This is a genomic window from Rhodococcus koreensis (assembly GCF_017068375.1).
Lineage (GTDB): Bacteria > Actinomycetota > Actinomycetes > Mycobacteriales > Mycobacteriaceae > Rhodococcus_F > Rhodococcus_F koreensis.
This window is the reverse complement of record NZ_CP070609.1, coordinates 7116591-7347276: the sequence shown is the minus strand read 5'-3', so window position 1 is coordinate 7347276 and position 230686 is coordinate 7116591. Positions and strand designations below refer to the sequence as shown.

The window sequence follows — 230686 nt, the reverse complement described above, 5'->3', positions numbered from 1 at the left end:
AGTTGAGCGTGGCCCCCGGAAACCAGACGGCGCCCGGCATCGCGGCGTCGGCGAGGGCGGGCCCGGGGTCGGTGGCGGACCGGAACTCGAAGTAGTCCCACACGCCCTGCCAGAACTCCCCCGGCGCCGCCACCGACCAGCGCCACAGCGACCGGTAGTCGTCGACCGTGACACTGTGGCGCCGCGCGACGAACGCGGCGAAATCGGTGATCACCGCGTCGCGCACGTCGGCTTCGGTGGGAACCCATTGCGGATCGGCAGCCATGGGCACCATCTTCCCCGAGAGCGCGGCCGTTCCGCGCTCTTTCGCCGCCTACCGCCGACCTCAGGCCGGCGTGTCCCGCGCCGAACCGACCTGTGAGCGGCGCAGGATCGCCTCGGCGTGACGCAGGACCGGCGCGTCCACCATCTTTCCCTCGAACGCGAACACCCCGCGCTGATCGGCGACGGCGGCGAGAACCCGCGTCGCCCAGTCGACGTCCTCTTCGGACGGCGCATACGCCTCGCGGATCACCGCGACCTGACTCGGGTGGATGGCGACCTTGACGTCGAATCCGACGGCGACGGCATCGAGTGCTTCGGCGCGGAGCCCACCCAGGTCCTTGATGTCGAGATAGACGGAGTCCAGCGCGAGCCGGTGATAACCCTTGGCAGCCAGCAGCGTCGACGACCGCACCTGGGTGGCGACGTCGCGGTAGCTGCCGTCGTCGCGGCGGCTGGAGTTGCCGCCCATCGCGGCGACGAGGTCTTCGGCCCCCCACATCACACCGATGGTGCTGGCCGCCAACGCGATCTCGGTGACCGCGAGCGCACCGAGCGGCGACTCGACCAGGGCGATCACCTCGCGCGGAGCCAGCGACAGCACCTGGTCGGCCGACTCGCACTTGGCGAGCATGAGCCGGGTGTAGCGGGTGCCGTCGAGCGCCAGCAGGTCGCGTTCGTGGTCTTCGGTGCCGACCGGGTTGACCCGCACGACGGTGCGATCGGGATCGAGCGGGGTGTCGATGAGGGCGACCCGGGCCGCTTCCTTGTCGCAGGCCGCCACCCCGTCCTCGAGGTCGAGGATCACGACGTCGGCCGCCGCGGCCGCCTTCGCGTACCGTTCGGGCCGGTCCGCCGGGCAGAACAACCAGGCGGGACCGGGCAGTTCCCAGCTCACGACGGCTTCTTCTGGACGAGGGTCTTGCGGACCGCGATCGCCACCACGTCGCCGTTCTGGTTGCGGCCGGTGTGCTCGAGCGTGACGATGCCCTCGCCGGGACGGCTCTTCGATTCGCGTTTGTCCGCGATCTTCGTCTCCGCGTACAGCGTGTCCCCGTGGAACAGCGGCTTCGGGAAACTGATCTCCGAGAACCCCAGGTTCGCGACGATGGTCCCCTGCGTCAGCTGCGCCACCGACAGTCCGACCAGTGTGGAGAGGGTGAACATCGAGTTGACGAGGCGCTCGCCGAACTGGGTGCCCTCGCTGTACGCCGCGTCCAGGTGCAGGGCCTGGGTGTTCATCGTCTGGGTCGTGAACAGGACGTTGTCGGCCTCGGTGACGGTCCGGCCGGGGCGGTGCTCGTACACCGCGCCCAGCTCGAACTCCTCGAACCACAGGCCCCGCTGGACGATTCGCCTCGGTTCAGTCGTAGCGGTCACAGGCCTGCCTCCCGCGCGATCAGCATCAACTGCACCTCGGTGGTGCCCTCGCCGATCTCCAGGATCTTGCTGTCGCGGTAGTGCCGCGCCACGGTGTACTCGTTCATGAACCCGTAGCCGCCGTGGATCTGGGTGGCGTCGCGGGCGTTGTCCATCGCCGCCTCGGAGGCGACGAGCTTGGCGATGGCGGCCTGCTTCTTGAACGGCTTGCCGGACAGCATCCGGGCGGCGGCGTCGTAGTACGCCGTGCGCGCGGTGTGGGCGCGCGCCTCCATGCGGGCGATCTTGAAGGCGATGGCCTGGTTGTGCCCGATCGGCCGCCCGAACGCCTCCCGTTCCTTGGCGTACTTGACCGACTCGTCGACGCATCCCTGGGCGGCGCCGACGCTGAGCGCGGCGATGGCGATGCGCCCCTCGTCGAGGATCCGCAGGAAGTTCGCGTACCCGCGACCGCGCTCGCCGAGGAGGTTCTCCTCCGGGACGCGCACGTCCGCGAACGTGAGCGGGTGGGTGTCGGAGGCGTTCCAGCCGACCTTGTTGTACGCCGGTTCGGCGGTGAAGCCGGGTGTCGACGTCGGCACGAGGATGGTGGAGATCTCCTTCTTGCCGTCCTTCGTCCCGGTCACCGCGGTGACGGTGACGAGCTTGGTGATGTCGGTTCCGGAGTTGGTGATGAACTGCTTGTTGCCGTTGATGATCCATTCACCGCTGTCGAACTTCGCGGTGGTCTTCGTGCCGCCCGCGTCGCTTCCGGCACCCGGCTCGGTGAGCCCGAACGCGGCCAGGCTCTTGCCGCTCGTCAGCTGCGGCAGCCACTCCTGCTTCTGCTCCTCGTTGCCGAACCGGTAGATCGGCATCGCACCCAGCGACACGCCGGCTTCCAGGGTGATCGCGACACTCTGGTCGACCTTGCCGAGTTCTTCGAGCGCCAGGCACAGGGCGAAGTAGTCGCCGCCCATTCCGCCGTACTCCTCGGGGAACGGCAGGCCGAACAGGCCCATGTCGGCCATCCCCGACACCACCTCGTACGGGAAGGAGTGGTTGGCGTCGTGTTCCGCCGCGACCGGTGCCACCACGTTCTTGGCGAAGTCTGCGACGGTCTTCGCCAACTGCTGGTACTCGTCCGGAAGCTGGCCGGTGGCAAGGAATTCGGTCATGACGCGTCTTCTTTCGTGTCGGTGGGGTCGGTGTGCGGGGTGACTCGGGCGAGCAGTTGGTCGACCATCACCTGGTCACCGGGCACGACGAGGATGTCGACGACGCCGTCGACGGGCGCGGTGAGCGAATGTTCCATCTTCATCGCCTCGACCACGACGAGGCTCTGGCCGGCGGTGACGTGGGCGCCGGCTTCGGCGCCGACGGCGATGACGGATCCGGGCATGGGGCTGGTGATCTCCGCCTCGCCGGCGTGGACGTCGCCGGTGCGGACACTGAGTTCGCGGACCTCACGCAGCATCGTCGTGCCGTCGGACCCGGCGAGCCAGATGTGCCCGTCGGTCTGGGCGACCCGGTAGGTCTCGCGCCTGCCGTCGATCACCACCGAGAGCGTGGACCCGTCGAGCGCCGCGGTCAGCGACAGGGTGTCGCCGTCCTCGACCTGTGCGGTGGCCTCGGACGGGCTGCCCGTGATTCGCACGTGGTCGGTGCGGGTGGGCGAGGACAACCGGATGCTGGTGGGTGCGGGCGTCCCGACCCGCCAGCCGCTCGGAACGTCCCACGGGTCGGCCTGCGCCCCCACGGGCCAGCGCTGCAACCACCGGAACGCCGCGGCGGCGATCAGGGCGCCGTCGGTGGCCTCCGCGGCGACGAAGTCCTCGAGCCGCCGATCGAGCAGACCGGTGTCGAGATCGCCCGCCACCACGTCCGGGTCGGCGAGCAGGAAGCGCGCGAACTCGATGTTGGTGACCACTCCCAGCACACCCGTGCCGGCCAGGGCGCGGTCCAGTTTCCGCAGCGCGGCGGCGCGGTCGTCGGCATGGGCGATGACCTTCGCCAGCATCGGGTCGTAATCGCTGCCCACCACCGTGCCCGGCTGCAACCCGGAATCGACGCGGACACCGGGGCCTGCGGGTTCGACCACGTCGGCGACGAGTCCACCGGTGGGCAGGAAGCCGCGGCTCGGGTCCTCGGCGTAGACGCGGGCTTCGATGGCGTGACCGGTGAGGGTGACGTCGTCCTGGGTGAACCCGAGCGGCTCACCGGCGGCGACCCGCACCTGCCACTCGACGAGGTCGAGGCCCGTCACGAGTTCGGTGACCGGGTGCTCGACCTGCAACCGGGTGTTCATCTCCATGAAGAAGAACTCGTCAGGCTTGTCGGCGGAGACGATGAACTCGACCGTTCCCGCACCGGAGTAGTCGACGCTGCGCGCGGTGTTGCAGGCGGCCTCGCCGATCCGGGCGCGGGTCGCCTCGTCCAGCAGCGGCGACGGCGCCTCCTCGATGACCTTCTGGTGCCTGCGCTGCAGACTGCATTCGCGCTCCCCGAGGTGGACGACGTTGCCGTGCCCGTCCGCGAGGATCTGCACCTCGATGTGCCGGGGGCGCAGCACGAATCGCTCGAGGAACAGGGTGTCGTCGCCGAACGCCGACGCCGCCTCACGCCGCGCGCTGCGCAGCGCCTCGGCCAGCGCGCCCGGCTCCTCCACCAGGCGCATGCCCTTGCCGCCGCCGCCCGCCGAGGGTTTGACGAGCACCGGGTATCCGATGTCGCCTGCGGCCGCGATCAGTTCGTCGTCGGACAGGCCGGGCCGGGCGATGCCGGGGACGACCGGAACGTCGAACTTCGCCACCGCGTTCTTGGCGGTGATCTTGTCGCCCATCACCTCGATGGCGTGAGCGGACGGGCCGAGGAACGCGATCCCCGCATCCGCGCACGCGCCGGCGAACTTGGAGTTCTCCGACAGGAACCCGTACCCGGGATGGATGCCCTGCGCGCCGGTGGCGCGGGCCGCCTCGATCACCTTCTCGATGACGAGGTAACTCTCCCGCGCCGCGGCCGGGCCGAGCAGCACCGCGGTGTCGGCCTCGCGGACGTGCCGCGCGTCCCGGTCCGCCTCGCTGAAGACGGCGACGGAACGGATGCCCATGGCCCGCAGCGTGCGGATCACGCGCACCGCGATCTCGCCGCGGTTGGCCACCAGGACGGTATCGATCCGAGTCATTTCAGTCATTCCACTCACATCCGGAAAACGCCGTAGGAGACCGGCTCGACCGGTGCGTTCGCACACACCGAGAGCGCCAGTCCGAGAACAGTTCTGGTATCGGCGGGGTCGATGATGCCGTCGTCCCACAGCCGCGCGGTCGAGTAGTACGGGTTGCCCTGCGCCTCGTACTGCTCGCGGATCGGCGCCTTGAACGCCTCCTCGTCCTCGGCCGACCAGGGGTTGCCCGCGCTGTCGAGTTGTTCGCTGCGCACCGTCGAGAGCACCGACGCCGCCTGCTCCCCGCCCATCACGGAGATCCGGGCGTTCGGCCACATCCACAGGAACCGCGGCGAGTACGCCCGCCCGCACATCGAGTAGTTGCCCGCCCCGTAGGAGCCGCCGATCACGACGGTCAGTTTCGGCACCCGCGCACACGCCACCGCGGTCACCATCTTCGCGCCGTGCTTGGCGATGCCGCCGGCCTCGTAGTCGCGACCGACCATGAAACCGGCGATGTTCTGCAGGAACAGCAGCGGAATCTTGCGCTTGTCGCACAGCTCGATGAAATGCGCACCCTTCATCGCGGACTCGGCGAACAGCACACCGTTGTTGGCGATAATGCCGACCGGGTGGCCCTCGATGTGCGCGAAACCGGTGACCAGGGTCTTGCCGTACTCGGCCTTGAACTCCTGGAATTCACTGCCGTCGACGATGCGGTCGATGACCTCGTGGACGTCGTAGGGGGTGCGCGGGTCGGTGGGGACCACGTCGTACAGGTCGGTCTGCGGCGCCGTCGCAGGGACGGCGCTGATCACGTCCCACGGACGCTCGGCGCGCGGGCCGAGGGTCGCGACGATGTTCCGCACGATCCGCAACGCGTCCTGGTCGTCCTCCGCGAGGTGGTCGGTGACACCGGAAACCTTCGAATGCAGGTCGCCGCCGCCGAGTTCCTCGGCCGTCACGACCTCACCGGTCGCCGCCTTCACCAGCGGCGGGCCGCCCAGGAAGATGGTGCCCTGGTTGCGGACGATGACCGCCTCGTCGCTCATCGCTGGCACGTAGGCGCCGCCCGCGGTGCAGGAGCCGAGGACCGCCGCGATCTGCGGGATACCCTGCGCGCTCATCGTGGCCTGGTTGTAGAAGATGCGCCCGAAGTGCTCGCGGTCGGGGAACACCTCGTCCTGCCTGGGCAGGAACGCGCCGCCGGAGTCGACGAGGTAGATGCAGGGAAGCTGGTTCTGCAGCGCGATCTCCTGCGCCCGCAGGTGCTTCTTCACCGTCATCGGGTAGTAGGTGCCGCCCTTGACGGTCGCGTCGTTGGCGACGATCACGCATTCCCGGCCGGACACCCGGCCGATGCCGGCGATGACGCCCGCACCGGGGCACTCGTCGTCGTACAGGCCGTTCGCCGCCAGCGGCGAGATCTCCAGGAACGGGCTGCCGGGATCGAGCAGCGTGTCCACCCGATCGCGGGGCAGCAGCTTGCCTCGGCTCACGTGCCGCTCGCGCGACTTCTCGCTGCCGCCGAGCGCGGCCACGGCCAGCCGCGACTTCAGCTCGTCGACCAATTTCGTGTGCTCTGCCCGGTAGCCCTCCCGTGCAGTGATTCCGCCCAGTGCCATCCTGCCGCCTTCTTTTCTTGACGCCCGTGCCGAGTGAGTTAATGCTCGATAACTGAAACTAAGATAACTGTGATTAACTGAGTTGTCCAGACCGCACCCCGGAAAGAGCAAGGCGATGACTGCAGACGTCGACGACACCGAAGCGACGACCCCGACCATCGACGGTGCCCCGATCACGCGCCGCGAGCAGATGAAGGCGGATCGCCGCCGCCAGCTGCTCGACGCCGCCGCCCGCCTCATCGCCGAACGGGGCTTCCTCGGAGTCCGCCTCGAGGACCTCGGCTCCGCGGCGGGAATCAGCGGCCCCGCCGTGTACCGGCACTTCCCCAACAAGGACGCCGTCCTCGTCGAACTGCTCGTCGGGATCAGCACCCGGCTGTTCGAAGGCGGGTCGCTCGTCGCCGCGGAGGCAACATCCCCGGACGCGGCGCTGGAAGGTCTGATCGATTTCCATCTCGACTTCGCACTCGGGGAACCCGACCTCATTCGCATCCAGGACCGAGACCTGGAGAGCCTGCCCGCCGACGCGCGCCGGGAGGTCCGGCTGACGCAGCGGCGTTACGTGGAGATCTGGGTGAAGGTGCTTCTGCAGGTGGATTCGTCGCTGGACGAGACGGATGCCCGCACCAAGGCGCACGCCACGTTCGGGCTCATCAACTCGACCCCGCACAGCGCCGACCCCGCCACCCCGTCGCGCACCCGGAAAGTGCTGCGCGACATGACGTTCTCATGCCTGCGGCCCGTGAGTACTTCTTAACCGCGGGCGGTTGAGAAGTACTCACGGGCCGCAAGGCACTGTCGGGTGGTTACACCCTGTTCTTGCTCGTCATCGCGGTGTATCCGAGCGACAGCACGGCCGCTGCGGCAATGCTGATGATCCACCGGATCCAGTCGATCCCTCCGGTGTTCCCCTTGCCGAGGAGCCCCTCCCACACCCAGTACCCGATCAGCGCACCGATGATGCCGAGGACGACGGTGATGACCCACCCCATCGCCTGCTTTCCCGGAATCACGAGACGCGCCAGAACGCCGATGACCGCACCGAAGATGATGGTGCCGATGATGTTGCCGACCATGGCCCTTGTCCTCTCAACACGCAATTCATGGTGCGAGCGGAAGGTCACCGCTCATTTCGAACATAACCACCTGGACAGCTGTTCGACAGGGCTTCGGCAAATCGTTGCCAAAAGGTTCACGCGGTGTACCACCGCGAATCCCCCGGTTCAGCGGATGCCCTGCCGTCGCAGCGCCACGGACACGGCCGCGGCCCGGGTGTCGACACCGAGCTTCGAGTAGATGTGCGCGAGGTGCGTCTTGACCGTCGCCTCGCTGATGAACAGGGCTTTGCCGAGTTCCTTGTTGGTCATCCCCTTGGCCAGCAGGGTCAGCAATTCGGCCTCCCGCGGCGTGAGAGCCTCCTCGGGGCGCTGCATCTGCTGCAGCAGGCGCGACGCGACGGGCGGCGACAGCACACTCTGGCCGGCCGCCGCGCCGCGGACGGCGGCGAAGATCTCCTGGGGCGTCGAATCCTTCAGGAGGTACCCGATGGCACCGGCGTCGATGGCGCGGACGACGTCGGCGTCCGTGTCGTACGTCGTGAACACCAGCACCGGCAGGTCCCGGTCGACCTGCCGGATCCGGCGGATGGCCTCCACCCCGTCGATGCCGGATCCGAGGGCCAGATCCATCGTCACGAGCCGCGGCCGGCGGGTGGTCACGGCGTCGACCGCCTCCTCGCCCGTGCCCGCCTCGGCGATCACCTCGATGTCGGGCTGGGAGTCGAGCAGCGCCCGCAGTCCGGCGCGCACGACCGCGTGATCATCGACCAGCAGCACGGTCACGGTCGTCATGCCGAGGTTCCTCTCGCGCACGGTATCTGTGCGGCCACCACGGTGCCCTCGCCCGGTGCGCTCTCGACGGTGAACGTGCCGCCCAGTTGCTCGACGCGGCTGCGCATCGCACGCAGGCCGTATCCGCCGCGGTCCGAGGGAGGTCCGCTGGGTGCGGGGTCGAAACCGGCGCCGTCGTCGTAGATGTCGAGTGCGACGGCGTCCGGAAGGTACGTCAGGGTGACACCGACGGTGTCGGCCCGTGCGTGCCGGGTGATGTTGGAGACGGCGCTCTGGGTGATCCGCAGCAGCGCGTGCGCCACCTCCGCAGGAATCGCGATCGGAGTGCCCACGATCCGGAGTTCCGCCCGGGGGTGGTGGGTACGCGCGGCGGCGAGCAGTGCCGCGTCGAGCGGCTGGGATTCCAGGTTGGGCGCTGCGAGATGGTGCACGAGACTGCGGGTTTCCGCCAGGTTCTCGCGCAGCGTTCCGGTCGCCACACGGACGTCCTCGCGGGCCCGCGCCTCCGCCCGCGGATCTGCCTGCGCCCAGATCTGCTCGGCGGCCTCGAGCCGGAGGAGACTGCTCGTCAGTCCTTGCGTCACGGTGTCGTGGATCTCGCGGGCCAGTCGTTCGCGTTCGGCGAGGACCCCCGCCTCCCGCTCGGTCTCCGCGAGCCGGGACCGTGTCTCCGCCACCTGACGGAGCAGCCGCACCCGTTCCCGGCCATCCCGCTCGATCTGGCTGTACGCCATGACGATCAGCGCGCCGGTGCACAGCGGTCCCACCAGCACCGCCCACTCGGTGCGCCCGGAGAACGTGAAGAACGCCAGCGACGTGAGGACGGCGAGAACACCGACGACGGGATACGCGATACGGCTCGGGTAGGCCCTCGTGCAGAGGAAGAACATGGGAAACGCGCACCACGCGAAACTCGGCGCGAGCCAGACGAGTACCGCCCACGTCGTCAGCACCGGCCACACCCACGGTTCCCACGCGCCGCCCCGCCGCGCCACCACCACGGTCGACGTGTACAGCGCGGCGAGCGCCGCGATCAACGCGACCACGACGACGAACTGCCCGCTGACACCGTGGTACGTGAGGTACCGCGCCGTCGACGTCGCGAGGAGAACGTAGAAGGAGACATGGATGGCCGTACCGAGCGGGCCGCGCAGACTCTCGCCGGCCGACCTGTCCACTCCGTCCACGGGTCCAGTCACGTCTGTGGATCCTACGGACGTGCGGCAGGTCGTGGATCCACCGTTCGGATGATCTACCCCCGCCGGACGGATGAGCCCGGGAGCGCCGTCGGCCCGATGCGGTCACCGGCGCTTGCGGGCCAGGCTGGTCACGTCAGCTCGTCACTCCCTTGAAAGGCCTTCCGATGCGCACCTTCCACCGACTGCCCCGCATTCTGGCGATCACCGTCCCGCTGGCCGCGATCGTCGCAACCGCCGCGTGCGGCGCTTCCACGACGGACGAGGCGACGGCGGCGTCCACTCCGGTCGCGACGGCCGCCGCACCCGCCCCGGTCGACGGCGCGGACGGCCTGGTCAGCCAGAACCGTCTCGGTGTCGGGGCGGCGCAGACCGCCGCGCAGGCGGCGCTCGCGAAGTGCCAGGCCGACGGACTCGGCTTCGTCACCGTGTCGGTGGTCGACCGCAACGGCAACGTGCAGGCCATGCTGCGGGGGGACAACGCCGCGCAGCACACCGTGAAGGCGGCCCGGCAGAAGGCGTACACCGCCGCCGCGTTCGGCGCGAACACCAGCGACCTGAGCGAACGCGCCAAGGGCGACGGCGCGACGGTCGCCGACCTTCCAGGCACGTTGTTCCTGGCGGGCGGCGTGAGTGTGAAATCGGCGAGCGGGTCGATCGCGGGTATCGGCGTCGGCGGCGCCCCCGACGGAATGCGGGATCAGGCCTGCGCGGCGGCCGGTCTCGACGCGATCGCCGGCGCCCTGGGTTGAAGAGCCGCTCCCGTGTCGACTCCCGAACTCGAGCACGCACTGTTCGACGCCGTCGCCCGTGACGACGCGTCGGCGGTGCGCGCGCTGCTCGACGCCGGAGCCGACGTGAACGCGAAGAACGCCCGCGAGGACTCGGCGTTCCTGTACGCGGGCGCGGAGGGGCTGAACGAGATTCTCGCGCTCACCCTCGACCACGGCGCCGACGTGACCAGCATTAACCGGTTCGGCGGAACCGCGCTGATCCCGGCGGCCGAGCACGGCCACGTCGAGACCGTGCGGATGCTGATCGACGCGGGTGTTCCGGTGAACCATGTCAACGATCCGGGCTGGACGGCACTGCTCGAGGCCGTGGTCTACGGCGACGGCTCCGCCCGCTACCAGGACGTCGTCCGACTGCTCCTCGACGCGGGCGCCGATCCGGCCATCGAGGATGCCGACGGCCGGACGGCACTGCAGCACGCGGAGCGACGCGGGCAGGATGCCGTCGCGGCGCTGCTGCGGACCGGGTGACCGGTGCGGGTCAGGTGTGCCCGATCAGGTCGAGGGACTGCTCACGCATCTCGACCTTGCGCACCTTGCCCGTCACGGTCATCGGAAACTCGTCGACGACGTGCACGTACTTCGGGATCTTGTAGTGGGCCAGCTTGCCGGTGCAGAATTCGCGCACCTTCGCCGCGTCCAGAGGTTCGGTGTCTTCCTTCATCCGCACCCACACCATCAGTTCCTCGCCGTACTTCGCGTCCGGCACGCCGATCACCTGCGCGTCGAGGATGTCGGGATGGGTGTACAGGAACTCCTCGATCTCCCGGGGGTAGACGTTCTCGCCGCCGCGGATCACCATGTCCTTGATCCGCCCGGTGATCGCGACGTACCCGTCGGAGTCCATCACACCGATGTCGCCGGTGTGCATCCACCGTCCGGCGTCGATCGCTTCCGCAGTCTTCTCCGGGTTGTTCCAGTACCCGAGCATCACCGAGTACCCGCGAGTGCACAGCTCCCCCGGCTCGCCCCGCGGAACGGTCAATCCTGTTGCCGGATCGACGATCTTGACCTCGAGATGTGGGCCGACCCGGCCGACGGTGGAGACCTTCTGGTCGATGGTGTCGTCCGACCGCGTCTGCAGCGACACCGGCGACGTCTCGGTCATCCCGTAGCAGATGGAGACCTCGGCCATCCCCATCAGTTCGATGACGTGCTTCATCACCTCGACCGGGCAGGGCGATCCGGCCATGATTCCGGTCCGCAGACTGGACAGGTCGAAGGACTCGAAGTCGTGCTCGGCGAGTTCGGCGATGAACATCGTCGGCACCCCGTACAGCGACGTGCACTTCTCCGCCTCGACGGCCTGCAGCGTCGCCTTCGGATCGAACGAGGGACCCGGAATCACCATGGTCGCGCCGTGACTCGTGCACGCGAGGTTTCCCATGACCATGCCGAAGCAGTGGTAGAACGGCACCGGGATGCAGACGCGGTCGTTCTCGGTGTAGTGGCACAGCTCGCCGACGAAGTACCCGTTGTTGAGGATGTTGTGGTGGCTGAGCGTCGCCCCCTTCGGGAACCCGGTTGTCCCCGAGGTGTATTGGATGTTGATCGGGTCGTCGGGTGACAGCGCGGCCTGCGCCGCGCGCAGCCGGGCCGGATCCGCGGCATGCGCGGCCATGCCGTCCGACGCCAGCCTGCTCCACTCGGCACTCCCGAGCAGCACGACCACCTCGAGATCGCCGCACTCGGGCCGGACCTCCTCGATCATCGCCGCGTAGTCCGATGACTTGAACTGCGGAGCCGACACGAGCAGCCGGACACCAGCCTGGTCGAGCACGTACTTCAATTCGTGCGCCCGGTAGGCGGGGTTGATGTTGACGAGGATCGCGCCGATCTTCGCGGTCGCGTACTGGATCAGCGTCCATTCCGGGCAGTTCGGCGCCCAGATCCCGACCCGGTCGCCCTTCGCGATGCCCCGCTTCAGCAACCCCGCCGCCACGGCGTCGACGTCCCGCTTCAGTTCGGCGTACGTCCACCGCCGCCCCGACGGCCGGTCGACCAGGGCGTCACGATCGGCGTGGGCCGCCACGGTCCGGTCGAAGTTGTCTCCAATGGTGTCGCCGAGCATCGGGGCGTCCCACACGCCGTGGGTGTAGCTGGGAAGCGGGGTTGTCATCACTCTTCCTCTCCAGGAACCCGTTCGGGCGCCTACGGGACGGGCAGACCGGAAGGCCCTTCCGCGGTCGAACTTACTCTTGGTTGTTGTGATCCAGGGCATACTGCACGGCGAGGGGTGCCGGTAACTGTGCGAAGTCCGGACACCCCTCGCCTGCGGGGTCAGAGCGCGTCGTCTTTCGTTTCCACCAGGGCCTTCGTGCACAGCAGGCTCACCACACCGAGGACGGCGAGCAACACGCCGATCGCGGCACTGCCGTACGCGGACGCCAGGGGCGCGGCGATCAGCGGCGGCACCGCGCCGCCGAGCACGCCGGCGAGGTTGTAGCCGAGGCCCGCGCCGGTGTAGCGGTACCGCGTCTGGAACATTTCCGGAAGCAGGGCGCCGCAGGGACCGTAGGCGATCCCGAAGATGGCGAGCGTGACCATCACGCCGATCGTGAACGCGACGGGCGAACCGGTGTCCAGCAGCGGGAACAGCGCGAGCGCCCACACGACGGCCAGGCCGCAGGAGATCATGATGACCCGTCGACGTCCGATCCGGTCCGAGTACAGCGCCGAGACGACGATGGTGAATCCGAAGACCACCGCCGAGGCGATCCCGACCGTCAGCACGAACGGGCGGCTGAACCCGAGGGTCTTGGTGCCGTAGCTGGTGAGAAACGCCGTCCCCATGTAGAAGAACGCGAACAGGGTGGCCAGCGCGCCGGCCGAGAGGAGGATCTCCTTGGTCTGGAACCGCCAGGCGTCCATCAGCGGGAGGGTCCGCGGGGCCGCATCCGCACGGTCTGCCTGCTGAGCGGCGCGGAACACCGGCGTCTCCTCGATCGCCAGGCGCATGTAGAGACCGATGCCGACCAGGACGGCACTGAACAGGAACGGAATCCGCCACCCGTAGTCGAGGAAGACCTCGTTGGTGTCGCCCAGCAGGCTGCCGGTGACGAGGAACGTGGCGCTGGAGAGGATGAAGGCCACCGCGGGCCCGAGTTGCGGGAACATCGCGTAGAGGCCGCGTTTGCCCGGCGGTGCGTACTCCGCCGTCAGCAGCGTGGCGCCCGCCCACTCGCCGCCGACGGCGAATCCCTGCCCGAAACGCAGCAGCACCAACAGAATCGGGGCCGCGACGCCGATCGTCGCGGCGCCGGGCAGCAGGCCGATGAGGAAGGTCGAGACGCCCATCAGGATGAGCGTGGAGATCAGGGTCTTCTTCCGCCCGATCCGGTCACCGTAATGGCCGAACAGCATCGCACCCACCGGCCTGGCGACGAAGGCCACGGCGAAGGTCGCGAAGGAGGCGACGGTGCCTGCGGTGGAGCCGAGTGCGGGAAAGAACACCGTGGGGAACACCAGTGCTGCGGCGGTGCCGTAGATGAAGAAGTCGTAGAACTCGATGGTCGTGCCGATGCCACTGGCAATGGCCACCTTGCGGACGCTGGTACCGCCCTGTCGCACCGGCGTGGGGGCGTGGGGGGCGCCCGCACCCGAGTTGGAGACTGTGGTCACTCGATTCCTCCGTGGTCCGTGGGGAACACCCTGGTGGGCGTATCCCGGATGAGAGGAAAAGTAGTGATCCGGCTCACTGCGTCACCACCCCCGAATGGGGGGGGTGGTGACGCGGCTCACGTCACTCGGTGGCGCCGGACGCGCCGATCAGCTCCCTGCGCAGCTCGGTCCACACGGTGGCGTAGGAGTCGATCACGGGCTCCGAGATCCACTTCGTCTCCCCCGCAGCAACTTTCGCGAGAGCATCGGCGAACAGGTCCTGGTAGCGGGACAACCGGGGCACGAACGCCGACAGGTCGTCGAACACGACCGACGCGCGACGGTCCAGGTCCGCCAGCTGATCGGCGTCGGCCGTGTCGATGAGTCCGACGAACTCCTCGTGGAACGGCACGAAGCTCTCGTACACCTCGGCGATGGAATCCTCGTCGATGGACACCCGCTCGGCGTCGAGCTGGTCCTCGAGCTCCGACAGCCCGGCGCCGGTGAGCGCGATCCGGCCGTCCGAGGCCTCCTGCGCCTTGCCCTGGGTCAGCAGCGCGTCGTACGCGGCCTGCGCGGACGCGGCGCTCACACCGAGATGTTCGGCGAGTACCGCCGCGCTGACCTGCTCTTTCAACCGGACCGCCTGCAGCAGGGCCAATTCGTCCACATTGCCAGCGAAGGCCATAGATCTCTCCTCGTCACACCCCGTCCAGGGCGGTTCTCCGCAGGCCCGGTCGGACCTGCCGCCCTTTAGATAACACGACTACAGTTCGAGGATCTCCGAGGGGGCTGCCAGCGCATCCGCGCGGGAAGTGTCCTTCAGCTCCACTCCGGACCGGCCCAGTTTCCGGGCGCCGGACACCAGGCCCGCCACGACGCGGGCGGCGAGTTCGTAGCCGAGCCCCTCGGGTGGGTGGATGTTGGACACGCAGTTCCGGTCGGCGTCGGTGCGTCCGGGGCGCGGGAGGTGCGTGAGGTAGACGCCGACGCTGTCGGCCACCGACAGTCCCGGCCGCTCGCCGATCAGCAGGACGAGCGTCTGCACACCCAGGGCCTGCGCGATGTGGTCGCCGAGCGCCACCCGGGCCTGGGTCGCGATCACCGGCGGCGCCAGCGAGTACGTGCCGCCGAACTCGTCGACCAGCGCGGACAGCAGGGACACCCCGTGATCGGTGAGCGCGCGGGGCGACAACCCGTCGGCGAGGACGAATCCCACCTCGGCCGTTCCCGCGGGGACACCGGACAGATCTGCCGGCGTGCGACCCAGGTCGGGCCGGCGCAGGTATTCGCTCCGGTCCGACGCTTTGCTCGTGACGATCACCGGTCTTCCCAGGCCCACGGCCTCGACCTGTTCGGCCAGTGCCTGCGCGTCGAGCGGCTGGTGGACGGCGTCGCGGGCCGCGGCGTGCGCCGACCGGAACTCGAGGACGCGCTGCGTCGGCAGCGCGTCTCCGGTGCGGCCGAGGCCGATACGCGCCTGCGTCGTGGCTCGCAGTTCCGCCCAGAAGTCTTGTGCGACAGGATCGGTCATCGTGCCCCCGTCAGCGCTCGAAGCGGCGACGCCGCGGCGTCGACCGGCAGCACACGACCGGCGTCGTCGACCATGCCGAGACGGCGCATCCAGTCCTCGAATTCCGGTGCGGGCCTGAGTCCGAGCACTTGGCGCGCGTACAGCGCGTCGTGGAACGACAGACTCTGATAGCCGAGCATGACGTCGTCCGCGCCCGGCACCGCGATGACGAAGGCCGCGCCCGCCACACCGAGCAGGGTGAGCAGCGTGTCCATGTCGTCCTGGTCGGCCTCGGCGTGGTTGGTGTAACAGACGTCGACACCCATCGGCAGGCCCAGTAGTTTCCCGCAGAAATGGTCCTCGAGTCCGGCCCTGATGATCTGCTTGCCGTCGTACAGGTACTCGGGTCCGATGAACCCGACCACCGTGTTGATCAGCAGCGGTTCGAGGTCGCGGGCCACCGCATACGCCCTGGTCTCCAGGGTCTGCTGGTCGACGGGCCTGCCACCCGTGCCGAGGTGCGCCCCGGCGCTCAGGGCCGACCCCTGCCCCGTTTCCAGATACATCACGTTGTCGCCGACGGTGCCGCGTTTCAGCGACCGGCCTGCCTCGTTCGCCTGCCGCAGCAGCGAGATGTCGACGCCGAAACTGGAATTGGCGCCCTGTGTTCCGGCGATCGACTGGAACACCAGGTCGACGGGTACGCCGTCCTCGATCAGGCCCATCGTGGTGGTCACATGCGACAGCACGCACGACTGCGCCGGAATGTCGAAGCGCTGACGGATGTCGTCGAGCAGGTGCAGCAGTTCCGCGGTGGCGTGCGGCGAATCGGTGGCCGGGTTGATGCCGATGACGGCGTCACCGCAGCCGAGCAGCAGCCCGTCGAGCGTGGCGGCCGCGATCCCGCGGGGGTCGTCGGTGGGATGGTTGGGCTGCAACCGGGTTCCCAGGTGCCCGGGTACGCCGAGCGTCGTGCGGAACCCCGCGGTGACGGTGACGGCCCGTGCGACCGCGATGAGGTCCTGGTTGCGCATGATCTTGCTGACTGCCGCGACCATCTCCGGTGTCAGCCCCGGGGCGACGCGGCGGAACGTCTCGGCCGCGCCGTCCCGCGCCGCGACGTCCAGCAACCAGTCGCGCAGGCCGCCGACGGTGAGGTGGGAGATCTCGCCGAACGCGACCCGGTCGTGCGAGTCGATGATGAGCCTCGTGACCTCGTCGTCCTCGTAAGGCACCACGAGTTCGTTCAGGAACGTGCCGAGCGGGACATCGGCCAGCGCCCACTGCGCGGCGGCGCGTTCGGCGTCGGACGACGCCGCGCACCCGGCGAGTTCGTCCCCGCTGCGCAGCGGTGTCGCCTTGGCCATGAGGTCGACGAGACCGTCGAACGTGTACCCGGTTCCTGCGACTCCGTGACTGTAGGTGGTCATTCGAGTTCTTCCTCCGCCTTTGCAAGAACAGCAAACTCCTCGTCGGGCGAATTGGCAACGAGGTGATGGCGGCTGTACAGGCCGAAGTACGCCATGAAGGCCGCGAACGCGATCAGCGTCCACAGTGCGGCGACCGGATCGACGAGGAACGTGGCGATCACCGCGGCGGCCGCGATGACCAGCGCGAACGATGTGGTGACGATGCCGCCGGGTGTGCGGTACGGCCGCTTCATCTCCGGCTCGCGCCTGCGGAGGACGATGTGGCTGACCATCATCAGCACGTAGCTGACGGCCGCGCCGAACACGGCCATGTTCAGCAGCATCGCGCCTTCACCGGTGAGCGAGAGTGCGAACCCGATGACACCCGGGACGATGAGTGCGAGCGTGGGCGCTTTCCGCGAGTTGGTGACCGACAGGTTCGTCGGCAGGTAACCGGCGCGGGACAGCGCGAACGTCTGCCGCGAGTAGGCGTACATGATCGAGAAGAAGCTGGCGACGAGGCCGGCCAGGCCGATGTAGTTGACGACCTTCGCCGCGGTTCCGTCACCGAGCGCCTCGACCAGCGGATTCCCGGACGTCGACAGGCTCTCGGCACCCAGTGCTCCCGTCGCGAGGAACAGGACCGTGGCCCCCGTGACGATGAGGATGAGCATGCTGATGATGATTCCGCGCGGTACGTTCTTCTCCGGCTCGCGTGCCTCTTCGGCGGCCAGCGGCACGCCTTCGACGGCGAGGAAGAACCAGATGGCGAACGGGACGGCCGCCCAGATGCCGAAAGCGCCGAACGGCAGGAAACTCGATGCCCCCGCCGCATCGGTCGGGGCGATGTCGGTGAGGTTGCCCGCGTCGAACAGCCCGATCGCGGAGACCGCGAAGATCACGAGCCCGACGAGTGCGATCGCCGTGATGACGAACATGGCTTTGAGCGCCTCGCCGGCGCCGGTCAGGTGGATTCCGATGAAGATCGCGTAGACCGCCAGGTACACCCACCACCCGTCGGTGATGCCGAACAGGTTCAGTGATTCGACGTAGCTGCCGATGAACGTCGCGATGGCGGCGGGCGCGATCGCGTATTCGATGAGAATGGCGGTGCCGGTGGCGAATCCGCCCCACGGTCCGAGCGCCCGGCGGGCGAACGTGTAACCGCCGCCCGCGGCGGGCAGGGCGGAGGACATCTCGGCCATCCCCAGCACCATGGCCAGGTACATGCCCGCGATGACGACGCCGGCGATCAGCAGTCCGCCGAATCCGCCCTCGGCCAGCCCGTTGTTCCATCCGGCGTAGTCGCCGGAGATCACGTAGCTGACGCCGAGGCCTGCGAGCAGCACCCAGCCCGCCGAACCCTTTCGGAGCGTGCGTTTTTCCAGATAGCTGTTGTCTTCGGAGTGGAAGTCGGCAGCATCGTGGTGTTTACCGGTTCCGGAATTCTTGGATGGTTCTACGAGTGACATTCCGTCCCCTACGTCGATCCGAATGTTGCCTCGCCGGCGCCGCGCGAGAGCGGTGCCGAACGGCCGAGGCCAATGGTGAATGAGCTGTGTACACGTCGTGTCAGCAAAACGTGACCACGACGTAAAAACCGCGGTCGCAGTGAACTTCGGGCGCTAGGGGCCCGGGCGGCGAGCGGGCACGGGACATGCGTCGACGGCTTCGGCGACCACTTGCGGTTCGGGTGAGGGTGCGGGTCTCCAGCCCTGCTCCCACCGCTCGCCCACGATGACGTCCTCCGCGGCGAGGCTGGTGTTCTCCTCCGGGGTGAAGGCACGCGCACGGCTGAGGAAGCGCATGCCTTCCGGGCTTTCGAGGCTGAAGCCCGAACCGCGACCGGGCACCACGTCGAGCACCAGCTGGGTGTGCTTCCACGCCTCGAACTGCGAACCGGAGATCCACACGGGCAGGGCATCGGCACCCTCGGGCCGGGTGGACGGGGTCTCCCCCACCCCGAGACGCAGGTCGAGGACACCGAGCAGCACGTCGCGGTCGCCGACGATGAATTCGCCGTCGGGGTAACACATCGGCGCGGACCCGTCGCAGCATCCGCCGGATTGATGCATCATCAGCGCCCCGTGGGTACCGCCGAGGCGGCGGAGAAGCTCCACCGCCCCGGCGGTTGCCTTCAGGCGCTGAGGCGCCCGGGCTGCGTCCATCAGAAGAAGCCCTGAGCCTTCTGGGCGTAGCTGACCAGCAGGTTCTTCGTCTGCTGGTAGTGCTCGAGCATCATCAGGTGGTTCTCGCGGCCGATGCCGGACTGCTTGTAGCCACCGAACGCGGCGTGCGCCGGGTACTGGTGGTACGTGTTGGTCCACACGCGGCCGGCCTGGATGTCGCGGCCCGCCCGGTAGGCGACGCCGCCGTCGCGGGACCACACGCCGGCGCCGAGGCCGTACAGCGTGTCGTTCGCGATCTCGATGGCCTGGTCGTAATCCTTGAATGACGTGACCGACACGACGGGACCGAAGATCTCCTCCTGGAAGATCCGCATTTTGTTCTGACCGGTGAAGATGGTCGGCTGCACGTAGTAGCCGCCGGACAGGTCGCCGCCGAGTTCGGCGCGCTCACCACCGGTGATCACCTTCGCACCCTCGCCCTTGCCGATCTCGATGTACGACAGGATCTTCTCGAGCTGATCGTTGGAGGCCTGCGCGCCGATCATCGTGTCGGTGTCGAGCGGGTCGCCCTGGCGGACGGCCTTGGTGCGGATGGCCGCCATCGCGAGGAACTCGTCGAAGATGTCCTCCTGGATCAGCGACCGCGACGGGCAGGTGCACACCTCACCCTGGTTGAGGGCGAACATCGTGAAGCCCTCGAGCGCCTTGTCCTGGTAGTCGTCGTTGGACGACAGCACGTCGGAGAAGAAGATGTTGGGGCTCTTGCCGCCGAGTTCGAGGGTGACGGGGATCAGGTTCTGGGACGCGTACTGCATGATGAGCCGGCCGGTGGTGGTCTCACCGGTGAACGCGATCTTCCGGATCCGCGGGCTCGAGGCGAGCGGCTTGCCCGCCTCGACACCGAAGCCGTTGACGATGTTGATCACACCGGCGGGCAGCAGGTCGCCGATGACGGAGATCAGGTGCAGGATCGACGCCGGAGTCTGCTCGGCGGGCTTGAGGACGACCGCGTTTCCCGCGGCGAGTGCGGGAGCGAGCTTCCACACGGCCATGAGGATCGGGAAGTTCCACGGGATGATCTGGCCGACGACGCCGAGCGGCTCGTGGAAGTGGTAGGCGACGGTGTCGGAGTCGATCTCCGACAAGGCGCCTTCCTGCGCGCGGATCGCACCGGCGAAGTAACGGAAGTGGTCGATGGCCAACGGAATGTCGGCGTTCAGGGTCTCACGGATCGGCTTGCCGTTGTCCCAGGACTCGGCGAGCGCGATGGACTCGAGGTTCTCCTCGATGCGATCCGCGATCTTGTTCAGGATGATGGCGCGCTCGGCCACCGACGTCTTGCCCCAGGCCGGAGCCGCGGCGTGTGCGGCGTCGAGGGCGAGTTCGATGTCCTCGGACGTCGACCGCGCGACCTCACAGAACGGCTGCCCGGTGACGGGGGTCGGATTCTCGAAGTACTGGCCCTTGACGGGCGCAACCCACTGGCCGCCGATCCAGTTGTCGTAACGCGATTGGAAGGACATGACGGCATCGGGCGAACCCGGGCGGGCATACACGGTCATCGATAACTCCCTGGTGTCGTGAAACTCGGTGGAACTTTCTCGGTGTGACTCACAACACTAGGGACCGTACCGTTGCAACTACGTTGCGTACTGCTGATCGAACAGATCGATCCTCGACTTGACCTGGGAATACAACGGGGAACGCGGATCGAGGCCCGCGAGGTACGCCTCCCACGCGGCGACGTCCTCACGGCCGTGGACGGACGTGGTCCACTTGGCGAGCAACCGCTGATCGCCCTCCCGCAGCAATGCCGCCTGGACGCGGGCACGCAGTTCGCCGCGCAGGTCCTCGACGCCGGGCGCCTCCGACCCGGGTAGCACCGGACCCGAGTAGACGTCGAGGGCGGCGGCCAGCTCTCCGCGGTCCAGGGCCCCACGCACCTGCCGGACATCCGACGTCAATTCGGTGAGCAGCCGGTACGGCCGCGAACCGAGGTTCGCGGGACCGAAAACCTTGCGCAGGCGCGACATCTCGGCACGAATGGTGACGGCGTCGAGTTCGTTCTCGTCGAGTAGCACCGCGAGCCGGTCGGAGCTCAGGCCCTCCGGATGCTCCGCCAGGAGCAGCAGGATTTCCGCGTGTCGCTGCGAGAGCGGGATGCGTTCGGCCCCGCGCACCAGAGTCGGTCGTCCCGACCCCAGCACCTCCAACCGCAGCACCGTCTCGACCAGCGGCTGCGGCGAGCGCAGCAGGTGCAGGCGCAGTTCCGCCTCGGCGGCCGCGACGGTGGCCCGGATCAGCGACAGCACCTCGGGTACCGCGACCCGTGGGCCACCGGTGATGTCGATGGCGCCGACGATCAGCCCCGTCGCCGGGTCGTGGACGGGCGCCGCCGAACAACTCCAGTCGTGCACCGACCTGCTGAAGTGCTCCGCTCCGAAGATCTGCACGCAGTGGTCGAGCGCCAGCGCGGTGCCCGGGGCGTTGGTGCCGACGGTGTCCTCGCTCCAGTCGGCGCCCTCGACGAAGTTCATCTCCAGTGCGCGGTCCTTGGCGGACGAATCGCCCTCGACCCACAGCAACTGGCCCTTCTCGTCCGTGATGGCCACGAGCAGTCCGGTGTCGGCGGCATCCTCGACGAGGAGTTTGCGGACCACGGGCCGGATGATCGACATCGGGTGCGACGCCCGGTACGCGGCGAGATCCGCGGCCGCCAGATCGACCGCGCGGGCGGACCCGTCCGGGCTCACGCCCTTGCTCGTGCTGCGCATCCACGAATCGAGGATGACGGACCGCACCGAATTTCCGTCGCCTGCCTGGTCTCGGCCTGCGGGGGCGTGATGCTCGACGAACAACTGATGCGCCGACGACACCCTGCGCGCCAGCATCGCGACGTCGTCTCCCGGGCGCACGGCGACCCACGGATTGCCCCCTGTGGGCGGTTGACTTTGCATCGAACTCCTCCACGGCGTCTCTGCCTACTGTAACCCGGGTCACACGGGGCCGGGTTCCGCCCTCCGTCACTCCCTCAGGAAGGTACTGACCCGCTCGGCGACCATGACCGCGGTGGCGTGCGGCCCACGGCTCGGGACCACCGGGAACACCGAGGTGTCCGCTATGGTCAGACCCTGTATTCCGCGGACGTTGCACCGCTCGTCCACCACCGCACCCACGTCTGTGTGTCCGCCCATCCGGCAACTGCCGCACAGGTGCAGAGACGTCCCCAGGTGCGCGAGCACCGAGCGGTCGGACACCTCCTCGGACAGCGGCCGGACCAACGGGCCGAGCTCCGGCGAGCGCAGCAGGTCCAGCGCGATGGCCTGTCCCTCGCGCAGCGCCCGGCGGTCGGCGGCCGATTGCGCGTACCGGTACTCGATCCGGGGACGGTCCCTGCGGTGTCCCGACGTGATCCGGATGTCGCCCCGGCTCTCCGCCACCATGAGCCCGATTCCGAGGACCGGGTCGGGTTGCCCGGATCCGGGGACGAGCACGTCGAACGGCGCCGTGTACGGACGGATCTCGAGGTCGTCGACGTTCAGTACCGTTTCGACGACCGGACTCGTGTCACTGCGGCGGAGTGTGTCCCGGACACGGTACGGCAGAGCCACTTCGGGGTGATCACTGAAATCGGTGCCGACACCGGGCACGTCGAGGACGACGTCGATGTCGTTGCCCCTCAGATGTTCTGCCGGTCCGATTCCCGAAAGCATCAGCAGCACCGGGGTTTCGACGGGTCCCGCCGCCAGTACGACCCGGCCGGCGTGGACCGTGCGGCGGGTGCCGCCCGACTCGACCTCGACCCCCACCGTCTCGTTACCGGAGAACAGAATTCGCACGACGTCGGAGTTCGCCTCGACCGTCAGGTTGGGCCGCTCCGACGCCGGCAGCAGATACGCGACGGCGGTGCTGACCCGGCGGCCACCGTCGACGTTGAGCGGCACCGGGCCGATCCCGCCGCCGCCTGCTCCGTTCTTGTCGGGTTCCTCGGAATGTCCCGCGCCGAGGGCCGCGGCGCGGAACGCCGCGCTGATCTCGCTCAGCTGTTCCGCGGGCTGCCTGCGCACGGGCATCGGGCCGGCGGTGCCGTGCCGGGAGTCGTCGAAGTCGGCGTCACGCTCGAGTGCCCGGAAGGCGGGCAGCACGTTCTCGTACGACCACGACGCGGGCCAGTGCCGAAAGTCCGCTTCCGTCCCGCGGACGAAGTAGGCGCCGTTGACGGCGCCCGACCCGCCGAGAACGCGGCCGCGCACCATGGCCGAGGGCACGCTCGGCGCCAACTCCACGCCGTACGTCTGCGCGTATGCGCTGCCCGGGCCGACCGGCAGCGTCCGGTAATCGAGGACGGGACAGTCGAGGGCCGACCGGTAACCGGGTCCGGACTCGAGGAGGAGGACCGATCGTCCCGGATCCTCGCTGAGCCGCGTGGCCACCACGCATCCACTCGAACCGCCGCCGACGACCACGACGTCGGCGGCGCGAATCGGATCGGTCACTACGACTTCAACCGGGGCTTCAATGCGTCGAAGTCGCGGGCGGCGACGGCGCCCTTCCAGAGCCCGGCACCGTACGCGATGTCGTCGAGCCGCTTGAACACCGTGTGCCGCACCGGTCCCAGCCCTCCGGGCTCCCGGTGGGTGACCCAGTCGGCGACCCCCTCGGCGACGGCGATCGCGAGCGCGATCCGGCGAATCCGTTTCGAGAGCACTACCGCCAGCAGCGTGACGGGCCAATAGTGGCGGCACATCGCGGACGCCAGCTGCCAGGCGCCACCGGCGAAGCCCTGGGCGGCGAGGATGGCGGCGATGCGGGTCGGCTGATCGAGTCCCGTGAACATGCGGCGCAGGCGCACCAGCATCATCGCGAGCGTGGCGACGGCGCCGAGCAGACCCAGCCGGGTGCAGGTGGCGGCGGCGATGCACGCGAAGAACGTCCACGGCGACATCGACAGCGGTGGGACCATGCCCGAATGCCTCGCCGCCAGGGGCGCCGCACCGGTGCCGTAGAACAGCTTGCGGTCGAACCACTTTCCGAACGTCACGCGATGGTCGTGCGCGACGTGGGCCACGGGCTCGTACCGCAGTCGCCAGCCGGACTCCTGGAGTCGCCAGCACAGGTCGACGTCCTCCGCCACGTGCATGGACTCGTCGAAGCCGCCGAACTCGTCGAGCACCTCACGCCGGGCGATCATCGCGGCGCTCGGGACGTACGACACCGGGCCGCCGGACTGGACCGCGGATTCCTTCCGTCCGAGGTCGAGGGAGGATCGGGCGTGCTCGTACCGCGCGAGCGTGCTCGCCTCGGGTTCGAGCGCGACGATCCTCGGGGCGACCAGCGCGACCGCGGGGTCGCTGAAGTGGCCGAGCATGACCTCGATCCACCCGGTGCGCGGCAGGACGTCGGAGTCGAGGAACGCCACGAACGGAGTTGCGGCGTAACGCAGACCGGTGTTGCGGGCCGCGGCGGGCCCCTTTGCCGTCTCGTGGCGCAGCACGGTGACGCGGCCGCCGCACCCGTTCTGCAGCGCGGGGGCGACGATCGGGACGTCGGAGCCGTCGTCGACGACGACCACCTCGAGTCCGCGGAGCGCGGCCAGCACGCGGTGCAGCCCGGGCGCGTTGTTCTTCACCGGAATGACGACGGTGACGTCCTGCGGGGACGGTGTGCTCATGGGGCGCGGGTTGGCGACCCCCGAGTCGAGGAGGCGGCGTGCGACGACGGCGGACTGCGGATCGACGACCTCGAGGTAGCCGTCTCCGATCATGGCCGCCGCGGTGGGCGCCAGCTTCAGCATCCGGGTCGGCGAACCGCCGATGAGCACTCGGCCTCCGGAATATGCGCGAACCTTGGGGTCGATTCGGATCCCGAATCCATCGGGAAGTCGAGCTTGGCGCATCAGTCGATCGTATGCGGATCGGACAGCGCCGGCAGGGCATGCCGGAAATCAGCCGCAAGGATGTGCCGAAAATCCGCCCTCGGCAACTCGAGGGCGCCCGTGCGGGTCATTGGAGCCTCCCATCGGCGCCCGGTTCGCACCGGAGCCGTCCATCGGGGCCCGGTTCCCACCGGGCCAGTGCCTTGGTGACTGTGTGGACGAGCACGCCGAAGATCTGCGCCCCCTCCGCGGCCGTTGCGCCCGTCGGGTCACCGAGCACCCCATTGGCCGACACGGCGACCATACCGCCTTCTCGCAGTCTTGGCATCAACCTCGCGATAGGTTCCGTATTACCGGGCTCGGCCCTGGACAACCTCACTCGACCAGGTGAAAGGTGTAGCAACAAGGACGTTTCCGTACGTCCGGCATGGGCGTCGGCGCCGGGGACCGCGCACGGCACCCAGGCCACGTCACGGGCCTCGTATCGAAGCAAGGCGACAGCCTTGACCAATGCGGGTCCGTTTCCTCCGTGCCCGTTGACGAACAGCACGCGGTCCGCCCACCGGCACGCGGACCTGCCGTATTCGACCAGCACGGTCTCGAGGGCCTCCGCCCCCAGCGAGACGGTCCCGGGAAACCCCTCGTGCTCACCGCTCGCGCCGTACGCGATCGGGGGTGCGACGAGCACGTGCGGCAGCGCGCGGGACACGGCGTCGGCGATGGTGGTGTCGGTGTCGAGCGGCAGATGCGGTCCGTGCTGCTCGAGGGAGCCGACCGGGACCACGACCGTCGACACGTGGGACACGAGGTCGGGCCACACCGCGTCGTCGAGGTGTCCGGAATGGGGCATCCTCCGATGCTAGGCGACCGCGGATTCGACCCGGGCCGTGACTGCCTGCGTCAGAGCGCGAGCGCGATCCGCTCCCCCTCGATGACGGCGGAATGCGCGCGGCGCGGAGCCAGGGCGTCGCCGATGCGATGGACCTCGATGCCGCTGTCGGCCAGTAGTTTCCAGAGCTCGTCCTCCGGTTGCTGGTGCGCGGACGACACCACCCAGTCGACGGTGAGCCGGCGGGACGCGCCGGTCGGGTGGTGCAGGAGCGTGACCGCGATCCGGCCCCCGCCGGCGTCGTCGCACCCGGTCGGCACCACGTCCGTCACCTGGGTGATGCCCTTGCCGTGCGCCCGCCGATTCCATCCCTCGAGGTCCAGTGTGATCCCGAGATCCTGGCCGACGATCATCCCCGGCGTGCAGATCGTGACGGCACACCCGGCGTCGGCGACGAATTCGGCGACGGACGTGCCCTGATGGAATCCCAGTTCGTCGACCACCAGCACCGTCCCGGACGGATCCGCGCGGCCCTCCAGCACGTCCCGCACATCCACCACCCGATCCGACGCACCCGCCCAGCGCGGACGGCTCGGACGCGCTCCGGTGGCGAGCACGACCACGTCGGGACGTCCCTGCGCGAGCGCCTCGGCGGTCGCCTCGGTGCCGGTCCGCACGTCCACGCCGCGCCGAACGCATTCCGCTTCCAGGTCGACGACGAGGCCGAGGACCTCGCGGCGCCCAGGGACGACGGCGGCCGTCCGGACCTGACCACCGAGGACGGTGTTGCGTTCGAACAGCGTCACGTGGTGCCCCCGCTGCGCGGCGGTGGCGGCGGCCTTCAGCCCGGCAGGTCCGCCGCCGACCACCACGACCCGCCTGCCGCGGACGGTGGGTTCGGGCAGCAGAATCGATTCCCTGCCCGCGCGCGGGTTCACGACGCAGCCGAGCCACCGGCCCAGCCCCATGCGTCCGATGCATTCCTGATTGCACGCCAGGCACGATCGGATGGCGTCCTCTTCACCGGCGAGTGCCTTGGCCGCGAAGTCCGGGTCCGCGATCTGGCCGCGCACCACCCCGATCAGGTCGCAGTGCCCCTCGTCGAGAGCCCGGTCGGCCTGATGCGGATCCGAGAACCGGCCGACACCGACCACCGGAAGTCCGACCCGCCGCCGGATCGCATTGGGGACGAACAGCGCATACCCGCGGGGGACGGCCATGGACGCCTCGATCATGTGCAGCGTCTCGGTGGCCATCCCGATGGACGTGTTGAGGTAGTCGACCCGCCCGTCCGCCTCCAGCAGGGCGGCCATCTCCACCGCCTCGTCGAGGTGTACGCCACCGTCGAACAGGTCCTCCCCCGCGAGCCTCACCCCGAGTGCGCGGTCCGGGCCGATCGCCGTTCGCACGGCTTCGACGACCTCGAGGAGGAACCGGGCACGGTTCTCCAACGACCCTCCGTACCGGTCCGTGCGCTGGTTCGTGGCGGGGGCGAGGAAACTGCGCACCAGCGACGAGTGCGAGCACTGCAGTTCGATGCCGTCGAATCCGCCTCGGACACAGTGCTCGGCGACGCGCGCGTAACCGTCGACGAGGGCCCGGATCTCGCGCTGATCGACCGCCTTGGGAACTTCGCGGAACAGTGGGTCGGGGACGGCGCTCGGCGCCCACAGTGGCCGCCGCGAATACATGCTCGATCCCTGGCCGCCGTTGTGGTTGACCTGAGCGAGGATCGGAACTCCGTGTGCGTGGACCGCGTCGGTGATCCGCCGGTATCCCGGGACGACCTCCGGCCGGTAGCCGGCGATCACCTTCTCGTACGGCCAGTCACCCGGATGGGTGGCGTGCTCTTCGGAGATGATCAGGCCCGCACCGCCCTTCGCGCGCGCCGCATAGTAGGCGGCGTGCTGGGCGGTGGGGAGACCGGCGACGGCGTACCCCGTGAGGTGCGCCGAGAAGACCACCCGATTGCGCAGCGTCAGCGGTCCCAGGCGCAACGGGGTGAACAGGTGGCGGTACGCGGAGGTGCTCACACCTTGGTGTTGCCCATGTCGACGGCGACCTGACTGCCCGTGACCCGCCGCGAACCGTCACCGGCCAGCCACAGCACGGCGTCGGTGATGTCGTCGGTGTCGGCCAGCGGGTGTTCGGTGAGGATGGTGCCGAAGCTCGACAGGTAGTGCGGGTGCTTCTCGAGAATCACGAGGCTGCCCGGGTCGGTGCCCATCGGGGTCTTCACTCCGTAGGGGTGGATCGAATTGACCCGGATGTCGTACTCGCCCAGTTCCTTGGCCGCGGTCTGGGTGAGTCCCACGAGCCCGAACTTGGAGGCGGCGTAATTGGCCTGCCCCGGGAGCGGCTTGATCCCGGCGACGGAGCTGATCACGATGATCGATCCCCCGCGGCCACCCTCGATCAGTGCCGGGACCGCAGCCTTCAGTGTCTTCCAGGCGCCGGTGAGATTGACGTCGATCAGCGTCTCCCACTGCTCGTCGGGCATCTCCCAGAAGCGGTTCCAGTTGCAGATCCCGGCGTTCGCGATCACGATGTCGAGACGGCCGAACTGTTCGACTCCCCGGTCCACGACAGCCGTCAGTTGCGCGCTGTCCCGCACGTCCGCCTGTTCGGCGAGGATCTTGCCGCCCTCGGATTCCACGAGCCGCACCGTCTCGGCGAGGTCGTCCGCCGTCGCCGGTTCGTAAGTGTTGTACTGCGACACCGGCCCGCAGATGTCGACGGCGATGATCGCCGCACCTTCGCGCGCCAACCGCACCGCATGCGTTCGCCCCTGCCCACGGGCAGCCCCGGTGATGAACGCGACCTTGTCGTCGAACTGTCCCATGAAATGTCCTATCTCTCGGTGACGAGGGTGAACGGATGGTGATCGAACTCGGACCGCCGGTGGGCGGTCGCGGTCAGCGCCTCGGTGCGGCCCTCGCGGACCGCCTCGAGCAGTGTGCGGGGGGCCACGCAGTCGCCGGCCCGCACCGTGTCCGGGCGGGTCGAGCCGAGCGTGTCCTCGGGGAGACGATGCGAGCAGTCGATCAACACGGTGCACGGCACCACCGACTCTTCGGCGGTGTACCGGTTGCGCAACCGCATTCCGTCGCCGTCGATCGACACGATGCGGCTGTCGAGGTGACGCGTCACCCCGGCCCGTTGCAGGCGGGTGTTGGCGTCGGCGAGGTCGCCGGTCATGCCGAGTCGCGAGCCGGCCACGGAGTCCTGGGTCACGATGCTCACGTCGCGGCCCCGCGCCGCGAGCCATTCGGCGACCGCCACGCCGACCGGTCCGCCGACCGGGTCGAAGACGATGTGGGGCCCCTCCGCAGGCACGTCACCGTCCCGCAGATCCGCGGCGCCGAGACACCGGACACTTCCCCCGACGGGGAACGGAAGCGGCCGGGGCGTGCTGCCGGTCGCGAGGATCACCGTCACACCGTCTCGTTCCGCGGCATCGAGTTCGGCTTCGGAGACCGTGGCGCCGAGACGGAATTCGACTCCGAGACCGCGGCATTCGTTCTCCAGCCAGTCGGTCAGCGCCCTGAGGTGCGGCGCCCCGGCCGCGGCCCGCACCATCCCGCCGAGCCGAGCCGATGCCTCCGCCACGGCGACCCGGTGACCCCGCAGCGCAAGCACCCGCGCCGCCTCGAGACCGGCCGGGCCACCACCGACCACCAGTGCCGTGCCTGCGACCACAGCGGCGTCCTCGGTGGGATCGACGGTCTCGTGCCCGGCAGTGGGATTGCCGACGCATGTGACGACCGGGTTGCGGGGGTCGAGCACCTGGCACGTCTGGTTGCACAGGACACACGGCCGCGGCACCGCACCGCGCCGGATCTTGACGACGAGATCGGGATCGGCGATCTGGGCACGCGTCATCTCGACGACGTCGGCGACTCCGTCGTCGAGCGCCCACCGGGCATCGGCCGGATCGACGACGCTGCCCTGGAGAACGACCGGGACCGCGCCGGCGACCGCCGTGCGGATGCCGCGGCAGAGTTCGGTGTTGAACGCGGGTGGCCGGTGGAAGTCGGGGCGGTAGGCGTTCGGCGACAGCGGCCCGCCCCGGACCACCACGAGCAGATCGAGTGCGTCGGCCAGGGCCCGTGCGTGTCCGGCGGCGATCGACGGTGTGATCCCCGCCCAGGACGTCTCCTCGTCGCAGCTCATGCGCAGGGACAATATCCGGCCGGGGCCCAGCTCTTTGCGGACGGCGGTGAGGACCTCGCGGACGAGCCGCAGCGGGTCGGTGCCGTACTCGTCTTCGCGTACGTTGGTGAGGTTCGAAAGGAACTGCCGCAGGAGCGCTCTCGGCCCGGCGTCGAGCTCGACGCCGTCCGCGTCCGCCGCGACTGCCGCGGCGGCCCCGGCCCGGAAGCCCTCGACGAGGCTGTCGATCTCCGCCTGCTCCATCTGCATCGGCATCTCGCGGGAGATCACGTCGGCGACCCCCGACGGTCCCCACAGCACCGACTGCGAGTAGGCGCTCGACCCCTGCAGTCCGGCGTGCCCCAACCCGGCCAGCACCAGTGTGCCGTGCGGGCGGCAGGCCGCGACAATGTCCCGCCACCCGGCGACGCAGTCGGACGCCAGCGGAGCCCGTTCGTACGGCCAGTCGGAGGCATGGACCGACGCCACCTCGGTGACGACGATCCCCGCACCGCCCCGCGCCCGGCGCTCGTAGTACGCGACATGACGCGGCGACAGCGTCCTTCCCGCACCGAGATTGGTGGGGTGCGGACCCAGAAGCACCCTGGACCGGGCGTGGCGTCCGGCCAGGGTGATCGGGTCTGTCAGTTGCGCAGACATCTACGCCGTTCGTGGTTCAGGATTCGGCGCCGAGTACGCGAGCGAATCCGGGCGGGATCACGATGTCGGACGGGGTGAGGTCGTGGATGTTCGAGTGGCCCAGCCCGAGCAGCGCCGAATCGATACCGCCGCGCAGGACGTCGAGGACGTTTTCGACGCCGGCCTGACCGTTCGCCGAGAGACCCCACAGGTACGCGCGGCCGATCATCACCGCCCGCGCGCCGAGCGCGACGGCCTTCACGACGTCGCTACCGCGGCGGATACCGCCGTCGAGGAGCACCTCGACCTGATCGCCCACGGCCTCCGCGATGGCGGGCAGCGCGCGGATCGGCGCCGGGGTGCCGTCGAGGTTGTTGCCACCGTGATTCGACACGGAGATCGCGGTGACGCCGGCATCGACGGCCCGCTTGGCGTCGTCGACCCGCATGACGCCCTTGAGCATGAACGGCCCGCCCCACTGCTCACGCAGCCATGCGATGTCGTCCCACGTCGGCAGCGGCGTCTGCATCCACTCGCCGTAGGCGCCGAAGAACGTCGGCGGTTCCTGACCGGGCTGCGCCAGGTTCGGGGTGGTCAGATCCGGGATCTTGCGGGTCTTCGCGAACTCGTACAACCACTTCGGCCGGGTGATTCCCTCCGGCGCGAACTGCAGCATCGCCTTCAGGTCCATCTTCTCGGGGATGGCCGGGCTACCCCAGTCACGACCGTACGAGAACGACCAGTCGGTGGTGATGATCAGTCCGGTCGCCCCGGCGGCGCGGGCGCGTTCCATCCGCTGGATCAGCACCTCCCGGCTGCCGACCCAGTACATCTGGAAGAACGTCTGAGGGTTGGCGGCCGTGACTTCCTCGACCGACTTGCTCGCGAACGAACTCAGACCGATCGCCGTGCCGCGTGCCGCCGCCGCACGCGCGACAGCGACCTCGCCGTCGGGATGCACCGCCTGCACACCGGTCGGGGAGATGATGACGGGCAGCGAAATCGACTGCCCCATCACGGTCGTGGACAGCTCACGCTTGTCGGACAGCCCCACGACGTGCGGAGCAAACCCCAGTTCACCGAACGCCGCGATGTTGTCGTCGACCGTCACGCCCCGCTCGGAACCGGCGATCAGCGCCGCGTACACCGACTTCGGCAGGCGCTTCTTCGCGCGACGCTGAGCCTCGGCCACCGTTTCGAAGAACGGATTCTTACCCATGGCAATACCTCTCGTACCTGGCAGACGACTTACGTCTGGTCCATGCCCGCAAGCGGGTTCTCGTCACAAATCTTGGCCGGCGGACGCACCATCAGCGTCAACGGAACCGGCGCCCGCGGAGTCCGGCGCTGGCCGGTGCGGGAGTGGTCGACACTGGATTTCGGGATCTCCCCCGCGGCAGCCAACGCCAGTTCGCCGTTGCCGATCACACATTCGGGGTCCGGGCCATCCATCGGCAGCCCGGTGAAGAATTTCGCGGCCATGCATCCGCCGCGGCAGGAGTCGTAGTGGTTGCACTTACTGCACGCGCCGCCGGTCTGCGGGGACCGCAGCTCCTGGAACAGCTCCGACGTCTGCCACACCTGCTGGAAACCGCCGTCCGCCACGATGTTTCCGGCGAGGAACTGGTCGTGGATCGCGAACGGGCACGCGTAGACGTCGCCGATCGGGTCGATCAGGCACACCACCCGGCCGGCACCACACAAGTTCAGGCCGGGCAACGCGTCGCCGTAGGCGGACAGGTGGAAGAAGGAGTCACCGGTGAGCACGCCCTCGCCGTTGGCGACCAGCCAGTTGTACAGCTCGCGCTGCTGCGCCTGCGTCGGATGCAGTTCGTCCCACACGTCCGCGCCGCGCCCCGACGGTCGCAGCCGGGTGATGCGCAGGGTGGCGCCGTACTTGTCGGCCAGCGCCTTGAAGTCGTCGAGCTGGGACACGTTGTGCCGGGTGACCACCACGGAGATCTTGGCGTCCTTGAACCCGGCCTCGGAGAGATTCTCGAGCGCCCGCACCGCCATCGCGAACGAACCCGGACCACGGACGGCGTCGTTGACCTCGGCCGTCGCACCGTCGAGGGAGATCTGCACGTCGACGTAGTCGCTGGCGGCGAGCCGGGCGGCGACCTTCTTGTCGATCTTCACCCCGTTCGTGGAGAACTTCACCCCGACCTGGTGGGCGGTCGCGTAGTCGACCAGCTCCCAGAAGTCCGAACGAACCGTCGGCTCACCGCCACCGATGTTCACGTAGAACACCTGCATGCGCTGCAGTTCGTCGATGATCGACTTGCACTGCTCGGTGCTCAGCTCCCGCGGGTCACGCCGGCCCGACGAGGACAGACAGTGCACGCACGACAGGTTGCACGCGTAGGTCAACTCCCAGGTCAGGCAGATCGGGGCGTCGAGACCGAGTTCGAACTGGTCGACGAGGCGGCCGACCGGAGCGACGGGGGCTGTCACCGCGGAAGGCCTTTCGAGCATGGAGGTCATGGGCTGTGTCCTCTGGTACGGGGTGAAGAGAGCTGGTCAGGCGGGGACGATCATGTGCGACTCGGCCAACGTGCCGAGCGCTCGCGCGTACTGCGCGGCCGCGTCGTCCCCGATACCCTGCGCCCGCAGTGCGGACCGGGCGTCGGCGTGTGAGGGAAGCGATTCGACCACCGCGACGATCGTGCGGTTCTTCAGGAACGACAGTTTGCGCGTCCCGAAGTGGTAGAGCAGCGCCCCGAAAGGTTCGGGACGCAGCGCCACCTGCGGATGAAGCTTCCAGCCCACATCGAGATCGATACCGGCGTTGCCGGTCACTGAAGCAGATGCTGGAGCGGACATGATCAGTACACGCCGCACATGCCGTCGATCGAGACCTCTTCCACCAGGGATTCCTCGACCAAGTCGTTTTCCAGCACGTTGTTGTCGCGATCCGACATGATTTCCTCCTACTGTTCGGTGATACGGCGCGAGCCGGAGGGATGTTCCCCGTCATAGGTGACCATTCCTGTGACTCGCCTCACCACTGTAATGGCATCGAGTGCAGAATGACAGCTCGGGAGGGTACGAAAGTTGAGAAGTCGTCGAAAACCATCCAGTCGGATAGGGCGACGCCCGTCCACGACGCAGGATCGGATCAGCACCGTCGGGATCGAGTTGTTCACGGAACAGGGCTTCGACGCCACCAGCGTCGACGAAGTCGCCGAAGCGTCCGGCATCGCCCGCCGCACCCTGTTCCGCTACTTCCCGTCCAAGAACGCGATCCCGTGGGGCGACTTCGACGCCCACCTCGCCGAAATGCGCGCCCAACTCGCCGCGCAACCCGGCGACATCCCGATCGTCGACGGACTCACCGCAGCACTCCTGCAGTTCAACGCGTTTCCCGAGAGCGAGGAAGTCAACCACCGCAAACGCATGGGGCTGATCCTGCGCGTGCCCGCGCTGCAGGCGTATTCGGTGGTGATGTACGAAGGGTGGCGCAACGTCATCGCAGAGTACGTCGCGAGCCGGCTCGGAGTCTCACCGACCGACCACGTTCCACGGACCGTCGGCTATCTTCTACTCGGCGTTGCGATGTCGGCGTACGAGCAGTGGCTCGACGACGATTCGCTCGAACTGAACGAACTACTCGCCAGCGGCATGCAATCGCTCTACGATGGGCTGAGTTCCCTCGGCGAGCCCGACACCCGGACCTGACCCACGCCCGCCATCACCTCTCGGCAAGGTTGCTTCGAATGACTTCCACTCTCGACACGCCCGCGTTCGACTCTCTCGCTCCGTGCGAACCCGGACTGTGGTCACACGGTCACGTCACGGTCGAGCGGGTCACGGACGGGCCGCTCACCCTCACCCGCGACGGCGACCGGTTGCGGGTCACGCACGCCCTCACACCCGAGGATCTGAGCGAGCGACTCGTCGCCTCGGTCACCGCGTCCATCGAGGACGCCGACTTCGGTCAGGGCGAGTTCGAATCGACCATGGTCGGACTGGTGCGCTCCACCGTCGACGGCGCACTCGACGCGTGGACCGTCTACTACCGCAACTCTCTCGGCGAGCTGCTCGACGGCACCGCCGACTTCGCACCGATCCACGAGAAGGCGGAACAACTGGTCCGCGGTTCCGTCCTCGACCTCGGGTCGTGCTTCGGCTTCCTCCCGTTGCGACTCGCCCGCGCCGGGCGGTCCGTCACGGCAACCGACATCCTCCCCGGCACCATGACCCTCCTCGACGCCGTGGCACCGGAACTCGGACTCGATCTGCGCACCCTCGTGTGCGACGCCGCGCACGTGCCGGTCCCCGACGACAGCGCAGACACCGTCACCGCCATCCACCTCCTCGAGCACGTCGGCGAAAACATCGGTGCCGCAGTGATATCCGAGGCCCTCCGCGTTGCCCGCGAACGGGTTGTCGTCGCCGTCCCCTACGAGGACGAGGCAACGGCCTGCCACGGACACATCCGCACCTTCGACACCACGTCGCTCACCGAACTCGGCGAATCGACGGGACGCCCATTCGAGGTGTTCGAGCACCACGGCGGCTGGCTCGTCATCGACTGCTGACCTCCTCATGACGCTCGGAGGTGCGCGGGCGCCGGCAGCCGTGGCGCTGCCGAGCGGTAGTGGTGCCCGGTCGGGGTGCCGAGGTCAATGAGGTGGGTGCGGCCGGGGTTGCGTACCGGGCGGGCGGTCCAGGCGTCGCCTTCCTTCGCGTAGTTGCAGGCCTCGCACAGTCCGGACCCGTTGTCCGCGCTGGTGGCACCCGACTTGCCGTGTGAGCGGATGTGATCGTTATGGCGGATCGGGGCATCACACCAGGGCGTGCGGCACGTTTGATCCCGCAGGTCGATCAGCTTTCTCAGACTCTTCGGGAACATGCGGGATTGGGATTCCATCGCCGTCAGCGCCCCCGACTGCGGGCACGCATACACTCGCCGCAACGACACCTCGGTGTCCGAATCCACCGCATCGGCCACCAGCTGCCGAGCGATCCCCGCCGGCACCGGCCCGAACCCATACAGCTGCGCAGCCTCGTGACCGCCGGCGAGGAGTGTTTCGTCCGAGAGCACAAGGTTCACAGCCACCGGAACACCCGACGCCACGTCGGCTCCGGTGCCACGCGTGAACAACAAGTCCACCATCACTTGATTGCGGGTGCGCCCACCACCCTTCCCGGTCGCGATCAGGCTGTCCGCATCCCGACCCAGCGTGGCCTGCAGGCACACGGCTTGTTCGACCGGCATCAGTACACTCAGATAGGCCATCGAATCCGGGGCCGGACGTGTCGTAACCCGTCGTTCGGACACGGCCTTGCGGTGCCGGGCCACGACCGAGGCGGCGTCGAGTTCCACCGCAAGGGCTTTGGCCCGCGCGATCAGACCGCGGTCGCCGACGCCGTCGAGAGTAGCTGGGTTCGAACATAACTGGCGATCCACGATCGCCCGATCGGCCGCCGACAAGCATGCCGTCTCCCGCACCAACAACGTCGCACGCCATTCATTCAGCCGGCCGGTCTGCAACATGGCAAGGGTGTGCGGCATTTCGTGCACCAGAGCCTGCGCGAAACCCAGATGCCTACCGCCACGGTTCGGGGACTCCCTGCGCGCCAACGCAATCTGCGACGCAATACCCCGACCCCACTCGGACTGCGGAAGTCGCCGAGCCCTACGGTCGGCACGGATACTCGTCGCGACATCGTCGGTGATCACCGCCTGCACCGCACACCCGACCGACTTCAACGTCTCGATCGCATCGAGCAGATCGATGCCCAATCCCGCGTCGCCACTCGCCGCCTCGGCACATTGCAACCGCGCCGTGAATGCGCGTAATTCCTCGAGAAGCATTGCCCCCACAACCGACCTCCCCCAAAGTCATTCGAAACTTTGTTCGATTTTAGCAACCAAACGCGACCCGAGCAATGGGTTCCGACGTGCCGGTCAAATAGGTGCGCGTTCGACTTATCTCCCTTCGACCGGAACCACGTGTTGATCACGCGGCAGCGCCGGGCCCGGGAAGGTCGTCGACATCGCCGGCCGCAACCGAATGAGAATTCCGACCGGTTCGGCGACGACGGGACCCCGCACCCTGCAGCACCGCTGTTCGTCCTCAGCCACCGGCCGGGCCGCAATGGCCGGCGGCCAGAGGCTGACCGCGACTGGGCTGGCGCACGCCGTCGCGGACGCCAGTTGCCATCGGCCGGCGGTTGGACTGGCCGGGCGCGCAATTGGTTCACATCCGCCACCGACAGCCTCCTCATTCCGCGCCTGCTCCAATCGTCGCCCTCCCAGGAGAACTCGAGAACAGCGCGGGGCCGGCCGGTGATCCGTTCGGACAGCCGCCCGGCGGTGAGCGCCTCCGTATTCTCCGCCAGCTCGCGAAGAACGTACTCCGCGTCCTCGTCGCACGCGTCGCAGCCACACGCCGGGAGCGCGAAGTCGTGCCACGCTCCCGCACGCAGGTACAGGCTGGGAAATAAGGTGAAGGTGATCGCCAGTGGAGCCTGATCCCGCTGAGCCGGAGTGATCGTCACCAATTGCCAGAGTCGCCACCGTCCGCGACCCCGACGGCGGCGCGGGCGCGCGCATCAACGTCTTCGAACGCTGGGAGCCGCAAGCGGCGGTCAACACTTTCCGAGGCAGCGGCCTCAGCGACGAACAAGGCGCGGACATCCTCTCGGCGTCGGTAGCCGAGTACGACGTCGCCGACGTGCGACCCCTGTTCGGGGAAGGCACAGCCTGAACGCGCGGTACGGAACAGCCCCGATGGTCGAAAATGGAATCATGGCAGGGAAGCGAGCGAGATCGTTCTGAGCAAGCAGGATCTTCCTGAGGTGACCATGTTTGCTGCGGGGTGCGCGGAGGTGGTGCTCGAGATATTCGAGGCCGATCAGCCGCACGACTCGCGGCCCCGAGACGCGATCACTGCTGCGTGGGAGTTCGCGCTGGGTGATGAGCGTGGGAATTCTCTGCGCGACACCGCGTGGGCGGCGCTCGCGGCTGCCAAGGGCACGAACACTGGGGCGGCTCGGGAGGCAGCGTGGGCAGCGGCAGGCGCCGCCTATCTAGCACCGGGGGCGGTGGACGGGTCGGTGAGTTGATCCGCATGCTGGACAACGACCTTCGTCGCCGACCGTCGACCCAGCCTCCCGGTTCCGCTAAGAATTCGTGAGGTCTCGCCAGCGGAACAGCACCACTCCGGCAGCACCGGCGACGGCGGCGATCACTGCGAGCCAGATCAGCGGAGCGGCCGTCACTTCCGCGGCGGGAAGGGCGGGGACGTGTGTGAACGGCGACAGGTCGCGGACCGTCTGCGGAAGCCCGAGCAGCGATCCGAGGAATCCGAAGATCAGGCAGATCGCGAGCACGCCCCAGGACAGCCCGGCCGACCAGGCGGGCACGCCGCCGAACGCCAGCACCGCCAATGCCGCGACCACCCCGATCGCCGGCACGAAGACGAGGGCGGCCCCCGTGAGGCTCACGACCTTTCCCGGCACGTCTTCGGTCACGAGACCGTACGCGAGGCCGGTCGCCGCCCCGGTCAGTGCCTGCAGGACGACGATGCCCACCGTGACCAGGCCGACGTGCGCCAGCATCCACCGCGGACGCGAGACCGCCGTCGCCAGAACGGGTTCGAGTCGCCCCGCCGCCTCCTCACCGCGCATTCGGAGCAGCGCCTGCACCGCGTAGCCGGCCACCGCGATCGCCATCATGCCGAAGATGGCGGCGAAGTAGGCGTCGACCATGTCGGTGGTGCCGCCACCGAGTTGTTCCATCATGTCGGCGACCTGCTGACCCTCCCCGAGGAAGTCGTCGATCTGGTCTGCGATCGCGCCGTACACCACGGCGAGGACGGCGATCCCGAATGCCCACCAGAACAGGATCGTCCGTTGTATCCGCCACGCCGATCCGACGGCCGTCGGCAGTGAACGGGACGCGCGGGCAGGGCCGGGGCGGGTCGGCACGAGGCCGGAGCCGACGTCCCTGCGTTCGGTGAGTGCGAAGCCGACGGAACCGACGACCAGCGCGAAAACGGCGGGGAACGCCAGCACCCACCACGCGTTGTCGTCGTAGGGGCGGACCTGTTCGGCCCAGCCGATCGGCGACAGCCACGTCAGCCAGCCACTGACGACCCGGGTGCCGTCTTCCGTCACCGTGCCCGTCATGTCGCCGACGGCGCGCAACAGGAATGCGATGCCCAGGGCGGCCCCGGCCAGTCCGTTGGCGGTGCGGGCACTGTCCGTCACCTGGGCGGTCACCGCGGCGATCGCCGCGAACGCGATGCCGACACCGGCGACGGCCGCGCCGAGAGCCACCGACCCGTCCAGTGGCAGACCCGCCGCGACCAGCACCACCACGTTGAGCAGTCCGAGGGTCAGGTTGGCACCGACCGCGACCACCAGGGCCGCGGTGAGCAGTGCTTTCCGGCCCACGACGGCCGCCTCGACGAGTTCGGCGCGGCCGGTCTCCTCGTTCTGACGGGTGTGCCGCACGACCAGCAGGGCGGTCATCAGGCCGGCGGCCAGCGACATCGGCATGACGATCTGGCAGGCGAGCACGGCGCCGGCGCTGTACCCCGACACGAGACCGTTGGTGGCGAGCGCGACCGGCGACGCCGCGGTAGCCATCGCGAAACTGCGCAGGTCGGGTTCCGTGGGATACAGGCCGAGCACACTGGACGCCGAGAATGCTTGCAGTGCGGCGAGAGCGAGCAACCATACCGGCAGTTGGATGCGGTCGCGGCGCAGGGCGAGCCGCACGAGCCGTGGGGTTCCCGCGTACTGGCCGCGCCCGGTGGTCTCCGGCGTCGTCACCGTGCTCATCGCGTCCGTGTCCCGGATTCGGCGCGCCGGTGGTTCTCACCCTCCCGGGCCAGTTCGTCGCCGTAGTGCCGCAGGAACAACTCCTCCAGTGTCGGTGGCGTCGACGTCAGCGACGCAACCCCGAACGACAGCAGGTGGCGCAGCACGCCCTCGATCGCACTGGTGTCCACCTCGCATCGGGTGTGCAGGCCGTCGACCCGCACGTCGTGCACGCCCTCGACGGCGTCCAGTCCGGTCACCGGCTGCTGTGTCTCGACGGTGATCGACGTGCGCGTGAGGTGCCGCAGTTCCGCGAGCGTGCCGGTCTCCACGGTGCGGCCCTCGCGGATGATGCTCACCCGGTCGCACAGCGCCTCGACCTCCGCGAGGATGTGACTCGACAACAGGACGGTCTTCCCCGCGTCCGACATCTCCTCGACGCAATCCTGGAACACCGACTCCATCAACGGATCCAGCCCCGACGTCGGTTCGTCGAGCACGTACAGTTCGACGTCCGACGCGAACGCGGCCACCAGTGCGACCTTCTGCCGGTTACCCTTCGAGTACGTGCGCGCCTTCTTCGTCTGATCGAGTTCGAACCGCTCGAGCAGTTCCGCGCGCCGGGGCTCGTCGAGCCCACCGCGCAATCCGGCCAGGAGGTCGATGGCCTCGCCGCCGGTGAGGTTGGGCCACAGGTTCACGTCACCGGGTACGTAGGCGAGCCGTCTGTGCAGGGACACCGAGTCGTGCCACGGGTCGCCGCCCAGGAGGGTGGCGGTCCCCGAGTCCGCACGCAGCAGGCCGAGCAGTACCCGGATGGTCGTCGACTTGCCGGACCCGTTGGGCCCGAGGAATCCGTGCACCTCCCCCGTTCCCACCTCGAGGTCGAGGCCGTCGAGTGCGCGGGTCGGACCGAACGTCTTGACGAGATTCTCCACCGAGATCGCAGCCATGGTGGGGACGCTACGCCGGTTCGCGGGTGGTCACGACGGGTTTCCGCGGTCGCGGCCGCGGCGGTGCCGGATCAGATCAGGCCGAGCTTGCCCGCCTCGTAGACGGCCTCGGCGCGCCGGCCGACGTCGAGTTTGCGCATGATGTTGCTGACGTGGAATTTCACCGTCGTGGCCGAGATGAACAGCCGCTCCCCGATTTTCGCGTTCGACAACCCCTTGGCGAGGAGTTGCAGGACCTCGAGTTCGCGCTCGGTGAGCCCTTCACGTGGGGTCGTCTGACCGTTGAGCGAGCGGATCACCGCGGAGGCGCTGCGGGAGTCGAAGGCGCTCTCGCCGCGGGACACGGCACGGATGGCGCGCACCAGCTCGGTGGTGTCGACGTCCTTGACGACGTATCCGCGGGCGCCGGCGTGGATGGCGCGAACGACGAGTTGTTCGTCGAGAAACGTCGTGAGCACGAGCAACCCCATCGTGCCGTCCGCGGCGGACAGTTGGGCGCACAGTGCCAGCCCCTCGTAGTCGGAGGCCGCCGACAGTTTCAGGTCCATCAGCACGACGTCGGGGGCGACGTCACCGACGACGGCCAGCGCCTCCTGACTGGACGATGCCTCGCCGACGACCTCGAGATCCGGTTCCCGTTCGAGGACGGAGCGCAAACCCTGCCGGAGTATCGCGTGGTCGTCGACGAGCACGAGCTTCACCACCGACGTGGGGCGGGCGGACCCGGTCTGGTCACGCACCGAGGTTCGTATGGTCATCGGTCCACCTCACTGTCGGAATGTAACGGAATGCGGGCAGCCACCCGGACTCCGCCGATCCTGGCCCGCGCCACCTCGAGAGTGCCGCCCAGCTCCGCTGCCCGGGCCTGCATGTTCGCCAACCCGCGGTGGTGCCCGTCGAGGTCGTTGTTCGCCGCCATCCGCAGCATCAGGCGCATCCGCTTCGGGTCTCCGTTCCCGTCGTCGGCCACGGAGAGCAGCACCGAGTCGGCCGAATACGTGAGCCGCAGGACGGCGCGCGTCGCGTTGGCGTGGACCGCCGCGTTGAACAGCGCCTCGCCGGCGATCCGCAGCAGCGCGTGTTCCCGTTCGCTGGACAGCTCCGCGGGTGTGCCGCCGACGCGGACGGTGACCGCGAGTTCGTCGGGCATGTGCACCACCCCGAGCTGCTCGAGCATCTCGGGCAGGGACGTCCGGTCGGAACCGCCGGAGTGATTGAGCGCGTAGATGGCCGAGCGCAACTGCTCCACGGCGCGGCGCGTCAATTCCTTTGCAAGATCGAGCCTCTCGCTGCGCTCCTGGTCCGGGACACCGCTCCGGCACACCTCGATCTGCATGCCGGCCGACAGCACCGCCTGGGTGACGCTGTCGTGGAGTTCGCGGGCGATCCGGTGCCGTTCCTCGTCCAGCACCTGGTGCCGGTGGGCCGCTCCGAGTTGCCGCTGGGTGGCTTCGAGTTCGGCATTGCGCACCGCGAGGTCGGACGCGGTTCGGCGGGCCTCCGAGTACGCGTGCTCGGCCCGTTCGAGCAGCAGCTGGCCCCGCTGGTACAGCGCCGAATTCTGCAGTGCCACGGCGGTCTGACTCGCCAGGATGCTGAGGACCGCACCATCGGTGGTGTCGAGCGTGCGGTGCTCGGCCGTCCAGGCCGCGAAGGCTCCCACGACGCCACCTTCGAGGACGATCGGCACGAACGCGTGGTGCGTGTCGATGACGGGAGCGCCCCCGGTGCGCGCGGACCGGATGTCGGCCAGACACGTCACCACCTCGTCCGGCAGCGGTGGGCCCTCGACGTTGTCGACGAGGAACGGCGTCGCGTCCGGCCCCAGTACCAGCCGGCGCGGGCCTGCGTCGGGCAGCATGCCGTCGGCGAGGGCAAACGCGACCCATTGCGCGTCCAGGTGCGCCCGGGCCGCCTCGGCGACCGCGCAGATGAGCGTCTCGGGGCCCTCCACCGTGCGGACGAGGGCACGCGAGATGAGTTCCAGTGCGTGGACGACACGTTCGAGACGTTCCGCGGCGCCGCGATATTGGGGGTAGAACGTCGGCTTGCCGGACCGCAGTCCGGTAAGCGTCGACAGGTCCGGGGCGTTCATGCGCTCACAGCGCAGTCCGGAACAGCGCCACCATCTGCTCGTGGGTGGCCGTGCGCGGATTGGTGGACATGCAGGCGTCGCGGAGCGCGAACTCGGCCAGGCGTGACAGATCGGCTTCGCGAACTCCCAACTGCCCCAGACCTTTCGGCACTCCCACCTCGCGGGCGAGGCGATCCACCCGGTCCGCGACGGCGAGAGCGGCCTCCTCGGGTGTTCCCCGGCGCTCCTCGAGACCGAGAGCAGCGGCGATGGCGACGAACGGGGTGGCGTCGTCGGTGGCGTTGAACCGGATGACGTGCGGGAGAAGGATGCCGTTGATGACTCCGTGCGGCAGGTCGAGCAGGCCCCCGACCTGATGGCTCATCGCGTGCGCGGCACCGAGGATGGCGTTGGTGAACGCGAGGCCGGCCTCGAGGCTCGCCTGCGCCATGACGGCCCGGGACTCCATCTCCATCGGCTCCTCGATGGTGCGGACGAGAGTGTCGGTGACCAGCCCGACCGCGCGGAGCGCATGGTGGTCGGTGAGCGGGTTGTGGGCCAGCGACACGAACGCCTCGATGCCGTGGGTGAGGGCGTCGAGTCCGGTCGCGGCGTTGAGCCATTCCGGCATGGTGGTGAGCAGCCGGGGGTCGATCACGGTCACGTCCGGGACGAGCGCGCGGCCGATGATGGTGATCTTGGTGCCCCGCCTCGTGTCGGTCACGATGCAGAACTGCGACACGTCGGCTCCGGTGCCCGACGTGGACGGCACCATCACCAGCGGCGGGATCGGACTGGTCGCCTGGTCCACTCCCTCGTAGTCGAGGATGTTGCCCCCGTTCGCGGCGAGCACCGCGATGCCCTTCGTCGCGTCGATGACCGAGCCGCCGCCCAGGGCGATGAGAACGTCGCATTCGCCCTCGCGGTACGCGTCGTGTCCGGCCGCGATCTCGTGGTCCTTGGGGTTGGGTGTCAACGCACTCCACACGACGGGGGTGAGGCCCTGTTCGCGGAGCTGATCCTCGAGTTCCGACGCCCAGCCTGCTTCGATCAGACCCGGATCGGTGACCAGCATCGGCCGCGCCCCGCCGAGGCGGAGGACCGCATGCGCGGCCTCGACCATCGACCCGATACCGAACACGATCTCGGGTGCGTGGAATTTCACCAGCCTGCCGGGGGCGGTGGTGCGGGTGGACGGATAGGACACGGACAAGTCGACACTCCTCCCGACACCTGCGTACATGTGATCCAGATTACAAGACCTTGGCCTCGACCCTACGGCCCGGGAGAGGGCTTCACACCCACCGAAGGACAGGCACGGCACCTACCCGATCGGGTAGGTACTCACCGCAGCGCGTGTCCCAGCTCGGCGGCGCGGGACATCAGCTGCGCGGCATCCCGGGCGACCACGACACGGTCGCAGATGTCCGCGTACTCCGGCATCGCGCACGACGCCTGGTTCCAGTACCGCTCGGGTTCCGGCGTGATCCAGGCCAGCCGGTGCACCTTGCGTCGCAGTTCGGCGAACTCGTCGACGCCCGGCGGCAGGCCGTTGCACCGCCCGTCGCCGACGACGATCACCGAGGTGCGGGTGTTCACTTCGGTGCCGAACTCTGTCAGCACGTCGGAGAAGACCCGGCCGTAGTCGCTGCTCGCCTCCAGATCGATGCGTGGGTCGGCGAGCACCGAGGCCAGCGCGTCGTCGTCGGTCCCGGCGAGGAGGGTGTCCGTGACGTCGACGGGCCGGTCGACGAACGCCAGGACCTGACAGCGGCTCGCCCGGCGGTGCATCGCCTGTGCCAGCCGGAGAGTGAAGGCGGTGACGGGTCGTACCGACAGCGACACGTCCGCGAGGATCAGCACCCGCACCCGGTCCGGACGCCGCGCCTTCACCATGAGGTGGAACGGGACGCCTTCGGTCCGCAGGCTGGCGCGCACGGTGCGGCGCATGTCGAGGCGGCCCCGGGCCAGTTCGCGCGGGCGGGGACGTGACGGCCCGCGCATCCGCCGAAGCACCTCGTAGCACGCCTGATTCACCTCGGCTCGCGACGTGGCCGCCACCGGACCGCTCGCGGTCCCCGGTGCGTCTGCGGGCCCGGCGGTCAGGTCCCGGGCGTCCGCCAGCGCACCGACGAACGCCTCCACCGCCTCCGCCAGCCGGTTCAGCTGGGCCGCGGTGAGGGGTTCCGCCCCGCCGGAATCGGCGTAGACCTTGCTCGGGTCGTAGGCGTCGAGCCACGCGAGAATCGACTCCGGATCGTCCCAGGACAGCGATCCGACGACGGCGCCGCTCGTCGACGACGCCAGGTCACCGACGGCGGTACTCGCCGCCCGCTCGACCTCGACCGTGTACGTGACGCCGCGGCGTCCGGACTCGGCTTCCGAATCGACGGACAAATCTGCGTCGCTCGACGTCATGCTGACGTCGTCGTCGTCCTTGTGGGGGTTGAACCCCTTCTGCGCCTCGGGGGTGTCGAAGTGGTCGCCGACCTCGGCGGCGCGCTCGTTGTACTCCGCGTACCGGGCGGTCTCCGCGTTGTCCGCCACCTCCAGCGCGGACGGCAGGCCCTCCGCGAACTCGGCCCGGGACGGCGGCCGCGCGCCGCCGGAGGCAGCGTCGGCGACCGACCCGAAGAACACGTCGAAGGCACGGTCGAAACCCTGCTGTTCGTACGTGTACTTCGCGCACACCGCGCGCAGCGACGCCCGCAGGGTGGCCGTGTCCCGGCCCTCGACCAGCCCGAAGACCCGGCGAACCTCGATGACCTCGGCGGGGGACGCGGCGACGCCGTAGCGGCGCAACATCTTTCCGAACGACGCCGCCAGCACGTCGAGGAGTTGCGAGGGAAGGGACGGGGACGGATCGGGGGCCGGGTGGAGCATCGTCAGCGCCTGCCCTGGCGGCCCGCGCCGATGCCGCCGCGGTCCCGGCCACCGCGTCCGCGGAACACGGCGGTGGTCGTGTTGGCCGGCCGCGATGCGACCGTCACCCGCTCCGCGGGCCCGGCCGGAGTGGTGTCCTCGTCGTCCGAGGAGAGCGGCTGTTCGCCGGACAGCCGAGTGCGGGCCAGTTCGACGTCGCTGGTGTACTTGAGCAGGGCGGTGAGCAGGATGTCCCGGACCGCGGCCTGCGCACTCACGGCCACCCCCGTCGACTTCAGGACCACCGCCGCACGGGCCGCGTCGATGACTTCCGCGATAGACGGACTCTTGCGGAGCGGCAACTCCCGCAGCGTGCGCGCCAGATCCACCACGTCCGCCGCCACGGCGTCCTCGACCTCGGGCGCCCTGGCCGTCACGATGTCCCGCTCGCGCTGCGGCGTCGGATAGCCGAGGTGGTAGTGCAGGCAGCGACGCTTCAGCGCGGGCGACAGTTCACGAGTGTCGTTGGACGTCAGGATCACCCACGGCGCCGACCGGGCGGCGAACGTCCCCACTTCGGGAATCGTGATCTGCCCCTCCGCAAGAACCTCGAGGAGCAACGCCTCCATCGACTCTTCGGTGCGGTCCACCTCGTCGACGAGCAGCACCACCGGTTCCGGCGACAGGATCGCCTCGAGCAGGGGGCGCACCGACAGGAAGTGCTCCGAGTACAGCCCGAAATCCTGGGCTGCCAGGAACTTCGACGCGTCGGCGATGTCGTCGAACGCGGCCAGCTTCTCCCCGATGCGGTCACGCAGCATCTGCACGTGCAGAAGCTGTTTCGCGTAGTCCCACTCGTACAGCGCCCGGTTGTCGTCGAGACCTTCGTAGCACTGCAGCCGGACGAGTTTGCGCCCCGCCGCCTCGGCCAGCGACTTCGCCAGCTCCGTCTTGCCTACACCGGCAGGCCCCTCCAGCAACAGCGGGCGTTCGAGCGCGGTCGCCAGGTGGACGACCACCGCGAACTCGTCGTCGGCGATGTAGTCGACCTCGCGCAAGGCCTCCTTCAGTTCCGCGCCGTCGGCGAAGCGGACGTCCTCCGGTTCCGGGGCTGTGTGCGGTGCAGTCATGATCGGGGCATCCGTCCTTCGTCAGCAGGTGGTGGTGGGAACGCATCCGGGGCGGGGCCGGGCTGGGGTGTGGCGCCCGCCCCGGACGCGAGTTTTCAGGTCGGTCAGTACGCGCTGTTGATCGCGTGATCGACCACGGGGATCATCGACTCGACCGTCACCTCGCGCGGGTTGCCCGGCGTGCACCAGTCGCCCTGAATGTGCTCGGAGATGGCGCGCACGGTCTTCTCGTCACCGCGGATGGTGTCGCCGCGACCCTCGTACTTCTTCGTGTTCATCTGGTTCTTCTCGTACGAGTCGGTGCGCACCTGACCGAAGTTGTCGGGAATGCCTACGTCCTTCGCCAGGCGGATGGCGGCCTCGACCGCCGCGTCCGCGGCCTGCACCGTGGTGAGGTTGCGGGTGTCGACCCCCAGCGCGCCGGCCAGCTGGGCGTAGCGCTCGTACCGCGACGGCAGGTTGTACTCCCAGACGCGAGGCAGGGCGATCGCGTTGTTCAGTCCGTGGTGGCTGTCGAAGAACGCGCTGACCGCGTGCGAGATGGAGTGCACGATGCCGAGGCCGCCGGAGTTGAACGCCTGCCCGGCGATGTACTGCGCGTTCATCATTCCCTCACGGGCCTTCAGGTTGCGCGGCTCGAACACGGCCTCCCGCAGGTTCTTCGCGACGAGTTCCACCGAGTACAGCGCATTGCCGAGCGAAGGCGCAAAGTCGAGACGCGACACGTACGGCTCACTGCCGTGCGCGAGGACGTCGAATCCGCAGTACGCGGTGAAGTGCTGGGGGCAGGTGTAGTACAGCAGCGGGTCGTCGATCGCGAGGGTCACGATGGTCGCCTCGTCGAATCCCACCCACTTGTGCGGGTTGTTCATGTCCGACGTGTCGGTGATGACGTACGCCCACGAGGTCTCCGAACCCGTACCGGCCGTGGTGGATACGGCGATGTGGGGCGGGTTCTCCTTGTTGGTGGACTTCGCGAATCCCTCGAACTCGTTGATGTTGCGGCCGTCGTGCGCGACCACGACACGGGCGCCCTTGGCGGCGTCGTGACTCGAGCCGCCGCCGACGGAGATGATCGAGTCGCACTTCTCCTTCTGGTAGAGCGCGGCCGCCTCCATGACGTTGTAGTCCTTGGGGTTGGACTCGACCTTGTCGTAGAGCACGACCTCGACGCCCTGGTACTCGATCTTGCCGACCAGTTCCTCGATGATGCCCGAGCCGCGCAGGCCGGTCGTCATGAGCAGGGTCCTCTTGAAACCGAGGTTCTTCGCCTCGACGCCGATGATGTCGTGGGCGCCCACTCCCATCAGTGCCCGCGGGAACGGGTGGAATTCCTTGATGGGGAAGTCCCAGATCTGGTTGAGCTCGATGGCCATGGCCGTCTCCTCGATTAGTCGATGTCGGATCTGAAGCGTTGGGGAAGGGGACGCAGTAGATGTGATCGGCGTCTCACCTGGAATCCACTGTGACCTAGTTCGGGCCCGGGTTACAGACCTGCGAGCCCGAACCGTCCGACCGCGGCGGACAAACTGCCCGATCGGGCAGGTGCGGCCGGGCCGAGCCGGAGAGGTGGGCACTCGGTAGGCTGTCCACTCCGCACGGAGTGGACAGCTAGGCAAAAACTAGAACCTGTTCTATTCTTGGGGCAGGTAAGCGAGCGTTCCGGCGCTGCGAAGTACGGAAGGACTGCACACACGATGACGACTGTCGAGGTGCCGCACAGCTCACGATCGGTGGTGCTCACCGTGTCGGGCGTGGTCGAGGAAACCGCCGATTCCCGGTCACTGGTCTTCGACGTCCCGGCCGACCTCGCAGGCAAGTTCGCCTACAAGCCGGGCCAGTTCCTCACCCTGCGCATCCCCAGCGACCGCACGGGATCGGTCGCCCGGTGCTACTCGCTGGCCAGCTCGCCGTTCACCGACGACGCACCCAAGGTGACCGTCAAGCGGACGGCCGACGGGTACGGGTCCAACTGGCTCTGCGACAACGTCGCCGTCGGCGACACCCTCGAAGTCCTTCCCCCGTCGGGAGTGTTCACCCCCAAGTCGCTGGACCACGACTTCCTGCTGTTCGCGGCGGGCAGCGGCATCACGCCGGTGATCTCGATCCTCAAGTCCGCCCTCACCGAGGGGTCCGGCAAGGTCGTCCTCTTCTACGCGAACCGCGACGAGAAGTCGGTCATCTTCGCGGAGGAACTGCGCACCCTCGCGAGCCGGTACCCGTCCCGGCTCGTGTCCATCCACTGGCTGGAGACGGTCCAGGGACTGCCCGGCGTCGACCAGCTCGCCTCCGCCGTCGCCCCCTACCTCGGGCACGAGGCATTCATGTGCGGACCGGCGCCGTTCATGGACACCATCCACAAGGCCCTCGCCGACGCCGGCATGCCGCGCACCCAGGTGCACGCCGAAGTGTTCAACTCGCTGGCCGGCGACCCGTTCCGTGACTCCGACGTCGTCGAGGTCACCGAGTCCGAGGCCGCCGACGCCGCCACCGTGGAGGTGGAACTCGACGGCGAGATCCACACCCTGAGCTGGCCCCGCAAGCAGACCCTCGTCGACATCATGCTGGCCAAGGGAATCGACGTGCCCTACTCCTGCCAGGAGGGCGAGTGCGGGTCGTGCGCGTGCACCGTGCTCGAAGGCAAGGTCGAGATGGAGAACAGCGAAATTCTCGACCCCGAGGACATCGAGAGCGGCTACATCCTGGGCTGCCAGGCCCGTCCGGTCACCGACCACCTCAAGATCGAATTCTGAAGGCCGCTCACCCGAGCCGGCCGAAACCGACGACGGCGGAGTCGCTCGCCCAGTCCACCGTGTGCACGCGGATCCGGCCGAACTCGTTGCCGCCGACCGTCGTAGCGGTGTCACCGTCGACGGCGACGACGATGTTGGTGTGCTGGCCGACCCAGCTGCTGTTGTCGTAGAGCACCACGTCCCCGACGGCCGGGCGGTACCCGTCGCCGACCTCCTGGAACCGCGACTGCGACTGGTAGTACTCCTGCAATGTGTAGACACCCGGGATCCGCCAGTGCCCGGAATTCGGATTCGACAGCGGCAGGCCCGCTTCCCGCATGATCCAGCTGACGAAGTCCGCGCACCAGGGCTCCTCGACCCCTTCGGAGTAGAACGTCCCCGGCCGCTGCGTGCCGTGCTCGGCCTCCAGTAGCCCGACGATCCGCGCCTGCTGCGGCGACAGCGCGGTCGTGTCGACGGCCGGGAATTCGGCGGTGTCCCACGGCAGGTAGCGGTCCGGGGCCAGCCACAGCACCCCGCCCGCCACGACGGCCATCACCGCGACGACCGCGCCGAGGATCAGCCCGGCACGTCGGCGGCGGCGAGTGGGCGCGGGAGCAGTCATGCCACCGAATGTAGCGGGAATCCGGTCAGCGCATCGCGCGGTAGCCCGCACGCTCCTCAGCGGTGAGGTGCTCACACGCGTATGTCAGGGCCGTGCGCCCCATCGCGGCGGCGTTCCGGTCGAGGAAGCCGGTCAGCAGGGCGCGGTCGACCCGCTTGCCGACCTCGCGCAGCATCCATCCCGTCGCCTTCTGCGTGAGGTCGCGGCGATCACCGAGGACGGACTCCGCGACCTCGAGCGTCGTCGACGCGTCACCCCGGCGGATGAACCCGAACGTACTGAGCAGCGCGACGCGACGCCGCCAGAGGTCGTCGTCCGCGGCCAGCTCGAAGACCGGGTCCCGCGGCCGGTCGAACAGCCACGTGCCCAGGATCCGGTCGGCGGACGAGTCCACCAGATCCCAGTTGTTCACCCGTCCCCGCATCACCAGGTCGAAGTAAAAGGACACGATCTTCTCGCGCAAGGCGTCGTCGCCCGCCTTCGCCGCCCGGTCGAACTGCGTAACGAGTACCAGCAGCCCCGCCAGTCGGTGCTCGTGCACCGGACTGTCGAGCAGCACGGTCACCTCCGGCAGGTCCAGATCGGCGTGAGCGCGAACCACGCTGCGCGTCCCGGGAACCCGCACGCCGATGAAGACGTCACCCTCCCCGTATTCACCCGGACCGGTCTTGAAGAACCGTGCCAGATTGACGGCGTCGGCCTCGTCCGACACGTCGGCGAGAGCACGCTTCACGTCGTCTGCGGTGGAAGTCACGAAGGCACTGTCCCACACGTCACCGACACCGCGAGCGAAGATCACAAAACATGCTCCGACCTGCGGTTCGTGTTATCCGAATGCAACGGATCAGGTATTGATCGGGCGGTCAATCAGGCGTGTACTCGAAGTGGACACAATCCATTTCGAGGAGGCCGGACATGAGATCGTGGAGTCGTATGCAAGATGTGGTGGCGATCGTGATCGGAGTCTTCGCGGCGCTCTCGCCGTTGTGGCTCGACACCAACAACGCCGCGATGTGGTCACTCATCGTCCTCGGTGTACTCGTGGCCCTCTCCGGTCTCGTCCATATGAGCCGACCGGAGATGACTGCGGCCGAGTACGCGATGGCCGTCTTCGGAGTGCTGTTGTTCCTCGCCCCGTGGGTGATGAACTTCGACGCATTCACGGGCGCGGCGTGGACCGCATGGGTCGTCGGTGTCCTGGCAGTCGTCGTGGCTGTCACGGGGTTGCCGATGATGAGTTCCCGGATGCACGGACACGGAGGGCTGGCGACGCATCACTGATCTGTGAACCACAGCACCGAGAACATCGATTGGGGCGGGGCGCAGGCTTACGGCCTGCGCCCCGCCGTTCACGTCGGGAAAGGCCCATGCCAGCACCCCATCTCGGAAAGCCCGGTAACTCCCAACCGCGGAAAGGCCGGCGGCGGCGCAGCGCGAAGATCGACGGCGACGCGCGGGAACTGATCCTCGACGCCGCCGAATCCCTCATCGCCGTACACGGATTCGATGCCACGCCCACCGCATCGATCGCCTCTGCCGCGCACGTCCCGAAAGGACTGGTGTTCTACTACTTCCCCTCCAAGACCGACATCCTCCTTGCCCTGCTGTCCGAGAGACTGCCGACCGAACCCTTCGGCGACGTGGGCCCCCTGGTGACTCCGGGTGACCCCGCCGCCAGCCTCGTCAACCTCGACACCGCACTGAATCTGCACGACCACCACTCGTCGGTGATGCGGGTGATCATCTGGCGCGAGGCCGAGACCCACCCGGACGTCCGCGCCCACCTGAGGCGGTTCCGCGACTACCTCAGCGACATCACCGAGCGACTGCTGCAGGCCAGTTCGCCGTACCCCGTGCAGCCCGGGACACTCCGGGCCTGCGCGACGGCGTGGGTGGCCGCGATGTTCTCCGTCGCGGGCAACGACCGCTTGCACGACCTCGACGACCTGCCGCGACAACACGGCGAGGAACTCGGCAACGTCGCACGGGTGGTGGCGGCCGGGATGGTTCAGCTGGGCTGAGATGTTCCCGCGGCCAGCAGCTGACCGGCGGGGAACGCCTCCGCGCTCGCGGGCAGCCGCCCGGGCCTGCCGCTGAGGAACACCTCCACGGTGCCCTCCCCCGCGCTCGGCCGGTTCAGCGCGTCGATGCGGCGCAGGGTCTGCGCCGCCACCGCCTCGGCGCTGTCGAACAACCGCACCCCGGCCGGCAGCTGCGCCGCGATCTCGTCGGCCATCAACGGGTAGTGGGTGCAGCCCAGCACCACCCCGCCGACGTCGCCGGGCGTCCGCTCTGCGGCGGACGCGATGGCGGCGATCGCAGCGTCCCGCTCCCCCCGGTCGATGGCCTCCGCGAGACCATGGCAAGCGACCCCCACCACCGAACTGCCGTTCCCGAACTTCTCGATCAGATCGGCCTGATACCGGCTCGCCGTCGTCGCGGCGGTCGCCCAGACCGCGACGGACCCGAACGCAGCGGCGGCCGGTTTGATCGCCGGCACCGTCCCGACGACCGGAACCTGCGGTCCGACGAGCTCCCGGACGTGGTCGAGCGCGGTGACGCTCGCCGTGTTGCACGGCAGCACGATCACCTCGGCGCCGCGGTCGAGGCTGCGCTGCGCGGTCGCGAGAACACGATCGATCACCCACTGCTCCGGTTTGGGACCCCACGGGGCCCCGTCCGGATCCAGCGCGAGAATCAGATCCAGTTCGGGTCGCAACTTCCGCAACCACGCCGCCGTCGGCAGCATGCCGAGACCCGAGTCGATGAGCGCAACAATCACCCGGAGAATCTATCGCGCCCCCGTCCCGGCTCTTACGCCGACGCGGCCTCGAGGACCTCACCGATCGGAGTTCCCGCCGCGATCTTCGCCCGCATCTTCATGACACCACCCGCCATCCCGCCGCCGACGACACCGGCCAGGATGCCGTCCCGTTCGTAGTAGGCGAGGAACTTGCGGCCGTCGTCCTTGATCACGTGCACCTCGTCGGTGGCCGCCACCGTGCCCAGGGCCTGGATCTTGATGTCGTACTGGTCGCTCCAGAAGTACGGCACCTGAGCTGCGGTGTTCTCGTCGCCGGTGCCGGTCAACGCCGCGGCGAGGATCTTCGCCTGCTCCCCGGCGTTGCTCCAGTGCTCGACGCGCTTGCGGCCACCCACCTGCAGCTGCCACGCGGCCACGTCGCCGACCGCCCACACGTGCGGGACCGCCGTGCGTCCGACGCCGTCGCACACCACCCCGTTGTCCAGTTCGACACCAGAGCCGTCGAGCCACGCGGTGACCGGCACCGAGCCGACCCCGATCGCCACGACGTCGACGTCGACCTCGCTTCCGTCGCCGAGGACGGCTCCGGTGACCCGGTCGGTGCCCACCAGCGACGTGAGCCCGACACCGGCCCGCAGATCGACCCCCTCGGCGGTGTGCAGCCGGGCGACGAGTCCCCCGACCTTCTCGCCGAGCACGGACGCGAGCGGCGTCGACTGCGGCTCGACCAGCACCACGTCGAGCCCGCCGGCCCGCATGCTCGCCGCCAGCTCGCAGCCGATGAATCCCGCCCCGACGATCAGCGCGCGCCTGCCCTCGGCGAGGTCCGCGCGCAACGCCAGGCTCTCGTCGATGGAACGGAGAACGTGGACGCCCGCGAGGTCCGGAAGTCCCGGGATCCGCCGCGGCACGAGACCGGTGGCGATCACGAGTTCGTCGTAGCCGAGTTCGCTGCCGTCAGCGAGTCTCAGGATGCGGGATCCGGTGTCCACCGAGGCGGCCTCGACCCCCAGCCGCAGTTCGATGTTCTTCTCGTCGAAGAACTCACGCGGCTTGAGCGTGGTGTCGCTCTTCTCCCCGCGCATCACTTCCTTCGACAGCGGTGGGCGGTCGTAGGGAAGGTGCGGTTCACCTCCGAGAAGAATCAGATCACCCTCGTATCCGGCCCGCCGAAGTTCCTCCGCGGTGCGCAGGCCCGACAAGCCCGCCCCGACGATCACAATTTTCTGCACGCCAACACATTAGGCGCTTTGCGCCCGTGAGGGTCAGAGGTCGGCGATGGCCTCCAGCGGGCGGGTGCGGGCGGCGCGGCTCGCCGGCCACAGTGCCGCGAACACACCGACCACACCGGATCCGAGGAGCATCGCGACCACCTGCCCCCACGGCACCGTCACCTGGCCGAGCCCCTGGTCCTTCAGGGTGCTCACGAAGCCCCAGCCGAACGCGATGCCGAGCAGCACGCCGACGGCCGCACCGAACACCGCGATCAGCATCGACTCCAGGTAGATCGTGCGGCGCATCTGGGACCTCTGCATCCCGACCGCGCGGAGCATGCCGATCTCCCGCCTGCGCTCGACCACCGAGAGCGCGAGCGTGTTGATGATGCCGAGGATCGCGATCACGACGGCGAGTGCGAGCAACCCGTAGAGGATCGCGAGGAGCGTGTCGATCTGCTGGCCCTGCGTTCCCTTGAACTGTTCGCGGTCCTGCACCTGCACCACGACGAACTGCTTGGTCGCGGATTCGAGGTCGGCGCGCAGCTGCGTCAGGTCCGCACCCGGCTTCGCGTCGATGAGCACCGCCAGATCGGGGATGGTCGCGGCGGGCATGACCTGCCGGTAGACGTCGTCCGAGACGAGCCAGTCGCCGACCAGCTGGTTGTCTTCGAAGACACCGGTGACCTCGGCGTCGACGACTTTCCCGTCGGCGCTCGTCATCGGGACGGTCGTGCCCAGCGTCCAGCCCTTCTGCGCCGCTGTCGTCTGGGACACGATTAGGTGGTTGCCCGTCAGGTCGGCGCCGCCCTCGACGAGCTTGTAGTCGAGGACGCCCTCGAGTGGGCCGTCCAGCGACGCGCCCTGTTGCCGCTCGTCGTCGACCGTCACGGACACCGGGTGCAGGGCGGCGGCGCTCTGGACGTCGTCGAGGTTCCGCACGGCTCTCGCCGCGCCGCTGGGCACACCGATCTGATTGGGTCCGGTGAGCACGTAGTCGGCGGACACCCCCGAGTCGACCAGCTGGTTGACGCTGGCCTTCGCGGATGCGCCGAACACCCCGATGACGGATACGAGCATCAGTCCGAGTGTCAGCGCGAACGCGGTGGCGGCGGTGCGGCGGGGATTGCGCACGGCGTTGGTGCGGGCCAGGCGCCCGACCGGGCCGAACGGCTTGGCCAGCACCGCTCCGAGCGCCCCGACGATCGGCCGGGACAACGCGGGGGCGGCGAACAGCACAGCCAGGATCAGACCGAGCGCGCCTGCGCCGACGACCGCCGCCGCACCGCCACCGGTACCCCGCGAACCGATCACGAGTCCCACGACTCCGAGGACACCGAGGACCGCACCGGCGATGGTGCGCACGTGCAGTGAGTCACCGGTGGACGCGAATTCCTCGCGCATCGCCGCGACGGGCGGCACCTTGGACGCGCGCCGGGCGGGTGCGTACGCGCTGACCGTCGTCACGAGCACCCCGACCACGAGGGCGATGAGAATCGTGCGCGGCCCCACCTGCAGGGGACCTTCGGGCAGACCGACGTCGAACGCGTTCAGCAGTGCGCGCAATCCGTAGGCCAGGCCGACGCCGGCGGCGATCCCGATCGCACTGCCGATCACGCCGACCACGAGGGCCTCGAAGACCACGGACCGGCCCACCTGCTTGCGGCTGGCACCGATCGCGCGGAGCAGCGCCAGTTCGCGCAACCGCTGGGCCACGATCATCGAGAACGTGTTGTAGATGATGAACGTGCCGACGAGCAGAGCGATCGCACCGAATGCGAGGAGGAAGTAGTTGATGAAGCTCAGCGCCTCCGTCACCTGCGCCTTGGTTTCCTCGCGGACCTCGTCGCCGGTCTGGACCTTTGCGTCGGGAAGGGCGGCGGCGATCTCGTCGCGCAGTTCGGTCTGGGACAGACCGGTCCCGGCGACGTCGATGTACTCGACGTGCTTACCGTCGGTGAACAGTTCGCGGGCCTGCGAGTCGACGAACGTCGCGCCGATGAATCCACCGGTCTCGTTGCCGGTGTCGTAGATGCCGGAGACGGTGACGTCGACCATGCCGCGAGCGGGCACGAGGACCTTGGTGGTGTCGCCGACAACGAGTTGCGCGCGTTCCGCGGCACTGGCGTTGACGGCGATCTGACCGGCCTGCGCGGGCGGGGTTCCCTGCACGTACTCGTCGGGCTCACCGAGCGCCTGACCCGGCGGCAGGTACGACTCCCCGATGCTCGGCGCACCGCCCGTCTGGACGGCGGCGCCGTCGGAATCGATGAGGACGATCTGCCCGCTGACGGCAGGTGCGACCGCGCGCACCCCGTCCAGCGCGGTGATGGTGTCGAGGTCGGCGAGGGGCACTCCACTGGAGTTGCGCTCCTCGCTCGACACCCGGACGTCGACCCCTTGCGCGGTGTTCTCGAAGATCGAATCGAACGTCCTCTGGAGGGTGTCGGTGAAGACGAAGGAACCGGCGACGAACGCGGTGCCGAGCACCACGGACAGCACCGTCAGTGCCAGCCGGACCTTGTGTGCCGCCAGGTTGCGCAGCGACACCTTGCGCATCGGCGCACCGGATGTGGACGCCATGCGGTCAGACCGCCGCGTCGGACGTGAGGGCGTGGGCAGGCTCGTCGAGTCGCTTCATCGTGTCGAGGACCGAATCGGCCGTCGGCTCACGCAGTTCGTCGACGATCTTGCCGTCGGCGAGGAACACCACCCGGTCGGCGTAGGCGGCCGCGCGGGGGTCGTGGGTGACGATGACCACGGTCTGGTGGAATTCGTCCACCGCGGCCCTCAGGATCGACAGCACCTCGCCCGAGGACTTCGAGTCGAGGTTGCCGGTGGGCTCGTCGCCGAAGATGATCTCCGGCTGCCCTGCCAGGGCCCGGGCACACGCGACCCGCTGCTGCTGACCTCCGGACAACTCCCCCGGGCGGTGCTCGAGACGATCCTGCAGCCCGAGTTTGGTGAGCACGTTCTCGAGCCACGCGGCGTCCGGCTTGCGGCCCGCGATGTCCAGCGGAAGGGTGATATTCTCCAGCGCCGTCAGCGTCGGCACCAGGTTGAACGCCTGGAACACGAAGCCGATGCGGTCGCGTCGCAGCTGGGTCATCTGCTTGTCGGTCAGCGTCGTCAACTCGGTGTCGCCGATGAGGACGGAACCCGAACTGGCGTCGTCGAGGCCGGCCAGGCAGTGCATCAGCGTCGACTTGCCGGAACCGGACGGTCCCATGATCGCGGTGAACTCACCACGGGCGAACTCCGCGGATACCGCGCTGAGCGCGTGGACCTGGGTGTCGCCGGTGCCGTACGTCTTGGACAGCTCGACAGCACGGGCAGCGACAGCGGGGGCATGCGTGCTCATGATCGCCTTTCGTCATTCTCTTGTGGCGGTCCGGCCCCGTGGTGACGGGCCGGGACGGTGCACGCGCGGCGCACTCCTCCATCTTGTCGACACCCGCGGCGGCCCGCCATCAGGGACCACCCTGATCTTCGGTAAGTCGGGACGTGATCCCTGACACGGCGACCCGGCCGGAAACGCCCACAACGGATGTGCCGACCTGGGAGAATTCCGGTATCGCCGGTGCGAAGGAGAGCCCTCATGGCCATCGAACCCCCCACACCCCGGACGGGATCGCGTTTCCTCGACGCGTTCCTCCAATCACCGTTCGCCGGCCTGGCGCCGTGGATCGTGATGTCGCTGCTGTCCGGCCCCGGGCGGTTCGAGGAATCCGTCGCCACCGCCCTCGGGTTGTCGATCCTGTTCCTGTTCCTCAGCCACCGCCGCGGCGGAAGCCTCAAACCCATGGAAGTGTTCGACATCGTCTATTTCGGCTGCCTCGCCGTGATCGGACTGTTCGCCTCCGACAGCCTGATCACCTGGCTGGAGAAGTGGTCGGGCGAGATGTCGAGTCTGGCGCTCGTCGCGTTCGCGTTCGGCTCGCTGTTGCTGCGCAATCCGTTCACCCTGCCGTACGCCAAAGAGACTACACCCGAGGAGTATTGGACCTCGCCGCTGTTCCTGAAGGTGAATCAGCTCATCACCCTGGTGTGGGCGCTGTCCTTCACAGTGTCGGCGGCATCCGGACTGTACGGCGACCTCGTCCTCGACCAGCCGGACAATTTCTGGACGGGGTGGATCATTCCGATCGGGGCGTTGCTGTTCGCGCTGTCCTTCACCGAGTGGTATCCGGACGTGGCGAGCGCGCAGGCGCCGCGGGAACCCGGGGAACCGGAAGAGGTGGCGCCGCCGCTCGTCAAGCTGTTCGACTTCCTGCCGCCGTACGTGATCGGCGTAGGGATCGCGATGCTCGTCACCGACAACGACCCCGACTGGCTGGGCATCACCCTGATCGTGGTGGGCGCCCTCGGCAGCGCCGCGTTGCGACGCGCGGGCACGCAGAGCCGAAGCAGTTCGACCGCATGAGGCAAAACGTCACTGATCGGAGCACCGGCTACTAGCCTGATGTGACTGACGTCACAGACGAGAGGTGGGCGCATGTCGGACGCCGAGAACGAGATCATCTTCGACCGACTCGCGCACTGGGCGCAGGTTCGACCGGACGACGTCGCCGTGCAGTTCCAGGGCGCCGACTACACGTGGTCCGGGTGGCACGACCGGATCCTGCACGTCGCGGGAGCCTTGGCAGAAGGCGGAATCGGGGCAGGCGACACGGTCGCGTTCGTCGACAAGAACCACCTGTCCTGCCTCGAGGTCACCTACGCCGCCTCCCTCCTCGGCGCGGCGGCCGCAGTGCCCAACTGGCGACTGGCCGGCGAGGAACTCGACTACGTGATCAACGACTGCAAGGCGCGAATCCTGTTCGTGGGCAACGAGTTTCTCCAGCAAGTCATGGCCTTGCGGGACCGGCTGACCGGCATCGAGCAGATCATCACCGTCGGCGGGGAGCACGACGAGTTCGAGCCGTGGCTCGCCGAGGCGTCCGTCCTGTCGTCGAGGCCGGACGTGGCCGCGGAGGCCACCGCGCTGATCCTCTACAGCTCGGGAACCACGGGCAGGCCCAAGGGCGTTCAGCTGACGCACCGCAACCTGATCGCGCACAGCATTGCGGTGCTCGACATCCTGCCCGCACGGCACGACGACTGTCTGCTCGTCGCCATGCCGCTGTTCCACGTCGGTGGGAGTTGCTACGCGATCATGGGTGTGCACGCCGGCGCCCGCTGCCATTTCACGAGGGAGGCCGACGCGCCGTCGCTGTTCGGTGCGCTCGCGGCCGGTGCGAACATCGCGTTCCTCGTTCCGCCGGTGATCGCCGGGGTGCTCGCCGGGGGCGAGCAGGCCGTGGCCGCGTTCGGCGCGCTGCACCGCATCACGTACGGCGCCGCCCCGATGCCGCTGCCGTTGCTGCGCAGCGCGCTCGCCGCCTGGCCGGAGGCGGAGTTCGTCCAGGTGTACGGAATGACCGAATGCGCGGGTGTGGTCACCGCACTCCTGCCGGACGTGCATCGCGACGAGTCGCAGGAGGCGAGGATGGCGTCGGCGGGACAGCCCATTCCCGGTGTGGAGATGCGCATCGTGGACCCGGCCACCGCCGAGGACGTCGCCACCGGTGAGACCGGGGAGTTGTGGTGGCGATCGGACCAGCGCACGCCCGGCTATCTCGGCAAACCCGAGGCGACGGCGGAGGCGATCACCGCGGACGGGTGGTTGCGCAGCGGCGACATGGGCCGCGCGGACGCCGACGGTTTCGTGTTCATCGAGGATCGGCTGAAGGACATGATCATCACCGGCGGCGAGAACGTGTACTCCCCCGAGATCGAACGGGTCCTCGTCGAACACCCGGCGGTGGCGGAGGTCGCGGTGATCGGCGTTCCCGACGACCACTGGGGTGAGACGGTCAAGGCCGTCGTGGTGCCGGTGACCGGAAGCAGCATCGAACCGGACGAACTGATCCACTACACCCGTCAGCGCCTGGCGAAGTTCAAGTGCCCGACGACGGTCGACGTCGTCGACCTGCTGCCGCGCAACCCCACCGGCAAGATCCTGAAGCGGGAACTGCGCGCGCCGTACTGGAAGGACCGCACTCACAAACTCGTGTGACCGCCGTCCATACTGGGACCGTGACCGTTCGATGCCCCTGCCTGCTCGGTGAACCGTACGACGAGTGCTGCGGGAGGTATCACCGCGGCGAGGCGAAGGCGCCCACGGCCGAGCGCCTGATGCGATCCCGGTTCAGCGCGTTCGCGGTGCTGGACGCCGACTATCTCCTCGCGACGTGGCATCCGAGCACGCGGCCCGCGGGCCTGGACCTCGATCCCGAGCAGCGCTGGACCCGCCTCGACATCCTGGGCACGACCGGCGGCGGTCTGCTCGACACCACCGGCACCGTCGAGTTCCGTGCGCACTACGTACTGGACGGCGACCGCGAATCGCTGCACGAGAACAGCCGATTCGTCCGTGAGGACGGCAACTGGCTGTACCTGGACGCGATCGCGACGCCACGCCCGGGGCTCCCGCGTCTCTGATCGGCCCCGGCTTACGATCGGATCATGATCAACCACCGGATCGGTCCCTTCGCCGCGTTCGCTGCCTGCGCGCTGGCCCTGACACTCACCGGATGCTCGGAGTCGAACTCCGCCAGCAGTGTGGCGGCGACGTCGCCTGCCGCCGCGGCCACCACCGGCAGCGCACTCGAATCCGAGTCGGCGCCGATCCCGACCGACGCGTCGCCGAAGTCGTCCGCGGCGTCCGAGTCCGCGAAGCTCACCGTCACCGACGTCCGCGTCGGCGGGCACGAGGGATTCGACCGCGTGGTGTACGAACTCGGCGGCAAGGGCGCCCCGGGCTGGCGGGTCGAATACGTGGACCAGGCCGTGCAGGACGGCAGCGGCAAGACGATCCCGGTGTCGGGCAACGGCATCCTGCAGGTGCAGATCGACGGCTCGGCGTACCCGTTCGACAGCGACGTGGAGGGCTACTCGGGCCCCAATCCGGTGCCCGGTGTTCCCGGCGGCACGGTGACCGAGGTCAACGGTGCGCTCGTGTTCGAAGGCGTCACCCAGTCGTTCATCGGCGTGAGCGCGCCCGGCCGTCCGTTCACGGTGTCCAACCTGTCCGATCCGACGCGGGTGGTCGTCGACGTCGCGAAGTGACGCTTCCCGCGCCCGCTGCTTGACCTCGAGTTAAGTTGAGGTTCTACGGTCATGTCATACCCCGGCTCTACCGTGGGGGGACAGCGACAGGAGGCCGCCGGCATGAGCATGGAAGTCACGGCGTGGAACGCGATGTACAACGCGATGCACGCCCAGGAAGATCGACGCCCCTTCTCCCGGACGACGTTGCGGCGGATCGCCCGTTTCGCCCGGCCGCACCGCCGCAACCTCGCGTGGTACCTGCTGCTCAGCGTCGTCACGGCCGCGCTGGCCGTGGCCACCCCGGTGCTGGCGGGCCGCGTCGTGAACGCCATCGTCGGCGGCGACGCGGTGTCCGTGATCGTGCGTCTCGCGGCGCTCATCGCGGTCATCGCCGTCCTCGAATCCGCACTCGCGCTGTGGACGCGGTGGTTGTCGGCGAGCATCGGCGAGGACCTGATCCTCGACCTGCGCACCGCCGTGTTCGACCACGTGCAGCGGATGCCGATCGCCTTCTTCACCCGCACCCGCACCGGCGCGCTGGTCAGCCGCCTCAACAACGACGTGATCGGTGCGCAGCGCGCATTCAGCGACACCTTGTCGGGTGTGGTGTCCAACCTGGTCACGCTGGGCATCACGCTGATCGTGATGATCGGGATCTCCTGGCAGATCACGCTGTGCGCACTGCTGCTGCTGCCGATCTTCGTCCTGCCCGCCCGCACGATGGGCGCACGGCTCGCGCAACTCAATCGTGAGGCGGCCAACCACAACTCGGTGATGAGCACCCAGATGACGGAACGGTTCTCGGCGCCGGGCGCCACCCTCGTCAAACTGTTCGGCCGTCCGTCCGAGGAATCCGCCGAATTCGCGGTCCGCGCGCGGCGAGTCCGGAACATCGGCGTCCGCACGGCCATGCTGCAGTCGGTGTTCGTCACCGCGCTCACCCTCGTCTCGGCGCTCGCGCTGGCCCTCGTCTACGGACTGGGCGGGTTCTACGCACTGCGCGGACAACTCGACGCGGGAGCGGTGGTCGCGATGGCGATGCTGCTCACCCGCCTCTACTCGCCCCTTACCGCGCTGGCCAGCGCACGCATGGACGTGATGAGCGCGCTGGTGAGCTTCGAGCGCATCTTCGAGGTCCTCGACCTGACGCCGCTGATCGCCGAGAAGCCCGACGCGGTCGCGGTGCCCGAGGGCCCCGTGTCGGTGGAGTTCGACTCGGTGGAGTTCGCGTATCCCTCGGCCGACAAGGTGTCGCTGGCGTCGCTCGAAGAGGTCGCGACCCTCGACACCCGCGGCGGCGTCGACGTGCTGCACCGACTGTCGTTCCGCGCCGAACCCGGGCAGATGGTCGCCCTGGTGGGATCGTCCGGGGCCGGCAAGTCCACCATCGCCCAACTGGTTCCCCGGCTCTACGACGCGGACGCGGGCTCGGTGAAACTCGGCGGGGTCGACGTGCGGGACCTGACCGCCGACTCGGTGCGGGCCACCGTCGGAATGGTGACCCAGGACGGGCATCTCTTCCACGACACCGTTCGAGCCAACCTCTTGCTCGCCCGCCCCGGCGCCACGCCGGCCGAACTCGCGGAGGTCCTGGAACGCGCCCGGCTCACCGACCTCGTCGCCGCCCTTCCCGACGGCCTCGACACGGTGGTCGGCGAACGCGGCTACCGACTGTCCGGCGGCGAACGCCAGCGGCTGACCATCGCGCGCCTGCTGCTCGCGCATCCTCGGGTGGTCATCCTCGACGAGGCGACGGCGCACCTCGACTCCACGTCCGAGGCCGCCGTCCAGGAAGCGCTGGGCGAGGCCCTCGCCGGCCGCACCGCCGTGGTGATCGCGCACCGGTTGTCGACCGTCCGCGCGGCGGATCTGATCCTCGTGGTCGAGTCCGGGCGCATCGTCGAACGCGGCACCCACTCCGAACTGCTCGCCGCGGGCGGCCGGTACGAAGAGCTGTACCGCACCCAGTTCGATACGGGCACGGTCTCGTCCCCAGCCCTCACCGAGGTGCTGCGGTGAGTCTGCGAATGGCGGAGAGGGGCAAGCCGATCCACTGCGGGCGGTTCCTCGCCTCGTACACCGTCTCGTACACCGCCTTGTCGAGTTCGTAGGCCCGGAGCAACGCCGCCGCCTCTCGCGGATCGGTGCCCGACACCGAGGCATAGCCCTCGCAGAAGGCGTCGGCGTTGCGCTGGGCCCATTCCCTCGCGCGGAAGTCCCGTTGCGACGCCGCTCCCATCGCCCCCATCGGCACCGAATCGGCCAGCAGGTGGTGGGCGGCGTAGTCGAAGGACCGCAGCATTCCCGCGACGTCCCGCAACGGACTGTCCCGTTCCCGGCGCTCGTCGAGCGTCTTGGCTGGCTCGCCTTCGAAGTCGATGAGCAGCCACCGCTCCGGTGTCCGCAGCACCTGACCGAGGTGCAGGTCCCCGTGAATCCGCTGGACGGCGGTGGCGCCCAGCGCTTCCGCCTCGGCGAACTTGTCCCGCACCGCGGCGGCCACCTCCCCCAGTTCGGGAACGATTGCGGTGGCGGCGTCCAGCCTGCGGTTCATCGCCTCCACCGTCGTCGACGCCACCTGCCGCTCCTCCGCACCCAGCGCACGCGCCAGCGTCGAGTGCACCTCGGCGACGGCAGCGCCCATGCGATGGGACTCACCGGCGAAGTCCGTCCCCAACTCCGCGGCGTGGAGATCCGCCTCGATGAGGAGGTCGCGGACGCTGCCCAGCGCCATGCTCCACCCGTCCGCCGAATTGGCCTCGAAGTCCTGCACCATCGCAAGCGTGGTGAGAATCCCGGCGACATCCGTCTCCATCCACGCCCGCAGCGTGGCCACGTATTCACTGCCCGCGCCGGCGAGCGCCAGATGGAGTTCCACGTCGGGATTCACCCCGGGGGTGACCAGGCGGAAGATCTTCATGAGCAACTTCTCCCCCAGCACCACCGACGTGTTCGACTGCTCCGCGCCGAGGGTTCGCCCACGCAGCCCCGGTTCGATCACCGTGCCCGGCACGGTCTTCAACTGCACCGGTCCGGAACCCTGCGCCTCGGCCAGCAGGTCCGCGTACAGGGTGATGACCTCGGCGTCGTGCAGTCCGTCGTACGCGATCATGCCGTTGCCGTCGCCGTCCGGCAACGCCCACGGTTCGAGGTCCTCGGGCAGATGACTGCGGAACCCCAGCGGCACCTGGTACACCTGCGCCGGGCCCGCCTCGAATTCCACCGACACCAGCAGGTGCTCGGCGGAGAACCCGAAGACCGACGTCAGCTCGTGGCGGAGCAGGATCCGTACCGCCGAGATGGTGTTGCCCTTCGCGGCGAACCACCTCCGGTCCGGCAACCATCGGACGAGTTGCCGTTCGAGGGTCTCGTCGGGAATGCGTCCGCTGGTGGGTTCGTTCACTGCTGCACCGCCTGTTCCGCTTCGCTGCTGACCGGGTGTCCGCTCACCGCGCCGTCGGATTTGGGATCCGGTTGCAGCGCGAACCAGAAGAAGCCGTGACCGGGCAGCGTGATCATGTACCCGTCGTCCCCGATCGTGGGAAAGGGAACGGAGCCGGTGAGCTCCACGGGGATTCGGCCGGTGAACTGGGTGAGGTCCAGGATCACCGCCTGCGGGAACCGGGACAGGTTGTTGACGCACAGGATGACGTCGCTGTACGCGCGGTCCTCGCTCGGCGGGGTCTCCCGCACATACGACAACACGGCCGGGTTCGCACTGCCGAGTTCTGTGAACGAGGCCGTTCCGAACGCCGGGTGCTGCTTGCGAACCTGGATCAGCCGGCGGGTCCAGTGCAGCAACGAGTTGGTCGAGTTCATCTGCGACTCGACGTTCACCGACTGATAGCCGTACGTGGGGTCCATGATGACCGGCAGATACATTCGCGCCGGGTCGGCGCGGGAGAATCCGGCGTTGCGGTCGGGCGTCCACTGCATCGGCGTCCGCACCGAGTCCCGGTCGCCGAGCCAGATGTTGTCGCCCATGCCGATCTCGTCACCGTAGTAGAGGACGGGCGAACCCGGCAGGCTCAGCAGCAGCGCGGTGAACAGCTCGAGCTGGTTGCGGTCGTTCTCGAGCAGCGGCGCGAGGCGCCGCCGGATGCCGATGTTCGCCTTCATCCGCGGGTCCTGCGCGTACTCGGAATACATGTAGTCACGCTCCTCGTCCGACACCATTTCGAGCGTCAACTCGTCGTGGTTCCGGAGGAAGATTCCCCATTGGCACGAACTCGGAATCGGCGGGGTCTGCGCGAGGATCTCGGAGATCGGAAAACGGTTCTGCCGCCGCACCGCCATGAAGATGCGCGGCATCAGCGGGAAGTGGAACGCCATGTGGCACTCGTCGCCGACATTGGGCTCCCCGAAGTACTCCACGACGTCCGACGGCCACTGGTTGGCTTCGGCGAGCAGCGCCCGCCCCGGGTACTCGGCGTCCATGACGGCTCTGCACTTCTTGAGGAACGCGTGGGTCTCGGGCAGGTTCTCGCAGTTGGTGCCCTCCCGCTCGAACAGGTAGGGCACCGCGTCCAGCCGGAAGCCGTCGATTCCGAGGTCCAGCCAGAACCGCAGCACGTCGATCATCGCGTCCTGGACGTCGGGATTGTCGTAGTTCAGGTCCGGCTGGTGGGAGAAGAAGCGGTGCCAGTAGTACTGCTTGCGCACCGGATCCCACGTCCAGTTGGAGGTCTCCGTGTCGACGAAGATGATCCGCGCCTCCGGATACCCTGCGTCGCGGTCGGACCAGACGTAGAAGTCGCCGTACGGGCCGTCGGGGTCGTTGCGCGACTCCTGGAACCAGGCGTGGGTGTCGGACGTGTGGTTCATGACCAGGTCCGTGATGACCCTGATCCCGCGGCGGTGCGCCTGATCGAAGAGCTGGACGAAATCCTCGACCGTCCCGAATTCCGGGAGCACGGCACGGAAGTCGCGGATGTCGTATCCGCCGTCGCGTAGCGGTGAGTCGTAGAACGGTGGCAGCCACAGACAGTCGACGCCGAGCCAGGACAGGTAGTCGAGTTTGGACGTCAGCCCCCGGAGATCGCCCGTTCCGTCTCCCGAGGAATCGAAGAACGCGCGGACCAGAACCTCGTAGAACACCGCGGTCTTGAACCACTCGTTGTCGACTTGCAGTTCTCTGGCGTGGAAGAAGTCCTCGGAACGGGCCTCGATGATGTGGCCTTCGAGGTCGTGTTCCGGTGGGGACGCGCCCTCTCGGGGCGGGTCGGCGAAGGCCGACGACGAATCTTCCAGGGGCATAAGCACCTCGGTTCGCGACTCGATCACAGGAACAGGGATGTTCCCCGGACACGTGCCTCGATCGTAGGTCGGTCCTGCCAGGACCGCTGGGAACGCGCGCAGACTTCCAATCGAGGACAGTAGGTGTCCGCTATCCGCGCAACACTGAATGCATGAACGAGACACCCAGCACCCCAGCCCCCATTTCCGACGAGCGCGGACTCCTTCTCCTCATGCTGGACAACCAGCGCACCGCGTTCCGCAATGCGGTGTCCGGCCTGACGGAGGAGCAGGTCCGCAGCGTGCCCAGCGCGAGCGAGATGAGCCTGGCGTCCGTCCTCAAACACGTGATCGACGGCGAGGAGGCGATGACCGCCCGCATCACCGGCACCCCGCGCGGTGCCGGCGACGATCCGGTGGCTGCGTGGATGGCGGCATGGAACGTCGCCGAGGACGAGACCGTCGACGTCCTTCTCGCCCGCTTCGACGCCGCGCAGCGCGCCACCGAGGCCGCGGTCGCCGCCGAAACCGACCTGGACCGCCACGTCGACCTGCCCGCCGACGTGGCGCAGTGGATGACGTCGGGAGTCGTGTTCACAGTGCGTTACATGTTGCTGCACCAGATCGAGGAACTCGCCCGGCACGCCGGTCACGCCGACGTCATTCGGCAGTCTCTCGACGGCGCGCGGGCCGATACGCTGGCCGGCGGCGGCAGCTGGTCCTGACTGTTTCCCCGCTCTCGGGTAAATTCTCCGCTCGGGCGGCGCTGCAGAGCTGCCCGAACGAGACAATGAGGAGTTCAGGTGGACGGTATGAGCGTGATGCGACGCACGATCGCGACGGCAACGGTCGGTATCGCGGCTTTCGGCCTCGCGGGCACGGCAGCGGCGGACCCGGCCACCCCCGACGTCCCCGGACTCGCCGAACTCCGCACCCAGGCCGACAAGCCCGAGGAGAAGGCCGCGGTCGAGGCGCTGGCCACGTCGACCGTGCTGCGTGACGTCGCGGGTGAGAACACACCGTTCTTCTACACCGCACCGACCGTGGGATGCGGCACCCTCGCACCGGTCACGCTGACGCTGGCGTCGGGCACCACCGGGCCCACCGCCGAGGTGAAGGCGCACGAGATCAGCTTCCAGGCCCTCTCCGCCTATCCCGGTGTCGTGAAGTCGTCGGGACTGAACGTCGCCTGGATCAACACGAGCACCGGCGGCAGCGGCATCCTGCCCCTCGACGGGCTCACGGAAGACGGCTACCCCGCGCTGAACAAGGTGGTGGCAACGGGCGCGGGCACCGTCGTGGCATCGATCTTCGGCACCGTCGACTACACCAGCGCGACCTGCTACGTGCTGCCGACCGTCGGTTCGTTCTTCGTTCCCGAGGAGGGCCCGCTGCCTGCCGAGGCTGCGCAGCCCGCCCCGGCTCCCGCTCCCCCGGCGTAACCGCCGGGGACCCCGGTCAGGGCCGCGCGAGGACTACTCGCGCGGCCTTTTCCTGTCGTCCCGGTCGCGCTGGAACTTTCCGCCGGCTCGGTCGTCGCGGCCACCACGGCCCGGACGACCCGACGGCGGCCCCGAGTCGGGCTGCAGCTGGATCAGCACACCGGAGATCCGGGTGCGGCGCAAAGCCTCGAGGGTTTCGCTGGACAGGTCGGCGGGCAATTCCACCAGGCTGTGGTCCGGGCGGATGCTGATGTGCCCGAAGTCGCTGCGCCGTAGCCCGCCCTCGTTCGCGATGGCACCGACGATCGCCCCCGGCACCACCCGGTGCCGCTTGCCGACCGCGATGCGGTACGTCGCGAGCTCCTGGCCTTCCGGTCCGCGCGAGCGGGTCGGAGGGCCGTCGTCGAATCGGCGCGGCGGGCGGGGTTCACGGGGTTCACGTTCACGGCGGGGCGCGGGCGGCGGTTCGGGCGCCATGAGGAACGCCTCACCGTCACGCGACTGCACCGCGAGCGCGGCAGCGATATCGGCGAGCGGAACGTCGTGCTCCTGCTCGTAGTCCTCGATCATCTTGCGGAACAACGCCAGGTTGTCGGAGGTCAGGCTCTCGGTGATCGAGTCGCCGAACTTGGACACACGCTGCGCGTTGACGTCGTCGACGCTGGGCAGCTGCATCTCGGCGAGCGGCTGACGGGTCGCCTTCTCGATGGCCTTGAGCAGGTGCCGTTCGCGCGGCGCCACGAACAGCAGCGCCTCGCCCGCGCGCCCGGCGCGACCGGTGCGGCCGATCCGGTGGACGTACGACTCCGTGTCATGCGGGATGTCGTAGTTGACGACGTGGGAGATGCGGTCGACGTCGAGGCCACGCGCGGCCACGTCGGTGGCCACGAGGATGTCGAGGGCGCCGCTCTTGAGCTGGCCGATGGTCCGCTCACGCTGGGCCTGCACGATGTCACCGTTGATGGCCGCGGCGGAGAAGCCGCGCGAACGCAGTCGTTCCGCGAGGTCCTCGGTGGCCTGCTTGGTGCGCACGAAGATGATCATGGCCTCGAAGTCCTCGACCTCGAGGACACGCGTCAGGGCGTCGAGTTTGCGCTGGTGCGCCACCTGGACGTACCGCTGCGAGATGTTGGACGCCGTCGACGTCTTCGACTTCACCGTGATCTCGACCGGATCGTGCAGGTACTGCTTCGAGATCTTGCGGATGGCGCCCGGCATGGTGGCCGAGAACAGCGCGACCTGCTTGTATTCGGGGGTGTCGGAGAGGATGCGCTCGACGTCCTCCTGGAACCCCATCTTCAGCATCTCGTCGGCCTCGTCCAGGACGAGGTAGGAGAGCTTGGACAGGTCGAGGGTGCCCTTCTCCAGGTGGTCGATCACCCGGCCGGGCGTGCCCACCACGACGTGCGCCCCGCGCCGGAGCCCCGACAGCTGGACGCCGTAGCTCTGGCCGCCGTAGATCGGCAGGACGTGCAGGCCCGGGATGTGGGCGGAGTACTTGCCGAACGCCTCCGCGACCTGCAGGGCCAGTTCGCGGGTCGGCGCGAGGACCAACGCCTGCGGCGACTTCTGCGTCAGGTCGATCTTCGAGAGGATCGGTACCGCGAACGCAGCGGTCTTGCCGGTGCCGGTCTGCGCGAGGCCGACGACGTCGTTGCCTGCGAGGAGCGGCGGAATGGTGGCGGCCTGGATCGGCGAGGGCGACTCGTAGCCCACATCGGACAGTGCCTTCAAGACCCGATCGTCGATGTCGAGGTCGGCAAAAGTGGGGGGTTCGGGGTCACGCTCGATATCACTCATTGACCAGCAGTTTAGTGCACGAGTCCACACTGCAACGCCACGCCGCGGAAATCGGCGGCGACCGGGACGGGAGACACCCGCCGCGCGGTCGTCGCCTAGCGTGGACGGCATGGTCGATGTCGCTGTCATTCAGTTCGCTCCCGGTCAGGACAAGCAGGAGAACCTGCGTACGGTCCGGACGCTCGCCGCCGAGGCCGCGGGCCGCGGCGCGAAGGTGGTGGTGGCGCCGGAGTACGCGATGTTCACGGCGCCCAGAACGGACGAGCGGATCGTCGAATCGGCAGAGGCCCTGGACGGCGAGTTCGTCGGCGGGCTGGCCTCGACCGCAAAGGAACTCGACGTCCATCTGGTGGCGGGAGTCAACGAGGCGCTGCCCGGGGACGACCGCATCTCCAACACCCTCGTCGCGCTCGGGCCCGGCGGCGACATCGTCGCCACGTACCGCAAACTCCACCTGTACGACGCATTCGGCTACAAGGAATCCGACGTCATCCGCGCCGGGGAGATCGGCGCCCCGGAGACGTTCGCCGTCGACGGCCTCACGTTCGGAATGCAGACCTGCTACGATCTCCGGTTCCCCGAGGTCACCCGGCGGATCGTCGACGCGGGCGCCGACGTGCTGCTGCTGCCGGCGCAGTGGGTGCCCGGGCCGCTCAAGGAGGATCACTGGTCGACCCTGATCCGGGCGCGCGCGATCGAGAACACCGTGTACGTGGCGGCCGCCGATCAGAGCGCGCGCACCGGGGCCGGGAACAGCATGATCGTCGACCCGATGGGTGTGACCCTCGTTTCGCTCGGTGAGCGGGTGGGAACCGCGGTCGCGGCGGTCGATGCGGAGCGGATCACCGAGGTGCGGGAGAAGAATCCCGCCCTCGCCCTGCGCCGATTCACCGTCAGCGAGATCTGAGCGCCCCGATCGGGAGTAGCGTCGGAGACGAGCCGTTCTCCACGATCACGGAGCGTTCGATGTTGTACACCAGTCGCGCCGACGCCGGTCGCCGACTGGCCGCCGCACTGGACCACCTGCGCGGAACCGACCTGGTGGTGCTCGGACTGCCGCGCGGCGGCGTCCCCGTCGCATTCGAGATCGCCGCGGCCCTGTCGGCACCCCTCGACGTCGTGCTCGTCCGCAAACTGGGCGTCCCGTGGCAGCCGGAACTCGCGATGGGCGCGATCGGCGAGGGCGAGTCCCGGGTGATCAACGACGACGTTCTCCGCATCGCCCGGGTCAGCAAGACGTCGCTCGCCATGGTGGAGGCGAAGGAGCGCCACGAACTCGAGCGGCGGGCACGGGTGCTGCGCGGCGGCAGGCCGCGGGCGTCGCTGAAGGGCCGCATCGCCGTTCTCGTCGACGACGGCATGGCCACGGGCGCGACCGCAGCGGTGGCCTGCCAGTCGGTGAAGAAGCTGGGCGCGGCGCGGGTGATCGTCGCGGTTCCGGTGGCGGCGCCCGAGGCGGTCGGTCGCTTGCGTGTCACCGCCGACGAAGTGGTCTGCCCCTACACCCCAGCCGATCTCGGCGGCGTCGGCAACGCGTACGCCGATTTCCATCAACTCTCGGACAGCGAGGTCACAGACCTTTTGACGCCCCGCTGACGGTCGTTCTCGAGGAATCTTCAGCTCCAGTGCAACGTTCCCGGAGGCCCTGTCGATACACCGGACAGAGCACAGAACAGACTGCCTTTGGAGGATCTCGTGACCGTCTCTGCCGATACCGTCGAAACCGTCGTTTCCGCGTGCCGCGACCGATTGGGCGACCCGTCCGGCTGGGTCACCTCCGATGCCTACCGGCACAGCCTCGCGCTCTGCATCATCGAATCGGTGCAGTCGAGCGCCGGGCACAGCGAGGTCGCCGTGGTCGACCGCTACCTGGCGTACCGGCGGGCACACCCCGATCAGCCCCTCACCGACGGCGCCCGCGACCTGCTCCGCACGTTCGAGGAGGCGGGCAGCTCGGATCAGTGGGCGGGCAAGGTCGGCTCGTACAAGCGGCGGTACACCGCCACCGGCGTGCCGATCGAGGCGCGCCACATCCAGCTGGCGGCGGAGCGACTCCACCAGCTGCGCATCAACAGCATCGACGACCTCCTCGAGGCCGCCCGGGACGAAGCCGCCCTGGAGCAGATACACGATGCGTGGATCGAGGTGTGCGGGGAGAGCAGCGACGTCACGTGGGCGCACTTCCTGATGCTCGCCGGCATCCCCGGGGTGCGGCCGAACCGGGTGGCGGACGTCTTCATCAGCGGCGCGCTCGGCATCTCGGAAGCCACCGACGACGGCCTGGCCGAGGAGATTCTCGAGGCGACCGCGACGGAACTCGGCGTCGATCCGGACCAGTTGAACTACGCGATCCGGCGCTGGCTGTCCGCCAACTCGCGCCGCCTGGAAGAGGCCGCCTGAGTTATCAGTTTACGCCGAGTTACACTAATCTCCGCTGGTCAGAACGGAAATACACATAACGGACATCGGTCCTGGTGCGAAACTAGGACAAATGTGATCGAATGCACATCCGTCATGTCGTTTCAGTGGAGGGGTCATAGTGCGTGAATTCTCGGTACCGCAGTCGTTCTCAATTCCGGAGGACGCCTCCATGGCGGACACGGTCTTCCGTCATGCCGAGGAAGACCCGAAGTTCGTTCCGTTCAAGCGCCCGGGCAACGGTGGGTGGGTAGACGTCACCGCAGCCGAGTTCGCGCAGCAGGTCTCCGCCGTCGCGAAGGGCCTCATCGCTTCGGGCGTCGAACTCGGTGACCGCGTCGCGATCCTCTCCGCGACCCGGTACGAGTGGGTCGTCATCGACTACGCGATCTGGACGGCGGGCGGGTGCACCGTCGCCATCTACGAAACGTCCGCACCCGATCAGGCCAAGTGGATCCTCGAGGACTCCGGCACGTCGCTGCTGGTCGTCGAGAACGCGAAGCAGGCCGACGCGCTGAAGGTCGTCACCGACGGCGCCCCCGACCTGCGCGAGGTCCTGCAGATCGAGGGCGCGGGCGCGATCGAGGAACTGTCGAAGCGCGGCGAGAGCGTCACCGACGAGCAGCTGCACGAGCGTCGCCACCAGGTGCGCGCGTCGTCCCCCGCGACCCTGATCTACACGTCGGGCACCACGGGCCGCCCCAAGGGCGTGCAGTTGACGCACTCCAACTTCTACGCGGAGTCCGCGGCCGTGAAGCTGGCGCTCAGCGACGCGATGTACGCGGGCAGGCGCACCCTGATGTTCCTGCCCCTCGCGCACGTCTTCGCCCGCGCCATCTCGTTCGGGGCGTTCGACGCCAAGGTCACGGTCGCGCACACCGCCGACCTCACGACGCTGCTCGACCAGTTCGCCGCGTTCAAGCCGCACTTCATCCTGTCGGTGCCGCGCGTGTTCGAAAAGGTCTACAACTCCGCCAAGCAGAAGGCGTACGACGGCGGCAAGGGCAGTATCTTCGAGAAGGCGTCGGCCACGGCGATCGCGTACAGCGAGGCGCAGGACACCGGCGGCGCCGGGCTGGGCCTCAAGCTCAAGCACGCCCTGTTCGACAAGCTCGTCTACTCGAAGCTGCGCACCGCGCTCGGCGGCGAGTGCGACCGCGCCGTCTCCGGCGGCGCCGCGCTCGGTGCACGCCTCGGTCACTTCTTCCGCGGCATCGGCGTCCCGGTGTACGAGGGCTACGGTCTCACCGAGACCAGCGCCGCCATCTCGGTGAACACCACCCGCGCACAGAAGGTCGGCACCGTCGGCAAGCCGATCGACGGCCACGCCGCCAAGATCGGCGAGGACGGCGAACTGCTCTTGAAGGGTCCCGTCGTGTTCGGCGGGTACTGGCACAACGATCAGGCCACGGCGGATTCGATCCGGGACGGCTGGTTCCACACCGGCGACCTCGGCTCGATCGACGAAGAGGGCTACATCTCGATCACCGGCCGCAAGAAGGAAATCATCGTCACCGCGGGCGGCAAGAACGTCGCGCCCGCGGTCCTCGAGGACGCCCTCCGCGCGCACCCGCTGATCAGCCAGTGCCTCGTGGTCGGCGACGGCAAGCCGTTCATCGGCGCGCTCATCACCCTCGACTCCGAGACCCTCCCGGGCTGGAAGGAACGCCACGGGCTGGCCGCCGACACCCCGGTGTCCGAACTGGTGAAGAACCCCGACCTGGTCGCCGAGATCGACGAGGCCGTCGCCGAGGGCAACAAGAAGGTGTCCAACCCGGAGCGGATCAAGAAGTACCGCATCCTCGAGGTCGACTTCACGCAGGAGACCGGTGAGCTCACGCCCACGCTGAAGCTCAAGCGCAACGTCATCCACAAGGAGCACGGCGCGGCCATCGAGGCCATCTACGCGTAAGCGGCTCCGCCGCCCGTGAGTGGTTACGGAGTCCCTGCACTCCTCAGCCGCTCACGGGCGCGCAGCGCCCAGCACGAAATCGCGGACCACCGCGGTGACGGCGGCGTGGACCTTCTCGTGCAGCAGGTCGTGTCCGGCGTCGTCGAACTCCCGTAGTTCGAGGCCCGCGATGCCCGCCGCCCAGTCCCGGACGGGATCGATCGGGGCCATGCGGTCGTCCACGCCGTGCACCGCGAGCAACGGGATTTCCAGCGAACCCAGCGCGTCCGCCGTCTGCTGCACGGCGGCGGTCTTCGGGGTCCCGCAGAGAATCGCGCGCCGGAATCCGGAGTCGCCGCGCAGGAGAAGTTCCATCGAGACGGCGGCCCCGAGGGAGTGCCCCATCAGCACGCGCGGGACGTCCGGCGCGTGCTGCTCCGCGAGGCGGGTGACGAGCGCGGCGTCCTCCGCCAGCTCCGCGACGGTGCCGGGGTGGTCGCCCTCGGACAGGCCGTGACCTGCCTGGTCGATTCCCCACACCCCGATTCCCGCCGGCGTCAGCCCGCGCGCGAACCGGTGGTAATGCCCCGTGTGCTGCCCCATCCCGTGCAGAAACACCAGCTGGACGACGGGTCCTCCCACCGCGCTCCAGTGCCGGTAGTGGACTCGTCCGGAGTGGCCGTCGAAGAAGGGCATGGCTGCCATTCTGGACGTGTCGCACCCCGATGGCACAATCGGCCGGGTGAACTCACCGGCAGAACTGGGGACGTAGCTGTGTTCCTCCTCGACGACACCATCGTCTACAGCGCCAGCGACCTCGCCGCGGCCGCCACCTGCGAGTTCGCGTTGCTGCGTCGATTGGATGCCACGCTCGGGCTCGGCGGCGCCGGCACCACCTCCACGTCCGTCGACGACGATCCGATGCTGCGACGGACGTCGAGCCTGGGCGACGCCCACGAACATCGCCGGCTCGAGCAGTTCCGCACCGAGTACGGCGACGGGGTGGTCACGATGGACCGGCCCGAGTACACCACCGTGGGCCTGTTCGACGCGAACCTGGCCACCGTGGAGGCGATCCGCGGCGGCGCCGACGTCGTGTACCAGGGCACGTTCTTCGACGGCCGCTTCCTGGGTTTCTGCGACTTCCTCGTCCGCGACGGCGACACGTACGCCGTCTACGACACCAAGCTGTCGCGGCACGCGAAGGTGCCGGCTCTCCTCCAGCTCGCCGCCTACGCGGAAGCCCTCGCCGGCAACGGCATTCCGACGTCCCCGGACGTCCACCTGCTGCTCGGCGACGACAGCGACTCCGCGCACCCGCTCGGCGACATCGTCCCGGTGTACTCCGCGCGACGCTCCTCGCTCGAACGGATTCTCGACGAGCACCGCGACGAGCAGTCGGTCGCGGAGTGGGGCGACCCCCGGTACACGGCCTGCGGCCGCTGCGACACGTGCACTCCGGAGGTCGAGCAGCACCGCGACCTCCTGCTGGTGGCCGGAATGCGCTCGACGCAGCGGAGCAGGCTGATCGCGGCCGGGATCGGCACTCTCGACGCGCTCGCCGCGCATGCGGGCAGCGTCGAGGGGCTGCCCGAGCGCACCCTCGAATCGTTGCGCGCCCAGGCTGCCCTGCAGTTGCGACAGGAGTCCTCGGGCACCCCCGAGTTCCAGCTGTACGCCCCGCAGGCCCTGGGTGGGCTGCCGGAACCGGACGACGGCGACATCTTCTTCGACTTCGAGGGAGACCCGCTGTGGGCCGAGAACGGTTCCACCGACTGGGGTCTCGAATACCTCTTCGGCGTGGTCGAGGGTCCCGCCGGCGCCGCCGTGTTCCGGCCGTTCTGGGCGCACGACCGCGCGGAGGAGCGGCAGGCGCTCGTCGACTTCCTCGACTACGTGACGGCGCGTCGTCAGCGGTACCCGAACATGCACGTCTACCACTACGCCGCGTACGAGAAGTCGGCGCTGCTGCGGCTGGCGGGGCGGCACGGCGTCGGCGAGGAGACCGTCGACACCCTGCTGCGCGACAACGTCCTCGTCGACCTGTACCCGGTGGTGCGCGGGTGCCTGCGGATCGGCGAACGGTCCTACAGCATCAAGAAACTCGAACCGCTGTACATGCCGGAGCAGCCGCGCGACGGCGACGTCACCAATGCCGCCGCGTCGGTGGTCGCGTACGCCGACTACTGCGATCACCGGGACAACGGCCGCGACGAGGAGGCCGGTGCACTGCTGCAGGGCATCGCCGACTACAACCAGTACGACTGCGATTCCACGTTGCGGCTGCGCGACTGGCTGATCGGGCAGGCGCGGACGCACGGCGTGGGCCTCCGGCCACCGGGCGACGGACCCACCCCGGTGACCGAGGAATGCACGCCCGCAGAGGCGGCGTTGCGCGAATTCGCCGGGCACGGTCCGAGCGAGCACCGGGGCCACGACCAGCAGGCCGCCGCACTCATGGCGGCGGCGGTCGGCTATCACCGGCGTGAGCGGAAACCGTTCTGGTGGGCGCACTTCGATCGGCTGGTCGTGCCGCACGACGAACTGTCGGACATCCGGGACGTCCTGGTGGTGTCGTCCGCGGTCGTCGAGGAGAACTGGCACAAGAGCAGCCCCCGGCAACGCAAGCTGCGCCGGCGTCTCGAGCTCACCGGCCGGTTCGGCACCGGGAGCACGGTGGGACCCAAGACCACGATGTACGCGCTGTACGACACTCCCGCACCGGAGTCGGTCGCCGGCGACAACCCGCAGCAGCGGGGTACGTGCACCGTCAACGTGCTCGAGGTCGGGAAGGACGGCCGCCGCCGCGACGTGGTGATCGTCGAGGAACTCCTGAACGGCGAGGAGTACGGGCAACTTCCGACGGCGATCACCCCCGGGCCACCGATCACGACCGACCGCATCGAATCGGCGATCGCGGTGGCCGCGGACGGCATGTGCTCACCGCTGCCGGAGCTTCCGCTGTGCGCGTCCGTGGACATCCTGCGGCGGTCCGATCCGCGCACCCGGAGCGGGAATCCGCTCCCGCCCGTCGACGGCACGGACTACGCGGGCGCGATCACCGCGGCCCTGCTCGACCTCGAGAACTCGTACGTCGCGGTGCAGGGTCCGCCCGGCACCGGCAAGACGTACACCGGGGCCCGGGTGATCAAGGCACTCGTCGAGCAGCACCACTGGCGGATCGGTGTGGTCGCGCAATCGCATTCGGTGATCGAGAACATGCTCGGCGGCGTCGTGAAGGCCGGGCTCCCCGCCGAACTCGTCGCGAAGAAGGACGGGCGGCATCGCGCCGCGACATGGACCGACATCAGTTCCAACGACTACCCCGGCTTCATCGACCAGGCGGAGGGGACGGGCTGCGTGATCGGCGGAACCGCCTGGGATTTCGCCAACACCGACCGCGTTCTGCCCGGCAGCCTCGACCTGCTGGTCATCGACGAGGCCGGGCAGTTCGCTCTCGCCAACACCATCGCGGTGGGCGGCGCGGCCCGCAATCTCCTGCTGCTCGGCGATCCCCAGCAGCTCCCCCAGGTCAGCCAGGGCACCCATCCGGAACCGGTGGACGCGTCGGCTCTGGGGTGGCTCGCCGAGGGTCACGGGGCGCTGCCCGCGAGCCGGGGCTACTTCCTCGAACGCACGTGGCGGATGCACCCGCAGCTGTGTGCTCCCGTCTCGACGTTGTCGTACGACGGCAAGCTGCGTTCGCAGGAATCGGCCAGTGCCGCAAGACGACTCGACGGCATGGACGCCGGGGTGCACACCGTCTTCGTCGACCACCAGGGCAACGCCACCCAATCCCCCGAGGAATCGCGGGAAGTGGTCAACCGGATCACGAAGCTGCTCGGATCCGGCTGGACCGACCCCAGCGAATTCGAGGGCACCCGCCCACTCGACGAGTCCGACATCCTGGTGGTGGCGCCGTACAACGCGCAGGTCGGGTTGATCGAACGCGATCTGGCCGCCGTCGGCCTCGACAGGGTCGAGGTGGGCACGGTCGACAAGTTCCAGGGGCGGGAGGCGGCCGTCGCCATCGTGTCGATGACCGCGTCCGCGATCGAGGACGTGCCGCGCGGCATGTCGTTCCTGCTGTCGCGGAACCGGATGAACGTGGCCGTCTCACGCGGCAAGTGGGCGGCGATCATCGTCCGATCGGAATCGCTGACCCAGTACATGCCGAGCACCCCGGAAGGACTGACCGAACTGGGTGCCTTCATGCGGCTCACCGATCAGCCGAAGCACTGACCCTCGCCGCGGTAGGTGGGCACGGCGGTGCGGGATCCGTCCGACTCGACGAGGTGCACCTCGGTGAACCGCTCGCACAGCTCGCCTGCCTTCGCGTGCCGGAACCACACCCGGTCGCCGATGCCGAGATCGGCTGCCGCTCTTCCGGTCACGGGGGTCTGCACCTCGCCGGCGCCCTCGTTGCGCAGTAGCTTCAGGCCCGTCGGCCACATCGGTGCGGGCACACGGCTGCGCCCGGCGGGTCCGGAGGCGATGTAGCCGCCGCCGAACAGCGTCGCGATGCCGGGTGCCGGCCGCCGGACCGTCGAGAGGGCGAAGTACAGAGACGGGTGCGGGCGGAACGAGCGGTACCGGTCGAAGAGCGTGGGCACGTACAGACCGGAACCGGCGGTCACCTCCGTCACGACCGGGTCGGCGGAACTCACCTCGAGCGAGCCGGTGCCGCCGCTGTTGACGATCTCGAGTACCCCGACTTCCGACTGCACGGCGTTCACCACGGAGCCGCGACGGGTCGCGAGTTCCCTGGCGGACGCCCGCTTCATCCAGCCGATCGGCGGGCTGGAGTCGGGCAGTCCCGCGATCTGCGCTTCGTAGAACATGACTCCGACAACCGCAAACCCGCGCGCGGCGGCGCGTTTCGCGAACGCGGCGACGGCGGACGGTTCGCGGAGCGGGGAACGGCGGACCCCGATGTGGACAGGTCCGAGTCGCAGCGACGCGTCCACGTCGATGCACAGCCGGGCCCGGAGGGACGTGGCGCCGGCGGCAGCGGACACGAAGTCGAGGTGGTCGTCGCCGTCGACCATGAGGGTGATCCGGTTCAGCAGTTCGGGTTCGGAGGCCAGTTCGGCGAGGGCCCCGCGGTCGGCGGTCGGGTAGCCCATGAGGATGTCCTGCGCGCCGTGCCGGGCGAGCCAGATCGCCTCGCGGAGGGAGTACGCCATGATCCCGTGGAAGCCGCCGGCCGCGGTGAGATTCTCACCGAGCGCGACCTGGAGTACCGCGCGGCAGCGGACGGATTTGCTGGCGACCCGGACCGGCGTGCCGGCGGCGCGCCGGACCAGGTCGGCGGCGTTGGCACGCAGTGTGGGCAGGTCGAGCGCGGCCAACGGCGGGTCGATCTCGGTGGTCGAGGCGATGAGACGGTCGAGCGTGGGCGTCACAGTTCGTCCAATCGTTGGGCATCGATCTGCGACGCCAGTCAACCATCGAGTTGGACGATTGTCCAGATCGCGTGGACCGGATCAGGCCTGCTCGACCGCCTTGGCCGTGATCACCTGCACCATCTCGTCCAGCGCCGCGATCATCGCCTCGCTGTCCCGGTCGACGAGCCACCGCAGCACGAGCCCGTCCAGCATGGCCAGCCCGAACCGCGCGATCGACTCGACCGGAGTGCCCCAGCCGACGCCGGCGATCCGGGCGCACTCGGCGAGGAACTCGATCGCCTCCTCGTCCATCGTCCGGTATTGCTGACCGGCAATATCGCCTGCCCGCTCGCTCCCGGACGCCCGGTGCCGCAACGCCTGCGCGGTGATCTCGTACGTCAGCAACTGACGGTCCGGGGTGGCCTCGATGATCGGCCACATCCCGCTGATCCCGATGTGGAGCAGTTCTCGCAGGCCGTCGATCCCGCGCAGGTCCGGCGCGTGCCGCACCTGACCGAACGCCAGCCGCATCGACGCGCTGAGCTGCAGAACCAGGCTCTCGCCCATCGCGGCGAGGAGCTCCTCCTTGCTTTCGAAGCAGTAGTGCACCACACCGAGAGAGACACCCGCCTCCTCCGCCACGGCACGCACCGTGACCGACGCGACGCCGCGCTGCTCCGCGATGGCCAGCGCCGACTCGACGAGTTGGGCACGACGTTCATCCGCAGGAAGCCTGTTCAGCATCCTCTGATCGTAGAACCTGAGGGGGCCTCCCCCGCGACCAACACGGACGCCCGACCAACCCGGCATTTGCCTGGACGAGCGTCCAGGTTCATGATGGGCGAATGGCACAGGACACATGGCGCAACTGGGCGGGCACCGAGGCGGCGAACCCGCTGCGCTTCGCGACCCCACGCTCGGTGGCGGACCTCTGCGCACTCGTCGACGGTGCCGCGCGGCAGGGACAGCGGGTCAAGGCCGTGGGGTCGGGCCACTCCTTCACCGGGGTCGCCGTCACCGACGGCATCCTCGTCAGCCTCGACGCCCTCACCGGCATCGAATCCGTCACCCTCGACGAACCGGCGGGCGCCCTCGTCACCGTCCTCGCCGGGACGCGACTGCACGATCTGAGCGAGCAACTCTGGCACCGCGGTCTGGCCATGATCAACCTGGGCGACATCGACGTGCAGTCCGTCGCGGGTGCGCTGTCCACCGGAACACACGGCACCGGAGCGCGTTTCGGAGGTCTCGCGACCCAGGTCCGCGCCCTGCAGGTGGTGCTGGCGGACGGCTCGGTGGCCGACTGCTCCCCCACCGAGAATCCCGAACTGTTCGAGGCGGCACGCCTGGGCCTCGGCGCGGTCGGCATCATCTCGAAGGTCACGATCCAGTGCGTGCCGAACTACGTGATGCACGCCGTCGAGAAGCCGGAGTCGCTCGATGCCACCCTCGACCGTCTCGACCACGACCGCGCCACGGTCGACCATTTCGAGTTCTACTGGTTCCCGCACACGCGCCGCGTCCTGACGAAGCGCAACACCCGGCTACCCGGCGACACCCCGACGTCTCCTCTCCACCCGGTCCGCGCCTACGTCGACGACGAACTGCTCTCCAACGTCCTGTTCGAGGGCATCAACAGGGTGGCGAGCCTTGCGCCGTCGACGATTCCGAAGATCAACCGGCTCTCGTCCCGCATGCTGAGCGCGCGCGAGTTCACGGACCGCAGCTACCGGGTCTTCGCGTCGGAGCGCCGGGTGAAGTTTCGGGAGATGGAGTACGCGGTACCCACCGAGGCACTTCCGGACACTCTCGCGGCGATCGACGCGTGGGTGGAGAAGTCCGATTTCACGGTCGCGTTCCCCGTCGAGGTCCGCTTCGCCGCGGGCGACGACGTGTGGCTGTCGACGGCGAACGGGCGGGACACGGCGTACATCGCGGTGCACCAGTATCACCGCCGCGACCACGAACCGTACTTCTCCGCCGTCGAGGCCATCGCCCGGGAGGCGGACGGGCGGCCGCACTGGGGCAAGATGCACGGCCGCACCGCCGAGGACCTGCGGCCCGCATACCCGAACTTCGACGAGTTCCTCGCCGTGCGCGACAAGTACGATCCCGAGCGAATGTTCGACAACGCGTACCTCCGGACCGTCCTCGGTCGCTAACGTGGACTAGGTGGCCCCCAGTCGATCTTTCGACCGTCGCAACTTCCTTCGCGTCGCAGGTGCCTCCGGGGCGGCGGCGTTCGGTGCCGCGATGCTCGGTGCCTGCGGGGAACGCCTGCACGATCCGGAGGTTCCGCCGCTGCCCGACGGCCTGTCCGTTCCGAGTGGCGGAGCGGTGTCCGAGTTCACGCCCGTCGACAAGGCGACGTGGCGCGTGCAGGGGGATCCGCTGGTCGCCCCGACCGGCGACGGGCCCCTCGCCGGTATGCGACTGGCCGTGACGGACCTGTATGCCGTTGCGGGACAGCAGATCGGCGCGGGCAGCGGGCGAAGACTCGCCGAGGCGCCCGTCGAAACCGGTACCGCCGCGGTGGTGGCACGCTTCCTCGGGCAGGGCGCCCGCGTCGTCGGTCTGACGCAGACCGACGACCTCGGTTACGGACATTCCGGCGTCAACCAGCAGTTCGGGACGCCGCCCAACCCCCGCGCCGAGGACCGCCTGCCCGGCGGCGCGACGTCGGGGGCCGCGAGTGCGGTCGCGCAGGGCGCCGCCGACATCGGACTGGGCGTCGACACCACCGGTTCCGTCCGCATCCCGGCGTCGTATCAGGGCCTGTACGGTTTCGCGCCGTCCCGGGGCGCCGTCTCCACCGACGGACTGTTCCCGCTGTCCCCCACGTTCGACACCCCGGCGTGGGTGTGCAGCGACGTCGACACCCTCGTCGCGGTGTCCGGCGCCGTTCTCCCCCTCACCGCGGAGACCCCGTTCCGCGGCGCGCTCACCTCGGACGGCATCAACGCCGTCGCCGAGGCGGGGGCGCTCGGCGCGGTGCGGCGCGCCCTCACCGCGTGGGAGAAGAGTTCCCTTCCGCGGCTGACGTGGACCGACACGGACATCGGGCGGCTGCACGACTGGTACGACGCCGTCGTCGATGTGCAGGGCTACGAGGCGTGGCGGCTGCACGGCGAGTGGGTGAGCCAGGCGATGTCGTCGCTCGGCGACGAACCCGGCCGCAATTTCACCGACGCCAGCCGCATCTGGGAGACGACGTACGGGCGGAAGCTGACCATGCTCGCCGAGGCGTCGCAGACGATCACCGCGTATGTGGGTGACCGCCTGCTCCTGCTGCCCGCCACGTCGTCCGTCGCCCCCGAGCGGGCGAGCGACCCCAGCGGCGGACGGTTCCGGAACACGATGCGCGCCACCGGCATGCTCACGTGCCTCGCGAGCATCTCGGGGTTACCCAACGCGACCGTGCCGTTGCGCACCGACGACGGGGTTCCCGTGGGCCTGTGCCTGGTCGGGCCGTACGGCCGCGACCGCGACGTCCTGGCCGTCGTCGCGAGTCTCGGCGACACGGGGCTGACGGACTGACGACCGGGCCGTCAGCCGCGGAGCAGTTGCGCCTTGCGTGCGTCGCTCGCGAACGACGCCTTGATCGAGTTGCGGGCCAGGGTGTCCCGCTCGGCGTCGGTGAGGCCGAGCTGGTCCCGCAGTTGCGCGAAGTTGTCGTCGATGTACCCGCCGAAGTAGGCGGGGTCGTCGGAATTGACGGTGACGAGCAGGCCGGCCTCGAGCATGGTCCGCAGTGGGTGCTCGGACAGCGAGTCGACGACGCACAGCCGCACGTTCGACAGCGGGCACACGGTCAGCGGCACTTCCTCGTCCACCAGGCGCGCCACGAGAGCCGGATCCTCGAGCGCCCGCACCCCGTGGTCGATTCGCTCGGCGCCGAGGAGATCGAGCGCCTGCCAGATGTACTCCGGCGGCCCCTCCTCGCCCGCGTGGGCTACCACGTGCAGCCCCTCCGACCGGGCGCGGGCGAAGACGTCCTCGAACAGCGACGGCGGGTTGCCCACCTCGGCCGAGTCCAGTCCGAGCCCGACGATCGGCGTCTGCAACCGGATGATCTCGGAGAACACTTCCTCCGCCTCGTGCACGGGACGGTCGCGCAGGATCGCGGCGATGGCGGCACTGCTGAGACCGAACTCCCGCTCGCTGGTGCTCACCGCGTCCATGATCCCGTCGAGCACGTCGTGCAGCGGGACACCACGATTGACGTGGGCCTGCGGGTTGAAGAAGAACTCCACGTGCGCGACGCCGCCCGCGGACGCCCGCGCGAAGTAGGCGCGGGTGAGGTCCGCGAAGTCCTGGGCCGTCCGCAGCACCTGCATGTTGGCGAAGTACAGGTCGAGGAACGACTGCAAATCGGTGAACTGGTACCGCGAGCGGAGATCGTCGAGGTCCGCGTACGGCAGCTGCACGGAATTCCGTTCGGCCAGCGCGAAGATCAGCTCGGGTTCGAGGGAACCCTCGATGTGCATGTGCAGCTCGGCGACGGGAGAGCTCACGGGTGGATACCTGCCTTTCGCACCACCTAGGCAGCGGTGTCGCGGTCGACGATACGGACGAAGCCGTCGCCGTCGATATTCGCGGTGTCGCCGGTGTGAAACCAGCCACCGGTGAACGTCTTCGCGGTGACCTCGGGGCGGTTCCAGTAGCCGCGGCTGACTCCCGGACCGCGACACAGCAATTCGCCGACACCGCGGCCGGCGTCGGGCCCGAGGAGCGCCACCTCCATCCCGCCGAACGCGACGCCGACGCTGCCCGCGTGTGTCAGAGCGCACTCGTCGGGCAACGCCAGCCCGGCCCCGCAGGTCTCGGTCATGCCCCACCCGAGGAAATGTCTGGCCTCGGGAAATGTTTGCCGGAGGAGTTGCGACTGGTCGAGGGACAGACCCGAGCCGCTGTAGTCGATCCAGCGCACCGCGCGCCGGCCGAAACTCGTCACCCGCGAACTCTCCACGGCGCGCAGGAGAACTGCGGGCGCCGCGGTGAGCACGTCGGCTCCGGTGCCTCGCCACGACGCCGCGTCGGTACTCCCCGTCAGCAGGACCGTTCCGCCCACCACCAGCGTCGAGAGCAGTTCGACGAGCGATCCCACGGTGTGCAGTTCGGGTTCGACGAGGAGATTCCGCAGTCCGTCGGAGCTGAACCCGCGTGCGTGGAGCACGGATTCGATGGTCGAGAGCAGGTTCTCATTGCTCAGCTCCACACCCTTCGGGGACTCCGACGGGCCCGGCGTGTACGACAGCAGCACCAGCTCGTCCGGGCTCGCACCGTCGTCGATGAACGAGATACCTTCCGGCAGTTCGCCGTCGAGGGTCAGCACCGACTGGCTGTCGGCGAGCACCTGACCGGTCCGCGCGTCGTCGAGCGCCGGGCTCACCCCGACCGGCACGCCGCCGGCGAGCAGCACCCCGAGGAACGCCTCCACCCAGCGGACCCCCATGGGCTGCCGGACCGCGACGCGGTCGCCGATCTCGACACCCTTCGACTTCAGCCCGCCCGCCACCCGGGCCGCGGACGTCCACAGTTGCGAGAACGTGAGTGACCGGCCGCCGTCCTCCTCGACGGCGACCCGGCCCGCGTAGCGGTGCACGGAAATGTCGAGCAGTTCGGTGAGCGACGGGTTGAGGCCGCCGTACCGGAGCAGGCCGTCACGACCGCGGACCACGCGATCGTCGCGGAAGAACGGACCCCTACTCGGGTACTCGACGAGGGACGACGACATCTGCACCTCCGCTGCGCGACCGGGACGTTTGCCACGACTATATGACGCCCGTCACAGTTGCGGGGAGCGGATCGCCGACGCCTACCGCCCGCGGTACGTCGCCTTGCCCGGTCCCACGTCGAGGAAGCTGCGTACCGCACCCCGGAGGTCCTCGGTCTCGAACAGCGCACCCGACACGTCGGGCGTGATCGAGTCGGCGTGGGCGACTCCACCCGATCGCCACGCGGAGATGATCTGCTTCGTGGCGTCGTGTGCGCGCGTCGGCCCGTCCGCCAGGCGTGCGGCGAGCGCGCGGGCCTGCGCGTCGACGTCCTCGTGGACGGCGTTGACCACACCCCACGCATGCAGCGTCGCGGCGTCGTACAGGTCGCCGGTCATCACCAGTTCCCGGGCGCGGCCGGAGCCTGCCCGCTCGGCCAGCCGCTGCGGACCGCCCATCGACGGGGTCAGCCCCACGACCGTCTCGACCAGTCCGAACTTCGCCTTGGGCGCGGCGAGGATGATGTCGCAGGCGAGGGCGATCTCGAAGGCGGCGGTCAGCGTCAGTCCGTGCGCCGCGTACACGACGGGGCACGGCAGCGCCTCCAGCGGATGGCAGATCTCGGCGAACAACTCCTGCCACAGGTCCGCGCCCTGCTCCGCGGTGAGCCCGTCGAACACGTGGACGTCCACCCCCGCCGAGACCACCTTGCCCTCGGCGCGCAGCAGCACCGCCCGGGGCGGATCCTCGGCGAGCGCCGCGACGTCGGCCTGCACGGCGTCGAACATCGCCTGATCGAAGAGGTTCAGTGGGCCGTGGGCGAACGTCAGGATCGCGATCTCGGCGCCGGCGTCGGTGCGGACACGCTCGAGTCGGGTGGGATGCGCGGCGGCAGGCTCAGTCATGCGGCCAGACTGCCACACCTGTTCCGCCTACGATCGGGGTGTGGACTCGCTGCGTGCGGCGCTGGCCGAGGTCGTCGGGGAACGGTTCGTGACCGTGGACGCGGACGTGCTCGCCGCCCGCGCGACCGACCACACGGGGCGCTACAGCGGGCAGGCGAGCGCACTGGTCCGGCCCGCGGACGCCGCGGAAGTCTCAGCCGTGCTGGGCATCTGCCGCCGGGCCGGTATGAAGGTCACGGTGCAGGGCGGCCGCACCGGACTCGAGGCGGGCACGGTTCCCGAGCACGACGACGTGCTGCTGTCGACGGAACGGCTGACCGCGGTGGGCGCCGCCGACCGCGAGAATCTGCGCGTCACCGTCGGCGCCGGGGTCACCCTCGCGGCGGTACGCCGTGTCGCGTCCGACGCCGGACTGTTGTTCGGCGTCGACCTCGCCTCCCGCGACTCCGCGACGATCGGCGGCATGGTGTCGACCAACGCCGGCGGGCTGCACACAGTGCGGTACGGCCACATGTCCGCGCAGGTGCTGGGCCTGGAAGTCGTGCTCCCCGACGGAGCGATCGTGCGGCGCAGCATGCGGGTGGGCGCCGAGAACTGCGGATACGACCTGCCCGCGCTGTGGGTGGGCAGCGAGGGCACCCTCGGTGTGGTCACGGCCGTCGATCTGGCGCTGCACCCGGTTCCGGAATTCCGTGTGACCGCCCTCGCCGGGTTCGCGCACCTGTCCGGGCTGATCGACGCGGCGCACGTCGTCCGGCGGCTGGGGGGCGTCGACGCCGTGGAGATGCTCGACGGCCGCGGGCTCGACCTGGCCTCGGCGCGGCTCGGTTTCGCGGTTCCCACGGGACTGCCGTGGTATCTCCTGGTGGAACTGGCCGGCCACCGCGACCTCACCGGCGAACTCGCCGACGCGCTGGAACGGTGCGATCCCGACGACGAACCCGCCGTCGGGATCGATCCCGCAGGCCGCGCCCGGGTGTGGGCGGCGCGCGACGCGTTCGCGGACGTGGTCGGGCTGTTCGGGCCACCGCTGAAATTCGACGCCGCCCTCCCGCTGGACGCACTCGCCGCGTTCGTCGCCGACGCCGTCGCGCTGGTGGCGAGCCGGGCACCCGACGCGGTCCCGATACTGTTCGGGCACGTCGCCGACGGCAACGTCCACCTCAACGTGCTGCGCTGCCCCGACGAGTCCGTGCTGTACCGGCCGGTGACGGAACTGATCCGCGACCACGGCGGCAACATCGCCTCCGAACACGGCGTCGGCGCACACAAACGAAACTACCTGGACCTCGCGCTCAGCCGCGAGGACATCGGCGCGATGTGGACGATCAAGCGGGCGTTCGACCCCGACGACTACCTCAACCCCGCAGTGATGTTTCCCGACTGGCTGCGTCGTCCGCACTGACCCCGGGCTTCTTCTCCCGCAACGGTCGGGCGAAACAGACGGAGGCGACGAAACCGACCAGCAGGACGGCGGCGGGCAGCCAGATCGACTGCGACATCGCCGTGGCGAACGGTTCCTTCACGAACTCGGGCATCTCCCCGACTCCGGCCTCCTGGCTGTCGGCGTTCAGCCCCTGCGCGGACAGGCGGGCCGTGATGAGCGCGCCGATCGCGGCGCTGCCGAGGACCGCGCCGACCTGGCGGGTCGTGTTGTAGACGCCGGCCCCGGCGCCCGCCTGATGGGGCGGAAGGTTGTGGGTGGCCGTGGCCGCAAGCGGCGACCAGATACACGCGTTGGCCAGACCGATCAGCCCGATCGGCAGCAGCAGTTCCCAGATCGCCACGTCGGGCGACATCACCATGGACAGCCAGCCGAGCGCGATCGAGAACAGCAGGAACCCGGCGCCCGCGATGTACCGCGGGTGGGTGCGGTCGACGAGTTTGCCGATGAACGGGGCGAACACACCGGTGAGGACGGCCATGGGCACGAGCAGCAGGGCCGACCGGGTGGGCGACAGACCGCGCACCGCCTGCGTGTAGAACATCAGCGGCAGGACCATCGCGGTGATCGCGAATCCCATCGAGGTGATCGCCACGTTGGCGAGCGAGAAGTTGCGGTCCGTGAACAAGCCCAGCGGCAGCAGCGGCTCGTTCTTGTTCCAGGACTGGTACCAGACGAAGACGCCGAGCAGGACGAGGCCTGCGCCGATCGAGGCAAGCACGGTCGCCGACCAGTCGTAGGAACTGCCTTCCTGGATTCCGAACACGAGGAAGAACATGCCGAGCGCGCTGAGCACGACCCCGGGGATGTCGAACTTGTGCGCGTGGGTCTGGAGAGAAGGCACGAGTCGCCAGGCGAGCACGAATGCGATCACGCCGACGGGGACGTTGACGATGAAGATCCACTGCCAGCCGAGGTTGTCCACGAGCACGCCGCCGGCGAGCGGTCCCACCAGGGTGGCGACACCGGCGACGGCACCCCACAGACCCATCGCGGTGCCGCGGCGGTCCGGCGGGAACGTGCGGGTGATGACGGCCATCGTCTGCGGCGTCATCAGTGCGGCGCCGAGTCCCTGGAAGACCCGGGCGACGATGAGCATGCTGATGGTGCCGGACAGGCCGCACCACAGCGACGCCCCGGTGAACAGGACGAGCCCGATCAGGTAGATGTTCTTGGGACCGAAGCGGTCACCGAGCCGCCCGGTGACCAGCAGCGGCACCGCGTACGCCAGCAGGTAGGCGCTGGTGACCCAGACGACCTTGTTGATGTCGGTGTGCAGGTCGTTCATGATCGCCGGATTCGCCACCGCCACGATGGTGCTGTCGACGAGGATCATGAAGAAGCCGATGACGAGGGCCCACAGCGCGGGCCAGGGATTTCGGTGCTCGGGTGGTGCGGTGCGCTCGGTGTCCATCATCAATCCTTTGCTGAACCGGACGGGATCCGGCGTGAGTGTGTCAGTCGTTCGACGAGTTCCGGCGAGAGCCACGGCAGGGCGCCGGAGTCGATGTCGGCCACCAGGGCGCTGAGCCATTCGTGCTCCGCGCGGGCGACGGTGACGAGGAATTCGTTGCCGAGGAGGAAGATCCTGGGGATCTCGGTGGAGCAGGCGAGCGCGGCGGCGGTGTCGAGTTCGTCGATCTCGCGGGTGAGGTGATCGAGCCGTTCCCGGAGCAGTTCCACCACGGTGTGCGCGTCGACGTTGTGCGCCTCGGCCAGTGCGAGCGGGAACTGCGGGTACTCGGGCACCGGGGTGGCGAGCATGTCGCTCACCCGGTGGACGAGCGCTTCCCGGCCCGCGTCGGTGACCTCGTACATGGTGCGTTCGGGCCGGTTTCCCGCCCGGTCGGTGCCGGTGGTGCGCACCAGTCCTTCACCTTCGAGCCTGCTCACGGTGTGGTAGAGCGACCCCGGCCGGATCTTCACCACGCGTCCACGGCGGGCGTCGGCGAGTTGATACATCTCGTACGGGTGCATCGTGCGCTCACACAGCAGGCCGAGGATGGTGACGCCGAGCGGCGTGAGTGCCACGGTCACCACCTTTCCACTACTCCGAGTCGAATACTCCACGTGGAATATACCGTCCGGGGTCGGCGCGAACAAGCGGCTACCGTGGGCCCCGTGGACTCCCATCACCTCGACATCATTCGACTCGCCTGGTCACGCGAACTGGGATTGCCCGACGACGCACTGGCCGCCCGGCCGGACGCCGACGACCGCGCCGTCCGGGTGGACGACGACACCGACACGATCCGATTCCTGCGCCTCGGCGAGACGTCCGCGCTCGTCGGACCGCGGTGGGCGATCGAGCGCGCCGACGGGCACACGGCGGAGGAACTGACGGAATCCGCGACGCTGCTCGCCCTCACCCAGGATCGGTCCGGACGGTGCGCCGGCCCGGTGGCGCTCGCGTACGGCACCGACTACCAGGATCCGGTGACCGGCCCGCCACCCCTCGTCTCCCACGAACGCGACCACGTCCGGCAGGTCGAGGCGGCATGTCCCCCGGATGACGTCGCCGAGGCCCGGGTGGCAGACCGCGAGCGGTGGTTCACGATCCTCGACGACGCGCAGCAACCGGTCGGGTGTGCCGGTTACACCGAGTTCCAGGGATTCCTCGCCGATGTCGGGGTGCTCACGGCACCGGAGTTCCGGCGTCGGGGACTGGGCGCCACGGTCGCCGGGATCGCCACCGACGACGCACTCGACGCCGGCCTGATCGCCCAATGCCGTTCGCCCCGCGGCAATCCGGCCTCGCGCGCGCTCGCCGCCCGCGCCGGGTACCGGGAACTGGGAACGTACGCCGAGGTCACGATCTCGCGAAGTACGCTCTGAGACGACATCGAAAGACGGGGAACGAGTCGACCATGACAGACCGAACGTCAGAACCGCACGGCACGGAAGGCGCGTACGTCGAATCCGGCGCCGAGTTCACGCGCGACACGCACTACATCCCCACCCGCATCACGGCCGACGGCCGCGACGGCTATCCCGTCGAGCCCGACCGCTACCGACTCGTGGCCGCCCGCGCCTGCCCGTGGGCCAACCGCGCCATCATCGTCCGGCGGCTGCTCGGGCTCGAAGACGTGTTGTCGATGGGGCTGTGCGGCCCCACCCACGACAAGCGCAGCTGGACCTTCGATCTCGACCCGGGCGGACTCGACCCCGTGCTGAAGATCCCGCGCTTGCAGGACGCGTACTTCGCGCGCTTCCCCGACTACCCGCGGGGCATCACCGTACCGGCGATCGTCGACGTCCCCACCGGGCAGGTGGTCACCAACGACTACCCCCGGATCACCCTGGACCTGTCGTCGGAATGGACGCGGTACCACCGCGACGGCGCGCCCGACCTCTACCCCGGGCCGCTGCGCGACGAGATCGACGAGGTCGCCGACCTCGTGTTCCGCGACGTGAACAACGGTGTGTACCGGTGCGGATTCGCCGGATCCCAGGAGGCGTACGAGTCCGCCTACGACCGCCTGTTCGCCCGCCTCGACTGGCTCGAGGAGCGGCTGACCGACCGCCGGTACCTCGTCGGGGACACCATCACCGAGGCCGACGTGCGGCTGTTCACCACCCTGGCACGGTTCGACGCGGTCTATCACGGGCACTTCAAGTGCAACCGGAACAAACTCGACGAGATGCCCGTCCTGTGGAGCTATGCGCGCGACCTCTTCCAGACGCCCGGGTTCGGCGACACCATCGACTTCACCCAGATCAAGCAGCACTACTACATCGTGCACACCGACATCAATCCCACGCAGATCGTGCCGAAGGGCCCCGACCTGTCCGGCTGGCTCACGCCGCACGGCCGTGAAGGGTTGGGCGGCAGGCCGTTCGGGGACGGCACCCCGCCGCCTCCGCCGAAGCCCGGCGAGGAGGTCCCGGCCGGGCACGGCGTGTGATCGGGCGGATCTAGGCGCCGGCGTAGGTGCCGAAACTCCAGAACACGCCCTCGGGGTCGCGGCAGGTGAATCCGCGCGAGCCGTAGTCCTCGTCCTTCAGTCCGGCGACGATCGTGGCGCCGGCGGCCACGGCGCGCGCGTGGAGTGCGTCGGGGTCGTCGACGACGAGGTACACCGACCCCGTCCCCGGCGGCAGGTCGCTGATGACCGAGTCGTCGCGGGGTGAGCCGAGCATGATGCCGCCGCCCTTCGGCCAGCCGAGTTCGGCGTGATCGACCCGGTCGCCCTCGCCGTACACCGCCTTCTCGGCGAACCCGAAGGCCTCGACGAGGAAGCGGATCGCGCCCCGCGCGTCGCGGTAGACGAGCGTGGGCCACACACATGTGGTTTGCGTCGAAGTAGTCATGACATCACCGTGCACCGTCGTCGGGGTCGGGGTCTTGGACGAATGAGAAGGGGTCGATCTCCCGCCACCGCGACGGCGGGACTCCCGCGAGATCGCGCCAGTCCCGCGCCATGTGGGCCTGGTCGTAGTAGCCGCACACCGCGGACACGTCGGCGAGTGTCGCCCCGGCGGCCCCCTTGAGCATCCGGTGCGCACGATCGAAGCGGGACAACCGCACCACGTCCTTGGGCGTCACGCCGTACTCCGCGACGAACCTGTTCACCAGATGCCTTCTGCTCCAGCCGACCTCGTGCGCGACGTCGCCGACCCGGACACCGCCGCCGGCGACGAGCAGGTGCCAGGCGCGGGTGAGATGCGGGTCGATCTCCGCAGGCGCGGCGCGGCGCGTGAGGATCTCGTCGAGGATCGCGAACCGCCCGTCCCAGCCGGGTTCGAGGGACAGCCGTTCCGTCAACTCCCCCGCATCGGAACCGAGCAGGTCCTCGAGGCCGACGACCCACGCACCCAGGGCGGCGGTGGGCACGCCCAGCAGCGCCCGGGCGCCGAGCGGGCTGAGTGCCAGCTGGACGCCGTGCTGGTTGCCGTCGTGCCGGATCGTCACCGGTGCCGTCGCGATGCCGCTGGCCAGCGTGTCGTATCGACCGGGCGCCTGCTCGGGCGCCGCCTGGGCTGCGATGTCGAGGGGCTCGTCGATCGTCACGATCACCGTCAGGCAGGGCGAGGGCAGACCGAGATGGATGCCGGGCTCGAACCCGGCGAGCCGGTAGCCGTCGTACCCCGTGACCAGGGCGCGCAGGGGTGCGGCCGGGCGCCGGAAGGCCCCGGACGACACCGCGGTATCGCTGTCGGCGACGCTCACGACACCAGCCTAGGCAACGGCGCCGACAGCGGCCACGGCGTTCGCTCACCTACAGTCGGTGCCAGCACACTCGAAGCACTAGGCGAGACGGGAGCCCCGATGGCTGGCAATGGTGGACCGGTGGAGAAGGTACTGGTCTCGGTCCTCGACAACGGAAGCCGGCTCCAGGCGCCCGCGGTGGCCAAGTACGTCGAATGGGTCCGGCGCTCGCACCCCGGTGAGTCGCCCGCGCAGATCGTCGAGCGCATGGAGAAGATGTTCCTGCTGGCGGTGACGGGCAGCGGCAGCGCCGTCGGCGCCACCGCCGCCATTCCCGGGGTCGGCACTGTCGCCTCCATCGCGGCGGTGGGCGCCGAATCGGCGTTCTTCCTGGAAGCGGCGGCGCTGCTCACCCTCGCCGTCGCGTCGGTGCACGGCATCTCCGCCGCCGACCATCAGCAGCGGCGCGCACTGGTCCTCTCGGTGGCCCTCGGCGAATCGGGCATGGAGATCGTCCAGAAGGCGACCGGTGTGACGGCGAAGAACTGGGCCAGCGCCATCACCAGCCGCATCCCCGGCCCCACGATGAAGGGCATGAACAGCACGCTGGTGCGCAAGTTCATCACCAAGTACGCCGCCCGCCGCAGCGCGCTGATCCTCGGCAAACTCGTGCCCGCCGGCATCGGCGCCGCCATCGGCGGCGCCGGCAACCGGGCCATCGGCAAGGGCGTCATCAAGAACTCGCGGGAGGCATTCGGTCCCGCGCCTGCCCGCTGGCCGGACGAGCTCCGTACAATCGAAGCGTGACCTAGTGGGCGAAGTGCTGTTCCGTCGAACGCCCGCCGCCCTTCTCGCAGAGTTCGGCGCACACTTCCTCGATCGCCTCGGCGACGAGGGTCCCCAGGTCGGCGCTGAAGCCCTCGCGGACGACGATGCGCAGAACCGCCACGTCCTCCGCGTCGGCGGGCATCGTGTAGGCGGGCACCTGCCAGCCCCGCGCCCGCATCTCGTGTGACACGTCGAAGACCGTGAACCCGGGGTCGCCGACCAGTTCGAACGACAGCACCGGTATGTCGGTCCCGTCCGTGATGAGGGTGAAGTATTCGAGCTCGGCGATGCGCTTGCCGACCCGGACCGCGGTGTCGCGCAGCGTCTCCATGATCGACCGGTAGCCTTTCCGGCCGAGCCGCAGGAAGTTGTAGTACTGGCCCACCACCTGATTACCGGGCCGCGAGAAGTTGAGGGTGAACGTCGGCATGTCGCCGCCCAGGTAGTTGACCCGGAACACCAGCCCCTCGGGAAGGTACTCACGCTCACGCCACACCACGAACCCGATCCCCGGATACGTCAACCCGTACTTGTGACCACTCACGTTGATCGAGGCGACGCGCGGAACCCGGAAGTCCCACAACAACTCCGGTTGCAGGAACGGGACGACGAAGCCACCGCTCGCCGCGTCCACGTGGATCGGGACGTCCGGGCCGCCGGACGCGGCGAGCGCGTCGAGCGCTGCCGCGATCTCGGCCACCGGCTCGAGTTCCCCGGTATAGGTGGTGCCCACGATCACGATCGCACCGATGGTGTTTTCGTCGACCGCGTCCCGCACCTGCTCGGGCGTGATGACGTAGCGGCCCTTCTCCATCGGCAGGTACTTGGGCTCGACGTCGAAGTACCGGCAGAACTTCTCCCACACCACCTGGACGTTGCTGCCGAGCACCAGATTCGGCCGGGCAGTGTCCTTCCCGGCCGCTTCCTGCTTCGCCCGCCACCGCCACTTGAGCGCAAGCCCACCGAGCATGACCGCCTCGCTGGAACCGATCGTCGAGACGCCGGTGGCGCTGGCCGGGTCGGTGGTCGACAGGTCGGGGGCGTGGAACAGATCGGCCACCATCGACACGCAGCGGGCCTCGATCGCCGCCGTCGCGGGGTACTCGTCCTTGTCGATCATGTTCTTGTCGAACGTCTCGGCCATCAATTTGTCGGCCTCGGGATCCATCCACGTGGTGACGAACGTGGCCAGGTTCAACCGGGAACTGCCGTCGAGCATCAACTCGTCGTGGATGAACCGGTACGTGGCCTCGGGATCGGTTTCGTCGTCCGGCATCCGCAACGCCGGAAACGGGTCGACCGAGAGGCGCCCGGTGTACGCGGGAGAGATGACGTCGCGTTGGTGATGATGGTGGTGCTTGCTCATGTGCGTCCCCAATCGATTGGTGTCAGCAAGCGCCGTCGCGACGCCTGTACGCAGTTGGTGAATCTCGGCACGGCAGCCCAGTAGGGTCGGAACAGTTCCATTCGATTGTGGCAGGGGAGGACGGGTTGACCACAGTAATCCCGGGAAGTTTCGCGGCGCCGATCGAGGTGCGGGGGCTGTCGAAACGCTTCAAGAACGTCGACGCGGTCACGGACCTCGGCTTCACCGTGCCGCAGGGATCGATCACCGGATTCCTCGGGCCCAACGGCTCGGGCAAGACCACGACGCTGCGGATGATCCTCGGTCTCGTGAAGCCGACGTCCGGCACCTCCACGGTCGCCGGCGTCCCGATCCGCTCCCTCGTCGACCCCGCGCGCACGGTCGGCGCCGTCCTCGACTCGCAGAGCCTGCACCCCAACCGGACGGCACTCGACCATCTGAAGGTGTACGCGTCCGCGATCCGCGTTCCGGACACACGCGCACGCCAGGTGCTCGCACTCGTCGGGCTCGAGGACGTCGCCGGTCGCAAGGCGGGCGGTTTCTCCCTCGGCATGCGTCAGCGGCTGTCGCTGGCGACGGCGCTGCTCGGTGATCCGCGGATCCTGATCCTCGACGAACCGGCCAACGGGCTCGACCCCGAGGGCATCGCCTGGCTGCGCGAATTCCTGAAGGGCTTCGCCGCATCCGGCCGCACCGTGCTGATTTCGAGCCACATCCTCCGCGAGGTGGAGCAGACCGTCGACAATCTGGTGATCGTCAGCCGCGGCTCCCTCGTCTACCAGGGACGCATGGAGGAGTTGCGCAAGTCGCAGCAGAGCCGGTTGCTGGTCGCGTCGTCGAGCCCGGCCGCGCTGGCGACCGCCCTGGCCGCGAAGGGCATCGTCGACGCCCGCTCGCTCGCCGACGGGCGCCTCGCCGTCGTCGGTGCGTCCCTCGAACTCGTCGAGTCCGTCGCCGCGGGAGCCGGGGTGACGATCTTCGGGGCCGTCGGCGATCACATCGACCTCGAGCAGCTCTTCCTGTCGATGACCGCGGGCCAGTACGTCGCCGGGGCGAGCCCCGCCGCGCCCTCGGGGTACGGCCCGCCGCAGACGTACGCTCCCCAGCCCGGGTACGCGCCGCCCGGCTACCCCGCACAACCGGGTTACTCCCCGCAACCCGGCTACGGGCCGCCGCCCGGCTACCCCGCGCAACCGGGATATGCCCCGCCACCGGGCTACGGCCCACCACCCGCACACCCCCAGCAGGGTCCGATGTCCGGAGGTCCGCGATGACATCGCTGCTCACCGCGGAATTCCGCAAGGTCACCACATTGCGTTTCTGGTGGATGCTCGGTCTGGCACCGCTGATCGTCGGAATGTTCTCGAGCGCGATCACCCTTCCGGTGATGCGCGCCTTCACCGACGCGTTCGAGGCCGATCCGAACGAGGCCAACCTCGCCGCCACCCTGTTCGGGCTGGCCGTCGCCGTCGCCCTCGTCGTCCTGTTCGCCGCACTGTTCGGGGCGGTCAACGTGGGCACGGAATTCCGGTACAAGACGCTCACCACCACGTTCCTCACCGCCCGCGGCCGGGACGGGGTGATCGGCGCCAAGCTCGCCGTCACCGCGGCGTTCGGCTTCTTCTACTGCCTCGTGGTGGAGGTGGTCAGCGTCGCCCTGCTGCTGACGTTCGGCGGTGACACCTTCGAACTGCGTGGATCCCTGTTCGCGATGCTCGGGGCGGCCCTGATCTGCGCGACACTCTGGGCGCTCATCGGCGGCGGCGTGTCGATGCTCACCGGCTCGTCCGTCGGAAGCTGCATCGCCCTCGTCGTCTGGTACACCCTCGGCGAGATGATCCTCCGCTCGATCCTCAGCGGAATCGGCATCGGCTCCGTCGGCGGCATCCTCCCCGTGTCCGCCACCCTCGGGACGGTCGCCAACGCGGCCGCAGGCAACGAGATCGACTGGCTGACGCTCTGGCCTGCCGCACCCCTCGCCCTGCTCGGGTGGACGGCGGTCTTCGTCGCAGGCGGTTGGGCGCTCACCCGGCAGCGCGACATCACCTGACGCCGCGCCGGATACCGGCCCTGTCGGCACCCGGCGCTAACGTGGACCCAGTGGTAGGTGAGAGTGCGTCCGGTTCGGTGATCGAACGGGAACAGACGCTGGAGCGGGATCAGGCACGGCCGGGCTGGATTCGACGGCTGAGCGGTGAGTGCTGGGCGCACCGTCGCGTCGCACTCGGCGCCCTGACCGTGACGGTGATCGCCGCCGGCATCGATATCTCGTTCCCCCTCCTCACCAAGTACGCGGTCGACGCAGCGGGCTCCGGTAGCGCCACCCAGGTGATCGGCACCGCCGCACTGCTCATCGCACTGCTCGCGTGCGTGCGGTTCGGCTGCCAGTACGGCCGCCGGATGCTCGCGGGCAAGCTGTCCCTGGACGTCCAGCACGACCTGCGGCTGGGCCTGCTCGGCGCGCTGCAACGGCTCGACGGGCGGGGGCAGGATCAGATCCGCACCGGCCAGGTGGTGTCCCGGTCCATCACCGACCTCCAGCTGGTGCAGGGCCTGCTCGCAATGGTCCCGCTGTCGGCGGGAGCGCTGCTCCAATTCGTCCTCGCCCTCGCGATCATGGCGTGGCTCTCGCCGTTGCTGACCGTCGTCGCGCTGGTGATCGTTCCCGCGGTCTGCCTCGTCGTGTACACGATGCGACCGAAGCTGTTCGCGGCCACCTGGTCGGCGCAGCAGCGGGCGGCCGACCTCGCGCAGCACGTCGAGGAAACCGTCACCGGTGTCCGCGTGGTCAAGGGCTTCGGCCAGGAACGCCGGGCCGTCGACCAACTCGAGGACCACAGCCGGGCGCTGTACGCCGAACGCCTGCGGGCCGCCCGGATCAACGCGCGCTTCGCCCCGACCATGGCGGCGCTGCCCCAACTCGGCCTCGTCGGCGTCATCGCGATCGGCGGCTACCTCGCACTGCACGGGACCATCACGATCGGCACGTTCCTCGCCTTCGCCACCTACGTCGCCACGATGACCGGCGTCACCCGCACCCTGTCGTCGGTCGTGATCATGGCCCAGCTGTCCAGGGCCGCCGTCGAGCGCGTGTACGAGGTGATCGACGCCGAACCGGAGGTCGCGGACCCACCGCATCCCACCGCGCTGCCCGGCGGACCGCTCGGTGTGGATCTGCGCTCGGTGACGTTCGGGTTCGAATCGGAGCGCCACGTCCATCGCGGGCTCGACCTGCGGATCGCACCCGGCGAGACGGTCGCGGTGGTCGGCATGGCCGGCTCCGGCAAGACCGCGCTGTCGCTGCTGCTCCCCCGCTTCTATGCGCCGTCCTCGGGTTCGGTGTCCCTCACGTCCGGCGGCGAATCGTTCGACGTGTCCACCCTGAGCGCCGAGCAGTTGCGTGAGGCGGTCGGACTCGTGTTCGACGAACCCTTCCTCTTCTCCGACACCATCGCGGCCAACATCGCGCTCGGCAGGCCCGACGCCAGCGCCGAGGAGATCCGCGCCGCCGCCGCCATGGCCGCCGCCGACGAATTCGTCTCCGCGTTGCCGGAGGGCTACGACACCGTCGTCGGCGAACGCGGACTCACGTTGTCGGGCGGACAGCGGCAGCGGATCGCGCTGGCACGCGCACTCCTCACCGACCCGCGGGTGCTGATCCTCGACGACGCCACGTCCGCTGTCGACGCCACCACCGAGGCGTCGATCTTCGAGGCACTGCGCGCCAACCACGGCCGGACGGCACTGATACTGGCGCATCGCCGCTCCACGCTGTCGCTCGCGGACCGCGTCGCCGTTCTCGACGGCGGACGGATCGTCGATTCCGGCACGGTCTCCGAACTCGACGAACGGTGTCCGCTCTTCCGCGCACTGTTCGCCTCCGCCGAGAACGCGGGCCCCATCGACGTCAGCGTCCCCGCACCGAGCGACCCCATGCCGTATCGGCGCGTGCCGTCCGAGTCCGAGTTGTGGCCGGAGGACGCCGAGGAATGGGACGGACCCGTTGCGGCCGCCTCGTCCGGCCGCACCCCGGCCCCCGGCGCGGGCCCCGGCGGCCGTGCCGGCGGCGGACCGATGGCGGGAGCGCTGGGCAGCGTGGCCCCCACCCCCGAACTCCGGGACGCCGTGAATGCGCTGCCGCCGGCCGTCGAGAGCCCGGGCATCGAGACGCGGAACCTGCGCCTCCCCGAACCCGACTTCCGGCTGTCGCGGATCCTGCGGCCGGTCCGCGGCCTCCTCGTGGCCGTCGTCGTCTGCCTCGCGCTCGACGCGCTGGCGGGGATCGCGTTCCCGTCCATCGTCCGGTACGCGATCGACCACGGTGTCGTCCCGCAGGACGCCGCGACGCTCTGGACTGCCGCGGGGGTGGGCGTCGCGCTCGTCGTCGCCGGCTGGCTCGTCGTCGCCCTGATGACGGTGCTCACCGCGCGAGCGGGAGAACGGGTGCTGTTCGGGTTGCGGGTGCGCAGCTACGCCCATCTGCAGCGGCTCGGGCTCGACTACTACGAGCGCGAACTGTCCGGCCGCATCATGACGCGGATGACCACCGACGTCGACGCGCTGTCCTCGTTCATCCAGACGGGGATGTCCACCGCTGTGGTGAGCGTGCTGACCGTCCTCGGCATCTCGGTCGCCCTCGTCGTCACGAACGTCACGCTCGCGCTGGTGGCCCTCGCCGTCATCCCGCCGCTCCTCGTCGCGACGCTGATCTTCCGCCGGATCTCCTCGGTGGCGTACACGGTCTCGCGGGAGCGGATCTCCCTCGTCAACGCCGACTTCCAGGAGAACGTCGCCGGGCTCCGCGCCGCCCAGGCATACCGCCGCGAGGAGTTCGCCGCCCGCCGGTTCGCCGAGCGGGCCGACAGCTACCGTCGCAGCCGGATGCGGTCGCAGCGGGCGATCTCGCTGTACTTCCCGTTCATCGCGTACCTGTCGGACCTCGCCCTGGCCGCCGTGGTGTTCGTCGGTGCACACCAGGTCGCGGGCGGTCACACGTCCACAGGGACCCTCGTCGCCTTCGTGCTGTACCTCGGGCTGCTGTTCGGGCCCATCCAGCAGCTGTCGCAGGTGTTCGACGGGTATCAGCAGGCCAGTGTGGGCCTGCTCCGGATCGGAGACCTGCTCCGCACACCCAGCTCCATCGAGCGGGCGACCTCCCGTGACGATCTCCAGCCGATCCACGGGCATCTGCGCGGCGAGCTGTGCCTGCGTGACGTCGGGTTCCGCTATCAGGGCGCGGACAGCGACGCCCTCACCGACATCGAACTGCACATCCCCGCCGGCACCACCGTCGCACTCGTCGGCCGGACCGGTGCGGGCAAGTCGACCATCGTGAAGCTGCTCGCCCGCTTCTACGACCCGACGTCCGGGGCGGTGCTCGTCGACGACGTGGATCTCCGCCGGTACCCACTCGGCGAGTACCGCGGACGGCTCGGCGTCGTCCCCCAGGAAGCCCACCTCTTCACCGGGACCGTCGCCACCAACATCGCGTACGGCCGCCCGGATGCGAGCCGGGAAGAGATCGAGAACGCGGCCCGCGCGGTCGGAGCACTGGGCACGATCGCCGAATTGCGGGGTGGGATGCATCACCCCATCGGCGAGCGCGGGCAGGGTTTGTCGGCGGGCCAGCGCCAGCTGATCGCGCTCGCCCGAGCCGAGCTGGTCGACCCCGATCTGCTGCTGCTCGACGAGGCGACCGCGACGCTCGATCCGGCCACCGAGCAGGTAGTTCTCGAGGCGAGCAGCCATGTGACACGCACCCGCACGTCGGTGGTGGTGGCCCACCGGCTGGCCACCGCGGCCCGGGCAGATGTGATCCTCGTCATCGACAAGGGCCGGGTGGTGGAAACGGGATCGCACGCCACCCTGCGCTATGCCGGTGGCCACTATTCGGGACTGTGGGATGCGGCGGAGACCGGGGCGGGGAATAATCGCGGGGCGAGAACCGTCATCGATGGTGACCCCATCGGTTGGCCGTGAGACAGCTCACACGTGCAGGCCTGGCGATCTACACGTCACACGCGAGGGCTAGTCTCATGTATATAGGCGCTCTGATCGGGTACCGAAATAGAAACGAGGCGAACACCTGCCGTGAGCAGCAGCTCTACATCCCAGTTCGGACAGAACCAGTGGCTGGTTGACGAAATGTACCAGCGTTTCCAGGACGATCCGTCGTCCGTGGACGCGAGTTGGCACGAATTCCTGACGGATTATTCTCCCGACGCAGCCGCCGCCAAGGCAGGCGCAGCCAACGGACGCGGCACGAACGGCACCACCACCGCCGCACCTGCTGCCGCTCCCTCCGCCAAGGCTTCGACTCCCCCTGTTTCCGAGTCCGCGACCGCACCCCAGCCTCAGACCAAGCCGGCCAACGGTGCCGCAGCCAAGACTGCACCCAACGGTGCAGCTCCGAAGGCTGCCGCCCCGAAGACCGAGGCCCCCAAGAAGGCCGCACCCGCAAAGGACGCCCCGGCGAAGGACGCGAAGGCGTCCGCCCCCGCGCCTGCCGCCGACGAGTCGAAGGTTCTCCGCGGCGCAGCTGCTGCCGTCGCGAAGAACATGTCGGCATCGCTGGCCATTCCGACCGCCACCAGTGTTCGCGCCATCCCTGCGAAGCTGATGTTCGACAACCGGATCGTCATCAACAACCACCTCGCCCGTACCCGCGGCGGCAAGATCTCGTTCACGCACCTGCTGGGTTACGCGATCGTGCAGGCGGTCAAGGCGTTCCCGAACATGAACCGGCACTTCGCCGAGATCGACGGCAAGCCCAACGCGGTCACCCCCGCACACACCAACCTCGGCCTGGCCATCGACCTGCCGGGCAAGGACGGCAACAGATCCCTCGTCGTCGCCGCGATCAAGAACACCGATACCCACAACTTCACGCAGTTCTACAGCGCGTACGAGGACATCGTCCGGCGCGCGCGTGACGGCAAGCTCACCGCCGAGGACTTCTCGGGTGTCACGATCTCGCTCACCAACCCCGGCGGCATCGGCACCGTGCACTCCGTGCCGCGCCTGATGAACGGCCAGGGCGCCATCATCGGTGCCGGCGCCATGGAGTACCCGGCGGAGTTCCAGGGTTCGAGCGACGAGAAGATCGCCGAGATGGGCGTCGGCAAGCTCATGACGCTGACCTCGACGTACGACCACCGCATCATCCAGGGCGCGGAGTCCGGCGACTTCCTTCGGACCATCCACAAGCTGCTGATCAGCGACGAGTTCTACGACGAGATCTTCCACTCGCTGCACATTCCGTACGAGCCGGTCCGCTGGCGCCAGGACGTCTCCGAAGGCGCGGTCGACAAGAACACCCGCGTCCTCGAACTGATCGCGGCGTACCGCAACCGCGGCCACCTGATGGCCGACACGGACCCGTTGCAGTTCGTCAAGGACAAGTTCAAGAGCCACCCCGACCTGGACGTCACGACGCACGACCTGACGCTGTGGGACCTCGACCGCGAGTTCAAGGTCGGCGGATTCCACGCCCAGGAGAAGATGAAGCTGCGCGACGTGCTCAGCGTGCTGCGCGACGCGTACTGCCGCCACGTCGGTGTCGAGTACACGCACATCCTGGAGCCGGAGCAGCAGCAGTGGCTGCAGGACCGGGTCGAGGCGCACCACGTCAAGCCCACGGTCGCTCAGCAGAAGTACATCCTGAGCAAGCTCAACGCCGCCGAGGCGTTCGAGACGTTCCTGCAGACCAAGTACGTCGGCCAGAAGCGCTTCTCGCTCGAGGGCGCCGAGTCCGTCATCCCGATGATGGACGCCGTCATCGACCAGGCCGCCGAGCACCAGCTCGACGAGGTCGTCATCGGCATGCCGCACCGCGGTCGCCTCAACGTTCTCGCGAACATCGTCGGCAAGCCGTACTCGAAGATCTTCACGGAGTTCGAGGGCAACATGAACCCGGCGGCCGCTCACGGCTCCGGCGACGTGAAGTACCACCTCGGTGCCGAGGGCACGTACATCCAGATGTTCGGTGACAACGACATCACCGTGTCGCTGACGGCCAACCCGTCGCACCTCGAGGCTGTCGACCCGGTCCTCGAGGGCCTGGTCCGCGCGAAGCAGGACATCCTCGACAAGGGTGAGGACGGCTTCACCGTCCTGCCGCTGATGCTGCACGGCGACGCCGCGTTCGCCGGTCAGGGTGTCGTGGCCGAGACGTTGAACCTGGCGCTGCTGCGCGGGTACCGCACCGGCGGCACCGTGCACATCGTGGTCAACAACCAGGTCGGTTTCACCACTGCCCCGGAGCACTCCCGTTCGTCGGAATACTGCACCGACGTCGCGAAGATGATCGGCGCGCCGATCTTCCACGTGAACGGCGACGACCCCGAGGCGTGTGTCTGGGTCGCCCAGCTCGCTGTCGACTTCCGGGAGAAGTTCCAGAAGGACGTCGTCATCGACATGATCTGCTACCGCCGTCGCGGTCACAACGAGGGCGACGACCCCTCGATGACGCAGCCGGCGATGTACGACGTGATCGACACCAAGCGCAGCGTCCGCAAGAGCTACACCGAATCCCTGATCGGCCGTGGCGACATCTCGCTGAAGGAAGCCGAAGACGCCCTGCGCGACTACCAGGGTCAGCTGGAGCGGGTGTTCAACGAGGTTCGCGAACTCGAGAAGTACACGCCGGAGCCCAGTGAGTCGGTCGAGCTCGACCAGGTGCTGCCCACGAAGCTGAAGACGTCGGTCGACGAGTCGGTGCTCGAGCGGATCGGCGACGCGTTCGTCAACCTGCCCGAGGGCTTCACCGTCCACCCGCGCGTCAAGCCGGTCATCGAGAAGCGCCGCGAAATGTCGCGCGAGGGGAAGATCGACTGGGCCTTCGCCGAGCTGCTCGCGTTCGGTTCGCTGGTCGACCAGGGCAAGATGGTTCGCCTGTCCGGCCAGGATTCCAAGCGCGGCACGTTCACGCAGCGTCACTCGGTCCTCATCGACCGCAAGACGGGCGCCGAGTACATCCCGCTGCAGAACCTGGGCAGCGAGAACCCCGGCAAGTTCCTGGTCTACGACTCCGCGCTCAGCGAGTTCGCGGCCGTCGGCTTCGAGTACGGCTACTCCGTGGGCAACCCGGACGCGCTCGTGCTGTGGGAGGCGCAGTTCGGTGACTTCGTCAACGGTGCACAGCCGATCATCGACGAGTTCATCTCGTCCGGTGAGGCCAAGTGGGGCCAGCTGTCCGACGTCGTGCTGCTGCTGCCGCACGGTCACGAGGGTCAGGGTCCCGACCACACGTCCGGTCGTATCGAGCGCTTCCTGCAGTTGTGCGCCGAGGGTTCGATGACCGTGGCCGTGCCGTCCACCCCGGCCAGCTACTTCCACCTGCTGCGTCGCCACTCGCTCGACGGAATCCGCCGCCCGCTGGTCGTCTTCACACCGAAGTCGATGCTGCGCAACAAGGCCGCGGTCTCCGACGTCGAGGACTTCACCACCGGCAAGTTCCGCTCGGTGTTCGAGGAGCCCACGTACGAGACGGGCAACGCCGAACGCGACAAGGTTCGCCGGGTCCTCCTCGTCAGCGGCAAGCTGTACTGGGAGCTGCTGGCGAAGAAGCAGAAGGATAACCGCGAGGACATCGCGATCGTCCGCATCGAGCAGCTGTACCCGGTTCCGAGCCGTCGTCTCCGCGAGACGCTGGACCGCTACCCGAACGCCACCGAATTCCGGTGGGTTCAGGAGGAGCCGGCGAACCAGGGTGCGTGGCCGTTCTTCGGTCTGGCTCTGCCCGAGTTGCTGCCCGACAAGCTGTCCGGAATCAAGCGCATCTCGCGTCGTTCGATGTCGGCACCGTCCTCGGGTTCGAGCAAGGTGCACGCTGTGGAACAGCAGGAGATCATCGATGAAGCCTTCGGCTGAGGGGCGTGAAACGGCTGAAGCGTTCAGCTGAGCGTCTGATTGACTGATCTGCCATTGAGCCGGGTCGAGTTCACTCCACGGAGTGGACTCGACCCGGCTTCGTGGTACCTGGACCTCGGTCGCCACCTCACACGTATCGGCGCCCGGCCGCGGCCGTACGGCGGGTGTTTCCTGCGGGCCGAGTCGATGCATGCGCTGTTCGGGGCGGCCGACGAGTCACGTCCCCGCGAAGGCGATCAATCGTTCAACACGCTCTCGCACGGCCAGTCGTTCCTGCGGTACGTCGCCGACCCTCCGATCGGCGTGGGGTTGTGGATCCTGGACGAGCCCGAGCCCGAGCCCGAGGCCGCGCTGTCGTTTCAGTCGTGCGTGGCGTTGCTCGGCGTCCTCGCGGATCTGGCCGAGGAGGGTTCGCAAGTGATCATGGCGACGCACTCTCCCCTGCTCGCCGCGGCGCCGGGCGCGGAGATCTGGGAACTCTCCTTCCTGCGGCATCTGTAGCCCGGTCACGCCGGGGCCCGGCCGCATGCACCACTTCTCTGCACACGCGCAACTTTTCGCGCCCGAAAACGGGAGCGGCTACCCACAACGAGTGCGTCCGCTTCGGCGACGGGGTAGTAGGGGTGTCAGGTCGTCGTGGCCGACACGAGCGCGGCGGCGATCTCGGGCGCGGCGGCAATGGCCAGCGCGGGAAGGGCCTGAACGTTGAGTTCGATCAGTTCTTCGCGGGTCAGGTGCGGGTCGCGCAACCAGGAAATCGTGACTTCCTCGACATAGGCGATCCAGCCCCGGACGGCGAGTTCGACCGCCCGGGTGGGCTCGATGCCGATCGCGGGCAGTTGTTCGAGGGTCCGCTCGGACATCACGGCGCGGGTCTGCTCGAAGACGGCCCGCATGTCCGGGTCGCCGCTCGCCGTTCCCCGCAGGAGCGAGACGTACGTGCCACGGTTCTCGGTGACGTAATCGACGTACGACGCGAGCACCGAGCGCAGGATCTGCATCGGATCGCGCGCCTCCACGACGTACGGGTCGGGGGCGGTGCGGGCGAGCATCTCGCTGCTGGTGTGCCGCACGATCTCGAGGTGGAAGTCGTGCTTCGACGCGAAGTAGTGGAACAGCAGGCCGCGGGAGACACCGGCCTGATCTGCGATGTCCTCGACGGAGATCTGCTCGAGCGGGCGCTCCGCCAGCATCTTGGCGCCGAGGTCGATCAGTTGGGCGCGCCGTTGTTCGGGGCTGAGACGGGTCCGCTTCACAACGTCCATGGGACAAGACTACTGAATGAAGGTCAATAGGCTATTGACTGCCCCTCAATAGCGCCCTATGGTTTCTTACATGAGTCTCCCCGTCACAGATACTTACGCCCCCACCGCAGGTGTCCGCCACGTCGACACACTGATCATCGGCAGCGGGTTCGCCGGCCTCGGCGCGGCGATCAAGCTGACCCAGGCAGGCAAGACCGACTTCCTCGTGCTCGAACGCGGCAACGAGGTCGGTGGTACGTGGCGAGACAACACGTACCCGGGTGCGGCGTGCGATGTTCCCTCACATCTGTACTCCTACTCGTTCGCGCTGAACCCGGAGTGGACCCGGTCGTTCTCGACGCAGCCCGAGATCCAGAAGTACATCCAGTCGGTGGCGGACAAGTACAAGGTGCGCGACAAGCACCTCTTCGGCTGTGACGTGCAGTCCGCCCACTGGAACGAGTCGACCACTCGCTGGGAGGTCAGCACCACCAAGGGGAACTTCGTCGCGAAGGTGGTCGTCTCCGCGGTCGGCGCACTGTGCGAGCCGTCCCTCCCCGACATCAAGGGCATCGAAGGCTTCGAGGGCGAGATCTTCCACTCCGCCCGCTGGAACCACGACGCCGACCTGACGGGCAAGCGCGTCGCCGTCATCGGCACCGGCGCCTCGGCCATCCAGATCGTGCCCGCCATCGGCAAGAAGGTGTCGCACCTCGACGTGTACCAGCGCACGGCGCCGTGGATCCTCCCCCGGGCGGATCGCGAGTACACGACGCTCGAGCACACCGCGTTCAAATACCTCCCCGGCTTCCAGAAGCTGTGCCGCACCGGCATCTACTGGATGCGCGAGAGCCAGGTCGTCGGACTCGCGAAGGCCCCCGTCTTCATGAAGCCGCTGCAGCTCGCGGCCGAGCGCCACCTGCGCCGTCAGATCAAGGACAAGGCTCTGCGCAAGAAGGTGACGCCGAACTTCCAGATCGGCTGCAAGCGCATGCTCATCTCGAACAACTACTACCCCACCCTCGCGCAGGACAACGTCGACCTGGTGACCGACGGCATCGCCGAGGTCACGGCGAACTCGGTGATCTCGAAGGACGGCACCGTCCGCGAGGTCGACGCCATCGTCGTCGCCACCGGTTTCCACGTCACCGACTCCCCCACGTTCGAGGGCATCTTCGGCAAGGACGGCCGCTCGCTCGCCGCGGTCTTCGACGAGGGCGGGCAGCAGGGTTACAAGGGCGCCGCGATCGCGAACTTCCCCAACATGTTCTTCCTGGTCGGCCCGAACACGGGCCTGGGCCACACCTCGATGGTCTTCATGATCGAGTCGCAGCTCAACTACCTCGTCGACGCCCTGCAGACGATCGACAAGTACGGTATCGGCAAGATCGAGGTCCGTCAGGACGCCCAGGACCGGTACAACGCCGACCTCCAGGAGAAGCTGTCACACAGCGTCTGGAACAACGGCGGGTGCGCGAGCTGGTACCTCGACAAGCACGGCAACAACACCACCCTGTGGCCGGGCTTCACGTTCCAGTTCCGGAACGAGACCAGGCGCTTCGATCTCACCGCGTACGACAGCGTGGCCACCGCCGATCTGCCTGCGCCCGTGCACGTAAACGGAAAGACCCCCGGATCCGCCGCCATCCCGGCGCAGATCGACCTCGACGACGACAAGGTGACAGCACAGTGAGCGAGTTCGCAGGCAAGGTAGTCGTGATCACCGGGGCCGGCTCCGGCATCGGCAGGGCGCTCGCCCTCGATCTGGCGCGCCGGGGCGCCCGGCTGGCGATCTCGGACATGGACACGGTCGGACTCGCCGAGACCGCACGCCAGGCGGAGGCGCTGGGCGCCGAGGTCAAGTCCGATCACCTTGACGTCACCCAGCGCGAGGCGGTGCTCGCGTACGCCGACGAGGTGCGGGCCCACTTCGGCAAGATCAACCAGGTGTACAACAACGCCGGCATCGCCTACCACGGTGAGTTCGAGAAGTCCGAGTTCAAGGACATCGAGAAGATCATGGACGTGGACTTCTGGGGAGTCGTCAACGGCACCAAGGCGTTCCTGCCGCATCTCATCGCGTCGGGCGACGGTCACGTCGTGAACGTCTCGAGCCTGTTCGGACTGCTGTCCATGCCCGGCCAGAGCGCGTACAACTCGGCGAAGTTCGCCGTGCGCGGTTTCACCGAGTCGCTGCGCCAGGAGATGCTGATCGCCAAGCATCCCGTGAAGGTGACGTGTGTGCATCCCGGCGGCATCAAGACGGCCATCGCCCGCAACGCCACCGCGGGACCGGGCGAGGATCTCGACACGTTCGCAAAGTTCTTCGACCAGAAGCTGGCACGCACCACTCCGGAAGCGGCGGCGGAGACCATCGTGACCGGCGTCCGTAAGGGCAAGGCGCGCGTGCTGATCGGCGCCGACGCCAAGTTCCTCGACGCCTGGGTGCGGCTCGTCGGACCGAGCTACCAGCGGGTGGTTGCCCTCGTCGCCGGACGCGTCCTCCCCAAGTCGAACTGAGGTACCGATGAGCTTCCACCTGCCGCTGCCGGTCGTCGCGACGGCCCTCCGGCCGTTCTACCGCCTCAGCCTCAACGCACGGCTTCCGTACTCGGTGCAGCGGACCCTTCTCGACGTGGGTGCTCCACTGCAGCAGGTGCCCGCCGGTGCCGTCGTCCGCCCGACCGTCCTGACCGGGAGGCCCGCGGAGCGGATCACGGTGGGAGCCACCGAACGCCGGACCGCTGTCCTCTACCTGCACGGCGGTGCGTACACGATCGGTTCGCTCGCCACCCACCGATCGCTGGCCGCCCACATCGCCCGAAAATCCGGTTGCGTCGTCTACACCCTCGACTACCGGCTGGCTCCGGAACATCCGTTTCCGGCCGGGCTCGAGGACGCCGTCGCCGCGTACATGGAGCTGAACACCGAACACGGTTACGAGACAGAGCAACTCGCCATCGCGGGCGATTCGGCGGGTGGTGGCCTGACCGTCGCCACCGCACGACGCCTGATCGATCGGCACGGCGTGACTCCCGCGGCGTTGGCGTTGATCTCCCCGTGGGTCGATCCCGGCAGGCGCGACACGTCCCGGGACCGTGATCTCGTCGTCAACACCGCGTGGTCGTTCGACGCCGCCGAGAAGTACCTGGGCAACGGAGACGCGCGGGATCCGGGTTACGCACCGTTGCAGGGAAATCTGGCGGGACTGCCGCCGACGTTGATACACGTCGGGGTGGACGAGGTGCTTTACCCGCAGATAATGGAGTTCGTCGACAAGCTGAACGAGTCGAAGGTGGACGTCACGCTCACCGAGTACGCCCGGCTGTGGCACGTCGCCCATCTGCAGGCGTCCCTGGTCCGCGAGGCCGCGGACGCGGTCGCGGAACTCGGGGCGTTCCTGGGTTCACAGATGGGAGTCCAGCCACACCCGCGCCACGTCGGCTGAATCGGCACCACCGCGGACCTGGCCGATCATGTCGGCCAGGTCCGCGGTCGTCAGTTCACCCGCCACGACGTTCAGCGCCTTCAGCTGGGCTTCGCTCAGGGTCCCGATCCGGAACAGCGGCACCACGTTCTGCGCGGTGAACACGTGTTCGTCGTCGGACAGCAGCACCAGATCCGTGTCCGCGACGTCGGGCGACGACGTGGTCACACCGGCCACCACGGCTCCGCCCGCCGGTGCGGGGACGGCGAGTTCGCCGAGCGCGGCGGCGTCGTCGGCCACCCTCGTCGTCTGCGCGAACGTGCACCCGGTGAGGCCGGCGAGAGCATCGGCCTCGAACGCCGGGGCGAGGACGGCGGTGCTCTTTCCGCACGAGGGAACGAGGTCGTCCAGCGTGGTGAGACCGAGCTGTTCGGATATCTGCGGAGTCACCGCCAGCGCCGACCTGTCCTCGGCGGCGGCGAAGTCGGAGATCGAAAGCCCCTGCGGCAGAGCCTTACTCAACGCCTCGAACACGTCGTCCTGTTCGGTTTCCGTCGACTCGGGGTCGTAATAGCGCAGCAGCCGGCCCGTGAACTCCGGCACCAGCGTGACGCTTCCGGCATCGAGTTGCCCGAGATAGGCGGTCCGGTCACCGAGGCCGTCGTCGGTGGTGACCGGCGCGCCCGTCGAACGCAGGGCACCCGCATAGATTTCGGCGAGGATGCGGCTCTCCGCACCGTCGCCCGCACCCACCACGATCTGGCCCTGCCCCTGTCCCGCGGCACCGTCGAGGGTTCTGTCGCCACCGGCGCACCCGGACGCTGCCCCCGCGACCAGTAGCAGCGCGGACGCGGCGATCAGTGCCCGGGACCACGCCGCCGGGCGCCCGGCCGATTCGTCTGTGCGTGTGTGTGCCACGTCGCGCCTTTCGTTTACCTCGAGCCGGCCGAAAACCGTGCTCTGTCCGCCCCTATCGTTACACTGGCCAACCGATGGCGCGGACACGCGTCCACCGGCTTTCCGTCGGCAGGTCCGGCGCCGGTGACAACGGGAAGGACGCTCATGCGCACCTCACGAATTCTGTCGGGCTTCACCCGCCGCTCCGTGGGCAGTATCGCTCTCGCGACGGTCGCCGTCGTGTCGCTCGCGGCGTGCGGTGGCGGCGGATCCGACCCCCTGTCCGGCGGCGGCGAAGGCTCCGGTGACGACCCGAACGCGATCATCGTGGGATCGGCGAACTTCCCCGAATCGGAGACGGTGGCGAACATCTACACCGAGGTGCTCCGCGCCAACGGGTTCGACGTGACGACGAAGTTCAACATCGGCTCCCGTGAGGCCTACATTCCCGCACTGAAGGACGGGTCGATCGACGTCATCCCCGATTACACGGGCAACCTCCTGCAGTATCTCGACCCGGATTCCACCGCCACGAGCGCCGCCGACGTCGACGCGGCGCTGCCTGCCGCGCTGGGGCCGGAACTGACGATCACCACCCCGGCCCCCGCGGAGGACAAGGACGCCGTCGTCGTCACGAAGGAGACGGCGCAGCGCTGGAACCTCACCTCCATCGCGGATCTGGCGGCACACTCGAACGAGGTGAAGTTCGGCGCACCGGCCGAATTCCAGGAACGTCCCGGTGGCCTGCCCGGCCTGAAGGCCAAGTACGGCCTCGACATCACGCCCGACAACTTCGTCCCGATCGCCGACGGCGGCGGTCCGGCCACGGTGGACGCTCTCGCGTCGGGACAGATCACGGCCGCCGACATCTTCACCACGTCTCCGGCGATCGCAGAGAACGGTTTCGTGGTGCTCGCGGACCCACTGAACAACTTCGCGGCGCAGAACGTCGTCCCGGTGTTGCGCACCACCAAGTCCTCCGACAAGCTGACCCGCGCCCTCGACGCTCTGTCCGCGAAGCTGACCACCGAAGAGCTTGTCGCGCTCAACAATTCCGTCTCGGGTGATGCGAAGACCGAGCCGGCGGCGGCCGCGAAGCAGTGGGTGACGGACCAGGGGCTCGACAAGCCGGTCTCGTGAGGAGGCTGCCGTGATCACATTCTCGGGAGTCACCAAGCAGTACCCGGACGGCACGACGGCGGTCGACGGCCTCGACCTGCAGATCGAGGCCGAATCGTTCACGGTCTTCGTGGGGCCGTCCGGCTGCGGCAAGACCACGTCGATGCGGATGATCAACCGGATGATCACCCCAACCACTGGGACCATCACGGTCGACGGCCGCGACATAGCCCGGACCGACGCGGTGAAGCTTCGCCTCGGCATCGGCTACGTGATCCAGAGCGCGGGACTGTTGCCGCACCGCACGGTGGTCGACAACGTCGCGACCGTGCCGGTGCTGCGCGGCGACTCGAGGCGCAACGCCCGCAAGGCCGCGTTGGCGGTGCTCGAACGCGTCGGACTCGACCCGGCGCTGGCCTCCCGCTATCCCGGCCAGCTCTCCGGCGGCCAGCAACAACGCGTCGGGGTCGCCCGGGCGCTGGCCGCCGATCCGCCGATCCTGCTGATGGACGAACCGTTCAGCGCCGTCGATCCCGTTGTCCGCGAAGATCTGCAGGCCGAGATGCAGCGGCTGCAGGCCGACATGCGCAAGACGATCGTGTTCGTCACCCACGACATCGACGAGGCCGTCAAACTCGGTGATCGGGTGGCGGTCTTCGGGCCGGGCGGCCGGTTGCAGCAGTACGATGCACCCGACACGGTGCTGTCGGCGCCCGCCACCGATTTCGTCGCCTCGTTCGTGGGTCGTGACCGCGGGTACCGGGGGCTGTCGTTCCGGACGGCAGATCAGGTTCCGCTGCACACCCTGCGGACGGCGACCGAGAACGAATTGCCCGGGCTGCGCCTCGAACAGAGTGAATGGGTCCTCGTCGTCACCGACGCGGGCGTGCCGCGGGGGTGGATCGACGTCACCGGCGTCGAGGGGGCGCGGGCCGGTCGGCCCGTCTCCGAATGCACTGCGGCGGGCGGATCGCTCTTCACCCCCGGTGCCGACCTGCGGCAGGCACTGGACGCGGCGATCTCTTCGCCGTCGGGCATCGGGGTGGCCGTCGACGCGGACGGTGCGGTCTCGGGCGGCATCCTCGGCTCCGAAGTGATCGCGAAGCTGGCCGAGCAGCGGGCGGCGGAGGACCACGCGCGGGGTGAGCACTATTTCACCGCCCAGCAGGCGACCCCGGACGGGCCGTGATCGCGTGCGCTGGCTCATCGACAACTTCTCGGTCGTCGTCGACCTGACGAAGACCCATCTCTATCTCGCACTGGTTCCGCTGCTGATCGGGTTGCTCATCGCGGTTCCGGTGGGCACGGCGATCCGGGGTGCTTCCTGGCTGCGAAAGATCACGCTGATCGTGGCGGGCATCGCGTTCACGATCCCGTCGCTGGCACTGTTCGTGACGATCCCCTCCGTCTTCGGACTGCAGATCCTGGACCCGCTCAATGTGGTGATCGCGCTGACGATCTACTCCACGGCACTGCTCATCCGCGCCGTTCCCGAGGCTCTCGACTCCGTTCCCGCGGACGTCGTCGACTCCGCCACCGCGATGGGTTTCACGCGCCTCCGCCGGGCGCTGACCGTCGAATTGCCGCTCGCACTGCCCGTTCTCATTGCGAACGTCCGAGTGGTGGCGGTGACCAACATCTCGCTGGTGTCGGTGGGTTCGCTGATCGGGATCGGCGGCCTCGGCACCCTGTTCACGCAGGGCTACCAGCGGGACTACCCCGATCAGATCCTGGCGGGGATCATCTCGATCGTCGTGCTGGCCCTCGCGTTCGACCTGCTGCTGTTCCTCGTCGGCCGGGCACTGACACCGTGGACCCGGCAGCAGAGGGTCCGGCGCGCACCGCTGGTCGCGGGACAGTCGACGGCCCCCGCGCCGGAGGAGGCTTCGTGAACATCTTCGGCGGCGCGTGGGAGTACATCGTCGACCCGGGTAACTGGTCGGGCAGCACCGGAATCGGCGCCCGCATCCTCGAACACCTCTGGTACAGCTTTCTGGCGGTCACACTGTCCGCGGTGGTGGCGGTGCCGATCGGTCTGATCATCGGACATCTGCGCAAGGGTGACGTGGTTGTGGTCGGTCTCGTCAACGCACTTCGGTCGCTGCCGACGCTGGGCCTGCTGACGTTCCTGGTGCTCCTGCTCGGGCTGGGTCTGATCCCACCGATCCTGGCCCTGGTGATCCTCGGGATCCCGCCGGTCCTCGCGGGCACGTATGCGGGTGTCGCGAATGTCGACCGGACGGTCGTGGACGCCGCCCGCGCGATGGGGATGACCGAATGGCAGGTCCTCACGAGGGTCGAGGCCCCGAATGCGCTGCCGCTCATGCTCGGCGGGCTGCGCAACGCCACCCTGCAGATCATCGCGACCGCAACGGTGGCCGCGTACGTCAACCTCGGCGGCCTGGGCCGCTACATCTTCGACGGACTGGCCCTGCGCCAGTACGACCGGGTGCTCGTCGGCGCGCTGCTGGTGACGATTCTGGCTCTCGTCGTGGACGGGTTGCTCGCGCTGGCGGTGTGGGCGTCCGTTCCGGGAACCGGCCGCCTGCGACGGAATCCGAGCGCCGAACAGATCGCCGAGCGCGCGTCGTAACGAGTTCTCCCACAACGGCAAACACCCCGACACCGGAACCGTGGGTGCGGGTTCCGGATCGGGGTGCTCGACGGATTCTCGCTAGCCGGTGACGCCTTCTGCGCGAGCAGCGGCGGCGACTGCCTCCGCGACAGCGGGGGCGACGCGAGGATCGAGCGGGCTGGGAACGATCTTGTCTACAGCCAGCTCGTCACCGACGACCGAGAGGATTGCCTCGGCGGCGGCGAGTTTCATGCCTTCGGTGATGCGGCGGGCGCCGGCGTCGAGCGCGCCCTTGAACACACCGGGGAAGGCGAGCACATTGTTGATCTGGTTCGGGAAATCACTGCGACCGGTCGCGACGATCGCCGCGTGCTTGCGGGCGACGTCGGGGTGGATCTCCGGGTCCGGGTTCGACAGCGCGAACACGATGGAGTTCTCCGCCATGGTCGCGATCAGCTCCTCCGGGACGGTGCCCGCGGAGACACCGAGGAACACGTCCGCGCCGTCGAGGGCTTCGACGACGCCGCCGCGGCGGGCGGCCGGGTTGGTGCGGGCGGCCAGGTCGACCTTGATCTCGTTGAGGTCGGTGCGGTCGGCCGAGACGATGCCCTTCGAGTCCAGCACCGTCACGTCCGCGATGCCGGCGGCGAGCAGGATGTTCGCGCAGGCGACGCCGGCGGCGCCGGCACCGGAGATGACGACCCGCAACCCGCGGATGTCCCGGTCCTGGACCTTGACCGCGCCCTTCAGCGCGGCGAGGACGACGATGGCGGTGCCGTGCTGGTCGTCGTGCATGACCGGGCAGTCCAGGGCCTCGATGACGCGCTGTTCGATCTCGAAGCAGCGGGGCGCGGAGATGTCCTCGAGGTTGACGGCACCGAAGCTCGGGCGCAGCCGGATCAGGGTCTCGACGATCTCGTCCGGGTCCTTGGTGTCGAGGACCAGCGGGATCGAGTTCAGGCCCGCGAAGTTCTTGAACAGGGCCGACTTGCCTTCCATCACCGGAAGGGAGGCACGGGGGCCGATGTCCCCGAGGCCGAGGACCGCGGAGCCGTCGGAGACGACGACCACGAGGCGGTTGGTCCAGGTGTAGCGGTCGGCGAGGGTCTCGTCGGCGTGGATGGCGCGGGAGACCTGCGCGACACCGGGCGTGTAAGCGATGGACAGGGCGCGCTGGGAGTCGAGGGGAGCGGTGGTCTCGACCGAGAGCTTGCCGCCGAGATGGCCGGCGAAGATCTCCTCGTCGGTCAGTTCGACCTTCTGCGGTGTGGTGGGTTCGGACACGATGGACACGATGACACTCCTGATAAGTCCAGGCTCACTCGGGGCCGGGTTACTGAGAAGTAACCGTAGGGATCGGCGCTGATCCTCACAGTTACTCCACGAACGACAACTGGGGTGAAGCTTCCGGGGTGCGCGATCACGATGGCCGCAGAACGTCCGAAGCGTCATGGCACTGGGCGGGTGAGCCCCTGGCAACGCTGCCATAAAAACCCCCGCCGAAGGGCGGTGGCGCCGACGTCGGAGTGGTGCTAAGTCTGGCACGAATATCGATGCACAATCAAATTGCCACGACAGTCAGATGTCTCACGTTTTCGGGCCTCTACCTGTGAGAATAAGTTACCGGCGGGTCACTGTGAGGGCCGGTTTCAGATATCGGGCCGAGCGTTCCTCAACCCCACCACTGGGTGGCCAGCAGAAGTGCCGCCGCGGCGAGGACGGCCACGGACGCGACCACGGCGGCGAACCCGTCGCGGCGGTCCGCAATCCGCTGCGCGACGATCACGAACACGGACGCGACCACGTGCGCGGTGATCGAGACCGCCCCGGGGCCCGGGAAGCCCCGGCCCCCGCCGACGTAGGCGGAGCCGATCACGACGAGGCAGAGGATCACCACACCGGCGGCGACTGCGCCGCTGAAGGCGCGCAGCGCGCGGACCGGAAGCGGGTTGCGTCGCGGTTCGGTGGCCACCACCGTCCTCGGGACGGCGGGAGCGTACGGGTCGTATCGCTCGGACTCGTGCGTGTTCATGCCGAGACCACCTGCACCCCGGATGCTTTCGACACGAGGGTGTCGAACTCGTCGGCGTCCGTTGCGAACTCGCCGAGCCGGATCGGTTTGTTCGTCCCGTGGTAGTCGGAGGAGCCGGTGACGACCAGACCGAGCTCGTCGGCGAGGGCCTGCAGCACCCGCGCGTCTTCCGGCGAATGGTCGGGGTGATGCACCTCGACCCCGTGCAGACCGGCACCCGCCAGGTCACGGACGTGATCGAGCGACAGCAGCCGCCCCCTCGTGCGGGCCCTCCCGTGGGCGAGGACGCTCACTCCCCCGGCCTCCGCCACCAGTTGCACGGCCTCGTCGAGCGGGGTGTCCGATTTGTCGACGAAGTACCGGCCCCGCGGGGCCAGCAGGTCCACGAACGCCTCACCGACGCTGCCGACCACGCCGGCACGCATCAGAGCCCTCGCCAGGTGCGGGCGCCCGGCCGCCGGTCCCGCTTCCGCGAGCACCTCGTCGGCGTCGATGGGGAGACCGTCCTCCATCATCAGCTCGGCCATGGCGCGGATCCGGACGATCCGCTCGTTCCGCAGGCGTTCCCGTTCCCGCGCGAACGCCGCGTGCGCGGGATCGAACAGGTAGGCGAGGAGGTGCACGGCGACCGGGCGTCCGTCCTCACCCCGCCCCTCGCAGGACATCTCCATGCCCCGCACCAGCCCGAGCCCCGCAGGCAGCGCCGCGACCGCTTCGGCCCACCCCGCGGTCGTGTCGTGATCGGTGATCGCCACGATGTCGAGTCCCGCCGCCCCCGCGGCGCGCACCAGGTCCGCCGGACTGTCGGTTCCGTCGGAGGCCGTCGAATGGGTGTGGAGATCGATGAGCACCAGACCAGTCTGTCAGGTGTCGCCGCACGGGGTCCGAGCGTGCGGCCCGGAAGCCTGGCGTGTCGTGCGACGCCGCCCGGCCCGGACCCGGTGCTGACGTACGATTCACCGGCAGCGTTTCCGACTCGACGGTGAAGGAGGGCCCCGTGCCGTCTGTGCCCTCGCTCCCCCGGCGCGGCAGCGACAAGGATCAGCGCGACGGCGAGAAGGACCCGGGTTCCAGGATCCGCATCCCGACCGCGCGGGCCATCGTGGACTGCGGGGTGTACGTCGACGGCACGAGGCTTCCCGGCAAGTACACCCACCAGGCTGCGATGGCCGAGGTTCGCAAGCGGGGTCAGGGGTTCGTGTGGCTCGGGCTGCTCGCTCCCGACGAGGGCCAGATGGAGAGCGTGTCCGAGACGTTCGGGCTGCACGAGCTGATGGTCGAGGACGCCGTCCACGCCCACCAGCGGCCGAAGCTCGAACGCTACGACGACGTGCTGTTCCTGGTGCTGCGGACGGTCAACTATGTGCCGCACGAGTCGGTGGCCACTGCCAGTGAGATCGTCGAGACCGGCGAGATCATGGTCTTCGTAGGAGCCGACTTCGTCATCACCGTGCGGCACGGTGACCATTCCCCGCTGTCGAACGTCCGGCACGCGCTGGAGGCGAACGGGGAGCGGCTCGCCCTCGGCCCGTACGCGGTGCTGCACGCGGTCGCGGACCACGTGGTGGACACGTACCTCGAGGTCACCCAGGCCATCGAGGAAGACGTCGACAGCATGGAGGAGGCGGTGTTCAGTCCGCGCAGCAGCGTTGCGGTCGAACACATCTACCTGCTCAAGCGTGAGATCGTCGAACTCCGCAAGTCGGTGAACCCGCTGTCGAATCCGTTGCTCCGGCTGACGCGGTCACCGGGCAATCCGGTGCCGAAGGAGATCCGCCGCTACTTCCGCGACGTCCTCGACCACCACACCACCGTCGCCGAGCGGATCGCCGAATACGACGAGGTGCTCAGCTCACTCGTCGATGCCGCCCTGGCGAAGGTCGCCGTGCAGCAGAACACCGACATGCGCAAGATCTCGGCGTGGGTGGCGATCGCGGCCGTGCCGACGATGATCGCGGGCATCTACGGCATGAACTTCGACAACATGCCCGAACTCCACTGGCAGTACGGCTATCACGGCGTGGTGTTCGTGATCGCGTCGGTGGCGGTGGGCCTGTTCGTCACGTTCCGCCGGAACAACTGGCTCTAGAGCGACGCGGCGCCGCGGTGCGGATCGCGCACGTCGATGCCCGCCTCCGCCCACGCCTCACGCAGGGCGCCGGCGCCGCGCAACCGGACCCACGCCGCCTCGGTGCCGGTGAGCGGAACGACCGCGAGGAACCGCACGGCCTCCGCGGGTTCGGGCAGCGGCAGGTCGGGGATCGTCGACTCACCGAGCAGCACGGCGGTGAACGGCGCGTCCTTCCACAGCGGCTCTCCCAGGTCGAGCAGCGCGTCCTCCACGAGAACGACACCTTCCACCGACGGCGCCGCCGCCAGCACCGCCAGGGTGCGCGCGACTCCCGACGCCACCCCGGCGCCGCCGCGCAGGGTGAGGATCAGTTCGGCGCGGGGGCCGCGGAGAGCGTCGGCCACCAGTTCGCCGGGGTCACTCATCGGGTGCCGGGAGCATCCCAGGGTCACGTAGCGGACCAGATCCTCGGCGTCGGGTGCGAACCGCAGCACGTCCAGCGGTTCGACGCCCAGGAACGTCACCGATGCCGCAGTCGGCTCCGGTCCCCCGATCTGCCCCAGCAGGTGCGCGCGAACGGAGGCCACAACGCTGTCAGTCACCCCGCCATCAAACCACCGAACCCGCTCACCCGTCCTCCGGCCTCTCGAGCCGGTAGCGTCGGAGCATGGTCTCGGTACTCGCAGTGTCCGACGAGACGATCGAGTCGCTGTGGAGTTCGCAGGTGCGCGCCATGGACGTCGACCTGATCCTCGGTGCGGGCGACCTCCCGTTCGACTATCTGGAATACCTGATCGACGCCCTCGACGCGCCGTGTGTCTTCGTGCCGGGCAACCACGACGCCGACCTGTCCGGCTATTCCGCGGGACGGGTCGGGTGGATGCGGGCGGGACTGCCCTCGGCGTGGCCGGGCCCGTGCGGTGCGGTCAACGCGGACGGCCGGATCGTGCGGATCGCGGGCCTGCGCATCGCCGGCCTCGGCGGATCCATCCGCTACAACGACGGCCCCAATCAGTGGACCGAGCGGCAGCAGCGGCGGCGGGCGCGCAACCTGGCGCTGACGAGCGCGTGGCACGCGCGCCGCTCTGGGGTGTCCGGCGTCGACGTGCTGCTCACGCACAGCCCACCGCGGGGAGTCGGCGACCAGGAGGATCCGCCGCACCGGGGTTTCGAATGCTTCGAGAACCTGGCGGGCAGGTTGCAGGCGCGCGTCATGATCCACGGGCACGTCCACCCGTACGGCCGGGCGGCCGAGGACCGCACGCTCGGCGCGACGACGGTCATCAACACGGTGGGATTCACCCTGATGGAGTTGTCGCCGGGCGCCGAACCGAGCATCGTCAGGCGCCGGCATGGCACGTGACACCGGGTTCCCCGCCGCCGACGCCGAGAACGACTTCACCCGCCAGCGTCGTCGCGCCGAATTGTCGCGCCTGGTCAGCTGGCTGCGCCGCGAACCGGACGACGTCAACGAGATCCTGCCGTTCGACGAGGTGGTCGCGGCCGTCGGCCGGGTCGGGGAACGGTCGCTCGGCCTGCAGGTGATCCCCGTCAACTCCATCGTCGGCAGCGTCGACCGCACGCGCGACTTCGACCGGTTCTTCCGGCCCACGTCCACCCGGGTGCGCGAGCGCTGGCAGCGGCTGGCGGCCGCGCAGCGCCGGGGCGAATCGGTGCCACCGATCCAGGTGTACCGGATCGGGTCGATGCACTTCGTCAGCGACGGCCACCACCGCGTCTCCATCGCGTACGCGATGCATTGGAGCACGATCGACGCCTACGTCACCGAGATCCAGACGAAGATCTCCCCGGACGGAATCGCGCAGCGCGGCGACCTGGTCATCAAGGACCACCGCCGGCTGTTCCTCACGCGGGTGCCGTTGAGCGGGCCACAGCGGGCGGCCGTGGTCGTCACCGATCCGTGGGAGTACGCCGAGATCAGCCAGAGCGTCGAGGCCTGGGGGTTCCGGCTCATGCAGGAGATGGGCGAATTCCTCAGCCGTGAGACCGTGGCCCGGCGCTGGTTCGGTGAGGAGTACCTGCCGGTGGTGCGGATGCTGCGGGCGGCCGGGATGCTGCCCGACCACACCGACGCCGAGGCCTACCTGTGGGTGGCACGCGAGCGGTACCGCCTCGTGCGCCGGCATGTCTGGAACGACGAGATCATCGCCGAGCTCAGCCACCTCGCACCGCGGAGGCACAAACCGGCTAGCTCATCAACTACCCGGTCCTGAAGGACGCGGGTTTGCTGCTCACGTTCTCACTGGCTGTCAGAGGGGTGGCTGCTTTAGGCACGGTTGATTGGGCGGCCCGGTAGTTGTCGTGCCCGAGTGCGGCAATGTTGACGGCGGCGTTATGGTCCGCGTGACCGGTCCATCCGCAGCCGCGGCACCGGAACAGTGCTTGACTGTGCCTGTTCGCGGTGTCGCAGTGCCCGCAGAGGTGGCACGTCTTACTGGTATTGCGAGGGTTGATCACCTGCACCGGCACTCCTGCGGCGTGCGCCTTATAGGTGATCTGGTCGCGCAGTTGCGCGTATGCCCAGGAGTGCAATTGTTGCCGTTGTCTGCGTGCGAGCCGTACCCGGTCCCGGATTCCCGACAGGTCTTCTACCGCGATTCCTTGACCGGTGCGTTGCGCCTGGGCAACAATCGTTTTCGAGAGTTGATGATTGATGTCGGTGGCGTACCGAGTCTCCTTCCTCCGCCGTTTCTTCAGTTTCCGCTTCGCGGACCTGGTCCCCACCTTCTGCAGCGCGGACCGGATGGTTCCGTTCTTTTTCCGGCGGGCGGTGACCGCACCACCGGACCACCGGACGTCGAGTTCGGCCGGGTCGTCTGCGGTGGTCACAGCCAGGTTCACGATCCCCAAGTCCACACCCAGCCACCCGGTGGGGTCGTCGGCGGGGACCAGCTGCTGCGGTGCGTCGGTGTCGACGGTTGCATGCAGGTAGAAACATCCGTCCCGGAAAATCAGATCCGACTCGCCTGTGCGGTCGGCGAGCATTGTCAGCTGCCACGGCGCGCACACGAATCCGACGTTGCGCATCCGGCCCGCGCTCGTCCAGATCGACACCGTCGATCGATCGATCTGCCACGACAAGCACCGATCGTCGAACGGTTGGCCCGCGTCCTGACGGAACACGATCGCCTTACCCGCCACCTTCGCATACCGTGTCGATCCCGGCGTGCCGTAATTCCCGTTACGCAGGTTCGCTGTCCGGGTCGCGTACGCATCCGCGACTTTCTTGATGACCCGGATCGCCGGTTGCGCCGACAACCCGCACGCCTTGAGCTGGGCATAGACCCGCTTTTTGCAGCGCGAACGGGCGCCGATCAGCGGCGGTGTGCGCGAGCTGCGCAACCATGTTCGCCCCCGCATTGCACAACTCCAGTGTCGATTTCAGCGCCACATACTGCTCCGGGGTGGGAGCCAGCTTCACGACAACGATCCGCTTCACACCCTGCGCCTTTCCCTGATCGTCGCGGTGCGTTCACCGACCCGATGCTGACCCGATGCGGGCAATCATGGCAGAGGTGTGTGACAAGTTCGGCGCAACGTTGACCGAGTTCACCGGAGAAACCGACCACGTCCACCTACTGATCCACTACCCACCTACCGTGCAACTCTCCACCCTGGTCAACAGCCTCAAGGGCGTCTCCGCTCGATACCTGCGCCAAGAGTTCCCCGACCACATCCAGAAATACCTGTGGGGCAATCACTTCTGGTCACCGTCCTACTTCGCCGCCCCCGCCGGCGGAGCCCCACTCGCCATCGTCGCCGAGTACATCACCAACCAAAAATGACCAGAACCCACGAAAGAAAGCGACCCCGCTACGCGCGATCGCGCAATACAGACTCAGCTTCCTCCCGGCCCCCAAGGGCCACGCTTCCTCTGATTAATCCGGTGAACCGCACGGCGCGTTCGGTCGCCTCGGGGTGAGCGAACTTCAGCAGTCGCCTGCCCTCCGCCTCGATCGCGGTGCGGTGCGTCTTCGCGATCGTCGCCAGCGGCTCCACGTCGAGTACCGCACGGGACTTCTCGACCACCGTCGTGGTGAACGCCGCGACCCTGCCGTTCACGAGCACGGCCGGTTTGACGATGCCGTTCTGCGTGAAGATCTTCTTCCGCACGTCGTCGTCGACGAGGCGCCCGCGGTCCGCGTGCGAGAGCAACACGTTGTCGAACGGCGCGAGGATGCGGACAGGCGCAGGGGTGTTCGGGTCCGGCCGGGGCGCGTCGGGAAGGTCGAACAGTTCCGGCCCCGACTCCCCCGCGAACACCCGGAGCCCGGGCCGCAGCCGGTCCAGGACCTCGCCGAGCCGGGTCAGCCCCGACCAGGCCTGGGCGTCCCGCGCGCTCGCCGGGCCGAACGCGGCGAGGTAGCGAAGGAGCATCGTGTCGATGGACGGCGCGGCGGAGAGCGGGCGGCCCACCCACGACTCCAGCGTCGCCAGCGCCGGCTGCCCCGACCTGCCCCACAGCCCGCGCGGCGGCACCTGGACCATCGGGACCAGTCCCCGCACCCCGTGGGCGAGCGCGGCACCGTCACGCCCGGGGAACCGCTGCTCGAGCAGCGACCGCATCTGCGACTGGGTGCGGGGTTTCTCGCGCACCAGTTCGCGTCCCGCGGCCGCGAGCGCGTCGAGGTCGATTCCGTCGAGACTCGACCGGTGCTGCGTGTTCGTGTGGAGGTCCCGGTCGAGCAGCGGTTGCGCCAGCGGACGGAACGAGAGGGCGTCGGGCGCGGACAACGCGAACACCGTCCCGCGCATCGCGACGATCCGCACCACCGCGCGGTTCTCGACGAGATCCGACAGCGACTCGGCGCGAAACCGCCTGAGCCGCGCCCACAGCGCGAAGTACGGCGAGGCCGGCGCCTGCGCCTGCAGTCCGCAGAGGTGCTCGATCATGTCGAGCGGGGACAGTTCCGAACGGCTCAGCAGCGATTGCCTGGCCAGCGTCGCCCGGCCCAGCGCTCGATTCGACATGCGTTCAGACCCCACCGTGCACCCCTTCGTTAGTTAGCCCCAGTACCGTATTGGTGTACGCCCGTTCACCGACCCCTGCAGGAGGACCCCCATGGCCGCCGGACCGACAACCGCCGCCAGGGCTCTCCTGCCCGTCATGTGCTTCGTCGTGATGATTGTCGCCGTTCTGCAGACACTGGTGGTACCGATCGTCGGGACCATCGGCGCGCAACTCGACGTCGGCCCCACCGCCGTCGGCTGGCTCCTCACCGCGAACCTCCTCGCAGCCGCCACCGCGACACCCGTCCTCGGCCGCCTCGCCGACCTCCGCGGCAAACGACCCGTCCTGCTCGGGGTGCTCATGGTCGTGCTGCTCGGCTCCCTGATCGGTGCGGTGTCGACGTCCGTGGGGGTGCTGATCTTCGCCCGTGTGCTCCAGGGTGTGTCGTTCGCGCTGTTCCCCATCGGCATCGCGGTGCTGCGCGACGAACTTCCGGCCGAGAGGCTGACCGGGGCGATGGGGATCTTCTCCGGCACTCTCGGTTTCGGCGGATGTTTCGGCATCGTCCTCACCGGTGTGCTGGTCTCCGACGGCGCCGACTTCCACCGCGTCTTCTGGCTGTCCTCGGCCATCACCGCGGCGGGACTCGTCCTCGCCTGGATCGCCATCCCCCGCCGCCCCCGCGCAGGCACGGGTTCCATCGACTGGGTCGGCGCTGTCGGTCTCGCCGCCGGCCTGGTCCTCGTCCTGCTCCCGCTCGCCGAGGGCGGCACCTGGGGCTGGACGTCGCCCGTCACAATCGCCAGCGGAGTCGCCGGGATCCTGGTTCTGATCGGCTGGTTCCTCTTCGAACGCCGGATCACCGATCCACTCGTCGCGCCTCGGCTGCTGACCAACCCACCCGTTCTGGTCACCCATCTGTCCGCCCTGGTGGTGGGCATGTCGATGTTCGTGATGTTCCTGGGCAGCTCGTACTTCGTCCAGACGCCGCGCGCGGTCGCCGGGTACGGCTTCGGGGCCACCGTCCTCGAGGCCAGCACCGTATATCTGCTGCCGGGCGCGATCAGCGGCGTCCTCGCGTCGATCCTGAGCGGAAGACTGATCCACCGCTTCGGTTCCCGCGCCGTCCTGATCGCCGCGAGCGTCGTCGGGGTGAGCGGTTTCGTCGTGTTCGTCTTCGCCCACGACCGCACGTGGGAAGTCATTGCGGCGATCGTGCTGATCAACACGTACATCAGCCTCGCCTACGCGTCGCTGCCGTCGCTGCTCGTGGCCGAGGTCCGGCAGGACGAGACCGGCGTCGCGAACAGCATCAACTCGATCGCCCGGTCCGTGGGCAGCTCGGTCGCCAGCGCGCTGCTCGCGACCCTGCTCGCCGGGATCACCCTCCCCGGGACCGACGTCCCGACCGAATCGGCGTACGTGATCGCGTTCGTCGTCGGTGCGACCGCCGCCGCCCTCGCCGGACTGCTGCCGTTCTTCGGGATCACCCGCACCACCCGCACCCCGTCCGATGAGGAGGAGGACGAGGTGCACGCGACCGCCCTCGCCGCCGAGTGGGGCACGGTCGGCGGCCTCGGCGGGGCGAACACCCGCGGTTCGGGTGAGCGCCACGCCCCGGTCAGAGGGTGAGGTTCGCCCCCGAGTCCTGATCGAACAGGGCGATCTTCGCCCGGTCGAACCACAGTTCCACCGGCCTGCCGTGCGCCGCGGACGATTCGGTCGACAACCGGGCGACCAGCTGCCCGCCGCCCGCGACCGCGGTACCCGAGTCGGCGGCGAGTTCCTCGAGTTCCCGGGACGTCACCTGCGGACCCTCGGCCGTGAAATAGGCGTACTTGTCCGAACCCATCGACTCGAGCACCTCGACGTTGGCCGTGAACGTGGCACCGGCCGCCCGCTGTCCCTCGTCGACGAGCGCCACGTCCTCGAAGTGCTCGGGACGGATCCCGACGACGACGTCCTTCGCCGTGTTCGACGACCCGATCTTGTCGCGCGTCTCCGGGGGCAGCCCGAACTCGCCGAGCGGCGTCGACACCCCGTCGGCGGTGAGCTGTCCCGGGAAGAAGTTCATCGACGGCGAGCCGATGAAACCCGCGACGAACAGGTTGTTCGGGTGGTCGTACAGATCCTGCGGCGCCCCGATCTGCTGAACCACGCCGCCGCGCAGCACCACCACCCGGTCGCCGAGCGTCATCGCCTCGGTCTGATCGTGCGTGACGTAGACCGTGGTGGTGCCGAGTCGCTGTTGCAGCCGGGCGATCTCGGTGCGCATCTGGACGCGGAGTTTGGCGTCGAGGTTCGACAGCGGCTCGTCCATCAGAAACGCCTTGGGGCTGCGGACGATGGCCCGGCCCATCGCGACCCGCTGCCGCTGACCGCCCGACAGATTGGCGGGTTTGCGGTCGAGGTGCTGGGTGAGGTCGAGGATCTTGGCGGCGTCGTCCACCTTCGCCGCGATGTCCGACTTCGACATCTTCGCCAGGGTGAGCGGGAACGCGATGTTCTGCCGCACCGTCATGTGCGGGTACAGCGCGTACGACTGGAACACCATGGCGATGTCGCGGTCCTTCGGCGCCTTCTCGTTGACCCGCTCCCCCGCGATCCGCAGCTCACCGGACGAGATGTCCTCCAACCCGGCGATCATGTTGAGAGTGGTCGACTTTCCGCAACCGGACGGCCCGACCAGGATGATGAATTCGCCGTCGGCGATCGTGATGTCGACGTCGCTCACCGCCTTGGCGCCGTCCGGGTACAGCTTCGTCACCTTGTCGAGCACGATTTCGGCCACAAAATTATCCCTTCACTGCGCCGGAGGTCAGGCCGGCCACGATGCGTCGTTGGAAGAACAGCACGAAGATGATGATCGGGATCGTGATCACCATCGCGGCCGCGGCGATCGAGCCCGTCGGCTCCTCGAACTGGGAGGCGCCGGTGAAGTTCGCGATCGCGGCAGGCGCGGTGATGGACCGTTCCGTCGAGGTCAGCGAGATCGCGAACAGCAGATCGTTCCAGCAGAAGATGAAGACCAGGATCGCGGCGGTCACGATGCCCGGCGCCGCCAGTGGTGCCACCACCTTCCGGAATGCCTGCGCCGGGGTGGCGCCGTCCATCTTGGCCGCCTTCTCCAGCTCCCACGGGATCTCCTTGAAGAAGGCGGACAGCGTGTAGATGGCCAGCGGAAGCGCGAACGTGATGTACGGCAGGATCAGGCCCGCCCAGGTGTCGAACAGCCCGAGCCTGCGCTCGATGTCGAACAGCGGGCTCACGAGGGAGATCTGCGGGAACATCGCGATCAGCAGCGCCACCCCGACCAGCAGTTTCTTTCCCGGGAAGTCGAGGCGGGCAATGGCGTAGGCGGCCATGGTGCCGATGACGACGGCGATCACCGTGGAGATGAGCCCGATGCCGATGGAGTTGATCAGCGCGCTGGTGAACGCGTTGGTCTCGAAGATGCCGCGGTAGTTGTCGAGGGTCCACTTCTGCGGAATGAACTTGCCGTCCTTGATCGTTCCCGCGGGTTTGAACGACAGGCTGGCGATCCACAGCACCGGGACCAGCGCGTACAACAGGACCAGCAGGTTGACCACGGACCAGCTGATCTTGCGGCGAGGAGTGTCGACGACGGCCATGGTTATCGGTTTCCTTCCGTGTCGGCCCCGGGAGCCGACGCGCCGAAGAGCTTGATGAACACGAACGCGAGCAGCGCGACGCACAGGAAGATGAGGACGCTGATCGCCGAGCCGATACCGAGGTTGAACGCCTTGAACAGGTTGTCGTAACCGAGGATCGACAGCGACCCGGTGTCGTTGGCGCCCTTGGTGAGAACGTAGATGTTGTCGAAGATGCGGAACGCGTCGAGGGTGCGGAACAGCAGCGCCACAAGGATCGCGGGTTTCATCAGCGGCAGGATGATCCGCACCAGCCGCGTCCACGCCCCGGCGCCGTCGACCTGCGCGGCCTTGAGGAGGTCGTCGGGAACGAGGGCGAGCCCGGCGAGCAGCAGCAGCGCCATGAACGGCGTCGTCTTCCACACCTCGGCGAGCACGATGATCGCGAGCGACGGGATCTGCTCCGTCAACGGGGCGCTGCCGTCGGGCAGCAGGTTCGCGAGATACCCGGTTCCCGGCGTCCACGCGTAGTACCAGCTGTACGCGGCGGCGACGGTGACGATGCCGTACGGAATCAGCACCACCGTCCGGACGAGGCCCTTCCCCACCAGCGTCCGGTGCATCACGAGCGCCAGGATCAGGCCCAGGACGAACTCGATCACCACCGACACGACGGTGATGCCCACCGTCACCCAGAACGCCTGCCACCAGTACCCGTCCGTCAGCACCGACACGTAGTTGGCGAGTCCGACGAACTTGCGGTCGTCGGGGAAACGGAGGTCGTAGCGCTGCAGGCTCAGCCACACCGCGTACACGACGGGATAGGCCGTCACCGCGATCATGAGGATCGCGGCGGGGGCCACCAACCACAACCCCAGCCGGCGTTCGGCCCGCTTCCCCTCCGAGATCTGGCCCTTGGAGGCGACTTTCGGCTCCTCGCCCCGGTCCGCCTGCACGGTTTCGGTCGTCACGGGATCAGCCCTTCCGAGTTGACCGCCTTGCGGACCTGTTCGGCGAGTTCGTCGACGGTCCGCGGCGGGTCGATGTCACCGACCGGATTCAACGTGGCGGTGATCAGGGTCGAAATGCTCTGGTACGCCGGAGACACCGGGCGGACGGACGCGGTGTCGAGGCTCTCCCGCACCTCACGCCACGCGGGGTACGCCTCCTGGAACGCCGGGTCGTCGTACAGGCTCGCCAGCGTCGGCGGCACACCGCCGTTGACGGCGTTGTTGCGCTGGTTCTCCTCGTTCCGCAGGCAGGACACCGCCTCGAACGCCAGGTCCGGGTGCTGGCTCGTCTTCGCGACCGCGACGTTGAATCCGCCGATCGTCACCTCGGCGGGCCGGCCGGGGATCACCGACGGGTACGGCGCAGGCAGGAAGTTCTGCTGACCGTCGACCGTGAGCACCGTGTTGCCGGTGTCCACGGACGTCGGGTTGCCCTTGTCGTCGATGAACGGGAGGTCGCCCTTCTCGGCGTTCTCGATCATGCCCGGCAACACGAACGGCCAATTGACCTCGAACGCGGCCTTTCCGCTCTCCATCCCGAGCCGGGACGACGCCTCGTCGCCCTGGGAAACCGACGGGTCGGCACCCTTCGCGGTGGCGACCCGCTTCATGACCTCGAGCGCCTGCAGGGCGGCGTCACCGTCCGCGACCGTCACGGTGGTCCCGTCGTCGGCGACGACGGACCCGCCCGCACTCGCGAGCAGGGTGTTGAACCACACCATCAGGCCCTCGTACTGCTTGCCCTGCAACCCGATCCAGCTGGGGCGGCCCTCCGCGGCGAGCCCCTCCGCGATGTCGATCATCTGATCCCACGTCTGCGGCGGCTGCCCGTCCGGCATGAGGTCCTTGCGGTACCAGAGCAACTGGGTGTTGGTGTTCAGCGGTGCGGCGTACAGCTGGTCCTGCCACTTGGCCGATTCGAGCGGGCCTTCGAGCGTGCCCTCGGTGACCTCGGCCGCGATGCCGGGTGGGAGCGGCAGCGCCCAGCCCGCCTCGGCGAACTCGGCGGTCCACACCACGTCGAGCGTCATGATGTCGAGTGACGTGTCGTTGCCGGTGAGCCGGCGGGCCAGCTGGAGGCGTTGATCGTCCGCGCCCTTCGGCAGCGTGCGTTGCTCGATGGTGTACCGGCCGCCCGCTGCGGCCGTGCAGTTGGCCGCGGCCTCCGCGTACTGTTCGGCACCGTCGGCGGCGGTGTAGAAACTGAGGACGATGCCGTCTTCGGACGACCCGCACGCGGCCAGCAGGGGAACGGTGAGGACGGTGGCCGCACCGATCAGTCCCCACTTCAGCGAGCGTCCGGGCTTGGTGCGATGCAGCACAGCCGCCTCCTCGAGCGGCCCTCACGGATCCAGTCGCGGTACGGCTGGGCACGCGGGCCCGCACATTGGTTCCTGCCGGAACACGCGCTCCACCGACAGGTCACGGTTTCGGCGAGGGCCGGGGCCCACGCATTGCGCCGTAAACCTATCCGACATCACCGGCGAACCGGGTGAAATCACGGCGAACGTCGCGAATAGGACGCAATCCGTGACCCGACCGCAACCCGCCGATCGACGTGGTCTCGCCGATCAGAGCGCCAGCTTGGCCAGCATGTCCCTGGCCGTCTCCGCCGACTTCGGCTCGCACAGCACGTCGTACCGCCCGGCGACCAGCTGCATGGTCGACGCGAAATCCCGGGTGCCCCGCGTCGCCGCGTACGGGATCGTCGTGGAGATCAGCCCGAAGATGATGCCGCCGACGATGCCGACGACGAGCGGCGCCAGGAAACCGCCCGTGACGATGCCCAGCAGCAGACCGAAGAACACACCGAGCCACGCGCCCGAAACGATGCCCCCGCCAATCACTTTCGCCCAGGTGAGGCGGCCCAGCACCCGCTCCACCTGCATGAGGTTGACCCCCACGATGGTGACGTCCTCCACCGAGAACTCCTGATCGGAGAGGTAGTCGACGGCGCGCTGCGCCTCCGCGTAGGTGGGATACGAACCGATGGGCCAGCCCGTGGGGGGTTCCGGCAGAGCCCCACGCCGCGCCCCATTGGACTGTCCGAGTGGATTCGTCATCGTCAGCTGGTCTCCTCGTGTGGTTACCGCAGGATCTGTCCTGTGAGAACCATTCTGCCTGCCGAGACTAGTTCGCGTCGGGTCGCACGAACTCGGTGGTCCGTTTCATACCCGCGGCGCGCCCCTTGGCGGAGATCACGAGCGCCATCTTGCGACTCGCCTCGTCGATCATCTCGTCGCCGAGCATCACGGCACCGCGACCGCCGCCCGCCGCGGACGTGTGGAACTCGTAGGCGTCCAGGATCAGTTCGGCCCGGTCGTAATCGTCCTGGCGGGGACTGAACACGTCGTTCGCCGCCTCGATCTGGGTGGGATGCAGCACCCACTTGCCGTCGAAGCCGAGCGCGGCCGTGCGCTGCGCCGACCGCCGGAACGCCTCCACGTCGCGGATCTGGAGGTAGGGGCCGTCGATGGCCTGGACCCCGTGCGCGCGGGCCGCCATCAGGATGGTCATCAGAATGTGGTGGTAGGCGTCGCCGCGGTCGTAGCCGTCCGGCTGCTCCCCGACGACCAGCGTGCGCATGTTGATGCTCGCCATGAAGTCGGCGGGACCGAACACCAGTGTCTGCACGCGCGGGCTCGCCGTCGCGATCGCGTTGATGTTGGTGAGCCCGATCGCGTTCTCGATCTGCGGTTCGATGCCGATCCGGCCCACCTCGAGCCCGTTGGCCTTCTCCACCTGGGTCAGCAGCAGGTCCAGGGCCTGAACATGGCTGGCGTCCGGCACTTTCGGCAGCAGGATCGCGTCGAGGTGGGCACCCGCCCGCCCCACGACCTCGACGACGTCGGCGTACGTCCACTCGGTGGTCCAGTCGTTGACCCGGACCACCTTGATCTGCTCACCCCACCCGTCCTCGGCGAGCGCGTCGCCGATGGTGCCGCGGGCTTCCTGCTTGGCGAGCGGTGCCACCGCGTCCTCGAGATCGAGGAAGATCTCGTCGGCGGGCAGCCCCTTCGCCTTGTCGATCATCTTGCGGCTGCTGCCCGGAACGGCGAGAACAGATCGCCGTGGCCTGTAGACGGAACTCATGACGGACGATCCTCCACTTTCGCAGGTGTTCGATTCCCTGTATCTCTGTACAACGATCTAGCCTGGCAATCATGGCAGCTGCGAACAAGGTTTTTGCAGCCAGGCTGGCCGGCCTGGTGGTACTCGGCCCCGACGGGGAGTCGATCGGCCGCGTCCGGGACGTGGTGATCACCGCCCGCGTCGGCAGGCAGCAGCCGCGCGTGCTCGGGCTGGTCATCGAATTGTTCACGCGCAAACGCATCTTCGTCCCGATGCTCCGCGTCACCGCGATCGAACCCAGCTCGGTGACCCTCACGACGGGCAACGTCAGTCTCCGCCGATTCCAGCAACGGCCCGGCGAGGTCCTGGCCCTCGCTCAGGTTGCGGATTCCCACGTGCGCGTGGACGACCCGGAACTCGAGGAACTGCGGGACGCCGACATCATCGTCGTCGACCTGGGTATCGAGCAGACCCGCACCCGGGACTGGGTGGTGTCGAAGGTGGCGGTGCGCGGGCACCGCGGCAGGCTCGGCCGTCGGGCCGCCATGCACGTCGTCGGGTGGCAGCACGTCCAGGGCCTCACGCAGACCGACCTGGCGATGCCCGGCCAGGGCGTCTCGGCCCTGCTCACGCAGTTCGAGGGGATGCGCGCCGCCGACGTCGCGAACGCGATGCGTCTCCTGCCGGAGAAGCGCCGCCACGAACTCGCCCTCGCACTCGACGACGAGCGCCTCGCCGACGTCGTCCAGGAACTGCCCGCCGACGACCAGACGGATCTGCTCATGCACCTCGAGGTGGAACGGGCCGCCGACGTCCTCGAGGCCATGGACCCCGACGACGCCGCCGACCTCCTCGGTGAGCTTCCCGAAACCGAGGCCGAATCGCTGCTGCAGCTGATGGATCCGCAGGACTCCGAGCCGGTCCGCCGCCTGCTCGAGCACTCGCCCGACACCGCGGGCGGACTGATGACTCCCGAGCCGGTGGTCCTCACCGCGTCGACGACGGTCGCCGAGGCACTGGCCCGGGCCCGGATCTCGGACGTCACCCCCGCCCTCGCGAGCATGGTGTTCGTCGTCCGCCCACCGACCGCGACACCGACCGGCCGCTACCTGGGATGCGTCCACCTGCAGAAACTGCTGCGCGAGCCGCCCGCGAGCCTGGTCGGCGGACTACTCGACACCGACATGCCGCGGCTGGCACCCGAGGACTCCCTGACGTCGGTGACGCGCTACTTCGCGACGTACAACCTGGTGTGCGGGCCCGTCGTCGACGACGAGGACCATCTGATCGGCGCGGTCACCGTCGACGACGTCCTGGACCACCTCCTCCCCGAGGACTGGCGTGAAGAGGAGATCGACGGATGAGCGAGAAGTCGCCCAGCGCAGCCGCCCGGAGCCTGTCCGACCGGCAGCGACTCGACACCCCGCGCGGCACCCGCCGCTTCCGGGTCACGTATGACGTGGAGGCCGTCGGCCGGGCCAGCGAGAACTTCGCCCGGTTCCTCGGCACGGGCCGCTACCTGATGATCCAGACGGTGATCGTGATCGTCTGGATCATCATCAACGTCTTCGCCGTCCGCCTGCAGTGGGATCCCTACCCGTTCATCCTCCTCAACCTGGCATTCTCCACCCAGGCCGCCTACGCGGCGCCGCTCATCCTGCTGGCACAGAACCGCCAGGAGAACCGCGACCGCGTCTCCCTCGAGGAGGACCGCTCCCGCGCCGAGCAGACGAAAGCGGACACCGAATTCCTCGCCCGGGAACTGGCCGCGCTGCGCATCGCGATCGGCGAGGTGGCCACCCGCGATTACCTGCGGCGCGAACTCGACGAGATCAGGACGCTGCTGGCCGACGAGGAAGACACGCGCACCCGGCGGAAGTGACGCCGGCGAATCCCCCCAAACTCCGGCACGGCCAATCACGGATATGTAACGTCAGTCACATCTTCTCGGATGTATGCGGTGTGCACAGACGAAGAGCACCGCAGGGGGTGATCGAGTGCGGATACGTGGACTGTTGACGGTGACTGCCCTGACCGTGGGCGCAGTTGCCACCCTCGGGTCCTCGACCGGCGGTTCCGCGATCAGCGGCGCATCCGTGAGCGCCACCGCCTACTCGTCCACCGGTGCGGCGACCGCCCTCGCAGCGTCGTCGGTCACGCCGGGAAGCACTCCACCCGCCTCGTACCTCCCGCCCGCGGGAATCGTGGCTCCCACAGCGCGGGTCGCGCGATCGCAGCGGGCCGCGCCCCCGCCGCCCGCCCCGGCACCCGCCGTGACAAATCCCACATCTCCCCTATCTTCTACGTCGCCGTCCGGCACCGGTCTCATCGCCGCACCGGTGATTTTGAGCGCTCTGGGCATCCCCGAGATCGTATTCAACGCGTACCGGTCCGCGGAACTCGAGATGATGGCGGAGTCCCCCAAGTGCGGTCTGCCGTGGCATCTGCTGGCCGGCATCGGCCGCATCGAATCGGGGCACGCCGGCGGCGGCCGGACCGACTCGGTGGGCACCACGATCACCCCGATCCTGGGTCCGGTTCTCGACGGCAGGCTGGCGGGCAACGAGATCATCCGTGACACCGACCGCGGCGCCACGGACGGCGACCCCGCGCACGATCGCGCCGTCGGACCGATGCAGTTCATTCCGTCCACGTGGGCCAAGTACGCGTCGGACGGCAACGCCGACGGCGTGGCCGATCCCAACAACGTGTTCGACGCGACGCTGGCGGCGGCCCGGTACCTCTGCTCGGGCGGTCTCGACCTCCGCGATCCGCTCCAGGAGACCCGCGCGGTCCTGCGCTACAACAACTCGGCCGCATACGCCGCCAACGTCATCACCTGGTCGAACGCGTACAGGAACGGGGGAACTCCGACGCCGGGCCAGCTGGCGGAGTCGGCCTCGCCGTCGCCTGGACGGGTCGCCGACGCTGCCGCTGCCGCATCGAACCTCCCCCGCGATCTCGCGACCACCCCGCAGCCGTCGACGGGCGGTGCCGCTGCCCCCACGACGCCCGCTCCGGCACCGCCGATTCCCGGGCTCCCGCCGCTGCCACAACTGCCCTGTCTGTTCTTCTGCCCGCCCGCCGATCCGTCGGCTCCCGCGGCCGCCGTGCCCGACCCGGGCGCCCCCGCTCCGGTCGCGCCCCCGGCCACCGCTCCGGCTGTCACCGCTCCCCGGTAATCACCCCGCGTCCGCCGCGCGCCCTGCCATCTCGCAGGGCGCGCGGTGACGCGTGTGGGTCGCCGGGTTCGTGTGCTGTCGACCCGCTCACTCTTCATCGGCCGACCACGCTGCGTCCTGGCGTGACCTTGCCGTGTTCGTTACCCTCGCTCAGGTGCGCTCCGAGTAACGGAACCCTCCGATACAAGTCCGTTTGATCACGGTTGAATAACGGAAAGATATCGAATCAGGTAGCCTCGATCCGGTCAGTTGAACGGAACACCCCAAGACGGGGGTCGCAGGAGGCAATCGAGTGGGTCGGCACAACAAGAAGACGGATTCCCATATCCGCCGCAATTCGGTCATCGCGCTTACCGGACTCGTCCCCATCGGACTGATCACCGCAGCCAACACGGCCGGCGCCGCACCCAAGGTCCCGTTCCTGTCCACGAGTTCCTCGTCGGAGGTCGCCGACGTCGCCCAGGAGGCGACCGACACCGCACCCGAGGCCGCAGAAGCCGTCACCCCCGTCGCGGAGACCGCCGCCGAGTCCGCACCCGCGGTCGAGGCAGCGTCCGCGCCGCCGGCACTCGCACCCGTCCAGGCCACGCCGCCGCTCCCGACGAGCATCGCGCAGGGCGCACTCGGCATCCCCGCCGTCAACGTCGCGGCCTACCAGAACGCCGAACGCATTCTCGCGGTCGAGCAGCCGGGTTGCGGCATGTACTGGACGCTCATCGCCGGGATCGGCCGCGTCGAGTCCACCCACGCCTACGACGGCAAGACCGACGACAAGGGCAACATGCTCAACCCCGTCCTCGGCCCGGTCCTCGACGGCAGCCTCGGCGGCAACGCCGTCATCCGCGACACCGACGGCGGCAAGCTGGACGGCGACACCAACTACGACCGCGCCGTCGGCCCCACCCAGTTCCTGCCCGAGACCTGGAACCGCTACGCGGGCGACGGCAACGGCGACGGCGTCGCCGACCCGCAGAACGTCTTCGACTCCGCACTGACCACCGGAAAGTACCTGTGCGACGGCGGATTGAACGTCAAGGATCCGATTCAGGCGGCGAAGGCCGTGCACCGGTACAACAACTCCGCCGCCTACGTGGCCAACGTGCTCGCATGGTCCGCCGGCTACTCCAGCGGGATCATCCCGGCGGCTGCGGACCTGCCGCGCATCCACTGAGCGCACATCCTTACCATTGAGTCATGCCAGTCCTGAGCGAGTCCGCTGTACGTAGCGCCCTGGCGCGCGTCCAGGATCCCGAGATCCGGAAACCGATCACCGAACTCGGGATGGTCAAGAGCATCGACATCGCGCCCGACGACAGCGTCGACATCGCGATCTACCTGACCACCGCGGGCTGCCCGATGCGGACCGAGATCAGCGACCGTGTCACCAAGGCCGTGGCGGACGTCCCCGGCGTCGGTGCGATCCGCGTCGAACTCGACGTGATGAGCGACGAGCAGCGCACCGAACTCCGCAAGTCGTTGCGCGGAGACTCGGCCGAGCCCGTCATCCCGTTCGCCCAGCCCGGTTCCCTCACCCGCGTCTACGCGGTCGCGTCCGGCAAGGGCGGCGTCGGCAAGTCCAGTGTCACCGTCAACCTGGCCGCCGCACTGGCCGCCCGCGGACTGTCGGTGGGTGTGCTCGACGCCGACATCTACGGACATTCCGTTCCCCGCATGCTCGGCACCGACGCCAAGCCCACGCAGGTCGAACGCATGATCATGCCGCCCGTCGCGCACGACGTGAAGATGATCTCCATCGCCCAGTTCACTCAGGGCAACACCCCGGTCGTGTGGCGTGGACCGATGCTGCACCGCGCGCTGCAGCAATTCCTCGCCGACGTCTTCTGGGGCGATCTCGACGTTCTGCTGCTCGATCTGCCGCCGGGAACCGGCGACGTCGCCATCTCCGTCGCGCAACTGATCCCCGGCGCGGAGATCCTCGTCGTCACCACCCCGCAGCAGGCCGCTGCCGAGGTGGCCGAGCGCGCCGGTGCCATCGCCCTGCAGACCCGTCAGCGCATCGTCGGCGTCGTCGAGAACATGTCGTGGATGGATATGCCCGACGGCAGCCGGATGGACATCTTCGGTTCCGGCGGCGGTCAGGCCGTCGCCGACCGCCTCACGAAGGCGGTGGGCGCGAAGGTGCCGCTGCTCGGACAGATCCCGCTCGAGCAGGCTGTCCGGGAGGGCGGCGACGGCGGCGTCCCCATCGTCCTCGGCCAGCCGGATTCGCCGGCCGCGACGGCACTCCGCGACATCGCGGACAAGTTGGCCGTCCGCAAGCGCGGGCTCGCCGGAATGTCGCTGGGGATCGACACCACCCGGCACCTCTAGGCACTCCGTGCTCGTGCGCCTTTCCGGTTGCTCCAGCGACCACAAAGGCGCACGAGCCCGAGGGGCCTACGTGGCGTCGAGGTCGATCGGGGGGCGCTCGCCCGCCACGAGCGGCTTGTTCTGCGGAGCAGTGGGCGTCGACGGATCGGCGCTGACGGCCTTCGTTCCCGGATTCGACTTGTCGAACGACACCGAACTCGGCTTGTCGAAGTTTCCGGTGAGAATCGAATCGTCACCGTCGAGAAGGTGTTTGGTGATGACCGCACGCGGCGTCATTCCGCGGAGCTGATTGAGATCCGCCAGCGGTTTGCGGAGATCCTCGAACTCCGGGCCGAGTTCGTCCTTGAGTTGCTGGCTGGCGCCACTCGCATACTCACGGACCTGCCTCAATGACTTCGTAACCCAGCTGATCGCACCCGGAAGCCGCTCGGGTCCCAAGATGACCAGAGCCGCGACGAGGAGGACCATGAACTCGCCCCAACCAATGTTGCCGAACACGTGGTCAGCCTACTGTGCGGTGTGGGTGCATGCCCAGGTGGCGGAGCGATTTCACAGCAACCTCTCGAGTCAGTCGGAGGCCGGGGTCACGTCGACATCGACGAGCCGGCCCTCGCGAATCAGCTGAACCCGGACGGGCTCGCCGATTTTCTGCAGGTTGACGGCGACGACCAACTCGTCGGCGCTCGTGACCGTGCGGTCGCCGACCTTGACGATGACGTCGTTCTCGACGATGCCCGCCCGCGCGGCCGGGCTGTCCGAGCGGACGTTGGCCACCTGAGCTCCGCTGGTGTTGTCGTTGACGACGGTGCGGGCGTTGACGCCGATGTCCGGGTGATGCATCTGCCCGTCCCGGATGAGGGTCTGAGCGACCGTGGTGACGTCGTCGATGGGAATCGCGAAGCCGAGACCCACCGAGCCACCGGATTCGCTGAGCATGGCGGTGTTGATGCCGATCACCCGGCCGGTGTCGTCGACGAGCGCGCCGCCCGAGTTGCCGTGGTTGATGGCGGCGTCCGTCTGGACGGCGTCGATGACGGCATTCGTGTCGGAGCCCTCGCCGGACAGCCGCATCGGGCGGTGCAGGGCACTGACGATGCCTCGGGTGACGGTCTTGCTGAGTCCGAGGGGCGAACCGACGGCGACGACGTCCTCACCGACCTGCACGTCCCCGGACCTGCCGAGTTCTGCGACCGTCAGATTGTCGGCGGAGACCTTGAGCACGGCCAGGTCGGTCTTGATGTCGCGACCGACGATCTGGGCGTCGGCCTTGGTTCCGTCGGAGAAGATCACCTGGATCTTGCCGCCGTCGGGGGCGGTGGCGGCGGCGGAGATGACGTGATTGTTGGTGACGATGTAACCGGCGCCGTCGATGACGACACCCGAACCGGTACTGCCCTGGTCACCGACCGCCACCTGGATGGACACGACGGAGGGCAGGACGGCGTCCGCGACCTGCGCGACGGGCGACTGGCCGAGGTCCTCGTCGCCGCCCTGGACGAGGGTGACGCTGTCACTGGTCAGCGAGCTGCGATCGGCGGTGATCACTGCGGCGAGCAGGCCACCGACCAGACCGATCGCGAGCGCGATTCCGCCCAGCGCGGCGAGCGCTTTCGGCGCCACCTTGCCGCCGAACAGGACCTCTCGGGCGCTGAGGGCGGGGGCGGGCGGTCGCGAGTGTTCCGTGGCGTGCAACGCCGGGGAGCCGAGTTCGACACCCGCTGCGGGGTCGCGCCACGGGTCCGCGGGCGGGGCCTCGATTGCCGGGGCGGCGGTCTTACGGTGGGGATCGCGCTGAATGGTGTCGACCTCGCCGTCCGGACGGCCGAACGCCTCCGCCAGCACGGGGTCGGGTGCACCGACCTTCATCGAGGGTTCGCTCTCACGCCGGGTATCCGACGGAGCGAAGGAACCGGTGACGCCACCCGGTCGGCCGAATGCGCGGCTGGACGCCGCATCGATCCGCGGCCGGTAGACGGGCCTCGGATCGAGCCGTGGGGCGTCCGCCGGACGCAGCGTGCCCGACTCGTCCGCCACGGGACCGTCGGGCACCGTCGCGTCGGAACCCGGAGTCTTGTAATCCGCCGTCACGCTGTCGTGTCCCCCTCGTGTGCGTCAGTCACGCGCCCCAGTATCACCGATGCCCCGCCGGGCGCGGACACCGCCGTCGTCGGTCCGGCTGCGCTCAACGGCGCCAACGCCGGGACCAGATCCGGCTGGTGATCGAGTACTCGCTCGTGACCGGCGAATCCGGGGTGTGGGAGTCGAACGGGGACTTGTCGGAGGGCTCGCCCTGGTTGCAGCTGGGGATCTGACTCAGCAGACCCAGCAGACCCGAGGGCATCGCGACGTCACCGCTGCGACGCAGAGCACGCCGCGCCTGCTGCTGGGAGTCGACCTCGAACGCACACTCGGCGCAGATCGACAGGTGGTGGGCGGCGCGCAGATAAGCGGACATGCGGAGTTCACCGTCGACGAAGGCGGCGATCGCCTCACTCGCCAAGTGTTCGGTGGAGCCAAACTGGCGAGGTACACGCCCCTGCGTCATTCGTCCCTCCTGGTAACTACCCGACGCCGATCTGATCGGAGTCAACCTTTCCGTTCACAGCCAGATGCTCACGCAGAGCCTGCCTGCCGCGGTGGATGCGGCTACGCACGGTTCCGAGCTTCACACCCAGTGTGGCACCGATCTCCTCGTAGGACAGTCCTTCGATGTCACACAGCACGACCGCGGCGCGGAACTCCGGGGCCAGCGAATCGAGCGCTGCCTGCAGATCGGCGTCCAGGCGGGCGTCGTGGTAAATCTCCTCGGGGTTCGGCCCGTCGGCCGGGACCCGATCGTAGTCCTCGGGGAGCGCTTCCATGCGGATGCGGTTCCGGCGGCGGACCATGTCGAGGAAGAGGTTGGTGGTGATGCGGTGCAACCAGCCCTCGAACGTGCCGGGCTGGTAGTCGGACAGGGATCGGAACACCCGGATGAATGTGTCCTGGGTGAGATCCTCGGCGTCCTGCGCGTCGCCCGACAGCCGGTAGGCCAGCCGGTAGACTCGGTCGCCGTGCTCGCGGACGAGTTCGTCCCACGACGGCATGGCGGATTTCTCGCCTGTGGCATCGAACACAGCGGTGCCCGTCAGCTCGGCGTCCGACAGCTGCTCGTCGGTGTTTCTCTCGTCTGGAGCCATCGTGTGGTTGCTCATCGAGTTAAGTGGATCCTCCTACTCAGGACCGCAGATCACTGGACGTGGTATAGGCGTCAACTCCCGGGAGCGGGGATTTGTTCCCGGGCTCTCGGACTTTTCCTCCGTCGTCGTGATCTCCCCGCCGGGCGGTCTTCGGATCTGGCGTTGGGCTTACTCTTTCCCACCCCGATATGTGTGCGGTGTGAGCAAGCTGAGGTATTCCTGAGAATCGCGCCGCGCCGGGTCACGGCATTGTTGTCGAGCGCGCCTCGCAGCGGCGATGACGAGACCCCGATAACCTCATGTGCGTGCAGACAAACGCCGAACGGATACTCACCCACGCAGAAGGGGCTGTCCGTGAAGACGAGGCCCTCGGTGCGGCCAGGGAGCGGGCGGACGACCTCGGTGCCGAACCGGTACCTCCCGCGGTCGGTGCTGCGCTCGCCCTGTTTGCCCGCATGCTGGACGCCAAGACTGTCGTCGAGGTCGGCACCGGCGCGGGTGTGAGCAGCCTGTGGCTGCTCCGGGGCATGCGCGAGGACGGCGTCCTCACCACCATCGACAGTGAACCCGAGCACCAGCGGGCCGCCAAGCTGTCGTTCCGGACCAACGACATCGCACCCGCCCGGACGAGGCTGATCAACGGCCGGGCACTCGACGTCCTGCCGCGACTCGCCGACGGGGCGTACGACCTGGTGTTCGTCGACAGTGCACCGGTCGACCACCCGCACTACGTCCGCGAAGGAGTTCGGCTGCTGCGCCCGGGCGGCGCGATCGTGCTGCACAACGCGCTGCACGGGGGCCGGGTCGTCGACCCGAGCCAGCGGGACGCCGCGACCGTCGCCGTCCGCGAGGCCGCCAAGGCGCTCGCCGAGGACGACAAGCTGATCCGGGTGTTGCTGCCGATCGGCGACGGCCTGCTCTGCGCGTCCAAGCTCTGAGCGGCGTCCCCGGCTCAGAAACCGTCCCCACTCCGAGAGCCCCGTTTCCGGGGCCCTCCCGCTAGATCCAGACGCCCTTGCCGATGGCCACGACTCCGCCGTTGCTGACGGCGAAGCGCTGCTTGTCGCGCTCGAGGTCGACGCCGATGATCTCCCCGTCGCCGACGACCACGTTCTTGTCGAGGATCGCGCGGCGCACGACGGCGCCCTTGCCGATGCGCACACCCGGCATCAGGACGCTGCCCTCCACGGTCGCACCGCTGTCGACCATCACATTGGAGCTGAGCACGGAGTTGCGCACCGTCGCCGCCGACAGGATGCACCCGGCCCCGACCACGGACTCCTGCGCGAGGCCGCCCTGCACGAACTTGGCGGGCGCCAGGTTCTCCGTCTCGCCGCGGATCGGCCAGCGCCGGTTGTAGAGGTTGAAGATCGGGTGGACCGACACGAGATCCATATGGGCGTCGTAGAACGCGTCGAGCGTTCCCACGTCCCGCCAGTAGCCCCGGTCGCGGTCGGTGGCGCCGGGGACGACGTTGTCCTTGAAGTCGTACACGGACGCCTCGCCCGCCTCGACGAGCGCGGGGATGATGTCGCCGCCCATGTCGTGATCGGAGTCGGAGTTCTCGGAGTCAGCCCGGATGGCGTCGACGAGCACCTTGGTGGTGAACACGTAGTTACCCATCGACGCGAACGTCATGTTGGGGTCGTCCGGGGTCCCCGGCGGATGTGCCGGCTTTTCGAGGAACTGCACGATGCGGCCCGACTCGTCGCTGTCGATACAGCCGAACGCGAACGCCTCGCTGCGCGGCACCCGGATCCCGGCCACCGTCACTCCGGCGCCCGACTCGATGTGGTGCTGCACCATCTGCTCCGGGTCCATCCGGTACACGTGGTCGGCGCCGAACACGACGATGTACTCGGGATCCTCGTCGTAGACGAGGTTCAGCGACTGCAGGATCGCGTCCGCACTGCCGGTATACCAGCGCGGACCCAGACGCTGCTGCGCGGGAACGGGAGTGATGTATTCACCCGCGAACCCGGACAGTCGCCACGTCTGAGAGATGTGGCGGTCCAACGAGTGCGACTTGTACTGCGTCAGAACACACAGGCGGAGGTATCCCGCATTGACCAAATTGCTGAGCACGAAATCGATCAACCGGTAGGCGCCTCCGAAAGGCACAGCAGGCTTCGCCCGATCCGCGGTGAGCGGATAGAGACGTTTGCCCTCGCCGCCGGCGAGCACGATTCCAAGCACATGTGGCTGGCTCCTCACCCTGTCAACCTATCGGGCGGCCACTCCCCCCGCCAGCGAAGCGCCGACTCACAATTTCTCCGATACCCGAATGTGTCCGAGAGCGGTGGCCCGAAGCCGCCCGGACGGTTACGTTAGGCCGGTGCGGGTGGCGATGATGACGAAGGAATACCCACCGGAGATCTATGGCGGTGCGGGTGTACACGTCACCGAACTGGTTGCTCAGTTGAAGCAGCTGTGCGAGGTGGACGTGCATTGTATGGGTGCTCCGCGCGTCGGGGCGGTCGTGCACACCCCCGATCCCGCGCTGGCCGGGGCCAATCCGGCGCTCGCGACGCTGTCCGCCGAATTGCGGATGGCGGACGCCGCGACGGGCGCCGACGTCGTGCACTCGCACACCTGGTACACCGGCCTCGCCGGCCATCTGGCGTCCGCGCTGTACGACGTGCCCCACATCCTCACCGCTCACTCTCTCGAGCCGCGGAGGCCGTGGAAGGCGGAGCAACTGGGCGGCGGCTACCGCATCTCCTCGTGGTCCGAGCGCAACGCCGTCGAGCACGCCGATGCGGTGATCGCCGTGAGCGCCGGGATGCGACTCGACGTCCTCGACGCGTACCCGTTCGTCGACCCGCACCGGGTCCACGTGGTGCGCAACGGGATCGACACGTCGGTCTGGCATGCGGGACCCGCAGGTCCGAGAGACTCCGCCCTCGCGAAGATCGGCGTCGACCCGGACCAGCCGATGGTGGCGTTCGTCGGCCGCATCACGCGGCAGAAGGGCGTCGGCCATCTGATCGCCGCAGCACACCACTTCGCGCCCGAGATCCAGCTGGTGCTGTGCGCGGGCGCCCCCGACACCCCGGAGATCGCCGCCGAGACCGAGCAGGCCGTCGCCGCGCTCGCGGCGCACCGTGGCAACGTGTTCTGGGTGCGCGAAATGCTCCCCACCGAACAGGTGCGGGAAATCCTGTCGGCCGCAACCGTCTTCGTGTGCCCGTCCGTGTACGAGCCGCTGGGGATCGTGAACCTCGAGGCCATGGCCTGCGAGACCGCGGTCGTGGCGTCCGACGTCGGCGGCATCCCGGAGGTGGTCGCGGACGGGGTCACCGGCCGTCTGGTGCACTACAACTCGTACGAGCCGGAGGCGTTCGAGCAGGCGCTGGCCGAGTCGGTCAACGCGATCGTCTCCGACGTCGGCACCGCCGAGGCCATGGGCAAGGCCGGGCGGGCGCGGGCCATAGCCGAGTTCTCCTGGGCAGCCATCGCGCAGCAGACCCTCGACGTCTACCAGGACGCGCTGTCGCGCCGCTGACGCTCAGAGCCGGGTGTAGGTGGACACCGTCACCGACGCCGTCACCGGATATTCCTGCGGCAGCGCCGCGATCGAGGACGCGAGCCGCTCGGATGTCAGGTGCCGCGCCGACGGCCCCATCCCCACCAGGCGGGTCACGTCGAGGTGCGACAACGACATCGGGTACTCCACCGCCACGTGGCCGGTGCGCTCGAACCGCCCGGACATCGCGGCCCCGAGCCGCTCGACCTTGCGGTCGTCCACCCGGACCATGCCGAGCAGGTCCACGAGTTCCCCCAGGTGCCGCTCCGTGGGCGTGAGGACCACCAGGGAGCCGTGCTCGGCCAGCACCCGGTGCGCCTCGTCGGCGTTGCGGGGCGCGAACACGCACAGGACGTGGCTGAGGACGTGGTCACGCACCGGAAGGTGTTGCCACACGTCCGCAACCACCGCCCCCGCACGCGGGTGTGCCCTGGCGATGCGACGCGCCGCGTACTTGGACACGTCCAGCCCGATCCCCCGGCCGGTCGGGGTGGCGTCGAGGACGCGCGCCAGGTAGTGGCCTGTGCCCGCGCCGATCTCGAGGATCCGGGGATCGTCGCCGGCCCCGGCGCCCGCCACCACCGCGTCGGCGACGGCATCCATCAGCGGGTCGAAGCTGCCTCCGCCGAGGAAGTCCGCACGTGCGGCGATCATTTCGGGGCTGTCGCCGTCGAACTTGCCGCCGGCCCCCGTCATCAGGGTGACGTAGCCCTGACGCGCCACGTCGAAGGCGTGCCCTGCATCACACAGGATCGCGCCTTCGTCGAGTTCCACCGGCGATCGGCACTGCGGGCAGGCCAGCAGGTCGGTCACATCGGCCAGCACGAACGTTCGCCTCCCTGTTCCGGACACGGAACAGGCCCCGCACCGAGAACGGCGACGGGGCCTGCCCTGTGAGGTTCTCTCCGCACTCGACTAACTGGTGACGCCCTTGAGCTCTTCACCGAGTGCGGCAGCTTCCTCCGGGGTGAGCTCGACAACCAGACGTCCACCACCCTCGAGCGGAACCCGCATGACGATTCCTCGTCCCTCTTTGGTTGCTTCGAGGGGACCGTCCCCGGTCCGGGGCTTCATGGCCGCCATCCTCTGCTCCCTCCAGATCTGCGCTGCCTGCTTGCGCCTCGACAAATTTTGGCACCCCGCCAACACTCGGCGAGGCTTGTGACATCCATTCTTCCCTATGGACACGAGTACCGGGAACCTGAGTCACGAATACGCAGGTTCACCGGCAATTCAGGCAGTGATCGGGACCCAGCAGCCGACGACGTGGTCGTCCACCATCCCGGTGGCCTGCATGAGTGCATAAGCGGTGGTAGGACCCACAAACTTGAACCCCCGGCGCTTCAATTCCTTCGCCATCGCGGTGGACTCGGGCGTGACGGCAGGGACGTCGTTCACGGTGGCCGGCCGACTCGGGCGCGGCGGCGGGGCGAACGACCACAGCAGCGCGTCCAGGTCGGTGTCCGACAACTCCAGCAGGGCCCGCGCGTTGCTTACCGACGCCTCGATCTTGGCCCGGTTCCGGACGATCGACGCGTCCCCGAGCAGCCGCTCCACGTCCCGTTCCGTGTACCGTGCGACCGCCTCCGGATCGAAGCCGGCGAACGCGGCCCGGAAGGCCTCGCGCTTGCGGAGAATCGTGATCCACGACAGTCCGGACTGGAACGCTTCGAGGCACAGCCGTTCGTACAATTCGTCGCGGCCGTGGAGTGGACGACCCCACTCGAGGTCGTGGTAGTCGCGGTACAGGCTGGACCCGTCCGAGTCGACGGCCCACGCGCACCGCACCCTGTCCTCGGCGCTCACCGGGCGTCACCCGGATCGTCGGCCGTGGCTTCGACCGTTGCCAACTGTTCACGCAGCGAATCGATTTCGCGACCCAGCCGGGCCAGCGCCCAGTCGACCTCGCTCGCCTTGTACCCCCGCAGCGTCTGCTGGAATCGCAACGCCTCCACGTCGGCGCCCGTCACACCGTCGGCGGGCAGGGCCGTGAGTGTGGTGCCGGGCGGCAGGGGCGCGAGTTCCTCGGAGCGGCCGAACACCGCACTGGCGGCGAGGAACAGCATCGCGCCGACGAACGCCATGACGAGCAGATAGAGCAGGGCTGTCACCATGCCCCGATCCTGTCACGGACGTCCGACAGCCTCCCGCGTCAGGGGCGCCCGGTCAGGGGCACACCGTGTTCATCGGCGGACGATCGGCCAGCGCGACGTTCGTCGTCGTCGGCACGAAGGAGTCGCCGTCCACCAGGAACTGGGTCAGGCCCGCCCCGGAGTCGGGCACCCCGCAGCGCCGCATCATCGTGCCGATGATCTGCCTGCTCATCACCCCGAGTTCGGACAGCGGACGGTTCCGGTGCTTGCGCACCCCCAGATTGACCTGGCCGATCGCACCGAGGCCGAGACGGTCGTACGTGTCGAGCAGCAGCCCGATCTCGACGCCGTAGCCGGGGGCGAACGGAACTGCCGACAACAACTCCCGGGTACCGGCGTACTCGCCGCCCAGCGGCTGCAGCACGCACGTCAGCTCCGGCCGGAGCGACGCCAGCATCGGGCGCGCCACGAGTTCGGTCACCCGGCCGCCGCCGTTGGCGTCCTCCGTCCCGCTCAGCCGGAGCGGACGCCGGTAGTAACCCTTCACGAGGTGGATGCCGTCGGCCGTCAGCAACGGTCCGAGCAGCTTCGGGACGAACGCCGGATCCGGGTTGATGAGATCCGAGTCGACGAACGCGATGAGGTCGCCGGTGCTCGCGGCGACGGAACGCCACAGCACCTCCCCCTTGCCCGCGACGGGTGGGAAGGCGGGCACCGCCTCCTCCCGGCTGATCACCGTGGCGCCCGCCGCGCGTGCGCGTTCCGCCGTCAGATCCGTCGACCCGGAATCGAGCACGATCAACTCGTCCACCAGCCCGCCGAGCAGCGGGTGGATCGTGTCCACCACCGCGGCGACCGTCTCCTCCTCGTTGAGCGCGGGCAGGACCACCGACACGGTGCGCCCCGCCTTGGCCCGTTCGAGTTCGGCGATGCTCCACGACGGCTGGTCCCAGCTGTTCGCCTCGGCCCAGGAACGCGGGGCGCGGTCCTCCGCCAACATCGTGTGGGCCGCCCGGGCCCCCACGGCACTCATGCCAGCCCCCGCACGGTGCGGGACGGGGCGCGTCGACCCTGAATCGCGGCCACCATGTCCACCACTCGGCGCGTGGGGGCAACTTCGTGGACACGGAAGACTCGGGCGCCTCCTGCGGCGGCCATAGCTGTCGCTGCCAATGTTCCCTCCAACCGCTCGACGAGATCTACCCCTAGAGTCTCCCCGACGAAGTCTTTGTTGCTCAGCGCCATGAGCACTGGCCATCCCGTATTTACAAGATCTTCCACTCGCCGCAACAACTCGAGCCCGTGATAGGTGTTTTTCCCGAAATCGTGGGTCGGATCGATGAGGATCGAGTCGGCGGGCACACCCAGCCGGGCCGCGTTCTCGGCGGCCGACACCACTTCGTCGAGGACGTCCGCCACGACGTCGGCGTAGCGGACGCGGAACGGCCGGGTCCGTGGGACCGCTCCCCCGGTGTGCGAACAGACGATGCCGGCACCCGTCTCCGCGGCCACCTCGACGAGCGCCGGGTCGGCGCCCGCCCACGTGTCGTTGATCAGGTCGGCGCCCTCGGCGACGGCCAGCCGGGCCACGTCGCTGCGCCAGGTGTCGATGCTGATGAGCAACTCCGGATAGCGTCCGCGGATCGCGGCGACGAACGGCACCACCCGCCGGATCTCCTCCACCGAGTCGACGACGTCGCCGGGCCCGGCCTTCACGCCGCCGATGTCGACGAGGTCGGCGCCCTCGTCGACGGCCCGCTCGACCGCCGACATCGCCGCGGAGTCGGTGAACGTGGCGCCGCGGTCGTAGAACGAATCGGGTGTCCGGTTCACGATGGCCATCACCAGCGCACGGTCGACCGCCACGGGCCGCCCGCACAGCGTGGGCGACGGACGGTCGGGCGCGGGCGGTACGTCTCTCTCGGCCATGTCACCAATATTGGCACGCAGCGAAATCGAAACCACCCGTGAGTACTTGTTAACGGCGGGCGGTTAACAAGTACTCACGGGCGGCGGAGCCGCATCACCGCTTGGGCAGCGACCCCTTCGCCACTTCCTCGACGTACCCGTCGTATGCGCGCTTGTAGCCGCCGCTGCGGCCGGACAGCACGTGCAGCGTGTCGGTGTCCTCGACGTCGTAGCCCTCCTTGCGGAGTTCCACCTTGCGACTCTTGAACGTCGACGTCTGTTCGAGGGAGTCGACGACGCGGACGAACAGCGGCACCGCGTACGACGGCAGCCGCTGGAACAGCAACTCCGCCACGTCGGAGCCGTCGAAGTCCTCGTTCTCGTGCAGCGTCACCGCGGCCATCCCGGCGCGACCGTCGGTCCCGGGGATCTCGACGCCGTAGACGACGGCATGCTCGACCGCGGGATGCGCGAGAAGCGCGCCCTCGACCTCGGTGGTCGCGACGTTCTCCCCCTTCCAGCGGAACGTGTCGCCGAGCCGGTCGACGAACGCGACGTGCGACCAGCCCTGACGGCGCACCAGGTCGCCGGTGTCGAACCAGCAGTCGCCGTCGTCGAAGGCGTCGCGGACGAGTTTCTTGTTCGTGGCTTCCTCGTCGGTGTAGCCGTCGAACGGCGCCCGGTCCGTCACCTTCGACAGGAGTAGGCCGACCTCGCCGGTGGCCACCTTCCGCAGTGTGCCGTCGGAGTGCCGCCGCGGCGCACCGTTGTCCTCGTCGTACTCGACCACGGCGTGCGGGAGCGGGCAGATGCCTGCGGTCCGGTCTACGTTGAGGGCGTTGACGAACGCGATGTTGCACTCGCTGGCGCCGTAGAACTCGGCCACCCGGGAAATGCCGAACCGGGTGGTGAACTCGGACCAGATCTCCGGACGGAGCCCGTTGCCGACCATCAGCCGGACGGCGTTGTCGCGGTCGCCCGGCTTCTCGGGCTGGTTCAGCAGGTACCGGCACAGTTCACCGATGTAGGTGAACGCGGTGGCCCGGTTCAGTGCGACGTCGTCCCAGAACTTGGACGCCGAGAACTGCTTGCCCAGCGCGAGTGTCGCCCCCGACCCCAGCACCGAAGACAGCGACACCGTCAGCGCGTTGTTGTGGTAGAGCGGAAGGCAGCAGTAGAGGACGTCGCTGCCGCGCAGCCGGACTCCCATGTTGCCGAGTCCGGACATGCTCTTGAGCCAGCGGAAGTGACTCATCAGGCTGGCCTTCGGCAGTCCGGTGGTGCCGGAGGTGAAGATGTAGAAGGCCTTCTCCCGGGCCTGGATCTGCTCACACACCTCGGGGTTGCCGTCGCCGGCCTTCTCGGCGAGCCGGTCGAGGTCGCCGACGTACACCACCGAGGCCACGGCGGGCGGTTCGTCGAGCGAGTCCATCGCCTCGCCGCACGCCTCGGACACCACGAGGACGCGGCTGTCGAGCAGCGAGATGCTGTGCGCGAGCACGTCTCCGCGCTGATTGTGGTTGAGCATCCCCGCAGTGGCGCCGAGCTTGACGGCGGCGAGTGCGATGAGCAGCGTCTCGGGGGCGTTCTTTCCCAGGATCCCGACGACGTCCCCGCGCGACACTCCGAGGTCGGTGAGCACGTGGGCGTAGCGGTTCACGCGGATGTTGGCGTTCCGGTAGCTCAGCGAGTCGCCCTCGAACCGCAGGAACGTGCGGCGCGGGTGCGCCGCGGCGGCGCGCTGGAAGACCAGGCCGATCGACTCCTTCGCGTCGGGGGTCCGGATGAGGCCGAGGACTCCCTTCGCCATGGTCGGCAGCTCCGGGATCAGGGCAGGCAACCGCCTGGCCAGATCGACCACACCGATCGTCGAACGTGCTTCAGAACGCATGACATCCCCTCAGGCCTGCAGTATGAATCAGGTCACCTTACTGCACGGTAACAACGTGCGCCACGACGGCGACCGGACGCCGCCTCAGGAGAGGCAGGCGTCCAGCGCCTCCCCGACGTCGGTCCGGACGAGCAGCCTGTCGAGGGCGCGCTGCGCCACGAAGCCGCCGCCCCGAAGACCGTCGATCCAGTCCAGCAGGCCCGTGTAGTGGCCGTGCGGATCGAGCAGGACGACCGGCTTCTCGTGCATGCCGAGGTAGCCCGCGGTCCAGGTTTCGAACAGCTCCTCGAGCGTGCCGATACCGCCGGGCAGCGTGATGAAGGCGTCGGCGCGGTCCTCCATGACCTGCTTGCGCTGGCGCATGGTGTCGGTGACGACGAGTTCGTCCGCGTCGACGTCGGCGACTTCCCTGTGCACCAGGGCTTTCGGGATGACCCCGACGGTGATCGCCCCGGCGGCGCGGGCAGCCTCGGCCACCGCACCCATCATCGAGACGTTGCCACCGCCGGACACCAGTTGCCAACCACGCTTTCCGATTTCGGTGCCCACCTGGGCCGCCAGTTCCAGGAAGTGATCGTCCACCGGCCCCGAAGCGCAGTAGACGCACACCGAGAACGGCTGCGGTGGAACAGTTTCCCGGTTCACCATTGCTCCTCCGTTCCGAGCAGTTCGGCCTCGTCGACTCCCTGCTGCGACTTGACGACGATCCGCACCGCCTCCTCGACACTGTCCGTGACGTGCAGCAGGTTGACATCGCCTTCCGAGATCTTGCCGCTGCGTTCGAGGGTTCCGCGGATCCAGTCCACGAGCCCGGACCAGTACTCGGTGCCGAACAGGATGATCGGGAACCGGGTGACCTTGCGCGTCTGCACCAGCGTCAGCGCCTCGAACAGTTCGTCGAGCGTCCCGAAGCCGCCAGGCAGGCAGATGAACGCCTGCGAGTACTTCACGAACATCGTCTTGCGGGCGAAGAAGTACCGGAAGTTGATACCCAGGTCGACCCACTCGTTCAGGCCCTGCTCGAACGGCAACTCGATACCGAGGCCGATGGAGTACCCACCCGATTCGCTGGCGCCGCGGTTGGCGGCCTCCATGACACCGGGGCCGCCGCCGGTGATGACGGCGTATCCGGACTCGGCCAGGCGCGCACCCAGCGCCCTGCCCGCCTCGTACTCGGGGTGACCGGGCTCGGTGCGGGCCGACCCGAACACGGTGACCGCACGCGGCACCTCGGCCAGGGCTCCGAACCCTTCGACGAACTCGCTCTGGATCCGCAGGACCCGCCACGGGTCGGTGTGCACCCAGTCGGTCTGACCCCGCTCGTCGAGCAACTGCTCGTCGGTGGTGGTCTCGTCCTTGCGGGCGCGCCTCAACTGCACCGGACCCCGGTGCTTCACGGACGAGGACTTCCGCCCGTAATTGTTCTTCTCGGGTGCCATGCGCCCCAGGCTAACGGGTCGCCCGTTCGGGGCACCGGGCAGTCACGGGGTGCTCAGATAGGCGCGGAGCACGGTCGCCACGTCGGTGATCTGCTGGACGGGGACGTGCTCGTCCCGCTTGTGCGCGAGGTTCGGATCGCCCGGACCGTAGTTGACGGCCGGGATGCCGAGCGCGGAGAACCGGGACACGTCCGTCCACCCGTACTTGGCGCGGAACTCGCCGCCTGCCGCCTCGATGAGGGCCGCGGCCGCCGGATCCGTCAGCCCGGGGAGCGCGCCCGGCGACAGGTCCGTGACCTCGAAACCCAGCTCGAGGCCGTCGAAGACCTCCCGCACGTGGTCGATCGCCTGCTCGGCGCTGCGGTCGGGCGCGAAGCGGAAGTTCACGTCCATCTCCGCGGCGTCCGGGACCACGTTGCCCGCGACACCGCCGGCGATCCGCACGGCGGACAGGCCCTCCCGGTACACGCAGCCGTCGATGTCCACTGACCGCGCGGTGTAGTCCGACAGCCGCTGCAGGACCGGGGCGAACCGGTGGATCGCGTTGTCGCCGAGCCACGATCTCGCGGAGTGCGCGCGGGTGCCGCGGGTGGTCAGCGTCACCCGCAGCGTGCCCTGGCAGCCCGCCTCGATGAGCCCACCCGTCGGCTCGCCCAGGATCGCGACGTCCGCGCGCAACCACTCCGGGATCTCACGTTCGATCCGTCCGAGCCCGTTGTGGACGGCCGCGATCTCCTCGCAGTCGTAGAACACCAGCGTCAGGTCGTGCGCGAGGTTCTCCACGGTGGCGGCCAGATGCAGGAACACCGCGTCGCCCGACTTCATGTCGACCGTTCCACACCCGTGCAGCAGGTCGCCCTCACGCCGGGAGGGCACGTTGTCCGCGATCGGCACGGTGTCGAGGTGCCCGGCGAGCATCACCCGGCTCGGGAGTCCCCGATCGGTGCGGGCGAGCACCGCGTTGCCGTTACGGATGATCTCGAAACCGGTGGTCTGCTCCCGCAGCGCCGACTCGACGACGGCGGCGATAACCGACTCGTCGTGCGAGACGCTGGGGATGTCCACCAGCGCGGCGGTGAGGTCGATGGGATCGGCGTGGAGGTCGAGTGTGCTCACCCGTCCACCCTAGGCCGACCCGTCTTCCTGCTGCGGCGTTGCTACCCGTCGAAGCCACCCGGGATCTCGTAGATCGCGCCGTCGAATCCGATGCGGAACAACCGTCCTGCGGAGAAGCCGCCGGACCCCTGCCCGTAGACGACCATGCTCGACGTCGGCAGTCCCGACGCCAGCACGCAGTACTGCCCCGGCGCGTCGACGCGCCAGATCTCGCCGCGCACGTTGGCCGGGACCACCGGGCGGCCCCGCGAATCCAGGGTCAGGCCGTCCGGTGCCGCGAATGTGTCGAGGCCGGACAGGTCGAGGATGCTTTCGGGGGCGCCCGGGTTCGCGATCGGGATCCGGCTCACGCCCGGATTCACGAACGTCCGCGACACGTAGAGGTACCGGTCGTCCACACCGAGCACCGCACCGTTCGCGCTGGGCAGCGTCGCCCAGTTCGGTTCGACCCGGCCGTCGGGGAACACCCGCCCGATCTGCGTTCCGAAGTCGTTGGTGGCGTATGCGGTCCCGGCGGCGTCGACGTCGAGTCCGTCCGCCGCGCTCAGGCCCGACACGAAGGGGGTGAGTGTGCCGGTGGCGGTGTTCAGCTTCGCGATCGCGCCCGGACGCAGGATGTCGCCGAGGAGGACGCGGGCGTCGGCGCCGTACCCCACCAGCAGTGATCCGTCCGAGGCCCAGGCGAGGGCGCCCGCGCCCCTGCCGCCGGGGACCGTCGCGACGGGGACCGCCGGCGCTCCCGGCGCGTCGAGACGGAACACGCGCCCGCTGAGGAGGTCCGTCGTGTAGAGGCGGCCGCCGCCGTCCACGGCGACGCCCTCCAGCGCGGCACCCGGCACCCGCCCCACGAGAACCGGTTGCTGGCCTGCAGCCGGGCACACCGGTGCGGCGGACGCGGTCTGCGGCACCGCCACCGACACCACCCCGGCGAGCAGCGCGCCCGCGGCCACGGCCCGCAGGCCGCGGCCCGTGGCTCGACCCCACCGTGAGCCTCCGGTCACCCGACCCCACTCCGAAATACGCATTGCCACGACCTTTCCCGGTGTCTCGCACGTGCCCCGTGCATGCTCCCCCATGAGCCCGGAACCCGCTCGGTTTCGAATCGATCACGCCCAGATAACGACCGCTCGAGAATGCCCGAGTAATGAGGCAGTAACCTCTACTGCCGTGAGCACACAGGGAGCATCAGCAGTAGGCATCGCCAACGTGACCGTCGGCGGCACGATCCTCGACACCTGGTTCCCGGCGCCTGAGCTGGGAACCTTCGACAGCGCGGGCACCGTGCGGATCGAGGGTGGCGACATCCCCTCCGATCTGGCACTTCTCGCCGGACCCGACGAGGCACGTGAGGTCGACCAGGTCGTGGTGCGCACCACCATCGCCGACCTGTCCGCGCCGCCGGCCGACGCCCACGACGCCTACCTGCGCCTTCACCTCCTCTCGCATCGCCTGGTGGCCCCGCACGGCGTCAACCTCGACGGACTGTTCGGGTTGCTGTCCAACGTGGTGTGGACCAACTTCGGACCGTGCGCGGTCGAGGGCTTCGAGAAGGTGCGGTCCCGCCTGCGTATCCGCGGCGTCGTCACCGTATTCGGTGTCGACAAGTTCCCGCGCATGGTCGACTACGTCGTCCCGTCGGGCGTCCGCATTGCCGACGCCGACCGCGTCCGTCTCGGCGCGCACCTGGCCAGCGGCACCACCGTGATGCACGAGGGCTTCGTCAACTTCAACGCGGGCACGCTCGGCAGCTCGATGGTCGAAGGCCGTATCTCCGCGGGCGTCGTCGTCGACGACGGATCCGACGTGGGCGGTGGCGCCTCGATCATGGGCACCCTGTCCGGTGGCGGCAAGGAGACCATCTCCGTCGGCAAGCGCTGCCTGCTCGGCGCCAATGCCGGTCTCGGCATCTCGCTCGGCGACGACTGTGTCCTCGAGGCCGGCCTGTACGTGACCGCGGGCACCAAGGTCACCGGCCCGGACGGCACCGTCGTGAAGGCCAAGGAACTCAACGGCCAGTCCAACCTGCTCTTCCGTCGCAACTCGGTGTCCGGGGCCGTCGAGGTCGTGCCGTGGAAGGGCACCGGCGTGGAATTGAACGCCGCTCTGCACGCCAACGACTGACACTGTGAGCGGTTCGCGAAATCCCGGCACCATGACCGATTCGACCGGCACCCTCGGCCGGGGCCTGAAGGTCCGTCACCTGACGATGATGGGCCTCGGTTCCGCGATCGGTGCCGGACTGTTCCTCGGTACCGGAGTCGGCATCGCGACCGCCGGTCCGGCCGTCCTCGTTTCCTACCTTCTCGCCGGCATCATCGTCGTCTTCGTGATGCGGATGCTCGGCGAGATGGGAGCGGCGATCCCCGCCAGCGGATCCTTCTCGCACTACGCGCGGATCGGCATCGGCGACTGGGCCGGATTCGTGATGGGGTGGCTTTACTGGTTCATGCTGATCATGGTGCTCGGCGCCGAGATCACGGGCGCCGCCGGCATCGTGAGCGGCTGGCTGCCCGGCGTGCCGCAGTGGGTCGTGGCCCTCGTGTTCGTGATCTTCTTCGCGGCCGTCAACCTCGCGAAGGTCAGCAACTTCGGCGAGTTCGAGTTCTGGTTCGCGGCCATCAAGGTCACCGTCATCATCGGGTTCCTGGTGATCGGTGTGCTGCTGGTATTCGGCCTGCTCCCGGACACCGAACCGGTGGGCACCACCAACCTCTTCGGGCACGGCGGGTTCATGCCGGAGGGCTTCGCCGGTGTCGCCGCGGGACTGCTGGTGGTGGCGTTCGCGTTCGGCGGCATCGAGATCGTGACCATCGCCGCCGCCGAATCCGAGGACCCGGAGCGTTCGATCGCCGTGGCGGTGCGCAGCGTCGTCTGGCGCATCAGCGTCTTCTACCTCGGTTCGATCTCGATCATGGTCCTCGTTCTTCCCTGGGACTCGTCGGACCTGAAGAGCGGGCCGTTCGTGGCCGTTCTCAACCAGGCGCACATCCCGTACGTGGCGGGGTTCATGGAACTCGTGGTCGTGGTGGCGTTGCTGTCGGCTTTCAACGCCAACATCTACGGCACGTCGCGGATGGCGTATTCGCTGTCGCGGCGCGGCGACGGTCCCGCGTTCATGGCCCGGATCTCGAATTCCGGGGTACCGCTCAATGCGGTGCTGCTGTCGGTGTTCTTCGGTTTCGTCAGCGTGCTGCTCAACTGGTGGCTGCCCGACGACCTGCTGGGACTGCTCCTGAACGCCGTCGGTTCGGCGCTGCTCGTCATCTGGATCTTCATCGTCGTCTCACACCTGAAGTTGCGTCCACGGCTCGAACGCGAGGGCAAGCTGACGGTGCGGATGTGGTTGTTCCCCTGGCTCAGCTATCTCACGCTCGCGATGCTCGGCGGTTTCGTCGTGCTGATGCTGTTCGACAGCGACGCCCGCACCCAGCTGATCTCGACGTGCGTGTTGTTCCTCGTCATCGCGGCACTCGGCGTGCTCAACACCCGGCGGCGGAGGCGTTCCCGGGCGGTGTGACCCGGATCCGGGCACTCACCGGTCGGGTGTCCGATCCGGATCGGCGGACGTGCGCGCCGCGTGGGCAAGGACCTGCGGTCCGGTCACCAAGGCTTTCCGCCACGGCGCGACACCCTCGATCTCGATCTCGATCGACAGACTCAGCACGGTGCGGATCAGCACGATCACACCGAGAACGGCGGCATCGGTCAGCGACGGTGTCGAGGTGACGGTCTTGACGATGTCTGCGGCGACGAGCAATTCCAGACCGAGCAGGATCGCTCCGCCGAGCGACTCCCGCAGGGTCTTGAACGCCCGAGCACCGTCACCGGACTTCCTCCATGTGCGCACCGCGAGGAAGAAGGCGAACACGAACCCGAGAACCATGGACGAGACACCGAGCACTTCGAACAGTTCGGTGGCGACTTCGAAGAACCGGTGAGTGTCCATGCGCGCCCCTTCGTCAGACGTCCGTTTGTCGTGTGCGTCGACCCCGTATGGCCAGTTCCTGATCGATGATCAGCGCGATCTCGGCGAGGGGACGCGGCTGATCCATATCGGCGTGCGTGCTGTGAACGTCGTGGGTGACGATGTCACCGGTGACGTATGCGCGCCACAAGTCGGACGAGGACTCGCTCGACATCGTGTCGTCATCCGTCAATGCTGGGCGGAGAAACACCACGTCACCGTGATAGGTCTGCGGTACGTGGTCGGCAGACAGCCGTAGGTCGTTCCGATAAATTGCACGTGCGGCATCCCAGATGGGCGCAGTGTCGGGCGAATCGACGATCTCGCCGTAGCGGCTCTGCGCCCATGCCCGGATCGACTGTCGAATGTCGTCGTCCGAAGGCGCCGCCTCGCCGAGGAGGAGATCCCCTGCACCGGGCACGCTGTCCAGCATCGCGAGGAGTACGACCTCGAGTCCTCGACGTTCCAGAGCGGTGGCGATCGCATGGGCGACGAGACCACCGAACGACCATCCCAGCAGAAGGAACGGGCCGTCTTCCTGAACGGCGAGGATCTGCTCGAGATAGTCGGCGGCCATACTCTCGATCGACTTCGGTAGCGGCGTCACTCCGTCGAAGCCCCGCGCTTGCAGACCGTATATGGGCTGGTCGGGGAGGTGGGCGCGAAGGCCCATATAGCACCAGCTCAGTCCTCCGCCCGGATGGACGCACCACAGGGGCGGTCCGGATCCTTCGCTTCGGATCGGCAGGACGACGGCGAACGGATCGAGCAAGCCGGGTTCGATTTCCTCACCCATACGGGGTGCGAGTTCGGCGATCGTCGGAGACTCGAAGATCACCCGGATCGGGACCTCCACCCCGGTCACCGACCGAATCCGGCTCACCAACTGCGTCGCCGACAACGAATGCCCACCCAGGTCGAAGAAACTGTCATCGATCCCCACCCGGGAAACCCCGAGAACCTCCGCGTAGAGCGAGGCCAGCGTCTGCTCCACCGGTGACCGCGGCGCCCGGAACACCCCGCCGATGAACTCCGGTGCCGGCAATGCTCGCCGATCCAGTTTCCCATTCACCGTCAACGGCAACTGATCCAGCACCATCACCGCTGCCGGAACCATGTATTCCGGCAGCATCCTGGCCGCAAAACGACGGACCTCGACACGGGTGCCGGTGTCGGTGGTGTCGGAGACCACGTAACCGACCAATCCGATCCCGGTGGTGGTGTCCCGGACCACCACCGCCGCCTGAGTCACGGCCGGATGTTTCAGTAGAACCGCCTCGATCTCCGCGGGTTCGACCCGGAATCCGCGAATCTTGACCTGCGCGTCTGCTCTTCCGCAGAATTCGAGCACTCCGCCGGCGGTCCAGCGCACCAGATCCCCGGTTCGGTACATTCGCGCACCCGGCCCGCCGAACGGACATGCCACGAACCGCTCGGCCGTCGACCCCGTCCGCCCGAGATAGCCGCGAGCCAACTGCACGCCGGCGACGTACAACTCCCCGACCGCACCTACCGGGACTGGAACCAAGCCCGCACCCAGCACGAACACCTGCGTGTTGCCCACGGGCGCCCCGATCGGCACACTCACGCGGTCGGCGCGTTCGCCCGGCTCCGGTAGCACGAAGGTTGCCGCGAAGACCGTCGTCTCGGTCGGCCCGTACCCGTTGACCAGAATCGGAGGATTCGAGCGCTCGTCCCGATACCAGCCCTGCAACCCGGCCGGATCCAACACCTCACCGCCGAACACCATCATCCGTAGCACCGAATCAGACCCCACTGCAGGATCCTCACGCTCGACTTCGGCGAACTCGTAGAACGCCGAGGGCGTCTGAGCGAGAACTGTCACCCGCTCCCGGACCACCGCCTCCCACAATCCGGCCGGCGAATGCACGGTCTCCCACGGCACCACCATAATCCGGGCTCCGTGCACCAACGCCCCCCACAATTCCCACACCGAAAAATCGAACGCGACCGAATGGCACCACGCCCACACGTCCCCGGCACCGAAGCCGGCCCAGCCTGCAGTACCGGCGAACAGCGACACCACGCTCCGATGGCTCACGGCGACACCCTTCGGAACACCCGTCGATCCGGAGGTGTACATCACGTAGGCGGTGTTGCCCGGTCGTAGAGGTGTTGCGTGGTCGTTGTCGTCGGAGCCCCTCCCCTCCGACTGCCCGCCCTCGTCGGAGATGGCATCGAGGAGAACTCTGGGGATATCGTTGTCGGGCAACATGTTATCGGTCAGGGTGTCGGTGAGGATCAACCGCGGAGCGGCGTCGGCGAGGATGGTCCCGATCCGTGCACTCGGATAGCGGGGGTCGATGGGGAGGTATGCACCGCCGGCCTCGAGGACCGCGAGCAACGCGATGATCAACTCGGGTGACCGCTCCAGTGCGACCGCCACCAGCACTTCCGGTCCGACACCCGCACCGGTCAAACGGTGCGCCAGCCGGTTCACTCGGCTGCTCAGCTCTTGATAGGTCAGATGCCGGTCACCGAACGTGACCGCCACCGCATTCGGAGTCGCGGCGACCTGCTGACCGAACAGGACTGGGATCGTCGAGTCCGGGATCGGAACGCTCGCCTCGTTCCAGGTCCGCAGTACCAACTCGCGTTCGTGCGGATCCAGGATTTCGTACCCCTCGATCCGCCCGCGCGGATCCGCGACGATCAACCCCAGCAACCGCACATACCGGGCCGCGACGGCCTCCACCGTCGCCCGGTCGAACAGATCACTCGCATACTCGACAACCCCCGCCAGACCCTGCCGTTCGGTGGGGGCGAGACTGAACGACAGATCGAAACGCGACGTCCCCGTCGACGCCGGCAATGTGGTCCATTCCAACCCTGGGAACGCGACATCGGGAAACACGTTGTCCTGCATCGTAAACGACACCTGGAACAACGGATGATACGCCGTCGAGCGAACCGGATTCAGCAACTCCACCAACCGCTCGAACGGCGCATCCTGATTCTCGTACGCACCTAGAGCCTTTACCCGCACCCGGTCGAGGACCTGATCGAACCGCGGATTCCCCGACACATCCACCCGCAACACCCAGGTGTTCACGAAGAACCCCACCAACTCGGACAACGCCTCGTCGGTACGGCCCGCGATCGGCCCACCGATCGCGATATCCTCTCCCGCGCCGAGCCGGTGGAGCAGCACCGCGAGCACGGATTGCAGCACCATCGATCGTGTCGCCCCACATCTGCGGGCAAGATCCGTGACTGCCGAAGCATGTTCCGGTTCGATCGCGAACTCCACGGTCCCGCCCCGGTAACTCGGTTCGGCCGGACGTCGACGATCAGTCGGCAACTCGATGCACTCCGGCAACCCCTCCAGCTCGGCCCGCCAATACTCCACCTGCGCGGCCAGCACACTGCCCGGATCGTCCTCGCTCCCCAGAAGGTCCCGCTGCCACAGCGTGTAATCGGCGTACTGCACCGGCAACGGCGCCCACCCGGGCGCCTGCCCCGCCGCGCGGGCCGCATACGCGACCGCCACATCCCGGGCCAGCGGCGCCAACGAACCCCCATCCCCCGCGATATGGTGCAGCACCAACACCAGGATGTGCTCTCGGGAACCGCATTCCAACAACGTTGCCCGAATCGGAATCTCGCCGGACAGATCGAACCGATGTCCCGCAGCCTCCGCGACCACATCCATCGCAGTGCCGTCCCCGGCGTCGACGACCTCAACCGGCAGTTCCGCGTCGACCTGCTCAGCCGACAGGATCCGCTGGAACGGCACACCGTCGTCCTCACCGAACACCGTCCGCAGGCTCTCGTGCCGAGCCACCACATCCCCCAACCCCGCCACCAACGCCCCCACATCAAGAGCACCGGTCAACCGCACCGCCACCGGAATGTTGTACGTCGCCGACGGTCCCTCGAATTTGTGAAGGAACCACAACCGGGCCTGCGCGAACGACAGCGGCACCCGCTCCGGCCGCACCCGCGGGAGCAACGGCACCCTCGCCACCGCAGCGTCGCCCAGTCGGGGCGCCAACTCCGCGACCGACGGGGATTCGAACACCACCCGGATCGGCACCTCCACCCCGAGCGCGTTGCGGATCAACCCCACCAGCCGCGTGGCGGACAGAGAATGCCCGCCCAGGTCGAAGAAGCTGTCGTCGATCCCCACCCGTGGAAGACCGAGCACGTCACCGTACAGTGACGCCAGCGTCTCCTCCACCCGTGACCGCGGGGCCCGGAACACGCCACCGATGAAGTCCGGCGCGGGCAACGCTTTTCGGTCGAGCTTGCCGTTCACCGTCAGCGGCAATCGATCCAGCACCACCACCGCCGCGGGCACCATGAACTCCGGCAGCCGCCCGGCCACGAAACGACGAAACTCGGCCGCCGACTCACTCGACCCGTCGACACCGTCGATGTGGAGAACGACGTATCCGATCAGTTCGGTGCCATTGCCGGTGGCGTCGGCTACCACAACCGCCTGAGCCACCGCCGGATGCGACAGCAGCACCGCCTCGACCTCTGCGGGTTCGACTCGGAACCCCCGCACCTTCACCTGCTCATCAACACGCCCCACGAACTCGAGTTCACCCTCGGCGGTCCACCGCACCAGATCCCCCGACCGATACATCCGCGCACCGGACACACCGAACGGACACGCCACGAACCGCTCCGCTGTCAAACCCGGCCGACCCAAATACCCACGCGCCAACTGCACCCCGGCGATGTACAACTCCCCCACCACACCCACCGGAACCGGCCGAAGCCCCGCATTCAGTACGAACACCTGTGTATTCCACACCGGCGCACCGATCGGCGCGCTCGTGTCAATCGAAGGGCCGCATCGATGGTGGGAAACCTGGAGGGCCGTTTCGGTGGGCCCGTACAGGTTGTGTAACGGTGTGCCGCTGTGCTCCATGAAATGGTGTGCCGTCGCGGCCAACAGGTTTTCGCCGCCGCAGAAGACGCGTCGAAGCGAGTCGCAGTCAGCCGACTCGAGTCGCTCCAGGACCATTGCGAGCATCGACGGAGAGAAGTCGCCGGTGGTGATCTTCTCCGATCTGATCGTCTCCGCGAGATAACTCGCATCGCGGTGTCCGTCGGCCTTCGCGATCACCAGCCGCGCACCGACCTGCAGTGGCAGGAACATCTCCCACACGGACACGTCGAAGGTCGCGGGCGTCTTCTGCAACACCACGTCATCGTGGTCGAAGCCGAAATGGTCCCGCATCCACAGCAACTGGTTCACGATCGCCGAGTGGCTGACTGCGACCCCCTTCGGTCGACCTGTCGACCCGGACGTGAAGATCACGTACGCCGTGTTACCCGGCCTCAACGGGCTGATGCGCTCTTCATCGCGGACGGGTGGGGAGTCGATCTCAGATCCTTGTCGGCCATCGATCTCGATCACGGTGATGCCCGGGACCTCTGTGCGGTCAGTGGATCGCGTCAACACGCAGACCGGCGCCGCGGACTCCACCATGTGCCGGATGTGTTCGCCGGGATAGTCGGGGTCGATCGGCACGTACGCTCCACCCGCCGTGACGACCGCGTAGATTCCCACCACGAGGTCGATCGAGCGTCGCACGGCGACGCCGACGAGAGACTCCGGACCGACACCCTGCGCGATCAGCCTCCGCGCCAACCGGTTCACTCGCTCTTCGAACTCTCGATACGTCAACTGCTCGTCGTCGGATATCAGGGCCACCGCATCTGGTGTGGCAGCGGCCTGGCGTTCGAACAGGCCGGGAAGTGTCACATCCGGCACAGGGACCGCGGTGTCGTTCCACGTCTCCAAGACCAACCGTCGCTCGCCCGGTTCGACGATGTCGATACGGTCCACGACGACCTGAGGGTCGTCCGCGACTGTCTGCAGGATGCGGATGAGCGTCCGGGCGATGCTGTCGACGGCTGCGGCGCCGAACAGGTTCGGCAGATACGCCACCGTCAACCGAAGTTGCGAATCGACTCTCGCGATCAGAGTCATGGGGTAGTGCGACGCGTCGATCGTTCGGACACCGGTGACGACTAGTCCGTCGACGGGGATTGCGGCCGCCAACGCGGCACGATCGACCGGGTACGACTCGAACACGACCAGGGTGTCGAAGAGTTCTCGCGCCCCCGCGGCCTTGTGGATCTCCGTCAACCCGAGGTAGTGATGGTCGAACAAGGTGGCCTGCTGCTCCTGCAACCGGGTCAGCACCTCTGCAGCCGTGTCGCCCGGTACGGACTGCACCCGCACCGGCACGGTGTTGATGAACAAGCCCACCATCGACTCGACGCCGGCCAGACCGGCCGGGCGGCCGGAGACCGTCGCCCCGAATACGACATCCCTTCGCGCGCACCACTGTCCGAGCAGAATCCCCCACGCTCCCTGAACGACGGTGTTCAGCGTGACGCCCAGTTCGGTGGCCCGCACCGACAACCTCGCGGACAGGCCGGCAGGTACGTCAACCGTCACCTGCACTTCCTCCGACGCGGATTCCCGCTTCGCGTGCGAGGACACCAGCAGGGTCGGCTCGTCCACCCCGTCGAGGGCCTCCGCCCAGATTCGAGAAGATTCGGCGCGGTCGCGCTCGGCCAGCCAGACCAGGAAATTCCGGTACCCGGTAGCCTTCGGTAGCGCGGCGGCGTCGCCGCCCGAGACATACAGCGCGAGTAGTTCCTCGGCCAGCAGCGGCATCGACCACCCGTCGAGCAGTACGTGATGATTGGTGATCACCAGCTCGAATCGATCCCGTCCCAACGTCACCAGAGTGAATCGGATCAGCGGCGGCGTCGCCGGGTCGAAATGTGTGGCCTGATCCTCGACGAGAAGACGTTCGAACTCGCCGTCGCGAGTGCCCTCCGGAACATTCCGCAGGTCGACCTCGCGCCAGGGCAACGCGACTGCGTCGAGGACGATCTGCACCGGACCGGTGTCCGAATCGCCGACGAACGCGGTACGCAGGTTCGCGTGGCGAGCCAGCAACGCTTGTCCCGCAGCGAGAATCCGTTCCGGATCGACCCTCCCGCCGAGATGGAGAACGAGCTGGGTCGTGTACGCGTCGAACGACGCACCGGCCAAAACCGAGTGGAACAACAGACCGGACTGCATCGCCGTCAACGGCCACACATCCACCACTCCCGGATACCGGTGCTCCCACGTCTCGATGTCGCGTTGCGACACCGACACCAACGGCACATCGGACGGTGTCAGTCCGCCGGCCCCGGGCCCCTGCACGTGCCGCGCCAGTGCGGAGACCGCGTCGCACCACAGGTCGGCAAGTTCCTGAACGTCGTCACGGGAGAGCACCCCCGTGGGGAATCCGAACACGGCACCGAGTCGGGGACCGTCCGGACCGTCGGTCACCATGGCGTTGATGTCCACTTCGGCCATCGCAGGCAGGTCCGGATCCATCGTCGCGGAGAGATCCGATCCCTCGCTCGCGGGCATCCAGCCGAGGTCACGCAATTCCGCGGGAACGTCCGCGGCCGAGATCCGCCCCAGATAGTTGAAACTGATCTGTCCGCCCGGATACTTCTGGAGTTCCGGTGCGGTGTCCGCGTTCAGATACCGGAGCAGCCCGTAGCCGATACCACGGTCGGGCAGTGCCAGCACCTGTTCCTTGACCGCTTTGATCACGATGCCGGCAGCGGGACCGCCGGCGAACGCCTCGTCGAGATCGGCGCCGGCGATGTCGAGACGTATCGGGAACGCTGTCGTGAACCAGCCGACCGTGCGGGACAGATCGGCCCCGGGGATGACGTGCTCCTCGCGACCGTGATTCTCCAGAGATATCAACGACGACGGTTCGACCACCCCACGACGGCGGCGCCAGCGGGTCAACGCCATCGCCAACCCCGCCAGCGGACCATCGCCGGCCCCGGCACGGAAAACCTTGGGGACCGTGGTGAGCAGCGACGCTGTCGCATCCGCGGGAACGTGCGTCCGAACGTGTTGCACTGTGGAGGCGACATCGAGGACGGGGTCGCACCTGCGCGAACCCAGTTCCGGGTCGGGGCCCTCCAGAATCGATTGCCACAACGGCAGCTCGGCCACGCGCCCGGGCCGCAGCGCCTCCTCCACCAGCCCGTGTGCCCACCGCCGCATCGACGTCCCACCCGCCGGCAGTACCGGGCGTTCGCCGGTACACACCCGCGCCCATGCCGACGCCAGGTCCGGGATCAGGATTCGCCACGACACGCCGTCGATGACCAGGTGGTGGGCCACGACCAGCAGCCTGCCCGGACGATCCGCCAACTCGTCACCGTCACCGGACGCGCGGTCCAGCCACACGAACTGCACCATCACGCCCGCCGCCGGATCCAACCGCCCCAGGGCCGCATCCAGCTCGGCCGATGCCAACCGCAGCCACCCCGGATCGCCCGGTGCGTCATCACAGGCGACCTGTCGAATCAGACGGTCCACGTCGACCGCATCCGGCGGGTCGACCCGAAGTTTCTGCTCCCCGGCGCCATCGGTCACCAGACGCGACCGCAACATGTCATGACGGACCACGACAGCGCCGATGGTGGCGACCACACCGGCCCGATCGATACCGTCAGGCAATTCCAGAACCATCGTCTGCGCGAATCGGCGGAACCCACCACCCCGGGTGAGGAGGAACCGCCCGATCGGCGTCAACGGCATCGATCCCACTCCGCCACCGGGCAACTCGTCGAGCACGACGAGATCCGAATCGCGATTCAGGACTGCGGCCTCGGACAGACTGCCGACAGTCCTGTGCTCGAACACATCCCGCGGCGTGAGTAGCACACCGAGGGCTTTCGCGCGCGAAACCAACTGGATCGACCGGATACTGTCGCCACCCAGATCGAAGAATCCGTCATCGATCCCGACCCGCTCCACCCCGAGTACCTCGGCGAACACCCGGGCGAGGATCTTCTCGGTCTCGGTCCGCGGCGACCGGAACGCCCTGCTCGACGAGAACTCCGGCTCCGGCAACGCACTGCGGTCGAGCTTGCCTGCCGGTGTGAGCGGCAACTTCTCGAGCACCACGATCGCGGAGGGCACCAGGTACTCCGGCAGGCGCCCCGCCGCCACCGTCCGCACGGTATCGGTGTCCACCTCGCCCCCCGGTGCGGGGACTACGTACGACACCAGCACCGTCTGCCCGGACGCGCCCTTCCGATCGACCGTCACCACGGATCCGATCCCGGGTTGCCTGGCAAGCGCAGCGTCGATCTCGCCCAACTCGATCCGTCGGCCCCGCACCGTGACCTGGAAATCACTGCGCCCCAGATACTCCAGCGCCGGACCGGACTCTCCTTCGACCCAGCGCACGACATCGCCCGTGCGATACATCCGCTCGCCCGGCGCGCCGAACGGATTCGCCACGAATCGCTCCGCCGTCAGTCCTCTCCGATCGTGATATCCCCGAGCCAGCGAGACCCCCGCGGCATACAACTCCCCCGCGACTCCCGCCGGCAACGGGCGCAGCCACGCGTCCAGGACCACCAGGGACGTACCCCGGACCGGGCCGCCCAGAGTCACCGGACCGCGCGGTTGTAACGGCGTCGAGGCCGCCACCGCCACCGTCGCCTCGGTCGGCCCGTAGAGGTCGTGCATTCGCCGTCCTGCAGCGAACGACTCCACCACCGATACCGGCACCGCCTCAGCACCCGTGAGCAGGCATCGCACCGACGACATCCGCTCGACCGGTACAGTCGCCAGCATCGTGGGGGTGAGGAACGCGTGCGTCACCGCCGCACTCTCGAGAATCCGGCCCAGGTCCTCGCCACCGACCACGCCCGCCGGGACCACCACCATGGTTGCTGCCGAACCCGTTGCCAGCAGATACTCCAGCACCGAGGCATCGAAACTCGGCGACGCCACCTGCAGCACGCGTGCGTCCGCCGTGACGTCGAATCTCTCCGCCATCTCGGCCGCGAGACTGCCCAGTCCCCGATGCGGTACGACGACGGCCTTCGGCTCACCCGTCGTCCCCGACGTGTAGATCATGTACGCGGGATGATCGCCCCGCAATGGAGTAATCCGGTCCGCATCGATCACCGATTCAGCCGACCGTGTGGACCACTCGACTCGCGCCACCGGATCGTCGAGCACCCACCAGTCGAGGTTTCTCGGAAGGGTACCGACGCATTCGGCGACCGTGATTCCGAATCGCGCGGCGGAATCGGTGATCAGGTACGCGAGCCGACTCGCCGGATACGACGGATCCATCGGGACGAAGGCCCCACCCGTCTTCGCCACAGCCCACACCGCCAGGACCGACTCCACCGACCGCGGCACGGCCACGGCGACCGCGGATTCCGGCCCGGCCCCGCGTGACATCAGCATCCGTGCGATGCGACTCGACTCGTCGTCCAACTCCCGGTACGTGAGTGAGCGGTTCCCGCACACGACCGCCACCGCACTCGGATCGTGTGCGACTGCCGCAGAGAGGATCTGCGGCAGTGTCCGGACCGCCTCCGCCGGCGCGCCACGCACGGGAACCAGCAGGTTTCGTTCGTCCGGGGAGAGAAGGTCGATGTCTCCCGTCGCGGCGTCGGGCGCAGCCACCAATGATTCCAGGGTCCGGTGGAACCTGTCCGCGATCGCCTGCACCTCGTCGTCGCCGAACAGGCCCGGATCGTGCCACAGTGAAACGGATGTCCGCTCACCCGCTTCCACCGCGAGGGTCAACGGATAGTTCGTTCCTCCATACGAATCCAAGGACGTGATCGAGAGGGAGGCGATCGACTCGAGAAGGGAGTCCAGGCTCCGCCGATCGTTCGGGTACGACTCGAACACCGTCAGGGTGTCGAACAGCGCCCCCATGCCGGTGACCCGCTGGATCACCGGCAACGGAACATCATGATGCTCGATCAACTCCGCCTGCGCCGCCTGGACCCGGGCCATCAACCGGGCGATGGATTCCCGAGGATCCACCCGGACCCGCACCGGGATCGTGTTGATGAACAAGCCCACCATCGACTCGATGGCGGGAATCTGTCCGGACCTGCCCGAGACCGTCGCGCCGAACACCACGTCACGGCGTCCGGTATGCATGCCCAGCACGATCGCCCACGCGACCTGCACGACAGTGTTCACCGTCACCGACAATCGAGATGCCAGCTCCAGCATCCCCGACCACAAATTCTCGTCGAGCTCACGCCGTAGCACCGACGATCCTCGTGCCGACTCCGGACGACCCGTCGCGAGCAAAGCGGGCTCCGCACCGTCGAGCGCTTCCTCCCACACCTGAATCGACCGCTGCCGATCCCGAGTCGCGAGCCACCCGAGGTACCGGCGATACGAGACCACGGGTTCCAGCACCGCTCCGTCGCCGCCGGCGCCGTAGACGGTCAGCATGTCCCGCATCAGCAACGGCATGGACCATCCGTCGAGCAATACGTGGTGGTACGAGAAGACCAGCCGGAAGTCTCCGTCGCCCATCGTGACCAACCCGAAGCGCAGGAGCGGTGGTTCCGACAGGTCGAATCCGGCCGCCGCATCGTCCGACAGAAGGCGTGCGAGTTCGTCGTCTCGCTCCCCGGCATCGACACCACTGACGTCGGATTCCCACCACGGCACCTCGAGGCCCTCGAGCACCACCTGCACCGGTTCGACCACGTCCGTGACGAACGCGACCCGCAGATTCGCGTAGCGATCGAGTATCGCCTGCGCCGCGGCCTTCACGCGGTCGGCATGCACCCGCCCGGACAGACCCAGCACCGTCTGTACCGCATACACATCCGTCGATTCCGACGCCAACATCGCGTGAAAGACCAAACCTGTCTGCAGCGGTGCGAGCGGCCACACCTCCACGGCCTGGGGATACCGCGCCTCGACGGCGGACAATTGTTCCGGAGTCGGACTCGGTAGCTGCACGTCCTCGAAAATGACAGAGTCTTCATCCCTCAGCGGATTCGCGACGGAGGCCAGCCCGGCGACGGTCCGTCGCTCGAATACGTCTCGAGCCGACACCAGCACGCCTTGGGCCCGCGCCCGCGACACCACCTGGGTCGACATGATGCTGTCCCCGCCGAGCCGGAAGAAGTCGTCGTCGACACCCACCCGATCGACCCCGAGAACGTCGGCCAGCACCGCCGCCAATGTCTGCTCGGCAATGGATCGTGGTGCCCGATACGGAGTGACGGACGCGAGATCAGGATCGGGGAGTGCGCCGCGGTCGAACTTGCCGACCGGTGTGAGAGGTATCCGATCGACGACGACGATCGCCGACGGCACCATGTAGTCCGGTACACGACCCGCCGCCAACTGCCGCAACGCCTCGATGTCCACCTCGGCCCCGGGCGCCGGCACCACATATGACACCAGCACCTTCTGCGCCGACGTACCTACCCGGTCCACCGTCACCACCGATCCCACCGCGGGGTGCGAGACCAGCACGGTGTCGATCTCTCCGGGTTCGACGCGGATTCCGCGGATCTTCACCTGCTCGTCTGCGCGGCCGACGAAGTCCAGGACACCGTCGGTCGTCCACCGCACCAGATCACCCGAGCGGTACATTCGTGAGCCTGGTTCGCCGAACGGGCACGCCACGAACCGTTCCGCCGTCAACCCCCGCCGACCGATGTACCCGCGGCCCACCCCTGATCCGGCGATATACAAATCCCCGACGACACCCACCGGGACGGGCATCATCCCTGTTCCCAGGACGAGTGCAAGGGCGTTACCGATCGGCACTCCGATCGGTACGCTGACCCGGTCGTCGAAGCCCTTCGACCCCGATATCGAGTACGCGGTGGCACACACGGTGGTTTCCGTCGGCCCGTACGCGTTGACCACCGTGATCCGAGGATGGCAAGCGAGGACGCGTCGGACTGCGCTCGGCGACAACACATCGCCCGCGGTGACCACCTGCCGTGCCTGGTCGAGTGCTCCCAGCGCATGGTCCGCCGAATCACTCAACAGGTGAAACAGCGGGGTCGTCAGGAACATCGACGTCACACCAGCCGCGGCGACGACCCGCTCGAGCACCTCGATGTCCAGTGGCCCGGGCGGAGCGACAACCACCTGGCCTCCGCCGAGCAGCGTCGGCCACAACTCGTACGCGGACGCATCGAACGCCATCGACGAATGCAGCAACACGCGCTCACCAGGTCCGTCCGGCCATCCGTGCAGCGCCAGGTTGATGACATTGGAGTGGTCGATGGCGACCCCTTTCGGGGTCCCCGTCGATCCGGAGGTGTACATCACGTACGCGGTGTTGCCCGGTCGCAGTGGTGTGGTGCGATCACGGTCGTCGAGGCTGAATCCCTCTGCGTGCCCGTCCCCGTCCGAGATGACGTCGAGGAGTATCCGGGGTATGTCATTGTCCGGCAGTGTTTTCGAGATGGGGGTATCCGTGAGGATCAGCAGTGGAGCGGCGTCGGCGAGGACGAACGCGGTCCGCGCACTCGGATACTGCGGGTCGATCGGGAGGTATGCACCGCCGGCCTCGAGGACCGCGAGCAACGCGATGATCAACTCGGGTGACCGCTCCAGCGCGACCGCCACCAGCACTTCCGGTCCGACACCCGCACCGATCAAAAGGTGCGCCAGCCGGTTCGCTCGACTGCTCAGCTCCCGGTAGGTCCAATTCTCGTCACCGAACGTCACGGCCACCGCGTCCGGAGTCGCGGCGACCTGCTGACCGAACAGGACTGGGATCGTCGAGTCCGGTATCGATGCGCGCGTGTCGTTCCAGCTCTCCAGCACGAGTGTGCGCTCGTCCGGATCCAGGATGTCGTACCCCTCGATCCGCCCGCGCGGATCCGCGACGATCAGCTCGAGCAACCGCACATACCGGGCCGCGATACCCTCCACCGTCGCCCGATCGAACAGATCACTCGCGTACTCGACAACCCCCGCCAGACCCTGGTGGCCGTCGTGGGCGACGGTGACGGACAGATCGAAACGCGACGTCCCCGTCGGCGCCGGCAATGTGGTCCATTCCAACCCTGGGAACGCGACATCGGGAAACACATTATCCTGCATCGCAAACGACACCTGAAACAACGGATGATACGCCGTCGAGCGAACCGGATTCAGCAACTCCACCAACCGCTCGAACGGCGCATCCTGATTCTCGTACGCACCTAGAGCCTTTACCCGCACCCGGTCGAGGACCTGATCGAACCGCGGATTCCCCGACACATCCACCCGCAACACCCACGTGTTCACGAAGAACCCCACCAACTCGGACAACGCCTCGTCGGTACGGCCCGCGATCGGCCCACCGATCGCGATATCCTCTCCCGCGCCGAGCCGGTGGAGCAGCACCGCGAGCACGGATTGCAGCACCATCGATCGTGTCGCCCCACATCTGCGGGCAAGATCCGTGACTGCCGAAGCACGTTCCGGTTCGATCGCGAACTCCACGGTCCCGCCCCGGTAACTCGGTTCGGCCGGACGTCGACGATCAGTCGGCAACTCGATACACTCCGGCAACCCCGCCAGCTCAGTCTTCCAATACTCGACCTGGGTAGCCAGCACACTGCCCGGATCGTTCTCGCTCCCCAGAAGCTCCCGCTGCCACAGCGTGTAATCGGCATACTGCACCGGCAACGGCACCCATCCCGGCATCTCGCCCCCGGTACGCGCCGCATACGCGACCGCCACATCCCGAGCCAACGGCGCCAACGAACCCCCATCCCCCGCGATATGGTGCAGCACCAACACCAGGATGTGCTCTCGGGAACCGCATTCCAACAACGTTGCCCGAATCGGAATCTCGCCGGACAGATCGAACCGATGTCCCGCAGCCTCCCCGACCACATCCACCGCAGTGCCGTCCCCGGCGTCGACCACCTCCACCGGCAGTTCCGCGACGACCTGCTCAGCCGACAGGATCCGCTGGAACGGCACACCGTCATCCTCACCGAACACCGTCCGCAGGCTCTCGTGCCGAGCCACCACATCCCCCAACCCCGCCACCAACGCCCCCACATCAAGAGCACCGGTCAACCGCACCGCCACCGGAATGTTGTACGTCGCCGACGGTCCCTCGAATTTGTGAAGGAACCACAACCGGGCCTGCGCGAACGACAACGGCACCCGCTCCGGCCGCACCCGCGGGAGCAACGGCACCCGAACCGGCCCCTCCCTCAGACGCGGCGCCAACTCCGCGACCGACGGGGATTCGAACACCACCCGAACCGCAACCTCCACCCCCAACACCGACCGAATCCGGCTCACCAACCGCGTCACCGACAACGAATGCCCACCCAAATCAAAAAAACCGTCATCGATCCCCACCCGCGGAACACCCAGCACCTCCGCGAACAACGCCACCAACGTCTCCTCCACCGGCGACCGCGGCCCACGAAATACCCCACCAACGAACTCCGGCGCCGGCAACGCCCTCCGATCCAACTTCCCATTCGCCGTCAACGGCAACCGATCCACCACCATCACCACCGCCGGAACCATGAACTCCGGCAGCCGCCCGGCCACGAACTCACGCAACCCCACACCCGTCACCGTGCCGACGGACTCGAGAACCACGTACCCCACCAACCGACACCCCACCCCAACAGCCGCCGGAGACTCACTACCAATCACCACAGCCTGCGAAACAGCAGGATGCGACAGCAGCACCGCCTCGACCTCCCCCGGCTCCACCCGGAACCCCCGCACCTTCACCTGCTCATCAGCACGCCCCACGAACTCGAGCACACCCTCGGCAGTCCACCGCACCAGATCCCCCGACCGATACATCCGCGCACCGGACACACCGAACGGACACGCCACGAACCGCTCCGCCGTCAAACCCGGCCGACCCAAATACCCACGCGCCAACTGCACCCCGGCGATATACAACTCCCCCACCACACCCACCGGAACCGGCCCAAGCCCCGCACCCAACACGAACACCCGCATACCGCCCACTGGGTCGCCGATCGGCACACTTACGCGATCACGACCACCCTGGGATTCAGGTAGCGAGTACATTGCGGCGAAGACCGTCGTCTCCGTCGGACCGTACCCGTTGAGCGTCCTCACCTGTGGGTGGAGCGGATCCTCGCCCAGATTCCAGCCCTGCAGCCTGGCGAGATCCAGCACCTCTCCGCCGAGCACGACCGTCCTCAGCACCGAACCGGCCCCCACCGCTGGGTCCACGTGCTCGACCTCCTCGAAACCGTAGAACGCCGACGGCGTCTGGCCGAGAACAGTGACCTTGTCCCTGATCAGCAACTCCCACAAACGGTTCGGCGATGCCGCCACGTCCCACGGCGCCACCACCACGCGGCCCCCGTGTACCAACGCACCCCACAACTCCCACACCGAGAAGTCGAACGCCTCCGAGTGGCACCACACCGACACATCCGTATCGTCCAACCCCACGCGGTCGGCGGTGGCGGCCAACAACGACACCACACTTCGGTGGCTCACGGTGACACCCTTCGGAATACCTGTCGACCCCGAGGTGTACATCACATACGCCACGTGACCGGGGCTCATCGGGCCGATCCGATCGCTGTCGACGGGATCGCGATCGGCGTGACCCCCGACTTCGGCTGCAGTGCCGAGGTCCAGATCTGCATCGAGTAGCACCTGCCCTATGTCATGGTCGGGCAGCGTGGCCACGGTGGCAGTGTCGGACAGGATCAGCCGCGGGGCTGCGTCGGCGAGAATTGTCCCGGCGCGAGCACCGGCATAGTTCGGGTCTATGGGAAGGTAGCCGCCGCCGGCCTTGAGCACCGCCAACAATGCGACGACCAGCTCGGCCGAGCGCTCCAGCGCCACGGCCACCAAGGTTTCCGGGCCGACCCCGGCACTGATCAGGAAGTGCGCCAGCCGGTTCGCCCGTGTGTTGATTTCTCGATAAGTCCAGCTCCGGTCGGAGAAGGTCACCGCGGCGGCGCCGGGTGTCGCCGCCACTTGTCGCTCGAACAGTTCCACGACAGTGGTCTCCGCGAAGGGCGCTGCGGTGTCGTTCCAGGTCCGCAGTACCAACTCGCGTTCGTCCGGCTCGAGGATGTCGTACCCCTCGATCCGCGCCTGCGGATCCGCGACGATCCTGTCGAGCAACCGCACATACCGGGCCGCGACGGCCTCCACCGTCGCCCGATCGAACAGATCACTCGCATACTCGACAACCCCCGCCAGACCCTGCCGTTCGGTGGGGGCGAGACTGAACGACAGATCGAAACGCGACGTCCCCGTCGACGCCGGCAACGTCTCCCACCCCAACCCGGGAAACGCCACATCGGGAAACACGTTGTCCTGCATCGCAAACGACACCTGAAACAACGGATGATACGCCGTCGAGCGAACCGGATTCAGCAACTCCACCAACCGCTCGAACGGCGCATCCTGATTCTCGTACGCACCTAGAGCCTTTACCCGCACCCGGTCGAGGACCTGATCGAACCGCGGATTCCCCGACACATCCACCCGCAACACCCACGTGTTCACGAAGAACCCCACCAACTCGGACAACGCCTCGTCGGTACGGCCCGCGATCGGCCCACCGATCGCGATATCCTCTCCCGCGCCGAGCCGGTGGAGCAGCACCGCGAGCACGGATTGCAGCACCATCGATCGTGTCGCCCCACATCTGCGGGCAAGATCCGTGACTGCCGAAGCACGTTCCGGTTCGATCGCGAACTCCACGGTCCCGCCCCGGTAACTCGGTTCGGCCGGACGTCGACGATCAGTCGGCAACTCGATACACTCCGGCAACCCCGCCAGCTCAGTCTTCCAATACTCGACCTGCGCGGCCAGCACACTGCCCGGATCATCCTCGCTCCCCAGAATTTCCCGCTGCCACAGCGTGTAATCGGCATACTGCACCGGCAACGGCACCCATCCCGGCATCTCGCCCCCGGTACGCGCCGCATACGCGACCGCCACATCCCGAGCCAGCGGCGCCAACGAACCCCCATCCCCCGCGATATGGTGCAGCACCAACACCAGGATGTGCTCTCGGGAACCGCATTCCAACAACGTTGCCCGAATCGGAATCTCGCCGGACAGATCGAACCGATGTCCCGCAGCCTCCCCGACCACATCCACCGCAGTGCCGTCCCCGGCGTCGACCACCTCCACCGGCAGTTCCGCGACGACCTGCTCAGCCGACAGGATCCGCTGGAACGGCACACCGTCATCCTCACCGAACACCGTCCGCAGGCTCTCGTGCCGAGCCACCACATCCCCCAACCCCGCCACCAACGCCCCCACATCAAGAGCACCGGTCAACCGCACCGCCACCGGAATGTTGTACGTCGCCGACGGTCCCTCGAATTTGTGAAGGAACCACAACCGGGCCTGCGCGAACGACAACGGCACCCGCTCCGGCCGCACCCGCGGGAGCAACGGCACCCGAACCGGCCCCTCCCTCAGACGCGGCGCCAACTCCGCGACCGACGGGGATTCGAACACCACCCGAACCGCAACCTCCACCCCCAACACCGACCGAATCCGGCTCACCAACCGCGTCACCGACAACGAATGCCCACCCAAATCAAAAAAACCGTCATCGATCCCCACCCGCGGAACACCCAGCACCTCCGCGAACAACGCCACCAACGTCTCCTCCACCGGCGACCGCGGCCCACGAAATACCCCACCAACGAACTCCGGCGCCGGCAACGCCCTCCGATCCAACTTCCCATTCGCCGTCAACGGCAACCGATCCACCACCATCACCACCGCCGGAACCATGAACTCCGGCAGCCGCCCGGCCACGAACTCACGCAACCCCACACCCGTCACCGTGCCGACGGACTCGAGAACCACGTACCCCACCAACCGACACCCCACCCCAACAGCCGCCGGAGACTCACTACCAATCACCACAGCCTGCGAAACAGCAGGATGCGACAGCAGCACCGCCTCGACCTCCCCCGGCTCCACCCGGAACCCCCGCACCTTCACCTGCTCATCAGCACGCCCCACGAACTCGAGCACACCCTCGGCAGTCCACCGCACCAGATCCCCCGACCGATACATCCGCGCACCGGACACACCGAACGGACACGCCACGAACCGCTCCGCCGTCAAACCCGGCCGACCCAAATACCCACGCGCCAACTGCACCCCGGCGATATACAACTCCCCCACCACACCCACCGGAACCGGCCCAAGCCCCGCACCCAACACGAACACCCGCGAATTCCTTACCGGCACACCGATCGACACCGATTCGCCAGCACACTCGTCCGACTGCTCCATAACCCGGCTGGTCACGTAGACGGTGGTCTCGGTCGGACCGTACCCATTGACAACCCGGACTCCAGGAATCGCGGCACGAACTGCACCGAGCAATCGACCGGACAACTGCTCACCGATGAACACCACCGTCTCCGCGCTCACCGTGTTCTCGATCTGGTCGAGTACCTCCGCGAACACCGACGGGACCGTGCTGATCACACTCCCGCTCCAGGTGCGGTGTTCGCCGAGCACGAGAACGTCACGGACCACGTCGATACTCCCGCCGGCGCACAACGCGGCGAAAATCTCCAACACGGACACGTCGAAACTCACCGATGTACTTGCCAGCACGCGGGCCAGCCCTGGCGCACCGAGACTCGAGGCCACGTGCACCATGCAGTTGACGACATTGTGGTGGCTGATCGTCACCCCTTTCGGGGTGCCGGTTGATCCGGAGGTGTGCATCACGTACGCGGTATTGTCCGGCCGCGGCGGTGTGGTGCGGCCGTTGCCGGCGGTGTCCTCCCAGTGTCCCCCCTGTTCCGAACACGTCTCGAGCAGCAGTGTGGGGATGCCGTTGTCTGGCAGCATGCTTGCGGTCGCCGTGTCGGTCAGGATCAGGATCGGCGCAGCGTCGCGCAGGATGAACTCGGTCCGTGCACTCGGATAGCGGGGGTCGATGGGGAGGTATCCGCCCCCGGCCTCGAGGACGGCCAGAAGCGCGATGATCACCTCGGGTGACCGCTCCAGCGCGACCGCCACCAGCACTTCCGGGCCGACACCCGCACCGATCAACCGGCGTGCCAGCCGGTTCACTCGGCTGCTCAGCTCCCGGTAGGTCCAATTCTCGTCACCGAACGTCACGGCCACCGCATTCGGAGTCGCGGCGACCTGCTGACCGAACAGGACTGGGATCGTCGAGTCCGGTATCGATGCGCGCGTGTCGTTCCAGCTCTCCAGCACGAGTGTGCGCTCGTCCGGATCCAGGATGTCGTACCCCTCGATCCGCCCGCGCGGATCCGCGACGATCAGCTCGAGCAACCGCACATACCGGGCCGCGATACCCTCCACCGTCGCCCGATCGAACAGATCACTCGCGTACTCGACAACCCCCGCCAGACCCTGGTGGCCGTCGTGGGCGACGGTGACGGACAGATCGAAACGCGACGTCCCCGTCGGCGCCGGCAATGTGGTCCATTCCAACCCTGGGAACGCGACATCGGGAAACACATTATCCTGCATCGCAAACGACACCTGAAACAACGGATGATACGCCGTCGAGCGAACCGGATTCAGCAACTCCACCAACCGCTCGAACGGCGCATCCTGATTCTCGTACGCACCTAGAGCCTTTACCCGCACCCGGTCGAGGACCTGATCGAACCGCGGATTCCCCGACACATCCACCCGCAACACCCACGTGTTCACGAAGAACCCCACCAACTCGGACAACGCCTCGTCGGTACGGCCCGCGATCGGCCCACCGATCGCGATATCCTCTCCCGCGCCGAGCCGGTGGAGCAGCACCGCGAGCACGGATTGCAGCACCATCGATCGTGTCGCCCCACATCTGCGGGCAAGATCCGTGACTGCCGAAGCACGTTCCGGTTCGATCGCGAACTCCACGGTCCCGCCCCGGTAACTCGGTTCGGCCGGACGTCGACGATCAGTCGGCAACTCGATACACTCCGGCAACCCCGCCAGCTCAGTCTTCCAATACTCGACCTGGGTAGCCAGCACACTGCCCGGATCATCCTCGCTCCCCAGAAGCTCCCGCTGCCACAGCGTGTAATCGGCATACTGCACCGGCAACGGCACCCACCCCGGCGCCCGCCCCGCCGCGCGGGCCGCATACGCGACCGCCACATCCCGAGCCAACGGCGCCAACGAACCCCCATCCCCCGCGATATGGTGCAGCACCAACACCAGGATGTGCTCTCGGGAACCGCATTCCAACAACGTTGCCCGAATCGGAATCTCGCCGGACAGATCGAACCGATGTCCCGCAGCCTCCGCGACCACATCCATCGCAGTGCCGTCCCCGGCGTCGACCACCTCAACCGGCAGTTCCGCGTCGACCTGCTCAGCCGACAGGATCCGCTGGAACGGCACACCGTCGTCCTCACCGAACACCGTCCGCAGGCTCTCGTGCCGAGCCACCACATCCCCCAACCCCGCCACCAACGCCCCCACATCAAGAGCACCGGTCAACCGCACCGCCACCGGAATGTTGTACGTCGCCGACGGTCCCTCGAATTTGTGAAGGAACCACAACCGGGCCTGCGCGAACGACAGCGGCACCCGCTCCGGCCGCACCCGCGGGAGCAACGGCACCCTCGCCACCGCAGCGTCGCCCAGTCGGGGCGCCAACTCCGCGACCGACGGGGATTCGAACACCACCCGGATCGGCACCTCCACCCCGAGCGCGTTGCGGATCAACCCCACCAGCCGCGTGGCGGACAGAGAATGCCCGCCCAGGTCGAAGAAGCTGTCGTCGATCCCCACCCGTGGAAGACCGAGCACGTCACCGTACAGTGACGCCAGCGTCTCCTCCACCCGTGACCGCGGGGCCCGGAACACGCCACCGATGAAGTCCGGCGCGGGCAACGCTTTTCGGTCGAGCTTGCCGTTCACCGTCAGCGGCAATCGATCCAGCACCACCACCGCCGCGGGCACCATGAACTCCGGCAGCCGCCCGGCCACGAAACGACGAACCTCGGACGGCAGTCTGCTTGCACCGGGGTCGTTGACGTATTCGGTCATGTCACCAAGTGGTTCCCCGGGCAGGTAGACATCGGACACCGCGCCGGATGCGTGCGCGTTTTCGTGCGCCCGGGTCGTGATATCGGTGAATATCACATCCATCAGGCCCGGTGCCGGTGACCAGGTCACCGACACCGCGAACCCCAGCTCCTCACCCAAGTCGTGACAGTCCTGCGGCAACATCGCGTCCGTCCGGCTGTCCGCGTCATGCCGGGTGGGAACGTGATCGCGGTCAGCGGCAACGTCGAGAGCGTGTGTGGCCTCGACATCGGGCGCCAGTCCCCTGTGCGGTACGCCGATCACCCGCACACAGTCCGCACGGCGGCCCGTCAGGAACTTCCGCAGCGCGGTGGGATCGCCGATTCGCTGCCACGACGTCGACGGCACATCAGCCAGCGACCGGGCATTCACAGGATTCTTGCGCAGCACGACTTCGTATCTGTAACAGCTCAATTCGTTGACTGACCGGACGCGCTCGAGTTGAATGTCGACCGCGCCGATGTCGGGGATCAGCGTCGGCAACGCTGTGAAGAACTCCGGCGCGAGCAGCAACTCCTGCTCGGCCGCAATGCTCCGGCGCACCCGATCGCGTAACACCATGACGGTTGTGTCGGCATGTGCGTCGGCGATCTGCACGCCTGTCGCGAATTCCCGGAGCAACGCAAGATTCCGCACGTCACCGAGGAACAGCACGCCCCCGGGGCGCAGCAATTGCACTGCAGTGTCGATCACGTCGATCAGGTACCCCGCGTTCGGGAAGTACTGCACGACCGAGTTCAACACCACTGTGTCGAAGACGCCGAGCGGCACACCGCCGAGGTCGTCGGCGGCCTGGACCCTCAAGTGCACCCGCTCGACCCACCGGTCCTGCCGATCCGCCAACTGTGATCGCAGATCGTCGATCGTGGTGGCGGAAAAGTCGGTGCCCCAATACTCTTCGCAGTGCGGCGCCAACTGCGACAGCAGCAGCCCTGTTCCGACTCCGATCTCCAGCACCCGAGCCGGCCCGAGCTCGCGAATCCGTGCGACGGCCGCCGCGCGCCATTCCCGCATCTGCTCGAGGGCGATGGGCTTCCCGGTGTAGCTACTGTTCCACCCCCCGAAATCCTCTCCGAACGCTGCCTGGTCGAGCGGCTCACCGGCATCGGACGCGTCCCCGGAATACAGGTCGTCGTACACCCGCCGCCACTGCGAAACCAGCTCTGCCTCCCGCTCCCTGTCACGGACGAGCGCGACACCCCTGTCGAGCACGACATACCCCACCAGCTGTGCATCGGTGCCGGCAGCGGGTTCCCGGGCGATCACCGCCGCCTGCGCCACCGCAGGATGCGACATCAGTGCCGTCTCGACCTCCCCCGGTTCGACCCGGAATCCCCGCACCTGTACCTGCTCGTCCACCCGTCCGACGAAATCGAGCACGCCGTCGGACGTCCACCGCACCACGTCGCCGGACCGATACATCCGCGAACCGGGTTCGCCGAACGGGCACGCGACGAACCGTTCCGCCGTCAACCCCGGCCTTCCCACATATCCTCGGCCGACCCCGAACCCCGCGACGTACAACTCCCCCGCCGCTCCGATCGGCACCGGCACCAGTCCCGGACCCAGCACGTAAATCCGCGCGTTGCCGATAGGAGTCCCGATCGGGCTTCGACCGCCGTCGCCGACGCCTGCGGTCAACTCCAGATAGCTCACATGCACCGTGGTTTCGGTGATTCCGTACATGTTCACCAGAACCAGAGTGTTCGGACGTTCGCCCGGGAGCCAGTCGCGTAGCCGGCCCGGGTCCAATGCCTCTCCCCCGAAAACCACCATTCGCAGAACCGAATCGGGCCCACGGGAATGGTCCCTGCGTTCGGCGTCTGCGAACTCGTAGAACGCGGAGGGGGTCTGATTGAGGATCGTCACCTGCTCCCGCCGCACCAGATTCCACAACTCGGCGGGCGAGCGCACCACGTCCCAGGGCACGATCACGACTCGCCCGCCGTGCACCAATGCCCCCCACAACTCCCACACCGAGAAGTCGAAGGCCTGTGAATGACACCAGGCCCACACATCCCCATCTCCGAAACCGCACCACCGATCGGTCCCGGCAAACAACGACACCACGTTGCGGTGGGTGATGACAACCCCTTTCGGGGTGCCGGTCGAACCGGATGTATACATGACGTACGCGGTGTTGGAGGGTCTCAGCGGGGCGATCCGCTCATCGTCGGCAGGGTTGGTCACCGCTGAGATTCCCTCGGTGCCGGCGTCGTCCGGGTCCAACACGAGACAAGGAATGTCGTTGTCCGGCAACGATGCGGCGGTCGCGGTGTCGGTCAGAACCAGGAGGGGTGCGGCATCGGTGAGAATGAAAGCGGTTCGCGCGCTGGGATAGTTCGGATCGATCGGAAGATATCCGCCACCGGCCTTGAGAGTCGCAAGGAGTGCGACGATCAGTTCGGACGAACGTGGCATCGCGACGGCCACGATGGATTCGGGGCCCACACCGCACGCGATGAGATACCGCGCCAACCGATTCGCCCGGTCATTGACGTCTCGATAGGTCCAGTGCCGATCGCCGAGAGTCAGCGCCACCGCGTCGGGTGTCGCGGCGGCCCGCTGTTCGACCAGGCCGGGAAGGGTGGCCTGGGGAACCGGTACCGTCGTGTCGTTCCAGGTCCGCAGTACCAGTTCGCGTTCGGTGGGTCGGAGGAAGTCGTATTGCTCTGTCCGGCCTGCCGGATCGGCGACGACCGCACGAACGAAAGCCATCAGCAGATCCGCATAGAGCCTGACGTCCTCACTGCTGTGCAGCGCGCCGTTCGCGTCGATCTCGATGTGCATGCCTGCACTGTTGCGTCCGCCGTAGTAGATCGAAATCGAAAGGTCGTCCACGGGGCCGAACGACACGCCGCGCATGGATGCCGGGTTGCCGGCAAAGTCGATCGAATCGAAGAACGGGATGATATTCAGAATCGGACCGAACCGATTCTCCATGGATCCGGACAATCCTCTGTCTCGTCTTATGTCAGAACCCTGGTAACGGGAATGACGCAAAACGGAACGAATCGCGGTACCCACGTCGTGCGCGACTGCGGCGAAAAGCGACCGCGGGGGGATCTCCACCCGGAAGGGCACCCAATTCGATACCAGCCCCGGGGTTCGCCGGGCGGCACCGACTCGATTGGCGACGGCCAATCGCATCATGAATTCCGACGTACCCGACAGCCGGTGGAAGAGTCCGGCTACCGCTGCCGCCAGGAAGCCCGGCACCGGTGTCCCGATCGATTCTGCCGCCGTGAGCAATCGCGCGGTCTCATCGTCCGACACCGTCAGGCTGTGATGCACAGTCACGGGAACCGGCGAACTCGGATGCCGTGGCAGTCGCAGTGGTTCGGGCAAGGCAGCGGTGTAGTTTCGCCAGAACTCCTTGTCGCGGGCGAATCGATCGGACTGCCGGTAGCGGGCATCTTCGTCGACAATCAGTCCCGGTCCGCCGAATCCGGATTCAGGGATCGGTCTTCCCGCCTTCAGCGCTGTGTAGATTTCACCGATTCGACGCGCGAGAATCGCGACGCCGAACCCGTCCATCACGATGTGGTGGCAGACGGCGCACAGGAAGAATCGCGCGCCGTGAACCTTGATCAAGCCTGCTCGATACAGCGCATCATGTTCCAGATCGAAGGGCACGGCGCAGACCTCTGCCATCGACGCTTTCGCCGCCGATTCGGGGTCTGCCGCAGCACTGACATCGACGAAGAACGGTTTCCACGAGTTCGAATCCCGCGCGACCTGGCGTGGGCCGTCCCCGTCCTCGACGAAATTCACCAGTACCGAACGGGCCTCTTTCGCCACTCGCCGCAGCGCGGCTTCCATCACCGGAGGGTCGATGTCACCGGAAATATCGAGATACGCTGCAATATTGTTCGAAAGGCCAGGCGCCAACCTCTGCGCCAGCCAGAGCGCCTCCTGGGCGGACGAAACCCGAAATGAGTTCATCGCGACCATGATGTGCCCTCCCGAACGGCGGTAGGGATTTCGCCCGGTGGCGACAGCAATCCAGGGAGTGGTGACTCCGTCGAGGCGCCATGCTCTCACTCGCGCGAGAGCATGGCGGCTGCTTCGCGTTCGAGGTCGACGTAGGGTTCACCGCTGACGTCGACTGCCACCCGGTTCAGGGTGCCGCCGGTGAACGCCCACGGCGCGGTGCCGGGATAGTCGTCGGTGACGGGTTCCCCGGTGTCGCGGCCGGCACTGAGGCCCTCGCCGGCGATGCTGAACTTGCCGGGCTGAGTTCGGATCCTGCCCTCGCCGACCTGGCGGTCCCCGTAGTACAGGGTCAGCACCCCGTGAGCGGTGCCGGGCGGATCCTCACCGTCCTTGTCGAACGAGGCGGCCAGGAGCAGGTTCTCGCCGGTCGGCAGATCCTCGGTGGCGCTGATCCGCTGTTCCTCGCTGCCGAGGAAGTTGTAGACGTAATGCAGGCGGTTGTCCTTGACGTACAGGGCGTGCCCACCGAAGCGGCTGCCGTGTGCGAACAGCACACCGGACGCCCCGGGTTCGCGGAGATCGACCAGCGCGCCGATCGAGTAGGAGCGGTTTCGGATGTTGACCGCCACCGACTCGGGCACCTCGGCACCGCCCGCCCGGTAGACGTAGCGGTTGCGCGGCGCCGCGAGCTGGGGGCGGGGGGTGGTGAAGATCTCGACCGCCGAGCGGTCGTCGAGGGGCAGCGCCTGGTTGGCGCCGGCCTCGTGGAACCACAGGCCGATCAGCTCGGCGAGCCGCCCGGGCTCGTCGGCGGCGAGGTCCCGCAGCTCGGCGCGGTCCACGTCGGTGTGGTAGAGCTCCCACGAGTCCTCGGGGAACCGGCCCCAGCCACTGATCGCCGGATGGGTGCTCACGGCCTTCCAACCGTCGTGCCAGATGCCCCGGGTGCCGAGCATCGAGTAGAACTGGGTGTGCTTCGCCGTCGGAATGGTGGCCGCATCGAAGCTGTACCGCATGCTCACGCCCTGCAGCGGGTGCTGGGTGTAACCCTTCACGGTGTCGGGCAGTTCGATCCCCATGCAGTCCAGCACGGTCGGGACGAGATCGATGGCGTGGTGATATTGGTCGCGGGTCTCGCCACGGGCGGCGATCCCGGCGGGCCACGAGATGATGCACGGGTCGCAGGTGCCGCCGTTGAACGAATACCTCTTCCACATCTTGAACGGGGCGTTGAAGCCCATCGCCCACCCGTTCGGGTAGTGGTTGTAGGTTCTGGTGCTGCCGAGCTCGTCGAGCATCTTCATGTTCTCGGCCATGTCGTCCGGCACACTGTTGGCGACCTTGTTCTCGTTGACCGAACCGTTGGGGCCGCCCTCACCGCTGGCGCCGTTGTCGGAGACCAGCATGACAATGGTGTTGTCGAGCTGTTCGATCTCCTCGAGGTAGCCCATCAGGCGCCCGATCTGGTCGTCGCAGTGAGACAGGAACCCCGCGTACACCTCGGCCATTCGGGCGAAGAGCCGTTTCTCGTCGGCGGAGAGGGTGTCCCAGGGTCGGGTGAAGTCGAGCGGCGGGAACGGTTGCCCGTCGGGTCCGGTGCGCGTGTCGGGGGTCCCGATCGGGTTCAGCGGGGGAAGTTCGGTGTTCTGGGGTACCAGGCCCATTTCCTTCTGCCGGGCCAGGGTCTGCTCGCGCAAGGCCTCGTAGCCTTCGTCGAACCGGCCCCGGTAGCGGTCGGCCCACTCCTGGGGCACCTGGTGTGGTGCGTGCGCGCAGCCGGGCGCGTAGTACAGGAACACCGGACGGTCGGGGGCGATCGCCTTGACGTCGTCGAGGTATTGGATGGCCTTGTCGGTGATGTCGACGCTGAAGTGGTAGCCCTCCTCCGGAGTGGCCGGTTGCTGCACGGGGTGGTTGTCGTGGACCAGATCGGGATACCACTGGTTGGTCTCCGCCCCGAGGAAGCCGTAGAAGCGTTCGAAACCACGGCCGACGGGCCAATTGCGCTTGGTGGAGGCGAGGTTCATCTCGTCCTCGGCACACAGATGCCACTTTCCGACCATCGCCGTGCTGAACCCCTGCTCGACCAGGACCTCGGCGAGGGTCGCGCACTCCGGCGGGATGTGTCCGTTGCCGCCGGGAAAACCGACCGCGGCCTCACTGATACAGGCCATCCCGTTGGTGGTGTGATTGCGGCCGGTCAGCAGGCAGGACCGGGTCGGGGAGCACAGGGCCGTGGTGTGCCATTGACCGTAGCGCAGCCCGTTGGCGGCGATCTTGTCGATGTTCGGCGTCTCGATCGGCCCGCCGTAACAGCCCAGGGCACCGAACCCGACGTCGTCGAGGACGATGTACAGCACGTTCGGTGAGCCTGGCGGGGCCTTCGGTTGCTCGTACGGTCCCCAGTCCGGGACAGAGTCACGAATATCGAGATTGACGACACCTCTGAACGGCTTGGCCATGATGTGCTCCTCGAATGAGATCCCACTCACTTCCACCCAAGCACTACCGGCAGGTGGATGGCTAGAGGTACCGGCCGGAAAATCCGCTCCGCTCGCCACACGTGGAACCCGGCCGCCGAACCGAACCGTCTTTTTGTCGGCACACGCTGCGCCGGAACGGAATTCCCCTAGCTGCGGCCGCGGGCGGCCAGCGCGTTGACGAACACGTTGGCGATGTCGGCGGGATCCTTCGCGACGTAGCTCGACCCTCCGGTCACCCGCGAGATCTCGGCAAGCGTGGCCGCGTCGGCGTCGTCGGTGATGCCGATGGTCACGATGATGACGGGCCGGGCCGGGTCCATCTCACGCTCCAGGATGCTCAGGAGCTGTTCCTTCGTGATCGAGTCCGGGTCCTCGTTGGCGCCGTCGGTCAGGATGATCACACTGTTCACTGCGCGCGGGTCGTACGTGTCCTGCACCGTCCGGAACGCGGCGAGCGTCGTGTCGTACAGGCCGGTGCCGCCGCCGATCAGCCCCTCGACCTTTCCCGCCTGCTGGGCCATCAGCGCACGCTGCGTGAGTCCGTCCACCACGGTGTCGTAGCGGCGGATCGGGACCAGCTCCTGGTAGTCCTGCGGTCCCCCGCCGAGCCCCTGCGAGAACGCCCACAACCCGGCGGACACGCTGTCCGGGAACATCGCGTTGCCTGCGAGGGCGGCATCGACCGTCAGATCCATGCGCGACCGGTCGCCGGCCGGGGTCTCCATCGACCCCGACACGTCGATCGCGACGAGTGTGCGGATCGGCAGTGCCATCATCGCCCACCCGCCCAGGGCGTCCTGCAACGGCGACTCGTCGTCGAGCGCGAGCTTGGTGATCCTGCCGACGCCGCGGCCGTCGGCCGGTGGACTTCCGTCCGGTCCGCGGAATCCGTGCTCGGCGAGCACCGCGCGGGCCTCCTCGCCGCCGAGGACTGCGGCGACGGCGCGTGCCACCTGGGTGGCCTTGTAGTGCCGGTCCGGGGCAGGCGACGTGACGACGAGCGGGAAGTTCATGAAGTTGCTGCCCGTCGGGGGCACCGTCGCGGCGAGCGTGCGGGCGCCGTCACCGTCGGTGAATTCGAGCACGGACTGTTCGGTGGCGACGGCGACTCCGCCGTTGTCGACGACACCCTGGAGCATCTCCTCGCCGACGGGTTCGTCCGCGGTGCGCGCGCTTTCCTCCTGCGCGAGCGGAACCAGCGCGGCCCGCACCGTCCCCGCGGACACGGGGTCGGCCTGGCCCTCGGCGAGTGCCGCGTTGATCGGCGCCTGCGCGACCCCGGTCACGAGGGGGTTGCCCAGCTGGATGTCCTTGATTTGCAGGGCGGCGAGCCACGTCGGCGACGTGGGGGCGTCCTCCTCGCGGGAGGCCAGCACGACGGGCGAGGACGCGATCGACCCCGTCATGACCTCGACCGGTCCGGCCGCGGTGAGTGCCGCCTTGCCCACCCAGGCGCCGCTGTCGGGGATCCAGAGATCCGGGGCGTCGGTTCCCTTGCCGAGCCGTCCCGCGATGTCGCCGGACGTCGCGGCGCCGACGGCGACGTTCGCGCAGCCCAGGTCGGTGCGCTTCGCTTCGCCGAGGATGCCGCCGAGGGCGGGAGCGATGCTCGGGTCGGCGGCGAGGGTGTAGTCGGTGACCTGGTCGCACTCGTCCGGCCAGGAGCGCACCGCCTGAACGACGACCACGACGGAGGCCACGAGCCCGATCACGGCGGCAGCGCACACCGCGTAGAAGGCGGGTGAGCGCCCCTCCCGCTCCGGCCCCGCGCTCGAATGACGCCCTCCGGCCATCGCCTGCCCCCTCTAACAGTTCGGTCACGAGACGACCACCGTCGCACCGGACCGAATATGATCCGGCCCACATCGTAGCGAACGGTGCGCGGTACGACTTTGTGCTGGTGACGGGGATGATCCGTCCAGCCGCGCGAGCGGACCGGTCAGCGATCGGGTTGCTCGACCTCGAGCCGGCGTGCCACGAGCGCGGCCTGGATCCGCCGGAGCCCGGAGGGCCGGGTCGGATCGCAGCCCGTCAGCTGCGCCACCCGTTTGAGCCGGTAGTGCACCGTATTGGTGTGCAGGTGCATCTGCTTCGCGGTGCGCTGCCGATTCAGATCGTGGCCGATGTGCACCTCGAGCGTCTCGATCAGTTCGGGCGAGCCCTGCAGCGGTTCGAGGAGCCGAGCCAGGTGGGTCCTGCCCGGCCCCGGCCGGGTGAGCTGGTATTCGAGCGCCAGATCGTCCATCTCGTAGAGGCCCGGCTCCAGGGCCAGCTGATCGGCGAGGTCGAGGAGTTCGTGGACCTGGTCCGCCGCCGCGGGGATACCGGCAGTCCGGACCCGGGTCGCCGTGGCGGTGAGGGGAACCCCGGCGGCCGCTTCGATCCGGTCGAGCAGGGAGACCATCCACGCCCGCTCCGGCGAGCCCGGAAGCAACAGCGTTCCGCCGTCCGGGCTCATTGAACACAGCGCCGCCCCACCCGCGGCGTCCGCCAGCTCGATCTGCAACCGGCGCAGCTTCTGCCGGGCGACGACGGCCTTGCGCCGGTGGGTCACGGCCTCGGTGGGATGCGACGGAATCGACAGCCCCAGCACCACGTACTCGTCGGCCAGCTCCACACCTGCGTGCCGGGCCGCCGTCGCCGCCTTTCGGCCGCTGAGCAGCGCCGTGACGAGATTGACTGCGGCGCCGTCGCGTTCGCTGTTGACCGCTTCAAGTTCCTCCACGTAGCTGGTCGTGGCGGCGACCGTCACGCATTCGAGGAGGGTGAACATCACCTTCTGGATGACCAGGAGTTCGGGCAGGTCTTCCTCGCGGGCGTTCGAGGCGACGAGGTCGCCGGCCTCGCGGATGCCTTCGTGGAGGATGCGGAGCACGAGTTTCAGCGGGAACCCCTCGCGGGCCCAGCGCGCGGAACTGTTGCGCACCTCCGCGAGGTCCTCGTCCGTCGGGCTGATGCCCTCGTCGAGCATCTGGATGCCGAGACCGAGGCAGACGATCGTGAAATCCATGACGTCGCTCTGCAGTTGTTCACCGGGCAGCGAACCGCACGGGGTGACGTTGTCGGCGAAGTGGCGGACCAGTTTCTGCGCGACGGTCAGCGTGTCGCGCAGCGGGGCGGACGCGGGCCTGCCGTCGACGAGGATCTGCGAACCCGCCCCCGGACTGTGATTCGTCATAGATCTGACCGCTTCCATATGTGGATGACACCGAACTCCCGCATCATCGACATCACGCACACATAACGAGGGTCCGCTTCTGTCACCGTTCTATCACGACAGCGCCCTGTCCAGGGCGAATACCGGCACCACAGCCGATGGTCGGTCAGTTCTCCTCGGCGACCCGGACGACCAGCTTGCCGAAGTTGCTGCCCCGGAGGAGCCCGATGAACGCCGCGGGCGCATTCTCGAGCCCGTCGACGATGTCCTCGCGGTAGGCGAATCGGCCCTCCCGGATCCACTCGGACACGTCGCGCTGGAAGTCCGCGTACATCTTTGAGACGAACTCGCTCTGGATGAACCCGCGGATGGTGAGGCTCTTGACGAGCACCCGGGAAAAGAACCCGGGCAGCCGATCCGGCCCCTCGGGGGCCTCGGTGTCGTTGTACTGCGCGATCAGGCCGCACACGGGAACGCGCGCGTACAGGTTGAGCAGCGGCAGCACCGCCGCGGCCACCGCACCGCCGACGTTCTCGAAGTAGACGTCGATGCCGTCGGGGCACGCGGCGCGCAGCTCCTCTGCGAAGTTCGGAGACCGGTGGTCGACGGCGGCGTCGAATCCGAGTTCGTCCAGCAGGTAGGCGCACTTCTCCGGTCCGCCTGCGATCCCGACCGCCCGGGCGCCCTTCCGTTTCGCGATCTGTCCCACGGCCGAGCCGACCGGACCGCTGGCCGCCGCGACGACCACCGTCTCGCCCGCTTTCGGTTGCCCGATCTTCAGCAGGCCGGAGTACGCGGTGAAGCCGGGCATGCCGAGCACTCCGACCGCGGTCGACAACGGCGCGGCGTCGCGGTCGAGTGCGCGGAGGTGGTTGCCGTCGACCACGGCGTGCGACTGCCATCCCGCGTACCCGAGAACGTAGTCACCGGTCGCGAAATCCGGGTGCCGGGAGTCGACGACCTGCCCGACGGTGCCACCGACCATGACCTCGTCGATCTCGACCGGGTCGGCGTACGACTCGGCGGCACTCATCCGGCCGCGCATGTACGGGTCGAGCGACAGGTAGATGACGCGGATCAGCACCTGGCCTTCGGCGGGGTCGGGGAGATTCACCGCCTCGAGCCGGAAGTTGTCGGCGGTCGGCTCGCCGTCCGGCCGGGAGGCGAGGACGATCCGGGTGCTCTGAACGATGCTCTCGACACTCACTGTGCGCCTGCCAATCCGTGTTGGGCCGGTATCGCCCGCCACCTTACCGATTTCAGAACAGCTGCTTCTTCTGCACCTTGCCCATCGCGTTGCGGGGAAGCGACTCGACGACGCGAATCTCGCGGGGCCGCTTGTGCACCGACAGTTCGGTGGCGACGTGATCGATCAGCGCGGCCTCCGACACGTCGTCCCCCACCACGAACGCCACGAGCCGCTGACCGAGGTCCGGGTCGGGGAGGCCGACGACCGCCGCCTCCCGCACGCTGGGGTGGCCGAGGAGGGACGTCTCCACCTCACCGGCCCCGACGCGGAATCCACCCGATTTGATCAGGTCCGTGGATTCGCGGCCGACGATGCGGTGGAACCCGCCCTGGTCGATGACGGCGACGTCACCGGTCTTGAAGAAGCCGTCGTCCGTGAAGGATTCGGCGGTCGCGTCGGGCCTGCCGAGGTAGCCGTCGAACAGCATGGGCCCCCGCACCTGCAGACCGCCGATGGATTCGCCGTCGTGGGGGACGTCGCCACCGCGCTCGTCGCGCAGCCGGGTCTCGACGCCGCGGACCGGCACACCGACCCACCCCGGACGACGCTCGCCGTCGGCCCGGGTGCTGAGCGTGAGCATCGTCTCGCTCATGCCGTACCGCTCGACGAGTGCGAGCCCGGTCAGCTCCTGCACCTTCTCGAACACCGGGACGGGCAGCGGGGCGCTCCCCGACACCAGCAGTCGCGCACCCGACAGCGCCCGCGCCGACTCGGGGTCGCCGGCGATACGACTCCACACCGTGGGGACACCGAAGTACATCGTTCCCCGTGCCGCCGCGTAGGCCGCCGGGGTGGGTTTGACCGTGTGGACGAGCCTGCTGCCGATACGCAACGGTCCCAGCACACCGAGGATGAGCCCGTGGATGTGGAACAGCGGAAGTCCTTGCACCAGAGTGTCGTTGCGGGTCCACTGCCAGGCGTCCGTGAGGGCGTCGAGACCGGCGGCAATGGCCTTCCTGCTGATCAGGACCCCCTTGGGCGGTCCCGTGGTACCGGACGTGTAGAGCACGAACGCGATGCTCGACTCGGGCGGTTCGGGGTAGCTGTGCCACGACCGGGCGTGGACACGCACCGGCACGACGGGCAGGCCCGCAGCGTCCGGCGGCGCCTCACCGAGCCACGCCTGCGCACCGGAATCGCGCAGGATGTGCTCGAGTTCGGCGGGTCCGGAATCGGGTGGCACCGGCACCGCGGTCACACCCGCGATGAGGCAGCCCACAACGGCGAGGACCGTGGTCACAGTGGGGGTGGCGAGAATCGCGACCCGATCCGCGCGTGCCACCCGTTCGGCCACGGACGTCGCCGCGCCGAGCACGTCGCCGCGGGACAGGGTGGTGTCGCCGATCCGGATGGCGTCGGGAATGTCGTCGCCCTGGGCGACGGCCAGAGGATTCAGAGATCGCAGCAGCACATCGACAGCTTCTCACAGGGCCCGGAGGCGGTCCGGTGGGTCTCCCGGAGGCGGACTGACCGTGGCGAGTGCCGCACCCAGCAGGGCCCCGGTCAGGACGGCCAGCCCGTGGGCGTCGTCGACCACCACCAGCAGGACCCCGGCGAGCACGATGCCCCCGCTCGCGGCGAGGACCCACCACTCCTTGGACTGCATCACCACCAACCCCGCGAACGACGCGGCCAGCGCGAGCGTGGCGCCCGAGTTGCCCGCGCCGGGCGACGGGAACAGGAACGCGGTGAACAGGCCGAAGATGATCTGGCTCGCCACGAACAGCAGTACCGCCCGGACCCCACCCCACACCCGCACCGCGAGCGGCGCCACCCACGCGAGGACGAGCAGGTTCACCACGGTTCCGGCCACTCCCCCGTCCTGCACCGCGACCGACGTGAAGATCCGCCACCACTGGTGGTCCCGGATCTGGTCGGGGTCACGCTCGAGGGCGTCGAGGACGGCGGGAACGACGATCTGCAGCAGTGACGGCACGGCGATCAGCAGCCACAGCACCACCGCGGTGCGCGGCGGACGGGTGAGCCGCATCTCGCCGATGCGCCCCTCGCCGATCTGCACCGATGCGATCAGCGAGGCGAGTACGAGAACGACGGCGAAGAGGACCGCGCTGATCCATCCCGCGCCTGAAGTCGTCACCGCGAAACTCTACAACGACGCACCCGCAGCGGAACCGGTCAGCGGCCGCGCCGGTCAGTCCTTGGTGACCACCGAGCGCAGGAAGAACCGCAGGTTCGAGGGACGCTCGGCCAGTCGCCGCATGAAGTACGCGTACCACTGGCTTCCGTACGGAACGTACACCCGAACCTGCTTGTCCTGGTTAGCGAGCCGACGCTGCTCGACGTCCCGGATCCCGAACAGCATCTGGTGCTCGTAGGCGTCCGCGGCGCGGCCGGTGCGCCCGACCAGCGGGGCGACCGCGTCGATGACGGCCGGGTCGTGCGAGGCCACCATCGGGTACCCGTCGCCCTCCATGAGGATCGTCAGGCAACGCACATACGAGGCGTCCACGGCGGCGCGGTCCTTGAATGCCACGGATTCGGGTTCCCGGTACGCCCCCTTGCAGAGCCGGACCCGCGAACCGGGGCCCGCGAGGGCTCGGCAGTCGTCCTCGGTGCGGCGCAGGTACGACTGCACCACGGCACCGAGCCAGGGGAAGTCGGTGCGGAGTTCGCGGACGATCGCGAGCGTCGAATCGGTGGTCGTGTGGTCCTCGGCGTCCACGGTCACCCACACCCCGGCCGCCTCGGCTGCGGCGCAGATCGTGCGGGCGTTGTCGGTGGCGATCCGTTTGCCGTCGCCGGCGAGCGCCTGCCCGAGCGCCGACAACTTCATCGACACCTCGAGCCGGCGGACCCCCGACGTCCTGTCCGCCGCCTCCGGCAGGGCACCGAGATCGGCGACGAGCGCCAGGTACTCGTCGACCGTCACCTGCGCGCCCGCCGCGTCACGGGTGTCCTCACCGAGGAAGTCGATCGACACCGATCGGCCCGAATCGAGGATCTCCCGAACGGACGCCAGCGCCGACTCCCGGCTCTCGCCCGCCACGAAGCGGTCGACCAGTTTCCGGGTGACCGGGGCACCGGTGACGGCGCGTTTGACGCGCGACGACCGGGCCGCCGCGAGGATCGCCGGGCGAAGCGGATTCGCCAGAACCGTCGGCGCTTTCATTCCGACCCCATGTGCGGATATCGGTAATCGGTGGCGGGGACGAAAGTCTCCTTGATGGTGCGGGCCGACACCCAGCGCAGCAGGTTGAGTTTGGACCCGGCCTTGTCATTGGTGCCGGACGCGCGGGCCCCACCGAACGGTTGCTGCCCGACGACGGCACCGGTCGGCTTGTCGTTGACGTAGAAGTTTCCGGCGGTGAACCGCAGAGCCGCCGTCGCCTGCTCGACGGCCTGCCGGTCGTCGGCGATCACCGCACCGGTCAGCGCGTACGGGGCCGCCGAGTCGACCTTGGCGAGCACGTCGGTGAACGCGTTCGGGGCCGAGTCGTCGTACACGTGCACCGTCAGGATCGGGCCGAAGTACTCGGTGGTCATCGCCTCGTCGTCGGGGTCGTCCGCGAGGAGCACGGTGGGACGGACAAAGTAGCCGACGCTGTCGTCGTACTTGCCGCCGACGGCGATCTCGAGGCCTGCCGCGCCGCGGGCGCGTTCGATGGCCGCGACGTTCTTGTCGTAGGCGCGCCGGTCGATGAGGGCACCGCCGAAGTTCTCCAGGTCGGTCACGTCCCCGTAGGTGAGGGCGTCGACTTCCGCGGTGAACGTGTCCCGCATCCGCCGCCACAGCGACTTCGGGACGTAGGCACGGGAGGCTGCGGAACACTTCTGGCCCTGGTATTCGAATGCGCCGCGGATCAGCGCCGTCCGCAGCACGTCCTCGTCGGCCGAGGCGTGCGCGACCACGAAGTCCTTGCCGCCGGTCTCCCCCACCAGCCGGGGGTAGCCCGCGTACTTCCCGATGTTCGCGCCCACCTCGCTCCAGAGGTGCTGGAACGTGCGGGTCGAACCCGTGAAGTGGATTCCTGCGAGCCGGGGGTCGCTCAGCAGCACCTCCGACACCGCCTGCCCGCTGCCGGTGAGCAGATTGATCACGCCCGGGGGCATGCCCGCCGCTTCGAGCAGTTTGATCGTCCAGTACGCGGCGACCGTCTGCGTCGACGACGGCTTCCAGATCACCGTGTTGCCCATCAGCGCGGGCGCGGTCGGCAGATTGCCGGCGATCGCGCTGAAGTTGAACGGAGTGATGGCGTAGACGAAGCCCTCGAGCGGACGGTATTCGAGCCGGTTCCACACACCGGGCGAGGAGATCGGCTGGTCGGCGAGGATCTGGCGGGCGAAGTGAACGTTGAAGCGCCAGAAGTCGATCAGCTCGCACGGCGCGTCGATCTCCGCCTGCTGGACCGACTTCGACTGCCCGAGCATCGTCGCCGCGGCGAGCGTCTCGCGCCACGGCCCGGACAGCAGGTCGGCGGCACGCAGGATCACGGCGGCCCGGTCGTCGAACGACAGCGCCCGCCAGTCCGGTGCCGCGGCCGTGGCCGCCTCGATCGCCGCCGACGCGTCGTCGTGGGTGGCGCTGCGCAGCGTGCCGAGCACGGCGGCGTGCCGATGGGGTTGCACGACGTCGACGCGGTCGCCGTTGCCGTGACGGTGTTTGCCACCGATCACGTGCGGGATGTCGACGGGATTGGTGGCGATGTCGGTGAGCGCGGATTGCACTCGGGAACGTTCGGGACTGCCCGGCGCGTACGTGTGGACCGGCTCGTTGGTGGGCACCGGAACCTGGGTGATGGCGTCCATGCTGCCTGCCTCCTGCCCTCAGATCGTGTGAGGAACTGTGACCGGGAACCGCGGCCGGACGGGGACACCCGTCCGAACGGAACCCTCGAGCCCAGGTTAGCTCTGGATGGGGGTACCCATCCGGTTTTGACGCGCCGACGGGCTGGCTAGCATCGGCGCATGGCCGAACGGAACCGCGTGTCACCCCGATCCGACATCGTCGCGATTCCACTGCGCGGCCGGTTCATGGGCAATCGGGGCTGCCTGCACCGCGGGCACTCCGTGGTGCGCAATCATTCCGGCAAACGGTGGATCATCTGCGTCACCGACTACCCGGCGCGCACGGTCCCGCAGTGGAGCGAGGGCCACTACACGGTGCTGTTCTTCCACGACGAGGCGGTGGCGCTGGCCGCCGGGCACCGGCCGTGCGCCCTCTGCAGGCGCGAGCGGTACAACGACTTTCGCGCCGCGTGGCGGTCCGCGAACGGGGGCGGCCTGCCGAGCGCCGACGAGATGGACGCCCGGTTGCACGGGGAACGACTGGACGGGTCCCGTCAGCGAACGCACCGGGCCGCGTGGTCGTCGTTGCCCCGCGGCGCCTTCGTGCTGTTCGACGACGGACCTGCGGTCGTGCTCGACGACACCGTCGTCCCGTGGTCGGCCGACGGATACGGGACGCCGTCGAACCGGCCGACCGGCACCGCCACGGTCCTGACACCGCCGTCCACCGTCGCCGTCCTCGCGGCCGGCTACCGCCCGGACATCGCCTAGCTCTCCACGTCGCGTGCGTTCGCGACGAGCTGGTGGGCGTCCTGGTCGGTGGCGCCGAGCCCGAAGCTGATGATGCGTTCCGGGCGGATGCGGATGGTCGGGCCGCCGAGGCCGTTCGCCTGGGCGGCGTCGGCGTCGAGGGCCTCGGCGCGCCCGCGGATTTCGACGCAGCGGACCCGCCACGGGTCGACGGACGGCACGTCGTCCACGACGAACGCCACCTTCCCGTTGTCGGCGACGTTGCGGAACTTGCGGCTCGCGGCCATGTTGTAGCCCTGGATGTCGATCGTCGACGTGTCGGGGTTGTAGTGGAAGCCGACGGGACTGACCTGCAAGGTTCCGCCCGGTTGCACCGTGGCGAGCCTGCCGATGCGCTGTGATGCCAGATAGTCGAGTTCCTGCTCGGTAAAGGACATGAGGCCAGGCTAGAACCTCAACGGTGCTCGAGGTCAAGGTTTCCGGGACTCTTCTCAGCCGAGATTGTCGAGTGCGTGCCGGGCCTTCTCGACCCGCCGCTCCGCCGCCTCCAGTTCGCGTTCTCCCCGGCGCACCGCCTCCGCCGAGGCCTTCTCCGCGTTCCGGGTGAACTGCCGCTCCTGCTCGGCGTGTTCGAGTTCGCCGCGCAGTTCCTCGATCCGGTGGTCGATCTCGGTCAGCGTGGATCGCGCCTGCCCGAGTTCGATGTTCGCGTCGTCCAGCGCGCCGCGGATCTCGTCGGCCCCGGACGTGGCGTCCGCCAGTTCCGCCTCGGCCGCCGCGCGTGCGGCGTCGAGATCACGCTCCTGCGATTTCTTCGCCTTCTTCGGCTTTTCGGCCGGCGGCGTGGAGGCAGGCTCGGATTTCGGCGGCTTCTTCGCCGTCTTTCCCTGGACGACGGTGAGTCCGGCAGGCCCGAAACCACTGTAGGTCGCCGCCGTCACCACCCGACCGCGCCGCACCTGCTCGGCGGTGTCGGCGTCGGCGAGGGCGGCGTGCAGCGTCTGGCCGACATCGCGCAGCGCGTCCTCGCCGACGGTCCGGCCCCGGTCGGCGGCGAGCTCACCCGCCTTGCGCGCCAACGCCCGGACCACCTGCTGTCGCTGCGTCGTCAGCCGCCGAAGGTCCGGGCCGGACAGGTGCCGCTGCGCATCGCGGAGGGCGTCGCCGAGGGCGAGGAGCGCACCCACCTCGTCGGGTAGTTCGCGGGCGAGCAGGTTGACGAGCCAGCCGACGACCGTCGGCTTCCGCAGTTTCCCGATCTCGGTGGCCAGTGCGCGGTCCTTGTTGTCCCGCGCCGCCGTCACCTGCGCCGTGCGCGCCTCGACGAACTCACCGGGGTCGAGGCCGTACAGTTCGTCGGCGACGTCGTCGAGGGTCACGGCACCATACTTTCACCGCGACCGTCCCGGCCGGGCCGACTCGGGTCAGGCCAGTCGTTCCGCTGCGGCCGCGATGCGTTCGTCGTCGGCCGTGAGCGCGATCCGCACGTGGGTGCCGCCGCCGGGACCGTAGAACTCCCCCGGCGCCACGAGAATGCCCCGCTCGGCGAACCACTCGACGGTGTCCCGGCAGGCTTCGCCGCGGGTCGCCCACAGGTACAGCCCGGCCTCGGAATCGTCGACGGTGAATCCGGCGCCGCGCACCGCGGCGAGAAGGATCTCGCGGCGCCGGCGGTACCGCTCACGCTGCTCGTTCTCGTGGTCGTCGTCGCTGAGCGCGGCGGTCATCGCCGACTGGATCGGCAACGGCACCATCATGCCCGCATGCTTGCGGACCTCGAGGAGTTCGGCGACCAACGCCGGGTCACCGGTGACGAAGCCCGCGCGGTAGCTCGCGAGGTTGGACGTCTTCGACAGCGAGTGCACCGCGAGGAGACCGGTGAGATCGCCGTCGTTCACCCGCTCGTCGAGGATGGAGAGGGCTTCCCCTTCCCAGGTCAACCCCAGGTAGCACTCGTCGGACGCCACGATGGCGCCCCGGCTGCGCGCCCAGTCGACCACCTTCCGCAGGTGGTCGAGGCCGAGCACCTTGCCGGTGGGATTGGACGGCGAGTTCACGAAGATCAGCGACGCGCCCTCGGGACCGAGGCGGTTCAGACCGTCGGCGCGGATCACCCGCGCACCCGCGAGGAGCGCACCCACCTCGTAGGTGGGGTACGCGAGTTCCGGAATGACCACGAGGTCGTCGGCGCCGAGCCCGAGAAGGCGTGGCAGCCAGGCGATGAGCTCCTTCGTGCCGATCGCGGGCAGCACCGCCGCCGGGTCGATGCCGGTGATTCCGTAGCGGCGGCGCAGCGCCTCGACCGCGGCGTTGCGGAGTTCGTCCGTGCCGTGCGTCGTCGGATATCCCGGCACCGCGGCGACCGCGGTCAGCGCCTCCTGGATGATCGGGGCCACCGGATCGACCGGGGTTCCCACCGACAGGTTGACGATGCCACCCGGGTGGGCGAAGGCCTTCGCCTTCGCCGACTCGAGCGAGTCCCACGGAAAGTCGGGAAGTGCTGCGGCTACCGGGATACGAGGCACCTCTAGTCCTCGCCCATGGGGGGCAGCGCCTTGACGAACGGCGGGTCGTAGTCGACCTTGCCCAGCTTCGCCGCTCCGCCGGGGGAACCGAGGTCGTCGAAGAAGTCGACGTTCGCGGCAATGTAGCCGTTCCACTGGTCCGGGACGTCGTCTTCGTAGAAGATGGCTTCGACGGGGCAGACGGGTTCACAGGCGCCGCAGTCCACGCATTCGTCCGGATGGATGTAGAGCATCCGCCCGCCCTCGTAGATGCAGTCGACAGGGCATTCCTCGATACACGCCTTGTCCAGCACATCCACGCACGGTTCAGCAATCGTGTAGGGCACTGCCGCTCTCCCTGCCTTTCTGACACGAGTAAGCACGAGGTACGGGCCGCTTGTACCTCGCGGAAGAAATCATTATCGCCTGCCCGGCGGACCCCTTTGCGGTGAGGGTTACCTGACCCGGCGGACCGCCGCGGGCAGCGACGCCCGGGCCGCGATCCGTTTCTCGGCCTGTTTCACGGCTCTCACCAGCGCACCCCGTTCGCCGAGATACCCGGCCACCACACCGACCACCGGAATGTTCCCCAGCAGCGCGTAGGTCCCGCCCGGTTGCGGGCGCTTGTCGAGTTCGTCACTGAGCACCCGCACCGTGCCCGCGGTGCGCCACAGCGCGCCGATCAGTCCGAACGGGCGCCACACCGATGCACCCTGCGCCGAAGCGGATGGCGGCGTCGCGCCGGCGAGCACCGCGGACGCGTCCGTCTCACGCCGGCAGAGCACGGACGCCAGCAAGTCCACCTGCTCGGACCGGTTCGTGACGCCGTGCTCCCGGGCCACTGCGACGAGCACGACGGCCTGATTCGCAAATCCGAGCACGTCCTGGATCGGGAGCCGGTTGAGGAGCACACCGAACATGCCCGGGGACGCGACCGCGATCGTGTTCAGCGCGCCGATCCGCGTCACCCACCACCGTGCCCGCTCGTCGTCGCTCGCCTTCTCCCACGACGCCGTCCCCGGGAACCGCACGGTGTCGAGCACCCAGGCGACGCCGTCGAGCAGCGCCTCCGCGGCGCCCCGTTCCGCCGCTGTCGGGGTGAACGTCCGGCCCTTGATGCCGAACGGATCCGTGAGGGCCAGATCGAGCACGGGGTTGATGCCCCGCGCGGCGCGATCCAGAATGCCGACGACGGTGTCGTCGCCCAGCCGATGCGTCTCGCTCATGCGGCCGGCGACCGTCCCTCGCGTCGTGCGTGTGTGGTGGTGCGTTCGCGGGCCGGGCGGCCGATGCCCTCGGCGATGGCCCGCAGTTCTTCGACGGTCTTCTCCGATCCGTGCTCGGATCCCGCCATCCGGGAGATGGTCTCCTCCATCAGGGTGCCCCCGAGATCGTTCGCCCCACCCTGCAACATCACCTGGGTGCCGGTGACACCCAACTTGACCCAGCTGGTCTGAATGTTCGGGATCCGCCCGTGCAACATGATCCGCGCCAGCGCGTGCACCGCCCGGTTGTCCCGGTTGGTCGGACCCGGCCGCGACGCCCCCGCCAGATACAGCGGCGCACTCTGATGCACGAACGGCAACGGCACGAACTCGGTGAACCCACCGGTGCGGTCCTGAATCCCGGACAGCACCCGCAGATGCCCCACCCAGTGCTTCGGGTTGTCGACGTGCCCGTACATCATCGTCGAACTCGACCGCAGACCGATCTCGTGCGCGGTGGTCACCACCTCCACCCAGGTGGCGGTGGGCAGCTTGCCCTTCGTGAGCACCCACCGCACCTCGTCGTCGAGGATCTCCGCCGCGGTGCCGGGAATGGTGTCCAGACCGGCCTCGCGCAGTTCGGTCAGCCAGTCCCGGATGCTCTGCCCGCCCCGGGAGGCGCCGTTGACGATCTCCATCGGCGAAAACGCGTGCACATGCATCGACGGGACCCGCTTCTTCACCGCCCGCACCAGATCCGCATACCCGGTGACCGGCAGTTCCGGGTCGATACCGCCCTGCATGCACACCTCCGTCGCCCCCGCGACGTGCGCCTCCCAGGCCCGGTCCGCGACCTCGTCGGTGGACAGTGTGAACGCGTCCGCGTCCCCCTTGCGCTGCGCGAACGCGCAGAACCGGCACCCGGTGTAGCAGATGTTGGTGAAGTTGATGTTCCGGTTCACCACATACGTCACCTCGTCCCCGACCGCGTCCCGACGCAGCGCATCGGCCAACGCCACCACCGCCTCGAGCCCGGCCCCGTCCGCGGTCGCCAACGCCAGGTACTCGTCGTCCGACAGCCCCGCCGGGTCGCGTTCGGCGCTGCGCAGCGCCGCCAGGACGTCGGTGTCCACCCGCACCGGCCCGGACAACTCCAGCACCTGCTCGCGGACGGTCTCCCAGTCCCCGAACGCGCTGCCCAGGTCGCTGCGGGTGTCGGTGTTGCGGCCGGCGGTGTCGATCTCGGTGTTCAGATCCACCCGGCCCGCCGACTCCCACGACTCGTCCGGCTCCTGCCACGGCAAGCCGACCGGGATGGTGCCGACCTTGGCGAGCCCGGTCTGCGGGTCCGCCAACGCCTGCACGTGCCCGGTGATCCGCGGATCGATCCACGGCGCCCCGGCCAGCACGAACTGCGGCTGCGCCGCAGTGCGCTCGGTCAGCTCGAACCCGGCGGCCGCGGTGATCTCGGCCAGGGTGTCCAGGTTCGGCCACGGCCGCTCCGGGTTCACGTGGTCCGGGGTCAGCGGCGACACCCCACCCCAGTCGTCGACCCCGGCCCTCAGCAGCGCGGCGCACTCGGTGGTCGACACCAGATTCGGCGGCGACTGGATCCGCATCCCCGGGCCCAGCAGCAACCGGGACACCGCGATCGTCGCGGTGAACTCCTCGAGACCGGCGTCCGGGGCATCGCGCATCGCGGTGTCCGGTTTGGCCAGGAAGTTCTGCACGATCACCTCCTGGACGTGCCCGAACGCCTTGTGCGACTTCCGGATCGCCATGATCGACTCGGCCCGCTCCCGGACCGTCTCACCGATCCCGACCAGGATGCCCGTCGTGAACGGCACACTGAGCCGGCCCGCGTCGGTCAGCGTGCGCAACCGCACCGCCGGATCCTTGTCGGGGCTGCCGTAATGGCACTCGCCCTTGTCGGTGAACAACCGGGTCGAGGTGGTCTCGAGCATCATCCCCATCGACGGGGCCACCGGCTTGAGCCGGGAGATCTCCTCCCAGCTCATCACACCCGGGTTCAGGTGCGGCAGCAGCCCGGTCTCCTCGAGCACCCGGATCGACATCGCCCGCAGGTAGTCCAGCGTCGAGTCGTAGCCCCGCTCGTCCAGCCACTGCTTGGCCTCCGGCCACCGATCCTCCGGCCGGTCACCGAGGGTGAACAGGGCCTCCTTGCAGCCCAATTCGGCGCCCTGCCGGGCGATCTCGAGGACCTCGTCCGGTTCCAGATACGCCCCGCGCCCCTCCGCCCGCAGTTTGCCCGGCACCGTCACGAACGTGCAGTAATGGCACTTGTCCCGGCACAACCGCGTCAGCGGGATGAACACCTTCCGCGAATACGTCACCGCCCGGGGTCGACCCGCCGCCAGCAACCCGGCATCGCGCACCTTCGCCGCCGACGAACACAGATCCACCAGATCGTCGCCGCGGGCCTGCAACAACACCGTCGCCTCGTCCACGTTCAACGTGGCACCGTCCCGCGCCCGCCGCAACACCCGCCGCATCGCGGACGCGGACGGTGCCACTTCCTGCGCCGATGCGCCGGACGGGGGTGCCGCCGGAACACCCGGCATGGGAAGCATCGTGGGCCGGCCGGACTCTTCACCTGAATGGGTCACCCAGCGATCATGCGCCATCGACGACGAGCCGTGCCACCCAGACTCCGTGAGCGGCGAGGATCGCTACCCGCGCGGGTAGTCCTCGTCGACCGGAACCGCCCGGCTCTGCTCGGCGGCGTCCGCCTCGTTCACCTCCAGCGACGACACTTCTTCGACCTCGTCGGAATTGTCGTCGTCGACGGCGATCTCCTGCTCGAGCCGGTCCGCCTCGGGAACCTCCGGAGAATCGGCCGCATCGAATGACGTCATGTCTGCGCTCCTTTCACTTCGGGGGTCCTCCCACCATAGGTCCGTTCTCGACAGAATGGCGGGGCACGGCCAAAGTAGGGGCATGAGTGTGCCCACCACCGTCACCATGGCGGAACCGCTGTGGCGGCCCAGCCCCAAAGCCAAGCAGCTGTGGGCAATCAACGCCGCCCTCCTCTGGTTTCCCGTCTTCGTCGTGCAGGCCGTCGCTCTCGTCTTCCACTGGTGGCCCGTGTGGGTGCACGTCACGGTCCTCGCGATCACCGTCGTGCTCGCGATCGTCCACGTCGCCGTCGTCCCGCTCTGGCGGTACCGGGTTCATCGGTGGGAGATCAGCGACACCGCGGTCTACACGCGCAGCGGCTGGTTCACCCAGGAACGGCGCATCGCGCCCATCTCCCGGATCCAGACCGTCGACACCGAACGCGGACCCATCGACCGCATGCTGGGGCTCGCGACCGTCACCGTCACGACGGCGTCGTCCGCCGGTGCCGTCAAGATCTCCGCCCTCGATCAGGACACCGCCGACAGCACCGTCGCGCGGCTCACCGAGATCGCCGGCACCAATGTCGGTGACGCCACATGAGTGCGGCACCGGAACCGGGCGTCGCGCCGCCCATCGCGCAGGGCGAGGCGGCGGTCGCCGCGGAGGAGGAGCAACCCTGGTTGCGTCTGGACCGCCGGATGCTGCTGGTCCACCCCGTCAACGAGATCGTCAAACTTCTGCCGGTGTTGCTGATTTCGCTGGTGATCGGCACCCAGAGCGGCAACCACGTGTGGAGTCTCGTCGCCATCGTCGTGTTCGTGGTGTTCGGCGTCTCGCGCTGGTTCACGACGAGTTACCGCATCGGCCCGGTCCACGTGCAACTGCGGCAGGGCCTGTTCCGCAAACGCCTGCTGTCCGTACCGCGCAACCGGATCCGCTCCGTCGACGTGGAGGCGGGCGTCCTGCACCGGCTGCTCGGGCTGTCGATCGTGCGCATCGGCACCGGCCGGCAGGTGGGGTCCACACCGGACGCGGCGAAGTTCGAACTCAACGCGCTCTCCACCGGGCTGGTGCCCGACCTGCGCGCCGCGCTTCTCGCCCGTCAGCCCTCCCCCGAGGTCGAGCACACCGCGGTCACGCAGGAACCCGCGGTGACCGAGATCGGCCACTGGACCCCCGCCTGGGTGCGCTACGCCCCGTTCTCGGTGACCGGGGTGGTGACCATCGCGGCGATCGTCGGACTCGCGTTCCAGTACGGAATCGGCGCGAAGATCGCCCGCTCCTCGACGGTGGCCGAGGGGATCGAATCCGCCGAGCGCGTCGGGATCGCCGTGGCCGTCGTCGTCGGCATCGTCGTCCTCCTGATCGCCGCCAGCGGCCTCGCGTGCGTCCGGTACCTGCTGACGTACGGCAACATGACGCTGACGGACAACGGCCGCACCCTGCACGTCAGCCACGGCCTGCTGAAGACCCGCCAGAGCACCCTGGACCGCGCCCGTTTGCGCGGAACGACCCTGAAGGAACCACTTCTCCTGCGGCTCGCCGGCGGCGCCCGACTGGATGCCGTGATGACCGGTGTCAGCGCCGAGAGGCACGAGTCCTCCCTCCTGCTCCCCCAGGCGCCGCGCGCGGAGGCCGAGCGGGTGATGGCCACCGTCATCGGCGACCACCGCCAGGCCGCGGTCCCGCTCACCCCGCACGGGCCGGTCGCGCAGCGGCGGCGCTACACCCGGGCCCTGATCCCCGCGGAGATCGCGCTCGCCGCCGCCCTCGTGTTCCTGATCCTCGACCGGCCCGTGTTCTGGGCGGTGTGGGCCGGGATCGTGGTGCTCGCCGTCGGCGGCGTGGCGCTGGCGTGGGATCGGTACCGCGGTCTCGGTCACGCGGTGCTGCCCGGGTGGTTGATCACCCGCAGCGGCTCCCTCGACCGCGCCCGGGACAGCCTCGAGGCCGACGGCATCATCGGGTGGACCGTGCGCCAGACGTTCTTCCAGCGGCGGGCCGGGGTGGCGACCGTCATCGCCGCGACCCCCGCCGGCACCGGAAAGTACCTGGTGATCGATCTGCCTGCCGATCAGGCGTGGTCGCTCATCGAGTCGGTGATACCCGGCGGAGGTGACGTGTGGGCGCGGCGCTGACCGACATCGCCGGTCTCGACGCCCACCTCATCGACTGCCGGGCGTGCCCACGCCTCGTCGAATGGCGGGAGACGGTCGCACGCGAGAAGCGCGCGTCGTTTCGCGACGAGACCTATTGGGGCCGTCCGGTTCCCGGATTCGGTCCGGCCGACGCGTCCCTGCTGATCGTGGGCCTCGCGCCCGCCGCGCACGGCGCGAACCGGACCGGGCGCATGTTCACCGGAGACCGCAGCGGCGATTTCCTCTACGCCGCCCTGCACGCCGTGGGTCTCGCGAGCCAGCCGACGGCCACCCACATCGGCGACGGCCTCGAACTGTTCGGCGTCCGGATCACGTCCCCGGTGCACTGCGCGCCGCCCGCGAACAAGCCCACCCCGCAGGAACGCGACAACTGCCGCCACTGGCTCGATACCGAACTGCGCATCCTGCAACCCGGTCTGCGGTCGGTGATCGTGCTCGGCGGGTTCGGCTGGCAGTCGCTGCTCCCCGTCCTCGACGACGCCGGCTGGGCCGTCCCCCGGCCGCGACCCAAGTTCGGGCACGGCGCGCACGTCGAACTGGCCGGCGCCGAACGTCCCCTGCACCTGTTCGGGTGCTACCACGTCAGCCAGCAGAACACGTTCACCGGACGTCTCACCCCCGCCATGCTCGAGTCGGTGCTCTCCGACGCCGCACGCGTGGCCGGGCTGCCCAGATCCCCGGACGAACGGGACGCCCGTTCGATCTGACGCAACGGACGTCCCGTTCGTCCGGTGGGGAGGACCGTCAGCGCCGCTTCGGGAGCTCCTCGATGATGTATTTGGCCATGCTGCCGAGCCGGGGGCGGGCGGGTTGCATGGTGTCCACCCCGAGGACGGTGAGCGGCGAGGCCGTGACGGAACCGACGCAGACGGGTGCGACCGGACCGTGGAACGCCTGCAGGAGGGCCTCGACCCGGTCAGTGTCCTTCGCGGTGCTGAGCAGCGAGGACACGGCGGGCGCACTGGTGAACGTGACGGCGTCGACCTCGGCGCGGACGATCCGGTCGAGCAGCGTCAGCAGTGGCTGCTGGTTCTCGGGTCGGATCCACCGGTACACCGACACGGCCGTCGTCTCGGCCCCGGCGCCGGCGAGGGAGACGCTGAGGTCGGTCATCGGTTCCCATTCGGTGATGGTGCCGTGCAACTGGACCGCGACGCGCAGTCCGCGCACGCCCTGGGCCACGAGGTGTTCGTGCACTTCCTCGGACGATTCGGTGTCGGGCGACCACTCCTCACGCAGGCCTGCGCCGCGCACGGCGCCCTTCGCCTTGGGACCGCGGGTGATGATCCGCGCCGACTGCAGGGCGGCGAGCAGCGCACCCTCCTCGTCCCAGGCCCGTGCCGCGTCCAGCCACCCCCGGAATCCGACGGCGGTGCTGACGACGAGGAGGTCTGGCGGCGACGCGATGATCTCGGCGGTGCGGGCGCGCAGATCGGAGTCGTCGACGAGCGGAAGCACGTGGATGGCCGGGGTGTGGACGATGGTGGCCCCGTGCCGTTCGAGGAGCGTGATGAACTCGGCGGCCCGGCGTTCCGCGGTGACGGCGATGGTCAGTCCGGAAAGTTCGTCGTTCGACATTCTCTCAGTGTGACGGACGAATCGCACTAGGCTGCCCACATGATCACAGCTGTGCACACTCTGGTCTACGCCGACGACGCCGAGGCCGCCCGCGATTTCTTCCGCGACGTGCTGGGCTGGGCGCACGTCGACGCCGGCGGCGGTTGGCTGATCTTCCGCACCGGGCCGTCCGAGATGGGTGTGCATCCCACCTCGGACGATCGGGGCGGTGAGCCGTGGTCGACCCGGCCGCATCACGAGATCTCGCTGATGTGCGAAGACATCGAGTCGACCGTGGCGGAACTCGAGGCCAAGGGTGCCGAGTTCACCCGCGGAGTCCGCGACGACGGGTACGGCCTCACCACCTCGGTGAAGATCCCCGGAGCGGGAGAGATGATGCTGTACGAGCCTCGGCACCCGGTGGCGTTCGAGCGTTAGGCCTTCGCCTGCGCGCTGCTGCGCGCCGGATTGGCCTGCTCCCCCGCCTTGGGATCGGTCTCGGACTGCTTCGTCGACACCCCGTCGGCGATCCGGTCGCCGAGCGTCTTGTCGACGTTGCGCCAGTACTCGAACGCCTTCGCCAGGATCGGTTCGCTGACACCGTTCAGCAGATGGCCGACGATGTTGTCCACCAGGCGGTCCCGGGCGGCGTCGTCGAGCACGTCACGGACCATCGTCCCGGCCTGACCCCAGTCGTCGTCCTCCTTGTGGAGTGCATAGGGCGAGCGGACCATGTCGCCGGCGCCATACCAGGTGGCGGTCTCGCCGACCTGCGACGGGTCGGCGTGCGGGCCGCCCTTGGAATTCGGCACGTACACCGGGTCCCCGGGGTTGTGGTGCCGCATGTTGCCGTCCTTCGAATACGAGTGGACGGGCACGTGCGGCCGGTTGACGGGCAGTTCCTTGTAATTGGCGCCGATCCGGTAGCGGTGGGCGTCCGGGTAGGAGAACAGCCGGCCGATGAGCATCTTGTCCGGGCTCGGTCCGATGCCGGGAACCAGATTGCTGGGTTCGAACGCGGCCTGTTCGATCTCGCAGTGGTAGTCCGTGGGGTTGCGGTCGAGGGTCATTCTGCCGACGGGGATCAGCGGGTAGTCACTGTGCGGCCACACCTTGGTGAGGTCGAACGGGTTGAACCGGTAGTCGTCCGCATCCTCGAACGGCATGATCTGCATCTTCAGCGTCCAGCTCGGGTACTCGCCGCCGTCGATGTGCTCCCACAGGTCCCGTGTGTGGTAATCGGTGTCGACGGACGCCATCTGGTCGCCCTCGTGCTGCGTGAAGAACTCGATGCCCTGGTCGGTGTGGAAGTGGTACTTCACCCAGAACTTCTCGCCGGCGGCGTTCACCCACATGTACGTGTGGCTGGAGTACCCGTTCATGTGCCGCCACGTGCGCGGGATGCCTCGATCGCCCATCAGCCAGGTGACCTGGTGCGCCGACTCCGGGGACAGCGTCCAGAAGTCCCACTGCATGTCGTGGTCGCGAAGATTGTTGTCGGCGCGCCGCTTCTGCGAGCGGATGAAGTCCTGGAACTTCATCGGGTCGCGGACGAAGAAGACGGGCGTGTTGTTTCCGACCATGTCGTAGTTGCCCTGCTCGGTGTAGAACTTCACGGCGAACCCGCGAGGGTCGCGCCACGTGTCCGGGCTGCCGCGCTCGCCGGCGACGGACGAGAATCTGATCAGCAGATCCGTCTTCTTCCCTGGCTGGAAGAGATCGGCTTTCGTGTACGCGGAGACGTCCTCGGTGACTTCGAACCGTCCGAACGCCCCGCCCCCCTTCGCGTGCGGTTGGCGTTCCGCAACGCGTTCGCGGTTGAACTGGGCCATCTTCTCGATCAGATAGTGGTCCTGGAGGAGGATGGGCCCGTCCGTCCCGATGGTGAGCGAGTGTTCGTCACTCGTGACCGGGATGCCGGCGTCGTCGGTCGTGAAGTTCTGTTCTGTCATCGCGATGCTCCTTCAGCAGACTGCTGGTCGCTACCGCGTACCCTCGCGTTCCGGAGGCGAAACAGCCCCGAAAGCCGCTTTGGCACTGACCTTCCACAGATAGACCGCCGCGGGGAGCAGCGAGCCGATCAGGAGCAGGAGCGTCCAGACGGACGCGAGCATCAGCACGTCGCCGCCCGGGCCGCCGAACATGCAGAGCAGGAAACCGGCCCCCCAGCCGGCGAGCGGCAGCACTCCCGACCTGATCCGGCCGGTCGTGGACCGGGCGGCGATCACCAGCGCCAGATTGGCGACCGCGGCGACGAGAATGCTGATCGGAAACGGCGTGGCACCGAGGTAGCTGGGTAGGAACAGCACCGACAGGACGGCGCACAGAAAACCGTCGAACACCAGCAGCGCGAGGGTGACCCTCCCCACGGCGTCGAGGTGCCCGGGTTTCGCTGCGGTGCCGACGGTCATGTGTCAATAGTGGATCAGGCGACGGGCGGGTAGCCCAGCAGGGTCAGCAAATGGCTCTGCATGTCGGCGAATCCGTACAGCACGCTGTAGTACAGGTCGTGCTGGGCCGGCCACGAGGGCCGGAGCGTATCGACGAACGCGACGATGGCGTTCTGAACATCCCAGTTGTACATCTATCGCCTCTCCTGACGGGTGCCACGCGGACTCGACCGCGGCCGCTGCGTGACGTGCGCCACAGTGTAATACGTAACGCCGGTCACAGACACCTGCGGTCAGAGACTCACGCCAGCGAAGAGGTCCCGCTCCCGGCCGTCGGCGTCCCGATCCCCGAGGGCGCCGCGGACCAGCACGAAATGCTCCTCCACCAGGATCGGCTGCGCGATGTCGTTGGAGAGCGCGTACTCGGTGCCGCTCGGCGCCACGGTCACCTGGGTGGCGTGCGCCGACAGCGCGTTCCGCTTCGCGTCGAGCACACCCCGCACGTCGATCACCGTCGTCACGTCGGCGGCCGGCACGCTCGGCAACTCGCCGGGCTCCGGCAGCCGCCAGCCGTCGGGAAGGTCGCCGATCCGGCAGAGTCCCGCCTCGAGCGCGCTCGCCTCGGTCACCGTCCAGTACAGTTTCGCGACCTCCCAGGGGACGCCCGCGTCGGGGAACTGTTCCGTTCCCGCCGCCTCGACGGCCGCCGTGACGATCCCGTGCGCCTGGATGTGGTCGGGGTGCCCGTATCCGCCGTCCGGGTCGTACGTGACGACGACGTGCGGCCGCACCTCGCGGATGACCGCCACGATCGCCGCGGTCACCGAGTCGCGGTCGGCGTTGACGAAGGCGCGCGGGTTCGCCGCCGACGCCGTGCCCGCCATGCCGGAGTCACGGAAGCGTCCCGCCCCCAGGAGGAATCGTGGCCGTCCCGCACCGAGAGACGTCAGCGCGGACGTCAGCTCGCCGATCCGGAACCCACCGAGCTGATCGGCGGCGCCGGCGACCAGGTGCGCCCACTCGTCGCCGATCACCTCACCCTCCTCGCCGAGCGTGCACGTCAGGACGTGGACGTCGGCACCCTCGGCGGCGTAGCGCGCGATGGTGCCGCCGGTGGTGAGGGTCTCGTCGTCGGGATGGGCATGGACCAGCAGAAGTCGCCGCTCACTCATTCCTTGATCCTGCTCCAGTCTGCTGCGTCACTGAATATTCCGACCGGCACGGCGCCGGTCAGCGATACCCCGTCGACGCCCGGCCCGGCCGCGACCAGCGTGCGGTCCTGCATGATCGGCAGCACCGCGGCCAGGTCCCAGAGCCTGCGGTCGGCGTCGGCGAGGGCCTGTGGCACATCACCGACTCCGCGCAGCGCGGCGTCGATGGACGGCTGCAGGGTGGGGTCGCAGACTCCCGACAGGTTGGACGGGGCCTCGGCCTCCGACACCGAATCACGTTCGGGGCCGGCGGTTTCGGTGTTCCGCTGGGTCGTCGCGACCACTGCGGGCGGACAGCTGTGCCGGGATGCCAGCGCCGTCGCCGGGTCGGACCCGGCGCGCGACCAGCCGACAACCGCTCCGATGTCGCCCTTGCTCAGCGACTCCCCGTACAACTCCTCGGCGGGCAGCGACGTCACGGTCGCGTCGATGCCGGCGCCGCGCAACTGGTCGGCCGCCGTGTTGGCGACGGCGCTCGCGGTGTCGTCGCCCTCGGGTGTCCCGATGACGAGCGTGAGCGGGACGCCCTCGCGGACGAGCCGGGTGGGCGGCACCGTACCTGCGGGAACGACGGTGCCCGGAGGTGTTTCGGCGACGTAGCCGTATTCGGCCAGCTGCGCCAGCACCTGTTCGCGGCTCGGCCGCGCGGGTGCGGTCGCGCTGTAGCCGGGATCGGACGGGGCGTAGACCTGCGAGCGCGCCGGGACCGCCGAGGCCTCGCTGCCTGCGCCGACGACGGCGAGCAGTTCGGTGTCCAGCAGGTTCAGCAGACTCTTCCGCACCCGGACGTCGGCGAGTTCGGGCACCCGGCCGTTCAGCGTGAGGTCGAGTCCGCGGGGCTGGAACGACGCACCGGTCCGCACCGTCGGGATCGCGGCGAGCTGAGCGGAAGTCGCTGTGCCCCCGTGAATCTGAACGATCTGGGTGTCGTTGTTGCGCATCGAGTCGGCGAGCTGCGACGGGGTGCCGTCGCGGCGCATCAAGATCTGGTCGGGGGTCGCCGGCTTGTCCCAGAACCGGTCGTTGCGTTCGAGCAGGATCTCGTCGCGGCCGCGGTCGATCGACTTGATGTGGAAGTGTGCGCCCGACACCGGGATGTTCTCGGCCAGTCCGGTCGCGAAACCGCCCGGGGAGTCCTTGATGAGGTGTGACGGCAGCAGGTCGGTGAAGAGTTCACGCCACGCCGGGTAGGCGGCCTTCATCACGACGGTGACCGTCTTGCCGCCACCCGAGGACCGGACGTCCTGGATCAGGTCGTAGCCGGCGGGGTCGACCACGCCGGGGGCGCTGATCATCTGCTGCCACAGGTAGCGGAAATCCTCGGCTGCGATGGGCGCGCCGTCGGACCATTGCGCTTCGTTGCGCAGCTGATACGTCACGGTGAACGGTTCCTGCGACGTGACGTCCGCGGAGATGACGAGGGAGGAGTCGGGAATCCAGATGCTGCCGCCCGGGTGCGCCGGGTCGGGCACCGGCCGGAACGGGCTCGGCAGGACGAGGGCGCTGACCGCGGAGTTCGCCGGCGACTGGTCCGACAGCAGGTGCGGGTTGAATCCGCTGCCCACGTCGTCGATCGCGACGACGACGGGCTGCTTCTCGGTCGGCGACACCGTCGGCTTGGGGCTGTCGGTGCTCTCGACCGGCGGAGGCGGATCGGCGGTGCACGACGTGAGTACCGCCGTCGACAGTGCCAGCAGGAGTGCGGTCACAGCCACACCGTTCCCGCGCCTTCGGCCCCGAACTCCCCGAACTGCCCGAAGTCCCCGAACTGCCCGAAGTCCCCGAACTGCCTGGACTCTCTCGAGTCGACCCCCAGCACCCACCGCGCCGCCTTTCCTCAGAGATACCGGAAGGCTCCGGAAACCCACGAGCGAATGTACCTTCGGTCGACGATCGATCGAAGGTACATTCGCCCGGTTGTGTTTGACGTGGTCGGACGTGCCGACTACAGGGCCGCCTTGTCGCGGGCCTTGGAACGCGAACGCTCACGGGCACGGTCGGTGGCCGACAGGTGCACCTTGCGCACCCGCACGACCTCCGGGGTGACCTCGACGCACTCGTCGCCGGCGCAGAACTCCATCGCGCCTTCGAGCTCCAGCTTGATCGGCTTGGCGAGGGTCTCCATCACGTCGGCGGAGGACTGACGCATGTTGGTCAGCTTCTTCTCGCGGGTGACGTTGATGTCGAGGTCTTCCTGGCGCGGGTTGATGCCCACGACCATGCCCTCGTAGGTGTCGGCGCCGGGCTCGACGAAGAACGTTCCGCGGTCGGCGAGCTGGATCATCGCGAACGGGGTGACCGAGCCGGTGCGGTCCGAGACGAGCGAGCCGGTGTGGCGGGCGCGGATCTCGCCTGCCCACGGTGCGTAGCCGTGGAAGACGGCGTTCGCGATACCGGTGCCGCGGGTCTCGGTGAGGAAGTCGGTGCGGAAACCGATCAGGCCGCGCGACGGGACGATGAACTCCATCCGGACCCAGCCCGCGCCGTGGTTGGCCATCTGCACCATCTTGCCCTTGCGGTTGGCGAGGAGCTGGGTGATGGCGCCGAGGTACTCCTCGGGGCTGTCGATGGTGAGCTCCTCGAAGGGCTCGTGCACCTTGCCGTCGACCTGACGGGTGACCACCTGCGGCTTGCCGACGGTCAGCTCGAAGCCTTCGCGGCGCATCTGCTCGACGAGGATGGCGAGCGCGAGCTCACCACGACCCTGGACCTCCCAGGCGTCGGGGCGACCGATGTCGAGAACCTTGAGCGAGACGTTGCCGACCAGTTCCTGGTCGAGGCGCGACTTCACCATGCGGGCCGTCAGCTTGTGTCCGCTGACCCGGCCGACGAGCGGCGAGGTGTTGGTGCCGATGGTCACCGAGATGGCGGGCTGGTCGACGGTGATCCGCGGCAGCGGCACCGGGTTCTCCAGGTCGGCGAGGGTGTCGCCGATCATGATGTCGGCGAAACCGGCGACCGCGACGATGTCACCGGCGACGGCCTTCTCGGCGGGCTGGCGCTCGACGCCCACGGTGGCGAGCAGTTCGGTGATCTTGGCTTTGGTGACGACGGGCTCGCCGTCGACCTCGCGGCACCAGGAGACCGTCTGCCCCTTGGCCAGCTCGCCGTTGTGGATGCGGACCAGCGCGAGACGTCCGAGGAACGCGGACGCGTCGAGGTTGGTGACGTGAGCCTGCAGCGGCGCGTCGACGTTGCCCTTGGGCGCGGGCACGTAGTTGAGGAGGACCTCGAACAGGGCGTCGAGGTTCTCGGCGTCCGGCGCGTGACCGTTCTCGGGCTGAACCTTGGACGCCTTGCCCTCACGGCCGGAGGCGTACAGAACGGGAAGGTCGAGGGCGAGCTCGGCGGCTTCTGCGGCCTCGTCGTCGAGGTCGGAGGCCAGGTCGAGCAGCAGGTCGTGGCTCTCGGAGACGACCTCTTCGATGCGGGCGTCGGGACGGTCGGTCTTGTTGACCACCAGGATGACGGGCAGTGACGCGGCGAGCGCCTTGCGCAGGACGAAGCGGGTCTGCGGCAGCGGGCCCTCGGAGGCGTCGACGAGCAGGACGACACCGTCGACCATGGACAGGCCGCGCTCGACCTCGCCGCCGAAGTCGGCGTGACCGGGGGTGTCGATGACGTTGATGACCGTGACACTGCCGTCGCCGTGGTGCTTGTGGACGGCGGTGTTCTTCGCGAGGATGGTGATGCCCTTCTCGCGTTCGAGGTCGCCGGAGTCCATCACGCGATCGACCAGTTCGGCGCGCTCCTCGAATGCCCCCGACTGACGCAACATGGCGTCGACGAGAGTGGTCTTGCCGTGGTCGACGTGTGCGACGATGGCAACGTTACGGAAGCTGGTGATGGTCACGCGGTGGCTCTCCTGGCTGAGTTGATTCGGCCACGCGAAAGTTCCCTCGCACGGCTTTCTGGCGGCCGCCTTGTCATCTCGATTCAGAATCCTCGTCGAGGCGATGGTAAATCGCCCAGTACAGGCATCGCGGCCACGTGAATACTACCCGCCCGAACGGCTACTTCGCGCATCGCCGGCTTCGCGGGGCATGCCCGACCAGCGTAAAGTGATCTGCGCCACGTCGAATTCGGCCCGTCTCGCGTGTGCGGAGGGGTCGAAAGCTGAGGGGACGCTAACCTGAGCGGAGCCGGCGGATACCGGCGTTCACCGGAGTAGGAAGGCCGAGCCGAGTATGGGCAAGGTGAAGGCCAGCAAGGTCTCGGGTCTCAAGCCGAAGAAGAAGTGCTGCCGCAGCAAGACGCGGTGCATCAAGTGCCCGGTCGTCATCATGCGCATGAAGAAGCTCGAGAACGAGGGCGCGTCCAAGAAGGACCTGAAGAAGGGGCTCAAGAAGGCCCGCGCGGCGTGAGGTCAGGCCCACCCGTTCAGGTGCAGCCGCAGGTCCGGCACCCATCCGCGGTCGTTGCCGACGAGGTCGATCTCGCCCAGTTCCCGCCCGTCCACCCATCGCAGTTCCGCGTGGTCGAGCGCGGCGGGTGTTCCTGACACCAGTTCGACGCGGTACGCGCGCAGCACCCGGCCGTCGGGCAGCGGCACGTCGTCACCGATCCGGTCGCCGCCTGACACCTCGACCCCGAGTTCCTCCCGCAGTTCGCGGCGCAGCGCGTCCTCGGGGCTCTCCCCCGCCTCCGCCTTGCCGCCGGGCAGCTCCCACAGTCCGGCGAGTTCCGGGGGCCGCGTCCGCTGTGCCAGCAACAGCCGGCCGTCGACGATGATCGCGGCCGCCACCACTTCACCGGTGTTCTCGACAGGTCTTGCACGTTCCTCGGGCACGGCACCATCATGAGGTATGGCCGAGTTGCTGTCAGACGGAGAGATCGACACCGCGCTCGCAGGACTGCCCGGGTGGCAGCGGGCGGGTGATTCCCTCGTCCGCACCGTGGAGTCGCCGAGTTTCCCCGAAGCGGTGGAGCTGGTCCGGAAGGTCGCGGAGGCGGCGGAGGCCGCGAACCACCATCCGGACATCGACATCAGGTGGCGCAAGGTCACCTACACGCTGTCGACGCATTCCGCGGGCGGTCTCACGCAGCTGGATCTGGATCTTGCTGCGCAGATCGACTCACTGGCGGGCTGATCTCGCCGACGGCCGCGGTGGCACGCTTCGTGCGTCGCCCGGCGTAGGCCACCCAGAGGTAGACACCGAACGCGCCGACGACGTCGACGGTGCCCAGCCACGCGAGTACCGCGGGCCGGGAGATCAGCCAGATCGAGTCCTGGAAGAAGCTGAGCACCCAGGGCACGCCGATGAGAGTGGTGACGAGCCAGTACCCGGCGAGGATCCGGGTGCCGAGCATCGAACCGTAGGGGCCGTGCAGCAACCAGATCAGCATCGGGATCACCCACACCCAGTGGTGCGACCACGAGATCGGTGAGACGAGCAACCCCAGCAGCTCGACAAGGATGAGGGTGCCGAGCCGATCGTCCCGGGCGATCGCCCGCCAGGCCAGGCCGGCGAGGACGACGGTGACCGCCACCGCCAGCAGCCAGAGGACGCCCGTCTCGACGTCGTACCCGAGCAGCCGCGACAACGCGCCGCGCAGCGACTGATTCCAGACCGAGCCGACCGGCCCGATGCGATCGGCGTCACCGAGCAGGTGGGTGAAGTACTCCCGCGCCTCCGAGCCGATCAGCAGGTAACTGACTCCGACGGTCGCGGCGAACGCGACCCCGGAGAAGACGGCGGCCTTCCAGCGGCGTTGCATCAGGAAATAGAGGCCGGTGATCGCCGGGGTCAGTTTGATCCCGGCGGCGAATCCGACGAGCGCACCGGACAGCCACCACCGGGAACTGCGGACCGCGGTCATCACGAGCAGGGCCAGGAAGACGTTGATCTGGCCGTAGTCCAGCGTGGTGCGCACCGGCTCCACCCACACCCCGACCGTGGTCCACAACACCGCGACCGCACGCCAGTGCGGGCTGCGCGCGGCATCGCCGAGCACGAGCCCCAGACTCATGCGCGCCAGCGCGTACAGGGCGAGGATGGTGAGCAGTTGCCAGCCGACCCCGACCAGCGGGAACGGCAGGTAGTGCAAGGGAAAGAAGACGAGCGCCGCGAACGGCGGGTAGGTGAACGGCAACGGAAAGTCCGGTGTCACTTCCGAATAGGTGAAGTCGTAGAGACTGCCACCGTGAAGCGCCTCGGAACCGTCGACGTAGACGTGCAGGTCGACGAGGTTCATCCCGTTGGGGCTCAACAGCGTCCACGCCATCCGCCCGAGCACCGACAGCACGAGAAGAACAGGCGCGCATCGCAACAGGGTGTGCAGGGCGGATGTTCCCCGGGTGGACGTGGGTGAACGCTCGGAAGTCGGGTCGTCGGAGGCTGCTCCGCCGTCGGACGCTGCATGGTCGGACACAGTGTGGCGCTCTCCCGTGAGGTGTGTAGATGTCTCAGCCGATCCCGAAACGGTCCCGCACAGCGTAGACGGCGCCGCCCGCTGCCTCCGAGGTGTCCGTAGCCGTGCGTAACAGTTGCATCACCAATCACACGAACCACACGTGCCACAAGCTATCGTCACCGGAGGATCACCGTCGGGGTCTGTATGCCATACACTCCCACCGGGGTGCCGCAGCTACCGGTGAACGAACTCGTGAGCTGTACAACCCGGGGGCGCTGTACATAGAGTGACCCCCCGAGCCGTCAGACGTGGATTGTTTTGTCGTCCACGCTGTTATGACTAAGGATGGGGAGACTGTGCTTCGAACCCGAGGTATGCGCAGAGCAGTAACTGCTCTCGCCGTTGCCGCAGCAGCCGCTATGGCAGTGCCGGCCCAGGCGATCGCGCAGCCGACGCCGCCGCCCGTGCCCGAAGGCATCCCCGTGGAGATGCTCGCGTCGTTCGCACCCGCCATCATCGGCGCAGCCGCTGGTACCGAAGACATCGCCGCAGGACCCCAGGACGCGATCCTGGACCAGGCCCGCAACCTTCTCGAGTCCCCCGGCATCCCGCCGGAACTCAAGTCCACCCTCGAACGCGTCATCACGTTCCTCGACGGCAGTGGCGGCGGCGGTCCCGAGATCCCGAAGGAGAACGCGCCCGTCATCGCGCAGTTCCTCTACCCGACCATCGGCAAGGGCTGCATCGGCGAGGGCGCCGACTCGGTCGGCACCGCGCTCGCGGTCCCCGGCCCGGCCCAGCTGCCCCCGCCCGGCCCCAAGGCAGGTCAGGCCGGTTTCGTGTTCACCGCCCTCGGAACCAGTTCCGTTGCCGCCGAACAGCCCGAACCGCTGACCGTGACGTGGATCAACCTGGACAACCAGCGGCGCGCCACTCAGAACCTCACCAACGAGGCCAAGATCAACCCCGACGGACCGGCAACCCTGTCGGCGATCGCGGACACCGGCCCGGGCCGCGTCCTCGCGGTCGTGTCGGGCGGACTGACGACCCAGAAGGAGGGCGCGGCGCCGATCACGTGCAGCTTCCTCCCCACCGTCGGCATGTTCCAGGTCGCGTAGCACTTCACAGCTGAACGAGCGAGGGGCCCTCCGGACTTTCCGGAGGGCCCCTCGCTCATGTCTGCGCCGCTTCACTGTTTGCCGACGGCGCCACCGTGGTAGACCGAGGAATGCCCTCGACGCATCACACAACGGACCACTCACTGCGATCGCGACACGCCCGGCGTTCCATCCTGTCGATCCGTTCGGAAGGATCGATCCTCTCGATCGGTTCCGCCTATTCGGTCCTGTCGATCGGGAGTGTCGGCTCGGTGCTCTCGATCGGGTCCGTCGGATCGGCAGGCTCTGCACTGAGCACCGCCTCGTTCGCCAGCCTCGGATCGGCGTTGTCGGGGCTGTCGCGGTGGTCTCTGCTGTCGTGGAAGGGCTGGCACGACGCGCCGCCCGAGCACCCTCACCTCACGGTCATCGCCGACGAACCGGACCTCGCCCGGGACGCGACCGCGCACGTCCAGTCCTGACGACGTCCGGTCAGGTCGTCCGGCCGACGCGCGGCCAGGAGTTGCCGTCGTACTTCTCGATCTCGCCGTTGAATTTGGTCAGCAGGCGGCGCAGCTCACCCCGGTCGTGGTCGCTCCACTCGGCGATGATGCGTTCGACACCGTTCCTGCCGAGCGCCCGGTCTGCGTGAAGCTGCTCGAGCCCCCGCGCAGTGGCCTCGACCTTGCGGGCCATTCCCCCGTCCGGGTCGGGGACCCGCTCGACGAGTCCGCGCTTCAGCAGCGCGCCGATCTGCCGGTTGATCGTCGAGATGTCGAGCCGGAACGCCTCGGCGAGCTGTTTCAGGCTGAGCGGATGTTCCAGTTCCAGGCGTCCGAGAAGCAAGTAGGCGGAACGGTCGAGTTGGAATCCCGCCCGCTGCGCGTGGGCGTGATAGCGCGACAGCAATGTCAATTCGTTCTCGACATCAGCCGCCACCTCGTCGCGATCGGACACCGACACCTCCCAGAGTTACCGTCATTCTGCCCGAGGCACGGTTACCTCGACCGGGACATCATTGTGCATCATACACATCATGTGTAGCGTGCACATTCCGGTACCGCGGGAGCCAATCAGGATCCGTTGACGAACAGCGCGGTGTAGAGAACCGACGCGACGGTGTACACGACATTGATCAGCAGATCCATGGCAGAACCTCCGGGTTCCAGAGTGAAACGAGTGACAACAGGTAATCGGAGTCGACTCGGGTGGCGTTTCAACGATCCCATCCACTGGAAAACACCCCACAACAGAACTGAAACGTGTTCTCATTCTTCGAGGCACGCAGACGCGGTGCCGGACGAGAGAAGGGGATGCACCATGCCGTGGAGTCGCGCCGAACTCGACGAGGCGTTCGCGCACTACCAGCGAACCGTCAGCCGCTGCGTCGAACTCGGAGACTGGGACGGATTCGCCGACCTCTTCACGGAGGACGCCACGTACGTCGAGCACGCGTTCGGGCACTTCGCCGGACGCGAGGCCATTCGCACCTGGGTCACGCGCACCATGTCGGCCTTCCCCGGAAGCCGGATGACCGAGTTCCCGGCGAACTGGTACGTGATCGACGAAGACCGCGGATGGGTGATCTGCGAGATCGACAACCCCATGGAGGATCCCGGCGACGGCTCGCGGCACGCCGCCGCCAACATCACGATCCTCCACTACGCCGGCGACAACCTGTGGTCGCGCGAAGAGGACGCGTACAACCCGATGAACTTTCTCGCCACCGCCAAGAAGTGGTGCCGCGCAGCGGAATCCGCAGGCAACCTACCAGAAGACGCGCGGCAGTGGCTCTCGAAGACGGGTGATCGACCGGCAGCCTGACCGGTCACCACTGCCCGTAGTCGGGTTTGAGAATGTCGTTGAGATCGATGCCCACGCCGTCGACGTTGCTCGCGTCGATCTCGTACTGATGCAGGTGCGCCGACGGGTGCACGTACCCCTCGGGCGTGCCCCAGTCGTGCTGCCAGTACCACGACCCGAGCCCGGCGAGTACCGCCAGATCCAGGGTCTTGGAGTTGGCGTAGATGCCGGTGTTGCCCTTGCCGACCACCGACTCCCACCCGGCGAGGTACGGGGCGATCATGGTGAGGAAATCTGCGGGCGAAGGATTGTCGTCGATAGACGCGTAGATGGGGCGGTCTTCGGGACCGCCTGCGGCGAGGTGCAATTCGAGCCCGCGCTCCGCGTGCCGTTTGCCCGCCTCGAGCCCGCCGCGCCAGTCGGCGGTCGGCCCCTTGCCGAACTGATAGCACGAGACGACGGACAGTCCGGCGTCGAGCAGTGCCTGCGCCTCGTCGGCGAGCATCGGCTTGCCTTCCATCCATTCGGCGCCGGGACGGCGATCCGACACGTAGCGGATGGCGCCGTCGTATCCGGCCTCGAGGATGGCGTCCGCCGAAGGCACGCCGCCCGCGTAGTCGATCAGGATGCCGAGGCTGTCCGCCTTCGCGACGGCGACAGAGGACGTGGTGGACGTGAGCGCCGCGATCCCGGCCACGGCGGATCCCGCTGCCGCGTACCGGAACAGGTCTCTCCGAGAAATCTGCACTGTCGCCCCCATATCCGATCGGTCGCGCTCCGGCGTGTCTCCGACATTCACTCTCGCTCAGTCGGTATGTTGTCCGGTTTGCATTCCACCACACTCACACGGGTCCCGCCAGCCACTTGGACTACATCCGTCACATCGAACACTCGCGACCCGCCGGCACCGCCGGGTCAGCGGAAGAACACCGCGGCCTGGTCCGCCAGTTCCAGCGCCCCCTGCGGCAGGATTCCGAGCACCACCGTCACCACCACTCCCACCGCGATGGCGGCGGCGGTGAACATGCTGGGCACCACGATCGTCGGGGCGTCGCTCTGCGGTTCCGAGAAGAACATCAGGACGATCACCCGGACGTAGAAGAACGCCGCGATCGCGCTGCTGACGACGCCGACGAGGACGAGCGGAACGGCACCGCCCTCGATGGCGGCCTGGAAGACCGCGAACTTGCTGACGAACCCACTCGTCAAGGGGATTCCGGCGAACGCGAGCAGGAACAGGGCGAAGACCCCGCCCACCAGAGGCGAACGCCGCCCCAGCCCCGCCCAGCGGGACAGGTCCGTCGCCTCGCCCCGGCTGTCCCGCACGAGTGTGACGACGGCGAACGCGCCAAGCGTGCTGAATCCGTAGGCCAGCAGATAGAACATGGTGGACGACAGACCCGCCCGGTTGGCCGCGACCAGACCGGTGAGGATGAATCCGGCGTGCGCGACCGAGGAGTACGCGAGCATCCGCTTGACGTCGTTCTGCGTGACCGCCATGACGGCACCGACCACCATGGTGAGGATGGCGACGCCCCACATCACCGGCCGCCAGTCCGCGCGGAGGTCGGGCAGCGCGACGTAGAAGATGCGCAGCATCGCCCCGACGGCCGCGACCTTGGTGGCCGCCGCCATGAACGCGGTGATCGGTGTCGGCGCACCCTGATAGACGTCGGGGATCCAGGAGTGGAACGGGACCGCGCCGATCTTGAACAGCAGTCCCACCGACAGGAGCGCGGTGCCGATCAGCGCCAGCGTCCGGTCCTCGGCGCCCTCGGCGAGCGCGTCGGCGATCCCCGGCAACGCGACGGTGCCCGCGTAGCCGTACAGCAAAGCCACCCCGAACAGGAAGAACGCCGACGAGAACGCCCCGAGCAGAAAGTATTTCATCGCGGCCTCCTGCGACAGGAGACGGCGGCGCCGCGCCAGCCCGCACAGCAGATACAGCGGCAGCGAGAGCACCTCGAGCGCCACGAACATGGTGAGGAGGTCGTTGGACGCCGGGAACAGGAGCATCCCGCCGACCGCGAACAGCGTGAGGGGAAAGACCTCGGTGTGCCCCGGGGCGTTCCTGGTGGCCTCCCGCTCGGCGACACTGCCGGGGACGGCGAACGCCTGCGGGGTGAAGGCGTCGGTTCCGCCTTCGGGCTCCGCCCCGCGGACGGCCGTGACCTCCGCGGTCGCAGCGCCGACCCCGCTGTCGACGCTCCGCTCGGCGATGATCAGGATCGCCGGGATCGAGATCAGCAGGATCGTGCCCTGGAGAAACAGCGTCGGACCGTCGACGGCCACCGCTCCCCCGACCACCGAGTCGCGGGTTCCGGCCAGCAGGACGACGGCCACGAATGCCGCGGTGAGTCCGCCGAGCGCGAGAACGAGATGGCTCGAATAGCGGCCGCGCCGGGGCAGGAACGCCTCCACGAGCACACCGGCCACAGCCACGCCGAACACGATCAACATCGGCGCCAGCTGGCCGTATTCGATGTCCGGCGCAGGCAACGGCGCGGACTGGGCGAGGACGAATTCGGAGGTACTCATCAGGGTGTGCCTCCCTCTGGGTCCTGCCCGGCGACGGTGGGGGCAGGATCGTGCTGACCGACGGTGACGAGGACGTGGCTCACCGCGGGGGTGATGACGTCCAGCACCGGCTTGGGGTAGACGCCGAGGACGAGCAGCAGGGCGATCAGCGGTGCCACGACCGCGATCTCACGGCGCACGAGATCGCGTACCGTTTCGTTGCCCTCCTTCAGCGGTCCCGTCATCATCCGCTGGTAGAGCCACAGCACGTAGATCGCCGCGAGGACGAGCGCGAGAGTCGCGACCACGGCAGCGATCTGGTACCGCGAGAACGTCCCGACCAGGACGAGGAACTCACTGATGAAGGGCGCCAGGCCCGGCAGCGACAGCGTGGCCAGCCCCGCCACGAGGAACGTGCCCGCCATCACCGGAGCGACCTTCTGCACGCCGCCGTAGTCGGCGATGAGGCGGGTGCCGCGCCGGGACACCAGGAACCCGGCGATCAGGAACAGCGCCGCGGTCGAGATGCCGTGGTTGACCATGTACAGCGTCGATCCGGCCTGCCCCTGGCTCGTCATCGCGAAAATGCCGAGGATGATGAACCCGAAGTGCGAGATCGACGTGTACGCGATCAGTCGCATCACGTCGGTCTGTCCGATGGCCAGCACCGCGCCGTAGATGATGCCGATCACCGCCAGCACCGTGACGAACGGCGCGAAGTACGCGGACGCGTCCGGGAACATCTGCAGGCAGAACCGCAGCATCCCGAACGTGCCGACCTTGTCGACGACGGCCATCATGAGCACCGCGCTGGCCGGGGTGGCCTCCACCGCCGCGCCCGGCAGCCACGTGTGGAACGGCCACAGCGGGGCCTTGACCGCGAAGGCGAACATGAACCCGAGGAACAGCGCCTTCAGCACACCGGGGTCGGCGTCCAGACCCTCCGCGACGATCACCCGGAAGTCGAAGGTGCCGCCGCCGAACGCGTCCTGGCGCGCCGTCACCACGTACAGCCCGATGACGGCCGCCAGCATGATCAGGCCGCCGAACAGGTTGTACAGCAGGAACTTCACCGCGGCATACGCCCTCCCCGCCCCGCCGAATCCTCCGATCAGGAAGTACATGGGGATGAGCATGGCCTCGAAGAAGATGTAGAAGAGCAGGACGTCGAGGGCGGTGAACGAGACGATCACCATCGCCTCGACCATCAGCGTCAGCGCCACGTACGTGTGCGCCATCCGCCGCCGGTCGTAGTCGGGAGCGGAGTCGCCGTCGTTCCACCCCGCCAGCAACAGCAGCGGCACCAGCACGGCGGTGAGGAGGACCAGGACGAGCGCGATGCCGTCGAGGCCCAGGATGTACCGGGTGCCGAAAGCCGGGATCCAGGCGTGCGATTCGACGAACTGGTACTGCTCGCCGGTCGGGTCGAACCGGATCGCCAGCACGACCGCCAGGCACAGGACCACCACGGACACACCGACCGCGACCGATTTCGCAAGCGCGCGCCTGTCGACGGGCAAGGCCAGGACCACACCGGCACCGACGAGTGGCAGCACCCACAGGACCGTCAGCCACGGGAAGCCGCTCACCACAGCCTCACCAGCATCGTGGCGACCAGAAGCGCCGCACCCGCGAACATGAACAGGGCGTACGACCGGACGAACCCGGTCTGCAGACGCCGCACCCGCACCGACGTTCCGCCGACGAGCGCGGCGAACCCGTTGACGGCGCCGTCGACGCCCCGGTCGTCGACGGTCACGAGCGTTCGCGTCAACTCCTGCCCGGGACGCATCAGTGCCGCCTCGTTGAACGCGTCGCCGTACAGGTCCCGCCGGGCCGCGACGGTGAGCGCGGTGACGTCCGTCGGCGCGACGTCGGGGATCGGCTGCCGGGCGTACTGCCGGTAGGCCACCGCGACTCCCGCGAGCACCACCACCAGCGTGAGTGCGGTGATCGCCCACACCGGGAGGGCGGGCTCGCCGTGGTGGGCGCCGACGACAGGTTCCAGCCAGTGCTGGAGGGAGGAGCCGACGGCGAGGAGGGCGCCGGCGGCGACCGAACCCACCGCGAGCAGGATCATCGGTACCGTCATCACCCCTGGCGATTCGTGTGGGTGGGAATTTGGTGCCCATCGGCGGCGTCCGAAGAAGGTCATCAGCATCACCCTGGTCATGTAGAAGGCGGTGAGTCCCGCGCCGAGCAGCGTGACCGTTCCGAGGACGACGCCCTGCACGCCCTCGGCGGCGAACGCCGCTTCGATGATCTTGTCCTTGGAGAAGAAGCCGGAGAACGGCGGAATCCCGATAATGGCCAGGTATCCCAGCCCGAACGTGACGAACGTGATGGGCATGACGGTGCGCAGACCGCCGTAGCGGCGCATGTTCACCTCGTCGTTCATGCCGTGCATCACCGAGCCCGCGCCGAGGAACAGGCCGGCCTTGAAGAAGCCGTGGGTGAGCAGCAGCATGATCGCGAACGCGTACCCGGCCGGTCCGAGTCCGGCGGCCAGCACCATGTACCCGATCTGGCTCATCGTCGACGCCGCCAGCGCCTTCTTGATGTCGTCCTTCGCGCAGCCGATGATCGCGCCGAACAGCAGGGTCACCGCGCCGACGATCACGACGCCGAGCTGGGCGTTCGGCGCCAGGTCGAAGATCGCGTTGGAGCGGACGATGAGGTACACACCCGCCGTGACCATGGTCGCGGCGTGGATGAGCGCGGACACCGGTGTCGGGCCCTCCATCGCGTCGCCGAGCCAGGACTGCAGCGGGACCTGCGCCGATTTGCCGCAGGCGGCGAGCAGCAGCGCGAGCCCGATCGCGGTGAGCACGCCCTCGCTCGCGGCGTCGGTACGCGTGAACACGTCGGCGAATTCGATCGAACCGAACGTCGAGAACATGATCATGATCGCGAGGATCAGCCCCATGTCGCCGACCCGGTTGACCACGAACGCCTTCTTCGCCGCGGCCGCCGCGGACGGCTTGTACTGCCAGAACCCGATCAGCAGGTACGACGCGAGACCGACGCCCTCCCACCCGACGTACAGTCCCAGGAAATTGTCGGCCAGCACCAGCAGCAGCATCGCCGCGAGGAACAGGTTGAGGTAGGCGAAGAACCGCCTGCGCTCCGGGTCGTGCGCCATGTAGCCGACCGAATAGATGTGGATCAGCGAGCCGACACCGGTGATCAGCAGCACGAAGCACACGGACAGCTGGTCGAGTTGCAGACCGAAGTCCACCTGGAGTTCGCCGACCGGCACCCAGCTGAACAGGATCTGGTGCACCACCCGGTCGGCGGCGTCCCGGCCCAGCATGTCGACGAAGAAGACGAGGCCGAGTGCGAACGAGGCCAGCGCCGTCACGCAGCCGAGGAGATGACCCCACGCATCGCTGCGCCTGCCCGCCAGCAGGAGCACGGCGGCGCCGAGGAGCGGCAGAACCGGCAGTAGCCACACCGCCGACGACAGCGTTCCGCTCATGCCGCACCGCCGATCGGGGTGTCGTCGGGCAAAGTCACCTTCTCGAGGATGTGCGTCATCGGGGACCCGTCAGTTCTTGAGGAGGTTGGCGTCGTCGACGGAAGCCGAACGGCGGGAACGGAAGATGGTCATGATGATCGCCAGACCGACGACCACCTCGGCGGCCGCGACGACCATCGTGAAGAACGCGAAGACCTGCCCGTCGAGGTTGCCGTGCATCCGGGCGAACGTCACGAACGCCAGATTCGAGGCGTTGAGCATCAGTTCGATGCACATGAACACGATGATCGCGTTGCGGCGGATCAGCACCCCGGCGGCACCGATCGTGAACAGCAGCGCCGACAGGTAGAGGTAGTTCTCGGGGTTCATCGCCCACCACCGTCTTCGGTCGCGGCGGGTTCGGGGGCCGCGACGTCCGCGGTGCCCAGTGCCCGGGCGGGCATGCTCGGCCGCCGGTCGAGCGACCGGCTGACGGAGAGGTCGGAGAACGTGCCGTCGGGCAGCAACGCCGGGATGTCGACGGCGTTGTGCCGCGCGTAAACCCCGGGACTGGGTAGCGGCGTGACCCGGGCGCCCTCGCGGACACGGTCCTGGGACAGCTCGCGCTGATCCTTCCGCCGCTCGAACCGTTCCCGGTGGGCAAGCACCATGGCACCGATGGTCGCGGTGATCAGCAGGGCGCCGGTCAGTTCGAAGGCCCACACATACCGGACGAAGACGAGTTCGGCCAGCCCCTGGACGTTGCCCGCCGCGTTGGCCTGGTCGAGACCGGTGAACGCGGAGACGGACGCACTTCCGAGGCCGCCGATCAGCAGGAGACCGAATCCCAGTCCCGCGGCGATCGCAGCCACCCGCTGACCGCGCAGGTTTTCGACGAGGGATTCGGAGGAATCGACGCCGATAAGCATGAGCACGAACAGGAACAGCATCATGACCGCTCCGGTGTAGACCACGATCTGCACGACGCCGAGGAACAGCGCGCCCTGGGCGATGTAGAACACGGCCAGGATGATCATGGTCGTGGCGAGGAAGATCGCCGAGTAGACGGCTTTCGTCGCGCTGACCACTCCGAGCGCGCCGACCACGGCCACGGTCGCGAGGACCCAGAACTGCACGCCCTCGCCGGTCGAGGTCTGGGTGAAGGGTTCCGCGACCAGTTGGACCGCGGACGGCATCGTGTTCACCACGTCGGCTCTCCTCCCTCGATCACGGCCTGTCCCCCGCCGTGTCGTCCGCCTCGGACTCGTCCTGCGACGCGGGCGCCGCTCCCCCGGTCACCGTGCCGCGGTAGTAGTCCTCGGCCGTGGTTCCCGGGGCCATCGGGTGCGGCGAATCGACCATGCCGGACTCGAGCGGGGCCAGCAGCCGATCCTTCTCGTAGATCAGCCCCGCCCGGTTGTCGTCGGCCATCTCGTATTCGTTGGTCATGGTCAGCGCCCGTGTCGGGCACGCCTCGATGCACAGCCCGCACCCGATGCAGCGCAGGTAGTTGATCTGGTACACCCGGCCGTACCGCTCGCCGGGCGAGAAGCGTTCCTCGTCGGTGTTGTCGGCGCCCTCGACGAAGATGGCGTCGGCGGGGCACGCCCAGGCGCACAGTTCGCACCCGATGCACTTCTCCAGGCCGTCCGCGTACCGGTTGAGCTGATGCCTGCCGTGATAGCGGGGCGCCGTCGGCGTCTTCTCCTCCGGGTAGAACTCGGTGTTCGATTTCTTGAACATCGTGGAGAAGGTCACGCCGAATCCCGCTATGGGGCCGAGGAATTTAGTCATCGCTGTTCTCCTGAGTCGATCCGGTGGAGGGCGCGCCGGTGACGGAGACGGGCGTGCGCCGGAACGCGGGCAGCGTCTGACCCGGCATCGGCGGAACCGGGTATCCACCGGCCATGGGGTCGAACGGTTCGAGTGTCTCCGGGGACAGTTCGGCGCGGTCGCGCGGCTCGACCGGTTTCTCTGGTGCGTGAACGCGGCCCGGACGCAGACGCTTCCACAGCAGCGCCACCACGACGAGGGCCACGACGAGGCCCGCGACGACGAGGGTGATCGTCCGGGCGTCGTAGCCGTCGTTGCGGAAGGCCCGGACGGTGGCGACGATCATGACCCACACCAGCGAGATCGGGATCAGGATCTTCCAGCCGAGACCCATGAACTGGTCGTACCGCAGCCGGGGCAGCGTGGCGCGCAACCAGACGAACACGAACAGGAAACCCCAGACCTTCAGCGTGAACCACAGCACCGGCCACCAACCGGAGTTCGCGCCGTCCCACAGACTGAGCGGGAACGGTGCGTGCCAGCCGCCGAGGAACAGGGTGGTGGCGAGCGCCGAGACGGTCACCATGTTCACGTACTCGGCGAGCATGAACATCGCGAAGCTCAGCGAGGAGTACTCGGTGTGGAACCCGCCGACCAGTTCGCCTTCGGCCTCGGGCAGGTCGAAGGGCGCCCGGTTGGTCTCACCCACCATCGAGGTGACGTAGATGAGGAACGACGGCAGCAGCAGGAAGATGTACCAGGTGTGCTCCTGGGAGGCGACGATGCCCGACGTGGACATCGTTCCTGCGTCCAGGAAGACGGCCGCGAACGACAACGCCATCGCGATTTCGTACGAGATCACCTGCGCCGTCGAGCGCAGACCTCCCAGCAGCGGGTACGTGGAGCCGGACGCCCAGCCGGCGAGCACGATGCCGTAGACGCCGATCGACGTGGCTGCGAGGACGTAGAGCACGGCCACCGGCAGGTCCGTCAGCTGTAATGGCGTGTAGTGCCCGAAGATCGACACCGCAGGGCCGAACGGGATCACCGCGAACGCCATGAACGCGGGCACCGCGGCGATGATCGGCGCGAGGATGTAGATCGGCTTGTCCACACCCTTCGGGACGATCCCCTCCTTCAAGGCGAGCTTGATGCCGTCTGCGAGGCTCTGCAGCATGCCCCGCGGGCCCACCCGGTTCGGGCCGACGCGCATCTGCATCCAGGCCATGACCTTGCGTTCGGCCAGAATCGTCAGAAGCGGGGTGAGGACGAGGAACACGAAGACGGCCAGCGCCTTGCCCAGAACCAGCCACCACGGGTCGTGCCCGAACAGTGCCGGGTCGGGGTAGACGGCCGCGATCGTCACAGCGCACCTCCCGGGGCGATCCCGTTGGTGGTTGCGGCGCGGCGTACGTTCACGACGGTTCCCGCCCCGGCGGCCAGTTGGCGGTAGACCGCGGAGCCGGGCGAGTTGAGCGGCAGCCACACCACCCGATCCGGCATGTCGGTGATCACCAACGGCAACGTCACCTCGCCTCGTTCCGTCGCGACGGTGACCGGATCTCCGTCACCGGCACCCGTCTCGGCCGCCGACGCCGCGGACATCCGCACGACCGGGGTGCGCGCCGTGCCCGCCAAGTGCGGTTCCCCGTCCTGCAACCGCCCCGAGTCGAGCAGCATCCGCCACGTGGCGAGCACCGCCTCCCCCGCCCCGGGGTCCCGCCGTGGGGACTGCGGGACGTCGGGCGGATCCGGGAAGTCACCGTCCCAGGCGCCGAGCCGTTCGAGTTCCCGCCGTGCGGTCGCCGCGTCGGGAAGACCCAGCGGGACACCCATTTCGCCGGCGATCGCGTGGAGCACACGCTGATCGGGCATCGCCCCGGTGCCGCGGAGTGCGGCGTCGAAATCCCGGGTGCGGCCCTCCCAGTCGACGAAGGTGCCCGGCTTCTCCATGACCGGTGCGATGGGGAACACCACGTCCGCGCGGTCGGTGATCGCACTGTGGCGCAGTTCCAGACTCACGACGAAGCCGGCCGCGTCGACGGCCGCCGTCGCGGCCTGCGGGTCGGGGAGGTCGTCGATCTCCACACCGCCGATCACCAGCGCCCCCAGCGTCCCCGATTCGGCGGCGGCGAGGATGCTCGCGGTGTCGCGGCCCGCGGTGTCCGGTAGATCCGCGGCATTCCACACCGACGCGACCTGCCGACGGGCCTCGGGATCGCCCACCGGCCTGCCACCCGGGAGCAGTCCGGGCAGCGCGCCCGCCTCGAGTGCGCCGCGTTCACCGGCGCGTCGCGGCACCCAGGCCAGCCGGGCACCGGTGGCGTCGGCCAGCCGGACCGCGGCGGACAGTGCCCCCGGCACCGCGGCGAGCCGCTCCCCCACCACGACGACCGCACCCGGTCGGCGAAGCAACTCGGTGACCCCCGGGTCCGCATCACCCGTGCGGAGTCCGTCGAGGACCTCCGGTTCCGCATTCGGCGCGGCCCGCAGCAGTCTGCCGGACACCTTCTCGAGGCCGCGGGACGTGTACGGGGCGATCGAGTACACCGGAACGGCCTTCGTGCGCGCCGCCTTGCGCAGGCGGAGGAACACGATCGGCGACTCCTCCTCCGGCTCGAACCCGGCGAGGAGAACGATCGGCGCGGCGTCGAGATCGTCGTAGGTGACCGCGAGTCGCTGCCCCGCCACCCGGGCCGCCAGGAAGTCGGCCTCCTCACCGGAGTGTGCGCGACTGCGGAAGTCGATGTCGTTGGTGCCGAGCGCCGTTCGCGCGAATTTCGCGTAGGCGTAGGCGTCCTCCCACGTGGACCGACCACCGACGAGAACACCCGCACTGCCCCGCGCCGCGGTCAGTCCCCGCGCAGCGACGGCCAGGGCCTCCGACCAGGAGGCGGGCGCCAGCGTGCCGTCGCCGCCGCGGACCAGCGGGGTGGTGATCCGGTCGGCCTGGGTGGCGTAGGCGAACGCCCACCGCCCCTTGTCGCAATTCCATTCCTCGTTGACCTCGGGGTCGTCGCCCGCCAGCCGCCGCAACACCGTGCCCCGCCGATGATCGGTGCGCTGGGCGCAACCGCTCGCACAGTGCTCGCACACACTGGGGCTGGAGATCAGATCGAACGGGCGGGCCCGGAACCGGTACGCGGTACCCGTCAGCGCGCCCACCGGGCAGATCTGGACGGTGTTGCCGGAGAAGTACGACTCGAACGGTTCCTTCGCGTAGATCCCGACCTGCTGCAGCGCACCCCGCTCCATCAGCTCGACGAACGGATCCCCCGCAACCTGCTGGGAGAACCGGGTGCACCGCGCGCACAGCACACACCGCTCCCGGTCCAGAAGGACCTCTGTGGACAGCGGAATCGGCTTGGGGAACGTGCGCTTGATCTCCCCGAAACGCGACTCCGCGCGCCCGTTGGACATCGCCTGATTCTGCAACGGGCACTCGCCGCCCTTGTCGCACACCGGGCAGTCCAGCGGATGATTGATCAGCAGCAACTCCATCACCCCCTTCTGCGCCTTGTCGGCGACCGGCGACGTGAGCTGGGTGTGGACAACCATGCCGTCGGTGACGGTCGTGGTGCAGGAGGCGAGCGGCTTACGCTGCCCCTCCACGTCGACGAGGCACTGACGGCAGGCGCCGACCGGATCGAGCAACGGGTGGTCGCAGAACCGCGGGATCTGAATACCGATCATCTCCGCGGCACGAATCACCAACGTGCCCTTGGGAACACTCACCTCCACCCCGTCGATGACAAGACTGACCTCAGGGCTCGCTCCGCTCGCGGGCACCGGGGCTTTCACGCCCGCCCTTCCCTCGTCACTCATTCGCTGCGCTCCCTCGCTCCTCGGTCCAGACCGCGCGGCCCCGGTGCCACATCATGCGTCTACTCCAGCCATGAGCGTGGACTGATGCGGGTCGAACGGGCAGCCGCCCTGCTCGAAGTGCGCGAGGTACTCGTTGCGGAAGTACTTGATGGAGGACATGATCGGGCTCGCCGCACCGTCACCGAGAGCGCAGAACGACTTGCCGAGGATGTTGTCCGCGATGTCGAGCAACTTCTGCAGGTCCGCATCGGTCCCCTCCCCCCGCTCGAGCCGCTCCAGGATCTGCACCAGCCAATAGGTGCCCTCCCGGCAGGGCGTGCACTTGCCGCACGACTCGTGCGCATAGAACTCGGTCCAGCGGAGCACGGCGCGCACCACACACGTGGTCTCGTCGAAGATCTGCAGGGCCTTGGTGCCCAGCATCGACCCGGCGGCGCCGACACCCTCGTAGTCGAGAGCGACGTCGAGATGCTCGTCCGTGAAGATCGGCGTCGACGAACCGCCCGGCGTCCAGAACTTCAACCGATGCCCGGCGCGGACGCCGCCCGCGTACTCGAGCAACTCCCGCAACGTGATTCCCAGTGGAGCCTCGTACTGTCCGGGTGTGGTCACGTGCCCCGACAGGGAATAGAGGGTGAACCCGGGCGACTTCTCGCTGCCCATCGAGCGGAACCACTCGATACCGTTCACGATGATCGGCGGGACGCTCGCGATCGACTCGACGTTGTTGACGACGGTCGGGGACGCGTAGAGACCGGCCACCGCGGGGAACGGCGGACGCAGCCTCGGCTGGCCGCGGCGCCCCTCCAGCGAGTCGAGCAGCGCCGTCTCCTCGCCGCAGATGTACGCCCCGGCACCCGCGTGCACGACCAACTCGAGGTCGAAACCGGTACCCAGGATGTTCCTGCCGAGGTAGCCCGCCGCGTACGCCTCCGCGACCGCGGCCTGCAGCCGGCGGAGCACCGGCACCACCTCGCCTCGCACGTAGATGAAGGCGTGCCCGGCGCGGATCGCGTACGCCGCGATGATGACACCCTCCACGAGCGCGTGCGGCGTGGCCAGCATCAGCGGCATGTCCTTGCAGGTGCCCGGTTCGGACTCGTCCGCGTTGACCACGAGGTAGTGCGGCTTGTCGTCGCCCTGCGGGATGAACGACCACTTCATGCCGGTCGGGAATCCGGCACCGCCGCGACCGCGCAGACCGGCCTCCTTGACCGTCGCGATGACCTCGTCCGGCTCCATACGCAGCGCCTTCTGCAGGCCCTCGTACCCGTCGTGGCGACGGTACGTGTCGAGGGTCCAGGATTCGGGCTCGTCCCAGTAGCGGCTCAGGACCGGGGTCAGCGGCATGTCAGTCTCCCTTCCGTCCCGGGTCGGTCGCAGCCGGGTTCGTTTCGGAGGTGGAGCGATCCGGAGGCACCGTCGCCGACGGGGCAGGCGCCGGCTCGTCCTTCGTCGACTCGGCCGCAACCGCCTCGGTGTCCCGTGCCTGCGGCTCCGGGACGAGGGACGTCTCCGCCGGATCAGGCGCCGTCATCCCCCGTTCCCGCGCAACGCGCAGGCCGGCCAGTGTCGCTTCGCCTGCGGCGCCGCCCTCCTCGAGCGCACCGGGACGCTCGTCAGGGAACCCGGCGAGAATGCGGGCGGTCTCCCGGAACGTGCACAGCGTCGCGCCGCGGCTCGGCGACACCCGGTCCCCCGACCGCAGGGAATCGACGAGCGAGCGGGCCGACTCCGGGGTCTGATTGTCGAAGAACTCCCAGTTCACCATCACCACCGGGGCGTAATCGCACGCCGCGTTGCACTCGATGTGCTCCAACGTGACCTTGCCGTCCGCGGACGTGCCACCGTGCGGCAGATCGAGATGCTCCTCCAGCGCGGCGAGGATCGCGTCGCCGCCCATGACCGCGCACAACGTGTTGGTGCACACCCCCACGTAATAGTCGCCCGTCGGCTCGCGCCGGTACATCGAATAGAACGTCGCCACCGCGGCCACCTCGGCTCCGGTCAACCCGAGCCGGCCGGCACAGAATTCGACCCCCGCCGGCGTGATGCACCCGTCCTCCGCCTGAACCAGATGCAACAGCGGCAGCAGCGCGGAACGCGAATTCGGATAACGCGCGACGACGACATCGGCGTCGGCGTCGAGCCGCGCCCGTATCTCCGGCGGATACTCCTCCCGCGCACCCGGCCGCACCAGCCGGCCGTTCTCCTCCGGCCTCGGCCCGAACTCGATGAAAACAGGTGGTTGCGCCGGTGCGGTTCGCTCGGTCATCGATCCACTCCCCCCATGACGGGATCGATACTCGCGACCGCGGCAATCACATCCGCCACCATGCCGCCCTCACACGTGGCCGCCACCGACTGCAGATTCGTGAACGACGGATCCCGGAAATGCACCCGGAACGGGCGCGTGCCGCCGTCGCTCACCATGTGCACCCCGAGCTCACCCCGCGGCGACTCCACCGCCACATACACCTGGCCCGGCGGCACCCGGAAACCCTCCGTCACCAACTTGAAATGATGGATCAGCGACTCCATCGACGAATCCATGATCTCGCGGACATGCTCCGGCGAATTACCCAGACCATCCGGGCCCAACGTCAGATCCGCAGGCCACGCGATCTTCTTGTCTTCCGCCATGATCGGCCCCGGCCGCAACTTGTCGAGACACTGCTCGACGATCTTCAGCGACTCCTTCATCTCGTCGACCCGGATCAGGTAGCGGCCGTACGCGTCGCACCCGGTGTCGGTGCTGACCTCGAACTCGTAATTCTCGTACCCGCAATACGGCTGCGACTTCCGCAGATCGTGCGGCAGACCCGTCGCACGCAGCATCGGACCCGTAATGCCGAGCGCCATGCACCCCGTGAGGTCGAGATACCCGATGCCCTTGGTGCGCCCTTTCCAGATCCGGTTGTCGTTCAGCAGATTCTCCATGTCCCGCAACCGCTCCGGCATCAACGTGAGCAACTCGCGGACCTTCTCCACCGCCCCTTCCGGCAGATCCTGCGACAACCCACCCGGCCGGATATACGC

187 protein-coding genes and 4 pseudogenes (2 of these 191 only partly in view) are annotated in these 230686 nt (G+C 68.3%); 64 read left to right on the top strand and 127 right to left on the bottom strand.

Translation table 11 applies throughout. The features are described 5' to 3' along the window. The 6 genes in view from JWS14_RS33250 to JWS14_RS33225 are tightly spaced (at most 60 nt apart) and all read right to left on the bottom strand, a layout consistent with a single transcriptional unit that may run on beyond the window. Nucleotides 1-265, bottom strand: the beginning of a protein-coding gene (locus JWS14_RS33250) for an acetoacetate--CoA ligase (RefSeq protein WP_072945645.1). It extends 1676 nt beyond the left edge of the window; 265 of the gene's 1941 nt are visible here — the first part of the coding sequence; it begins with the start codon at nt 263-265; its stop codon lies beyond the left edge, outside the window. Nucleotides 266-325: 60 nt separating this feature from the next. Beyond that, nucleotides 326-1159 (bottom strand): HpcH/HpaI aldolase/citrate lyase family protein, encoded by an 834-nt coding sequence (locus JWS14_RS33245; RefSeq protein ID WP_206015174.1) that lies wholly within the window; start codon nt 1157-1159, stop codon nt 326-328. Further along, on the bottom strand, nt 1156-1641 hold the full coding sequence (locus JWS14_RS33240; RefSeq protein WP_206015173.1) for a MaoC family dehydratase: 486 nt from the start codon (nt 1639-1641) through the stop codon (nt 1156-1158). The genes JWS14_RS33245 and JWS14_RS33240 overlap by 4 nt, the downstream gene beginning before the upstream one ends. Next, nucleotides 1638-2798, bottom strand: coding sequence for an acyl-CoA dehydrogenase family protein (locus tag JWS14_RS33235; protein ID WP_206015172.1), 1161 nt, complete (start codon nt 2796-2798; stop codon nt 1638-1640). Before JWS14_RS33235 ends, JWS14_RS33240 begins: the two co-directional genes overlap by 4 nt. Then, nucleotides 2795-4804 carry an acetyl/propionyl/methylcrotonyl-CoA carboxylase subunit alpha gene (locus tag JWS14_RS33230; RefSeq protein WP_072945637.1) on the bottom strand — a complete coding sequence of 670 codons (2010 nt, stop codon included), beginning with the start codon at nt 4802-4804 and terminating at the stop codon, nt 2795-2797. The genes JWS14_RS33235 and JWS14_RS33230 overlap by 4 nt, the downstream gene beginning before the upstream one ends. Before the next feature lie 14 nt (nt 4805-4818). Continuing rightward, entirely contained in the window at nt 4819-6408 is a 1590-nt protein-coding gene (locus JWS14_RS33225; protein WP_206015171.1) for a carboxyl transferase domain-containing protein, read from the bottom strand. 115 nt (nt 6409-6523) lie between these two features. Here JWS14_RS33225 and JWS14_RS33220 point away from each other — a divergent pair, with 115 nt between their 5' ends. Further along, a complete protein-coding gene (locus JWS14_RS33220) occupies nt 6524-7165 on the top strand; it encodes an SACE_7040 family transcriptional regulator (protein ID WP_072945633.1) in 642 nt (213 codons plus the stop codon). Between the two features lie 49 nt (nt 7166-7214). Here JWS14_RS33220 and JWS14_RS33215 read toward each other — a convergent pair whose 3' ends face one another. The 3 genes from JWS14_RS33215 to JWS14_RS33205 form a co-directional block, all read right to left on the bottom strand. Then, a complete protein-coding gene (locus tag JWS14_RS33215) occupies nt 7215-7484 on the bottom strand; it encodes a GlsB/YeaQ/YmgE family stress response membrane protein (protein ID WP_072945630.1) in 270 nt (89 codons plus the stop codon). Between the two features lie 147 nt (nt 7485-7631). After that, nucleotides 7632-8258, bottom strand: a complete 627-nt coding sequence (locus tag JWS14_RS33210) for a response regulator (RefSeq protein WP_072945628.1) — start codon at nt 8256-8258, stop codon at nt 7632-7634. Next, the gene (locus JWS14_RS33205; RefSeq protein WP_095860945.1) at nt 8255-9457 is read right to left on the bottom strand and encodes a sensor histidine kinase; all 1203 of its coding nucleotides are present in this window, start codon (nt 9455-9457) and stop codon (nt 8255-8257) included. The genes JWS14_RS33210 and JWS14_RS33205 overlap by 4 nt, the downstream gene beginning before the upstream one ends. A 164-nt stretch (nt 9458-9621) precedes the next feature. Between JWS14_RS33205 and JWS14_RS33200 the strand changes: the two genes are divergently transcribed. Both JWS14_RS33200 and JWS14_RS33195 read left to right on the top strand, forming a co-directional pair. Continuing rightward, entirely contained in the window at nt 9622-10206 is a 585-nt protein-coding gene (locus JWS14_RS33200) for a GlcG/HbpS family heme-binding protein (protein ID WP_206015170.1), read from the top strand. A gap of 12 nt (nt 10207-10218) precedes the next feature. Continuing rightward, nucleotides 10219-10716, top strand: coding sequence for an ankyrin repeat domain-containing protein (locus JWS14_RS33195; protein ID WP_095860947.1), 498 nt, complete (start codon nt 10219-10221; stop codon nt 10714-10716). Nucleotides 10717-10726: 10 nt separating this feature from the next. On the opposite strand, the gene JWS14_RS33190 is transcribed toward JWS14_RS33195, so the two are convergent. From JWS14_RS33190 to mftA, 19 genes are all read right to left on the bottom strand, one after another. Next, nucleotides 10727-12364: an AMP-binding protein gene (locus tag JWS14_RS33190; protein ID WP_072945619.1), complete on the bottom strand. Its 1638-nt coding sequence runs from the start codon at nt 12362-12364 to the stop codon at nt 10727-10729. 161 nt (nt 12365-12525) lie between these two features. Continuing rightward, nucleotides 12526-13866: an MFS transporter gene (locus tag JWS14_RS33185; protein ID WP_373560125.1), complete on the bottom strand. Its 1341-nt coding sequence runs from the start codon at nt 13864-13866 to the stop codon at nt 12526-12528. A gap of 121 nt (nt 13867-13987) precedes the next feature. After that, complete coding sequence (locus JWS14_RS33180; RefSeq protein WP_072945617.1) at nt 13988-14533, bottom strand: hypothetical protein; 546 nt, start codon at nt 14531-14533, stop codon at nt 13988-13990. A 78-nt stretch (nt 14534-14611) separates the two neighbouring features. Then, nucleotides 14612-15379, bottom strand: coding sequence for an ethanolamine ammonia-lyase subunit EutC (gene eutC, locus JWS14_RS33175; protein WP_095860948.1), 768 nt, complete (start codon nt 15377-15379; stop codon nt 14612-14614). Continuing rightward, nucleotides 15376-16788 carry an ethanolamine ammonia-lyase subunit EutB gene (locus JWS14_RS33170; RefSeq protein ID WP_072945612.1) on the bottom strand — a complete coding sequence of 471 codons (1413 nt, stop codon included), beginning with the start codon at nt 16786-16788 and terminating at the stop codon, nt 15376-15378. Before JWS14_RS33170 ends, eutC begins: the two co-directional genes overlap by 4 nt. Beyond that, a complete protein-coding gene (gene eat / locus JWS14_RS33165; RefSeq protein WP_072945610.1) occupies nt 16785-18239 on the bottom strand; it encodes an ethanolamine permease in 1455 nt (484 codons plus the stop codon). The genes JWS14_RS33170 and eat overlap by 4 nt, the downstream gene beginning before the upstream one ends. Nucleotides 18240-18392: 153 nt before the next feature. Then, nucleotides 18393-18935, bottom strand: a complete 543-nt coding sequence (locus JWS14_RS33160; RefSeq protein WP_072945608.1) for a DUF779 domain-containing protein — start codon at nt 18933-18935, stop codon at nt 18393-18395. Beyond that, a complete protein-coding gene (adh, locus tag JWS14_RS33155; protein WP_072945606.1) occupies nt 18935-20458 on the bottom strand; it encodes an aldehyde dehydrogenase in 1524 nt (507 codons plus the stop codon). Before adh ends, JWS14_RS33160 begins: the two co-directional genes overlap by 1 nt. Before the next feature lie 78 nt (nt 20459-20536). Then, the gene (locus tag JWS14_RS33150) at nt 20537-21853 is read right to left on the bottom strand and encodes a sigma-54-dependent transcriptional regulator family protein (protein ID WP_206015169.1); all 1317 of its coding nucleotides are present in this window, start codon (nt 21851-21853) and stop codon (nt 20537-20539) included. Nucleotides 21854-21919: 66 nt separating this feature from the next. After that, a complete protein-coding gene (gene mftG / locus JWS14_RS33145; protein ID WP_206015168.1) occupies nt 21920-23392 on the bottom strand; it encodes a mycofactocin dehydrogenase MftG in 1473 nt (490 codons plus the stop codon). Continuing rightward, on the bottom strand, nt 23392-24792 hold the full coding sequence (mftF, locus tag JWS14_RS33140; protein ID WP_072945600.1) for a mycofactocin biosynthesis glycosyltransferase MftF: 1401 nt from the start codon (nt 24790-24792) through the stop codon (nt 23392-23394). The genes mftG and mftF overlap by 1 nt, the downstream gene beginning before the upstream one ends. Nucleotides 24793-24898: 106 nt before the next feature. Then, complete coding sequence (gene mftE / locus JWS14_RS33135; protein WP_095860952.1) at nt 24899-25621, bottom strand: mycofactocin biosynthesis peptidyl-dipeptidase MftE; 723 nt, start codon at nt 25619-25621, stop codon at nt 24899-24901. 50 nt (nt 25622-25671) lie between these two features. After that, on the bottom strand, nt 25672-27633 hold the full coding sequence (locus JWS14_RS33130) for a mycofactocin system FadH/OYE family oxidoreductase 2 (RefSeq protein ID WP_206015167.1): 1962 nt from the start codon (nt 27631-27633) through the stop codon (nt 25672-25674). Then, nucleotides 27630-28442, bottom strand: coding sequence for a mycofactocin-coupled SDR family oxidoreductase (locus JWS14_RS33125; protein ID WP_206015166.1), 813 nt, complete (start codon nt 28440-28442; stop codon nt 27630-27632). The genes JWS14_RS33130 and JWS14_RS33125 overlap by 4 nt, the downstream gene beginning before the upstream one ends. A gap of 8 nt (nt 28443-28450) precedes the next feature. Next, nucleotides 28451-30412, bottom strand: coding sequence for a mycofactocin system FadH/OYE family oxidoreductase 1 (locus JWS14_RS33120; protein WP_206015165.1), 1962 nt, complete (start codon nt 30410-30412; stop codon nt 28451-28453). A gap of 16 nt (nt 30413-30428) precedes the next feature. After that, nucleotides 30429-31610: a pre-mycofactocin synthase MftD gene (gene mftD / locus JWS14_RS33115; protein ID WP_072945587.1), complete on the bottom strand. Its 1182-nt coding sequence runs from the start codon at nt 31608-31610 to the stop codon at nt 30429-30431. Nucleotides 31611-31639: 29 nt separating this feature from the next. Beyond that, nucleotides 31640-32875 carry a mycofactocin radical SAM maturase gene (mftC, locus tag JWS14_RS33110; protein WP_072945585.1) on the bottom strand — a complete coding sequence of 412 codons (1236 nt, stop codon included), beginning with the start codon at nt 32873-32875 and terminating at the stop codon, nt 31640-31642. A 36-nt stretch (nt 32876-32911) separates the two neighbouring features. After that, nucleotides 32912-33214 (bottom strand): mycofactocin biosynthesis chaperone MftB, encoded by a 303-nt coding sequence (gene mftB / locus JWS14_RS33105; RefSeq protein WP_167372162.1) that lies wholly within the window; start codon nt 33212-33214, stop codon nt 32912-32914. Nucleotides 33215-33216: 2 nt separating this feature from the next. Then, entirely contained in the window at nt 33217-33312 is a 96-nt protein-coding gene (mftA, locus tag JWS14_RS33100; protein WP_005573048.1) for a mycofactocin precursor MftA, read from the bottom strand. Nucleotides 33313-33445: 133 nt separating this feature from the next. Here mftA and mftR point away from each other — a divergent pair, with 133 nt between their 5' ends. Together mftR and mftM are read left to right on the top strand one after the other, a co-directional pair. Next, the gene (mftR, locus tag JWS14_RS33095) at nt 33446-34069 is read left to right on the top strand and encodes a mycofactocin system transcriptional regulator (RefSeq protein WP_072945581.1); all 624 of its coding nucleotides are present in this window, start codon (nt 33446-33448) and stop codon (nt 34067-34069) included. A 38-nt stretch (nt 34070-34107) separates the two neighbouring features. Beyond that, nucleotides 34108-34932 carry a mycofactocin oligosaccharide methyltransferase MftM gene (mftM, locus tag JWS14_RS33090; RefSeq protein ID WP_095860955.1) on the top strand — a complete coding sequence of 275 codons (825 nt, stop codon included), beginning with the start codon at nt 34108-34110 and terminating at the stop codon, nt 34930-34932. 5 nt (nt 34933-34937) lie between these two features. Here mftM and JWS14_RS33085 read toward each other — a convergent pair whose 3' ends face one another. Next, entirely contained in the window at nt 34938-36212 is a 1275-nt protein-coding gene (locus JWS14_RS33085) for an HNH endonuclease (RefSeq protein ID WP_420855148.1), read from the bottom strand. Next, entirely contained in the window at nt 36104-36898 is a 795-nt protein-coding gene (locus JWS14_RS51840) for a DUF6226 family protein (protein ID WP_420855125.1), read from the bottom strand. The genes JWS14_RS33085 and JWS14_RS51840 overlap by 109 nt, the downstream gene beginning before the upstream one ends. 50 nt (nt 36899-36948) lie before the next feature. Between JWS14_RS51840 and JWS14_RS50285 the strand changes: the two are divergent. Together JWS14_RS50285 and JWS14_RS50280 are read left to right on the top strand one after the other, a co-directional pair. Continuing rightward, nucleotides 36949-37107 (top strand): annotated as a pseudogene (locus JWS14_RS50285) (antibiotic biosynthesis monooxygenase); the annotation flags it as partial. Between the two features lie 97 nt (nt 37108-37204). Next, on the top strand, nt 37205-37465 hold the full coding sequence (locus JWS14_RS50280; protein ID WP_338051563.1) for a putative immunity protein: 261 nt from the start codon (nt 37205-37207) through the stop codon (nt 37463-37465). 57 nt (nt 37466-37522) lie between these two features. On the opposite strand, the gene JWS14_RS33075 is transcribed toward JWS14_RS50280, so the two are convergent. The 8 genes from JWS14_RS33075 to mdo all read right to left on the bottom strand — a co-directional run bounded on the left by JWS14_RS33075 (nt 37523) and on the right by mdo (nt 47561). Next, the gene (locus tag JWS14_RS33075; protein WP_206015163.1) at nt 37523-39187 is read right to left on the bottom strand and encodes an ABC transporter permease; all 1665 of its coding nucleotides are present in this window, start codon (nt 39185-39187) and stop codon (nt 37523-37525) included. Further along, entirely contained in the window at nt 39184-40119 is a 936-nt protein-coding gene (locus tag JWS14_RS33070; RefSeq protein ID WP_206015162.1) for an ABC transporter ATP-binding protein, read from the bottom strand. The genes JWS14_RS33075 and JWS14_RS33070 overlap by 4 nt, the downstream gene beginning before the upstream one ends. Before the next feature lie 71 nt (nt 40120-40190). Next, entirely contained in the window at nt 40191-40877 is a 687-nt protein-coding gene (locus JWS14_RS33065) for a MadR family response regulator transcription factor (protein WP_072948394.1), read from the bottom strand. After that, a complete protein-coding gene (locus JWS14_RS33060; RefSeq protein WP_206015161.1) occupies nt 40874-42214 on the bottom strand; it encodes a MadS family sensor histidine kinase in 1341 nt (446 codons plus the stop codon). The genes JWS14_RS33065 and JWS14_RS33060 overlap by 4 nt, the downstream gene beginning before the upstream one ends. Nucleotides 42215-42218: 4 nt before the next feature. Next, a complete protein-coding gene (locus tag JWS14_RS33055; protein ID WP_072948410.1) occupies nt 42219-43406 on the bottom strand; it encodes an iron-containing alcohol dehydrogenase in 1188 nt (395 codons plus the stop codon). 131 nt (nt 43407-43537) lie between these two features. Further along, nucleotides 43538-45076: a MadC family VWA domain-containing protein gene (gene madC, locus JWS14_RS33050; protein ID WP_095860958.1), complete on the bottom strand. Its 1539-nt coding sequence runs from the start codon at nt 45074-45076 to the stop codon at nt 43538-43540. A 2-nt stretch (nt 45077-45078) separates the two neighbouring features. After that, nucleotides 45079-46185: a MadB family AAA-type ATPase gene (locus tag JWS14_RS33045; protein ID WP_072948388.1), complete on the bottom strand. Its 1107-nt coding sequence runs from the start codon at nt 46183-46185 to the stop codon at nt 45079-45081. Between the two features lie 104 nt (nt 46186-46289). After that, nucleotides 46290-47561: an NDMA-dependent methanol dehydrogenase gene (mdo, locus tag JWS14_RS33040; protein ID WP_072948386.1), complete on the bottom strand. Its 1272-nt coding sequence runs from the start codon at nt 47559-47561 to the stop codon at nt 46290-46292. 321 nt (nt 47562-47882) lie between these two features. On the opposite strand from mdo, the gene JWS14_RS33035 reads away from it, so the two are divergent. Further along, a complete protein-coding gene (locus tag JWS14_RS33035) occupies nt 47883-48938 on the top strand; it encodes a ferredoxin--NADP reductase (protein ID WP_206015160.1) in 1056 nt (351 codons plus the stop codon). 7 nt (nt 48939-48945) lie between these two features. Here the strand turns inward: JWS14_RS33035 and JWS14_RS33030 are convergent, their stop codons facing one another. Both JWS14_RS33030 and JWS14_RS33025 read right to left on the bottom strand, forming a co-directional pair. Further along, complete coding sequence (locus tag JWS14_RS33030) at nt 48946-49542, bottom strand: CHAP domain-containing protein (protein WP_072948382.1); 597 nt, start codon at nt 49540-49542, stop codon at nt 48946-48948. Between the two features lie 25 nt (nt 49543-49567). Then, nucleotides 49568-50296: a DNA alkylation repair protein gene (locus JWS14_RS33025; protein ID WP_373560127.1), complete on the bottom strand. Its 729-nt coding sequence runs from the start codon at nt 50294-50296 to the stop codon at nt 49568-49570. 161 nt (nt 50297-50457) lie between these two features. Here JWS14_RS33025 and JWS14_RS33020 point away from each other — a divergent pair, with 161 nt between their 5' ends. Beyond that, nucleotides 50458-50823, top strand: a complete 366-nt coding sequence (locus JWS14_RS33020; RefSeq protein ID WP_179377529.1) for an SPW repeat domain-containing protein — start codon at nt 50458-50460, stop codon at nt 50821-50823. Nucleotides 50824-50909: 86 nt separating this feature from the next. After that, complete coding sequence (locus JWS14_RS33015; RefSeq protein WP_095860963.1) at nt 50910-51563, top strand: TetR/AcrR family transcriptional regulator; 654 nt, start codon at nt 50910-50912, stop codon at nt 51561-51563. On the opposite strand, the gene JWS14_RS33010 is transcribed toward JWS14_RS33015, so the two are convergent. The 4 genes from JWS14_RS33010 to JWS14_RS32995 are packed head-to-tail and all read right to left on the bottom strand — an operon-like array spanning nt 51551 to nt 56881. Continuing rightward, entirely contained in the window at nt 51551-52324 is a 774-nt protein-coding gene (locus JWS14_RS33010; RefSeq protein ID WP_072948375.1) for a glutamate racemase, read from the bottom strand. The genes JWS14_RS33015 and JWS14_RS33010 overlap by 13 nt on opposite strands. A gap of 32 nt (nt 52325-52356) precedes the next feature. Next, the gene (locus JWS14_RS33005; protein ID WP_241031537.1) at nt 52357-53538 is read right to left on the bottom strand and encodes an NAD(P)/FAD-dependent oxidoreductase; all 1182 of its coding nucleotides are present in this window, start codon (nt 53536-53538) and stop codon (nt 52357-52359) included. A 33-nt stretch (nt 53539-53571) separates the two neighbouring features. Continuing rightward, on the bottom strand, nt 53572-56103 hold the full coding sequence (locus JWS14_RS33000; protein ID WP_206015159.1) for an ABC transporter permease: 2532 nt from the start codon (nt 56101-56103) through the stop codon (nt 53572-53574). Nucleotides 56104-56107: 4 nt separating this feature from the next. Beyond that, nucleotides 56108-56881 carry an ABC transporter ATP-binding protein gene (locus JWS14_RS32995; protein WP_206015158.1) on the bottom strand — a complete coding sequence of 258 codons (774 nt, stop codon included), beginning with the start codon at nt 56879-56881 and terminating at the stop codon, nt 56108-56110. Between the two features lie 143 nt (nt 56882-57024). Between JWS14_RS32995 and JWS14_RS32990 the strand changes: the two are divergent. From JWS14_RS32990 to JWS14_RS32970, 5 genes and pseudogenes are all read left to right on the top strand, one after another. Beyond that, nucleotides 57025-57943 (top strand): annotated as a pseudogene (locus JWS14_RS32990) (DUF3159 domain-containing protein). 72 nt (nt 57944-58015) lie between these two features. Next, a complete protein-coding gene (locus JWS14_RS32985; protein ID WP_072948369.1) occupies nt 58016-59578 on the top strand; it encodes a long-chain-fatty-acid--CoA ligase in 1563 nt (520 codons plus the stop codon). Continuing rightward, nucleotides 59575-60003 (top strand): YchJ family protein, encoded by a 429-nt coding sequence (locus JWS14_RS32980; protein ID WP_206015157.1) that lies wholly within the window; start codon nt 59575-59577, stop codon nt 60001-60003. The genes JWS14_RS32985 and JWS14_RS32980 overlap by 4 nt, the downstream gene beginning before the upstream one ends. Nucleotides 60004-60027: 24 nt before the next feature. After that, a complete protein-coding gene (locus JWS14_RS32975; protein ID WP_095860967.1) occupies nt 60028-60630 on the top strand; it encodes an AMIN-like domain-containing (lipo)protein in 603 nt (200 codons plus the stop codon). A gap of 102 nt (nt 60631-60732) precedes the next feature. Then, the gene (locus tag JWS14_RS32970) at nt 60733-62631 is read left to right on the top strand and encodes an ABC transporter ATP-binding protein (RefSeq protein ID WP_206015156.1); all 1899 of its coding nucleotides are present in this window, start codon (nt 60733-60735) and stop codon (nt 62629-62631) included. Here the strand turns inward: JWS14_RS32970 and JWS14_RS32965 are convergent. Then, nucleotides 62612-64015 (bottom strand): maltokinase N-terminal cap-like domain-containing protein, encoded by a 1404-nt coding sequence (locus JWS14_RS32965; protein ID WP_072948361.1) that lies wholly within the window; start codon nt 64013-64015, stop codon nt 62612-62614. The genes JWS14_RS32970 and JWS14_RS32965 overlap by 20 nt on opposite strands. Continuing rightward, on the bottom strand, nt 64012-65868 hold the full coding sequence (gene treS, locus JWS14_RS32960) for a maltose alpha-D-glucosyltransferase (protein WP_206015155.1): 1857 nt from the start codon (nt 65866-65868) through the stop codon (nt 64012-64014). The genes JWS14_RS32965 and treS overlap by 4 nt, the downstream gene beginning before the upstream one ends. Nucleotides 65869-66020: 152 nt before the next feature. Between treS and JWS14_RS32955 the strand changes: the two genes are divergently transcribed. Together JWS14_RS32955 and JWS14_RS32950 are read left to right on the top strand one after the other, a co-directional pair. Then, nucleotides 66021-66572 carry a DinB family protein gene (locus JWS14_RS32955; RefSeq protein WP_206015154.1) on the top strand — a complete coding sequence of 184 codons (552 nt, stop codon included), beginning with the start codon at nt 66021-66023 and terminating at the stop codon, nt 66570-66572. Between the two features lie 87 nt (nt 66573-66659). After that, entirely contained in the window at nt 66660-67289 is a 630-nt protein-coding gene (locus JWS14_RS32950; protein WP_072948357.1) for a hypothetical protein, read from the top strand. 33 nt (nt 67290-67322) lie between these two features. Here the strand turns inward: JWS14_RS32950 and JWS14_RS32945 are convergent, their stop codons facing one another. Continuing rightward, entirely contained in the window at nt 67323-69089 is a 1767-nt protein-coding gene (locus JWS14_RS32945) for a DEAD/DEAH box helicase (RefSeq protein ID WP_072948355.1), read from the bottom strand. 109 nt (nt 69090-69198) lie between these two features. Between JWS14_RS32945 and JWS14_RS32940 the strand changes: the two genes are divergently transcribed. From JWS14_RS32940 to JWS14_RS32925, 4 genes are all read left to right on the top strand, one after another. Beyond that, nucleotides 69199-69996: a carbon-nitrogen hydrolase family protein gene (locus JWS14_RS32940; protein ID WP_072948353.1), complete on the top strand. Its 798-nt coding sequence runs from the start codon at nt 69199-69201 to the stop codon at nt 69994-69996. 59 nt (nt 69997-70055) lie between these two features. Further along, nucleotides 70056-70685 carry a phosphoribosyltransferase gene (locus JWS14_RS32935; protein WP_206015153.1) on the top strand — a complete coding sequence of 210 codons (630 nt, stop codon included), beginning with the start codon at nt 70056-70058 and terminating at the stop codon, nt 70683-70685. A 99-nt stretch (nt 70686-70784) separates the two neighbouring features. Further along, nucleotides 70785-71489 carry a heme peroxidase gene (locus JWS14_RS32930; RefSeq protein WP_072948405.1) on the top strand — a complete coding sequence of 235 codons (705 nt, stop codon included), beginning with the start codon at nt 70785-70787 and terminating at the stop codon, nt 71487-71489. A 139-nt stretch (nt 71490-71628) separates the two neighbouring features. Further along, entirely contained in the window at nt 71629-73419 is a 1791-nt protein-coding gene (locus tag JWS14_RS32925; RefSeq protein WP_072948349.1) for an AMP-dependent synthetase/ligase, read from the top strand. Between the two features lie 51 nt (nt 73420-73470). On the opposite strand, the gene JWS14_RS32920 is transcribed toward JWS14_RS32925, so the two are convergent. Beyond that, entirely contained in the window at nt 73471-74094 is a 624-nt protein-coding gene (locus tag JWS14_RS32920; protein ID WP_095861080.1) for an alpha/beta hydrolase, read from the bottom strand. Between the two features lie 78 nt (nt 74095-74172). Here JWS14_RS32920 and JWS14_RS32915 point away from each other — a divergent pair, with 78 nt between their 5' ends. Further along, nucleotides 74173-77640, top strand: coding sequence for a TM0106 family RecB-like putative nuclease (locus tag JWS14_RS32915; RefSeq protein ID WP_206015152.1), 3468 nt, complete (start codon nt 74173-74175; stop codon nt 77638-77640). On the opposite strand, the gene JWS14_RS32910 is transcribed toward JWS14_RS32915, so the two are convergent. Then, a complete protein-coding gene (locus tag JWS14_RS32910; protein WP_206015151.1) occupies nt 77625-78803 on the bottom strand; it encodes an amino acid deaminase/aldolase in 1179 nt (392 codons plus the stop codon). The two genes, JWS14_RS32915 and JWS14_RS32910, sit on opposite strands and share 16 nt — an antisense overlap. An 81-nt stretch (nt 78804-78884) precedes the next feature. Continuing rightward, entirely contained in the window at nt 78885-79529 is a 645-nt protein-coding gene (locus JWS14_RS32905) for a TetR/AcrR family transcriptional regulator (RefSeq protein ID WP_072948343.1), read from the bottom strand. A 101-nt stretch (nt 79530-79630) separates the two neighbouring features. On the opposite strand from JWS14_RS32905, the gene JWS14_RS32900 reads away from it, so the two are divergent. Together JWS14_RS32900 and JWS14_RS32895 are read left to right on the top strand one after the other, a co-directional pair. Beyond that, nucleotides 79631-80947 carry a D-arabinono-1,4-lactone oxidase gene (locus JWS14_RS32900; protein ID WP_206015150.1) on the top strand — a complete coding sequence of 439 codons (1317 nt, stop codon included), beginning with the start codon at nt 79631-79633 and terminating at the stop codon, nt 80945-80947. 10 nt (nt 80948-80957) lie between these two features. Further along, nucleotides 80958-82322 (top strand): amidase family protein, encoded by a 1365-nt coding sequence (locus tag JWS14_RS32895; protein ID WP_206015149.1) that lies wholly within the window; start codon nt 80958-80960, stop codon nt 82320-82322. A gap of 11 nt (nt 82323-82333) precedes the next feature. On the opposite strand, the gene JWS14_RS32890 is transcribed toward JWS14_RS32895, so the two are convergent. The 3 genes from JWS14_RS32890 to JWS14_RS32880 all read right to left on the bottom strand — a co-directional run bounded on the left by JWS14_RS32890 (nt 82334) and on the right by JWS14_RS32880 (nt 85407). Further along, nucleotides 82334-83299 carry an adenosine deaminase gene (locus JWS14_RS32890; RefSeq protein ID WP_206015148.1) on the bottom strand — a complete coding sequence of 322 codons (966 nt, stop codon included), beginning with the start codon at nt 83297-83299 and terminating at the stop codon, nt 82334-82336. 26 nt (nt 83300-83325) lie between these two features. Further along, on the bottom strand, nt 83326-84522 hold the full coding sequence (locus JWS14_RS32885; protein WP_206015147.1) for a class I adenylate-forming enzyme family protein: 1197 nt from the start codon (nt 84520-84522) through the stop codon (nt 83326-83328). 81 nt (nt 84523-84603) lie between these two features. Next, nucleotides 84604-85407: an enoyl-CoA hydratase/isomerase family protein gene (locus JWS14_RS32880; RefSeq protein WP_072948336.1), complete on the bottom strand. Its 804-nt coding sequence runs from the start codon at nt 85405-85407 to the stop codon at nt 84604-84606. Nucleotides 85408-85447: 40 nt separating this feature from the next. On the opposite strand from JWS14_RS32880, the gene JWS14_RS32875 reads away from it, so the two are divergent. Continuing rightward, nucleotides 85448-86812, top strand: coding sequence for an FAD-binding oxidoreductase (locus tag JWS14_RS32875; RefSeq protein ID WP_206015146.1), 1365 nt, complete (start codon nt 85448-85450; stop codon nt 86810-86812). Here JWS14_RS32875 and JWS14_RS32870 read toward each other — a convergent pair. Next, entirely contained in the window at nt 86766-88265 is a 1500-nt protein-coding gene (locus tag JWS14_RS32870; protein WP_206016239.1) for an MFS transporter, read from the bottom strand. The genes JWS14_RS32875 and JWS14_RS32870 overlap by 47 nt on opposite strands. 2 nt (nt 88266-88267) lie before the next feature. Then, complete coding sequence (locus tag JWS14_RS32865) at nt 88268-88891, bottom strand: PadR family transcriptional regulator (RefSeq protein WP_241031535.1); 624 nt, start codon at nt 88889-88891, stop codon at nt 88268-88270. A gap of 72 nt (nt 88892-88963) precedes the next feature. Here JWS14_RS32865 and JWS14_RS32860 point away from each other — a divergent pair, with 72 nt between their 5' ends. Both JWS14_RS32860 and JWS14_RS32855 read left to right on the top strand, forming a co-directional pair. Beyond that, nucleotides 88964-89686, top strand: coding sequence for a GNAT family N-acetyltransferase (locus JWS14_RS32860; protein WP_072948332.1), 723 nt, complete (start codon nt 88964-88966; stop codon nt 89684-89686). 32 nt (nt 89687-89718) lie between these two features. Next, a complete protein-coding gene (locus JWS14_RS32855) occupies nt 89719-90756 on the top strand; it encodes a glutathione S-transferase family protein (protein ID WP_095860979.1) in 1038 nt (345 codons plus the stop codon). Nucleotides 90757-90766: 10 nt separating this feature from the next. Here the strand turns inward: JWS14_RS32855 and JWS14_RS32850 are convergent, their stop codons facing one another. Together JWS14_RS32850 and JWS14_RS32845 are read right to left on the bottom strand one after the other, a co-directional pair. Next, nucleotides 90767-91162 (bottom strand): VOC family protein, encoded by a 396-nt coding sequence (locus tag JWS14_RS32850; protein WP_072948330.1) that lies wholly within the window; start codon nt 91160-91162, stop codon nt 90767-90769. 4 nt (nt 91163-91166) lie between these two features. Then, a complete protein-coding gene (locus tag JWS14_RS32845; RefSeq protein ID WP_072948329.1) occupies nt 91167-92021 on the bottom strand; it encodes an AraC family transcriptional regulator in 855 nt (284 codons plus the stop codon). Nucleotides 92022-92120: 99 nt separating this feature from the next. Here JWS14_RS32845 and JWS14_RS32840 point away from each other — a divergent pair, with 99 nt between their 5' ends. Then, nucleotides 92121-92807, top strand: a complete 687-nt coding sequence (locus JWS14_RS32840) for a hypothetical protein (protein ID WP_206015144.1) — start codon at nt 92121-92123, stop codon at nt 92805-92807. Nucleotide 92808: 1 nt separating this feature from the next. Here the strand turns inward: JWS14_RS32840 and gad are convergent, their stop codons facing one another. Beyond that, nucleotides 92809-94194, bottom strand: a complete 1386-nt coding sequence (gene gad, locus JWS14_RS32835) for a glutamate decarboxylase (RefSeq protein WP_072948326.1) — start codon at nt 94192-94194, stop codon at nt 92809-92811. Between the two features lie 125 nt (nt 94195-94319). Between gad and JWS14_RS32830 the strand changes: the two genes are divergently transcribed. The 5 genes from JWS14_RS32830 (at nt 94320) to JWS14_RS32810 (ending at nt 104565) form a co-directional block, all read left to right on the top strand. Beyond that, entirely contained in the window at nt 94320-95468 is a 1149-nt protein-coding gene (locus JWS14_RS32830) for an ABC transporter ATP-binding protein (protein WP_206015143.1), read from the top strand. After that, on the top strand, nt 95465-96244 hold the full coding sequence (locus JWS14_RS32825) for an ABC transporter permease (RefSeq protein WP_206015142.1): 780 nt from the start codon (nt 95465-95467) through the stop codon (nt 96242-96244). Before JWS14_RS32830 ends, JWS14_RS32825 begins: the two co-directional genes overlap by 4 nt. Before the next feature lie 50 nt (nt 96245-96294). Continuing rightward, a complete protein-coding gene (locus JWS14_RS32820; protein WP_206015141.1) occupies nt 96295-100173 on the top strand; it encodes an ABC transporter ATP-binding protein in 3879 nt (1292 codons plus the stop codon). Between the two features lie 111 nt (nt 100174-100284). Then, complete coding sequence (locus JWS14_RS32815; RefSeq protein ID WP_072948322.1) at nt 100285-104064, top strand: multifunctional oxoglutarate decarboxylase/oxoglutarate dehydrogenase thiamine pyrophosphate-binding subunit/dihydrolipoyllysine-residue succinyltransferase subunit; 3780 nt, start codon at nt 100285-100287, stop codon at nt 104062-104064. Between the two features lie 39 nt (nt 104065-104103). Beyond that, nucleotides 104104-104565: a hypothetical protein gene (locus JWS14_RS32810; RefSeq protein WP_241031534.1), complete on the top strand. Its 462-nt coding sequence runs from the start codon at nt 104104-104106 to the stop codon at nt 104563-104565. Between the two features lie 125 nt (nt 104566-104690). Here the strand turns inward: JWS14_RS32810 and JWS14_RS32805 are convergent, their stop codons facing one another. Beyond that, nucleotides 104691-105329 (bottom strand): TetR/AcrR family transcriptional regulator, encoded by a 639-nt coding sequence (locus JWS14_RS32805; protein ID WP_206015140.1) that lies wholly within the window; start codon nt 105327-105329, stop codon nt 104691-104693. Between the two features lie 70 nt (nt 105330-105399). On the opposite strand from JWS14_RS32805, the gene JWS14_RS32800 reads away from it, so the two are divergent. From JWS14_RS32800 to JWS14_RS32790, 3 genes are read left to right on the top strand one after another with little or no spacing between them, the layout of a single operon-like run. Beyond that, a complete protein-coding gene (locus JWS14_RS32800) occupies nt 105400-107001 on the top strand; it encodes a flavin-containing monooxygenase (RefSeq protein ID WP_095860983.1) in 1602 nt (533 codons plus the stop codon). Further along, complete coding sequence (locus JWS14_RS32795) at nt 106998-107828, top strand: SDR family NAD(P)-dependent oxidoreductase (protein ID WP_072948315.1); 831 nt, start codon at nt 106998-107000, stop codon at nt 107826-107828. Before JWS14_RS32800 ends, JWS14_RS32795 begins: the two co-directional genes overlap by 4 nt. 7 nt (nt 107829-107835) lie before the next feature. Continuing rightward, nucleotides 107836-108756 carry an alpha/beta hydrolase gene (locus tag JWS14_RS32790; protein WP_206015139.1) on the top strand — a complete coding sequence of 307 codons (921 nt, stop codon included), beginning with the start codon at nt 107836-107838 and terminating at the stop codon, nt 108754-108756. Here JWS14_RS32790 and JWS14_RS32785 read toward each other — a convergent pair. After that, nucleotides 108715-109653, bottom strand: coding sequence for an ABC transporter substrate-binding protein (locus JWS14_RS32785; protein WP_206015138.1), 939 nt, complete (start codon nt 109651-109653; stop codon nt 108715-108717). The genes JWS14_RS32790 and JWS14_RS32785 overlap by 42 nt on opposite strands. A gap of 144 nt (nt 109654-109797) precedes the next feature. Here JWS14_RS32785 and JWS14_RS32780 point away from each other — a divergent pair, with 144 nt between their 5' ends. Genes JWS14_RS32780 through JWS14_RS32765 form a run of 4 tightly spaced genes read left to right on the top strand, consistent with a single transcriptional unit; the run spans nt 109798 to nt 113344 of the window. Further along, on the top strand, nt 109798-110772 hold the full coding sequence (locus tag JWS14_RS32780; RefSeq protein WP_206015137.1) for an ABC transporter substrate-binding protein: 975 nt from the start codon (nt 109798-109800) through the stop codon (nt 110770-110772). Between the two features lie 10 nt (nt 110773-110782). Then, on the top strand, nt 110783-111940 hold the full coding sequence (locus JWS14_RS32775; protein ID WP_206015136.1) for an ABC transporter ATP-binding protein: 1158 nt from the start codon (nt 110783-110785) through the stop codon (nt 111938-111940). 4 nt (nt 111941-111944) lie between these two features. Continuing rightward, entirely contained in the window at nt 111945-112643 is a 699-nt protein-coding gene (locus JWS14_RS32770) for an ABC transporter permease (RefSeq protein ID WP_072948304.1), read from the top strand. Beyond that, nucleotides 112640-113344, top strand: a complete 705-nt coding sequence (locus JWS14_RS32765; RefSeq protein WP_072948302.1) for an ABC transporter permease — start codon at nt 112640-112642, stop codon at nt 113342-113344. The genes JWS14_RS32770 and JWS14_RS32765 overlap by 4 nt, the downstream gene beginning before the upstream one ends. Nucleotides 113345-113425: 81 nt before the next feature. Here the strand turns inward: JWS14_RS32765 and JWS14_RS32760 are convergent, their stop codons facing one another. The 3 genes from JWS14_RS32760 to JWS14_RS32750 all read right to left on the bottom strand — a co-directional run bounded on the left by JWS14_RS32760 (nt 113426) and on the right by JWS14_RS32750 (nt 116209). Continuing rightward, on the bottom strand, nt 113426-114619 hold the full coding sequence (locus JWS14_RS32760; RefSeq protein WP_206015135.1) for an NAD(P)-dependent malic enzyme: 1194 nt from the start codon (nt 114617-114619) through the stop codon (nt 113426-113428). A gap of 379 nt (nt 114620-114998) precedes the next feature. Beyond that, complete coding sequence (locus JWS14_RS32755; RefSeq protein ID WP_206015134.1) at nt 114999-115358, bottom strand: hypothetical protein; 360 nt, start codon at nt 115356-115358, stop codon at nt 114999-115001. Continuing rightward, a complete protein-coding gene (locus tag JWS14_RS32750) occupies nt 115355-116209 on the bottom strand; it encodes a PHP domain-containing protein (protein WP_206015133.1) in 855 nt (284 codons plus the stop codon). Before JWS14_RS32750 ends, JWS14_RS32755 begins: the two co-directional genes overlap by 4 nt. A 146-nt stretch (nt 116210-116355) precedes the next feature. Between JWS14_RS32750 and corA the strand changes: the two genes are divergently transcribed. Further along, nucleotides 116356-117447 carry a magnesium/cobalt transporter CorA gene (gene corA / locus JWS14_RS32745; protein ID WP_072948399.1) on the top strand — a complete coding sequence of 364 codons (1092 nt, stop codon included), beginning with the start codon at nt 116356-116358 and terminating at the stop codon, nt 117445-117447. Here corA and JWS14_RS32740 read toward each other — a convergent pair. Beyond that, nucleotides 117444-118031 carry a suppressor of fused domain protein gene (locus JWS14_RS32740; RefSeq protein WP_206015132.1) on the bottom strand — a complete coding sequence of 196 codons (588 nt, stop codon included), beginning with the start codon at nt 118029-118031 and terminating at the stop codon, nt 117444-117446. The two genes, corA and JWS14_RS32740, sit on opposite strands and share 4 nt — an antisense overlap. A gap of 65 nt (nt 118032-118096) precedes the next feature. Between JWS14_RS32740 and JWS14_RS32735 the strand changes: the two genes are divergently transcribed. After that, the gene (locus JWS14_RS32735; protein ID WP_015889788.1) at nt 118097-118792 is read left to right on the top strand and encodes a metallophosphoesterase family protein; all 696 of its coding nucleotides are present in this window, start codon (nt 118097-118099) and stop codon (nt 118790-118792) included. Then, on the top strand, nt 118782-119663 hold the full coding sequence (locus JWS14_RS32730) for a chromosome partitioning protein ParB (RefSeq protein ID WP_072948291.1): 882 nt from the start codon (nt 118782-118784) through the stop codon (nt 119661-119663). The genes JWS14_RS32735 and JWS14_RS32730 overlap by 11 nt, the downstream gene beginning before the upstream one ends. Here the strand turns inward: JWS14_RS32730 and JWS14_RS32725 are convergent. Beyond that, nucleotides 119650-120889 (bottom strand): annotated as a pseudogene (locus JWS14_RS32725) (RNA-guided endonuclease InsQ/TnpB family protein). The gene JWS14_RS32730 and the pseudogene JWS14_RS32725 sit on opposite strands and share 14 nt — an antisense overlap. A gap of 20 nt (nt 120890-120909) precedes the next feature. Between JWS14_RS32725 and tnpA the strand changes: the two are divergent. Further along, a pseudogene (gene tnpA / locus JWS14_RS32720) lies at nt 120910-121235 on the top strand (IS200/IS605 family transposase); the annotation flags it as partial. 28 nt (nt 121236-121263) lie between these two features. On the opposite strand, the gene JWS14_RS32715 reads toward tnpA, so the two are convergent. Then, nucleotides 121264-122421, bottom strand: a complete 1158-nt coding sequence (locus JWS14_RS32715) for a winged helix DNA-binding domain-containing protein (protein ID WP_241031532.1) — start codon at nt 122419-122421, stop codon at nt 121264-121266. 91 nt (nt 122422-122512) lie between these two features. Here JWS14_RS32715 and JWS14_RS32710 point away from each other — a divergent pair, with 91 nt between their 5' ends. Further along, the gene (locus JWS14_RS32710; protein ID WP_095860989.1) at nt 122513-124033 is read left to right on the top strand and encodes an MFS transporter; all 1521 of its coding nucleotides are present in this window, start codon (nt 122513-122515) and stop codon (nt 124031-124033) included. Here the strand turns inward: JWS14_RS32710 and JWS14_RS32705 are convergent. The 6 genes from JWS14_RS32705 to JWS14_RS32680 all read right to left on the bottom strand — a co-directional run bounded on the left by JWS14_RS32705 (nt 124023) and on the right by JWS14_RS32680 (nt 130115). Beyond that, the gene (locus JWS14_RS32705; RefSeq protein ID WP_072949595.1) at nt 124023-125192 is read right to left on the bottom strand and encodes an ABC transporter ATP-binding protein; all 1170 of its coding nucleotides are present in this window, start codon (nt 125190-125192) and stop codon (nt 124023-124025) included. The two genes, JWS14_RS32710 and JWS14_RS32705, sit on opposite strands and share 11 nt — an antisense overlap. A 4-nt stretch (nt 125193-125196) precedes the next feature. Continuing rightward, nucleotides 125197-126033, bottom strand: coding sequence for a carbohydrate ABC transporter permease (locus JWS14_RS32700; protein WP_072949597.1), 837 nt, complete (start codon nt 126031-126033; stop codon nt 125197-125199). 2 nt (nt 126034-126035) lie between these two features. Continuing rightward, nucleotides 126036-126983, bottom strand: coding sequence for a carbohydrate ABC transporter permease (locus JWS14_RS32695; protein ID WP_275957898.1), 948 nt, complete (start codon nt 126981-126983; stop codon nt 126036-126038). Then, nucleotides 126980-128344 (bottom strand): ABC transporter substrate-binding protein, encoded by a 1365-nt coding sequence (locus JWS14_RS32690; RefSeq protein WP_206015131.1) that lies wholly within the window; start codon nt 128342-128344, stop codon nt 126980-126982. Before JWS14_RS32690 ends, JWS14_RS32695 begins: the two co-directional genes overlap by 4 nt. Before the next feature lie 249 nt (nt 128345-128593). Further along, a complete protein-coding gene (locus JWS14_RS32685; RefSeq protein ID WP_015889781.1) occupies nt 128594-129085 on the bottom strand; it encodes a general stress protein in 492 nt (163 codons plus the stop codon). 67 nt (nt 129086-129152) lie between these two features. Then, entirely contained in the window at nt 129153-130115 is a 963-nt protein-coding gene (locus tag JWS14_RS32680; RefSeq protein WP_072949602.1) for an HpcH/HpaI aldolase/citrate lyase family protein, read from the bottom strand. Between the two features lie 71 nt (nt 130116-130186). Here JWS14_RS32680 and JWS14_RS32675 point away from each other — a divergent pair, with 71 nt between their 5' ends. The 5 genes from JWS14_RS32675 (at nt 130187) to JWS14_RS32655 (ending at nt 135607) form a co-directional block, all read left to right on the top strand. Then, entirely contained in the window at nt 130187-131458 is a 1272-nt protein-coding gene (locus tag JWS14_RS32675) for a magnesium transporter MgtE N-terminal domain-containing protein (RefSeq protein WP_072949604.1), read from the top strand. Then, entirely contained in the window at nt 131455-131976 is a 522-nt protein-coding gene (locus tag JWS14_RS32670; RefSeq protein ID WP_072949607.1) for a DUF1003 domain-containing protein, read from the top strand. Before JWS14_RS32675 ends, JWS14_RS32670 begins: the two co-directional genes overlap by 4 nt. A 115-nt stretch (nt 131977-132091) precedes the next feature. Beyond that, the gene (locus JWS14_RS32665; RefSeq protein ID WP_206015130.1) at nt 132092-133276 is read left to right on the top strand and encodes a lytic transglycosylase domain-containing protein; all 1185 of its coding nucleotides are present in this window, start codon (nt 132092-132094) and stop codon (nt 133274-133276) included. A 292-nt stretch (nt 133277-133568) separates the two neighbouring features. After that, entirely contained in the window at nt 133569-134447 is an 879-nt protein-coding gene (locus tag JWS14_RS32660) for a lytic transglycosylase domain-containing protein (RefSeq protein WP_072949611.1), read from the top strand. 23 nt (nt 134448-134470) lie between these two features. After that, nucleotides 134471-135607 (top strand): Mrp/NBP35 family ATP-binding protein, encoded by a 1137-nt coding sequence (locus JWS14_RS32655; protein WP_095860992.1) that lies wholly within the window; start codon nt 134471-134473, stop codon nt 135605-135607. A gap of 66 nt (nt 135608-135673) precedes the next feature. Here JWS14_RS32655 and tatB read toward each other — a convergent pair whose 3' ends face one another. The 4 genes from tatB to sigE form a co-directional block, all read right to left on the bottom strand. Continuing rightward, complete coding sequence (gene tatB / locus JWS14_RS32650) at nt 135674-136105, bottom strand: Sec-independent protein translocase protein TatB (protein WP_072949615.1); 432 nt, start codon at nt 136103-136105, stop codon at nt 135674-135676. A gap of 69 nt (nt 136106-136174) precedes the next feature. Then, entirely contained in the window at nt 136175-137695 is a 1521-nt protein-coding gene (locus tag JWS14_RS32645) for a S1C family serine protease (RefSeq protein WP_095860993.1), read from the bottom strand. Nucleotides 137696-137789: 94 nt separating this feature from the next. Next, nucleotides 137790-138152: an RNA polymerase subunit sigma-70 gene (locus tag JWS14_RS32640; protein WP_072949620.1), complete on the bottom strand. Its 363-nt coding sequence runs from the start codon at nt 138150-138152 to the stop codon at nt 137790-137792. Between the two features lie 16 nt (nt 138153-138168). Further along, nucleotides 138169-138801: an RNA polymerase sigma factor SigE gene (gene sigE / locus JWS14_RS32635; protein ID WP_005239257.1), complete on the bottom strand. Its 633-nt coding sequence runs from the start codon at nt 138799-138801 to the stop codon at nt 138169-138171. 284 nt (nt 138802-139085) lie between these two features. On the opposite strand from sigE, the gene JWS14_RS32630 reads away from it, so the two are divergent. Continuing rightward, on the top strand, nt 139086-139724 hold the full coding sequence (locus JWS14_RS32630; protein WP_072949622.1) for an O-methyltransferase: 639 nt from the start codon (nt 139086-139088) through the stop codon (nt 139722-139724). A gap of 61 nt (nt 139725-139785) precedes the next feature. On the opposite strand, the gene glgC is transcribed toward JWS14_RS32630, so the two are convergent. Then, nucleotides 139786-141000, bottom strand: coding sequence for a glucose-1-phosphate adenylyltransferase (glgC, locus tag JWS14_RS32625; protein WP_015889769.1), 1215 nt, complete (start codon nt 140998-141000; stop codon nt 139786-139788). Nucleotides 141001-141121: 121 nt separating this feature from the next. Between glgC and glgA the strand changes: the two genes are divergently transcribed. After that, a complete protein-coding gene (glgA, locus tag JWS14_RS32620; protein WP_206015129.1) occupies nt 141122-142291 on the top strand; it encodes a glycogen synthase in 1170 nt (389 codons plus the stop codon). A gap of 3 nt (nt 142292-142294) precedes the next feature. On the opposite strand, the gene JWS14_RS32615 is transcribed toward glgA, so the two are convergent. The 11 genes from JWS14_RS32615 to JWS14_RS32565 all read right to left on the bottom strand — a co-directional run bounded on the left by JWS14_RS32615 (nt 142295) and on the right by JWS14_RS32565 (nt 151784). Next, entirely contained in the window at nt 142295-143137 is an 843-nt protein-coding gene (locus JWS14_RS32615) for a putative RNA methyltransferase (protein ID WP_072949626.1), read from the bottom strand. Nucleotides 143138-143227: 90 nt separating this feature from the next. Continuing rightward, entirely contained in the window at nt 143228-143395 is a 168-nt protein-coding gene (locus JWS14_RS32610; protein ID WP_003936084.1) for a DUF3117 domain-containing protein, read from the bottom strand. Nucleotides 143396-143545: 150 nt separating this feature from the next. Then, on the bottom strand, nt 143546-144118 hold the full coding sequence (locus JWS14_RS32605; protein ID WP_072949628.1) for a DNA-3-methyladenine glycosylase I: 573 nt from the start codon (nt 144116-144118) through the stop codon (nt 143546-143548). Continuing rightward, complete coding sequence (locus tag JWS14_RS32600; protein WP_072949631.1) at nt 144115-144426, bottom strand: DivIVA domain-containing protein; 312 nt, start codon at nt 144424-144426, stop codon at nt 144115-144117. Before JWS14_RS32600 ends, JWS14_RS32605 begins: the two co-directional genes overlap by 4 nt. Before the next feature lie 52 nt (nt 144427-144478). Then, the gene (locus tag JWS14_RS32595) at nt 144479-145438 is read right to left on the bottom strand and encodes a glucosyl-3-phosphoglycerate synthase (RefSeq protein WP_083395574.1); all 960 of its coding nucleotides are present in this window, start codon (nt 145436-145438) and stop codon (nt 144479-144481) included. Further along, nucleotides 145435-146334 carry a dihydropteroate synthase gene (folP, locus tag JWS14_RS32590; RefSeq protein ID WP_072949633.1) on the bottom strand — a complete coding sequence of 300 codons (900 nt, stop codon included), beginning with the start codon at nt 146332-146334 and terminating at the stop codon, nt 145435-145437. The genes JWS14_RS32595 and folP overlap by 4 nt, the downstream gene beginning before the upstream one ends. 94 nt (nt 146335-146428) lie before the next feature. Then, nucleotides 146429-148204, bottom strand: coding sequence for a long-chain-acyl-CoA synthetase (locus JWS14_RS32585; RefSeq protein WP_206015128.1), 1776 nt, complete (start codon nt 148202-148204; stop codon nt 146429-146431). Between the two features lie 84 nt (nt 148205-148288). Then, the gene (locus tag JWS14_RS32580) at nt 148289-148852 is read right to left on the bottom strand and encodes an LOG family protein (RefSeq protein WP_072949638.1); all 564 of its coding nucleotides are present in this window, start codon (nt 148850-148852) and stop codon (nt 148289-148291) included. Continuing rightward, a complete protein-coding gene (locus tag JWS14_RS32575; protein WP_072949640.1) occupies nt 148846-149643 on the bottom strand; it encodes an LOG family protein in 798 nt (265 codons plus the stop codon). Before JWS14_RS32575 ends, JWS14_RS32580 begins: the two co-directional genes overlap by 7 nt. Nucleotides 149644-149685: 42 nt before the next feature. Next, nucleotides 149686-150759 (bottom strand): succinyl-diaminopimelate desuccinylase, encoded by a 1074-nt coding sequence (dapE, locus tag JWS14_RS32570; RefSeq protein ID WP_072949643.1) that lies wholly within the window; start codon nt 150757-150759, stop codon nt 149686-149688. A 41-nt stretch (nt 150760-150800) separates the two neighbouring features. Beyond that, nucleotides 150801-151784: an SMP-30/gluconolactonase/LRE family protein gene (locus JWS14_RS32565; RefSeq protein ID WP_206015127.1), complete on the bottom strand. Its 984-nt coding sequence runs from the start codon at nt 151782-151784 to the stop codon at nt 150801-150803. Nucleotides 151785-151926: 142 nt separating this feature from the next. On the opposite strand from JWS14_RS32565, the gene dapD reads away from it, so the two are divergent. Then, on the top strand, nt 151927-152880 hold the full coding sequence (dapD, locus tag JWS14_RS32560; RefSeq protein ID WP_072949645.1) for a 2,3,4,5-tetrahydropyridine-2,6-dicarboxylate N-succinyltransferase: 954 nt from the start codon (nt 151927-151929) through the stop codon (nt 152878-152880). 31 nt (nt 152881-152911) lie between these two features. Continuing rightward, nucleotides 152912-154276: an amino acid permease gene (locus JWS14_RS32555; RefSeq protein ID WP_206015126.1), complete on the top strand. Its 1365-nt coding sequence runs from the start codon at nt 152912-152914 to the stop codon at nt 154274-154276. 15 nt (nt 154277-154291) lie between these two features. Here the strand turns inward: JWS14_RS32555 and JWS14_RS32550 are convergent, their stop codons facing one another. The 10 genes from JWS14_RS32550 to pruA all read right to left on the bottom strand — a co-directional run bounded on the left by JWS14_RS32550 (nt 154292) and on the right by pruA (nt 192207). Beyond that, entirely contained in the window at nt 154292-154705 is a 414-nt protein-coding gene (locus JWS14_RS32550) for a DUF1622 domain-containing protein (RefSeq protein ID WP_072949650.1), read from the bottom strand. 13 nt (nt 154706-154718) lie between these two features. Then, nucleotides 154719-180560, bottom strand: coding sequence for a non-ribosomal peptide synthetase (locus JWS14_RS32545; RefSeq protein ID WP_206015125.1), 25842 nt, complete (start codon nt 180558-180560; stop codon nt 154719-154721). 95 nt (nt 180561-180655) lie between these two features. Beyond that, entirely contained in the window at nt 180656-183013 is a 2358-nt protein-coding gene (locus tag JWS14_RS32540) for an arylsulfatase (protein ID WP_206015124.1), read from the bottom strand. A 167-nt stretch (nt 183014-183180) separates the two neighbouring features. After that, nucleotides 183181-184827: a substrate-binding and VWA domain-containing protein gene (locus JWS14_RS32535; protein WP_206015123.1), complete on the bottom strand. Its 1647-nt coding sequence runs from the start codon at nt 184825-184827 to the stop codon at nt 183181-183183. Between the two features lie 146 nt (nt 184828-184973). Further along, nucleotides 184974-186212, bottom strand: coding sequence for a PucR family transcriptional regulator (locus tag JWS14_RS32530; protein ID WP_206015122.1), 1239 nt, complete (start codon nt 186210-186212; stop codon nt 184974-184976). A gap of 145 nt (nt 186213-186357) precedes the next feature. Further along, complete coding sequence (locus tag JWS14_RS32525; protein ID WP_206015121.1) at nt 186358-187398, bottom strand: NADP-dependent oxidoreductase; 1041 nt, start codon at nt 187396-187398, stop codon at nt 186358-186360. 52 nt (nt 187399-187450) lie between these two features. Further along, nucleotides 187451-188851: an acyl-CoA synthetase gene (locus JWS14_RS32520; protein WP_206015120.1), complete on the bottom strand. Its 1401-nt coding sequence runs from the start codon at nt 188849-188851 to the stop codon at nt 187451-187453. Nucleotides 188852-188863: 12 nt separating this feature from the next. Beyond that, nucleotides 188864-189538, bottom strand: coding sequence for a rhomboid family intramembrane serine protease (locus JWS14_RS32515; protein ID WP_072940471.1), 675 nt, complete (start codon nt 189536-189538; stop codon nt 188864-188866). 54 nt (nt 189539-189592) lie between these two features. Continuing rightward, nucleotides 189593-190570 carry a proline dehydrogenase family protein gene (locus JWS14_RS32510; protein WP_072940475.1) on the bottom strand — a complete coding sequence of 326 codons (978 nt, stop codon included), beginning with the start codon at nt 190568-190570 and terminating at the stop codon, nt 189593-189595. Continuing rightward, entirely contained in the window at nt 190567-192207 is a 1641-nt protein-coding gene (pruA, locus tag JWS14_RS32505) for an L-glutamate gamma-semialdehyde dehydrogenase (RefSeq protein WP_095861090.1), read from the bottom strand. The genes JWS14_RS32510 and pruA overlap by 4 nt, the downstream gene beginning before the upstream one ends. 159 nt (nt 192208-192366) lie before the next feature. Here pruA and JWS14_RS32500 point away from each other — a divergent pair, with 159 nt between their 5' ends. Continuing rightward, on the top strand, nt 192367-192957 hold the full coding sequence (locus JWS14_RS32500; RefSeq protein ID WP_206015119.1) for a hypothetical protein: 591 nt from the start codon (nt 192367-192369) through the stop codon (nt 192955-192957). Here JWS14_RS32500 and JWS14_RS32495 read toward each other — a convergent pair. The 7 genes from JWS14_RS32495 to JWS14_RS32465 all read right to left on the bottom strand — a co-directional run bounded on the left by JWS14_RS32495 (nt 192954) and on the right by JWS14_RS32465 (nt 199521). Further along, the gene (locus tag JWS14_RS32495; RefSeq protein ID WP_095861092.1) at nt 192954-193373 is read right to left on the bottom strand and encodes a PPOX class F420-dependent oxidoreductase; all 420 of its coding nucleotides are present in this window, start codon (nt 193371-193373) and stop codon (nt 192954-192956) included. The genes JWS14_RS32500 and JWS14_RS32495 overlap by 4 nt on opposite strands. 54 nt (nt 193374-193427) lie before the next feature. Continuing rightward, nucleotides 193428-194315, bottom strand: coding sequence for a hypothetical protein (locus JWS14_RS32490; protein ID WP_206015118.1), 888 nt, complete (start codon nt 194313-194315; stop codon nt 193428-193430). 45 nt (nt 194316-194360) lie between these two features. Continuing rightward, nucleotides 194361-195461 (bottom strand): succinyldiaminopimelate transaminase, encoded by a 1101-nt coding sequence (gene dapC, locus JWS14_RS32485; protein WP_072940488.1) that lies wholly within the window; start codon nt 195459-195461, stop codon nt 194361-194363. A 2-nt stretch (nt 195462-195463) separates the two neighbouring features. Continuing rightward, nucleotides 195464-195787 carry a ferredoxin gene (gene fdxA / locus JWS14_RS32480; RefSeq protein WP_005263360.1) on the bottom strand — a complete coding sequence of 108 codons (324 nt, stop codon included), beginning with the start codon at nt 195785-195787 and terminating at the stop codon, nt 195464-195466. 108 nt (nt 195788-195895) lie between these two features. Next, entirely contained in the window at nt 195896-196666 is a 771-nt protein-coding gene (locus tag JWS14_RS32475) for a hypothetical protein (protein ID WP_206015117.1), read from the bottom strand. Further along, nucleotides 196663-199290 (bottom strand): bifunctional FO biosynthesis protein CofGH, encoded by a 2628-nt coding sequence (locus tag JWS14_RS32470; RefSeq protein ID WP_206015116.1) that lies wholly within the window; start codon nt 199288-199290, stop codon nt 196663-196665. Before JWS14_RS32470 ends, JWS14_RS32475 begins: the two co-directional genes overlap by 4 nt. A 45-nt stretch (nt 199291-199335) precedes the next feature. Beyond that, on the bottom strand, nt 199336-199521 hold the full coding sequence (locus JWS14_RS32465; RefSeq protein ID WP_015889740.1) for a hypothetical protein: 186 nt from the start codon (nt 199519-199521) through the stop codon (nt 199336-199338). Between the two features lie 82 nt (nt 199522-199603). On the opposite strand from JWS14_RS32465, the gene JWS14_RS32460 reads away from it, so the two are divergent. Genes JWS14_RS32460 through JWS14_RS32450 form a run of 3 tightly spaced genes read left to right on the top strand, consistent with a single transcriptional unit; the run spans nt 199604 to nt 202370 of the window. Continuing rightward, nucleotides 199604-200104: a PH domain-containing protein gene (locus JWS14_RS32460; protein ID WP_072940497.1), complete on the top strand. Its 501-nt coding sequence runs from the start codon at nt 199604-199606 to the stop codon at nt 200102-200104. After that, nucleotides 200101-201642 (top strand): PH domain-containing protein, encoded by a 1542-nt coding sequence (locus JWS14_RS32455; RefSeq protein WP_206015115.1) that lies wholly within the window; start codon nt 200101-200103, stop codon nt 201640-201642. Before JWS14_RS32460 ends, JWS14_RS32455 begins: the two co-directional genes overlap by 4 nt. Further along, nucleotides 201627-202370: a uracil-DNA glycosylase gene (locus tag JWS14_RS32450; RefSeq protein ID WP_206015114.1), complete on the top strand. Its 744-nt coding sequence runs from the start codon at nt 201627-201629 to the stop codon at nt 202368-202370. Before JWS14_RS32455 ends, JWS14_RS32450 begins: the two co-directional genes overlap by 16 nt. Nucleotides 202371-202407: 37 nt before the next feature. On the opposite strand, the gene JWS14_RS32445 is transcribed toward JWS14_RS32450, so the two are convergent. Further along, a complete protein-coding gene (locus tag JWS14_RS32445) occupies nt 202408-203241 on the bottom strand; it encodes a uroporphyrinogen-III synthase (protein ID WP_072940505.1) in 834 nt (277 codons plus the stop codon). Nucleotides 203242-203280: 39 nt separating this feature from the next. Between JWS14_RS32445 and JWS14_RS32440 the strand changes: the two genes are divergently transcribed. Then, nucleotides 203281-203658, top strand: coding sequence for a VOC family protein (locus tag JWS14_RS32440; RefSeq protein WP_206015113.1), 378 nt, complete (start codon nt 203281-203283; stop codon nt 203656-203658). Here JWS14_RS32440 and JWS14_RS32435 read toward each other — a convergent pair. The 6 genes from JWS14_RS32435 to typA form a co-directional block, all read right to left on the bottom strand. After that, entirely contained in the window at nt 203655-205172 is a 1518-nt protein-coding gene (locus JWS14_RS32435) for a catalase (protein ID WP_072940511.1), read from the bottom strand. The two genes, JWS14_RS32440 and JWS14_RS32435, sit on opposite strands and share 4 nt — an antisense overlap. Nucleotides 205173-205202: 30 nt before the next feature. Beyond that, entirely contained in the window at nt 205203-205631 is a 429-nt protein-coding gene (locus JWS14_RS32430; RefSeq protein ID WP_206015112.1) for a hypothetical protein, read from the bottom strand. Between the two features lie 14 nt (nt 205632-205645). Then, on the bottom strand, nt 205646-205804 hold the full coding sequence (locus JWS14_RS32425; RefSeq protein ID WP_005239161.1) for a hypothetical protein: 159 nt from the start codon (nt 205802-205804) through the stop codon (nt 205646-205648). A gap of 99 nt (nt 205805-205903) precedes the next feature. Beyond that, nucleotides 205904-206782 carry an N-acetyl-1-D-myo-inositol-2-amino-2-deoxy-alpha-D-glucopyranoside deacetylase gene (mshB, locus tag JWS14_RS32420; RefSeq protein ID WP_095861097.1) on the bottom strand — a complete coding sequence of 293 codons (879 nt, stop codon included), beginning with the start codon at nt 206780-206782 and terminating at the stop codon, nt 205904-205906. Next, nucleotides 206779-208536 carry an ABC transporter family substrate-binding protein gene (locus JWS14_RS32415; protein WP_206015111.1) on the bottom strand — a complete coding sequence of 586 codons (1758 nt, stop codon included), beginning with the start codon at nt 208534-208536 and terminating at the stop codon, nt 206779-206781. The genes mshB and JWS14_RS32415 overlap by 4 nt, the downstream gene beginning before the upstream one ends. A gap of 230 nt (nt 208537-208766) precedes the next feature. After that, nucleotides 208767-210674 (bottom strand): translational GTPase TypA, encoded by a 1908-nt coding sequence (gene typA, locus JWS14_RS32410; RefSeq protein WP_206015110.1) that lies wholly within the window; start codon nt 210672-210674, stop codon nt 208767-208769. 343 nt (nt 210675-211017) lie between these two features. On the opposite strand from typA, the gene JWS14_RS32405 reads away from it, so the two are divergent. Continuing rightward, on the top strand, nt 211018-211185 hold the full coding sequence (locus tag JWS14_RS32405) for a hypothetical protein (RefSeq protein ID WP_167372117.1): 168 nt from the start codon (nt 211018-211020) through the stop codon (nt 211183-211185). A 2-nt stretch (nt 211186-211187) separates the two neighbouring features. Here the strand turns inward: JWS14_RS32405 and JWS14_RS32400 are convergent, their stop codons facing one another. Then, nucleotides 211188-211568 (bottom strand): (deoxy)nucleoside triphosphate pyrophosphohydrolase, encoded by a 381-nt coding sequence (locus tag JWS14_RS32400; RefSeq protein ID WP_072940528.1) that lies wholly within the window; start codon nt 211566-211568, stop codon nt 211188-211190. Nucleotides 211569-211626: 58 nt separating this feature from the next. On the opposite strand from JWS14_RS32400, the gene JWS14_RS32395 reads away from it, so the two are divergent. Continuing rightward, nucleotides 211627-211911, top strand: a complete 285-nt coding sequence (locus JWS14_RS32395) for a 4a-hydroxytetrahydrobiopterin dehydratase (protein ID WP_015889728.1) — start codon at nt 211627-211629, stop codon at nt 211909-211911. Here the strand turns inward: JWS14_RS32395 and JWS14_RS32390 are convergent. Further along, the gene (locus JWS14_RS32390) at nt 211859-213193 is read right to left on the bottom strand and encodes a mannosyltransferase (protein WP_072940531.1); all 1335 of its coding nucleotides are present in this window, start codon (nt 213191-213193) and stop codon (nt 211859-211861) included. The two genes, JWS14_RS32395 and JWS14_RS32390, sit on opposite strands and share 53 nt — an antisense overlap. A 356-nt stretch (nt 213194-213549) precedes the next feature. Here JWS14_RS32390 and JWS14_RS32385 point away from each other — a divergent pair, with 356 nt between their 5' ends. Both JWS14_RS32385 and JWS14_RS32380 read left to right on the top strand, forming a co-directional pair. After that, nucleotides 213550-214293: an Rv1157c family protein gene (locus JWS14_RS32385; RefSeq protein ID WP_072940533.1), complete on the top strand. Its 744-nt coding sequence runs from the start codon at nt 213550-213552 to the stop codon at nt 214291-214293. A gap of 110 nt (nt 214294-214403) precedes the next feature. Beyond that, complete coding sequence (locus JWS14_RS32380) at nt 214404-214754, top strand: hypothetical protein (protein WP_072940536.1); 351 nt, start codon at nt 214404-214406, stop codon at nt 214752-214754. A gap of 10 nt (nt 214755-214764) precedes the next feature. Here the strand turns inward: JWS14_RS32380 and JWS14_RS32375 are convergent, their stop codons facing one another. Beyond that, nucleotides 214765-215235, bottom strand: coding sequence for a MarR family winged helix-turn-helix transcriptional regulator (locus tag JWS14_RS32375; RefSeq protein ID WP_206015109.1), 471 nt, complete (start codon nt 215233-215235; stop codon nt 214765-214767). Nucleotides 215236-215592: 357 nt separating this feature from the next. On the opposite strand from JWS14_RS32375, the gene JWS14_RS32370 reads away from it, so the two are divergent. Further along, nucleotides 215593-216096 carry a nuclear transport factor 2 family protein gene (locus tag JWS14_RS32370; RefSeq protein ID WP_072940541.1) on the top strand — a complete coding sequence of 168 codons (504 nt, stop codon included), beginning with the start codon at nt 215593-215595 and terminating at the stop codon, nt 216094-216096. Nucleotides 216097-216100: 4 nt separating this feature from the next. Here JWS14_RS32370 and JWS14_RS32365 read toward each other — a convergent pair whose 3' ends face one another. The 12 genes from JWS14_RS32365 to nuoD all read right to left on the bottom strand — a co-directional run. After that, entirely contained in the window at nt 216101-216835 is a 735-nt protein-coding gene (locus tag JWS14_RS32365) for a DUF1906 domain-containing protein (RefSeq protein ID WP_072940544.1), read from the bottom strand. Between the two features lie 155 nt (nt 216836-216990). After that, nucleotides 216991-218613 carry an NADH-quinone oxidoreductase subunit NuoN gene (gene nuoN, locus JWS14_RS32360; protein ID WP_072940547.1) on the bottom strand — a complete coding sequence of 541 codons (1623 nt, stop codon included), beginning with the start codon at nt 218611-218613 and terminating at the stop codon, nt 216991-216993. After that, nucleotides 218613-220181, bottom strand: a complete 1569-nt coding sequence (locus tag JWS14_RS32355; RefSeq protein ID WP_179377540.1) for an NADH-quinone oxidoreductase subunit M — start codon at nt 220179-220181, stop codon at nt 218613-218615. Before JWS14_RS32355 ends, nuoN begins: the two co-directional genes overlap by 1 nt. After that, the gene (gene nuoL / locus JWS14_RS32350) at nt 220178-222070 is read right to left on the bottom strand and encodes an NADH-quinone oxidoreductase subunit L (protein WP_206015108.1); all 1893 of its coding nucleotides are present in this window, start codon (nt 222068-222070) and stop codon (nt 220178-220180) included. The genes JWS14_RS32355 and nuoL overlap by 4 nt, the downstream gene beginning before the upstream one ends. A gap of 69 nt (nt 222071-222139) precedes the next feature. Continuing rightward, nucleotides 222140-222439: an NADH-quinone oxidoreductase subunit NuoK gene (gene nuoK / locus JWS14_RS32345; protein ID WP_005239116.1), complete on the bottom strand. Its 300-nt coding sequence runs from the start codon at nt 222437-222439 to the stop codon at nt 222140-222142. Continuing rightward, nucleotides 222436-223245, bottom strand: a complete 810-nt coding sequence (locus JWS14_RS32340) for an NADH-quinone oxidoreductase subunit J (RefSeq protein WP_167372241.1) — start codon at nt 223243-223245, stop codon at nt 222436-222438. Before JWS14_RS32340 ends, nuoK begins: the two co-directional genes overlap by 4 nt. Nucleotides 223246-223276: 31 nt before the next feature. Beyond that, nucleotides 223277-223843, bottom strand: coding sequence for an NADH-quinone oxidoreductase subunit NuoI (gene nuoI / locus JWS14_RS32335; protein ID WP_072940556.1), 567 nt, complete (start codon nt 223841-223843; stop codon nt 223277-223279). Beyond that, nucleotides 223836-225188, bottom strand: a complete 1353-nt coding sequence (gene nuoH / locus JWS14_RS32330) for an NADH-quinone oxidoreductase subunit NuoH (RefSeq protein ID WP_206015107.1) — start codon at nt 225186-225188, stop codon at nt 223836-223838. The genes nuoI and nuoH overlap by 8 nt, the downstream gene beginning before the upstream one ends. Further along, entirely contained in the window at nt 225185-227647 is a 2463-nt protein-coding gene (locus JWS14_RS32325) for an NADH-quinone oxidoreductase subunit G (protein WP_206015106.1), read from the bottom strand. The genes nuoH and JWS14_RS32325 overlap by 4 nt, the downstream gene beginning before the upstream one ends. 51 nt (nt 227648-227698) lie before the next feature. After that, complete coding sequence (gene nuoF, locus JWS14_RS32320; protein ID WP_206015105.1) at nt 227699-228997, bottom strand: NADH-quinone oxidoreductase subunit NuoF; 1299 nt, start codon at nt 228995-228997, stop codon at nt 227699-227701. A gap of 1 nt (nt 228998) precedes the next feature. Beyond that, a complete protein-coding gene (gene nuoE, locus JWS14_RS32315; protein ID WP_206015104.1) occupies nt 228999-229922 on the bottom strand; it encodes an NADH-quinone oxidoreductase subunit NuoE in 924 nt (307 codons plus the stop codon). Continuing rightward, nucleotides 229919-230686 carry the 3' portion of an NADH dehydrogenase (quinone) subunit D gene (gene nuoD, locus JWS14_RS32310; RefSeq protein ID WP_206015103.1) on the bottom strand. The gene runs 549 nt beyond the window's last position, so 768 of the gene's 1317 nt are visible here — the last part of the coding sequence; its start codon lies beyond the right edge, outside the window — the gene reads right to left on this strand; its stop codon occupies nt 229919-229921. The genes nuoE and nuoD overlap by 4 nt, the downstream gene beginning before the upstream one ends.

Excerpts from the sequence above, each read along its gene's own strand:
- mftM (WP_095860955.1), top strand. The coding sequence starts at position 34,108 with ATGACTTCCACTCTCGACACGCCCGCGTTCGACTCTCTCGCTCCGTGC.
- mftE (WP_095860952.1), bottom strand. The coding sequence starts at position 25,621 with ATGCCCCATTCCGGACACCTCGACGACGCGGTGTGGCCCGACCTCGTG.
- JWS14_RS33225 (WP_206015171.1), bottom strand. The coding sequence starts at position 6,408 with ATGGCACTGGGCGGAATCACTGCACGGGAGGGCTACCGGGCAGAGCAC.
- JWS14_RS33035 (WP_206015160.1), top strand. The coding sequence starts at position 47,883 with ATGACGACTGTCGAGGTGCCGCACAGCTCACGATCGGTGGTGCTCACC.
- JWS14_RS32780 (WP_206015137.1), top strand. The coding sequence starts at position 109,798 with ATGCGCACCTCACGAATTCTGTCGGGCTTCACCCGCCGCTCCGTGGGC.
- mshB (WP_095861097.1), bottom strand. The coding sequence starts at position 206,782 with ATGAGTGAGCGGCGACTTCTGCTGGTCCATGCCCATCCCGACGACGAG.
- JWS14_RS32935 (WP_206015153.1), top strand. The coding sequence starts at position 70,056 with ATGTTGTACACCAGTCGCGCCGACGCCGGTCGCCGACTGGCCGCCGCA.
- JWS14_RS32670 (WP_072949607.1), top strand. The coding sequence starts at position 131,455 with ATGAGCGAGAAGTCGCCCAGCGCAGCCGCCCGGAGCCTGTCCGACCGG.
- JWS14_RS33120 (WP_206015165.1), bottom strand. The coding sequence starts at position 30,412 with ATGTCTGCGCAACTGACAGACCCGATCACCCTGGCCGGACGCCACGCC.
- folP (WP_072949633.1), bottom strand. The coding sequence starts at position 146,334 with ATGGCCGAGAGAGACGTACCGCCCGCGCCCGACCGTCCGTCGCCCACG.
- JWS14_RS32940 (WP_072948353.1), top strand. The coding sequence starts at position 69,199 with ATGGTCGATGTCGCTGTCATTCAGTTCGCTCCCGGTCAGGACAAGCAG.
- JWS14_RS32900 (WP_206015150.1), top strand. The coding sequence starts at position 79,631 with ATGGCACAGGACACATGGCGCAACTGGGCGGGCACCGAGGCGGCGAAC.
- nuoL (WP_206015108.1), bottom strand. The coding sequence starts at position 222,070 with ATGAGCGGAACGCTGTCGTCGGCGGTGTGGCTACTGCCGGTTCTGCCG.
- JWS14_RS32500 (WP_206015119.1), top strand. The coding sequence starts at position 192,367 with ATGGCCGAACGGAACCGCGTGTCACCCCGATCCGACATCGTCGCGATT.
- JWS14_RS33200 (WP_206015170.1), top strand. The coding sequence starts at position 9,622 with ATGCGCACCTTCCACCGACTGCCCCGCATTCTGGCGATCACCGTCCCG.
- JWS14_RS32840 (WP_206015144.1), top strand. The coding sequence starts at position 92,121 with ATGGCTGGCAATGGTGGACCGGTGGAGAAGGTACTGGTCTCGGTCCTC.
- JWS14_RS32435 (WP_072940511.1), bottom strand. The coding sequence starts at position 205,172 with ATGACAGAACAGAACTTCACGACCGACGACGCCGGCATCCCGGTCACG.
- eutC (WP_095860948.1), bottom strand. The coding sequence starts at position 15,379 with ATGACCGATCCTGTCGCACAAGACTTCTGGGCGGAACTGCGAGCCACG.
- treS (WP_206015155.1), bottom strand. The coding sequence starts at position 65,868 with ATGCCCCTGGAAGATTCGTCGTCGGCCTTCGCCGACCCGCCCCGAGAG.
- JWS14_RS33215 (WP_072945630.1), bottom strand. The coding sequence starts at position 7,484 with ATGGTCGGCAACATCATCGGCACCATCATCTTCGGTGCGGTCATCGGC.
- nuoN (WP_072940547.1), bottom strand. The coding sequence starts at position 218,613 with ATGAGTACCTCCGAATTCGTCCTCGCCCAGTCCGCGCCGTTGCCTGCG.
- JWS14_RS32975 (WP_095860967.1), top strand. The coding sequence starts at position 60,028 with ATGATCAACCACCGGATCGGTCCCTTCGCCGCGTTCGCTGCCTGCGCG.
- JWS14_RS33230 (WP_072945637.1), bottom strand. The coding sequence starts at position 4,804 with ATGACTCGGATCGATACCGTCCTGGTGGCCAACCGCGGCGAGATCGCG.
- JWS14_RS32675 (WP_072949604.1), top strand. The coding sequence starts at position 130,187 with ATGGCAGCTGCGAACAAGGTTTTTGCAGCCAGGCTGGCCGGCCTGGTG.
- JWS14_RS33085 (WP_420855148.1), bottom strand. The coding sequence starts at position 36,212 with ATGCTTCTCGAGGAATTACGCGCATTCACGGCGCGGTTGCAATGTGCC.
- JWS14_RS33000 (WP_206015159.1), bottom strand. The coding sequence starts at position 56,103 with ATGGCGTCCACATCCGGTGCGCCGATGCGCAAGGTGTCGCTGCGCAAC.
- JWS14_RS32575 (WP_072949640.1), bottom strand. The coding sequence starts at position 149,643 with ATGGCACCCGAGAAGAACAATTACGGGCGGAAGTCCTCGTCCGTGAAG.
- mftB (WP_167372162.1), bottom strand. The coding sequence starts at position 33,214 with ATGTCCGCTCCAGCATCTGCTTCAGTGACCGGCAACGCCGGTATCGAT.
- JWS14_RS32535 (WP_206015123.1), bottom strand. The coding sequence starts at position 184,827 with ATGGCCGGAGGGCGTCATTCGAGCGCGGGGCCGGAGCGGGAGGGGCGC.
- JWS14_RS32950 (WP_072948357.1), top strand. The coding sequence starts at position 66,660 with ATGAGCGTGATGCGACGCACGATCGCGACGGCAACGGTCGGTATCGCG.
- mftD (WP_072945587.1), bottom strand. The coding sequence starts at position 31,610 with ATGGGTAAGAATCCGTTCTTCGAAACGGTGGCCGAGGCTCAGCGTCGC.
- JWS14_RS33015 (WP_095860963.1), top strand. The coding sequence starts at position 50,910 with ATGCCAGCACCCCATCTCGGAAAGCCCGGTAACTCCCAACCGCGGAAA.
- JWS14_RS32370 (WP_072940541.1), top strand. The coding sequence starts at position 215,593 with ATGCCGTGGAGTCGCGCCGAACTCGACGAGGCGTTCGCGCACTACCAG.
- JWS14_RS32430 (WP_206015112.1), bottom strand. The coding sequence starts at position 205,631 with ATGACCGTCGGCACCGCAGCGAAACCCGGGCACCTCGACGCCGTGGGG.
- JWS14_RS32495 (WP_095861092.1), bottom strand. The coding sequence starts at position 193,373 with ATGTCCTTTACCGAGCAGGAACTCGACTATCTGGCATCACAGCGCATC.
- JWS14_RS32735 (WP_015889788.1), top strand. The coding sequence starts at position 118,097 with ATGGTCTCGGTACTCGCAGTGTCCGACGAGACGATCGAGTCGCTGTGG.
- JWS14_RS32955 (WP_206015154.1), top strand. The coding sequence starts at position 66,021 with ATGAACGAGACACCCAGCACCCCAGCCCCCATTTCCGACGAGCGCGGA.
- mftC (WP_072945585.1), bottom strand. The coding sequence starts at position 32,875 with ATGACCTCCATGCTCGAAAGGCCTTCCGCGGTGACAGCCCCCGTCGCT.
- sigE (WP_005239257.1), bottom strand. The coding sequence starts at position 138,801 with ATGAGCAACCACACGATGGCTCCAGACGAGAGAAACACCGACGAGCAG.
- JWS14_RS33070 (WP_206015162.1), bottom strand. The coding sequence starts at position 40,119 with ATGGCTGCGATCTCGGTGGAGAATCTCGTCAAGACGTTCGGTCCGACC.
- JWS14_RS32340 (WP_167372241.1), bottom strand. The coding sequence starts at position 223,245 with ATGCCGTCCGCGGTCCAACTGGTCGCGGAACCCTTCACCCAGACCTCG.
- JWS14_RS32655 (WP_095860992.1), top strand. The coding sequence starts at position 134,471 with ATGCCAGTCCTGAGCGAGTCCGCTGTACGTAGCGCCCTGGCGCGCGTC.
- JWS14_RS32610 (WP_003936084.1), bottom strand. The coding sequence starts at position 143,395 with ATGGCGGCCATGAAGCCCCGGACCGGGGACGGTCCCCTCGAAGCAACC.
- JWS14_RS32530 (WP_206015122.1), bottom strand. The coding sequence starts at position 186,212 with ATGACGAATCACAGTCCGGGGGCGGGTTCGCAGATCCTCGTCGACGGC.
- JWS14_RS32710 (WP_095860989.1), top strand. The coding sequence starts at position 122,513 with ATGGCCGCCGGACCGACAACCGCCGCCAGGGCTCTCCTGCCCGTCATG.
- JWS14_RS33075 (WP_206015163.1), bottom strand. The coding sequence starts at position 39,187 with ATGAGCACGGTGACGACGCCGGAGACCACCGGGCGCGGCCAGTACGCG.
- JWS14_RS32550 (WP_072949650.1), bottom strand. The coding sequence starts at position 154,705 with ATGGACACTCACCGGTTCTTCGAAGTCGCCACCGAACTGTTCGAAGTG.
- JWS14_RS32470 (WP_206015116.1), bottom strand. The coding sequence starts at position 199,290 with ATGGCGCATGATCGCTGGGTGACCCATTCAGGTGAAGAGTCCGGCCGG.
- JWS14_RS32870 (WP_206016239.1), bottom strand. The coding sequence starts at position 88,265 with ATGGACACCGAGCGCACCGCACCACCCGAGCACCGAAATCCCTGGCCC.
- JWS14_RS32730 (WP_072948291.1), top strand. The coding sequence starts at position 118,782 with ATGGCACGTGACACCGGGTTCCCCGCCGCCGACGCCGAGAACGACTTC.
- JWS14_RS32850 (WP_072948330.1), bottom strand. The coding sequence starts at position 91,162 with ATGACTACTTCGACGCAAACCACATGTGTGTGGCCCACGCTCGTCTAC.
- JWS14_RS32630 (WP_072949622.1), top strand. The coding sequence starts at position 139,086 with ATGTGCGTGCAGACAAACGCCGAACGGATACTCACCCACGCAGAAGGG.
- JWS14_RS32920 (WP_095861080.1), bottom strand. The coding sequence starts at position 74,094 with ATGCCCTTCTTCGACGGCCACTCCGGACGAGTCCACTACCGGCACTGG.
- JWS14_RS32970 (WP_206015156.1), top strand. The coding sequence starts at position 60,733 with ATGAGCATGGAAGTCACGGCGTGGAACGCGATGTACAACGCGATGCAC.
- JWS14_RS32700 (WP_072949597.1), bottom strand. The coding sequence starts at position 126,033 with ATGGCCGTCGTCGACACTCCTCGCCGCAAGATCAGCTGGTCCGTGGTC.
- JWS14_RS32440 (WP_206015113.1), top strand. The coding sequence starts at position 203,281 with ATGATCACAGCTGTGCACACTCTGGTCTACGCCGACGACGCCGAGGCC.
- JWS14_RS32680 (WP_072949602.1), bottom strand. The coding sequence starts at position 130,115 with ATGAGTTCCGTCTACAGGCCACGGCGATCTGTTCTCGCCGTTCCGGGC.
- JWS14_RS32755 (WP_206015134.1), bottom strand. The coding sequence starts at position 115,358 with ATGAACACGCACGAGTCCGAGCGATACGACCCGTACGCTCCCGCCGTC.
- JWS14_RS33220 (WP_072945633.1), top strand. The coding sequence starts at position 6,524 with ATGACTGCAGACGTCGACGACACCGAAGCGACGACCCCGACCATCGAC.
- JWS14_RS33060 (WP_206015161.1), bottom strand. The coding sequence starts at position 42,214 with ATGAACGCCCCGGACCTGTCGACGCTTACCGGACTGCGGTCCGGCAAG.
- adh (WP_072945606.1), bottom strand. The coding sequence starts at position 20,458 with ATGACCGTGTATGCCCGCCCGGGTTCGCCCGATGCCGTCATGTCCTTC.
- JWS14_RS33020 (WP_179377529.1), top strand. The coding sequence starts at position 50,458 with ATGAGATCGTGGAGTCGTATGCAAGATGTGGTGGCGATCGTGATCGGA.
- JWS14_RS33180 (WP_072945617.1), bottom strand. The coding sequence starts at position 14,533 with ATGGCCTTCGCTGGCAATGTGGACGAATTGGCCCTGCTGCAGGCGGTC.
- JWS14_RS32455 (WP_206015115.1), top strand. The coding sequence starts at position 200,101 with ATGAGTGCGGCACCGGAACCGGGCGTCGCGCCGCCCATCGCGCAGGGC.
- JWS14_RS32540 (WP_206015124.1), bottom strand. The coding sequence starts at position 183,013 with ATGGCCAAGCCGTTCAGAGGTGTCGTCAATCTCGATATTCGTGACTCT.
- JWS14_RS32445 (WP_072940505.1), bottom strand. The coding sequence starts at position 203,241 with ATGTCGAACGACGAACTTTCCGGACTGACCATCGCCGTCACCGCGGAA.
- JWS14_RS32885 (WP_206015147.1), bottom strand. The coding sequence starts at position 84,522 with ATGTCGTCGTCCCTCGTCGAGTACCCGAGTAGGGGTCCGTTCTTCCGC.
- JWS14_RS32595 (WP_083395574.1), bottom strand. The coding sequence starts at position 145,438 with ATGAGTGCCGTGGGGGCCCGGGCGGCCCACACGATGTTGGCGGAGGAC.
- JWS14_RS32600 (WP_072949631.1), bottom strand. The coding sequence starts at position 144,426 with ATGGTGACAGCCCTGCTCTATCTGCTCGTCATGGCGTTCGTCGGCGCG.
- JWS14_RS32995 (WP_206015158.1), bottom strand. The coding sequence starts at position 56,881 with ATGAGCACGCATGCCCCCGCTGTCGCTGCCCGTGCTGTCGAGCTGTCC.
- mftA (WP_005573048.1), bottom strand. The coding sequence starts at position 33,312 with ATGTCGGATCGCGACAACAACGTGCTGGAAAACGACTTGGTCGAGGAA.
- madC (WP_095860958.1), bottom strand. The coding sequence starts at position 45,076 with ATGCTCCACCCGGCCCCCGATCCGTCCCCGTCCCTTCCCTCGCAACTC.
- pruA (WP_095861090.1), bottom strand. The coding sequence starts at position 192,207 with ATGGACGCCATCACCCAGGTTCCGGTGCCCACCAACGAGCCGGTCCAC.
- JWS14_RS32800 (WP_095860983.1), top strand. The coding sequence starts at position 105,400 with ATGAGTCTCCCCGTCACAGATACTTACGCCCCCACCGCAGGTGTCCGC.
- JWS14_RS33125 (WP_206015166.1), bottom strand. The coding sequence starts at position 28,442 with ATGGGACAGTTCGACGACAAGGTCGCGTTCATCACCGGGGCTGCCCGT.
- JWS14_RS32585 (WP_206015128.1), bottom strand. The coding sequence starts at position 148,204 with ATGCGTTCTGAAGCACGTTCGACGATCGGTGTGGTCGATCTGGCCAGG.
- JWS14_RS33210 (WP_072945628.1), bottom strand. The coding sequence starts at position 8,258 with ATGACGACCGTGACCGTGCTGCTGGTCGATGATCACGCGGTCGTGCGC.
- mftF (WP_072945600.1), bottom strand. The coding sequence starts at position 24,792 with ATGCGCCAAGCTCGACTTCCCGATGGATTCGGGATCCGAATCGACCCC.
- JWS14_RS32460 (WP_072940497.1), top strand. The coding sequence starts at position 199,604 with ATGAGTGTGCCCACCACCGTCACCATGGCGGAACCGCTGTGGCGGCCC.
- nuoK (WP_005239116.1), bottom strand. The coding sequence starts at position 222,439 with ATGAACCCCGAGAACTACCTCTACCTGTCGGCGCTGCTGTTCACGATC.
- JWS14_RS32545 (WP_206015125.1), bottom strand. The coding sequence starts at position 180,560 with ATGAACTCATTTCGGGTTTCGTCCGCCCAGGAGGCGCTCTGGCTGGCG.
- JWS14_RS32805 (WP_206015140.1), bottom strand. The coding sequence starts at position 105,329 with ATGGACGTTGTGAAGCGGACCCGTCTCAGCCCCGAACAACGGCGCGCC.
- JWS14_RS32880 (WP_072948336.1), bottom strand. The coding sequence starts at position 85,407 with ATGACTGAGCCTGCCGCCGCGCATCCCACCCGACTCGAGCGTGTCCGC.
- JWS14_RS32825 (WP_206015142.1), top strand. The coding sequence starts at position 95,465 with ATGACATCGCTGCTCACCGCGGAATTCCGCAAGGTCACCACATTGCGT.
- nuoE (WP_206015104.1), bottom strand. The coding sequence starts at position 229,922 with ATGACCGAGCGAACCGCACCGGCGCAACCACCTGTTTTCATCGAGTTC.
- JWS14_RS32945 (WP_072948355.1), bottom strand. The coding sequence starts at position 69,089 with ATGAGTGATATCGAGCGTGACCCCGAACCCCCCACTTTTGCCGACCTC.
- JWS14_RS32555 (WP_206015126.1), top strand. The coding sequence starts at position 152,912 with ATGACCGATTCGACCGGCACCCTCGGCCGGGGCCTGAAGGTCCGTCAC.
- nuoF (WP_206015105.1), bottom strand. The coding sequence starts at position 228,997 with ATGCCGCTGACCCCGGTCCTGAGCCGCTACTGGGACGAGCCCGAATCC.
- JWS14_RS33235 (WP_206015172.1), bottom strand. The coding sequence starts at position 2,798 with ATGACCGAATTCCTTGCCACCGGCCAGCTTCCGGACGAGTACCAGCAG.
- JWS14_RS32905 (WP_072948343.1), bottom strand. The coding sequence starts at position 79,529 with ATGCTGAACAGGCTTCCTGCGGATGAACGTCGTGCCCAACTCGTCGAG.
- JWS14_RS33160 (WP_072945608.1), bottom strand. The coding sequence starts at position 18,935 with ATGGACGCAGCCCGGGCGCCTCAGCGCCTGAAGGCAACCGCCGGGGCG.
- JWS14_RS32685 (WP_015889781.1), bottom strand. The coding sequence starts at position 129,085 with ATGACGAATCCACTCGGACAGTCCAATGGGGCGCGGCGTGGGGCTCTG.
- JWS14_RS33150 (WP_206015169.1), bottom strand. The coding sequence starts at position 21,853 with ATGCAAAGTCAACCGCCCACAGGGGGCAATCCGTGGGTCGCCGTGCGC.
- JWS14_RS32395 (WP_015889728.1), top strand. The coding sequence starts at position 211,627 with ATGGCCGAGTTGCTGTCAGACGGAGAGATCGACACCGCGCTCGCAGGA.
- JWS14_RS32425 (WP_005239161.1), bottom strand. The coding sequence starts at position 205,804 with ATGTACAACTGGGATGTTCAGAACGCCATCGTCGCGTTCGTCGATACG.
- JWS14_RS50280 (WP_338051563.1), top strand. The coding sequence starts at position 37,205 with ATGTTTGCTGCGGGGTGCGCGGAGGTGGTGCTCGAGATATTCGAGGCC.
- gad (WP_072948326.1), bottom strand. The coding sequence starts at position 94,194 with ATGAGCAAGCACCACCATCATCACCAACGCGACGTCATCTCTCCCGCG.
- JWS14_RS32640 (WP_072949620.1), bottom strand. The coding sequence starts at position 138,152 with ATGACGCAGGGGCGTGTACCTCGCCAGTTTGGCTCCACCGAACACTTG.
- eat (WP_072945610.1), bottom strand. The coding sequence starts at position 18,239 with ATGTCACTCGTAGAACCATCCAAGAATTCCGGAACCGGTAAACACCAC.
- JWS14_RS33030 (WP_072948382.1), bottom strand. The coding sequence starts at position 49,542 with ATGACTGCTCCCGCGCCCACTCGCCGCCGCCGACGTGCCGGGCTGATC.
- JWS14_RS32465 (WP_015889740.1), bottom strand. The coding sequence starts at position 199,521 with ATGACGTCATTCGATGCGGCCGATTCTCCGGAGGTTCCCGAGGCGGAC.
- JWS14_RS32385 (WP_072940533.1), top strand. The coding sequence starts at position 213,550 with ATGCGCAGAGCAGTAACTGCTCTCGCCGTTGCCGCAGCAGCCGCTATG.
- JWS14_RS33045 (WP_072948388.1), bottom strand. The coding sequence starts at position 46,185 with ATGACTGCACCGCACACAGCCCCGGAACCGGAGGACGTCCGCTTCGCC.
- JWS14_RS32510 (WP_072940475.1), bottom strand. The coding sequence starts at position 190,570 with ATGAAAGCGCCGACGGTTCTGGCGAATCCGCTTCGCCCGGCGATCCTC.
- JWS14_RS32565 (WP_206015127.1), bottom strand. The coding sequence starts at position 151,784 with ATGCGTATTTCGGAGTGGGGTCGGGTGACCGGAGGCTCACGGTGGGGT.
- JWS14_RS33170 (WP_072945612.1), bottom strand. The coding sequence starts at position 16,788 with ATGACCACCTACAGTCACGGAGTCGCAGGAACCGGGTACACGTTCGAC.
- JWS14_RS32325 (WP_206015106.1), bottom strand. The coding sequence starts at position 227,647 with ATGAGTGACGAGGGAAGGGCGGGCGTGAAAGCCCCGGTGCCCGCGAGC.
- JWS14_RS32715 (WP_241031532.1), bottom strand. The coding sequence starts at position 122,421 with ATGTCGAATCGAGCGCTGGGCCGGGCGACGCTGGCCAGGCAATCGCTG.
- JWS14_RS33190 (WP_072945619.1), bottom strand. The coding sequence starts at position 12,364 with ATGACAACCCCGCTTCCCAGCTACACCCACGGCGTGTGGGACGCCCCG.
- JWS14_RS32475 (WP_206015117.1), bottom strand. The coding sequence starts at position 196,666 with ATGAGCGAGACGCATCGGCTGGGCGACGACACCGTCGTCGGCATTCTG.
- JWS14_RS32580 (WP_072949638.1), bottom strand. The coding sequence starts at position 148,852 with ATGGTGAACCGGGAAACTGTTCCACCGCAGCCGTTCTCGGTGTGCGTC.
- JWS14_RS33065 (WP_072948394.1), bottom strand. The coding sequence starts at position 40,877 with ATGACCATACGAACCTCGGTGCGTGACCAGACCGGGTCCGCCCGCCCC.
- JWS14_RS32985 (WP_072948369.1), top strand. The coding sequence starts at position 58,016 with ATGTCGGACGCCGAGAACGAGATCATCTTCGACCGACTCGCGCACTGG.
- nuoI (WP_072940556.1), bottom strand. The coding sequence starts at position 223,843 with ATGACTAAATTCCTCGGCCCCATAGCGGGATTCGGCGTGACCTTCTCC.
- JWS14_RS32380 (WP_072940536.1), top strand. The coding sequence starts at position 214,404 with ATGCCCTCGACGCATCACACAACGGACCACTCACTGCGATCGCGACAC.
- JWS14_RS32365 (WP_072940544.1), bottom strand. The coding sequence starts at position 216,835 with ATGGGGGCGACAGTGCAGATTTCTCGGAGAGACCTGTTCCGGTACGCG.
- mdo (WP_072948386.1), bottom strand. The coding sequence starts at position 47,561 with ATGGCCATCGAGCTCAACCAGATCTGGGACTTCCCCATCAAGGAATTC.
- JWS14_RS32855 (WP_095860979.1), top strand. The coding sequence starts at position 89,719 with ATGACAGACCGAACGTCAGAACCGCACGGCACGGAAGGCGCGTACGTC.
- JWS14_RS32790 (WP_206015139.1), top strand. The coding sequence starts at position 107,836 with ATGAGCTTCCACCTGCCGCTGCCGGTCGTCGCGACGGCCCTCCGGCCG.